Origin of the sequence: Streptomyces siamensis (assembly GCF_039543605.1) — a bacterium.
Taxonomy (GTDB): domain Bacteria; phylum Actinomycetota; class Actinomycetes; order Streptomycetales; family Streptomycetaceae; genus Streptomyces; species Streptomyces siamensis.
This window is the reverse complement of the sequence record NZ_BAABKB010000021.1, coordinates 224,999-453,941: the sequence shown is the minus strand read 5'-3', so window position 1 is coordinate 453,941 and position 228,943 is coordinate 224,999. Positions and strand designations below refer to the sequence as shown.

Genomic DNA, 228,943 nt, shown 5'->3' with positions numbered 1-228,943 from the left:
CAGGACCAGCGCGGCGGTGGTCATCGTGCCGTCACTCGTCCTGCTCGCGCTGACCCATACCCGGACGGCCACGCTCGGCCTGCTCATCGGGCTGGCGTTGGCGATCGGCTCGCTCGTCCTGACCAGCGCCGCCGCGCGCCGGTTCTTCGCCTGGGCGGTGGTGTGCGTCACGGTGGCCGCGGTGGGGTTCGCCTCCGCCCTGCAGGCGTGGTTCCTGCGCGGACAGAGCCAGGAGAACTTCTCCAGCCTCACCGGCCGGGCCAAGGTCTGGCACGCCCTGCTGGCAGCACCCCGGACGACCACGGAGTACCTGTTCGGCGCCGGCCTGGGCGACAAGTCGTTCGGCGGGCTGCCGATCGACAACAGTTGGCTGGCCGTCTACAACGAGCAAGGCATGACCGGAGTCGCTCTGGTGGCGGCGATCGTCGTCGTGCTGGGCGGCGTCGCGTTGCTGCGGCCGCCGTCGCTCGCGAGGGCGTGCGCGATCTTCCTGATCAGCTACTGCGCGATCGCGTCGTACACCGAGGCCGGACTCGGCGACGCCTCGCCGTATCTACTGCATCTGGCGCTGGCCGCCTCGCTGTTGGCGGCGCCTGCCGCGGCCACTCCCCTGTCGACGCCCGAAGTACCTCGCCGACGCAGCCCGCGACGGACCCGACGATCGGAGGTGACCTGAGCATGCACGTCCTCGTGGTGCACAACCGCTACGCCTCGGCGCAGCCGAGCGGGGAGAACAAGGTCGTCGACCAGGAGGTGGCGCTGCTGCGCAGGGCCGGCCACCAGGTCGACGTGTTCGAGCGGCGCAGTGACGACATCGGCGCCCGGTCCCTGCTGGGCAAGGCGGCGTTGCCGCTGCTGGTGCCGTGGAACCCGGCGGTCCGCAGGGAGCTCGCCGCCCGGCTTCGCACCGAGCGGCCCGACGTGGTGCACATCCACAACGTCTTCCCGCTGCTGTCGCCCGCGGTACTGGCAGCCTGCGCCGACGCCGGGGTGCCCGCCGTCGCCACGCTGCACAACTACACCCAGATCTGCCCGCCCGGCACGCTGCAGCGGGACGGTCGGCCCTGCACCGAGTGCGTCGGGTCCACGCCGCTGCCCGCCGTCCGGCACGGCTGCTACCGGGGCTCCCGCCTCGCGACGGTGCCGCTCGCGGTCAGCATGTCGGTCAACCGGCGGCGCTGGTGGTCGGGCGTGGAACGGTTCCTGTGCATCTCCGCGGCGCAGCGCGAGGTCCTGGTGCGGGCCGGCATGCCGGCCGAACGGCTGGCGGTGAAGCACAACTTCGTGCCCGAACCGGGCGCCCTCCGCGAGGGCGACGGCGAGCACCTGCTCTATCTCGGCCGGCTCGCGGAGGCCAAGGGCGTGCGGCTGCTCATGGCGGCGTGGGACGAGATCGCCGCCGCCGGCGGTGTGGGCGTCCCGCTCGTGATCGCCGGCACGGGGCCACTGGAGGGTGAGGTGGCCGGCTGGGCGGCGGGCCGGGACGACGTGCGCTACGTCGGCCTGTACGACACGGTGGAGTGCCGGAAGGCCATCGCGCGGTCGGTCGCCGTGGTGGCTCCCTCGACGTGGCTGGAGGCGTTCGGCCTGGTGGTCGTGGAGGCGATGGCGGCGGGGGTCCCGGTCGTCGCCGCCGGTCACGGTGCCTTCGTCGAACTCGTCCAGGACGGGGTGACCGGGCTGCTGCACCGGCCGGGCGAGCCCGACTCGCTCGTGTCCTGCATACGCCGGATCGCGGGCGACCAGGCCCGCAACCGGGAGATGGGCCAGGCGGCCCGGCGCCGTTACGAGCAGGGTTTCAGCCCGGCCGTCGGCCTGGAGCGCCTGGTGGATGAGTACCGCACCGCGATCGCGGGTCGGTCAGCACTGGCTCACGGCGGGGACACCCGCGCGAGCAGGGGGGATGGGGACAGTAGATGACACGATGCCGACTCTGCGGCTCGGAAGCGATGGCGAGCGTCGTCGACCTCGGGGCGACGCCGCCGTGTGAGAGCTTTCTCGCCGCGGGCCAACTGGACAAGCCGGAACCGGCGTACCCGCTGCACCTGCGGGTCTGCACCGACTGCTGGCTGGCGCAGATACCTCCGCTGATCACGCCGGAGGAGACCTTCAGCGAGTACGCGTACTTCTCCTCCTACTCGACCTCCTGGGTGGAGCACGCGCGCACGTTCGTCACCGACGCCGTACAGCGGCTGGGCCTCGGCACCGACGCCTTCGTGGTCGAGGTCGCGAGCAACGACGGGTACCTGCTGAAGCACGTGGTGGACCGCGGGATCCGCTGCCTGGGCATCGAGCCCTCGGTGAACGTCGGTGCCACGGCACGGGACGCGGGTGTGCCCACGCTCACGGAGTTCCTCTCCCCGGACACCGGCTCGGCGGTCCGTGCCGAACACGGCCCGGCGGACCTGGTCGTGGCGAACAACGTGTACGCGCACATCCCCGACGTGGTCGGGTTCACCCAGGGGCTGCGCGCCCTGGTCGCCGACGACGGCTGGGTCTCCATCGAGGTGCAGCACCTGCTGACCCTGATCGAGGAGAACCAGTACGACACGATCTACCACGAGCACTTCCAGTACTACACGGTCGCCTCGGCGATCCGGGCGCTGGCGAGCGGCGGACTCTCCCTCGTGGACGTCGAGTTGCTGCCCACGCACGGCGGCTCCATCCGGCTGTGGGCCCGCCCGGCCGAGGTGGCCGGCGAGCCGACCGCACGCGTGGCCGAGGTGCTCGACCGGGAGAAGGCCGCCGGGCTGCAGGAGTTGTCCGGGTACACCGAGTTCTCCGCCCGCGTGGCGAAGGTGCGCCGGGACCTGCTGCGGTTCCTCATCGACGCGGCCGAGCGCGGCGAGACGGTCGTCGGCTACGGCGCCCCGGGCAAGGGCAACACCCTGCTCAACCACTGCGGCATCCGGCCCGACCTGCTCGCCTACACGGTCGACCGCAACCCCTACAAGCACGGCAGGTTCACTCCGGGCACCCGCATCCCGATCCTGTCGCCGGACCGGATAGCCGCCGACAAGCCGGACTACGTCCTCGTCCTGCCGTGGAACCTGCGGGCCGAGCTGGTCGAGCAGCTGTCCTTCGTACACGACTGGGGCGGCCGGCTCGTCTTCCCCATTCCGGAACTGAGCATTGTCGAGGTCAAGGCATGAAGGTCGTACTGTTCTGCGGCGGCTACGGCATGCGCATGCGCAACGGAGCCTCCGACGACGTGCCCAAGCCGATGGCGATGGTCGGCCCGCGGCCGCTGATCTGGCACGTCATGCGCTACTACGCGCACTTCGGGCACACGGAGTTCATCCTGTGCCTCGGGTACGGGGCCCACCACATCAAGGACTTCTTCCTCAACTACGAGGAGACCACGTCCAACGACTTCGTGCTGCGCGGCGGGCGGACCGAGCTGCTGTCCACCGACATCGCCGACTGGACGATCACGTTCGCGCAGACCGGCATCGAGTCGCCCATCGGGGAGCGGCTGCGCCGGGTGCGGCACCACCTGGACGGCGACGAGATGTTCCTCGCCAACTACGCCGACGTGCTCACCGACGCCCCGCTGCCGGAGATGATCGACAACTTCACCCGGCGCGACGCCGGTGCGTCGATGATGGTGGTGCCGCCGCAGTCCTCGTTCCACTGCGTGGACCTGGGTGAGGACGGCCTGGTGGGGGGCATCACCGCGGTGAGCGACATGCCGCTGTGGGAGAACGGCGGCTACTTCGTGCTCCGCCAGGAGGTCTTCGACCACATCCCGGAGAACGGGGACCTGGTCGCCGACGGCTGTGCCCAACTGGCCAAGCGCGGACGTCTGGTGGCGCACCAACACCGCGGCTTCTGGAAGCCGACCGACACCGTGAAGGAGCGGGCCGCGCTCGACGACGCCTACACCCGGGGCGAGCGCCCATGGGCCGTGTGGGAGCGGGACGGCGCCGCCGTGGGGTCCGCGTGATCCGGCTCGGGGCCGAGCGCCTGGACCGGATCGTCGCGGTGGGCGCGCACTGCGACGACATCGCCATCGGCGCCGGCGGCACGCTGCTGACGCTGTGCCTCGCGCGGCCGGGCATCCGCGTCGACGTGCTGGTGCTCTCCGGCGGTGGCAGCGAGCGGGAGCAGGAGGAGCAGGCCGCGCTCGCCGCCTTCTGCCCCGGCGCAGACCTGCGACTGACCGTGCACAAGCTTCCCGACGGCCGGCTGCCCGCGCACTGGGACGAGGCCAAGGCCGCGGTCGAGGAGCTGCGCGCGGGGACGGAGCCGGATCTCGTGCTGGCTCCCCGCACCGACGACGCGCACCAGGACCACCGCGGCCTGGCGAAGCTGATGACCACCGCGTTCCGTGACCACCTGGTGCTCGGCTACGAGATCGTCAAGTGGGACGGAGATCTCGGCCGTCCGACGGTGTACCAGCAGCTGTCGCCGGAGATCGCCGAACAGAAGGTGCGGCTGCTCCAAGAGCACTACCCCTCGCAGCAACACCGGCCCTGGTACGACCGCGAGGCCTTCCTCGGGCTGGCCCGGATCCGCGGCATCGAAAGCAACGCGCGCTACGCCGAGGCGTTCGCCGTCACCAAACTCGCTCTCAACCTGGGGGAATGAACCTTGCGCGTACTGCTCACCGGACACCAGGGCTACCTGGGCACCGTGATGGCCCCCGTCCTCGCGGCCGCCGGGCACGAGGTCGTCGGCCTGGACGCCGGACTGTTCGCCGACTGCGTGCTCGGCCCGACGCCCGCGGACCCGCCGGGGCACCGGGTGGACCTGCGCGACGTCACGGCCGAACACGTGGCCGGGGTGGACGCCGTGATCCACCTGGCCGCGCTGTCCAACGACCCGCTCGGATCGCTGGCACCGGAGCTCACCTACGACATCAACCACCACGCGTCCGTACACCTTGCCCAACTGGCCCGCGACGCCGGAGTGCGGCGCTTCCTGTACGCGTCGACCTGCTCGGTCTACGGGGCCGCCGGCGGCAGTGACTCGGCGAACCTGGTGGCCGAGGACGCCCCGCTGCGCCCGGTGACGCCGTACGCGGAGTCCAAGGTGCGGGTGGAGGACGATCTGCACGCGCTGGCCGACGGCGACTTCACCCCGGTGTACATGCGCAACGCCACCGCGTTCGGCTACTCCCCCCGGCTGCGCGCCGACATCGTGCTGAACAATCTGGTGGGACACGCGCTGCTGTCCGGCGAGGTGTTGGTGCTCTCCGACGGCACCCCCTGGCGCCCGTTGGTGCACGCCGCCGACATCGCACGGGCCTTCGCGGCCGCGCTGACCGCGCCACGGGAAGCCGTGCACGACCGGGCGTTCAACATCGGCAGCGAGATCAACAACGTCACGGTCGCCGAGATCGCCGAACAGGTCGCCGAGGCGGTGTCCGGCGCGAAGGTGGTCATCACCGGGGAGAACGGCGCCGATCCGCGGTCGTACCGGGTGGACTTCTCCCGGTTCCGCACAGCCGTTCCCGGCTTCGACTGCGAGTGGACGGTGAAGCAGGGCGCGCTCGAACTCGCCGACGCCTACCGGAATCACGGTCTCACCCAGGAGGACTTCGAGCGACGCTTCACCCGGCTGGCCGTGCTGCGCGCGGCGTCCGACGCGGGCACCGTCGACGACACCCTGCGGTGGCGCCCGTGACCACGCCCGGCGAGGAGATGTACGCCCTGGTGGAGCGGATGTACCCGCTGTGCCGGAGCATCACCGGCGACGGTGTGCGCGCCACGCTGGACATCGTCGGCGAGTACGTCCCGCTCACGGTGCACGAGGTGCCGACCGGGACCCAGGTGCTCGACTGGACGGTGCCACAGGAGTGGAACATCCGGGACGCGTACATCGCCGACCCGTCCGGCCACCGGGTCGTCGACTTCGCCGCGTCCAGTCTGCACGTGCTCGGTTACAGCGTGCCGGTGTCGGCGACCATGTCGCTGGACGAGCTGCGCGGACACCTGTACACCCTGCCGGAGCACCCGAGCTGGGTGCCGTACCGCACCAGCTACTACAAGCCGCAATGGGGCTTCTGCCTCGCCCAGGAGACCCTGGACGCGCTGCCGGACGGCGAGTACGAGGTGCGCATCGACTCCACACTCGCGGACGGCCACCTCACCTACGCCGAGCACGTGGTCCCCGGGCAGGTCGCCGACGAGGTGATCGTCTCCAGCCATGTCTGCCACCCGTCGCTGGCCAACGACAACCTGGCCGGCATCGCCGTGGCGACGTACCTTGCGCGCGCGCTGGCGGAGCAAACCCCCTACTACACCTACCGGTTCGTCTTCGCACCCGGCACCATCGGGGCGATCACCTGGCTGGCCCGCAACACCGAGCGGATCGAACAGGTCAAGCACGGCCTCGTGCTGGCCTGTGCGGGCGACCGCGGCCGGTTGACGTACAAGCGGAGCAGGCGCGGCGACGCGGAGATCGACCGGGTGATGCGGCACGTACTGACCGTCTCCGAACGCCCGCACGAGGTGAAGGAGTTCACCCCCTACGGATACGACGAACGGCAGTACTGCTCGCCCGGGTTCGATCTCGGCGTGGGCTCGCTCAGCCGGACGCCGTACGCCGGGTACCCCGAGTACCACACCTCGGCGGACAACCTCGACTTCGTCTCTCCGGAGGCGATGGCGGACACGCTCGCCGTCTGCCGCGAGGCGTTCGCCGTCCTGGACCGCAACCGGCAGTACGTCAACCTCAGTCCCTACGGCGAACCGCAGCTGGGCCGACGCGGGTTGTACGACTCGCTCGGCGGCCGGAGCGACGCGAAGCAGACCGAGATGGCCATGCTCTGGGTGCTCAACCTCTCCGACGGCGAGCACAGTCTGCTGGATGTCGCCGAGCGGTCCGGGCTGCCGTTCGACACCGTCGCCGCCGCGGCCGGTGCCCTGCGCGACGCCGACCTGATCAAGGCGTGACGCCGATGACCACCGAGGGGGAGAATCCGCCGGCGACGGCGAGACCGGCCGGGTCCGCCAAGCGGGCCCTGGTCGGCCGGCTGTCCTGGGGGTTGGCCGACCAGGCGGCTTCCAGCGTGAGCAACTTCGCGGTGGGCATCTATGTGGCCCGCTCGCTGGGGGTGACCGCGTTCGGCGTGTTCAGCCTCGCCTGGGTGACGTACGGCGTGGTGCTCAACGTCTCCCGCGGGCTGGCCACCGATCCGCTCACGGTGCGCTTCAGCGGCCCACCGGGCGCGGCCTGGCGCGAGGCGGTGGCCCGGTCGACGGGCACCGCACTCGGCGTCGGCGCCGCCCTCGGCGCGGTGTCCCTGGCGGCCGGGCTCGGCCTCGGCGGCCGCGTGGGGCCCGCGTTCGCCGCCCTCGGTGTCATGCTGCCCGGGCTGCTGCTCCAGGACGCCTGGCGGTACTCGTTCTTCGCCGCGGGCTCCGGGCGGAAGGCGTTCCTCAACGATGTCGTGTGGGGTGTCGCGCTCGTCCCGGCCATGGTGGTGGCCGCTCGTGTGGGCAGCGTGGCCGCCTTCGTGCTCGCCTGGGGCGCGTCCGCGACGGTCGCCGCGGGGTACGGCTACGTCCAGTCCGGCATCCGGCCCCGGATGGCGCAGGCGCGCGGGTGGCTGCGCGAGCAGCGCGATCTCGGCTACCGGTACCTGGTGGAGAACGTCAGCCTCAGTGGCGCGAGCCAGTTGCGTGCGTACGGGCTCGGCGTGATCGTCGGGGTCGGCGCGGTGGGCGCGGTGCGGGGCGCCGAGCTGCTGCTCGGCCCGTTCCTGGCCGTGCTCATGGGGCTTTCGCTGGTCACCGTCCCGGAGGCGGCACGCGTACTGCGGCAGGCGCCGCACCAACTGGGCAGGTTCTGCCTGCTCCTCGGCGGAGGGCAGGCCGTCGGCGCGCTGCTCTGGGGCTCGGCGCTGCTGCTGATGCCCGGCCGGCTCGGCGAGATGGTGCTCGGCGACGTCTGGCACTCCGCCTCCCAGCTCATCGTGCCGATCAGCCTCGGCGTCGCCGGCGCCGGCCTCGGCACCGGCGCGGCGGCCGGCCTGCGCGCGCTCGGCGCGGCAAGGCGCAGCCTGCGCTGCCAGTTGTTCGCCTCCGCCGGTTACGTCGGCGGAGGTCTCGGCGGTGCCGCCGCCGCCGGAACGGTCGGCTCGGCCTGGGGCGTCGCCGCCGCGACCGTCAGCGGCTCGGCCGTGTGGTGGCTGCAACTGCGGTCCGCCCTGCGCGAGCACGCTCAAGAACCGATCCCCGAAGTGAGGACGTCATGACCGCGCAACCCAGGCTGAGCATCGGCCTGCCCGTGTACAACGGCGAGGAGTACCTGGCCGAGTCGCTCGACGCCCTGCTCGGCCAGACCTACGAGGACTTCGAACTGGTCATCTCCGACAACGCCTCGGCCGACGGGACCGAGGACATCTGCCGTCGGTACGCCGCGAAGGACTCGCGCATCCGATACATCCGGCTGCCCCGCAACATCGGCGCCACACCGAACCACAACCACGTGCTCGCCGAGTCCCGCGGCGAGCTGTTCAAGTGGGCCTCGCACGACGACCTGTACGGCCGGGACCTGCTGCGGCTGTGCGTGGAGGCGCTGGACGAGCGGCCGGAGATGATCCTCGCGCACACCGGCCAGGCGGTCATCGACGGCGACGGCAAGGTGAAGGTCCCCTACGAGTACACGCTCGCCACCGACTCGCCGCACGCGCCGGACCGCTTCCGCAGTCTGCTGTTCGAGCCCGGCGGCGACGACTTCTACGGGGTCATGCGGACCGACATGCTGCGCCGGGTGAAACCGATGGACAGCTACCACCACGCGGACCGCACGTACGTCGCCGAGATCACCCTGCACGGGCCCTTCCATCAGGTGCCGGAGCTGCTGTACTTCCGCCGCGACCACCCCACCCGCGCCGAGCGGGCGAACCCGTCCAAGCGCTCCCGGTGCGTCAACCTGGACCCGCGCCGGGCGGGCCCGCTGCACCCGACGCCCCGGCTGCTCGCCGAGTACGTGTGGGGCTTCGCCTCGGCGATCCGGCGGGCGCCGCTGTCCGCGGCCGATCGCCGCGCGTGCTACCGCCACCTGACCTCGTGGATGACCAGCCGGGTCCGGCCGGGCGCCGGTGAGCGGGTCGAGGACCGCGCCCCGGTCGACCCGGACCGGCTCACCGTCTCCGTCGACGCCCTCGTCGCCGGCCGCGAGGGGAGGCAGGCATGACGTCCGCGGGCAGAACCCCGGTGCGCGTCGGGGTGTTCGGCCTGCTCGGCTCCGGCAACCTCGGCAACGACGGGTCCCTCGAAGCCGTGCTCGGGTACCTCCGCGCCGCGCACCCGGAGGCGGTCGTGGACGCGTTGTGCGGCGGGCCCGAGGTCGTCGCGGCCCGGTACGGGATCCCCGCGACGCGGCTGCACTGGTACCGCGGGGAGTACCGGACCGCGTCGCGTGCGGGCGCGATCGCCGGGAAGGGTCTGGGCAAGCTCGTCGACGTCTTCCGCACCGCCGCCTGGGTGCGGAAGCACGACGTGGTGATCGTGCCGGGCATGGGCGTCCTGGAGGCCACGCTGCCGCTGCGGCCGTGGGGCTTCCCCTACGCGCTGTTCCTGCTCTGCGCGACCGGCCGGTTGTCCGGCACCCGGGTCGCGCTGGTCGGCGTCGGCGCCGCCCCGATCGGCAACCGGGCGACCCGGACCCTGGTGCGCTGGTCGGCACGGCTGGCCGCCTACCGGTCGTACCGGGACTCCCCCTCCCGCGACGCGATGCGGGCGATGGGCGTGGACACCTCACGCGACGAGGTCCACCCGGACCTCGCGTTCGCCCTGCCGACGCCGCCGTCCCCCGAGCGCTCGGCTTCTCCCCCGGCCGTCGGCCGGGAGGGGTCCCCAGAGCAGGCAGGTACCCCCATCCCGCCCTCGGGCGCGCCTGGCCCGGTCTGCGTCGGTGTCATGGCCTTCCACGGCGGCGACGACGACCGCGCCCGGGCCGAGGAGATCCACCGGCGCTATCTGGACGGGACGACTCGCTTCGTCCGCACGCTGGTCGAGGAGGGCAGGCCGGTCCGGCTGCTCACCGGCGACGAGTGCGATGCGCCCGTGGTCGCCGCGATCCTCGACGCGGTGGACTCTCCGCTGGTCACCGCGGCCGAGGCGACCTCGCTGGCCGACCTGATGAAGGAGACGGCGGCCGCGGACACCGTGGTGGCGACCCGGTACCACAACCTGATCTGCGCGCTGAAGGCCGGCACGCCGACGCTCGCACTCAGCTATGCGGCGAAGAGCGACGCGCTCATGGCTCAGATGGGTCTGGCCGCGTACTGCCACCCGGCTCGCGAGGTCGACGCCGACCGGCTGCTCGAGCAGTTCCGGGCGCTGGAGCGGCGATCGGCGGAGCTGCGGCAGACCCTCGCGGAGAAGAACCTGACCGCCGCCCGGCAACTCGAGCGCCATTTCACCGCCCTGACCGCGGCTCTGTTCCCGGCGACCGACCACGCCCACGCCATGCAGGAGGCCCCGTGAAGGCGACCGAAATCCCGGCGATCGCCGGCGCGTACCTGTTCGAGCCGCAGCCGTACGCCGACGAACGCGGCTTCTTCTGCCGCACCTTCGACGCCGACGTGGTCCGCTCGGTGGGCCTCGACCCGGACGCCTTCATCCAGGACAGCGTGTCCCGCTCGGTCCGGGGCGTGCTGCGCGGCCTGCACCTGCGCTCCGGCGCCGGCGAGGCCAAGCTGGTGCGGTGCTCGTACGGGAGGATCTTCGACGTCGTGGTGGACCTGCGGGCGGACTCGCCGACGTACCGCAACGTGGCCTCCTTCGAACTGTCCGGTGAGACCCAGGTGTCCTTGTACATCCCGGCGGGGTGCGCGCACGGCTTCCAGGCGCTGACCGAAACCGCTGACACCTCGTACCGGATCGACCGCCCGCACGATCCGGCCGAGGACGTGACGATCGCGTTCGACGACCCGGAGCTCGCCATCGCCTGGCCGCTGCCGGCCACATCGATGTCCCCACGGGACCGGGAGGCGCCGAGCCTCGCCGAGGTCCTGAAGCACAGAGAAAGTTGAGGTCCCCGTGGACACCGAAGAGCTTCACCTGCCCCTGTCGCGGACAGCCAACGAGCGGCTGCACGCCATGATCCCCGGGGGCGCGCACACCTACGCCAAGGGCGACGACCAGTATCCCGACAACCTGGCCCCGGTCATCAGCCACGGCAGCGGTGCCCACGTGTGGGACGTCGACGGCAACCGGTACATCGAGTACGGCTCCGGGCTGCGGTCCGTCAGCCTCGGCCACGCGCACCCGCGCGTGATCGAGGCGGTGCGACGCGAGCTCGACCGCGGGAGCAACTTCGTCCGGCCGTCCATCGTGGAGGTCGAAGCCGCGGAACGCTTCCTGGCCACGGTGCCGACCGCCGACATGGTGAAGTTCGCGAAGAACGGCTCCGACGCCACCACCGCCGCGGTGCGCCTGGCCCGCGCCGCCACCGGGCGCCCGCGGGTGGCCCTCTGCGCCGACCATCCGTTCTTCTCCGTCGACGACTGGTTCATCGGTACGACGCCGATGTCCGCCGGCATTCCGGCGGAGACCAACGACCTCACCGTGACATTCCCCTACGGGGATCTGGCCGCCACGGAGGAGGTGCTCACCCGGTACCAGGACGAGGTCGCCTGTCTCATCCTCGAACCCGCCACCCACACCGAGCCGCCGCCCGGGTACCTCGCCGGTCTGCGCGAGCTGGCCGACCGGCACGGCTGCGTCCTGATCTTCGACGAGATGATCACCGGTCTGCGCTGGTCCGAGGCGGGCGCCCAGGGCCTGTACGGCGTGGTGCCCGACCTCTCCACGTTCGGCAAGGCGCTGGGCAACGGATTCGCCGTCTCCGCGCTGGCCGGGCGCCGCGAGCTGATGGAGCGGGGCGGGCTGCGTCACTCCGGCGACCGGGTCTTCCTGCTGTCCACCACGCACGGTGCGGAGACGCACTCGCTGGCGGCCGCGATGGCCGTGCTCACCACCTACGTCCAAGAGGGCGTCACCGCGCGACTGCACGCCCTCGGCGAGCGGCTCGCCGCCGGTGTCCGTGAAGCGGCGGCCACCATGGGCGTCGGTGAGCACGTCGTCGTCCGGGGCCGGGCCAGCAACCTGGTCTTCGCCACTCTCGACGAGAACGGTCAGCCGTCACAGGAGTACCGCACCCTGTTCCTGCGCCGACTCCTCGCGGGCGGGGTACTGGCCCCGTCGTTCGTGGTGAGCAGCGCGCTCGACGACGCCGACATCGACCACACCGTCGACGTGGTGGCCCAGGCGTGTGCGGTGTACCGGAAGGCCCTGGACGCCGCCGACCCCACCCCCTGGCTGGCGGGACGACCGGTGAAACCCGTGTTCCGCCGCTCGGCGTGAGGTGACGTCAGCGATGCTCCCGCCGACCGGCGTCGGCCGTTCCATCGACCATCCGGTCGGCCCGCCGGTCGGCCGTCCGGTCGGCCCGCCGGTCGGCCGTCCGGTCGACGAGCCACGCGGTCGGCGGCATCACCGCCAGCGCGGTGCACCAGCCGCCGAGGACGTCGGTCGGGTAGTGCGCGCCCAGGGCGACCTGCGCCCAGCCCATGGCGGCGCCGGCGACCAGCGCCGCGGCGAGCACGAGTGACGTGCCGGCCGTCCTGCCGAGGCCGAGCCGGTCGGTCGCGAGCAGCGCCACCACGAAGGCGAGCGCGGTGGCGAAGGCGGTGTGTCCGCTCGGATAGGACAGGTTGCCGTCGCCGTGGATGGTGCGTCCCACCAGGGACTTGAGCAGCGTCGCCGTCCCCACGGTCAGGGCGGCGCCCGAGACGACGAGCACCGCCGCGCGCGGACGCCGAAGCAGCAGGCAGCCCGCCACCGCGGCCACGACCAGCATCACCGCGCCCACGGGCTCCCCCAGGAAGTCCAGGGCCAGCGCGACGTACCGCCACGGGGGCCGCACGCTGTCCGCCGTCGGCCGGATGACCCACCTGTCCACCCGGCCGGGCCGGCTGTGGCCGGCATACAGGACCCCGATCACGGCGACGACCGGCGCGGCGAGGGCCGCCACGAGCCCGAGCCGTCCGCGCAGCGGTGCGGGCAGCACCGCTGACGCCGGCCGACCGGTCACACGCTCACCGCGTCCGGTCGGCCCGCGGTGCTCTGCCGTGATCGGCAGACCCTCTTCCGGATCCTGGCTACTGGACGGAGGGTGAGGAAGTGACCCTTCGTCCGACCGGTGGGCACCCATGAATCAGCGGCCTCCTGTTTCCCCTGCTCCAGGCGGCGATCGAGCCGCGCATCCCGCTCATGACCGAGACGGGAAAGGGTCCGCACACCGTCGCGGACCGTCCGCCGGATGCGACGCACCTCCCCCGCCCGTCGGAGCCGGCACCATGTCGCTCGCAGCTGCCGCGATGCCGCGCACCCGCGAACTGCCTGCTGCCGTCCGTCGGCATGGCCCGGATCGTCAGAAGTACGGGCTGCGCACGGCCGAGCCGAGCAAAGTGCCGACACATCAAGCGCGAACCGAGCCGGGCCGACTCCCGGGCCCGCTCCGGCCAGGCGATCCGACGCCACCGACGCTGGTCGACGTCGCCTTCCGCCGGCTCCAACTCCCCACCACCGAGCCCCCCGTCGTGTCCGACTCGGCCCGCCGGGAGCCACCAGCTGATGCAGCCCCGAACTCGCCGTCCTGTCCGTCACCCTGGTCAAGAGCATCGGAATCAGTGTCTTCCTGCCACCCTAACCAACAACGCGGCCGCGGCAAGCCGCCCTTGGAAAGTGCATGGGCCGTCCCGCGCCCGCACACCCGCTTCCCGGCATCTGACGACCACTCAGTAGGAACGTCCTGCACGCCCTCTTGCTTGAAGTGTCATGCACCCGCCATCCTGGCTCCGAGAATCTACTCGCATAGATTCCATGGCTCCCTCGCTCGTCTGACTCTGTCACCGTCAGCACCCGCTCCTTGGGAGGATCCTCAAGTGAGACCTCGTCAGCCGCGGCGCCACAGCGCCGCCGCCATCGTGGCGTCCCTGCTCGCCCTGTCCGCCGGCCAGACCGTCGGCGCGTCACCCGCAGTCTCGGCCCCCTCCGCTCCGGCCCACGCCACCACCGTGGCCACCGCCCAGGACCAGGCCGCTCGCTCCATAGCCCGCTCGCTCTCGGACACCGCCTGGCGCACCCGCGTCCAGCACGCCGCACTCGCCACCGACGAGGTGCCCATCACGGCACTTGCCGGCCGGAGCGACAGCAACTTGCAGTCCGAGCTGGCCCGCTCGGACCGCCGGATCGCCGCGGCCAAGGGCCTTGATGCCGGCATCGGTTCGCTGCTCCGGCTGCGCCTCGGGAACCACACCATGCGCACCGCGCTGTCCGCCGGCAAAGCGCCCTGGGTGGCCCCCGCCGCCAGTGATGACCACGCCACCACGGTCGTCGCGTACGACAGCCGAGGCCATGCGCACACCCTCGATGCCCGTCACGCGCCCGACCGGCCTGTCTATGTCGTCGACATAGACAGCTCCAAGGCGCTGGCCGCCGGCCTCGGTGTTCTCAACCGGCAACTCCACCACTACGGTCTGGCCTCCAGCGCACCGGCATCGGCACCCGAGTCGGACGCGGCCAAGAAGACGCAGGCCCAGGCTGCCGCCGGGGGCTTCTGGACCACTCGCATCACCGCGGTGGAACTCTCGGACGACGAGGAACCCTGGGTCAAGGGCGACGCCGAGATCTACACGCTGGTCACCGGCTTCGGGCAGGACGGCGCCGTACGCGTCGACCCCGTGGACATGCCGTATCTCGACAATGACGGCACCGTCTACCGGCCCGGCCAGATTCTGGTCAACTGGTCGAACTACAAGTACAACCTGGCCGACGCCGTCATGATGGAGGAGGACGGCAGCACCAACTACCGCGACCTCGCCAAGGCCATCGCCACCGTGCTGCTCACCGTCACCGACCAGGGGACCTACATTCCCCTCGTGAACGCGGTCCTGGATGCCATCCCGAACGACTGGTGGACGGACGACCCCGACTACGTCGACTCCTGGTACACCCTCGCCCGCACCGACAACGGCACCCGGTACGGCGCCCGAGGCAACGGCTGGATGACCGTGGAACCGTACTTCGTCCAGGAAAACTGAGCGGAGCGCACGCCGCCGGCAGCGCATCACCCTGACACGCGTGAGGACGGCCCCCTGATCCCCGATCAGGTACGGTCACACGTCAGGGTGATGCGCTGCACGCACCGCCTCCTGGCGACACGTCATGAACCCCTTCGGAACGGGGGCATGTGCAAGTGGGCGACGCCGAACGGTGATCAGCTCGCCGAACTGCCGCGGGTCCGGTCCGACCGAGCCGATGGCCGTACGCCATGCCGATCGGCCCGCCGTCCTCGGCACGGGCCAAGGCCGCGCGAAAGGTGCGGTTGCGAACCTGTACGGGGAAGCGGCGGAAGGCGGCGACGTCGTCCTCGGTCTCGTCGTAAGGAGGTTCGGCGAACGCTTCGGCGTAGACCAGCTTGAACCCGTCCACGGCCCGCAGTGCGGCCGACCCGTCCATGCGCTCTGCCGCGATGATTCCTTGCTGCGCCATGCGGTCCCCCTCGAACGGGCACGCAAAGGCGCTCGCCGCGCACTCACGCCCGCTGACGCTCCCGGATCCCACCCACCAGGTCCGTTCTCGGATCCGCTCCCGCCGGTCGCGGGGCGACGGTGCGGCCCCTTCACGTCGAGTCGTCGACGCCGCGCCCAGCAGGGCCGTTCAGTGCACCGGGTGGGACCGGACGGCCCCTGGTCGGATCATCCCGGCCGGCGACAGGCTGGAAGCGACAAGCCCGCGTCCGCCGGGTCCGGCGGACGCAGCCGGAACGGGCAGGAAGGGTGAGGATCATGCTCACTACGCGCAGGCGGACCGCTGCCGCACTGGCGGCCCTGGCGCTGACCGGCACGCTGGCCGTCGGATCTGCGGCAGGCCAGAACATCACCGACAGCACACCCCTGAGCCCGGTCACCGCCCAGCCCCGCCCCTCGGGCAGCAATTGCCCGGGACCGGGTGCTTCGGACGACGACAGGGACACGTGGGGTCCGGGCATGATGGGCAGGGACTGCTGGTGGGGGCCCGGCATGATGGGCGGGCCGTACTGGGTCCGTGGTGACGGCATGCCGGTGAAGAGTCTGGACCAGGCTCGCCACCACGCCGACGCCTTCGCGGACCGGCTCGGCCTGCGCGTCGGCGAGGTCATGCAGTTCTCGAGGAACTTCTACGCCGAACTGGAGACCCCGGCCGGAAAGCCGGCCACCGAGATCCTCGTCGATCCGGCCGACGGCGACACCGGGATCGAGTACGGGCCGGCGATGATGTGGAACACCGACTACGGCATGCACCCTCGCGGCCAGACCCAGAACCGGATCTCCCCCGACCGGGCCCAGGACCTCGCACAGCGCTGGCTGCGCAACCAGGGCAGCCACCTGACCACCGGCGAGGCCGAGGCATTCCCCGGCTACTACACCCTGCACACCCTGCGATCGGGGAAGATCGACGGCATGCTGTCGATCAACGCCTCCACCGGCGCCGTGTGGGACCACACCTGGCACGGCACCTACATCGCCACCAGCGAGCACTGACAGGCGCCGGATCACCACAGCGTCCTGCCCAGGCCATGCGGAGGCACGCCGTGCGTGGCACGTTGGATACAGCACCGTTCTGGGGAAAGGACGGCGATCATGCGAGCTCACCTCGGCGATCAACTCGTGGTCGAAAGCCCGGGCACGGGCGCAAGCAGGCGCGACGGCGAGATTGTCGGACTCCACCACGAGGACGGCACCCCTCCCTATGACGTGCACTGGTCGGACACGGACGAGGTGACGCTCGTCTTTCCCGGGCCCGACGCCCACATTCGTCACCTCGACCACCTGTCGGAAGGAAGCGCGGAGCGACCTTCCCGGCCGAGTACGGACGAGCCACGTCAGCAGGCTGGGAGCGGACCCGGCATGCCCAGGCCCGAAGCGGCATCCCACGCGGGTGACATCGGACGTCGCATCGCCGCCGAACGCCGCCGCCAGGGACTGACCCAGGCCGAGGCCGCCCGCCGCGCCAGCATGGCGCCGCAGTACCTGGCATACCTCGAAGAGCGATCGGCAGCCCCGAGCCTGGCGGCTCTCATCCGCCTGGCCGCCGCGCTGGGTACGTCCGTCGACGCCCTGCGTGGTGGCGGCATCGATCTGCCGCCCGGTCAGGGCCAGGCACTCCTCAGCCCTCAACTGGAGGACCTGAGCCCGGACGAGTGCCGCGCCCGGCTCTCCACGCATGGCCTGGGACGCGTCGCGGTGTCGACGCCGGACGGCCCAGCAGTCTTTCCGGTGAACTACGACGTGGTCGACGACACCATCGCCTTCCGGACCGCGCCCGACTCGGCCCCCGCGGCGGCCGTGGGAACCGATGTCGCCTTCGAGGTCGATCATGTGGACGAGGCGATGAGCCTGGGCTGGAGCGTGCTCGCCGTAGGCCCCGCCCGAGTGGTCACCGAGCCCGACGAGATACGACGGCTGGTCGACCACGCCCACAGCACTCCGTGGGCGGGAGGCGACCGCGACATGTGGGTGTCGATCAGGCCCACACGCCTCACGGGTCGCCGGATCAGCCCCGCCGTCCAGTGAGGAGAGCGGCACTGCCGCCCCTCACCGCCGATCACCGCGGGGATTCCGCGAGCGGGTCCTTGACGAGGTCCATGGAGATGGGACTGCGGATCCTGGCCGTCACCGCCGCGGCCGGCGTCTCCTGGGAAGGTCAGCCACCACCGCCGCGAGGCCCACGACACGGAACCATCGCAACGGGACACTGAGCATGGTGCAGCGCCGCATGGGCCACGTGCCCCAGTGGCGCGCCGATCGCGTGAGCCGGCCGACGGGCACCGATCACGAGCAGATCAGCGTGCCCTGACGCGTCGATCAGAGCACCAGCCGTGGACGGCGCTCGCACTGCGTCAGCCGTCACCGTCAGGGCGGGGAATGCGTCCCGCAGGAAGCCCAGAAGGCGGGAGGTGGCCCTCACCTGCTCCTCGGGGACCTCCGTGAGGTCGTCGCGCATCGGCACCATGCTCCCGGCGTACTGATGGAAGCGGTAACAGCTCAGCACACGCAGTGACGCCTTGTGGCGGTCGGCGGTCTCCGCCGCGAAGCGCAGCGCGTCGAGGTCTCCCTCGTCCCGTGCGGCGGCCAGGACAACTCCTGTCCGGACAGGTTCGGGAGCGCCACGGACCACGATGAGCGGACCCGTCACCCGCGCAGCGAGCCGAAGTCCGACCGAGCCCAGCAGAAGTGCCGAGAATCCGCCGAGTCCGCGCGAACCCACGACGATGATCCCGTCGGCTCCTGCCGCGCCGAGCAAGGCCCGCACGGCGGAGTCCCGGCTGAGGGTGGAGGTGACACACAGCTGGTGCACCTGTGCGGCCACCTGCGCGATCGCTTCGTCCAGGACGTCCTGGCCGTAGTCGAGCAACAGCTGGTCCGCGGGGTCGGGCCGCTTCCCGCTCCGGCCGTCGAGGGCGGTCGCGTGCACGATGTGCAGGGACACGCCCCTGGTGGCGGCTTCGGCGGCGGCCAGCCGGGCGGCTTCCACAGCCTTCTCGGATCCGTCCACCCCCACGACAACCGGCTCGTGTGCGTCAACCATGATCCCTCCTGAACACCAGGCACCTTCATCCTGGCAGCGCTGCGGGACGACGGGGAGATCCCGACCGGATCATGCTCATGGCCCGAAGGTCCTGAAGGAGCGAGCCATGGTGCGACCTCGGGAGGCATGCGCTTCCCCATACCCCGGGCCGCCCGCTCCCTCGCCACTGGGGAGCACGGGACCAATGGCCCACCCCATTGCTCCCCTCGACCCATGACGGGCGGGGACAGAGAGCCGATCGTGAAGGTGAGGCTCCGAACCGACGAGTTCGAGGACCGCGACCGGTGGCCGCAGGAAGTGGATGACGTCCTGTTCCGCACTTCTGTCGTCGACTCCCCGCTCCACGCACTCGCACCCGACTGCTTCGGCTGCCCGCTCCGGGACCCCGTGGAATAGTGGAAGAGACGCGAGTCGCCCTTCCGCGAACGGCCTGTCGGCCCTAGAAGGGAGGAAGATCCGGTGTCGGTTCAAGCACTTGACCTGCAGACTGTGACGACTCTGGTCGAAGACGCCACAGCAGCGCCTTCCATGCACAATGCGCAGCCGTGGAAGTTCCGCTTCCACCGCGACGACAGCACTTTCCAGGTGCGCTCCGATCTGGAGCGGGCCATGCCTCGCGCCGACCCGTCCAACCGCGCTCTCCACCTGGGCTGTGCGGCAGCCCTGTTCAACCTGCGCGTCGCCGCCGCCCACGCGGGACGGGGGGCGGCCACCGAACTGCTGCCCGACGCAGCCGACCCGCAACTGCTCGCGGTGATGCGGCTGACCGACCCCACGTCCCCCGGGCACGGCGTGGAGAACGACCTCGCCCTGCTCCATCCGGCGATCCATCGCCGCCACACCAGTCGAGACCCGTTCTCGGACGAGGAGATACCCCAGCCGATCAAGGACGCTCTGAGCGCCGCCGCTCTGCTGGAGGGAGCACGGCTGATGTTCCCCGACGCATGGCATGTGCAGACACTCCTGGATCTGGTCAACGATGCCGAAGGGCGCGATGCCGCGGACGCCGCCGCCTCCGAGGAACTGAAGCGCTGGGTCCGCGTCGGTGCCGAATCGGCGGAAACCGCGGGTGACGGCGTACCGGACTACGCCTTTGGCCCTCGCAAGCGACGCGGCAAGGCGCCCGTACGGGACTTCGCCGCTGGACTGTCCGTTCCCGGCCGCGGGACCGCCACGTTCGAGAACGCTCCCCAGGTCGCCCTGCTCGGCACGACCGACGACGGCCCCAGGGACTGGATGGTGGCGGGCCAGGCGATGGAGCGAGTCCTGCTCCAGGCCACCCTCGACGGGCTGGCCACCTCGCTCACCTCCCAGGCCCTCGAGTGGCCCGAACTCCGCTGGACCGCACGCTCCCCGGAGTCGGCCATGAGCTTCGTGCAGATCGTCTTCCGGCTCGGCTACGGATCCTCGGGCCCGAGGACGCCGCGGCGGCCGGTGAACGAGGTCCTCGACATCGAGTGAGGCGGGGCAGGTCGGTCTCAGGGGGAAGCGCCGGTGAGCACGGCGGCCTGTCGGGCGGCGAGGTCCCGGGCGGCGGGCCAGTCCCAGGAAGGATCACCGCTGAGGTTGAGCACGAGTACGTTGCTGTCGACCGCGGCAGCCATGAGGAGGGCGACTCCCCCGCCTCCCGCACCGTCGGCGGATCGGACCTGCTGCTCGCGTGCCCACATGGCGGTGGCACCGACGATTGGCTGAACGTGCACATCGCGCTCGCCGACCACCTCGACTGCAGCGGTCGTGTTGCCCAGCAGGCGCTCCTTCACCGCGTGCAGGGCCGTGTCGGCGTCGTCTCGCGTGGCCAGCGGGACGACCTGGATCCACATCCATCGCCCCTTGCCGTCGTGGAACGATCGCCAGGCGGTGACACTGCCCTGGCGCCTGGCCCGCGTGCCCCACTCGGTCGCCGGGCCCCTTCGACCCGTCCACCAGGTGCGCTCGTCGACCAGCTGCCACCCCTCGGAAAGGTCCGTGACCGCGAGGAGATGTGACAACGCGTCACGGCGCCTTGCTCCCGACATGAACACAGGACGCACAGATCAGTCTCCCGTCATTCCCCAGAAGACCCACTCCACCTGATTCCCCTGCGGGTCGTACACCGGGGCGCAACAGCCGGACCCGCGGAACATGGGAGGAAGATCCGACGCCGACGCCTTGTACACCCGTTCGACGACATCGCGTGTCGGCTTCTCCTCGCCGAAGTACTCGAGCATTTCCTGAGGAACGACCATTCTCACGGTGCCGTCCTCCTCGTAATCGACGTCGTCCGTCTCGATCACGCGGTCCACGTCGATGACCGAATGCGTACCCCCCTCCTCTTCCAGAATTCCGCTCTCCATCAGATCCTCGAGTGTGTCCAGCGACGGCTCCTGATGACGCCAGGACTGCTGGAACACGCGCTCGCGGAGCTGGTCAAGTGCGGCCTGGGCGTTCCCACCCTTGTCGGTGAAATAGATCCACCTGGAAGCTCCCACAAGAAATCCATTCATTGAAGTACAGATGCTGACGAAACCGAGAGCCCGGCCGGGCGCGCCCAGTTGTGACGCGCCCGACCGGAAGTGGTCTGGCTAGAGCACGACCGCGCACACAGGCGCAGCCGGCCCACAAGCCGGCGAAGCCAGCTTACCGAGCCACCAAAGCGTCGTACCAAGCGCTGCGGCGCCGACTCCGACCTTCACCGGTTCCGGTACGGTGACCCGCGGCGGTTCGGGGTACGTGGTGCGTAGATAGAAGGGCTGGTACGTGACAACTCCCGGCCCGCTCTTCTCGAAGAAATCGGAGTTGTCCAGTTCCAGGAACTGGCCACGCTTCGATCCCGGACCGATGAGCGGGTGCGGCAGCTGGAATCCAGGCTTGATGTCGAGCCCCTTGTACCGTGGGTCCTTCTTCATCGCGTTGATGTACCACTGGACGTCGAACTTTCCGTATGCCTCGGCAGGCGGACGGCCCCCGGTCCAGGGCAATTTCGCCTTGTGCTTCAATTCCCAGACATACAGCGTGTTTCCGTCCTGGTAGGTGATGTCGGCACCACCCTCATTGCCGGTGCCTTCCTTGGATCCACCGGCGACAGGCGCCTCCATCTGCGCACGCCACCCGCCGGACGGCCCGTACTTGGCGATCGCCTGCGTCTCGAGCCACTCCCACATGATCAGCTGGGCCATGTAGTGCGTGGTGCTCCAGCTGCCGCCGGAAGCCGCGGCCGCCGTGGCGGGTTGCGCATAGGCAGGGCACGGGCCTATGAAGCCCGCCGAACCGCATCCGCTCTTGGGTGCCGGGAGCTTGTTGACCGGGCACGGGCCGATGAACCCAGGGGTACCGCAGCCGCCGGTCGTCGCGCCGCCTCCGTCGGACGTCGGTACGGGCATGTGCCCGTCGAGTTCGACGACGCTGGTGGGATTGCCACCACCGAAGGCGTACCGGTTCGCTGTGTACGGGTCGTCCCCGAGGTTCATGTCGGCGAGCGCGCCGTTGTACATGTCCCGGCTGGTGAAGCGGTTCAGGCCCGGGTCGTAGTCCCGGAAGCCCATGTCGTACGTACCCGACTGGGCGTCCCACCGCTTGGCGTTGAACCGGTAGGGGTTGTAGGCCTCCTTGGTGGGGTCGGCGGCATCGGGCTTGTCGATGCCGGTGAACTCGGACTTGTCGTCGGAGCCGTAGGCGGTGTACCCGTACGTCGACTTCGTGTCGCCGTTCTTGTCCGTGAGGGTCTCGACGTCGCTGTGGCTGTTGTAGCCGTAGTAGCCGTCCTCGGTCGTGCCGTCGCTGTTGTGCTTGACCTGCGACAGGCGTTCGCCCCACGGGCTGTACTGATACGACTTGGTGAGGGTGCCGGCGACCTTCTCGTCCAGTACCTCGGTCGTCAGACCGAGGTACTCGTAGTCCGTGGTCTTGCCGTCCGCGGTCTTCGACGTGGTGCGGTCGAGCGGGTCGAACGTGAACGTGGTGGACTTCGTCGCGCCCGTCGAGTCCGTCTTCTGGGACTCGACGACGTGGTCGAAGCCGTCGTACACGTTCCGGCTGATCACCCTGCCGCCCGACGTCACCGATTCCTGGCGGCCGAACGGGTCGTAGTTGTAGTTCGCCGCGACGCCGGCGCTGGTGGCGCTCAGCAGGCGGTTGCGGTCGTAGTCGAACGTGGTTGTGGTGCCGCCGACCGTCTGGCTGATGACGTTGGCGTTGTCGTCGTGGACGTAGGTCTCGGTCTCCGCGCCGTTGCCCGTCTTGACCGACTTGGCAAGCCGGTTCGCCGGGTCGTACGTGTAGTCCGTGGTGGACGAGAGATACGCCGAGTGGTTGTCGGCGTTCATCTTCTTCGCCACGTCCTGCGACTTGTTCCCATTGGGGTCGTAGGCGTAGGTGTGCGAAGCGACGAGGGTGCCGTTCGGCTTCTTCTCCGTGGTCGACTTGACGACGCTGTCCAGGAAGTACGCGTAGTCGACGGTGTTTCCGTTGGCCTTGGTCTCCTGGAGCTGCTGGCCCCGGTCGGTGTACGTGTACGACGACACCTTCGGTGAGGCATCCGTGGAGGAAGTGCCGACCGAGACCGTCTTGACCAGCTCACGCAAGTCGTAGGTGTACTTGGAGAACTGGTCGGGGTGGTCGACCGTCTCGACCTTGCCGTCGGCGTCGTACGTGAAGGAAGTCGACTTCTTCGTCGAGCCGTTCAGCAACTCGCTCACCTTCTGGACCTCGTTGAGGCCCGTGTAGGTGATCGCGTAGGCGTCGATCTCTGCGGTCGACGAGGTGTCGTCGATCTGTGCGAGATTGCCGTTGAGGTCGTAGGAGTAGGCGAAGTCGCTCTTCTCCGTGTCCGCGGGGTCGCCGCTGGTGCTCCGGACGAGCTTCACGCTGTCCGCGACGACCGTGCCGCCGCTGTTCTGGAACAGCTGCAGCTTTGCCGCGTTGCCCTGTTGGAACGCGTACGAGCCCAGCGACACCCAAGTGCCCTGGTTCGCGGCGGCGTTCTGGTCGACCGTCTTGTCGACGGTGCCACCGTCGTAGGTCAGGGTGTACTTGGCGGTCGTCGCGGCGCCCGTCACCTTCGGGAACTTCACGTACGCGGCGTACGTGCCGTCCTTGGGGATGTTGAGCGTCCAGGAGTAGGCGTCCGTGCCGGCGCCGGCCGTGTGGGTCTCGTGGTTGTAGCCCTGCTGACCGGTGATGTCTCCCTTCGTCCAGGCACCGGTCCTGGCGGTGTTCTGCGAGTCGGAGTTGTCCACGAGGACGACCGACTTGCCCACCGGAACGCCGTCGTCGGACCGCGTCTTGAGCGACCCGTCGGGGTAGTACGACCAGGACATCGTGCGGTTCGTCGAACCGTCCGCGGCCGAGATGGTCCGCGTGGTCTGCGAACCGAGGTCGTCGTAGTCGTAGTCGGTGACGATCGACCACGGGTCCGTGGACTTCTTCGTCCAGCCGTTGTCGTAGTAGGCGAAGGTGGTGTCGTTGCGAACCGTCTCGCCCTCCGACGGAGGCAGCGACGTCTTCGCCACCCGGCCGACCTTGTCGTAGGCCGTCTCCGTGTAGACGTTCGGGTCGTTGTAGCGGGCGTCGGCCGGGTCGTAGGGCTGGTAGCGCCTGACCGGGCGGTTGAGCTCGTCGTACGTCGTGCGCGAGGTGAAGGCGTCGGTGGAACCGGCCGCCGTCGACCGCGGGGTGAGCACCTTGGTGGTGTTGCCGACCTGGTCGTACTCGTACTTCGTCGTGCGGTACGTGATGCTGGACGTGCCGTCGTGCGGCACCTTGACCTCGGTCTGCTTGCCGCGCTCGTCGTAGGTGATGAGCGTGGTGTTGTTCTCGGCGTCCGTGGTCGAGGTGACCAGCGAGTCCTTGTCGTATCCCTTCTTGGTGCTCTTGCCGGCCGCGTCCGTGACGACCGTGATCCGGTGGTCCAGGTCGTAGTCCGTCTTGGTCGTGTAGTCGGTCGAGTCGGTCGTCGCGTTCTTCTTGGGGTCGATGACCTTGGTGACGTTGCCGACGTTGTCGTACTCGTACGAGACCTTGTCGCCCTTCGCGTTGACCGCGGAGGTGAGCTGGTAGACCTCGTTGTAGTGGTTCGTCGTGACGTAGTCGGTCGTGTCCGCCGCCGTCGCCGTGCCCTTGGGCTCCGTCGTCGTCGCGAGGTTGCCGGCCTTGTCATAGGTGTACGTCGTGGTCCGCGGGTCGGTCTGGTTGTTCGCGGGCTGCGTCGCGGACGTGATCTCGTCCGCGTTGTCGTACACCGCCGAGGAGAACGCGCCGTCCGGCGCGGTCGCCTTGGTGACGTTGTCGTTCTCGTCGTACACCGGTGCCGGGGTGGTGATCAGGACACCGGCGTCCTGGTCCTTCGGCTGCGTCTTGGCCAGCGGGCGCCCGTAGGTGTCGTACGCCTGCGTGATCTTCTTGCCGAGTGCGTCGGTGACCTGGGTGACCTGTCCGCGCTCGTCGTAGACGAAATCAGTGTCTTCGGACTTCGCGTCGGTGATCGTGTTCGGGTAGCCGGTGGGGCCGAAGCCGGTGAACGTCGTCGGGTTGCCGCCGGCGTCGGTCGCCTTGCTCAGTTCACCGAAGGCGTCGTACTCGTACTTCGTGGTGTAGTCGTCCGGCACCGTCGTGGTCGCGACGCCCTTGGGGTCGGTGACCGTCTTCACGTTGCCGAAGTTGTCGTACCCGAACTGCCAGGCCCGGCCCTCCGGGGAGGTCTTGCGGAACAGGTCGGCCGAGAAGCCGTCGGCGCGGGTCTGGTACTCGTACTTCGCGGCGTTGCCCGGCCACTTGGTGGTGTCGGTGACGCAGGTGGCCGTCTGGTCGGGGACGCCGGCCTTGTTGTTCTCCGCGTCGCGCTGCCAGAGCGGGTAGCCCGTCTTCTGGTCGTAGCAGTACGCGGTCTTGGCGCCGTTGGCCTCCTCCAGGTACGTGACGTTGTTGTCCGCGTCCCAGCTCATCTTCGTGGTCTGGGACTTGGCGTTGGTCGTCTGGACACCGCGGCCGAAGTCGTCGGTGACGTACTTCGTGTCGTGGGACTCGGCGTCCGTGACCGTGGTGTCGACGAACTTGGTGTTCGTCGCATCGGCCGCGTAGACGAAGCCGGTGTCACCGCCGAGACGGTCGGTGATCGTCTTCGTCCACCAGTGGTAGGCCGGGTCGTCGCCCGCCTTCGGCTCGTTGTACGCCAGCTTCGTGTCGTGTCCACGAGGGTCGGTGGCCGTGACCAGCTTGACGTTCTTGTTGCCCTGCGTGGCGTCGTAGGTGAACTTGAACACCTTCGGCTGTGCGGAACCTTCACCGTCGGTGATCCGGCCGAGGAGGCCCTTCGACGTGTAGTAGAACGAGACCTTCCGGCCACTGATGTCCGTGACGGACTTGATGTGGTCGTAGATCTTCGAGTTGGTCAGGTTGGTGTCGGTGACCTTGGCGCCCGTGTCGTCGATGTAGTCGTACGACGCGTCGCCCTTCTCGAAGTAGTCGACCGTCAGCGACTGCCGACCGGTCGGGTCCGTGATGTAGGTGAGGAACTTCGTCGGCTTGTTGTTGGACTTACGCTCCTCGTACGTGTACGACTGCGTGTTCCCGTTCTTGTCGACGACCGACGTCAGGTAGCCGTCACAGCCGAACAGGAACCGGCTGCCGTCCGGGCGCAGGAGGGTCCAGGCGTCCGGGACGGGGTCCTTGTCCGGGGTGCAGTCCAGCCCGGCCTTCGCCGTGATGCGGTAGTGGACACCCGCCGGCGCCTTCCAGCTGCCGTCCGGCTGCTTGGAGAAGACGTGTGTCGTGCCGTCACCGTCGGGCAGGCGGATCTCGGTCGGGTTCGGGTTGGGGTGGAAGTCCAGCGGCGCCCCCAGCCGGATCGGCCCGGCCAGCTGCGCGGACCAGCCCGCACCCGACACCGTGTCGCTCGTGTCCAGGGAGTTGTAGGAGAAGCGCGCGAACGTGGTCAAGCCCCGGCCGGGGTTGCTGAACGCGTTGTACGCCCACACCGCGTTGCCCGAGGCCAGGTTGTTCATGACCGTCGAGCCGGCGCCCGTGTTCTTGCCCGTGTACGAGTAGAACTTCTCCAGGCCGAGCGAGTTGGACGTCGGGTCCTCGACCGCCACGTTCTGCTTCAGGGACGGGATGCCGCCGGTGCCCGCGGACAGCCAGCTGCCGTCGGAGACCTTCTTGACGTCCCAGCCGAGCACGTAGTCCGTGCGCTTGCTGCCCGAGTCGGAGTTGATCGGCGTCTTGACCTGCGCGTGGATCGTGGCCGACTGGCCGGGCGACAGCGCCGGTATCGCCGTCGACACCTGGTTGCCGCCGGTCGTCACGTCCGTGCCGTCCGGGAGCTTCCAGGTGTACGACATCACGCGCTCGCCCGCCGCCCAGGCGGCGTTCGTGGTGTTGGTGACCGTCATGTCCACCGTGTAGGTGGAGTTGGGGGTCATCCGGGCCGGGGTCTGCGGCGCGTAGTACGTGTCCTCCGTCGTGGAGTCCACGTAGATCACGCGCAGCAGCGGACCGAGCTGCGGGTCGGGGGCCTCCGAGGACAGGAACAGCGAGCGCTCCTGCGGACCGGTGGCGGACTCGTCCTTCAGCTTGATCAGGGCGCCCTTGTTGGACGTGGGCGTCTTGATCCAGCCCTGGGTGAGCGACGTGGCGTCCCACCAGTGGCGGCCCACCTCCGAGACCTGCGCAATCGTGTCGGAGACGGTGCCGGAGAAGTCGCCACCCGCCGTGGTCCATGGCGTGCTGGTGGTGGCGTTGTTCCAGGTGGCCTGCGTCTCCGTGAAGTCCCGGTTCAGACCGTGGAGTTCATAGATCGCGCCGTTGGTGTCGGTGGTGGTCTCCGCGCCCCACATGAACAGACGCGACTCCAGCACGGTGGCCGTCGTCGGGATGCTCGACGTGGTGAACTTCATCGCCGCACGGGCCTTGCCGTACGTGGTGGAGTTGTTGCCCACCTCCAGCCACTTCTGGCCGACGCCGAAGGAGGCGATGGTGTCCTCGTTCGTGGTGGGCTGCCCGGACGCCAGGGTCGTGTCCGTGACGCCGGACGTGCCCTGGATCAGGCGCATGGTGCGGCCTGCCTTCGGCACGCCGACGATGCGAGTGGGCGAGCCGATCAGCTGGCCGTTCTTGGTCTTCACCGCGATCTGGTAGTAGTACGACCGGCCGATCTCCTCCGATGAGGAGTCCGGTGTCGGGGTCGCGGTGGTGTCCGTGTACGCCGTCGTCGTCTTGCCGACCGGCGCCACCAGGGTCGCGGCGGACGGTGTGAACGCCTGCTGCGTGGAGCGGTGCAGCTGGTACTCGACGATGTCCAGGCCGGTGTCGCCCGTGGTGTTCGCGTAGGCTTTCCAGCTCAGCTCAGGGCCGGTGGAGTGCACGACGGTCGGCGAGTTCAGGGCGGTGCCGACCTTGCCGTAGGTCACCGTCAGGCGGGGAATGGTGGCTGTCTCGCCGCCGTAGTCGCCGTCACCGGACTCGTACCGCGGGCCGCCGGTCGGGGCGGTGGCCGACTCGTCGGTCGCCTTCAGCACGAAGCCGTTGTTGACCGAGGTGCCGTCGAGCCACTGCTGGACGGTGTCGGTCACCGGGAACTTGTGCCACTGGTTGTACTCGCCGACGTTCTTCACGATCGACGCCGGGTTGGTGAACCGGACCGCGTCCGCGATCACCGCCGTGGTCGAGGACGCCGGGCCGTCGCCGAGCACGACCTTGCCGGCGGTCCCCTTGGCGAAGTCGATCTGCGAGCCGCCGTTCAGCGCGGCCCAGACTCCGTTGGTGCCCGACTGCTGGTTCACCGTGTACGTCGCGGTGCCGTCGTTGGAGGTCACCGTGTAGGGCGCGTTGGTCGCCCGGTCGGTGGCCGCCACGTAGTGCGCCTCGACCTTGTAGGTGCCCGCTTCCTTGATATCGGGCTGCCAGGTGTAGGTGTCACCGGCGACCGTGTCCTTGTTGGACCGGTAGTCGGCGCCTATGCCGTACTGCGCCAGCGACGAGGTGGAGGCAGGCCAGTTGCCGACGGCAGCCGTGGTGCCCGCGTCGCCGTCGTCCACCTGGACGCTGGTGCCGGACAGTTCACCGACCAGCGAGCTGGTGTTGGTCCAGTTCGCCGTGGTCTCGTTCCACGCCCCGGTCGCCCGGTACGCGCCGATGGTGACATCGTTGGCATTGGTGGTGTGCGCCTGGTCGAAGTACATCTCCAGGCGGGCCGAGTCGATCTTCGTGCCCGAGGGGATCTCGTCCAGCGGGAACTTGACCAGCGAGCGGGAGATGCCCGTGTCGGTCTTGCCCGCCGAGAGCTTCCAGGTCGTGTTGAAGTTCGTCGACGCCTGGTCCGACAGGACCATCGTGTCCTGGGAGTCGGTCGGCGACGGCGCGATCGTGATCGTCGGATCGATGACGACGGGGTACTGCCGCTCCTTGGCCGCCAGCCACTTGGTGTCCGGAGTGACGGTCAGCTTCCAGGACTTGCCGTCCCGGGTGAGCTTCTGCGTGACCTTGGTGCTGTAGGTCTTGCCGAAGACGGACTTGTCCGCCTTCTTCGCGTCCGTCATGTAGGGCGCGGGGATCACCATGACCGGCGTGTGCGGCAGCTCGCCGTACAGCGCGATCGAGCCGTCCTTGCGGGCCTTCGGCACAAGTCCGTCGGTGTCCAGGGTGAAGATGAACTTCACCGGCCCGGGCGGGCGTTCGGTGAGGGTGACGTTCTCCTTCACCCGGCCCGGTCCGACGCCGTACTCCAGGTCCGCGCCCTTCAGGGCGTCCTTGTAGGTGACCGTGGAGCCCTTGGCGGTCGGCTTGAGCGAACCGCCTGCACCCTGGATTCCGAGGGTGACCGAGCGGCCGTCCGGCGAACGGAACCGGACGAGCCGGTCCGTGTCCGAGCCGAACCAGCTCTGGCCCTCGTTCGAGGTGTTGGCGAACTCGAAGCCCTTGGACTTCGACGTGTGGACGGCGGTGTCGATCGGCTTCCACGACTTCTTCCGACCCTGTACGGATCGATAGGAGGTCGGGACGGCCGACAGTTCCGCCTGGACGCGGCCGTCCGACATCTGCCAGAAGCGCGCGCTGGACGTACGGCGGCCCGTGAGTTCCCGGACCCTCACGGCCTTCGGGGCGGTCCTGCCCTTCGGCAGCTTCTGCCGGTCGGCCACGTCGAGTTCATCGTGGGACGGAGGTTTGTCGAGTTTTCCGCCGTCGTCGTCCCCGAACCATCCCTTGAGGGTGTCGACGATTCCCTTGTCGTCGTCCTTGCCTGATGCGGTTGCGGCATAGGCGAATTGTGGTAGCGCGGTACTCACGACCGCGGACACCACAAGACAGGAGATCACTCTCCCGTATCGGACTTTCACGTCCAATGCCCTCTCTATTGCGGCGCGCTCCCCTTCCGGCTTTTCGCGCGCCCACGGCGCGCAAGCCGAATGAGGACACGCCGAACCGCCAACCGGGGTGGTTCCCGGCCGGTCATGTCGTACGGGCTATCTGTTGCCTCGTCAGCCACCTCTGTGGCAGGCGTGGTTCTAACCGGAAGGGCGAGTTCATGTCAACGGAGGCGACAATGCGGACAGCTGTCCCGATGTCCACCAAGTTCGGCGAACCGGGCGGTCGATTGGTCTGATTTTTCCGGCCGTTGGATCGAGCCGCGCTCCGTGAGGTATAACCAGCCGGTCCGTCAGCCGCCCGCATTCGTTCCGGGAATGCGCGCCGATCCGAAAGCGGGAGCCCATGCCATCGATACAGAGGCCGGACGACGCAGAGGCCATGAATGACAGTGCTGTGCCGGAGAGTTCCGACGAAAATGCGCCGGAACCGCGAAGGGATAAGGGCTCCAGCGGCACGGACCGCCGCGGAATTGCCGTCGGTGCCGTGCTTCTCGCCGCCTGCGCCGGTCTCGTCGCCTACGGCGTGCTGGACACCACCGAGAAGCCGACGCCTCGGACACCGACCGCCGCGGTGACGTACGAGATCGAGGGCAAGGGCACGGCCGACATCACGTACCAGGCGCGGAGCGAGTCCGGGGACGCCGTGGTGGCCCACGACATCACGCTGCCGTGGAAGAAGACCGTGAACGTCCCGCTCGGCAAGGCACCCCTCGTGACCATCACCCTCGGGGAACAAGGTGGGCGGGCCAGCTGCCAACTCGCCGTTCGCGGCCGGCACGTCCAGACCGCCACCGCCTTCGGCAGGTTCGGACGCGCCACCTGCCAGGGAGAACTTCCGTCGCCGGAGCCGTCGGACGCCTCCACGGTCGGTGTGGAGAGCAACTGATGGGTCCGGCGGGGCGTACCGTGGGCCGCGTCACGCTCGCCACTGCCGTGGTGCTCAGCGCGATAGCCCTGTCCACACGCACCGGGACGACCGCCCCACACCCCGCGATCCCGCGGGACGACCCGCGCTCAGTGCCGGTGCCCGCCGGGTCTCCGCCGGGCCACGGCCACGGCCAGGCGCACGCCCAGCTCGGCTAGATCCCGGTCCGGCAGCGGCAAGCGCAGCCCGGCCTTGCGCAGGAGCGGGGCTCGATGCGTGAGCCGGCCTGCGGACACAGCCCGTCACAGGCCGGCGAAAAGGCCTTCCAGCGGAGCCGGTACCTGGCCGGGTCCGAGGGCTTCGACCAACAGGCGGCCGTAACGGATCTTGCGCCCCTTCTTCGTGCCCATGAAGCGCCGCAACTGCTGGTGCCGGGGCCGGCCGTGCTGGGCGGGCTGCTGGACGAATGTCTGCCAGGCGCGCAGCTCCTCCTCGGCCTGGATGATCTGCTCGATACGCGCCGAGCCCAACGCGCGGATGAGCTCGTCCTCCAGATCCGCCGTGCAGACGAAGACACCCGAATGCGGAGCCGAGTTGAGGGCTCGGTCGAAGAACGGCCTCTCGCGCTCGTCGCACAGACCCACCAGGCGCAGGCCCAGACCGGACGGCCCCAGGATCTGCGCGTAGCGGCCGACGCTCATCGCACCGCCCATCGCCACCACGCACACCCCTTCGGCCGCCAGGTCACGACTCCGCCCCACGGCCAGCGCTTCCACGGCCGCGAGGTCGCTCAGCCCCTCCAGCAACACCGCCGTATGCACCCTCAAGAGCTCGGCCAGCTCCCTCGCCGACTGGCCGGGGCCACCGCCCGCCCACCTTGTGACCTCGCTCCGGAACATCCCCATGTCGACCATGCCCGGCAGTCTGCTCCGTCCACCGACCGCGGCGCACGTGAGATTCACTTGAGCAGCCGGGGCCCCGCCCTCGTACGCAGAACGGCGGCGTACTCCGGCGTGGTGCCGGTGTACGCCGCCGTCGGTGCCGGGTACGGAGTGCGGGGTGGGACGAGACGGAGTGCGGGGGTCGCCCGCGTCGTCATGGCGGCTACTTCGGGTCGCGGTCGAACTGTGCCTTGGACCAGCGATACCCGAGGACGGTCAGGACGAGGCACCAGCCGATGGCGATCCATCCGTTGTTGCCGATCTCGGTCCCGAGAAGGAGTCCGCGCAGGGTCTCGATGGCGGGAGTGAAGGGCTGGTACTCGGCGATCGGCTGGAACCAGCCCGGCATCGAGTCGAGAGGGACGAAGGCGCTGGAGATGAGCGGCAGCAGGATCAGCGGCATGGCGTTGTTGCTGGCCGCTTCGGCGTTGGGGCTGGACAGGCCCATGCCGACCGCGATCCAGGTGAACGCGAGGGCGACCAGGGCGAGCAGTCCGAACGCCGCCAGCCACTCCAGGACAGTGGCGTCGGTGGAGCGAAAGCCCATCGCGACACCGACCGCGCCGACCAGGACCACACTGATGATGGCTTGCAGCACGCTGCCGGCGACGTGGCCGAACAGCACGGAGCTGCGGTGGATGGCCATGGTGCGGAAGCGGGCGATGATCCCCTCGTTCATGTCGGTCGAGACCGAGACGGCGGTGCCGATGGTGGTGGAGCCGATGGTCATCAACAGGATGCCGGGGACGAGGTACGCGATGTAGGCGGTCCGGCCCTGCCCGCCGCTCATGGTGTTGCCGAAGATGTAGACGAACAGCAGCAACAGCATGACCGGGGTGAGGAGCAGGTTCAAAGTGAGCGACGGGTAGCGGCGCGCGTGCAGCAGGTTGCGGCGCAGCATCGTGGCCGAGTCACGCACGGCGAGGGACACAGAGCTCATCGGACAGACTCCTTGGACTGGGCGGACTGGGCGGACTGGGCGGACTGGGCGGACTGGGCAGGGATGTTCGTGTCGCCGGTCAGGGCGAAGAAGACGTCGTCGAGGTCGGGGGTGTGCACGGTCAGCTCGTCCGCCTCGATGCCGTCCGCGTCCAGGCGGTCGAGGAGGGAGCGCAGTGCGCGCTGGCTGCCGTCGCTGGGGATCTGCAGCGCAAGAGCGTCGTCGTCGCGGGCAGCGGCGTCGCCGAGCGCGGTAGCGGCGTTCCGGTAGGCGGCGGGGTCGGTGAAGCGGAGTTTCACGTGCCCGCCGGGCACGATCCGCTTCAGCTCCTCGGCACTGCCCTCGGCGGCGATCTTTCCGTTGCTCAACACCGCGATCCGGTCGGCGAGTTCATCGGCCTCCTCCAGGTACTGGGTGGTGAGGAAGACGGTCACGCCGCCGGTGACCAGCTCGCGGATGATCTGCCACATGGTGTGCCGGGAACGCGGGTCCAGGCCGGTGGTCGGCTCGTCGAGGAAGATGATCCGCGGACTGCCCACCAGGGTCATGGCGATGTCCAGACGCCGCTTCATACCGCCGGAATAGGTCGAGGCGGGCTTCTTTGCAGCCTCCACCAGGTCGAAGCGCTCCAGCAGTTCGGCAGTGACCCGCCGTCCCTCCTCCTTGGACAGGTGGTGCAGGTCGGCCATGAGGAGCATGTTCTCCTCCCCCGTGATCAGCCCGTCGACCGCGGAGAACTGCCCGGTGACACCGATCGCCGCGCGGACGGTCTGCGCCTCGGTGGCCACGTCATGCCCACCGACTCGCAGTTCGCCGGAGTCGGGGTCGGGTGTGATGAGAGTGGAGAGGATCTTGACGGCAGTGGTCTTGCCGGCGCCGTTCGGTCCGAGCAGGGCGAACACGGAACCGGCCGGGACGGCCAGGTCGATGCCGTCCAGAACGGTCTTGTCGCCATAGGACTTGCGCAGCGCGTTCGCCGCGATGGCCAAGCTGGTCATGAGCAGTGCTCCTTCAAAGAGGGGGATACGAGCGGCGATACCGCCATGGGGCACAGGCCGCGGTCCGTGATGCCGTTGCAGGGCACGGACCGCGAGGGGCGGCCCCGCCCTTCAGAGGCTGCGGGCGGTGATGTCGCCGTGGGTGGTGGTCGCCTTGATGGTCAGGGCCGGGGTGCCGTCGTTCTTCAGGGTGTTGTCGACCCGGCCGTAACCGGTCCCGGCGTCGAGAGCGGCGGAGACATCGCGGGCGGCGCCGACGGTGATGTCGCCCTTCTGCGTGCGAAGGGTGAGCGTGCCGCGCACGGCTTCGGTGACGGTCACGTCGCCCTTCTGGGTGCTGATCTCTGCGGAACCGTTGAGGCGGCCGATCGTGATGTCGGCGTCCAGGCCGACCAATTCGGCACTGTCGGCCTCGTCCAGCTTGACCGTGCCGCTCGCACCGTCGAAGGACACGTCGCCGAGCCGTCCCACGCCCCGCAGTTCGGCGGCAGCCGTCTTGGCCTCCACCCGGGAACCGGTCGGCAGTTGGACGGTCACCTCGACGGAACCGGAAGTGCCGAGGATCCGGTTGTCGGCCTCCGGGGCCTCGATGCGCAGGACACCGTCGTCGTAGGTGATCCGGATCTGTTCCGCGGCCTTCACGTCACGGCTCTTGGCGGCGTTCGCGGGCAGGACCTCGACGGTGGTGTCGGCGCGGTCGGCCGCGATCAGCTGGATGCGTCCGGCGGGGATGGTGACGACGGCCAGGACGGGGGCGGAGGTGGCGAACTTCTGCATGACGTAGCTCCTTCGTCTGCCGGCGCGGACCCTTGCGGCCCGCCGTTTCCGACTGCGGAAAAGCTACGTTGCATTCACTACTCCGACAACCTTGTTGTTGCGTCAACTCGCCATAATTGCAGGTCGAACCATGAATTTCATTGCAATGGTCTCGCGTCTAACGCAACACTCCGACAGCAAGTCCGTTGCAATGGAATGACGGTGAACGCTATGCTCGACGCAGACGCAGCGAACGAAGGAGAGTGCGCATGCCGGGAGGCAGACTCACCCAGCCCGAACGCCAGCAGATCGCGCTGGGGCTGGCCGACGGCCTCGCCTACGCCGAGATCGCCCGCCGCCTCGAGCGCCCGACCTCGACCATCACCCGCGAAGTCATGCGCAACGGCGGCCCCAACGCCTACCGCGCCGACATCGCCCACCGCGCCACCGAACACCGCGCCCACCGCCGCAAACAGGCCACCCCCCGCAGCCCGAAGACGCCTCAACAGCCGTACGGGCGCGACGCCGAGGCGGTCCGCGAGTACCAGGAGGTGTTCACCACCGTCATAATGGCCTCCGGTGCCCCCACCATGATGGCCCGGGTGATGGCCTGCCTGACCCTCACCGACTCCGGCCGTCTCACTGCCGCCGAACTCGCCGCACACCTCCAGGTGAGTCCCGCCTCCATCTCCAAAGCCATCACATTCCTCGAAAGCCAAGGCCTGGTGCGCCGCGAGACGGGCGAGGGACGCCGCGAACGCTACGTCGTCGACGACGACGTCTGGTACCAGTCCATGATCGCCAGCGCTCGCTCCACGGCCCAACTGGCGGAAACCTCACGCGAAGGCGTCCCCGTCCTGGGCACCGGCACCCCCGCCGCCACTCGTCTCGAGAACATCGCCCGCTTCCTCGACTTCGTCTCCGAAAGCATCACCCGGGCCGCCGAACAAGCCCGCGACGTCCTTCACACCAAAGCCCCGACAACCCACCCCGAGACCGACCCCGACAGCACCACCTGAACGCCCCCCGAACCGCCGGCGTGTCACGCCTGCCGGCCGCGTCGCGGCTCCCACCACGTGAGGGGCCGGCCGAGGAGAGGGGACTTCTCCCCGCGGACCGCGGAAGGCCGGCCCGGGCGATCATGGTGTGCTCCCCTGCCGGGGCCCGGACCTCGGAGGCGACAAGGGGGAACGGGAGCCCGGCAGTTCAGCGAACTCATAATCGGTTGCCTGAGGGCGATGGCGGCGGATGCAATGTCCGGTGTGATCACCGGGTGTGCCCGCCACCGCGAGACGGGATGAACGCGTACAACCGGGCTCTGCCATCCTGTGCCCCGGGCACACCGCAACCGCATCGCCACACGGGAGACGCCCCCGCATGAACACGCCGCCCTCGCCGCTCGGAGCGGAGCAGCCCGACGGATCATCCGTCCGGATCGGCGCTCTCGTCCCGCTGACCCGGCCCGGCTGGGTCGAAGCCGGCCGCCACCTGCTCGCCGGACTCGAACTCGCCGTCGGCGACGTCAATGACACCGGCGGGATCGCCGGGAGACCGCTCGAACTCGTGGTCCGGGACACCGCGGCCGATCCCCAGAAGGCCGAGGCGGCCGTCGACGAACTGGCCCGCCTGGGCGTGGCCGCCGTGGTGGGCGAGTACCACAGCGTCGTCGCCCGAGCCGCTGCCGCCAGGGCCGACGCCCTCGGCCTGCCGTTCCTGTGCTCGTCCGCCGTTCTCGACGCGCTCACCGACCGGCCCACGCCATGGGTCGCGCGCCTCGCCCCGGCGCAGTCCCGCAGCTGGCAGATCTACGCGGACTTCCTCCTCGGCGCGGGCCACAGCCATATCGCCGTAGCGGCCGATCCGAGCGTCTACTGGACCTCCGGGGCCCGCATTCTGCGAGACCGTCTCGCTCCGCGCGGCGGCACCGTCACCGAGTTCGACATGCGCGTTCTCACCCCCACCGTCCTGTGCGACGCGCTCGTCGACCATCGCGCGACAGCCCTCCTTCTGCTGGTCGGCCACCCGGAACCGGCCGTGCCGATCGTCAAGTCCGTCCGCCGCGACAAGCGCGTCGCCGACATCGCGATCGGTGCTCCCGCCGGGCAACCCGAGTTCGCCGAGTGGGCGGCGCTGCTGGGCGACGACAGCACCGCCGTCCCGTTCCTGCGCTACCTGCCGGAGCGACTCAGCCCACTGGGCACACAAGTGGAGGCGGCCTTGCGCACGCGACTGGCAGGAGCACCTTCCTTCGTCGCCTTCGAGGGATACGACACCGTCACCGTCCTCACCGATGTCCTGCGCTCCCACGGCACGGACCGGGCACGGATTGCCGGATCCTGGCCGGACATCAGCGTCGAAGGCACCCGCGGGCGCATCCAGTTCACCCGCACGCCGGGCATCAGCGTCTGGCAATGGGCTTGGCCGCCCGTCCAGGTCGTCGACCGGGATCCGGCACAACCCGACCGCTTCCGGATCCTCCACACCGGCTGAACGGGCAGGGGGGACCTCGCGACGACCGCCGGCACCATCGGGGCCCTCCAGCCTCACCGACCGCCGGTGAGGCTGCGGCCGTGGTGTCGCGCCCGCCGCCTACCGCGCTCCGCCGAAGAAGCCGGACCTCAGGTCAGTGATGACGGCATCCAGCGGATGACCGCTGGCGATGAACGCCCCGCTCCACGGCGCGCTGAGAGCGAAGAGCAACGCCAGGCTCAGCCCGACCACGCTCGCCACACCCACGATGAGCAGCGACGTCCGCAGACTGCTGCGGAAAACCAGCGCGCCGGAGTTCACGATCAAGGCCAGTCCGCTGACCACGAGGGTGACCACGTAGAGCGCGGGAACGTCGCGCGAAGCAGCGGCCACGCGGGCGCGCCGGCTGCTCGTGACACCGTCCAGGGAGACCACCAGCTCCGTTCCTGCCGTGGTTCCCACTTCGGGTCGCGCCGCCTCGGTGCGTACGGTCCGCTCCAGTTGTGCGATCGCGCGAGCGGTGGCCACGTCGTCACCGGACGCCGCGGCTGCACCTTTCCATTCCCTTTCACGCGAGGTCTTCAAGTAGTCCGCCAGGGCCGCATGGATCGGCTCCGACTGGACCCGCGGACTTGTCGCCGCCCAGGCCAGCCGTGACGACGCGGCCGCCTCGTCGCTCACCAGCCCCTCTGCTGTGCGCAAGTAGGTGGCCTCGCTGGCGAGCGACAGGGCCGCGAAGATCGCGAAAGCGGCACCGAGAGTCGGCATCAGAGGCATGACGATCGGCGGCACCCGATCCCGCTCCGCCTCCGGTACCAGTGCCCGCACACCGACTCGCGCCCCGGCCGCGACCATCAGGGCGAGGAAGAGCCCGCCCACCACGAGCACCACCGCCGGCAGCGACGTCAACCAGTTCACCACATCACCCACAGCACGCATTCCACGAGCAGCCCACAGCGGCTGCGGCGACATGTCGGCCCCCGCGCCCCGAAGCGCTCCGCCGGTCGTTTCTGAACGAACACTCCATGATCAGGCCGAACAGCTGCAGTGCTCCCGATGCCGGGCACGACATCCCGCCCCAATGACCGAACAGCCCAATACCGCGCAGCGGAGAGGCTGCACCGACGTCGACTTCCAAGTCGCACGACCACGAGAAAGGGGGTGAAGGCCTTCACAGGCCTTCACCCCTCGCCAGGAGTCTCACGATCCGGTCGTCACCAACCAGTCCGGACCGTCAGCGGGTGGTCGGTCACTCGCCACCACCGCCATCGCCGCCCGAGTCGCCACCGGAGTCGCCGCCGCCGTCATCGCTGCCACCCGAGTCGCCGCCGCCGTCGTCACTGCCACCCATGTCGCCGCCGCCATCATCGGTGCCTGCCGCGTCGGCACTCTCGTCGGTGCCCGTGCCGGTCCCGTCGTCCGTGCTCGGGTCGGTCGCCTCGTCGGTACCCGTGGCGGTCCCGTCGTCCGTGCTCGGGTCGGTCGCCTCGTCCGTGCCCGTGGCGGTCCCGTCCTCCGTGGTCGCGTCGGTCGCCTCGTCCGTGCCCTTCGTGTTCGGATCGTCGGTGTCCTTCTGGTCGCTGGAGTCCTTCGGGCCCTTCGGGTCCTTGTGCTCGTCCTTCCAGGGGTCGTTGTCCTTCCAGTGGTCCTTGTCGTTCCAGTGGTCCTTGTGGTGGTCGCTCCAGTGGTCCTTGTGGTGGTCGCTCCAGTGATCCTTGTGGTGACCGCCCCTCCAGTGGCTCTTGCACTTGTAGCTCTTGTGGTGCTTGTAGCACTTGTAGTGCTTGTCCTTCTGCCCCGTGGCGGGAGCCGCGGCCGGCGCCTCGGACGCCGGGGCTGCCATGGCGGCACCGGCCGGCAGGATGACGCCCCCGGCGATCACGACGGACGACGCCACCACCGTGGCGAGGCTCAGCCGACGCTTGGGACGGATGTTGCCGTGCTTTCGGGTCATGCGATTCATGGCACTTTCCTTCTGATAATCGATAGACGCTTTTACTGGATTCGGTGCCTCGTTTTCTTTCCGGTGTTTCCGGTGAGGCCCGCACTTCCAGTAGGCGGGATTCGTCCGGCTGGGTCACGCTCCGGAAACTCGGGGCTTGACCCAGCCGAGAGAAGCGCCTATGAGCAGCGGCAAAGAGGAACGGACAAATCCCGGTCACCCCGCGAGGAACGGCCCCTCGAGCCGCGTCGAACCCCAGCGGCGGCGCTCGGCTCAACGGCATGTGTCGGCCCGGTCACGGTGCGGATCCACGGGTCGACATCACCGAATTCGACCGAGGATCCAAGACCTCAGGGCGATGTTCTTCCCCGCGTGAGCCACGCATGGACGACAGCGACAGTGCCGCCGCGGGTGGTCAGCCACAGCGGCGCAGGGCGTTGCCGGAGGTGACTCTGCGCGGATACGTCCCTCCGTCCCCTCCTGGCGCAAGGAACCCACGCAGGAGCATCACACAGGCTGCACACAGCGTCTCGAAAGGCCCGTTAGCGTGACTGATCGCTCGATCCCCTGTGCACATGTGACCAGGCCGTGGCCCGCGCGGGCCACCAGCGCAGTCGACCCAGGAAGACCGGAAAACCACATATGGACTACTGCTCCTCGTGCCGTCGGCACCTCAACGGTGCCCTGGTGTGTCCCGGGTGCGGCGCCTACGCCCCGGACATCGCCCCGCGCACCGCCGACGGCCGCATCCGACTGGCCCCGGCGAGGACGGGCGGCGCACCGGCTGCGACGGCCCGCCGGGCCGACACGGGCGCCGGCACGGGCGCCGGCGCCTGGTACGACAGCCCCTCGGACGATGTGGTCCCGTACTCCCCGGCCGCCGAGGCCGACAGCATGCCGCCCCTGCAGCAGGGGCGGGCGGCGCGGCGTCGCCAGTTGGCTCGCTGGAAGAAGAACAAGCGCAGGGCGGCGGTCGCGAGCGCCGTCGCACTCTTCGGAGGCGGTCTGACCGTCGCCGCCATGGACCGGCACTCCACCGACCGGACGCAGGCAGCCACGGCGCCGGACGACCCGACCATGGACGTCGCGCAAGAGCAGCCGCCCGGGCAGAACCGGCCGCCATCCACGGCGGCCCCCGAACAGGACGCTCGCCGCTCGTCCCCCGCGCATTCCCTGCCTCAGCCGGCGACGACCAACGCCCCGCGACAGCAGTCCCTTTCGGCGACGCCCCGAGCGACGCTGCCGATCGTCCGGTCGGACAACACCGCTCCGGCCCGTCCGGCCGCGCCATCGACACCGCAGCCGCAGAGCACCGCTCCCGCGGCCGACAGCACCGCACCGGACCGTCCCGGCACGACGACGGAGCAGTCGTCAGAGCCCACGACCGCCCACGGCACGGACTCGTCCGGCTCGCAGACCAGCAGCCCTGCCCTGATATCCACATCGCCGACCGAGATCTGCCTGCTCGTGGTGTGCCTCGGCTGAGGCTCCCGAGCCGGCCGCGTGCTGCGCGGGCGCGAAGAGGCGGCATCACGGCAACCGCCGTCAGCGGCGAAGGTGAACCAGAAGACCGAGTCGACTCCCTCGTCCTCGACGACGGGCATGAGGGAGTCGGGAGAGCAGACCTGTTCGCCCTCGTCACGCAGGACGTCCGGCGTGGGGGTGACGCCGTCCGGCTGGTCTCCGGCGACGTGAGAGTCAAGCCCGGGTGACACTCGGCCGCAGGGACCCGCTCACCGGTTTGCGCAGCCCAGGCTCCACCGTTCCTCGGGCTGCGCCACCCGTCATGCCTCAGGGTCCCTTCCGGACGGCACCCGCCAGGATCCAGCCTTCGACGGCTTCGTACTGTCGCCTTTGCTCGTCCGCCTTGCGCCGACCGGAGACGACGGTCCCCAGCCACCCGTAGGCGAAGCCCAGCGGGATGGACGCGATCCCTGTCGTGGTGAAGGGGAACCAGTTGAAATCGGCGCCGGGGAAGGAAGCGAAGGGGGAGCCGGAGACCAGATTCGTGCCGATCATGAGGACGACGGTGGTGACGGTGCCTCCGATGAGGGTGGCCATGAGACCAAGGCGTGTGTATCGGCGCCAGAACAGGCTGTAGACCAGGGCGGGTGCCAGTGCGGACGCGCTGATGGAGGCGGCAAGCAGGGCCAGTGGCTGAAGGTTGTGGTGCTGGACGAAGGTGGCCAGCAGGATGGTGGGGATGCCCACGGCCACGGCGGACACCCGGGCGTAGGTCATTTCCCGTTGCGGGGTCGTCGTCCTCCTTCGGCCCGCGAGTACGTCGTGTGCAAGGGAGTTGGCACAGGCCAGGATCATCCCGGCGACCGAGGCGAGGAGGGTGAGGAAGAGCGCGGCCGTGACCGTGGTGAAGAGGAAGGTCTCGACGTTCGACACGTCCGTCCCGAATGCGGCCCGTGAGCCCAGGAGATACGCCGTCCTGCCCGTCGGGTCGGCGCCCGCGATCGCGGCACGGCCGACCAGCGCCGTCGCTCCGAAGCCGATGACCGTGATGATGAGCACGAAGATCGCCACACAGGTCACCGCCCAGGACATCGACCGGCGCACCTGGTGAGCGCTGTTCGCGGTGTACATGCGCATGGTGACGTGCGGAAGGCAGGCTCCGCCGAGGACGACGGTGAGCTGCGAACTGATCATGTCGAGCCGAGGATATTTCCCGTCGGCGAACTCGAACCCCGAGTGCAGGAAGGCGTCTCCCACGCCGCTGCGCCGTGCCGCCACGGAGAACAGCGCGCCCAGGTCCCAGTCGAACCGTCGCAGCAGCAGTACGGCGACGACGGCGCCGGAGCCGAGCAGCATCACGATCTTCATGATCTGGATGAGAGCCGTGCCCTTCATGCCACCGATCGCCGCATAGCTGATCATCATCGCGCCGATTCCGATGATGCAGCCCGTCTTCATCGAGTCGCTGGAGAACCCCAGAATGAACGCCAGCAGGTCGCCCGTGCCGGCGAGCTGGATCAGCATCATCGGCACCAACGCCGTGATCGTCACCGCGCACGCGGCGATGCGCACCGCCCGCCCGGGCATCCGCCGTGCGAGCGCGTCGCCCATGGTGAACCGGCCCGCGTTGCGCAGCGGTTCGGCCAGCAGGAACATCAGCAGCATCAGGGAGAGCGCGGTGCTCAACGCCAGGACGACACCGTCGTACCCGAACAGCGCGATGACGCCACCCGTGGACAGGACCGTCGCCGCGGAGATGTAGTCCCCGGCGATGGCGAGCCCGTTGCGCATCGGCGACAGCGACCCGTACCCCGTGTAGAACTCGTCGAGATCGTCACGGTCGGGTCCCGTCATCACACACAGCAGCAGCGTGATCGTCGCGACCGTGGTGAACGCCACCAGCGACATCGCCTGCGCCGAACTGCTGAATCCCGTCATCGCACGGCCTCCCGCCTGGCTCCCGGTTCCGACTGATGGCGGATCCGGTCGGCGATCGGGTCGACACTCCGCCGCGCCGTGTACTCGTACAGGCCGATCGCCAGGCAGGTCACGGGCACTTGGATCAACCCGAGCAGCAGCCCCGTGGTGAGCCCGCCCGAAACGGTGGCCGTCGTCAGCGACGGCGTGAACGCCGACAGGAACAGGAAGAGCGTGAAGTACCCGAGCGCCGTGAAGGTCGCCACACGACGCTGCCAGCGGTACGCGCCACGCAGGAGGCCGAGATCGCTGTGCCGGCCCTGTGCCTGGTCGCGCCGGACCCGGTGTCTCTCGAACTCCGGACGCGCTTGCGACTCGTACCGGGGATAGGCGGCGTACGAGGGGGATGAAGCGAGTGACGAGTCGTGCGGCGGCGGCCGATGGCCTGGTTGGTACTCGGGGGACGAGAACGTCATCCCGTGCTCCTTGCGTGGCTCAGGGCCCGTGCGGACCGCAGGGAGTGGGGGGGTGGCGACGTACGCTACTCATAGGTATGCGAAACACGGAAGGCTTTCGGCAAACTGAATGGTCGGTATGCCATACCGTGATGAAGAGGGGTGACGAGGGCCCCGCCTCGCCTGCAAAGGGGCAGGTATGTCACCCTCCGCGTGCCCGGAAAGTCAGGCGACCGCCCACTTGTTCACCATGACAGCCGGCGCCGACCGGCTCACACACGTCGCGCCATGGAGCAGGGCGACATCGGGCCCGGGCGCCACCGGCCGCGGCATGCGTTTTCATGGGATGAAGGCTCTCGACCACCGTTGCCGAACGATCCGGAGGGCTGTGTCATGGCCGGACAGATCTTCTATCGCAGAGTGTACGAGTCGCCCACATCCAAGGACGGCAAGCGTGTGCTGGTCGACCGTCTGTGGCCACGCGGTGTGAGCAAGGCAGCCGCCCACCTGGACGAGTGGCTCAAGGAGGTCGCGCCGTCCACCGACCTGCGTCATTGGTACCACCACGACCCCGAACGCTTCGCCGAGTTCCGCCGCCGCTACATCGCCGAACTCGGCGACCCCGAGCACGAGCGGGCCGTACGGGAACTCCGGGATCTGGCGGCCCACGACAAGGTCACACTCCTGACCGCGACCAAGGACGCCGAACACAGCGAAGCAGCCGTCCTCGCCGAGTGGCTCAACGACAACGAGCACCACTGAGCGCAGGTACAGGCAGCACACCGCGGCCGCGCGGGGGGCCGGTCCTGCTACCGGTCCCCCGCGCGGCCTTGCTTGCGGCTGCCCCTGCCTACGAACCCGCCTTGGGCAGAACGGGCTCGATGTGGAAGAGCTGGCCACCGACCTGACCGATGAGACCGTGTGCGTGGACCATCAGCTCCGGAGCGATGCCTGCCGTCACCGGGCTCTTCGGCAGCTTCACCTGGCCGCGCCAGCGCACCGCGCCGCTGTCCAGGTCGAGGCCCACCAGGTGTCCGCTCGGATCGAGGTAGTAGGCCACCCTGCCGCTGAGATCCACCGCGGCGGCGGAGGCCAGTTCCCGCATCGTGGGGTTGCCTGCCTCCTTGCGCAGTGTCAGCCCGAGGTCGCGTGACCACAGTCGCTTGCCGTTGTCGGCCGAGTACGCGACGACGTTGTCGTGCCTGCCGGACGCCAGGATGATGCCGTCCGTGACCACGCCCATCGGCATGCCGTCGACCGAGTACTGCGACACCTTGCCCGAGCCGAGGTCGACGCGGGTCAAAGTAGCGGGCCCGGAAACACTGAAGGACTGCTGCCCGCCGGCTGGGGCGCCCAGCAGCACGGCATCCTTGTCCGTGCCGATGAAGGCCGCCGGGCCCTCGACGGTCGCGACCGTCCGCGGCTTGCCGGTCGCCGGGTCCAACCGTACGACGGTGCTCTGTTGTGGAGCCTTCTCACTGTCCGGCGAGCACACCAGGTAGGGGACGCCGCCGACCGCGGTCCGGTCGCAGTCGGCCTTCTTCCAGGAGTGCGTCCACAGCGTCCGGCCCGTCCTGCCGTCCAATGCGGCCACGCTCTTGAACGTCGGGGAGTTGGCGAGGACCTTGCCGTCGAACAGCACGGCGTCGGACCGGTCACGGCTGTCGTCGGCCAGCTCGTGCTTCCACAGGACCCGCCGGCTGGCGATGTCGAGGGCGACGAGGTCGGTGCCGGCTCTGGGCGCGCCAGGAGCGTGATCGGCGTAGGTGTACAGGATGCCGCCACGGACCCCGGGCAGCGATCCGGCCGGTGCGCTGCCGCCGTGGGCATCCTTGGCCTTCTGCTGCCACTCGACCTTTCCGGTACGCACGTCGACGCCGATGCCGTCGTACGAGGTACCGCGGCAGTAGACGGCACCAGGGCCGGTGGTGCAAGCGTCCCAGGACGCGGCGGGCAAGGTCGTCTGCCACAGCAGGGTGCTCTGCTTGCTCACCCCGGAAGCCGGCCGCTGCGCCCCGTCGTCGCCGGCACCGGTGGCGAAGGCCGCACCGAAGGCGATCCCGGTCAGCGCGAGGGCCGCGCCGGCGGTGCGCACGAGGATGCGTCGTCGACGGCGGCGCACAAGGCGGTCGGCGATGCCCGCGGGAGCGATCGGGTTGTCGGGGGTCCAGCTGTGCAGGACGTCCCGGATCGCGTGGTCCAGCTGATCGGCGTTCATGTGTGGGCTCCCTTCGGCAGAGTGTGGCTCGGGGCTGCGACTGCGGCCTGAGCGGGGGCGGCCAACTCCGGTGCGAGACTGCGCAGCCGGGCCAGCGACCGATGGGTGGTGCTGCGCACGGTGCCCACCGAGCAGCCGAGGACGCCTGCCACCTCCGTCTCGGACAGGTCCTCGAAATAGCGCAGCACCAGCATCGTGCGCTGCCGTGCGGTCAACCGCGCGAGCGCCTGGCCCACGGTGATCCGCAGATCGGCGGCGGCCGTGCCGTCGGCGACACCCTGATCCTCAGGCAGCGCGGCGAACGTCGCCTCGCGGTGCGGGCGACGCAGCCGCCAGCGGCTGATCTGCTGCCGGTACATCACCTTGCGTACATAACCCTCCGGGTCGTCAATGTGTCGCCAGCGGCCCAGCGCCTTCATCAGCGCGATCTGCACCAGATCCTCGGCCTCGTGCCGGTCGCCGCCGGTCAGCAGATTCGCCAGCCGCAGCAGAGCGCTCCACCGGGCATCGACGAAGTCCTCGAATCTCTCGTGGTCCTGCGGGTCCATCAGCCCTCCCGTTGTCCAACGCACACAAGGACGCGCGGACCCTGGACGATCTATGCCTGGCGTCGCCGGCTTCTTCCACGAGATCGACGTCGCCTCGCTCGCCATCCTGTCGTGCGTCCGGCGGGAAGCCGTACGACGGTGGGCACGAGGAGCCGGTCTCCGAGCCCGACGATGCCTGCCGGGGGCCGCGTTCGGACGGGTACACGCCGCCCGCTAGCATCCGTGGCCATGGCGAGACGGGGGTGGCGGCCGGGTGTCGCGGCGGGAGTGGCGGTGCTGGCGGCGATCTGTGCCTCCGGACCGGAGCACGCGGCAGTCGTCCGCACGGCCTCGGACCTCGGCCCGCTGCCGGCCGACCGCTACGACTACACACCGCAGGACTACCAGCGGTCCCAGCAGGCCTCGGCACTGCTGGTCCGGCAGTGCATGGCACACCGCGGCCACCCCGGCTTCCCGCTCGACCCCCGTTACCCCAACGACCCCATCATCGCCACCGCGGTCAGCACCGATTACGGGGTCCTCGACCCCGACATCGCTCGCCGCTGGGGTTACGGCTGGAACCCGGCCGAGCACCCGGGCTCCCGGCCCGAGGGTCGCCGCATGACAGACGAGGAGTATGCCGACTGGCCCGCCTGCAACGCCGAGGCGAACAAACGCCTGATGCGCGGCATCGACCTCAAGCAGGACTGGCTCTACGCCGGCAGACGCGCCATCGAGGTCGACAAGGCCGTGAAGCGCGATCCGCGCCTGCGTGAGGCCTGGGCGGTGTGGTCCCGTTGCGTCGCGGACCAAGGGTTCACCCACTACTCGGATCCCGCCGCCGCGTACACGGACAGCGCCTGGCAGCGGGCGAGCGACGGCAACACCCGGCACACACAGCGGGAGCGGGCCACCGCCGTAGCGGACGTCACCTGCAAGCGCCGCCACCACACCGCCGAACTCTGGCACTCCGTACGCGCACAGAAGCAAGCCGCGGACATCGCCCGCCACCACGCCCGCTACACCGCCTCACTGCGGGCACTGCGCACCTACCGGGCCAACATCAGTGCGGCATTGGCTGGTTGAACGAGCAGCACGGGGCCGATCCTGCTGCTCCCCCGCATACGCCGGCAACCCTCTTCCGAGGTGACCAGCCGGATGAGCAACACATGCCGCCTCGTACGGCGGCATGCCTCGGCCGCAGCCTGCCCGCAACGACCCACGCACAGACGGCAATCCGGATGCGCCTGCCCAGTCCGAAACCGTCACGGCACGCGAGAGCAGATGGCACAGTGCCAGGCGGGCGGTACAAGCGCACGGCCACGGAGGGGACATGGGACGAGCGACCCAGGCAGCAATGGCGGCAAGCGTCAGCTTCCAAGAGCAATTGGAGAGGCTGGCCGAAGCCGTGTACGGCCCCCAGCTGGACAGCCTGGGCCTTGGCCGTCGTGAGCTTCGAGAGCAGAGCATCGAGGAGCTCGAGGCCAGTCTGGAGCGCGTGAACGATGCGATGGCGCATCCCGAATCCTTCGGTGTCTTCCATGCGAAGGTGAGTGCTGAAGCGGGTCTGATCATCACCCAGAGCGGGTCCGAGGGGCACGTGACCCTTGGGATCATGCCGCTCCTGTTGCAGCGCAAGAGGCTGCTCCTTGAACGCATCAAGGAACTGCGCCCCCAAGAGCAGTTGGCATCGGTGCGCAGAGACGTCCTGGAGAACGTCGTGGACAGCGACCTCAAGGAGCAGGTCCTCACCCTGATCGACGATCGCCTCGCCGCCGAGAAGGAGTTGAGCGCGCAACTCGACAAGGAGTCCAAGGCACTGGAGCGGACAGCCGAGGTACGCGCTGCCCAGATGCGCCTGGATGTGGAACTGAAGGAGCGCCGCTCGGAGATCTACAAGTCACTGCTCGAACGCGAAACCGTCGCCGGCCTGATCGGTCCGATCCTCCTGCTCCTCCTCGCCGTCTCGCTCATCATCGCCATGTTCACCCAGACCCAGATCACCACCACGGTGTCGAACAGCTTCCTGCTCGTGCTCGGGTATTTCTTCGGCCAGACGACCAACCGAAAGGGCAAGCGCTCCAAGCGTGGAGCCTCTCAGTAGCCCCCGGCACTCCCCGGCACAACAGAGACCCGAACAGCAGCACCGGCCGACCCCCGACCGTGCTGCTGAACCACCGGCAAACCGCGATTCATCGACTTCTCGACCCATGGATTCTTCGAAGCGCGTGCAGGCCTGGGCGAGGCTACGAACACTCCCGGGGGCTCCGCTCCTACCCCGCCGGCAGCACCGCGCTCTGCAGTCTGGCCGCGTCCTGGCCCGGCGGCGCGCCGAACATGCGCTTGTATTCGCGGCTGAACTGGGAGGGACTGTCATAGCCGACGGCGTGCCCGATCGCGGCGATGTCGTGGGGGTTGGCGATGAGCTGGATGCGGGCTTCCTGGAGGCGGAGCCGCTTCTGGTACTGCAGCGGGCTCATGGCCGTGACGGCCCGGAAGTGCCGATTGAACGAGGAGACGCTCAGCCCCACCTCCGCGGCGAGGTCATCGATCCGAACGATGTCGGCGTAGTGTGCCTGGAGCCGGCGGACGGCGCGGGCGACGAGAGAGAGCCGACTGTCGGCGAGTCCGATCTGCCTGACGACGGCCGACTGGGGGCCGGTCAGCAGTCTCCAGTGGATCTCACGCTCGATCGCGGGTGCGAGGACCCGTTGGTCGACGGGGTTGCCGACAAGACGCAGGCGCCGGACGACCGCGTCGATCAGTTCGTCGCCTGCGTCGCCCGTGGCGATGGCGACGCCCGCGTCCGTGGTCCTCGTTCTCCCCGTGCCGGGAGCGGTGCCGGCGTCGAGCAGGAGTTGTGCGATCACCGCAGGCTTGAGGGGAAGCCCGAAGGCGAGGAAGGGCTCTGCCGTGTCGGCGTGCGTGATCTGTGACGTGAGAGGCAGGTCGAGAGTGACCACCAGGTACTGGCCGGCCCGGTAGTCGAAGATCTTCTCACCGAGGACGGATCGCTTCGCCCCCTGGGCGATCAAGGCCATGCAGGGCTCAGTGACCATGCCCAGTGGCTCGGTCACACGGTCCGTGGCGAACACCTGCACCCCGTCGATCCATTGCGGCGGGGCGTTGCGCCGCGCGAGCCTGCTGATCTGTGCGCCCAGTTCGTCGAGCTTGTCCACCGGCTCATCGAACCACGCGACCATCTCCGGACGGAACACGATTCCGGCGAACCTGAGCGGATCGTGCATCGACGTGAGCGCATTGATCTAGGGCTGCGACGAGGTCGGTGGTCGGATGGAGGCATCCGGCGGCGAGGCAGATCCGCCCCGCCGATTCCTCTGGCACGACACATCGGAGTTCCATCATGTCGCTTGATTCGTACGTCACGCTCGGCCACTCGGGGCTGAGGATCAGTCCGTTCACCCTCGGCACCATGACCTTCGGCGAGGATCACGGCTGGGGAACCAGCCCTGCCGAGTCGAAGGACATCCTCGCGGCCTATCTGGAGCGCGGCGGCAACTCCGTCGACACGGCCAACATCTACACCAACGGGCACTCCGAGAAGATCATCGGCGACTACTTCGCCGGGAAGGGTTCGCTGCGCGACCGTGTCGTGATCGGCACGAAGTTCTTCGGGAACCTGTACGCGAAGGACCCGAATGGCGGCGGGGCCGGGCGCAAGGGGATCGTGCAACAGCTCGAGAACTCGCTGCGCCGCCTGCAGACGGAGTACGTCGACATCTACTGGCTGCACAACTTCGACCCCGCGACGCCCGTCGAGGAGACGATGCGGACGCTGGACGACCTGGTGGCCAGTGGCAAGGTCCGCTACATCGGCTTCTCCGACGTGCCGGCCTGGCGAACCGCCGAGGCGGCCACTCTCGCACAGTTCCGGGGCTGGGCCCCCATCATCGGGCTTCAGTTGGAGTACTCCCTCCTGGAGCGTTCGTCCGAGGGTGAGCTGATTCCGCTGGCCCGGGCCAAGGGTATGGGTGTGCTGCCGTGGAGCCCTCTGAGGAGCGGCTTCCTGTCCGGCAAGTACTCGAGCGCCCGTACGGGGCCGGTCGACTCCGCCCGCTCAGCATTGGTCGGCACTCCGAGCGCCGACGACCACGTCGTCATCGACGCACTCGACGACGTCGCCGCCGAGGTCGGCGCCAGCCCGGCCGCGGTCGCGCTGAGCTGGGTGAACAATCGTCCCGGCATCACATCGACGCTGCTGGGCGCCCGGCGCCTCTCGCAACTGGAGACCAACCTCGACGCTCTCGCGATCACCCTCACCGAAGCCCAGCGCGCGACCCTCGACGAGGTCTCGGCTCCCACCCTCGACTTCCCCGCGGAGAACAACAGGACCCTCGCCGCGATGCTCGCCTTCGCCGGTGCCACCGTCGACGGCCGGGACACCGTCGTCTCCCCCCTCCTTCAGGCCAGCCCCGCTCGCTACTGACCGCCGGGCGAAGCCTCCGAGCGTGCCGACCTGGAGGGCGGGCGCGGGCCAGGTGCCGTTGCGTGTGTGCGCGGCGTCGGGTCAGGACTTCCAGGGGCCGATGCGGTCCAGGCGGCGCAGTTGCTGATGTGCGGCGGGCGCGTCCAGGCCCTGGCTGCGTGCGGTGAGTCGGCCGGCGACGGCGGTGCGGTGTTCGACGGGCTTGTGGTCGTCGTACTTGAACTTGGCCCGTACGTCGGTGACTTCCAGCTTCAGGCCGCGGATGCCGGAGAGCATCCGTCCGTACGGTGGCTGGTCGGGGTCGATGGGGGCGTGGTCGCCGTCGGGCTGGAAGTGCGCCATCTGGCGGCGCAGCAGCTCCGCCTTGGCCTCGGGGTCGTCGTTCGCTGGTCACCACAGCTGGTTGCACGCGGCGAGTGTCGTCGCGCGCGGCCAGACACGCGTACGACTCCGTCCGGACCCGTGGTACTTCCGAAGTGCCGTCGCTCGGCGAGTTGTGCCGGCAGGGCAGGAGCGCCGCTCTCAGGACACCGGGGATAGGGTGTGCCCGTGGGACGGATCTTGGTGGTCGGCGTCACCGGTGCGGGCAAATCCACACTCGCTCGAGCCCTGAGCGGTCAACTGGGTGTGCCGTACCACGAGATGGACGCGCTGTACTTCAACGGCCCGGACTGGACCGTCAACGACAAGCTGGTCGAAGACGTCTCAAGGATCGCCGCCGATTCCTGCTGGATCATCGACTCCCTCGGATATCCGGAAGTTCGTGATCTTCTCTGGGGCAAGGCCGACACCGTGATCTGGCTGGACTACCCCAGACACGTCGTGATGCCTCGTGTCCTGCGCCGCTCCTTGCGGCGAACGGCCACACGAGAGGTCCTCTTCGGCGGCAACAGGGAAACCTGGACGGACTGGCTGAGCCGGGAGCACCCCGTCCGGTGGGCGTGGTCCCAACACAAGCCCCGGCACCGCGAGATCGAGCGCCGTGTCCGCGACCCCCGCTTCGCCCCGCTCGACACGCTGCGCTTCGGCCGTCCCCGCCACACCAGAGCCTGGCTGACGTCCCTCTGACCCGCTGGGCAGAAGCTGCACGCGACCCCATCCCCACACGAGCGGGCCGGGCCTGCTCACCTGCACGGCGCGTCCTCGGGCAGGGCTCCGCCCACCCGCCCGGACACGCAAGTGACAGGCGCTACATTCCAACTGTGTCGAATCAAGAAGCCGGCGCTCCGAAGGCGGCCGGGGCCGGCGAGCGGCTCAAGCGGTCCGCCACGGCCTGCGAGGACTGCGCGGAGCAGGTCTTCGCCGCCCTGCACCGGACCTCACAGGAGTAGTGGTGAGCGCGCAGACGGCCCCGGCCCGGCAGATGTGGCCGCTGTACGCGGCCGGGTTCACCACCGCCTTCGGCGCGCACGGCATCGCCGCCAGCCTCGGCAGCGGCGCCGACGACGCGGTCACCTCCCTGCTCGTCCTCGGCGGCCTGCTCGCCCTCTACGACGGCGCCGAGGTGCTCCTCAAGCCCGTCTTCGGCACCCTCGCCGACAAGATCGGAGCCCGGCCTGTCCTGCTCGGCGGACTGGTCGCCTTCGCCGCCGCCTCCGCGCTGTACGTCGTCGCGGACAGCCCCGGCCTGCTGTGGGCCGCCCGTCTCGGGCAGGGCGCCGCGGCCTCCGCCTTCTCACCGTCCGCCTCCGCCCTCGTCGCCCGGCTCAATCCGGCCGCCGAACACGGTCGCGCCTTCGGCAGTTACGGCTTCTACAAGTCCATCGGCTACACCCTCGGCCCGCTGCTCGGCGGTGTCCTGGTGTGGGCCGGCGGGCTGCGCCTGCTGTTCGCCGTCCTCACCGTCCTCGGTGCGGCGGTCGCCGTCTGGGCCGCGGTCGCCGTTCCCGTCGTCCCACCCCTGCCCAAGGCCCGGCAGACGGTGCTGGACCTGGCCCGGCGGCTGGCCGAGCCGGCCTTCCTCGCCCCTACCGCCGCGCTCGCCGCGGCGACTGCGGCCCTGTCGGTCGGAGTGGGCTTCCTGCCGGTCTCCGGCCGCACCGCCGGCCTGGGCACAGTCGCCACCGGGGCCGCGGTGTCACTGCTCGCCGCCTGCTCGGCAGTCGCCCAGCCACGTGCCGGGCGCGCCCTCGACGACGGGCGTTTCAGCATGCGCGGCGGCCTGGCGGCGGGCCTGCTGGTCACCACCGCGGGGCTGGCCTGTGCGATGCTGCCGGGCCTGACCGGCCTCCTTCTCGGCGCCACTCTCATCGGCATCGGCACGGGACTGATCACCCCGCTCGGTTTCGCCTCCCTGGCCTCGTCCACCCCGCAGGAGCGTCTGGGCCAGACCATGGGCTCCGCCGAACTCGGCCGCGAACTCGGCGACGCGGGCGGGCCCCTGCTCGTCGCCGCAGTCGCCTCGCTCGCCACACTCACGTACGGCTTCGGCGTGCTGGCCGCTCTGACCGGGATGGGCGCGGTGCTCGCGTTCGCACACCGTCGCGCGGCACTGGACGTACCCGAGTCCGAGCCCGACAAGTAGGCAGTCATGCACACCAGTTCAGGCGGCGGCCATTGCGTTGTGCAGTAGGACTCCCGCGCAGCCCTCCTGGCAAAGGCCTCTCGCCGAGGCGCGAGGCCGGGACATGTCGGGGAGAACCCAGAACACCAGGTCCGCGTGTTCATGATCAGCGGTACAGTCCGGGCCGCGGTCGGAGTCTGAGAGCGGAGTTGGCGCTGTGACGGAAGTAGCGAAGGATCTGCGGGATGCCGGGTCGGAGACCGACGCTCCGAGTTTGTGGCGTCAGCGGGACTTCCTGCTGCTGTGGAGCGGTCAGACGGTCAGTGAGATGGGCTCGGCGGTCACCGAGGTCGCTCTGCCGCTGCTCGCCGTCGTCGTGCTCGAGGCGAGCACGTTCCAGGTCGGACTGCTGACCGCGGCCACCACACTGGCGTTCGCGTTGATCGCGCTGCCTGCGGGTGCGCTGGTGGACGGCGCCGCCAAGCGTTCCGTCATGATCGCCTGCAACCTTCTGCGTCTGGTGCTCATCGGCTCGGTTCCGGTGGCGGCCGCGTTCGGCGTCCTGACGATGGCGCAGTTGTACGTGGTCGCGGTGGCGGCGGGTGTGTGCTCGGTGTTCTTCGACGTGTCGTACCAGAGCTATGTGCCGTCACTGATACCCGCCGATCACCTGATGAGCGCCAACGGCAAGCTGGGGACCACCCAGGCGTTCGCGCAGCTCGGGGGTCCGAGTCTGGGCGGCGGGCTGATCGGGTTGTTCGGCGCCGCGGGGGCGATGACGGCCGACGCGGTCTCCTACGCGGTGTCGGCCCTGTCGATCGTCGGGATCAGGAGTCGGGAGGTGCCGCCGCCGGCACGGTCGGCGGACGAGACGCTGCGGCGCCGGATCGCCGAGGGACTCAAGTTCGTGTTCGGGCACGGCATTCTGCGCAAGGTCGTGGCATGCACCGGCACCGCGAACCTGTTCAGCGGCATGAGTTCGGCACTGGCGATGGTCTTCCTCATCCGGGTGCTGCACGTGCGTCCCGCGCTGACCGGGCTGGTCATGGCGGGCGCGGCCATCGGCGGGATCGCCGGAGGAGTGTTCGCCGGCCGGCTCGCCAAGAGGATCGGCTCGGCGCGCATCATCTGGGTGTCGATGCTGGTCTTCAGCGCGCCGCAGGTCATCGCCGCGGCGGCCTGGCAGGGCTGGGGAGTGCTGCTGTTCCCGCTGGGCTGGGGCATCGCGTACTTCGCCGGGATGGTCTACAACGTCGCCCAGCTCAGCTACCGGCAATCGGTGACACCGCCCGAGATGATGGGCCGGATGAACGCGGCGGTCCGCTGGGTCGTGTGGGGCACGCTGCCGATCGGCGGTGTCCTCGGCGGAGTACTCGGCACGCTGATCGGGGTGCGGCCCGCACTCTGGCTGGCGTTCATCGGTTCCTGGGCGGCCGGCTGGTTCGTGTTCTGCTCGCCGCTGCGCCACATGCGCGATGTTCCTTCTCCCGCGCCTGAGGTGCCGTGACGGTGCGCCACGCCCGCACACGGCGGCACAGGTAGGACGACAACAGGGCGTCGTGCCACACGGAGCACGCCACCGACGGCTGCCCCGGCGTGCGCACACGGCCGCTTCCGCGGACGCCCGAGTGTGGGTGGGCGTGGCCGTCATGGTGTCTGCCGACTGGAGTCGTGTTCCACGATCAGCCGGGCGCATTGTCGTGCTTGCTCGGCGATCTCCTCACTCATGGTGGACAGTTCGGCCAGGTAGTGGACGAGGTCGGTGAGGGTGTCCTGGTCCGGTTCCTGGGTGAGGAAGGTGCGCGTCGCCTCCGGCACGTGGTCCTTCGGTTCCAGTAGGAGCGACTTGAACAGGGCGAAGAACCTGGTCGCGTCCGATGTTCGTGTCGCGACGGAGGAGTCGAGGAGCGCTTCCCACCGTTGTTCGCATGAGGTGAAGTCCGTGGTGAGTGTGTCCAGCAGTAGGAGTTCGAAGGTCAGGCCAGGAGAGTCAGGCGTCGGTGAGCACGCCTGGGCGCGTTCGAGGTCTCCCCTGGCTTGCGCGAAGTTCTGCATCTCCCGGTGTGCGACACCCCGTTGGGTGAGGCTCCAGGGGTCTTCGGGATCCAGTCGGATGGCCGCGGAGTAGTCCTCTATGGCCTGATCCATGCTGCCGACCTGACGGTGCGCCTGCCCGCGGCACTCGAACGCCCACGCGAGGGAGGGTTCACGGTCGATCGCCGCCGTGAGGTCGGTGATCGCTTGGTCGAAGTTCCCGATCTGCCGGTGCGTTTCCCCTCGCGAGCCCAGGGCCCACGCGTCATCGGGCTGGAGCCCGAGGGCCCTGGTGAAGTCGGCGATCGCCTCGTCGTAGTGGCCGATCTCCCGGTGGGCCTCGCCCCGACGGGCCAACGCCCAGGCGTCATCAGGGGCGAGGGAAAGGGCGTCGGTGAAGTCGGTGACGGCCGACGCGTAGCGGCCGGCCTCGCGATGGACCTCGCCTCGCCGTGCCATCGCCCAGGCGTATTCGGGGTTGACGCGGAGCGCGGCCGTGAAATCGCCGACCGCCTCGGTGTGGCTGCTGTACTCGCGGTGGGCCTCTGCGCGATGAGCCAGGCACCAGGCGTTCTTGGGCTCGGCACGAAGAACGCCGGTGAAGTCGGCAATCGCCTCGGAGTAGAGACAGGCTTCCAGCAGGACTCCCCCGCGGCGCATCAGTGCCCACGCGGCCCCGGGCTCCGCATCGAGCGCGGCATTCAGCTTGGTGATGCTCGTGTTCAGGAGGAACGACGCCTGCGGTATGCCTGCCCGCGAAGCCCACACGGCCTGGCGGGCGGCGATGACGAGCGTGTCCCGGTGGTCCTGACCGTTGATGCGGACGCGGTCCATGGCGAGTCGTGCGTACAGGCGGGAGGCTTCTTCGGCATGGTGTGCCTCGCCCGTCCACTCCGCGTGGTTGTGGCGTGCCAGCAGGGTGAACTCGTCGTCGGGACCGAGGATGCGGTCACAGTCCGCGATCAGCTGTTCGCAGGCCTTGCGTGCCTGGTCGACGCGGCTTGCCTGGCCCAGCCAGTAGATGTAGGTGTGCCGGGCCGACAGCGTGTGCTTGTGCTCGGGGCCCAGAATGTAGCTGTAGCCGGCAGCCAGACGTCGGCTCAGGCGGGCACGGTCGCTGGGGCGGTCGGCTTGTTCGATCTCCAGGGCCTGTGCCTGGAGTGTGGCTCGGGCGCCTGGTGTGTCGGTGAGGGGAAGTCGGTCGCCGGTCCAGGAGTCTCCGTCCCAGTAGCAGACGGTCGTGTCCGACGGGTCCTGCAGGTAGTAGCCGACGGGGCGGCTGCTGCCGGCGATGTTCGACACCGGAGCGAACCGGGGGGCGAACGCTTCATGGATGGCCTCGGCTGCGGCTGGGTCCGTGGAACGTTCGGCCACCAGGGCTTCGAGCTCTTCGCGGCTTGCGACCGCGTCGTGTGCCAGAGCGAGCGGCAGGAGCACCGACAGGTCCTCGACGGCATGGTGCGCGAGCGCCTCGCGCAGGAGGAGACGGGCCCGACCGGCGTCCGGGCTCCTCAGTGCTCGCACCATCGCGGCGACGTCGCTGCTGGGGCGCCCTGCCGCAGCTCGGTAGGCCTGCGTCATCTCCTCGGCGTCGGCACGGACGTGCAGGGCGGCGAACAGGGCGTGGCACTGCTGGACAGGCGTGTGGAGTGCGGCCAGTCGGATCACCCGGGGCCGTAACGCCGCCCCGGGCGGGAACCGCTTGAGGTAGGCAGCCAGGGCTTGCGGGCTGTCCGGATGCAGGTGATGGGCGAGATCGCCGCCCTGCACGAGATGATGATCGAGGTAGAAGCCCAGAAGGTCTGCGTCAAGACTGTCCGCGATCTCTTCCGGACCTACCTCGTCGGCGGCGATGGCACGGTCCAGGATGCTGACCGACGCGCCGGGATCGTCGGCGCTGAAGAGTCTGCGGGCGGCGTCCACCGCTTCGGAAAAGGTCTCGGCCGGCGGAAGCTCGGTTCCTGGCCGGCGCATGAGGTTCGATTGTCCGAACAGCCACGTGCTCTGGCGATTCCTGTCCGACTCCGCGAGCAGGGCGGCGAGTTCACGGGAATGAGCGCCCGGCCCGAGGCCGACGCCGTGCAGCAGGGTCAGGATGTGGTGCCCGCAGCCGCGGCGCGCCAGCCAGGAGACGAGCTCAGCGAGGTAGGCGGCCGGCTTCGGCGCGGCCAGAAGCAGGATCTCGTCGGCTGTCGTGGCCGAGGCCAACGCGATCACTGCAGCGAGAACTTCGGGTGACGCCGTGCGCACCAGCCGGTTGCAGAGAGCGGTGGCGTAGTCGGGCATGCCGGATTCCGACAGGTACCGCGCCAGGTCCGGAATCCGTTGCGGCTCTGGTCCGTATTCGAGGGTCAGCCGGGCATAGCCGTCCCAGCCACGGGCGGTAAGGACGCCGATGACGCGATGGAAGTCCTGTGGTGGGAGATCGGTGACACCGGTCAGGAGCGGGGCGAGGGCCCACGTAGCGACCCCTGACTGCAGGACGTCGGCCAGCGCTTCGGGCGTCTGCGCGGCAGACGTGCCCGCCTTCCTCAGCAGATCGGACACGTCATGGAGCCATCCACGCTCTTTGAGGACGTCGGCCAGTTGGACGACGGTGTCCAGACGGCTGACGGATGCGGCTACGGTGGCCAGCACGTCCAGCGAACCGAGCCCGCTTTCCAGGCAGCGCTCCAGCACATCGGCGGCGGCAGGTACGGCAAGGCCGGTCATCACCAGCCGCAGCAGTTGCCGCGCGACATCCGTGTCGCGATAGGCCAGGACAGCGAGCAGAGCCCAGACGTCCTCGGGATGCCGGTGTACCGTCCCGTCCAACACGTCCCGCACCGGCAGGTCCTGCTTCTGGGCGTACTCCGCGACCTCCTCGACCTGAGCAGGGTTTCCTCGCTCCCCCACCTTCCGCATCAGCGTCCGCGCCGCCGCGGTGTTCCCGTGCCGCGGCTCCGTCAGATGCTGCAGCAGCACCAGGGCTTCGTCGGCCCGCTGGTGAAGGTAGGCGTCCAGCAGCCAGTCCCGTTCCACCTCGCTGACGTCTTCGTCGAGCAGAATGACCAGTTCGGTCACGTCCTGAGGGGGACGGCCCGCCGCATGCTCCGCCAGCCTGGCGCCCCAGCGCTGTTCACCTCGGACGGCGAACAGGCTCAGGGCGCCGGCCACGGTGCTCGCAGACCTCGTCGAGAGCTCCTGCACGGCGGTTTCGGCTATGAGCGCCGACAGGCGGGACACCACGGTCACCACATCGCTCGTGCGTCGTTGTGCGACGGTCTCACGCACCAGCCATTCCGCCTCACCGGGCCAGGCCTGCTCGAGGATCTCGATGAGTGCGATGACATCGGCGATCGACCCGCGCGGAACTGCGCTGTCCAGCAGTCTGCGGGCATAGGCGCGCTCCCTGTGCTCAAGAAGCAGCGTGACCACGTCTTTCACGTTGGATGTCGCGGTGCGGGCCGTCTCGTCCAGGAGCCATCCCGCTTCGGACGCCGCGTCGGCGTGATGAAGAGCCAGGAGGAGGGCGACGACCGCGTCCGGGGGCCGGGAAGCGCACGCACGGGTCAGCTGCTCCCGTTCCCGGTAGCAGCCCGCCTCGCCGAGTGCGTCGAGAGCGGCGACCACATCAACCACCGTGCGTTCGGCCACGGCACCCAGGAGGGCGTCGGCCGCGTCCCGGTCCCGCGTCTCCAGCAGGGCCAGCATCCGGGCCGCCACCTCTGCGGGCGTGGCCGAGAGCCCGGCTTCTCGCGCCTGATCTGCTTCCGTCCGGCCCGGCGGGGAAGTTGGTTCCCCCTCCGAATCGCCCTCCGGCCCTGCTGCGCCATGCCTGGCCGGCTCCGGCTGCTGGGCAGCCCGCTTGGCCCGTTCCACCACGGCCTCGGCCTCGGCCAGCACATCCGCACGGGCCAGATCCTGCTCGTGCTCACGCTGGAGTTCAGCCAGCTCGGCCCGCGCCTGGTGCAGAAGGTCCGTCAGTACGGACACCTCTTCTCCCAGGCGCTCCCGCCGGTCGCGGTCCCGCGCCGCGGCCTGCTCCGCCTCCACAGCGCGGGCTCTCTGCGCGTCCAGCGCCTGCCGGGCGTCGGTCAACTCGGCCTGGTAGAGCCGGATCTGACCCCGCAGCTGCTCGGCCTGGTCGGTCAGCCCGGCGATACTCCGTTCCAGGTCCGCGATCACCGCACGCAGGGCCGCGAGCTCAGGCTCGTGCGCCGGCCTGGACAGCTGCAGTTCGCGGGCTCTGGACCGCTGGAGTTCCTTCCGCAGGCTGTCCAGGGTGCGCCGGACCCGCTCGAGGTTCCTCTCGACGACGGCGCCCCTTGCCTGCGCCTCCTCAGCCTGCCGCCGGTACTGGCGCGCCTCCTGCTGGGCAGTCAGCATCCCGAGCACGTCCGACTTCATCGCCTGCATCGCCCGCAGGTTCGCGGCCTCGAACTGCTCGCGCGCGGACGGAGGCAGACGCTGCCCTACCTTCACCTCCACCAGAAGGAGCAGCCTCTCCAACTGCTCCGGCGTCGGAATCTTCGCCGCACAAGCCATCCGGGACAGTTGTGAACTGCTGAAGCCTGCGCCGAGTTCTTCGCCGATCCCGCGCTGGGTCAGGCCCAGGGACGACAGGCGCTCCAGCACCTCCCGCAGCATGAAGGCGAGGACCTTCCCCTCCGCGGTGGCCGCCTCTGCCATCTCCCCGAACCGCCGGCCGACAGCCTTGCCGGGGCTGTCCGCGGCGTCAGCCCAGCCCTCGAGTACCCCCGCCACACCGCACCGCCGCTCGCCCCCGAACTCACCATTCTTTCAGCCCCTGACCTGCATCGATGACTCTTCCGGCGCAACTCCTCCCACCGGAAGCGGCCACATCGAGCCGACCGCCTCACCGCACAGGTGTGGCGGAAGTACGCGATCAGGGAGATACAGAATGCTTCACAAGCAAGGCCTCGTGCAGCGACTTACCAAACTTTCCTCACCAGCCCGCCTTCGACGCCGCCCCCGCCCTTTTGTGGAGCGGCGCGCGTACGCCGAGGAAAGGCCCACGCAGGAACCGGTCGCGAAGGCGGCCGCTCGGGGCCCCGTGGTCCCGAGCGGCCGCCGAACGCCGGACCGACGTCGTCAGGAGATGCGGATGCCCGACCAGTTCGTGGCCTTGCCGACCTGCGACCGGTTGCTGAAGCCGCCCTGGCCGTTGCCCCGGTTCAGCCACGCGTGGCCGTCCTTGTCGAGCGAGATCAGGTCGGCTCGACCGTCGCCGGACAGGTCCAGTCCACCGACCACGTCCTTGTAGGACGTACCCCAGTCCTTGAAGACCAGCGAGCGAGGCTTGAACGTGCCGGTGCCGGTCCCGTTGAACCGCCACAGCTCGTTCGACGCGTCGATGGCCAGCAGGTCGTTCTTGCCGTCGCCATTGAGGTCCCCTGCGGCGATCAGTCTCTTGTAGCCGCCGAAGCCGGACCCGGCGAGCGTCCGGGCCTTGAAGCCGCCCGCGCCGTTGTTCGCGTACACGTACAGCTTGCCGGTGGAGGCGGACCGGGTCATCAGGTCGGCCCGGCCGTCGCCCGTCACGTCGCCGGGCGAGACGACCGCGTCGTAGCTGCTCCAGTCGGAGGAGACCTTGACGTGGGACGACTGCTGGTCGGGCAGCCCGCCGCAGATCGTCTGGTAGACGCGCGCCTCGCCCTGCGGGTACCGGACGAACACGTCGTTGCAGCCGTCGCCGTCGAGGTCACCGAACGGCAGCACCAGCGTGCCCGTCGGCCAGCTGCTCGCACGCTGTCCCGCGGACAGCTTCGTCATGTCGCCGGCGTACACCTTCAGCCCGCTGCTGTCCCGGCCGAACAGGTCGGCCTTGCCGTCGTCCGTGTAGTCGCGCCACTTGGGCAGCGTGCGGCTGGTGGTGGTGGCCTGGTAGACGCCGCTCAGGGCGATCGCGTTCGTCTCGGTCAGCTTGTACTCGTCCCACACCACCACGGGGCGGCCGAGCGCGTCGGCCGCCACCAGGGGCACGCCGGTGGACTGGGCACTCGTCGCGCTCAGCCGACGCGCGGCGGACCAGGTACCGCCCTTGAAGACGGCGGCCATCGTGTATTCCTCGCCCGAGTAGCCCTCCCGCCACGTCACCGTGACGGTGCCGCCCGAGGTGGCGACCGCGTCGATCGCACGCACCTTCTTGTGCGTGGAGAAGGTCTGCGTGTACGACTGCCAGACGCCGGTGGAGGCCGAACGCACCGCGTACCAGGGACCGGTCGAGTAGCCGGGCCCGCCGGCGACGAAGAGGTCGCCGTTGGGCAGGTGGACGGGCGCGGTCATTCCGTATGTGCTGCCGTAGTTGGCGGCGGACCGCGGAGTGCTCCACTGCGTGGCGCCCGCGGACCGGCGCGTGTGCATGAGGTGCGCGAGGTCGTCGTAGAACACGTCGAAGCCGCCCTGCGGCGCGGCGAACACCTTCGGGCGCGCCAGGTCCACACCCGGGACCGGGAAGTTCTGGACCACGGTCCAGGCGGTCGCGCCGGGGGCCTTCTCCAGGGCGACGACGGCCTTGCTCGACTGCCACTGCCACACCAGGAGGGCGCTGCCGTCCTTGGCGACGGCGAGGTCCATGCTGGAGATGTCCCGGCTGCCTGACGGCGGCTGCGCGTTGAGGTCGGCCGGGGCGGTCCATGCGGCTTGGGGGCCGGTCTTCTCGGCAGCCTTCACGACGCCGGAGACCGACCACACGGCGACCAGCCGGCCGTCGGGGGTCGCCGCGAGGTGGTGGTAGCCCTTCTCGGGGACCGCGGCCACGTACTCGGGCTCGGAGAAGGCGGTCGCGCCGCGGGTGAGGGTGGCGACCTTCAGCCAGTAGTTGTTGTGGTCGTCGGCACGCTTGGCCCGCCAGGCCAGGCGCACCGAGCCGTCGCCGAGCGAGACCAGCTCGGTGTTGTATCCGCCGGCGTCCGGCCAGGTCTGCGGGGCGAGCCAGCTGGTGCTGCCGGCGGGCCGGATCCTGGTGGAACGGGACAGCCCGTCGCCGGTGAGGGAGACGAGGGCGCCGTTCCCCGCCGAGACCATGTCGTTCAGGCCGCCCGAGGCGGAGACGGGGTTGGGGTTCGCAGCATGCAAGGTGCGGGTGCCCCACGGGCCCGGTGCACGCGTATCCACGGCGGCCGTGCCGGCGGCGGTCGCGGCCATGCCGGTGGCCGCGACGCTGGTGCCGGTGGTCGCGGCCGTGGCGGCGGTGTGCGCGGCGGCCGGGGCCGCGGCCCCCAGGGCGAGAACGGGAGTGAGCGCGATGCCGAGCACCGCGCGGGACTGCGAAGTCATAGGAATGCCCCCCCGGGCAGAACGTATCCGGTGACACGGAATCGCCGGACTGTTCGAACAAGTCAGGCGAAGCGTATATCAGCCAAGATCGTCCCGCGTGGGAGGTTTCCCTGCCTCCTCGGAGGAGTCCGTCCGACCAGTCGGCACGGACTGCGGAAAGGGCCTGGAATCGGGCTGGGCGAGGTCCGGTGGAGTCGCGCTCTTCGGGCTGCTCGGTTCCCGGAGTCCCAGAGGCGACCGGCGATGAATCTCCGTCCCAAGACTGCTGGTTCCGATGCCGCGATCCACAAGGTGTGGCGGCTTCCCACTGCTGATGCCCTCCGGGCTACGAGCCTTGTGGTGGAGCGTCGGGCCCGCCGGGGAGCTCGCGGTCCTGCTCGTCCACCGGCGACATCTCGATCACACGCGTCGCGTCAAGGGGTGGATCGGATGGAAGCCGCAGGTCCCGTTCCCGGGTGAGTTGGTCACTGTCACAGGGTAGATCGCCTTGACCACCGCGTCTCCCCGTGCGGCCGCCGCGGCATAGAAGTCGGACACGGAGTTCAGTGCGTCGACCGGACGGGCGGCGAATCACCCCGAGATCTCCCCTCCGTGCACGTCGGCGAGTGCCTCGATGCGTGCAACCACGGCCGTCCTGGCAGGACACCCCCGGGCCCACGTCGTCACTGTCGGACCCTGCCCGTATCGTGCACGGAAACTCCGGACGCAGGATCGACGAAGGGGAGTGGGATGGACGAGTGGGTCCCGGTCGACTTGATACATCTGTCCGACGGACAAGGCGTCTCCCTCGTCCTGCGCGCGGTCGAGCCCCACGAACCCCGAAGCGCCCGTGTTCGAGCCGAATGCCTGATCACCACGGATTTCATGAACGCCCGCTTGGAGACCAACATCTGGCTTGATCACCTCGAAGCGTGGGAGGAAGCGCTGAGACACCTCAGCGCGGGTGAAGACGCCGGCTGGCCGCAAGGAACCCGGGGTCTGGAGCTGTACTTTCACCCACACGAAAGCGGCTGGCTCTCCATCTCGGTCCATGATCCCGACAGGCTGACGGTGGCCCTGGGACTTGAGCCGGCACCTGAGTGGATCGATGAGCACGAGGCACACCTTCAGCGTCTGCGTGACGTCTGCAGCGAGTCCTGACGACCCCCAGGGACGGGATCACCAGGTCAGGCCGTACTCTGCCCTCCGCGCAATGTGATGATCCAGGGGTGGGCAGTGAAGAACGCCGTATATCGAAGATGTGCGACTGGTGCAGCGGCTCTGGCCCTGGTCCTCGGCCCGACCGGGTGCGGCAGCGCGGAGCACAAAAGCTCCGCCGCGTCCCAAGTACCGGGCAGGGCAACCAGCGAGGCGAGCGGCACTGCCCAGAAGAAGGCGGCGCCAAGAGTCCTGACGCAGGACCAACTGGAACGGGCCGTCGTGGACGAACGCGATCTCCCGGGGCTCTCCAGCAGCAAGATCGGCGAGGGGACGGACGGCGTCGGCGACGGCGTCATCAAGGCCTTTCCCGACAGCGACACACACCCGGCGACCTGCGCACCGGTCAGCGATGCCGTCGAGGGCGGCAGCCGTTACAGGCCGGTCGGCAGCGTGGTGAGCATCGCGGGGAACAAGGACGGCATGGCTACGCTCTCGATGGCGTCCTATCGCGAACAGGATGCCGTGCGCGTGGTCGACGACCTCCGCGCGGCGCTGAAGACCTGCAAGGCCTTCACTGTCGGACCGATGAGGGTCGCCTCCAACGACGTGCGGGCCACCGATGATCCACCTCAAGGTGACGACGGAGTGGCCTTCCGGCTCACCTCTCTCATGGAAACCCCTGAGGAGGAGACCCCCCTCGAAGTGCCCGCGGCATTCGTCGTCATCCGCTCGGGCACCACAGTGGCGGTCTTCAAGGCCATTGAGGACCGGGATCACACGCTCCCGAAGGTCCCCACAGGTCTCGTGACCGCTCAGTCGAAGGTCCTCAGCACCGGCACGCACGGCGCCCCGTAGAGCACACCTGCCGCCGAGGCCGCGCGGCCACCCGCCGCCGCGGCTCCGGCCCCGAGCTCAGCCCGGCTCCGACCCAGCCCCAACCCCAGCCGCGAAAATCCCATGCCGGTCGGCAGATGTCGGTGATAGGACTCCGACGTGGAAAAGCATCTTGAACTCCCTGTTCTGCTGCGGCTGATCGACGAACGGTCGATCGCGTTCCGCGCCGCGGTCGCCGCCGCGCCCAGCCTCGATGTGCAGGTGCCGACCTGCCCCGAGTGGTCGCTGCTGGATCTGGTGCGACACCTCGGTGGGGTGCAGCGCCGGTGGGCCACGATCGTCAACGCCGGTCCGGCTGCCGCTCCCCCGGCCGGGTCCGAGTCGGAGGTCGCCGCGGCTGCGCCTTCGGAACGCGAGGCTCTGCTGGCCTGGGCGGCCGCCTCGACGCGACAGTTGCTGGACGCGCTGCGCGAGGCCGGCCCGGATCGTGGGTGCTGGACGTGGTGGGGGCCGTCCGAGTCGCCGCAGACCTCCGGTGCCGTGGCCCGGCATCAGGTCCAGGAGGCCGCAGTTCACGCCTACGACGCCCAGATCGCTCGTGGTGCCCCGCAGCCGCTGCCGGACGAGGCGGCGCTCGACGGTGTCCATGAGTTCCTGGCCACCTCCTGCGCATGGTCGACCCCCTGGCCGCACAAGCCCGCTGCGATAGATTTCCACGCCACCGAGGGCCGCTCCTGGCGTCTGTCGCTGTCCGCCGACGGTGCACGGACCACCCCTCTTCCCACGCCCGACACCACTGCCGACGAGGGTCCGGACGGGGCCGTCGCGTCCGTGCGGGGCACGGCCAGTGAGCTCGTCCTCGTCCTGTACGACCGCATCCCGATCGGCTCCCTGCAACTCCACGGCGACCGAGCCCAGTTCGACCTGCTCTACGCCTGGGATCCGGAAGACTAGGCCGCTCGCTGCGACAAGCCACCGTCCACGACGCCCGACTACGGGTGCTGGATGGTCCCGTCCTGCGAGATGCGGGCGGCGTTCGGGCCGAAGTCCTCCTCCGACACGCCGGAGACGAGGTCGATGGCCTCGCCGCCCGGCTCCGGTGTGCCGGGCTCGACGATCTGGGTCGGGCGCAGGCGCCCGGACACGTAGGTGCCGTCGGCGCGGAGGCTGACCTGCAGCACGCCGCTGGTGGAGAGGTTGCCGCCGAGGCCGAGCACCTTGTAGCCGGAGAAGTTGCCGAGGCTGTAGGCGATCAGCCGGTTCTTGTAGAACTCCATTCCCCGCATCACGTGCGGGCCGCTGCCCACGACGAGGTCGGCGCCGGCGTCGATCACCGCACGGCTGAAGCGATAGCTGTCGCCGCGGTCCTCGCCGAGGAAGTACTCGGTGCCGGGCTCCACATGGGTGCGGTCCGAGCCCTCCGCGCCGGCGTGCATCGTGACGACCACGATGTCCGCCATCGTCGCCGCCCGGGCGGTGAGCCGCTTCGCGGCCGGGATGTCCGTGAGGTCGCTCGCCCCGCGGTCGGGAGCGAACCCGACCAGCGCGACCCGGATGCCGTGCACCCGCTGGATGGTGATCTGGCCCAGGCGACCGGTGTACGGCAGGTTCACCGAGCGCAGGGCGGCGAACGTCTGGCGCCGCCCCTCCGCCCCGAAGTCGTCGATGTGATTGTTCGCCGTGTTCATCACCGTGAAGCCGGCCTTCTTGATCCAACGGGCGTAGGACGGCGGGGCGTGGAAGGCGAAGCAGTTCGAGCCGCCGATGTCGTCGCATTTGCTGGTGCCGCCTGTGGTGAGCGTGCTCTCCAGGTTTCCGAGCACGACATCGCCGACGAGCAGGTCGTCGACGGAGTCGAAGAACGAGGCGCCGCCGTCCGGCGGCAGGTCGTCCGGCAGCGTGCCCATCACGATGTCCCCCACGGCAGTGATCCGCACGTTGCCTGTCGGGCGCGGTGCCGCCGGTGCACCGGGCAGCGTGGCCCCGGACGCCCGCAGCGGGGTCGGGACGGAGCTGACGGAGGCCGAGGCCTTGGAGCCGACGGAGGCAGCGCCCACGGAACCTACGGACGCATCGCCCTCGGAGCCGCCGCGGAACACGCAGGCCGCGACGACCGCGACTCCGGTCCCGACCAGACCGAGGGCGAACAGGCGGTGTCGGCGCGCCGCCTTCTCCCGCTCGCGCCGCTGCTGAGACCCCTGACCGCCGGACATGATCATCGGCTCATGCTACGAAGCAGTCACCCACTCTTCACGCAGGGTCATCCACCGGCGTGTTCCCGACGCCGTTCCCTTTCGCGCACGACGCGGTCCGCACCGCCTCACGGAACCGGCGGTGCGAGAACGCCGCGGCCGTGCAGCGGGCGGAGCGGGAGCCGCCGACGGACTGCCCGGCGGCTCCCGTGGTGGGCGGCTCAGCGAACGCGGTCGGCCGGCCCGGCATACAGGTAGGTGTCCCGCTGCGTGATGTGGCCCGCGTCGCCTTCCTCCACGTAGTTCAGCTCGAGGAGCCGCGCGTCGGACGGCCGCACGATCCAGTTCGGACTGTGGGCGCTGTGCGGAAAGTCCTCGGACCACTTCCAGGAGATCTCGGTGCCGGCCCGGCCGGCTCCGTCCTTCACGTGTTCGGTCACCACGGCGCCGGGTGTGCCCGCCAGTACCCGGAAGAGCGCGGCACGCAGTCGTGGTGAGGCGGGCGAGCCGGTCAGAAGTTCACCCGACTGCCGGACGGTCTGCTCCGCGGCGGCCGGCCCCTCGGCGCCGGCGGACAGTACGCGGCGCAGTGCTTCCGGCCGGGTGGGAAGCTTGTCGAGGCCGTCCCAGCCGACCTGTCGGTTGCCGACACGCCAGGTGGTGCCGCCCGGGGGAGCCTTCTTGGTGACGGTCCGACCGTTCTGGGTCTTGATGACGAGTTCGGTCCGGCTCAGATAGGTGTCGTCGGTGTGGGCCTTGTCGCCCTCCACGGCGCTCTTCACGGTGGTCTTCCAGTACGGCGCGGTGCTAGAGCTCCCCGAAGCGGCCCGGTCGGCCAGGGTGTTGAACAGTTCTGCCGCCGAGGCGCCGGCTGCCGGCGGCTCGCTGCCGATGCCGAGAACCGGGAGGGCGGCCGCGCCCACCGCCACGGCAGCGACCGCGGCGGCACCGGCGAGGAGCCGACGCCTGCCGAAGCGGTGCACCACCACGGTGGTGGACGTCGCGGTGGCGGATGCGGCGGTCCCGGCTTCCTCCGCGATCGCCCTCCGGACGACTGCGCGGGCCGACGCCAGCACGGCGGGGTCCGGGGCGTCGACCCGGCCGGCGTCCTTGAGAGCCGTGACACCCGGGAAGTCGAGTATGTCGGTGTGCTGGTCCTTGTGCGTCATGCGAAGTCCCCCGTCAGGTTCGTGAGGGTGGTGTCGGAGAGTCCGTCACGCAGTCGGGCGCGGGCCCGGTGCAGACGGGAACGGGCGGTGCCCGCGGGTATGCCGACGACGGCAGCGGCCTCGGTCGGCGTCAGCTGTTCCCAGGCCACGAGCAGCAGCAACTCGCGCTCCTGGTCGGGGAGTACGGCGAGCGCACTGCGCAGTTCCGTCCCCACCGCGGCGGCGTCCAGGCGCTGGTCGACCGCCTGCCACGGGTCCCCCACCGTGGACTCGTACGGCGGCCGAGGGCCGCCTGCCGCGCGGGACACGGCCTGCCAGTGACGGGCCAGCACGTTCCTGGCGACGCCGAACAGCCAACCTCTGGCGGGGCCGCGCGCGATGTCGTAGGTGTGGCGGGTGGCGTAGGCCTGGAGCCACACCTCGGAGAGCAGGTCGTCCGCGGCCGTCGGCGCACGGCGCACGAGATAGCCGTGCAGGGCAGCGGAATGCCGATCGACCAGGGGTTCGAATGCCGCCGGCTCGCGGACGGCGCGAACCAGCAGATCCTCGTCCGGATCCATGGAATCTCCTGTCCGAGCCCGCCGGGTGGCGGTCTCATCCTGTACTTGCACAGGAGCGCCGCGAGCGTTCGCAACGGCCACACGACGGTACGTCCGGCGACACGGGTAAGGCAGCAGCTCTGCGAGTACGGTCACGACCGGGGCAAGGCAGCGGCTCTGCGAGTACGGTCACGACCGAGGCAAGGCACCAGCTCTGCGAGCAGGTTCGCGGCCGGGGCCAGGAGACGCGATCACCGGAGCATGGGAATGCCGCGCACTCACCGCCGCGCGAAGGCTCAGCGTGGTCCCGCGCGTGTGCCGACTGCTCTCAACGCACGTGATCGCGCACGACATCGAGGAACTTCCGCCGACTGGGACTGATACATGCCCAGACCTTTTCGTCCTGCGGCTGTCCCGGATCGTCGGGGCCCTCTCGGATCACGTTCTGAACGGCGAACGCGAGGTGACGTGCCGCTTCATTGACCTCGGGCGCGCAGAGCATGTGGATCGTCTTCTGGGCCACCCACATCCGGTCCACCGTCTGCCGTGCCCGCGCCTGCCACTGCTCGTCGCCCAGGCGGTGCTGATAGTGGTCGACGGCGACCCGTTCCGCTTCCTGCACCGTCGACAGGAACTCGACGAGGTGGGTCAGGCGTTCGCTCCGGCGAGCTTCGGCGCACTCACGAACGGTTCGCCGTGCCTCGGCCCGCTCGGACGCCCGTCCCAACGAGTATTGAGCCAACCACGACACCAGCCCGCCGAGTACGACCCCGATGAGCGGAGCCAGCGTTGTCCCTGTCATTGCTCGACAATGGCATCGGGATCGCTGATGTCATGGTTCCTGACGAAAATTCAGGACACCGCGCTTCGCACGGTGTAGGGGCTTCGTTCGCCGCGCCGATGTCGAGACTCCTGAAGGCGAGTGACGGCCGAGGGGCCGGGCGACGACCGGCCGTCCCAGGGCATCTCAAATCTTCCCAGTGACCACTCGGATGCGATGGCCCAGCGCCTGCGCGAAGGCGGCTGTGAACTGCGGGTGCAGGGGCGGCCAGTCGTCGAACTCGAAGCCCAGGTGGGCGAAGGCGAAGGAGTCGCCGGTCCACTCCCAGGCCGGAAGCGGCGTGCGCTGGGCGCAGGCCGGGCAGTCGAGGTCGGCGGCTCCCGTGGTGTACCAGGTGTCGATGGCCGCGCCGGGCCAGTCAGCGGTGACGCTGCGGCAGTGCGGGCAGATCGCGGAGGAGGGATCCGCCTGGCCGGCGAAGAAGGCCGTGCGCCCTGTGACGACCCGCACTTCGTCGCCGGGCTCCTCCTCCAACTCCTCGATCCTGGCTCGCCAGTCCCACGAAACCAGGTCGACGGCCCCCCGCCAGCGCGGCCCGGCCAGATGCACCACGCCCTCCCGCCACGGCACCGGGCGGATGAAGCCCTCCGACTCCAACCAGTCCCTGCCTCGGCTGCCCCAGCCAACGGCCTCTTGCGCCGAGGCGTCCAGGTCCACGACGGTCTGCCGATAGGTCCCCACGGCTGCTCCCCCTCATACGGTGCACTCGACCTCGTGGCCTCCGGCGCCAGATGACCCAATGATCACATCGGCGAATGCCGACGGCCGGGGGAACCGCCCGGGACGGTTCGAGCGTTCCGACCTCGACGGTTGCGATCCGCAGGTCCACGAGGGGCTGTTTGCGCCCCCTCAGGAGCGCTTCCATGACGGGTCACGGCCCGCCAGTCCCAGAGCGCGGTCGAACAGCGATGCGGTCGGCGGCACGCCGACCTCGGGGCCGAACACCCCGTACTGTCTGGCCATCTCGGCCTTGCCTGCGATGTCCTCGTACAGCGCCGCCGCGAGTTCGTCGTCCACATTCAGCTTCTGCCCGGTGGCCATCGCCAGGTCCCAGCCGTGCAGCAGCCACTCTCCCAGCACGATCCCGCCGATGAAGCGGGCCGGCATCCGCCCGCTCCCGGTCAGCGCCGTCTCGCCGGCCCACGCCTCCGGAGCGCTCCAGACGGCGGCGGTCGCCGCCGACCGGGCGGCATACGCCTCGGCCCAGTCCGGCTCCGCGGTGAAGTCGTGCCCCTCCGCCACGTCATTCGGAGCCTGCGACTGCTTCAGCCCCGCGGCATGGCCCCGCACCCCGGTGAAGAAGATCAGGTGATTCAGGAGTGCACCGACCTTCAACTCCGGACACGGAGTGTGCCCGTCGAACCCGCCGGGCCCGATCCCTCTGACGATGTCCACCGCCGTTTCGGAGGCTCGGGCCATCACAGATCTCGTCTCCACGTCATCCCTTCCCCGGTTGTCGTCCGGCACGGTAGGCCGGGCGACGACGACGGGTCTTGAACAAACGCGACAGCGGGCCGTCTCGACCCGCGCACCGCCGCTCAGCGGTTCCGAATCGACCGCGAGCCGGCCCGTGTGTCAGCCCTCCTTCGTGGACGGGGACACCACCGCACCCTCGCGTGCCCAACCGCCGGCGAACGGCGGTGATCGTTCCTGGAACACTCACCATGCCGCCGAGCCGACACCCACCCACGTACGCGACCTGCGAAGCCGGAGCTCTTCCGCCACGCGTCGATCCCCTGACAGAATCGTCTGATGGCCGACCGCACCTGGCCCGTTGAGCCCACCGCTGAGCAGATCCGCCGATCGTGGTCGGCAACCGTGTCCGCACTGCCCATAGGCACCCGCATCACCGGTCAGGTCGTCGATCGCCGGCCCTTCGGAGTCTTCCTGCGCATCGACGGTGTGCCCAACGCGCTCGGATTGGCGGACATCGGTTCCATGCCGCATGGTCTGAGCCTTCCAGCGCTGGGGGCCCAGGTCAGTGGCGAGGTCGTCTGGCACACCGATCACAACTACCAGGTCAGGATCAGACTCGGCGAGTGGCTCGCTCACGACTGAGTCGGCCGTCGGTGGACCTGGCCCCGGTCGGGGCCGTACGGCGGCGCCGCAGCGCAACCCGAGACCCCCGGCTCGCCGGCGTCGGAAACACCTGAGAAGCGGTCACGCGCGAGCTCGGCCGGCACCGGCTCACCGACCGGTGGCGGCCGAGCGGCACAGGAGCTATTTGTGCGCGCTGCCGCCCGTGTCGTCGTTCGCCTTGCCGTTTCCGCTGTTCTTCCCGGCACCGACGGGGTTGTCGGCGGAGTTCCCGCTGTTGCCCGCGGTGCCCTGTCCAGGGCTTGTCGCGCCCTCGTCGGTCTTGCCCGCGGTGCCCGGTGCCTTCGACGCCTCCGCACGGGCCAACTGCTCGGCGCAGTATGCGGCGACCGTGTCCGCGCCGCCCGCTGCCGTGACGAGCCGCTGCCAGGCCGTCGAGTTCAACGTATGACCGCGGCCGACGACCTGCTGGTAGGCACGGCAGTGGGCCTCGGTGTCCTGCGCCGTGTCCGGCCTGTCCGCCTGCCCGGAGGTACCGGAGTTCTTGTCGTCCGGCACGGAGGATGCGCCGGTGGGGGGCTTGCCGGCCTGGCTGTCACCGGTCCCGTGCGAAGGCGATCCGACCGAGCCGACGGCCGCGACCGCGACCCCGCCCAGGCTGAGGCCGGCGAGCAGCACGGCGAGCGTCGTTCTGACGGGGCGTCCGGCACGCGGCTCCTCGCCGACGCTCCAGTCGTCACGGCGCCGCGTACGCACCGTATGGGCACCCGCGTCCCGGGCGACGCGGAACGCGGTCACGGCCCGCTGCTCCGCCTCCTGGTCGACGGCGCCGCGCAAGGCCGTGGCCAGTGCCGTCTCCAGCCCGGGACCGACCTCTTCGCCCCCGGGTCCGGTCACGGAGCCGCCAGGGTGCACCCATCGACGGCCCTCGCCCGCCAGCCGTTCACCCATGTCCGCTTCCGTCCTGTCCGATCTGTCCTGCCCGGTCGGTCCGTCCGACCTTCCGAGCCCGTTCGAGTGTGTGTACGACCGCCGCAGCCGCATTCGTTCATTTCGACTCCCCCAGCGTCCGGGAGGCCACATCCGTCACACCTTCATCTGCCGCGCCTTCGAGTCCGAGCCGTCGAGCGAGGCGTTTCAGACCCCGGTACGCGGCCGTCCGCACCGCGCCGGGACGTTTGCCCAGTACGCGCGCGGCCGCGGGACCGTCCAGGCCGAGGACGACACGCAGCAGTACGGCCTCGGCCTGGTCCTGCGGCAGTTCACGGACCAGCTCCAGGGCGCGCGCGGTGGACAGCGACTCCAAGGCCTGGTCATGAGTGGAGTGCTGGCTGGGCAGGTCCAGTACGTTCGCTTCGATCATCCCGGGCCGGGGCCGCACCTTGAGCCGACGCAGATGGTCCAGGGCACGATGTCGGGCGATGGTCGCCGTCCAGCCACGGAAACCCGCCCCGTCGCCCGTGAACCGTCCCAGGTCGCGCGCGATCTCCAGCCAGGCGTCGGACGCCACGTCCTCCGCGTCGTCGCCGACGAATCCGCCCAGATAGCCGAGCAGCCCCGGTTGCACGATCCGGTAGGCGACCGCGAACGCCGTCTCGTCCCCGCCCTGGGCCCGCGCCACCGCCGCGCCCAATTCCCCGTCCTGCGCCTTCGCGCGGCGGGGTTGTCGTGCCTGGCCCAAGACTGTCCTCGTTCGTACCGGGTTCCTGGCGGATCCTGGCCGTCCGACGCACTGCGAGCGCAACGACGGCCTCACGGTGACCAGCGCACGTCGCCACGGAAGTGTCACCACGTACCCGGTGCTCCATCGGCTCGCGGATCGGGTCTTCGACCGGCTCCGCCCCGACCGGGTGACGTTTCACGCCGACCGTGCGCTGTGAGGGTGCCGGGGCCGCACCACACCGCCGGAGCGTTCACCGCCCCGGCGACATGCCACTGCCCAGGCCTCTCTCCTCACTGCTCTTGACTCCCCCCGAGAGCAAGGCGAGGAGGGAGCCCGAGGCGGCCGGGCCTCTCCTCCCTCGGTTCGAGGTCCGGCCGCCTCACCCACGCGCACCCCATCGGCCACGGCCGATCCGTCTGTGACGGTGCGAGACGCCGATGACCGGTGCATGATCCCGCCCCGTGCTCACTGCGGTCGGCTGTCGGCTGTCGGCTGTCGGCTGTCGGCTGTCCCGGAACAGGCCGGGGAGGGACGGAGTGACGCTTCCGGGCTCCCGTGCGCTCCTTGTGCGATGAGTACCTACTTCCACCTTCGAGCGGTGCCGCCTCCGGCACTGCGCAACAGCGCGAGCTGGCTGGAACGACTGTTCGATGACGACTGGGAGGCAGTCCTGCACCGCGTCGGCCGGCGCCGTGAGGAGGTCCTGGACCAGCGCTACCTGGACCAGGAGCTCCTCTACGCCGCTACTCCCCCGCATCCCGCGAAGGACGGGCCCCGGTCCCAGGTGGTGCTCGGCGGCCGTCCGGTGTTCCACCCCGGTCGGCGCAAGCAGCCGTTCCTGGTACTGACGGCCGCCCAGGCGGACCGGGTGGCCAGATACCTGACGGTGTCCGACTTCGACGCGCTGTGGGGCAGCGCCCGCGACGAACTGGTGCCGCGCTACGGCGGGGTGAGCGCCGAGCGCGAGACGCGGCACGCATTCGAGGTGGCCCACCAGGAGTTGACGGCGTTCTACGCGCAGACCGCCGAGCACGGAGAAGCCGTGGTGAAGTGTCTGCCGGTCTGAAGCATCGGGGTACGGCGCGCGCATACGGACTCGGCATCCACGGTGGCTTCCGCGTGATGTCGTGCACTGTCGCAGTCGCCCCGGAGCATGACCGAGACGAGGCCGCCCCGGCAGCGGCAGGCCCGTGAGAGCCCGATCACAAAATGGGAGCAATTGCTCGTAATGTGCCATAATCCCATGACGCGGGCCGCCCACCTGCAGTAATAGGAAATAAAGGACCTTGCGTCCCTCCAAATAGGAGCATATGCTCTCATCTGGCCGGTGAGGGTTCACGGACCGATGTGAGCCCCTTCGGCGACACCCGCGGGTACACCCTGCCGACTTCAGGAATCTCACCGTCCGTGATGCACTGCGCACGGATCGTCGGCCCGTATTCGCAGACCCCTCCCCCCACAGGTCCCGCACCACGCGCAGGACCCGAACGATGAAGGCAATCAACGAAATGACCATGAAACTCGAGCTCTTCGTCCTGCCCGTCTCGGACGTCGACCGCGCCAGGGCCTTCTACGAGAAGGCGGGATTCAGGCTCGACCTCGCCAAGGACGTCACCGAGGACTTCCGGGCCGTCCACCTGACGCCGCCCGGGTCCGAGGCCTCGATCCTCTTCGGCAAGGGCCTCACCACCGCCGCGCCGGGTTCGGCCCAGGGCCTCTACCTCATCGTCACGGACATCGAAGAGGCCCGCGCCGAGCTCGTCGGCCGGGGCATAGCGGTGAGCGAGGTGTTCCACGACGACAAGGGCATCTTCTTCCACGGACACGACGGCGGAGAAGTCGTCCACGACAGCCCGGGCCAGGAACGGCTCGCAGGCCCGCACCCCGAGCGTGCCTCCTACGGTTCCTACGCCACCTTCAGCGACCCCGACGGCAACGGCTGGGTCCTCCAGGAGATCACCCAGCGGTTCCCCGGCCGCTGACGACGTCCACTCCGAGGGGCCCGCGGCTCACCCGCGGGCCCCTCGGGGTCCCGATTCGTCCGGCGGCAGGGCCCATCGATCCGGCGACCGACGCGCTCCGACTGCGACTCCGCGCAGCGGAGGCCTCGCCCGTACTCCCCGGCCGCCCCACGCCTCGTACCGCCTCGCCGCTCCCCTCCCACATACACCCCCCGGCAAAGCCGACAAAGGCGCCGCGCGCCCACGAGCGCGGCACCGGGCTTCGGCCTCGCCGGTGCGGGCGCAGAGACCGGCGAGGCCGAAGCCCAGTAGCACGGTGCCACCGGCACGCGCGGGGGGATCGCCTCAGTGGCCCCGACCGGCCGAAGACAAAGGAGAGTCATGCCATGGATGATCTGGTCACGACGGTCATCGAGGCGCACGGCGGCCTGGACCGCTACAACCAGTTCAGTTCGGCCACGGTGCACTTCCGCCTCGGCGGTTCGCTGTGGCGGTTGAAGGGGCAGGACGGGACCTTGAGTCAGGGGGCCGTTCGACTCGGCCTGCACCGGCAGTACGCCAGCCACCACCCCTTCACCGCTGCCGACCTGTGGACCTCCGTCACCGCCAGGCGGGTGGCCGTGGAGACGGTCGGCTGCGAGGTGAAGGCCGAGCGCTTCGACCCACGTGCCTCGTTCCCCGGCGACGCGCATGCCCCCTGGGACGATCTGCAGGTCGCCTACTTCGCCGGGTATGCCATGTGGACGTATCTCACGTCCCCGTTCACCTTCGGCTCCCCCGGGTTCAGGAGCGTGGAACTGCCTCCGATCATCGAGGAGGGAGAGATCTGGAGGCGCCTGGAGGTCACGTTCCCGGATCACATCGCGACGCATTGCCGCCGGCAGGTGTTCTACTTCGACTCGGACGGCCTGCTGCGCAGACACGACTACACGCCCGAAGTCGTCAACGCGGGTCCCGCCGCGCACTATCCCTCCGCGTACGAGGAGTTCGACGGGATCATGGTCCCTACCCGGCGCCGTGTCTACCGGCTCCGCGAGGACGGGACGGTGTCCCGGGAACAGCCGCTCGTCACCATCGACATCGACGGCGTCCTGTTCACCTGAGCCGGCAGGGGCGGCGCCCGCTCGATGAGATGCCGACACACCGGAGGCCGCGGGACAGGGGGTCGGGCTGCGCGCGATCGGCCCGGCCGATGGCAACCGTCCCGCACACCGGTCCGGGCGGTCCCGCTCGCCGGTGCGGGCGGTCCCGCTCGCCGGTGCAGGCGGTCCCGCTCGCCGGTGCGGGCGGTAGGAGCCCCGTCCCTGCGAAGCGGCGGCGAAGCCGATCATTAGGCTCCACGTCATGACCCGTGATCCCGGATTCACCTGCTCGTGCTGCGGAGCGCACCACCCGGAGCTGCCGATGAACTACACGGCCGAGGCACCGGCCGTGTGGGACCCGGCCTTCGCCGACGCCGACGACTGCCTGCTCTCGTCGGACCAGTGTGTGATCCAAGGGCAGCGCTACTTCGTCAAGGGCCTGATCGAGATACCGGTCATCGACAGCGACGAGGTGTTCTCCTGGGGCGTCTGGGTCTCGCTGAGTCGTGAGAGCTTCTCCCGTGCCGCGGACCTGTGGGACACGCCCGGACGGGAGGACGAGAAGCCGTACTTCGGCTGGCTCACCACCGACCTGCCCGTGTACGCGCCGACCTCGTTCAACTTGAAGACCAACGTCCATACCCGCCCGGCCGGCGAACGCTTCTCCGTCGAGCTCGAACCCACCCACCATCCCCTCGCCGTCGAGCAGCGGACGGGCATCACCCTGGACCGCGTACGTGAGATCGCCGCAGCGGTTCTCCACCCCGCCGGTGACGAGCAGTCGTGAGCGCGGACGCACGGGTTTCGCCGGCGCCCGTCGGACTCAGCCGCAGGGCCCGGCACTTCGTCGAGGTGCACGGGCTGCACGTGCCGGGGCCGGACATCCGGCCGTTTCGGGACGTGTGGCTCGGGCACGGCGTACCCGCCGTGGAGATCGAACGCGCGGTGGCGTTTCAGGATCGCTGGGGTGGTATCGCCCTGCCGCCGGCCCTCGCCTACGAGGGGGGTCCACGTGTTTTGGCGCCTGATGTTCCTGAAGGCTCGTCCGAGGAGGGCTGGTTGATTCCGGCCGGGGACGGGCGGGTGTCCATGGCCTATGGGTTCATGATCGGACCGGGAGGCGAGTTCGGGATCCACGCCGGCCGCTGGACACCGTTGCACGCCGACACGGACGGGTGGGTGGAGTCCTTGGCACTGGCTCACCATGCGAGTCGCTGGGCCAAGACCATCACGAAGGTCACGGGCGATGCCGTCGAAGCCGTTGCGCTCGAAGCGCTCGAAGGGTACGAGCCGGTACCCGAGGTCCAGGGCATCACCGACACCTGGTGGCGCGGCGACGACTCGCTCATCGCCCTCTACCGCGGCGAGGCCGTCTGCCTCGACGCACCTCAGTGCCAAGAGGCCCACATCTACGGTGGACTCGACAACTGGGGCCTTCGCGGTGGCTGACCGATCCGAATGACAGTCCATGTGACCAAGGGGTGGGAGTCCGGGCCTATCAGGTGCGAGAAAGCCGGTCCCGGCTCAGCCCCTTCTGGCCTTTGACCCTTGCCGCTCCGCCCACCTAAGTTCTAGGTAGTCGACCGGTCGTTTGGATCACTGTGCCGGTCACTGCCCCTCTGATCCCGTACGAAGGCAGATCACAGCATGCGCAAGACCACCCTGGGCACCCACGGACCTGAGGTCGGCGTCATCGGCCTGGGCGCCATGGGGATGAGCTTCGCCTACGACATGGCCACCCCACGCGACGAAGCCACCTCAGTCTCCGTCATCCACCAGGCCCTCGACCTGGGCATGACCCTGATCGACACCGCGGACGTCTACGGCCCGTACACCAACGAGGAACTCCTCGGCCGGGCTCTGGCCGACCGCCGCGACCGTGCGGTGATCGCCACCAAGGTCGGCATGGAGTGCATCGACCCGACCGGCGGCCCCGGCGGTGCCCCGCTGGTCAAGCCCAACGGACGACCCGAGCACGTGCGCGCGGCGATCGACGCCAGCCTGCGCCGCCTGAAGACCGACCACGTCGAGCTCTACCAGCTCCACCGCGTCGACCCCGAGGTCCCCATCGAGGAGACCTGGGGCGCACTGGCCGAGGCCGTCACGGCCGGCAAGGCCCGCCACCTGGGCCTGTCCGAGGTCAGCGTCGAGCAGATCCGGCGGGCCCAGGCCATCCACCCGGTCGCCACCGTGCAGTCCGAGTTCTCCCTGTGGACGCGCGACGTCCAGGCCGAAGTCCTGCCCTACTGCACCGAGCACGGCATCGGCCTCTTGCCCTACTCGCCCCTGGGCCGCGGCTTCCTCGTCGGACGCTTCGCCTCCTTCGACGAACTGCCCAAGAACGACCAGCGCCGCCGCCTGCCGCGCTTCCAGCAGGACAACCTGCGCGCCAACCTCGACATCACGACGAAGGTCCGTGAGGTCGCCGACCGGAACGGCGCCACCCCCGCACAAATCGCCCTCGCCTGGCTCACCGCCCAGGGCCCGCACGTCGTCCCCATCCCCGGCACGAAGACCCCGAAGTACCTCGCTGACAACGCGGGCGCCGCCGACGTCCAGCTCTCCGCCGCCGACCTCGCCGACCTCGACGCCCTCCCGACTCCCGTCGGCGCCCGGTACTGACCATCTCACCCCGGCGGCAGGTCGATCCCACCGTCCGCGACCACGCGTCGTGCCTCAGGACACAGTGGTCGGTGTGGCCGCCGCACGGTGGGGGACGCCGGCCGGCCACCCCGAGCATCGTGGTCGGCCGGCCCGACGAACCCGTCGCTGCTCAGCAGTTGACAGGGGGGTTGCCTGAGGCGACTCGGCAGAAGTCCACCCCGAGTCCGCCGTCCACGGTGCCGGCGTTCGGGCCGACGGAGATGAAGTCGACGTCGGCGCCGCCGAGGATCCTGCCGCTCCCCGAGGTACCGACGTTGGCCGTGATGAAGTCGCTCCCGGTGCCGCCGTCGACGGTGCCGGCGACGAGGCCGCTGATGACGATCGAGTCGCTCCCGCCCAAGCCGTCCACCCTGTCACCCACACCAAGGGCACCACAGCTGATGTAGTCGGAGCCGGCCGTACCACTGACGGTCGTACCCGACACGGGACGGCCGTTGACCGTACATGAAGTCAGGGCCTGTGCAGGCGTCGCGGTCAGGACGAGGGGGGCGGCCACGAGGGTGGCGGCGCAGAGCGTGCGCATCGCGTGTCTGATCATGCAATGAGTGGTTCATGGTGACTTCATGATCGCAATCCTGCACTGTCGGTAACTCTTCCGTCCGGGGGCGGTACGCCGCCCGGACGGGCCACCGAGGCTGCCGGATCCCGCCGGGTGCGAACCGCGGGACGTCGGGTGCCGTGGCTGAGCTGCCCCGGGCACTCCAAGAGCCGGACAGGCTTCAGGCCGTCGCACCCACACCTTCTCGCCCCAGCCGTGGGAACGCGGGGACCTTTTGGATGGCGTCGGTCGAGGTCTAGCGTGGACTCATGGGCGGCGGGACCTTGACGCTGTTTCTGTGCGGCGATGTCATGCTCGGGCGCGGCGTCGATCAGATCCTCGCGCATCCGAGCGATCCGCAGCTGCGGGAGGGATACGTCGGGGACGCGCGCTCCTATGTGCGGATGGCGGAGTCGGTGCACGGTCCGATTCCTGCCCCCGTTCCGCCTTCCTGGCCCTGGGGCGAGGCACTCCGACTCCTGGACGAGAGCGCTGCGGCGGTCCGGATCGTGAATCTGGAGACGTCCGTCACGCGCAGCGACACCTTCGCCCCCGACAAGGCGATCCACTACCGGATGCACCCGGCGAACCTGCCCGCCCTCGCGGTGGCCCGGCCGGACGTCTGCGTCCTCTCCAACAACCATGTGCTGGACTTCGGCCGCGAGGGCCTGGAGGAGACGCTGGCCGCTTTGGCGCTCGCGAAACTGCGCGCGGCGGGGGCGGGGCGGACCGACGAGGAGGCGTACGCGCCCGTGGCCGTACCGGTCACGGGTGGTGGCCGGGTGCTGGTGTTCGCCCTCGGGGCCTGCTCCAGCGGTGTCCCGTCCGACTGGGCCGCGGCCCCGGATCGTTCCGGAGTGGCTCATCTGCCGGAGCTGTCGGCGGCCGAGGCCGCCGGTGTGGTTCGCCGGGCGCGGTCCGCGAAGCGCGCGGGCGACGTCGTGGTCGTGTCCGTGCACTGGGGCTCGAACTGGGGATACCGCGTTCCCCGGGACCAGGTGCGCTTCGCCCGTGCCCTGGTGGACGGTGGCGTCGACGTCGTCCACGGCCATTCCTCGCACCACCCCCGCGCCATCGAGGTGTACCGGGACCGGCTGATCCTTTACGGCTGCGGTGACTTCGTGGACGACTACGAGGGCATCGACGGCTACGAGGAGTACCGCGACGACCTGCGGATCGCCTACCTCGTCACGGTGGCCGCCGACACCGGACGGCTGACCGGACTGCGCCTGCTGCCCCTGCAGTCCCGCCGCATGCGTCTCGAGCTCCCGTCCGGCGCCGATCGCGCCTGGTTGTGCGCCACGCTCGACCGGATCAGTGACGGCGTACGCATCACCACGGAACCCGACGGCTCCCTCGCGGTCACCCACTCCGCCACGCAACCGGCCTGAACCGACGGACGGACCGGTGGCCGCGGCCGGCGGGGAACCCGGCCGACCGCGGCCCCGATCGGTTTCGTCTGCTGATCAACGAGGGCTGGGGGTGCTGACCCGGGCGGCATCCCCTGTGGGGCTGCTACCGCTCAGGACCAGCGCCTTGGCCTGCTGGAACTCCTCCTGGGTGATGTCGCCGCGGGTGCGCATCTCGGCGAGCTTGGCCAGTTCGTCGGCGCTGCTGGTCCCGCCGCCCGCCGTCTCACGGACGTAGGAGTCGAACATCTGCTTCTGCGCTCTGGCCTGTTCGACGTCACGGCGCCCCATGTCCTTGCCTCGGGCGATGAGGTAGACGAAGACGCCGAGGAACGGCAGCACGATCACGAACACGAGCCAGCCGGCCTTGCCCCATCCGCTCAGGGTGTCGTCACGAAAGATGTCGAAGACGACCTTGAAGAGCAGGAAGAACCACATGATCCACAGGAAGAACCAGAGCATGGTCCAGAAGGCGCTCAGCAGCGGATAGTCGTTCGCCAGGTACATCTGCGTGGTCCCTTCTTCTCCCGCCCGGGCTTCACCCGGATGGCGTTCTGAGCCCACGCTGCACCCGAAGGGAGCGTTCGGCCTCACACGATCCGGGTGATTTTGCAGCCGGTCCCCGGGCCCTCGCCGGGCAGGTGACCACCACGGCGGAAGGACCGCAGGCATCCGGCAGGCCTGAAGGGCAAGCTCGGACACGGAGGGCCATGCACGGGCGAAAAGCGATGGACACAGGTGCTCGTGCCCCCTAGCCTCACCGAGGCTCGTAGGTCCCCCACAGTCGGATGAGGTGCATTTGATGACGGTCCAGGCAACGGCGGCCGGCTTCGACAGGCCGTCCTTCGCGCACGTCATGACCTCATCGGACGTAAGGACCCCATCCAGTGGATCTTCCACGTAGCTTCACCATCCGCGAGCGCAGCCACCGCATCCACAACCCGTTCACCAGCGAGAAGCTGGCTGCTCTGGGGCAGGCCCTGTGCCTGGCCCCCGAGACGCGTGTGCTCGACCTCGCCAGTGGTTCGGGCGAGATGCTGTGTACCTGGGCCCGCGCCCACCGTGTCGTCGGGACCGGAGTGGACATCAGCACCGAGTTCACAGCAAGGGCCCGTGCCCGGGCAACAGAACTCGGCGTCGCAGGCCAGGTGGATTTCGTCCACGGCGACGCGTCCGGCTACGTCGCGGACACACCGGTCGACCTGGCCGCGTGCATCGGCGCCACCTGGATCGGCGATGGACTGGTCGGCACGATCGAGCTGCTGCGTCGCAGCCTGCGCTCCGGCGGCATGTTGCTGATCGGCGAGCCGTACTGGCGTCAGGAGCCGCCGGACCAGGCCACCGTCGAAGCATGCCACGCCGGTGCCAAGGACGACTTCCGACCGCTGCCCGAACTGATCGAGCAGTTCGGTGAACTGGGTTACGACGTCGTAGAAATGGTGCTCGCGGACCAGGACAGCTGGGATCGGTATAGGGCCGCGCAGTGGCTGAACGTCCGGCGCTGGCTCGACCGGAATCCCGGCGACGAGCTGGCCGCCGAGTTGAGAGCCGAGCTCTCCCGAGAGCCGGCCCGCTACGCCAGGTACGAGCGCGAGTACCTGGGTTGGGGAGTTTTCGCCCTCGTGGCCCGCTGACGTCCACGTCGAGGCCGGGTCCGTGAGCGTGCTGCCGGACCCGGCCTTCTCGTCAACTGCTCACCTGTGGCGTCGGCTTGACGAGGAAGCCGCCATGACCCCGGCCTCCGGACGGCGTGGTGCCCGCCTCTCCGCTGGAATGCGTGGTCCCAGGGGAGACGACGTCACGCCGGGATCACCAGGTCTTGCCGGCCTGCTCGCGGATCGTGCGGTTGATCTCGACGGCCGTCCTGGAGTCCTTTCCTGGCGCGAGGACGGCACCCCTCTGTCGGTCCTCGTGTTCACCGTCGTCGACGGCCGGATCACCGAGATCGCGGTCGTGATCGACCCTGCCGCGCTCGCGCTGATGGACCTCCCCGATCCGGCATGACCCGTCTCCGTGGTGCCTGTTCACTGGCGCGTCGAGGGGTGCGGTCGGCTGCCTCGACGCGGCCTTGTCCGACGAGCGGAACAGCATGAATCCCCGGCACCACTGTGATGGCTGAGCAAAGTGGGGTACGCGGCCCCGCATGACAGCAACGGCCGAACTTCCTGAGCGCTCCGCTGCGGTGCGGGGTCTGCGCCGCATTCGCGTCCTCCATGCGGGAGGGACCGTCCTGTGGGGGGCCACTGCCGCATACACGGGGTGGACGCATCCCGGGTCCCGGCAGATGTGGGTGTCCCTTCTCCTTCTGGCGGTCTTCGCCGGCCTCTTGGTCACGACGTCCCTGTGCCTGCGCATACCCCTGCCCTCCCGGCGAGTCGAGGCTCGCGGCCGCTCGGTGCGTCGGCCATCGACCGCAACCGCCCGTCATGCCGGGGCCTAGTACGGCGACCGTGGATGGCGCCCGCACTCAGCATTAGGCGGATGGGCGGGCGTCGACTGCGCTGTCGCGGCAGGCCTGGAGTGGGCCGAGGAGGCCACGCCGGATCGCATCACCCCCGGAAGCCCGCACTGACGGTGCGCCTGGGTTTGCTGGAACGGCGTTCCAGTCGTGACCTGCCGGGTGTCCGCCCAGCGGTTCGCGCCCGGGGAGGAACCACCATGACCACTGTCACGATCATCGGCGCCGGACTCGGCGGCCTCACGCTCGCCCGTGTCCTGCACGTCCACGGAATCCCGTCCACGGTCTACGAGGCGGAGCCCTCTCCCACGGCGCGCACGCAGGGCGGAATGCTCGACATCCACGACCACACCGGTCAGCCGGCTCTTCGGGCGGCGGGTCTGAGCGACGCGTTCCACGGCACCGTCCTGGAGGGCCGCCAGGCGATGCGGGTCCTCGACGGCGACGGGACCGTCCTGCTCGACGAACCGGACGACGGCACGGGTGGCCGCCCCGAGGTGCAGCGCGGCGAGCTGCGACGGATCCTGCTCGACTCGCTTCCGGCCGGCACCGTCCGATGGGGGCACAAGGTCAGCGGTGTCCGCGCCCTTGGTGAGGGGCGCCACGAGGTGATCTTCGCCGATGGCGCCACCACCGAAGCGAGCCTGCTGGTCGGCGCGGACGGCGCGTGGTCCCGGGTCCGGTCGCCGCTCTCCGACGCGGTGCCCGAGTACATCGGCAGGTCGTACGTCGAGACCTACCTGTTCGACGGCGACACCCGGCACCCCGCCGCCGCGAAAGCGGTCGGTGGCGGGTCGATCTTCACGCTCGCGCCGGGCAAGGGGATCCAGGCCCACCGTGAGGGCGGCGGGACGCTCCACACCTATGTGGCGCTCTCCGAGCCGCGGGAGTGGTTCGCCCGTGTCGACTTCACCGATCCCGCCGCGGCAACTGCGCGGATCGCGCGGGAATTCGAGGGATGGGCGCCGGAGATCACCGCGCTGATCACCGAAAGTGACACCGCTCCGGTCCTGCGTGCTCTTCATGCCCTGCCGGTCGAGCCTCGGTGGGAGCGGGTGGCGGGGGTGACCCTGCTCGGCGATGCCGCGCACCTCTCGGCTCCGAACGGCGAGGGCGCCAACCTGGCCATGTACGACGGCGCCGAACTCGGCAAGGCCATCGCCGCACACCCCGACGACGCCGAGGCCGCGCTCACCGCATACGAGCAGGCCCTGTTCCCCCGCAGCGCCGCGGCCGCCGCCGACGGTACCGACCTCCACGAGCTCCTCTTCGGCGACCACGCGCCCCACAGTCTGGTCTCCATGCTCGCGGGGCACGCGCAGCCCCGCTGAGGCATTCGTCCTGGGGACCCGTCCGACATCGGTGAACCGGCCAGGCTCTGAATCCGGAGCCCGGAGACGTCAGAGGTGCCTGTACTCAGAACCGCGACGATCCCTCGTGGCAGCTGGAGGCCCGTTCCACGGCCGTATGCCGCACCCAGCGAGCGTCTATCTCGCGGCCGTCCGGCAGGGTGAAGCGAGGCGGACCGTCGTCCGCCACGAATCCGGCGCTCACCAGGGCCCGCGCGGATGCCGTGTTCGCCGCTTCGTGACCTGCCTGGACGCTCCGCAGCCCCATGTGGGTGTGAGCGAACAGCGCAGCCGCCCGGAACAGCTCGGCTCCGAGCCCCAGGCCTCGGGCATGCGGAGCGAGCGCTCCGCCGATCTCCCCGGTGTCGGTGGCGAGTTGCAGGGTCGCCGCGTATCTGCCGTCGTCCAGGCGCACACCTATGAGCCGCTGCGTCCGGTCCGCGGGAGGCTCGAAGGGTTCGGTCAACAGGCAGCGCGGGAGCACGGACGGGAAGCACGTGTCGGCGTCCCCAGGACGCAGCTCGGTCAGTGCCTCACGGACGTGGTCGTCGGCTATGACCTGGTCGGGACCCCAGCCGAGCCACCGTTGCGCCTCGGGGTCCGAGCACGCGGCCCAGGAAGCGGCGCGATCCAGCATGGTCTGCGGGGTGTAGAACATCAGGTGTTCGGTGTGCAAGGTGTGCCGTCGGCGCCTGCACACACCGGGCCGAGGGAGCTTGGGCCTCGCCCGTCCGCGCCGCTTCGATGACCAGACCATGTGCCCTTCCCGAAGGCCCGCGGCCAGGTCGGCCGGATTGCTTGTGCCGGAGTCCGGTTCCGTGTTTCCGCGTTCAGCGCTCGAGGCTGTCCGCATCACTTCCCGCAGCGGCAGGACGCGCAATGCGCGGCCCGGGCCACCGCGCTGCACACTGACGTGACGGTCACAGGGTCGCGGTGTCGATCACGAACCGGTACCGGACGTCGCTGTTGGCGACCCGCTCGTAGGCCTCGTTGATCTGGCCGGCCTCGATCAGCTCGATCTCGGCGCCCAGTTGGTGATCGGCGCAGAAGTCGAGCATCTCCTGGGTCTCGCGGATTCCGCCGATGTTCGAGCTGGTCAGGCTGCGGCGGTTGCCGAAGATCGAGGCGAGCGAGACCTGCACCTCTTCTTCGGGGATGCCGACGTTCACCAGGGCTCCGCTCGTGCGCAGGAGGGAGAGGAAGGCCGCGTAGTCGAGCGGCACCGAGACCGTGTTGATGATGATGTCGAACGAGCCGGCGAGGTCGGTGAACGTCTTCGCGTCAGCGGTCGCGTAGTAGTGGTCGGCGCCCAGGCGCAGGCCGTCGTCCTTCTTGCGAAGGGACTGCGACAGCACGGTCACCTCCGCGCCGAGGGCATGCGCGATCTTGACTCCCATGTGGCCGAGCCCGCCGAACCCCACGACAGCGACCCTCTTGCCGGGGCCCGCGTTCCAGAACTTCAGCGGCGAGTAGGTGGTGATGCCTGCACACAGCAGCGGGGCGGCCACGTCCAGAGACAGGCCCTCGGGGATGCGCAGGACGTAGTTCTCGTCGACCACGATCTTCTGGGAGTAGCCACCGTACGTCGGCTGTCCGTCCTTGCCGATCGCGTTGTAGGTCCAGGTCGGTTGATCGAGGCAGTACTGCTCCAGTCCCGCCTTGCAGTTCTCGCATCTGCGGCAGGAGTCGACCATGCATCCCACGCCGACACGGTCGCCCACGGTGAACCGGGTCACCTTGGAGCCCGCCTCTGTCACCACACCGGTGATCTCGTGGCCGGGGACCATGGGGAAGATGCCGTCGCCCCAGCCCTCTCGGACCTGGTGGATGTCCGAGTGGCAGATGCCGCAGAATTCGATGTCGATCATGACGTCGGATTCGCCGAGCGGGCGGCGCTCGATGGTGGTGCGCTCCAGGGGAGCCTTGCCTACGGGTGCAGCGTATGCGGTGACGGTGGTCATACCGGGAGCCTTCGCGCGTGGAGTGGGGCCGGCCGTCCGGCCGGCCGATGGGCGATTCTGCGGACTGCACGGCGAGCCGGGGGCAAACAGGAGATCCGCGGCGCTGGGCGCGTCCCGCCTGATGGTCACCCGGCCTTCAGTCAGCCATGGGCTTGATTGACACCATTCGTCATTCTCGCGACATCGGTCGGAAAGCGCTCGCCGAGCCGGCGCTCCCCCGCCGCCTCGCCCCTCCTCGAAGGTGTGTCTCCGCGCAAAGGGCCACCGGACCGGACGGGGGTCTAGCTGTTGACGTCGACGTCGTCGAAGAGTGTGAGCATCCGGCTGAGCACGCGGACACAGGTGTCCACATCGGCAGTGGTGAGATCGTCGGCCGCCTCTCGCAGCAGCGCGTGTTCCCGGGCGACGACGGCCTCGATCGTCGTGCCACCGCTGTCGGTCAGCCGGATCAGCGAGGATCGAGCATGCGCCGGGTTCGGCACGGCCTCGACCAGACCGCTCGCCGCCGCGTCGTTGACCATCCGCTGGACGAACTGGCGGCTGATCGACTGCGCCCGGCCCATTTGGGGAACCGTCATCGGCCCGTGCTCGCGCAGGAGATCGAGCACCGCGCGCACTCCCACCGACAGGTCCTGCCCCGCGGCGTCCTGTTCGATCTTGCGTTGAACACGCCGGTAGAGCGGTCCGATCAGAGCGAAGACCTCCATCAGGCGCGGCCCCGCCTCGTCGTGCGACAGGGGGCGTTCTTCATCACTCACACGCCGATGATAAATGACAATCCAGTTGTCATCCAGCTGGGTCTATGACAACTTAGTTGTCATGACTTCAGCTTCCGACCTCCGCTTCTTCGCATCCTCCGACGGCGACCTCGCCTATCGCGACACCGGCGGCACCGGCCTGCCCGTCGTGCTGCTGCACGCGGGTTTCGTCGACCACACCATGTTCGACGAGCAAGTCCCGGCGCTTTCAAGGGAGTTCCGCGTGATCGCGCCCGACGCCCGCGGCCACGGACGGTCCGCCAACGCGAGCCGCCCGTTCCGGCAGGCCGACGATCTCGCCGAGCTGCTGCGTCACCTGGACACCGGCCCCGCCGTCCTCGTCGGCGTCTCCATGGGCGCGGTGCTCGCCGTGGCGACCGCACTGGAACACCCCGAGCTCGTCCGGGCCCTGGTCGTCTCCGGCGGCGGCACGAACGAATACGAGTTCACCGAGTCGTGGTCCAAGGAGTTCCAGAACGCCCAATTCACGGCCCTGGCCTCCGGTGACATCGCGGCCTGGCACGATGCGAGCGACGCCTGGGCGCACGGCCCCGAGCGCCCGCGGGACGCGGTCCGGCCCGAGGTCTACACACGCCTGCGCGAGATGCGCCAGCGAACCATCGGCAAGCACACGCTCGACGAACCCGATCACCACATCCCGGTCAAGGACCTCCGCACCCGGGCCGGCCGCATCACCGTCCCCGTACTCGCTCTCAACGGCGCACAGGACGCACCCGAGCTCCGCGCCATGGCCGATTCCATAGCCCTCACGGCACCACGAGGCCGGACGGCCGCGATCGACGACGCCGCCCACTTCCCCAACCTCGACCGCCCCGACGAGTACACCCGGATCGTCACCGACTTCCTCAACGGCCTGGAGCGGGAACTGTCCGCCCACCCCTGACCGTCAGGGGCCCGACTGGAGTGTCCGCCGGCGTGGGGCCTCGTCATCGGGGGCCTCCGGGGACGCGAAGTGGAAAGGCACCCCGAGGTGGTCGGCCAGGGCCTGTCCCGCGCCGGCTGCGACGGTGCCCGGCGCGGCAGCGCCGGAACGGTGATACACGGTGGCCAAGTGGCCTTCCCTGGAGGGGCCGTCCAGGACGGCGACCAGGACCACGAACCAGTCGTGGACGGTGTCGCCGTCCCAGACGGCCTCGACGGCGGCCACCCGGCCCGGGAGGGCTTCCGCTCGGGCTGCGAGTGAGGAGACGTCGAGCGCGTCCGGCGGGGTGCGTCGCACTCGGTCGCCCAAAGCCTCGTAGCGCGCGTGGACCACCTGCTCGGCCTCGAACAGGCCCACTCCCAGCGGGCGCAGCGCTTCCAGCACGGCCTTGACCGCCCTGAGTCGGCGGTCGCGCAGCACGTTCGCGTCGACCTCCCCGCGGGTGCGTTCCTCCAGGTAGGGCCACCAACCGCTCACGGGGCCACCGGGGCGGAGTCCGTGAAGTGCGTCATGGGCCGAACGTACCTCAGCGGCGCGGCCGCCGGCCGGGACCGCCTCCCGCGGACACGAGGTACCCAGGCGGGCCTGCTGCCGGCAGCGCTAGCTCTGCGGGACGTCCTTGACGAACACGATCCCGTCGTTGCCGGCCAGATGGGCCGGGTCGAGTGGGGCGTAGCCGAAGTAGGGGGACACACGAGGGGCGGGTCGGCTGTCGCCGAGGACGGTGGCGAGCCGGGGAGCGTCGACGAGGCAGCGGTCCTCGGGGAGCGCGTACAGGAGACCTTCGACGGTGTCCGGCGGCGGGGTGTCCACTCCCTGGTGCCGGATCGTGCCGAGAGCCGTGGCGAGGAAGGCGTACCTCTCGCCCAGGTGGGCGCCGGCGAGCGCGCCGGCGCTCCACCACCGCAGCGGGCGGCCACTCATCCGCATGGTGCTCTTCTCTCGCTGGAGGTGGCCGTTGTGGGCGTGCACCAGTGCCGGGGCCCGTTGGGCAATGGCGAGGAGGTTGTCGGCCATCATCGAATCGCGCAGACCCACCAGCCGCGTCATGCGGCTCGGTGAGGTGTCGGCCATCCAGTAGTGGTAGCGCAGCAGGCCCATGGCGGTGCGCGCGTAGAGGCGTGCCCGCTCATGGTCCTGCGGTGACGAGACCGCCATCAGGTGCGGTGTGTGCTCATCGAGCAGCGCCCCCAAGTCGTCCGCGTACAGGCGCAGTTCCTTGGCCTCGGCCGACTGCCCCACGGACCGGTCCGGTTCCGTCATCGCCGCGGGATCGGTCCACCGGTCGTCGGGGCCGAGGAGGCGGTCGAGCGTGTCCGCGGTGCACGGGAGCAGGTCCGTGTCCACCCGGGACGCAAGGTAGTCGTGGAGTGCGGTGAGCGCCTGTCGGGGGCTGGCGGCCTCGGTCATCTCCAACGGGCCGTCGATACCGGCGAAGTGGACCTGCTCGGATGCGGGCCGGGCGTCGTTGTACGCGCGCATCCAGCGCACCAACTCGCGATTGGGCGCGGAGGTGTTGAACCAGGTGTGGCTGAAGCCGCGCTCCATGACGTCGTCGAGGCTGCCGATTCCCGAGGTGACGTAGTCGTCCACGATCAGGCCCTTGACGCAGTCGCTCTCGATGGCGATCGTCCGATAGCCCTCCTGCTCGACGAGTTGCCGGAACAGTGCGTTGCGCAGTTCGAGGAGTGTGTCCTCGCCGTGGGTGGGCTCGCCGAGGGCGAGCACCTGCGGTCGGGCCGGGAGCAGCTTCATGACGGCGGTGGCCTCGACGGCATGGGCGGTGTCCGTGATGTCGATGTCCATGCCTTCAACGCTATCGTTGAACCTTCGGTTGAAACTTTTCCACGATATCGGCAGGGTCATGGGTCGAAACCCTCAAAACGACAGACACCTCAGGCCGGTCGACCTGGCCCGCGCGCACGGCCTGTCCACGCAGGCCGTCAGGAACTACGAGGTGGCCGGCATCCTGCCGGTCGCCGACCGCACACCCCACGGCTATCGCACCTACACCTCACTGCACGCGGGGGCACTGCGCGCGTTCCTGGCCCTGGTGCCCGGACACGGACACCGGACGGCGACGGCGATCATGCGGGCGGTGAACGAGGGATCGGCCGAGGAGGCCTTCCGCCTCATCGACGAGAGCCACACCCAGCTCCTCGACGACCGCCGGACCCTCCAGGTCGTGGAGAGCGCCCTGCGTGACCTGGCGCCCGTCACGGCGTCCGAAGCCGGCGTGCGCTCCGAACCGGCCGCGGTGTCCGGGTCCGGGGGTACGTTCATCGGGCCGCTGGCCGGGAAGCTCGGCATCCGGCCGGCGACGCTGCGCAAATGGGAGCGGGCAGGACTGGTGAGCCCCCGGCGCGACCCGCAGACCGGGTACCGCGTGTACGACGAGGCGGACGTCAGGGACGCACGACTTGCCCACCAACTCCGCCGGGGCGGCTATCTGTTGGAACAGATTGCCCCGCTGATCACCCAGGTGCGGGCCGCCGGTGGGCTGGAGCCGCTCGGAGCCGCACTGGGCGACTGGCGTGACCGGCTGTCCGCCCGTGGGCGGGCGATGCTGGCAGGGGCCGCCGAGTTGGAGGCGTATCTGCGCGAGCGACCTCCATGAGCGACCTGCATGGCGTCTGCGAGTGCCTCGGCTGTGGGCTCATCCGCCGACAGCGGCTCCGGGATGCGAGCGCAAGAGCTCGTGTCCGGGTCGTTGGTAGTCTCCGCCTCTACGACGACGGGAGACGGAAGATGGCAGCGGGGCCGTCGAGTCCTCGAAGACCCTGGTCCAGAGGGGTTCTGTTCGGCGTCCTTTTCGGGGGTCTGACCTCGGTGGTCTCCGTCGTCGCCGTCGGGCGGGTGTGGGCTGCGTGCGACGTCGGCGTCAACGCCGGTGCCGACAGCATGACTTTGCTTTTCCTCGCCCCTCTCATATGGCTCGCGGCGGGCGTTCCTTGGGTCGTGTTGCACGGCACGCTGGGAAGGCGTCACCGGCGTGCGGCACTGGCCGCGGGGATCGTCTTCACCGTGTGGTTCACCTGGTTCCTGGTGACGTGGCTCGGCATGGCGGACTCGTATCCGGACCCGTCGTGCCCGGGGAACGTGCCTTCCTGGTGGCCCGGTTTCATCCCGGCCTGACCGCGCGCCCTCGCTGTGCGGGTTCAGGGCGCCCGAACCTCCGTCAGCCCGCGGCCTGCCCGCCGCGGAACCGCCCGCCCGTGGGCGGTTCCGCGGTCTCTCCCGGCTTCGCACCCCGGCGCTGCCGGACCCTCGGTCAGAAGTCATGAGGCTCGGCGGTAGACGGCTGCGGGTCCGATGACACGGGGGCCGAACTTGTCGCGGACCCGGTCGATGGCCGTTTCGGCGACCAGGCGGGCCTCGCGCCCGGTGTCGAGACTGATCTGCTCGGCGACCTGGTCGGCGGCGGTCAGATCCTCGGCCTTCAGGGCGAGTCCGGTCAGGCGGCCGCGTTGCAGGCCTGCGGCATCCATCAGCTGGTAGGCGAGATGGCGCAGGTCGTCGTCGTGCGCGGACGGCTCGCGCAGACGCCGGGTCTTCTCCCAGGTGCTTCGACCGGCGAACTCGAGGGTCAAGGTCAGGGCGCGGGCGGCCTGATCGCGACCGCGGAGCCGGGAGCCCAGTCGCACCACCAGATCGAGCAGAGCGGCACGCACCGTGGCGCCGTCCAGGGTGTGCCGGTCGAACGAGCAGCGCACGGCGGCCGTCGGGGGCAGGGCGCGCGGGACGACGGCGCGGGGGTCGACGCCACGGGCCCGGTCGGTGGCGAGGCGGCCCGCCTTGCCGCCGAGCAGGCGCTGCACGGTGGCCGGCGGGATCGCGGCGAGCAGGCCCACCGAGTGGATGCCGTAGTCGATCAGGACGGCCGCCTGCCGGGGGCCGATGCCGTGCAGGGCTTCGACCGGCAGGCGCGTCAGCCAGCCGATGGCCTGTTCGGCGTCGACGGCGAGGACGCCGCCGGGGCCCGGTACCTGGGCGGAGGCGGTCGCGGCGACCGTGACGGTCGGGCCGATGCCGACCCGGACGTCGACGCCGAGGCGGGCGATCGCCCTGACGCGGAGCACCTCTGCCAGGCGGCGTGCGGTAGCGCCGTGATAGCGCAGCGCCCCGTGCAGGTCCACCAGGGCCGCGGTGGGCGGCAGCGCCTGCACCACCGGCGAGAGCTCCGCCAGCAACTCCAGCACCTGACGGTAAGTGTCCTCCGACAGCCGGTCGGGGCCACGCACATGCATCACCACACCCTGCCGGTCCTCCGTCGACCGCATCGCCATCTCGCGCTCACCTCCTTCCGCAGGATATCGAACATAAATTCGAACACGCGAGTGAGGAAGGCGGCGACCACTGCCGTGACGGAGCGTGACGGCTGGCCCGCGGAGCGCGACAGCTCGCGAACATGCGACCGGTGGCTGATCTCTCGCAGAGAAGGTCGAGTGGCCAGATCCTCCGGAGAGCAAGAGCTGCTCCGCCTGCCCCAGTACTGTGGCTTCGCATGACCACCTCCGAGATCGAGATCACCGCGGACCTGGTCCGTGACCTGCTGCAGGAGCAACATCCAGACCTTGCAGGGCTGGCCATCCGCGAGGTTGTGGGCGGCTGGGGCAACCAAATGTGGCGCCTCGGGGACGAGTTGGCCGTGCGCATGCAGCGCATGGACCCCACCCCGGAACTCCAGCTCAAGGAGCGGCGGTGGCTACCGGTGCTGGCCCCGCTCCTGCCGCTCCCGGTGCCGACCCCGGTGCGGTCCGGTGAACCGTCCGCGCGCTTCCCCAAGCACTGGACCGTGATGACATGGGTTCCCGGCGAGCCGCTGGACCACGGCTCGATCAGTCGCGGCGCCCACGCGGCCGACACGCTGGCGGGCTTTCTCCGGGCGCTCCACGTGGAGGCGCCCGCCGAGGCGCCGGTCAGCGCAGACTTCGGCGCTCACCCCAAGGAGTGCACGGACGGCTTCGACCGCTACTTCCACGCCGTCGTTCCTGACGACCTCGCCGACGATGTCCGGGCCGTCTGGGACGACGCCGTCGCGGCGCCCGAGTGGGAGGGCCCGCCGCTCTGGGTGCACGGCGACCTTCATCCCGCGAACGTCGTCGTCTCGGACGGAACGCTCTCGGGCATCGTGGACTTCGGTGCCATGTTCGCCGGCGATCCGGCGTGGGACCTCGCCGCCGCATGGGTGCTGCTCCCCGCGGGCACCGCTTCACGGTTCTTCGACACGTACGCGAACGCGGACGAGGCCGCGATCCGTCGTGCCCGCGGGCTGGCTGCCCTGAAGAGCCTCTTCCTGATGCTGATGGGGCAGAACGGAGATCGGGGCCTTCCCGGCGGCAAGCCGAACTGGGGACCTGCAGGCCGGGCGGCGCTCGATCGTGTTCTCCAGGACCGGTGTTGACGATCAACGCGACTGCAGACTCGCGAACTTCGGCCCGCCGAACTCGCAGACCATCGCGCACCGCCGGGCACGACGGTTCCGGTCGGATCACCCTCCGACCAGAAACCGCTCTGCCGGTCCGGCAACCTGTCAGGAGACCGTCGCCGGGGCCTCCCGCACGGTGACGTTGGCGTGGCTCTCCTGGAAGCTCTGGTCCGAGACGAGGGTCAGCCGGGCCGTGGACTGGAACTCCGGCAGAGTGTCGGAGCCGCAGGACACCATCGTCGCCTTGAGCTTGGCGATGGTCAGGGCGAGCCCTTCGTTGAGGTCGCCCGCATAGGGGACGTGGCCGTCCACGCCCTCCTCGAAGACCAGCCCCTGGCCTCCCTGCCCGTAGCGCTGCCAGTTGCGGGCCCGGTTCGAGCCCTCGCCCCAGTACTCCTTGACGAAGCCGTCGCGCGTGGGCAGCTTCGCGCCGGCGGCCTGGTCGAAGCGGGCGAAGTACCGCCCCATCATGACGAAGTCGGCTCCCATCGCGAGCGCCAGGGAGACGTGGTAGTCGTGGACCAGCCCGCCGTCCGAGCAGATCGGCACGTACTCGCCGGTGCGCTCACTGAAGGCGTCCCGGGCCGCCGCGACGTCCAGTACGGCGCTGGCCTGGCCGCGGCCGATGCCCTTCTGGTCCCGGGTGATGCAGATGGAGCCGCCGCCCACTCCGACCTTGACGAAGTCCGCCCCCGCCTCGGCGAGGAAGGTGAAGGCCTCGCCGTCGACCACGTTGCCGCCACCGACCGGGACCTCGGGATAGTGCTTCTTCACCCAGGTCAGAGCCTTCGCCTGCCAGTCGCTGTAGCCGTCGGACGAGTCGAAGCACAGCACGTCCACACCCGCCTCCAGCAGGGCGGGGACGCGTTCCTGATAGTCGTGGGTGTTGATACCCGCGCCCACGCGCAGCCGCTTGGCACCGTCCACGACCTGGTTCGGGAAGCGCTTGTTGTCCGCGTAGTCGGAACGGAACACCAGATGCTGCAGGTGGCCCTCGGTGTCGAGGACGGGGAGACAGTCCAGCCGCTCGTCCCACAACCTCGCGTTGGCCTCGGACAGCGTGATGTCGGGCCCGGCGGGCGCCAGGTCGGCGACAGCGGTCATGCGTCCACTGACCGGGCCGTCCAGGTCGTGGCGCTGGGGGTGGAAGTCCCGGGAGGTCACCAGGCCGAGCAGGCGACCGGTGGCGGTCCCGTCATGGGTGACCGCGGCGGTGCTGTGGCCGGTGCGGCGCATGACGTCGACCAGGATGCTCAGGCTGTCGCCGGGTCGGACGTTCGTGTCGCTGGTGACGAATCCGGCCTTGAAGTTCTTCACCTGGCGGACCGCCGCGGCCTGGTCCCGGATCGGCTGGTTGTGGTGCAGGAAGCTGAGACCTCCGTTGCGCGCGAGCGCGATCGCCAGCTCGGGTGTGCTGACAGCCTGCATGATCGCGGACGTGAACGGGGACCGCAGCTCGATCGCCGACGCCTCGCCCGCGATGTGCCGTACCAGGGGCGCGCGCAGATCGACCGTCGCGACCGAGCAGTCGGTCCGGGTCCGGTTCGGCAGGAGCAGAAACTCGTTGAACGTCCGTGAGACCTCGGCGATGATCTGTGCCACTCGTTCCTCCTGACCCGTCGGCCGGGGCCCGACTGCCCCCGCCGTGAGGATCGCCCCCGTGTCCCAGGGCCCGGGCGGGCAGAGATCGGCACGGCAGCCGTGGAGGTGCCACCGACTGCGGCAGAGCCCTGACCGGCCCGTGGATCGAACGGGGTGCGGTCGTGACACCGCACCCTATCGATCAACGCGGCTGCCGCACGAATCGTGACCCCTCACCGGTCGCCAACACCCCTGGTCGGGTGCATCAGTTCGTCGACCCGGGCTCCCCGAAGGCTAGGTCGCGCCCAGGTCGGCGTACAGCAGATGGTGGTCCGAGTACGGGCTGGCATGCACACGGTGGGCGAGCGGGGCGATGCCTCGCAGGAAGACGTAGTCGAACTTGCTGTACCAGTCGGTGGTCGGCTCGCAGGCACCCGCGGGCGAGGGACGGCACTGGGGGTCCGCGTCCGCGGCAAGTGGCCACATCCGGCTGAGTTCGGGGGCGTCCGGCACGGAATTGAAGTCACCGAGAACGATCGCGCGGTCGTGCCGGGCGACTTCCGCGGCGAGTACCCCGATCTGGTCCGCCCGGACTGCTTCTTGACGCCGCTGCGCGAGGTGGGTGTTGAAGACGCGGACGGAACGGCCGCTCACCGTGGTGGTGACCGCCATGTACCCGCGGTCCTCGGATCCGCCGTCGGGGTATTCGACGGTCACGCGGTCCGTCATCGGTGCCGCCGAGAGGATCGCCTGTCCGAAGCCCCCCGGGCGCCAGGGCCATCCCCCGCAGCGGCCCCAATTCCGGAGAACCGACCCGTACTCGACGTGGTACACCAGCCCGTAGAAGTTCTGCAGGTACTCCCGGATCTTCTCGACGTCACGCACGCAGGCTTCTTGCAGGCCGACGACCTGCGGCGCATACGTGGCGATCTCCATGGCGCGGCCGAGGTTCTGCCCGCTTCGATTGCAGGGATTGCAGATGTTCCACGTCATGACCCGGTTCGGTACGACGTCCGTGGCGGCGTCGGCCGGCAGCGGCTTGGCGACGGGGGCACCGCTCGGTGCGCTGGGGCCGATGAGCAGCAGGCACAGCGCGGCCATGGCGCCCGCGAGCAACCGCGTGCCCCTTCCGAGCATCATCGCCTCCCCAGAGTTGATGCCCAGGGCATCACACGGCGTCTCCGTCGACGAGGGTATGTCACGGGTGGTCGACGGCACGTGCGCCGCCTGTCGCGCACGACCCATGAGTTCCGCCTCGCCGAGTCGTCTGCAGGTCGGGAACCTCCACCTTCCGCACCTGCGGGGAGCCCGGGACGAGCTGACCGGAAGCGGCGTGACGCACGAGCACGGGACGAGCGAGACCAGCACGGGCAGGAGACGGGGCGCACGCGCGATTCCGCCGTCACCGATCTCGGTGTGAGGCGTCGCGACGGAACGGACGACCAGCTGTCGTCAGGTGCGACTCGGCGCCGACTTCGGCTCCGGCTCCGCCCTTGGCTCCGGCTCCGGCTCCGCCCTTGAGTCCGGCTCCGGCTCCGGCTCCGCCCTAGGATCCGGCTCCGGCTCTGAGTGATGCGCTGACGCGCGTCGCGGGAGCAGCAGCGGGGTTGCCAGCAGGAGCACCCCGGCCAGGCCGATGGCCGTGCGCGAGCCGAGCAGGCCGCCCAGCAGGCCCCAGAGCGCCGTCAGGAGCGCGGTCGAGGCCTTGGTCGTCACCGCCCAGGCGGTCAGGGTGCGGGCGACGCGGTCGGTCGCGGTGCGTTCGAGGCGGTAGGTGGTGTAGACGGGATTGAAGACCCCGCAGCAGAAGATGAGCCCGAGTTCGACGCCCATCACCAGGAGCAGCCCTCCGGTGCCCGGCCCCAGGAAAGCCAGGCCGATGGGCCAGATCGCGCGCAGTGCCCCGGCCAGGACCAGGACCTGACGCCCGCCGAAGCGGGTGACGAGCGGCCGGGCCAGCCGAGAACCGAGCAGCCCGCCGATCGCGGGCGCGGCGAAGGCGAGGCCGTACTGCCACGGCGCGAACCCGAGCCGGCCGAGCATCAGGACGGCCAGCAGCGGCTGGGTGGCCATCACCAGGCCGTTGAACAAGGCGGTGTTGAAGAACAGCGGACGCAGTGTCGTGTCGGCGAGGATGTACCGCCAGCCGTCCAGCAGGTCCCCGGCCCGCATACGCGCGGCCTCCCCGCGCTCGGGCCGCGGCTCGTGCCCGCCCGTCGCGCGGATGCCCAGGGCCGAGAGCAGATAGCTGGCCGCGTCGGCCACCACCGTCGCCACCGGGCCGAGGAGCCCGATCGCCGCGCCCCCCAGCGGCGGTCCGATGATCGTGGTCGTCCAGGCCGTCGACTCGAAGCGGGCGTTGGCGACGAGCAGGTCGTCGGCCGGCAGCAGCGTCTTCAGGTACGCGCCGGAGGCCGCGCGGAAGGCGATGTCGGCCGCGGCGACGACGACCGAGACCAGCAGGAGCTGAAGGAAGGTGAGCACGCCGAGCACGAACGCGGCAGGGACCGTCAGGAGCGCCGCACAGCGGACCAGGTCCGTGGCGATCAGCACCTGCCGCTTGCGGCGGAACTCGACCCACGGGCCGAGCGGCACCGCCACGGCCGCGCCGACCGCCGCCCCCACGGAGGAGAGCGCGGCGACCTCGGCGGGCCCGGAGTGCAGCACCCGGATGGCGATCAGCGGGAACGCGCCGAAGGCCAGCCATGTGCCGAGCGCGCTGGTCCCGTACGCTCCCCAGAGCCACCCGAACGGCCGCCCCAGCCGGTGCCCGCTCCTCATGCCCGACGCCCCTCGCCACTCATCCAGTCATCCCCTCGGCCGATCCGCGATCCGCACAACCGATCCGCGATCGGAAGCATCAAAGCGATCCCCATGACCTGGGGTCAAACAACCACGGAGCAGATCGCCACAACCATTGGTTGTGGCCATAGGGTGTCGGTATGGACCTCGACACCGTCCGGACCTTCGTCACCGCCGCCGACGCGGGACGGTTCCAGGAGGCCGCCGCCGAGCTGGCGGTCAGCCAGCAGGCCGTCTCCAAGCGCATCGCCGCGCTGGAGCGCGACCTCGGTGTGCGGCTGTTCACCCGCACACCGCGCGGCGCCGAGCTCACCATCGACGGGCAGGCGTTCCTGCCCCACGCGCGCGAGCTGCTGCGCGTCGCCGAGCGCGCCGTCGCGTCCGTGCGTACCGGCCGCCGTCCGCTGCGCGTCGACGTGATCGCCTCGCGCGGTGCGGCGTCGGGTCTGATGCGTGGATTCCACCGCGCGTACCCCGAGATCGAGCTCGACGTGGTGATGCTGCTCGACATCGAGACGGCCGTCACCGCCATCAGGTCCGGTGCGATCGACGCGTCCTTCCGCGCCGTCGCCGCGCCCGACCGGCCTCTGCCCGAGGACATCGAGTCCGTCCGGGTGCTCGACGAGCCGCTCCAGCTCCTCACCGGTCCCGCCCACGCGCTGGCGTCCGCACGATCGGTGACCCTCGCCCAGCTCGCCGGACACCGGATCTGGATGCCAGGCATCGTCCCTCGCAGCGAGTGGGCCGCCTACTACGACGATCTCGTCGCCGAGTTCGGCCTCACCATCGAGGCGACCGGCCCGAACTTCGGTTCCGACGCGCTCCTCGACACCATCGCCGACACCCCGGCCCTGGCCACCTTCATGGGCGGGCAGACCCGCCTGGTCTGGCCCGCCGGCCACGGCCTGCGCCGCATCCCGATCACCGACCCGACACCCGTGTACCCGCACTCGCTCCTCTGGCATCGCGACAACCCCCACCCGGCGCTGACCACACTCCGCGCCCACCTCACCGCCACCGCGGGCGACCACGACGAGGCCGGCACCTGGACGCCGAGCTGGGTCTTTCCGCGCTGAGCGTCGCCGCCGCAGCGCGGAAGGCCCGGACAGCAGCCACCTCGGCGGGTTGCAGCCGTTCCCAAGTGCCCGCTGTGTCAACGGAGTTGGTACGATCCGGCGTTCCCGTCGCCGCCCGACGCCTGGGTGCTCCGGTGAAAATGGCGTGCCGTGCGGCGGCCGTTCATCGACAATCCACGCGTGGCCACCATGAATGTCGACAGGACTGAACGCGGCCTGTCGCGCCGTTCCTCTCCGACCGCGCGGGCCGGAAGCTCCTTCGGCACGATCCCGCCGACGGCGCTGGTTCTGCTGGGCATCGTCAGTGTTCAGGTGGGCTCGGCACTGGCCAAGCACCTGTTCACTGAAGTGGGCAGCTTCGGGACAGTCGCGTTGCGGTTGTTCTTCGCGGCGGCGGTGCTGATGCTGTGGTGGCGACCGTCGCTGCGTATGAGCCGTCGCACGTGGACCGTGGTGCTCGGCTACGGCGTGACGCTCGGCTTGATGAACCTCTGCTTCTATCTGGCGCTGGCGCGGATCCCGCTGGGGATCGCGGTGACCGTCGAGTTCCTCGGGCCGCTGGCGGTGGCTCTGGCCGGGTCGAGGCGATGGCTGGACGCCTTCTGGGCCGTGCTCGCGGCGGGCGGTGTGGTGCTGCTGATGGAAGGACGCGGCGACCTCGACCTCGCCGGTCTGCTGTTCGCCCTCGCCGCGGGAACCTGCTGGGGCCTGTACATCCTGGTCGGCGCGGCGTTGGGCCGCCGCACCACGGAAGGCAATGGACTGGCCCTGGGGATGGCCGTGGCGGCGCTGGTGGCTGTGCCGTTCGGGGTGGCCGACAGCGGAACGGCGCTGGCCCAGCCGTGGGTCCTGATCGCGGGACTCGGCGTGGCGCTGTTGTCGTCGGTGATTCCGTACTCGCTGGACCTGGAAGCACTGCGCAAGATCCCACCGCGTGTGTTCGGCATCCTGATGAGCCTCGAACCGGCGACGGCGGCTCTCATCGGACTCGTCGTGCTCCAGGAGTCGCTGCACTGGTCGCAGTGGATCGCGGTGCTGTGCGTGGTGGCCGCGTCGGCAGGCGCCGCACGCGGCAGCCGCCCGGACGCCTGACGCCGTGAACGGAAGACCCGGACGCCTAATGGGAGCTACGGAGCCGGGGAATGCTCGGTTCCGTAGCCGTTAGCAGGTGAGCACTATCGACGCCGGAAGCACTGACTTCTGCGGTCAGACCGTGCCCCTGCTGGTGGCCGGGAGGCCAGACCGCTGATGGGGTGGCGTGCCCGCCCCGTCGGGCGTGAGCACTGGATCCATTAGGCCGCGTGCCGTGCCTTCCGCAGGCTACGCCGCGGTACGAGGAAGGCACTTGGGGAGGGTTTGTTGCTGCTGATCGGTGACGACTGGGCCGAAGACCACCACGATGTCGAGCTCCAGGACGAGAGCGGCCGCAAGCTGGCCACCGCGAACCTGCCCGAAGGCGTGGCAGGCATCGCCAAGCTTCACGAACTCATCGCCCGTCACGGCGGCGAGCTGGAGCCCGCGGAGGTCGTCGTCGGTATCGAGACCGACCGGGGCTCATGGGTGCAGGCTCTGGTGGCCTCCGGCTACCAGGTCTACGCGATCAACCCCCGCCAGGTGGCCCGGTTCAAGGAGCGGTACGCCTCCTCCGGTGCCAAGAGCGACAAGGGTGACGCACATGCACTCGCCGACATGGTCCGCATCGACCGCGACCGGCTGCGGTCGGTGGCCGGGGACAGCGAGGCCGCCCAGGCCGTGAAGGTCGTCGCCCGCGCCCACCAGACACTGATCTGGGAACGTACCCGCACCTTCCAGCGGCTTCGCAGCACGCTGCGCGAGTACTTCCCCGCAGCTCTGGCTGCCTACGCCGATCTCACCTTGACCAGCACCGACGCCCTCGAACTGCTGATCAAAGCACCCACACCGGCTACCGGGGCGAAGCTGACCCGCACCCAGATCACTGCCGTCCTGGCCCGCCACCGCCGACGCAACCGCGACGCGAAAGCGGCCACTGTCCAGACTGCCCTGCGTGAGCGGCAACTCGCTCTGCCCGAGCAGGTCACCGCCGCCTACGCGGCCACCGTGACCGCACACGCCCGGCTGCTCATCGCGCTGAACGAGCAGATCGCCGTGATGGAAGAGCAGGTGAAGGCCCATTTTCTCAAGCACCCGGACGCTGAGATCTACCTCTCGATGCCCGGCATCGCGGAGATCACCGGGGCCCGGGTGCTCGCCGAGTTCGGAGACGACCCCGAGCGGTACGCTTCCGCGAAAGCCCGCAAGAACTATGCCGGCACCAGCCCCGTCACCCGGGCCTCCGGCAAGAGCCACACCGTCCAAGCCCGCTACGTCCGCAACAACCGCCTGGCCGACGCTCTCCAGACCCAAGCCTTCTGCGCGCTGCGGGCCTCACCCGGCGCCCGCCGCTACTACGACAAGCAACGAGCCCGCGAGATCGGCTACAACCCCGCCCTCCGCCAGCTCGGCAACCGTCTCGTCGGCATCCTCCACGGATGCCTCAAAACCCGCACCACCTACGACGAGGCAACCGCGTGGTCACACCACGCCTACCCCCAGCCCGCTTGACACCCCCAACGACATGGGGTGTCTGACCGGCGGGAACGGAACCCGACCACCGGGAAGGAACGGGGCACGCGACTTGGTGGCCGCAGTGGACGCCCGACGTCACCGTCGGCATCCAGTGGCGCGGTGCCGTCACTCGCAGAAGATCTGCACCTTGCCGTCGGGGTCGTCGACGTCGACGGTGAGATCGTCGATCTGCTCGATGAGTTCCTCGAGGTGCTGCGGCTTGAGTTCGGCGAGATCGATCGGTACGCCCGACTGGTTCAACTGCGCGTTGACTTTGGCGCGTGCCTGCGGAGGGATGAGGCTCGTGAGCCGTACCCCGGCGCGCAGCAGTTGGAGCGGGACCCGGATGTTGACCCGGCTCTGCCCGTCGCCGCTCGAGTCGTCCGCCGCGTTCACGACCACGCGCAGATACTTGGGTCGGGCCTTGGCACGGGACTCGGTTCCCTGCGGTGCCTCGGGCTGTTGGCGTTCGAGGGCGTCGATCAGCCGCTCGGCCTCGTCCGCGGTGATCTTGCCCTCGGCCAGCATCTGCAGGACCTGACGGCGCTGCTCGTTCATCGTTGACTCCTTTGTCCTCTGACTCATCTGACGGTTACCAGTACGGCCGTGCGGCCCTGTTCGATCTCGAACCGGGTGCCGGGCAGCGCCCACACCAGGTGTCCGGCGGCGCGCAACGCGCCCACCGGGCTCACCCCGGTGACGCGGCAGACGACCAGTCCGGCCAGGACGGCGTCTCCTTCAGTTTGAGCAAGAAGCGGTGGCGACCTGCAAGAATCGCGGGCGGCCAGGACGATCGGGCGCGGCATCGCATACGCCCCCGCGCCCGATGCGAGCGAGGAGAGAATCAATGACCGGCGCGCACGGAGAAGCGGGCACGGCATCGAGCCCCCTGCCCCTGTCGACGCGCGCTCTCGCTCTGGAGTTCGGGCGAACCCGGCGACTCCTCGCCTCGGGCGAGTGGCACCTCTCCTCAACGGATGCCGAAGCGGTGGCGGCTGTCCTCGCCCGCCTCACCGCCCCGCTTCCGGCCCGACGAGGCGCGGCGGAGCGGACCCGGGCGACGGACGGGGACAGAAGACTTCAACGCATACTCCGGACGACCGTTCACCACCTCGACGCCGGTGCCGTCAGCCCGACCGCCGCGGCTCTCCTGGCCGCCGTCGCCCGTGCGCTGCTGCCTTGGCACGCTGCCCCGAATCCACCGGTCGCGGCCGCGGCCCCCAGGTACGGACCCGTGCCAGGGGCGGCGGAAGGCGCGGCGCCACCGACCGAGGCAGGCGAAGCCCTGCTCCCCGAGCTGACCTCACTGTTCAGCGCCCTCCTCGCGACGAGGGCGCCCGGCACTGCCCCGCTCACACCACCGGTGGAGTCCTGGCAGGCCCGGTACACGGGGAGGTTCCGTCACTACACCAGACCTGCGAGCGGGGTCTGGGCGGCCGACACCGTCGCGTGCCCGGAGTGCGGAGGCAAAGACGGTCCATGGACGGTGACTTGCGACTGGCGTCGGGTCACGCTGGGCTGCCCCTGCGGCACGGTGTACCACCGGCACGGCCTCTCCTTCTCCGAGATGTGGCTCGTGCTGCCGGAGAGCTGACCGACCGAGTACGCCGGTATGGGTCGCGCCTCCGTGCGCGCACCCTTGACGGCCCCCTCGTCGTGGCGACGGATCGAGGCTTCCGCATCGGCTACCGCTTGCCGGCCGTCCCCTCATGACGGTCGAGCTCGGCGAGCAGTCGACGCAGCGATGCCCTGGTGGTGTGGATCTCCTCCTCGGGGATGGCCGCGAAGAGAGTGCGGTGCAGCTGCTCGCTTCTGGCGGTGACCCGGGCGAGCGCATCCGTGCCTGACGGCGTCAGTGTCAGCAGAGGGGAGCCGCGGTGGTCCGGATTCGGGACGTAGGCGGCGAGCCGGAGTTCCACGAGGTCGTTGGCGACGCGCTGGACGTTCTGGCGGCTGACACCGAGGCGCCGGGCGGCCTGGGGCACGGTGAGCGGTTCTTCGGACGCGGCGCTCAGGACCTGCCAGCGAGCTTGGGTGAGCCCCTCCGCACCGGCGGTCCGCTCGCCCAGCCGACGCAGGGCCCCGGCGGCCTCGTACACGTCGGCGATCAGCAGTGCCGCCTCATCGGCCATCGCACACCCCTCCCTTTGACAACACATTGCCAGTCAGACAACATGTTGTCATTGTATCGGATCGGCGCGCCGGGCGAACGGTCGGACGAAGGTCTCCCGGCACCGAGTCCCGGCAGGCATGTCGTCCCGACCGCCGTTCCCCGTCCCGAAAGGCCGAAGAACCATGACCACAGCGATCTCCAACCTCCAATCCGCTCTGGAGCGGGCGGCCGCCGTCCGCCCCGAGGTCGGCGGCTTCCCCTACCTCGCCGAGTCGCTCCGTCAGGCGGGCGTCCTTTGCTGCGCGATGGCGGTGCCGTCCAATGCGATGCTCTACCGGACCGACGCCGGTCCCATCGCCGTCCAGGGCGAACCGCTGATCACCGGGATGGCGGACGTCGCACCGTTCGACCGGCAGGCCCTGGTCGGCGCGCTGCGCGCCGACCAGGCGGGCGAGACCACGTTCCCCGAGTTCCTCCAGGGCTGCTGGCAGGCCGGAGTCGTCCGGTACGACGTCGACCTGGGCGCCCGCACGTGCACCTACTACGGCGCCGACGGGGACAGCTACACCGAGAGCTACCCCTCGGTCGAGATCTGACCGTGCGCCGTCGGGCCCCTGAGTCGGCGCCGCCCGGGGCGAGGGCGGACGTACTCCAGCCGTACTGGCGATCAGGCCGGGGCGGCGAGGTGCCTGCCCTCGGGCAGGTGGTCGGGGAGACCGAAGACCGGGAAGAGCCGTCCGGAGTCGCGGAAGGCCACGATGCCCGTGATGCGGTCGCCGGAGAACTCGAGGACCTGTAGAGCCCACGGCACGTAGCCGGTTCCGTCCGGGTCGGGGCGGTACTGGCCGAAGGCAGGACTGCCGTTCGCGGTCGTGGGGACCATGCGGGAGCCCCGGCAATCTACGGCCGGACCGGTCAGCCACGCCTGGATGTCGGAGACTCCGCGCATCCACTTCGCGTACGGCGGCAGGCACATGGTGGCGTCCACATGGAGGAGCATGCTCAACTCTTCCATGTCGTACCGGGAAAAGGCCGTGGCGTACCGCTGGGCCAGCACCCGGCGAACGGCGTCGGACGGCTCGGGCGCCGGGTCACCCGCGGAGTCCCGGTGCGCGGACAGTGTCGAACGGGCCCGCTGCAGGGCGCTGTTGGCCGAGGCGACGGTGGAGCCGTGCAGATCGGCGACCTCGCGGGCCGAGAAGCCCAGCACATCCCGCAGGATCAGGGTCGCCCGCTGCTTGGGCGGCAGGCACTGGAGCGCCGCGACGAACGCCAGCCGCACCGACTCGCCGACCGCCACGGCCGTCTCCGGATCGCCGGCCGGACAGGGCTCGATCCACAGCGCGGCATCCTCCAGGGTCCCCGGCGGGGTCGCACCGTCCGCCGGACCGGCCAGATCCATCGGCAGGGCCCGCCGGTTGCCGGAGGCCAGGGCGTCCAGGCACACGTTCGTGGCGATCCGGTACACCCACGACCGCAGTGACGACCGCCCCTCGAACCGCTCGATGCCCCGCCACGCCCGTACCAGCGTCTCCTGCACGGCGTCCTCGGCCTCGGCGTACGCGCCCAGCATCCGATAGCAGTAGCCGGTCAGTTCACCCCGGTACGCATCGAGCGCCTCCGCCGTCGCGTCTGCCGCCCCGGTGTCCCCCACGCCCCGCACCTTTCGAAGAGAAGTCCCAGGCCACCGGCCTGGATCATCGTCACTGATACCAGTCGTCCCGTCGACGCGGTCACGGTGCTGCCGACTCATGTCCTCCGGGAGGCACCTACCGCCGGAGCACGCCCCTCGACGCCGAGTGCGCCCCCACCGGAACAAAGTACGTGTCTCTGTCGGCTGCGGCTCTTACGGCTGACGTGGGGCATGGAGGCTTGGCCGCCAGGTCCGGTGTCGACGTGACGACCTGCTGCGCAGGAACGTCTCGAAGAAGATGTGGCGCGATGTCGAGAACGGCCTGGCGGCTCCGTCCCAGGGGCAGATGCGGCCACCATGGCCTTACCCACCGAGGAGACCCACCATGACGATCCAGCGGATGGACAACGTCCTCATCGTTGTCGCCGACCTTGACGCCGTCATCGCCTTCTTCGTCGAACTCGGCATGGAGCTGGAAGGCAGGATGCGGCTCGAGGAGCGTTGGGTGGAGCGCGTCATCGGGGTCGACGACGTCCGGCAGGAGATCGCCATGCTGCGGACCCCGGACGGCCACGGCCGAATCGAGCTGGCGATGTTCCACACCCCGGAGGCGATCAGCGCCGAGCCGAAGGACGCGCCGGCGAACACACTGGGCATCCGTCGCGTCATGTTCGCCGTCGACGACATCGATGACGTCATCGCCCGCCTGCGCACCCACGGTGCCGAACTCGTCGGCGAGGTGGCGCAGTTCGAGGACATCTATCGCCTCTGCTACGTCCGCGGTCCCGAGGGCATCGTCGTCGGACTGGCCGAACAGCTCGACTGACGGCACCCGGCTCTCATCGCCCCGGTGGCCGACGTCGGCGTGCCGAGCGCCCAGGTCGCGCCGGCGACGGACCTCTTCGTCCCGCTCCCTTTCGGTCGGATCGACGTCGATGAGCGGGGCGCACCGCATGGAGCAACAACTCTCGTCCGGAAGGGGGTTGTCGACCGTGCCGGCCGTGTCCGCCATGGATCGGCGCGGTCGGCGCGAACGTTCGGCGCCGTGGCCGCGTCACAGAGGCGGACCACCGCGAAGGAGGACTACATGAGCGTCCACCGTCCCCGACCACGCGCCGCGCTTCCCGTCGTCGTACTCACCGGCGCACTGGTGTGGTCGACCTCGGCCTGCGGCAACGACGCTGTCACGGGCTCGGCCCGACAGGAGACCACGGTGAACACCTGGAAGGAACCCTCCTCCTACAGCTACACACTGGAGTCGAGCGAGGGCGAGCGCTCCCTGATCGGAACGTTCCGGATCACGGTGCGAGGCGGAAAGGTGTCCCAGGCCGTGGGCCTCGACGACAGCGGACGCCGCGTGGTGAAAGGCATGCCCGACGAGGTGCCGACCATCGGCTCCTTGCTCGAGCAGGTGGACCAGGCCCGACGCGACCACGCGGACACGGCCGAGGTGGCGTACGCGGCGGACGGTCATCCCGCGCGGATCTCGCTCGACTGGGACGAGAACGCCATCGACGACGAAGCCCGGTACGTCATCAGCGCGTACCGCGCGGCCTGAGCCGACTCGAGCCCTGCCCGCCACCCGCCGTGCTCCTCGCGGCCGTCGCAGAAGCCGATGTCGGCCCCGTACCCCTGAGACCGGACCCTGCCGGATGCTTCGGCGGTCGGTCTCAAGGGCGGGGCGTCATCAGGGCCGCGGCCTCACGGACAGGGCGTCGTCAGGAGGGCTTGGCGGTCGCGCGGCGACGACGTACGGCCAGGACCAGGCCGCCGCCGAGAGCGACAGTGGCAGCCGCGGCTGCTGCGATGAGCGGAGTGCCGTCGGAGCCGGTGCTGGCCAGGTTGCCGTCGACGGAACCGGTGGTGGAGCTCCCACCCGTCGAGGTGCCGGTCGAGGTCGAGCCGGTACTGCCCGTACCGCCGCCCGATCCGCCGGTGGACTGGCCCTCGTGGTGGTTGCCGCCGCCCGTGGTCGAGCCTGCGTCGGTCGAACCGCCGCCGGTGGAGGAGCCGCCCGTGGTGGGGTCCTCCTCGTTGTCGGTGGGGATGGCGACGCGGATCGTGTCCTTGTCGTTGGCGGGGTTCTTGTCGAAGAACGGGTGGATGTCGTAGGCGGAGGTCGCCTTCACCCAGCCCGTGGTGGTCCGTGCGTCGTCGTCGATGCTCAGCATGAACGTGAACAAGAGCTCCTCGCCGACGTCCATGGTGTAGTCGGCGGGCCAGCAGACGTAGGTGGACTTGCCCGGCGTGCCCCCGGGAGCGTTCGGGCCGTCGATCCCGAACGGAGCGCATTCCTTGGGGACTTCGGTGGCGACGGTGTCCTTGGGGATCCGGACCATGAGCGCCGTCTGGTCGTCGCTCTCCTGGTTCTGGATCCAGCCGGGGCCCTCGTTGCGGAGCCTGACGGTGATGGACTGACGGTTGCCCGCGAGGGCTTCGGTGTCCTCGCCGACGGCGGCGAGGTCGGCCGAGCTGTCGGCGGTCAGGGTCAGCCGTCGGTGACTGTCGCTGAAGCCTTCGCCCGGCTCCTCACCGGTGGCCGAGGTGCCGTACTGGACGGCCTCCATCAACGCGTTGGGCAGCGCCTTGAACCGCACCGGGGTCTCGATGGAAGCGCCAGGTTCTATGACGGTGTCGAGCTCGCACAGGGCCTGCCTGACCTGGTCCTGGACGGTCGAGTAGGTGCAGCCCTCGACCTCCTCGGGGAAGTCGAGCCCTCGCGTCAGCCGGACCCTGAACGTGACGCCGTCCGCTGCCGCGGTGCCCTTGTTGGTGATGGCGACGGACTTGTCGTACACCTCACCGGGCTTGGGCGAGGTGCGAGGCAGGCTCGAGATCACCAGTGAGGGCTCGCCCTCCTCGGCATGCGCCGGGGAAGCGACGACCGCGGGTGCGACCGCGGCGATCGCGGCAGCGGCCACGCAGGCCGCCGACACGCGGAGGTGCGAGGTGCGAATGTGCTGGCGCACGGATGGGTCTCCTCGTCGGAACAGGAAGCAAGGCGACCGGAGGTTCGCCATCCGGTCACGTCTTGGACACCTGGACGGCCTCAAGGGTTGTGCCGCTGTTCGAGGAGAGGGAGAGGAGGGATCCGAAGCGAGGGGAAGAGATCGGAGGGCGTGGCGGGGTCGAGTGGGGAGCCCCGGACGGTCGCGCACGGCGACAAGCGTCCAGGCCTCTGGTCGGCGGCAGCCGGCCGGCTGCCGCCGAGCCCTGGGAGTGTCGGGGTTCCCGCCCCTCCCGGCGACGCCTTCAGGCGGCCGGTCGATCCGCCCAGGCCTGCTCCAGCGCTCGGGTGAACCCCTCCGGCGCCTGGACACCGCTCACCCCGTAGCGCCGGTTCAGTACGAAGAAGGGCACACCGGTGGCGCCCAGTTCGGCCGCCAGTCGCTCGTCGGCCCGGACCTCCGCGGCGAACGCGTCCGGATTCTCGAGCACTTCCCGTGCCTCCGCGGCATCGAGCCCCGCCTCGACGGCCAGACTCTGCTGTGTCCGCCTGTCGTACACCGAACGCTCCTCCGCGAAGTTCGCCCGGAAGGCGACGTCCATCAACTCGGCCTGCCGGCCATGCGTCTTGGCGAAGTGGGCGAGCCGGTGCAGGTCGAAGGTGTTCCCGAAGACACGGCCGCCGATGCGGTACTCCAGTCCCACCTCCCGCGCCATGGCCGCGGCCTGCTCCTCCCGGGCGACCTGCTGCTCACGGGTGCGCCCGTACTGGGCGGCGACCGCGTCGATGATCGGCACGTCACCGTCGGAGGCCTCGGGGTTCAGTTCGAAGGAGCGGTGGACGACCTCCACGTGGTCACGGTGGGCGAACGCTGCGAGCCCTCGATCGAAGCGAGCCCTGCCGACGTAGCACCAGGGGCAGGCGATATCGGTCCATATTTCGACACGCATGTTCAACATCTCCTTGCGTTTACGCGGTAACGCTCTGCGATCAGACGCTTTCACCGCCGGGACGGCCCGGTTGGCCGGTTCCAATATAGACGACCGACCATCTATTTCGAACGTCTCGCACTGCGGCCACACCGCCACTCCCCCCGCGACTCGCGAGGAGCAACGGGGAATAGCGACTCTCCACCCACTGTTGGTGCAGGCATTAGACAGATCTGTCTAATGCCTGGGTGAGAGCCCTTGCACCAGTCTCGAAAGTGACCCATGAGTTCTGCATCCACAGCCCAAGCCGGTGCCCCCGCGAACCGCCCGGCCGCGTCCAGTCCCGCGCACGCCCGCGCAAGGAAGCCGCTGCTGGGGCCGCTGGCCTCCGTCGGCCTGCTGGCCTCGATCCTCGTGTCACTCCTGGCCGCGTCGAGCGCGCCGACACCGCTCTACGCGATCTACCAACAGCACTGGGGCTTCTCCCCCATCACTGTGACGGTCGTCTTCGGCGTCTACGCCGTGGCCGTGCTGGCCTCCCTCCTGGTCTTCGGCAAGATCTCCGACCATGTGGGCCGACGGCCGGTTCTCGTGGCAGCGCTGCTGGGCCAGGTCGTTGCGATGGTCGTGTTCCTCACCGCCACCGGAGTGGGAGGACTGCTGGCCGCCCGTATCGTCCAAGGCCTGAGTACCGGCGCAGCGGTCGGCGCGATCGGCGCCGGGATGCTCGACATCGACCCACGCCGCGGCGGCTTCCTGAATTCCTTCGCACCGGCGATCGGGACCGCCAGTGGCGCCCTGGTGTCCGGTGTGATCGTCCAGTACCTGCCCGCGCCCACGCACCTCGTCTACGTCGTGTTGCTCGCGGTCTTCGTCCTTCAGGCACTGGCCGTGCTCGCTCTGCGCGAGTCGGTGAGCCGGAAGCCGGGCGCGCTGGCCAGCATGGCGCCCGAGATCAAGCTGCCCGCGGCCGCGCGCACCCCGGTGGCCATCGCCGCCCCCGTGCTGTTCGCGGTGTGGGCACTGACCGGCCTGTACGCCGCGCTGGGACCGGCCATCGTCAGGACTCTGGAGCACTCCGACTCCGTCGTGTGGGGCGGGCTGCCGCTGTTCGTGCTCGCCGGCTCCGCGGCGCTGGCCGTGGTGTTCCTGCGCCGGACCGCGACGCAGACGGTCATGCTGATCGGCATCGGCACGCTGGTCGTCGGGGTGACGATCACCTTGGCGTCGATCGCCTCCGGCGCGGGTGGCGTGGTCTCCGTGGCCGGATTCTTCCTGGGTGGCGCGATCTCCGGCTTCGGCTTCGGCAGTGGCTTCCAGGGAGGCATCCGCATGGTGATGCCTCAGGTCGCCCCGCACGAGCGAGCCGGCGTGCTGTCCCTGCTGTATGTCGTGTGCTACCTGGGTCTGGGTGTTCCCGCAGTCATCGGCGGCATACTGGTCGTGCACGGCGGCGGGCTCGTGGAGACCGCCCGGGAGTACGGAGCCGCGGTCATCGCGCTGGCGCTCATAGCCCTGACCGGGCTCGTGGTCAGCGGCCGTCGCGCGGAGCGGGTCTCAGTGGTCCGGTCGCACCCCGAGCCCCGCGCAGTCGTGGCCGCCACGCAGAGCCCGTGTGTGGCGGAAGTCGCCGCACAGGCGGAGTGAACCGGGCCGTACGAAACAGGTGAGACGAGTGGCTACCAGGACCGTGCCAAAGGCGTCCGCACGACAGCGCCTGCTCGACGCAGCCGACGAGCTCTTCTACAGCGAAGGCATACAGACCGTCGGCATCGACCGTGTCATCGAGCACGCCGGCGTCGCCAAGGCATCTCTCTACAACACCTTTCGGAGCAAAGAGGGACTGGTCTGCGCCTATCTCGACCTGCGCAGCACGCGCATTCAGGAGCGGATCACCCGGACGCTGGCCCGCTGCCGGACCCCACGCGAGCGGCTGCTGGGAATCTTCGACGCCCAGGGCGAGGCGTTCGCCGAACCCAGCTACCGGGGCTGTGCCTTCATGCGGGCCACCGCCGAGGCCCCGGACGACGGTTCGGTCAGGCGAGTCGCCGAGGGGCACCGGGCGTGGCTGCGCGGCCTGTTCACCGAACTGGCCACCGAGGCCGGATATGCCGATCCCGAGGCCCTCGCCCGCCAACTGCACTGTCTCTACGACGGTGCCGCCCACTCCGCGCGCATGGACCGTGACCTCTCGGCCGCCGCCACCGCTCGCGCCGCCGCGGCGGTCCTCGTGGACGCGGCGCCTCTCGCCGAGCCCGCCGCGTCCGAAGGACTCCTCACCGGCGGGCCCGCCGAACCAACGGCGTGAGCAGGGCGGTTGCCCACGCACGGGTTGATCGGCAACACCGGGGAGAAGTGGCGTGACGCCCGGCGGCCGGTGTCACTGGCCGCCGGCGGGCGCTCTCCCGCCGCCATCGGATCCCACCGACGGGCAGTTCGGCCACGGCACATACGGCCGCTTCACGGGCCGACTCATGAACCGGCGCACACGCCCGAGGGATGAGCTGATGCGTCTGCCGGGGTCAGCGAATGGACTTCGCCCAGCGTTTCGCCTCTCGGTAGGCTTCGAAGACCCGCCGGTCGGTGCTGCCGAAATGCTTGGCGCAGTCCTCGGCCAACTGGTCGTAGAGCAAGGCGGCGCCGCGGGCGTCACCCGACTCCCCTGTCAGCCTGGCGTGTTCTGATCGGGCATCCAGAACGTGCGGGTCCATGGCACGCGAGCCGGCATGGTCCAGCCGGATCAGCCGTTCGAGCCGTTGGATCTCCGCCACGTGCCGGCGGTCGACGTGCGGCTCCCCGCGGCTGAGTGGAATCGTCTCCAGTTCCTCGACCAGTCGGAGGACGGCACGGGCATCGATCGGGCGGGCTCCTGGTGCCTTTTCCAGCAGGCGGCGGACAAGCACCTCGAGCGCTTCTGGGACACCAGGGCGGGAATCGGCGAGCGGCATGGGTGTACGTGTGCAGTGGGCATTGGTGATCGCCTCCAGGGTGACGCACTGAGCGAACGGCGTGGCACCGGTGAGCATCTCGTACAGCACGCAGCCGAGCGCGTAGAGGTCCGCGGCCGGCGTGACGCGCTCGCCACGGAACTGTTCCGGCGACATGTACTGCAGAGTGCCGCGCACCTTGTAGGAGGCGGTGGCATCGACGAAGCGAGCGATGCCGAAATCGACGATCTTCACTCCCGTTTCGCCGTCGAGCAGCACGTTGGCCGGTTTGATGTCCTGGTGAGTGACCCCTTGGTCATGGATGTCGGAGAGCCCTTTGCAGATCTCCTTGGTCCAACGCGCCGTCTGTTCCAGGGTGAGGTGCCGCCCGCGTCCCACATGAGCCGAGAGTGGTTCACCGTCGACGAGCTCCATGATGATGAATGGCATGTCACCGTGCCGGTCGATGTCGAATACGCGGACCGTCCGACTGGAGGTGCGCAGGTTGGCCAGGATCCGAGCCTCTTTGGCGGCTCTCTCCCGGTCGGCGTGAGAGCTTTTGTCGAACATCTTCAGCGCAACGGGCGCGTTGAGGACGCGGTCGAGTCCCCGCCACACGGATCCTTGGCCGCCGCTGCCGATCAGGCTGATGAGTTCGAAGCGTTTGTTGAGGATCTGACCCGGCTGCATGCTCACCCTGCCATCGGGTTCCAGGCGCGCAATTCCGTCAGTCGTGCGGCGTTGGCGTCCCATTCGGTCAAGAACCGGTGCCATTCATCCAACACGTCAGGGAGTTGCTGCCGAGCCTGTAGGAGTCGGCGCTCCCCTTCCTGCTGGCACGTCTGTCGCGCCGCCGGGACCCTCTTCAGCTCGAACAGGCCCCACACACAGACGCCGAGGCCCACCAGGGCGAGCAGCACCGCCGAGCCGCCGTTGAGGAGGAAGGGGGCCGCAACCATGACGCCCAGGCCTGCGACGCCTCCACCGACGAGCCTGGGCGCGGAGTGACGTATGGCGTTCGCCCGCATCTCCGTGCCGGCGGTGATCTCCTTGGACAGCGTCTCCTCGATGCTGTTCAGGTCAATGCGGTGCGCTCGGCTGGTCGGCAGGGGGACCGGACAGCCTTCGATCTTCACGGTGACGGTCGGCCTTCGGGACTGCAACGAGCTGTCGGTCATTGCCTCCACCGCGAGCTGGAGTCTGGACCACACGAGGGTGAGGGCGAGCCGGCGTGCCCGTTGGCCAAGGCCGACGAGACTCGGTTTGAAGACTGCGTTGTCGAGCAAAGTGGCGAAGTCCATGACCTCGGCGTCCACTTGCTGTCTCCGTTCGTGCTCCTCCCTGGCCGCTGCGTCGTCGGCGTCGTGGGCGATGAGTGTTTTGAGCGACTCCTCCCGCGAGAGCAACCGTGCCTCGTCGGGCTCAGGATGCTGGATCAGGCGTTCGAGAGCGCGGTCGATGTGGTGGGGCGGCGCGGTGGGCTCCGCTTCGCCGTCGAGCGTGAACTCGCCCTGCAAATGGACAAGGACTCGTCCCGGGACAGTGGCCTGCTCCCATCCCGTCTGCAGGGCGGCCCAGTCCGTCGCTCCCACGGCCTGGACCAGGCGGGGGTAACGGCCTGGAGGAAGTGGCTCGACGAGCGCGCGCAGGTGAGGCGCCCATCGCCCCAGACTCGCCCGGACGGCGTCGGGTCCTTCGGTGGCCTCAGCTCCCCAGCGGTCCATGGCCCGTCGGGCGAAGCTCCATGCGCGGTCGCCGAGTTCTCTGCCCGCGACCGCGTCCAGGACCACGAAGAAGTCCCGCCCGAGCCGCTGGGGGTCGAGCTTGGTCAGATACATGTCCATCCAGGTGCCGGCCGCGACATGGTCCTTCGCGCGCGCGGCGGCCAGCGCGAAGAAGAGGCGGGCTTTGGCAGGGCTCAAGGACACCGCCTGTGTCTCGGCTGCATCGCTCCACACGCTGTCCCCGTCGTAGCCCGCCGCGACGGCACGCAGAGCGTGGGACAGCCAGAAGCCCGGGTCGAATACCGCCTGTTGTTCGACGACCTGCGCCAGATACTGGGTACGGGAGACACCGCGTGTGGGCAGATCCGGACTGAGTTCGTGGACGAGGCCCCGTGCGAGGGCGCGGATCTCCTCACGCTTGCCGAACTTCTTGTCCCAGCTGCGCTGCAGCTGAAGGAGTTCGAAGTTCGCCTTGACTGCTTCGTGCCGCCGCTCCGTCAGGGCCTTGTGTTCGGTGAACTCCGCTACATGCTGTCCCAGTTGTGCGCCGATGCGGCCGGTCTCCGCGCTCACTTCGCCGAGGCTGTTCTTCAGACCGTCCGTCGTACGATCGAGGTCATCGAGTCGCGAACCGAGAGTGCCGTAGCGGTCGCGCAGTTCCAGTTCGAGGCGATTGTGCCGCTGCTGCTGGGCGATGCGCCACCGCTCCAACTGCTCGCCGAAATCCTGCGATTCACTCTCACGCTTGGGCTCGTCTTCCATGCCCGTCCCCCGTGACGCTCCGCGGCCGTTGCCCGTACCCTCCGGCATGGCACGCCGGTGCGCAAGAGCGCCCCGTCCGCCTGGCGGGCTGCGGCGTCGACCGCGCCCTGCGCCTGCTTCCGGGCCGCTGCCGGCGTGAATACCGGCTGCTCTGTGCGCGAGTCCGGCGAACTCAGGCGGTGACCGGTGTGAACCGCACCGCCAGCGCCTTGGGACCGCGGGTGAACACTCCTTGCTCGACCGGGTCGAAGCCGTCGGCGAGGCGGACGTCGGGCATGGCATCCAGCAGCTGGTTCACCCCTACCTCGACCTCCGCCTTGGCCAGCAGCGCACCGACGCAGAAGTGCCGGCCGAGCGCGAAGGCGAGGTGATCGGCGGCGGCCGAGAACGCCGAGGTCGTGGTGAGGTCGTCGCGACGGATGTCGAACCGGTCCGGATCACGGTAGCGCTGCTCGTCGCGGTTGGCGGCGCCGATGAGACACGTGACCGTGGCGCCGGCCGGGACCGTGCCGCCGGTGAGCTGGACCTCGGTCGCCGACTGCCGCATGATCATGTGGACCGGCGGCGTGTAACGGAGGGTCTCCGCGAAGGCGGCCGGGATCAGGCTCCGGTCCTCGCGGACCGCCGCCAGTTGCTCGGGATGGAGCAGCAGGTTCGCCATGATGCCGGCGATCGCCTTGTCGGTGGTCTCCCCGCCGGCGGCCAGCAGCAGGCTGCAGAAGGCCTTGATGTCCTCGTCGCTCATGCGCACACCGTCCACCTCGGCGGCGCAGAGCGTGGAGAGCAGGTCCTCACCCAGGTTGTCGCGTCGTTCGCGGATGATCGGGATCATGTACTCGGCGAATTCCACGCGGGTGCGCTCGCCCGCGGCGGTCACTTCGGGGTCGCCGGAGAGGTTGCCGAGGAAGGCGATGACCGCCGTGTACCAGCCGTGGAACCGTGCGTGGTCGGCCTTGTCCAGACCCAGCATGTCCGCGATGACGTTGACGGGCAGGCGGGTCGCGTAGTCGCCGACGATGTCGGCGGATCCGGCGTGCCGGAAGGTGTCGATGAGTTCACGCGAGTTGCGCTCGATGACGGGCAGGAACTTCTCCTGCAGGTCGCTGCCGCGGAACGCGGGGGCGACAAGGGCTCGCCGCACAGCGTGTTCGCGCCCGCTGAGCTGCAGGATCGTCTTGCCGTGGACCGGTTCGAGCTGCCAGTTGTAGTTGTCGGTGGTGAACTCGGCCTGCTTGTCCTTGAAGACGCGTTCGACGTCCTCGTAGCGGGAGACGATGTAGCTCTGGGTGGCCTCGTGCCAGATCAGGGGCTCTTTCTCCCGCATCACCGCGTAGGCCGGGTAGGGATCGGCGGCGAACTCGGACGAGAGGATGTCGGGGAGCTGCTGGGCGGACACGGGACTCCTCGGATAGGTGACTGGCCGTCAGCGACCAGGCTAGTGATCTTCGGTGCCGTCAAACAGGGCTACGTAGGCGCCAGTTGAGCCCCTGCTCGTCAGGAACGGGTGACTGCCGTCGATACCGGCTGCGTCACGGACGGATGGCTGTCCGCCACGTGCCGTCGGCGAAACACCCGCCCTCACCCGGGGCGCCCGTTCTCCGTCCGATCTGCGCCATGAAAAGACCCACGCCGGCTGATCGGGAGTCGTTGCCGTCCACACCCGTCCTGGGTGCAACGGCAGCGGACCAGGTCATGGCCGTCAGTCGCCGGACCTGCCCCAGAAAGCGATCACGGCGTTCGCTCCGTCGGCACCCTTCAACTGCCTGCACCACGCCGACCAGCGCGGCATGTCCCACAGTCCCTCCGAGCCGGGACGCCGTGCTCTTCACGGTTCGGCTTCGTCATCGGTGGGCCTCCACGGCCGGGAGGAAGGCGAGTTCCTCGACCGGCCGGGAGGCACACCGACCTGCCGACGGCCTCTCCTCAGGTCTCGCGCACCGGCGCGTACACCTCGGCCTGCAGTCCGAACGTCCAGGCGACTCCTGCCTTCGCCGTCCGGGTCGACGGCGGTACCCGCAGCCAGTACGTGCGCCGGGTCCCGTCCGGCTCCGGGGTGGAGTTGAGTACCTCCACCATCACGACGGGCTCGTCGTCGGCCAGGTCGATGCGCCACAGCGTGCCCGTCTCGTCCTGGTGCACGGGCCTGGCGCCCGAGTCGGCGAGATAGCGGTCGTAGCCGTAGTACTCCAGCATCACGCGCCGCAGTTCGGCATTTTCCTCGGAGCGGATCCGCTCCGGTGTGAGCGTGGGCAGTTCGGCGAGGAAGTCCGCCGGTACGGGCATGCCGCGCCAGGCGTGCAGGGCGAAGCCGTCGGGGTAGGCGAGCGCCGGACCGTCCCCGTGGTCGAGGCGCCCCGCCTCGTCGCGGTGCAGGGCCACGGGCCGCTCCGACAGGACCGCGACGCGGGCAAACGGCCACCACCAGCCGGCGCTGCGGCAGATCGCGGCAAGTGCGTGGAGCGGGCCGTCTGTGGCGGGGAACGCGGCGAGCCAGGGCGCGTCGTGCTGCCCGAGCACGGCGTCCAGGAGGAGCAGCCGGACCTCCGCGGCCTCCTTGCCCGTGTCCCGGCCGACCAGCTCCTCGATGACGCCGACGCGGATCCGGTCCACGAGAGCCTGGGTGGAGTCCCACAGCAGTCCGCCGGTCGCCGCCCAGTGCGCGGACCAGCCCGCGGCCCCCAACTCGGCGTGCAGCCTGCGCCTCTCCAGCGCCCACGGAACGCTGCGCACCGCGTCCCGCACGCTCGGCCCCCGGTCCTCCGACTCCCGGATCAGGGTGACCGCCTCCCGCGGCGAGTCCACCCACACCACACGCTCCGGCTCCGCGAGTCCCGCCAGACGGTAGGCCCGCCGGACGCCGTCCTCGGCCGCCGCGCGATCGGCGGGCCCCGTCGCGCAGGCCCACGCGCGCCACCGGCCCAGCTCGTCCGGGGAGATGCTCTCCGCCACGGTCTCTTCGATGTCCGTCCTGCTCATGTGCCCCTCCACCGCCCGCTGTTCAGTCCGCCACGATCCGGACGGATCCGGGCACGTACTCCCGTTGCCGGATCACCCGGTACCAGCCCTTGGGCAGGGCGATCACCGCGTGCTCCTCGTGCACCACCCGGCCGCCCTGGGGAAGGTGCAGCAGCAGCGGCCCGAACGGTCCCGGCTCACGCACCAACTCGCCCGGCCCGACAACCGCGTGGGCATGTCCCGTGACCTCGCCCAGCGCCAGGACGAGCCGGCCCCGTCCGTCACGCTGCTCCCTGGGGGCGTGCGCCACGTGCGCCGGCACCGCCCCCTCCGTCACCGGCACGATCAGCACGTCTCCCTGTCGGTACATGGCTGTCCCCTCGCCGCCGGGTGCACCGCGCACCGGCCTCATGACCACGACCGTAGGGCCCACCACTGACAACGCCCCGAACCCCGCCCCGCCGACCGGTGTTGTCAGTGCCTGTTGGTAGAACTGCGGGCATCACAGACCGCACACCCTTTCTCCTCGGGAGCAGCCGCATGACCATCGGTGACCACCTCGACTCCCTGTATCGGCTGCCCTCGCACACCTTCCCGGGGCCCGACGGGCGCACGGACGGCCTCCCCGAGCCGGACGCCGTCGCCTGGCGCATCACCAGTGACGTGTACGACGCCGACGAGGACTGGCCGGACGCGTTCGCCCGTTTCTGCGCCGCCGTCGACACCACCCGGGTGCGCGCGCTGATCGTCGGGGCCTGGCAGGAGGCGTACGACTCCGACCCCTCCCCCGTCATCGAGGCACTGCTCGCCGCCCGGGACCGCTTCCCCGCGCTGCGTGCCCTGTTCCTCGGCGACATGGTGATGGAGGAGTGCGAGATCTCCTGGATCAACCAGGGCGACGTCACCCCGCTCCTCGCCGGGTTCCCCGCTCTGGAGGAGTTCGGTGTGCGCGGCGGGTCGGGGCTGGTGTTCACCGCGGTGAACCACGACGCACTGCGCAGACTGGTCGTGGAGACCGGCGGGTTGCCCGCCGAGGTGGTGCGCGGCATCGGCGCGAGCGATCTTCCCGCCCTGGAGCACCTGGACCTGTGGCTCGGCACGCCGGACTACGGCGGCGACAGCGAGGCCTCCGACCTGGAGCCGATCCTGTCCGGTGCCCGGCTGCCGCGCCTGCGCCATCTGGCCCTGCGCAACAGCGAGATGCAGGACACGGTCGCCGCGGCCGTGGCAGCCGCGCCCGTCGTGGACCGCCTGGAGGTGCTGGACCTGTCCATGGGCGTGCTGACCGACGAGGGCGCCGGCGCGCTCCTGGGCGGCCAGCCCCTCACCCACCTGAAGAAGCTCGACCTCCACCACCACTACCTCAGCAAGCCCGTCGAGGAGCGTGTGCGGCTGACTCTGGAGCCTGCGGGCGTCGAGGTCGACCTCGACCGCGACGACGCGGAGGAGGACACGGAGGACGACGGCACGGTCTGGCGCTACGTCGCCGTGGGCGAGTGAGCACCTCTTCCATGGTTCGACCGGTCCGCGGCGGCGGTCCGCGGTTCGCCGTGGTCGGCAATCCCGAGAACCGCCGGGTGTCCCTCTTCGCGGACGCGGTGCGCGCGGCCGGCCTGCCCGGCCCGCGCGTCGTCGCCTGGAGGGACGTCCTGCACGAGGGGGGAGCCGACTTCGCCGTCGACGAGATCGTGCGGATCGACTCCCCCGGCGAGAATCCCGAGGTCGACCGGCTGTTGCGGGGCGCTTCGGATCCCACTCGGGTCGAGGGTTCGGCACGCTGGTACCACGGGTTCATGACCGCGCTGCGCACGCTGCGCGGCGGTGTCCGGCTGGACGACGCCGACGATCTCGCGGTGCTGTTCGACAAGCGGGCCTGCCACGCCGTGCTCGACGCGGCGGGAGTCCCCGTCCCCGCTTCGCCGACGTCGGGCCCGGACGGCGTGCCGGTGCGCGGCTGGGACGATGTGCGGGCGCTGATGCGCGAGCACCGCATGTCCCGGTTGTTCGTCAAGCCCGCTCACGGGTCGTCGGCGTCCGGGGTTCTCGCCCTGGAGACGGGTGGCGGCGGGCGGATCAGAGCCACCACTTCCGTCGAACTGGCCCCGGATGGTGCTCTCCACAACTCCCTCAGGGTGCGCCGCTACGACAGCGAGCGGGACGTCGCCGTCATCGTCGACGCGCTCGCGCCCGACGGGCTGCACCTCGAACGGTGGGTGCCCAAGGCCTCCCAGCAGGGCCGCGCCGCCGACCTGCGCGTGGTCGTCGTGGCCGGGCGAGCCACGCACGCCGTGGTCCGCACCAGCCGCACGCCGCTGACCAATCTGCACCTCGGCGGCAGCCGCGGCGACCTCGACACCGCCCGTCAGTCCGTGGCAACGGCGGGCGCCCGCTGGGCGGACGTACTGGACGTGTGTGAGCGCGCCGCGTCCTGCTTCCCCCGCACCCTGTGTGTCGGCGTGGACCTGCTGCCGGCCGTGGGCTGGCGCAGGACCTTCGTCGGCGAGGTCAATGCCTTCGGCGACCTGCTGCCGCGGCTGACGGGCCTGCCGGGCAGTGGCGCCGAAGGCCTGGACACCTATGCCGCGCAGGTGGCGGCCGCCCTGCGCGGTCCCGCCCGGCCCGGCTCGCTCCACCCGTACAGAACAGGAACACCACATGCCTGAGCCCGACATGAACGAGGTCGTCGGCCACCACGACATCCTCCTCGTCACCCTCGACACGCTGCGCCACGACGTGGCCGTCGAGCTGGCGGCCGAGGGCCGCATCCCCCATCTCGCCCGCCATCTGCCCGGCGGCCACTGGGAGAAGCGTCACGCGCCGGGCAGCTTCACCTACGCCTCGCACCAGGCGATCTTCGCGGGCTTCCTGCCCACTCCGGCCGAACCGGGGCCGCACCCGAGGCTGTTCGCGGCGAGCTTCGCCGGCAGCGAGACGACCGCCGCCGGCACATTCGTGCACGACACCCCCGATTTCGTCTCCGGGCTGGCACAGGCGGGCTACCACACCGTCTGCATCGGAGGCGTCGGCTTCTTCAACAAGCAGGGACCGCTCGGGACCGTACTGCCCGGCCTCTTCCAAGAGTCCCACTGGGAGACGGAGTTCGGTGTCACCTCGCCGCACTGCTTCGAGAACCAGGTCGCCCGCGCCGAGCAGGTCGTCGCCGCACTCCCCGCCGAGCAGCGGCTGTTCCTCTTCGTCAACGTCTCCGCCCTGCACCAGCCGAACTGGTTCCATCTGCCCGGCGCGACCCGCGAGGCCGGTGACAGCCGCGAGACGCACGCCGCCGCGCTGGAGTACGTCGACCGGCACATCGGCCGGCTCTTCGCCGCCGCGAGCTCCCGGCGGCGCTGCTTCGCGATCGTCTGCTCCGACCACGGCACCGCCTACGGCGACGACGGCTACACCGGCCACCGCCTCGGCCACGAGTCCGTGTGGACCGTGCCGTACGCCCACTTCTTCCTCGACCCCGCCGAGGCCGTCCGATGACCACCACCCACCTCACCAGCCCTTACCAGCACTACGTGTACGCCTATCCGCACAAGACCGCCTACCGCAGGCTGCCCGATCGGCCCGCGCTGCGTTCCCTGTGGGCGGCGGAGGACAAGAGCGCCCTCTCCCTCTATCTGCACATACCGTTCTGTGAGGTCCGCTGCGGGTTCTGCAACCTCTTCACCCGCATCGGCGCCCCCGAGGGCCTGACCGGCGCCTACCTGGACGCTCTTGAGCGGCAGGCGGGCGCCGTACGCGAGGCGCTCGGCGACACCGACCCGGTGCGTTTCGCCACCGCCGCCTTCGGCGGGGGCACCCCCACCTTCCTCACCGCGGCCGAGCTGGAACGCCTCTGCGACATCGCGGAGCACCGCATGGGCGCGGACCTGCGCGCGATCCCGCTGTCCGTCGAGGCCTCACCCGCCACGGCCACGGCCGACCGCCTCGCCGTCCTGGCGGAGCGCGGCACCACCCGGCTCAGTCTCGGCGTCCAGAGCTTCGTCGACTCCGAGGCCAGGGCCGCCGTACGCCCGCAGCGCCGCGCCGACGTCGAGGCCGCACTCGCCCGGATCCGGGACGCCCGCATCCCGGTCCTCAACATCGACCTCATCTACGGGATCGACGGCCAGACCGACCAGACCTGGCTCCGTTCCCTGGACGCCGCCCTCGCCTGGCAGCCCGAGGAGCTGTATCTCTACCCCCTCTACGTCCGCCCCCTGACCGGCCTCGACCGCCACCGCGCCGAACCCGGACCCGACCCGGCCTGGGACGCACAGCGGCTGCACCTGTACCGGGCGGGCCGCGACCACCTCCTCGCGCGGGGCTACACCCAGCAGTCGATGCGGATGTTCCGGCGGGTCGACGCCCCGCAGCAGGGTGCTGACGACTACGCGTGCCAGACCGACGGCATGATCGGCCTGGGCTGCGGCGCACGCTCGTACACAGCCGGTCTGCACTACTCCTTCGACTACGCGGTCGGCATGCACGAGATCCGCGGGATCATCGACGACTACGTGGCCACGTCCGACTTCGGCCGTGCGGAAGTCGGGTACCGCATGGACGCGTACGAAGCCCGCCGGCGCCATCTCCTCCAGTGCCTCCTCCAGGCCGAGGGCCTGCCCGTGGACGACTACCGCGCGCGGTTCGGGAACAGCCCCTTCGACGACTTCGGTGCCGAACTCCATCGCCTGATCGACCGCGGGCGGCTGGCCGACACCCACACCACGCACCTGCGGCTCACCCCGGAGGGACTCGCCCACTCCGACGCCATCGGCCCCGAGTTGTTCTCCCCGGCCGTCCGGTCCGCCATGGCCGCCTACGAGAGGAAGTGACCGGCCCGCCATGGATCTGACCGTCCTGTACCGGGGCCCGCTCGCCTCCTGCGACTACGACTGCCCCTACTGCCCGTTCGCCAAGCGCCGCGACTCGACCACCCGACTTCGCGCCGATCGGGCCGCCTTGGAGCGCTTCGCGCAGTGGGCCGCACAGTGCGAGGACCAGTTGTCGTTGCTCTTCACGCCGTGGGGCGAAGGTCTGGTGCGCTCCTGGTACCGGCGCACCCTCGCGGAACTTTCCCGTCTGCCGCACATCCGCCGGGTCGCCATCCAGACCAACCTCAGCTGCCGCACCGACTGGCTCGCGGAGGCCGACCGGGACACCCTCGCCCTGTGGTGCACGTACCATCCGGGCCAGACACCCTACGACCGCTTCCTCGCCAAGTGCCGCGACCTCGTGGAGCGCGGTGTGCGCTTCAGCGTCGGCGTAGTGGGCCTGCCCGAGCACCTGGAGGCGGCCCGCCGGCTGCGTGCCGACCTGCCCGGACACGTCTATTTGTGGATCAACGCGGCCGAAGGACACACCTACCGGGACGCCGAGGCCGACGAATGGACCACGCTCGATCCCCTCTTCCCGTACAGCCGCCACCCGCACACCAGCGCCGGACTGCCGTGCCGCACCGGCGAGTCCGTGATCTCGGTCGACGGTGACGGTACGGTCCGCCGCTGCCACTTCGTCCGCGCCGAACTGGGCAACCTGTACGACGGTTCGTACCGCGCCGCCCTGCGCCCCCGCCCGTGCCCGCTCGCGGTCTGCGACTGCCACATCGGCTACGTCCACCTGGAGACACTGCCGTTGTACGACGTTTTCGCGGGCGGGGTGCTGGAGCGGGTGCCGGCCGGGCTGCCTGGACAGCGTTCCGTGCGCGACGTGACGATCACGGCGGGCCGAACTTCCCGATGACTGTCGCTCAGACACCGAGGTAGGGGGCGATGGTGGCGGCGGTGGTCGAGCACTGCAGGTAGTTGGTGGCATGGTGGAAATGGAACAGGGGGCTGACCACGCTGGTGTGGTCCAGGGCAATTCCCTCGAAGTACCGTCCGAGCTGTGGTGGGACGGCGACGGGGTCTCCGGGGTCGGCGATGACGGGGGCGCTCTCGTCGATGCGCGTGGGGTAGGTCGTGGCGGTTCCTCGGTGTCGGGGCCCGGGCCGTCGCCGGGGAGTCGGCGGTGGCCCGGGACCCCCTGCACGCACGGCCACCGGCATGCGTTCGAGGCCGGACCTGCTGTCCGGACGGAGCCCGGTCGCCGGGCTCCGTCTCGGCTTTTCACCTTGCGCAGGCGCGCTGTGGTCAAGGTGCGCCGAGCCGATTGATGTCGCCGCTGTCGAGTACATGGGGCTCGTCGCCCTTCTGCCCGGCGACCGCGATCATCGCCCGCCCCAGGTGTTCAGTCGTCGTGGTGTGCCTCGGCGCGAGGCGGTGCAGGACGGGATACAGCCAGGACGTGGCCCGGTACAGCGCCCGGTAGCTGCCTGTCTGCGAGACGGCGCCGTGCCGGGGCTGGATGTAGCCGGGGCGGAACATGTACGCGTGGAAGTCCAACGCCAACAGGGCGTTCTCCGTACGGCCCTTGACGCGCGCCCACATCGCGCGGCCCTGCTCCGTGCTGTCGGTGCCCTCGCCCGACACGTATGTGAAGGTCAGGGCGGGATTGCCGGCGCCGACCACGCGGGCGGCGGCGAGCGTGTAGGCGTACGTGATCCGGGTGTACTCCGCTTCCTTCCGCCCGGCCGCCGAGACGCCCAGGCAGTAGAAACAGGCGTCCAGGTCCTTCAGCTGGTCCCGGATCGCGGAGAAGTCCTCGAAGTCCGCGTGCACGACCTCGCGCACCTTCGGGTGGGACGTTCCCAGGGGCTTGCGGACGACCAGCAGGACGTCGGTGACGGTGTCGTCCAAGAGGCAGGCGCGCAGGACACCCTGCCCGACCATGCCGGAGGCGCCGAAGATGACCACGCGCATGACTGCTCCAAAGACTGAGAGGCGGGGCCGCGCGTCAGGACTGCGCGCGGGCGAGGGTCCCGGCGACGAGGGTCGTCAGGGTTTCCTGCAGGGACGGCGCGAAGTCCATCCGGTATACAGCCAGGGAGGGGTCTTCCTCGTAGGCGGCGAGCATGGCGGCTGACGGCCGGGCGTGTGTCCATACCGCCCCGGCGGTCATGATCATCTGTCCGCACAACTGCTCGGCACGCTCGCCCAGTTCAGGCAGGTGGACGCGGGCCAGGGCGGCGAGGTCGGCGACGCTGGAAAGGGCGGCCCTCTTGTAGCGGGCGGCGACCTCGGGCGAGACGTTGTGCTCCAGAACGCCGGCCTGGGCGCTGAGCAGGTCGCACAAGATGCGGCGCTCCGCGAGGGTACGCGTGATGACCGCGGCGAACTGCTCGCCGCGCCGACTCACCGGAGCGCCGGCGTCGACAGCGGCATCAAGCCGCTCGGGCAGATCGGCGTTCCACTGCCTCCACGCCTGATCGAGGAGCTCCAGCAGGACCGCTTCGCGGGACTCGAAGTAGCGCAGCACATTCGACTTGGCGAGACCGACCCGGCGGCTCAGCTCGTTGAGGGCGACCGCACTCACGGGCATCTCGTCGAGCATCGTGGCTGCGGTGTCGAGGATCGCCCGCCGCCGCATCGCGCGCTGCTCCTCGCTGCGCGCGCGCTGGAAAGTCGTCATGCAGCCCACTTTACAGACTCCCGGTCTTTTGACATCAGACCGGCGGTCCCTTACGTTGTGGGCACGTAATAGACCGGCGGTCTGAAATGACTCGCCGGTGCTCCCCACCCTGCCGGCCGCGCCCGCAGCAGGGCATCAGAAAGCGAGATGTGCCATGACGTCCTACGACAAGCTCTTCATCGGTGGGCACTGGGTGACCCCGGCCGGTTCCGAGGTCATCGAGGTCCGCTCCCCGCACGACCAGTCGCTCGTCGGCACGGTTCCGCACGCCACTCCGGCGGACGTGGAAGCGGCGGTGGCCGCCGCCCGCGACGCCTTCGACAACGGCCCGTGGCCGCGGCTGACGCCCGAGGAGCGGCAGGAGACGGTCAAGCGTTTCCAGGAGCTGTACAGCGACCGGTCCGCCGAGATGGCCGCACTGATCACGGCGGAGAACGGCTCGCCGATCGCGATCACCACCGGCCTGAACGTGCACGGCCTGCCCGAGCAGACCGCTGCCTACCTGCGCGCCGCCGAGAACCTGCAGTGGGAGGAGCCGCTCGCGTCCGGGGCGCTGCTGCGCCGCGAGGCGGTCGGCGTGGTGGCCGCCGTCATCCCCTGGAACGCTCCGCACCAGTCGGCCCTCGCCAAGATGGTTCCCGCGCTGCTCGCAGGTGCCACCGTGGTACTGAAGGCGTCGCCGGAGACGGCGGTCGACGCCCTGGCGCTCGCGGAGGTCTTCGCGGAGGCCGGGTTCCCGGAGGGTGTCGTCTCGGTGCTGCCCGCGGGCCGTGAGACGAGCGAGTACCTCGTCGCCCACCCGGACGTCGACAAGATCGCGTTCACCGGGTCGACCGCGGCGGGGCGCAAGATCGCCTCCCTGGCCGGTGAGCAGCTCAAGCGGGTCAGCCTGGAGCTCGGCGGCAAGTCCGCCGTGATCGTCCTGGAGGACGCCGACCCCGCCGCCGTCGCCGAGGGGCTGAGGTTCCACTCGCTGGGCAACAACGCCGAGAACTGCCAGGCCCACACCCGGATCCTGGCCCCACGCAGCCGCTACGAGGAGGTCGTCGAGGCGGTCAGGACGATGATGGAGTCGCTGACCGTCGGTGACCCGTCCGACCCGGCAACGTTCATCGGCCCCATGGTCCGTGCCGACCAGCAGGAGCGCGTGCGCTCCTACATCGAACTCGGCATCGCCGAGGGCGCGCGCCTGGTGACGGGCGGGCCGCAGGTTCCCGAGGGCCTGGAGGGCGGCTTCTATGTCACCCCGACCCTCTTCGCCGACGTCGACAACTCGATGCGGATCGCCCGCGAGGAGATCTTCGGGCCGGTCCTGGTCGTCATCCCCTTCGACGACGAGGACGACGCGGTCCGGATCGCCAACGACTCCGACTACGGCCTGGGCGGCGGCGTCTGGTCCGCCGACCGTGAGCGCGCGCTGGCGGTCGCCCGCCGGGTGCGCACCGGCCTGATGCTCGTCAACGGCGCCATGCCCGCCTTCGACGGCCCGTTCGGCGGCTTCAAGGCCAGCGGTGTGGGGCGCGAGTTCGGGGCCGTCGGCCTCAACCAGTACATCGAGCACAAGACCATCGCCGCCTGATCCGCGCGGCCCTCAGTCGCAGTCCTCGCTGCTCGACGCCCCAACCCGCTTCCTTCGGGCCGAGGGGACACCGTGACCTTGGTGTCCGGGCGCGCGGGCAGGCGCGGACCCGCGCCGTGGCGGTGGTCAACCACAGCCCCCGGTCACAGCGCTCAGCTGTGACCGATCCCCCGGTCGGCACTTGAGCTGTTAGTCGGCACCGTGAGCGCGGTATCTGACAGGTGACCCAGCAGGGGCACGGACGGTGGGGGCAAATCGTGGCAGTGTGCTTCGAATTGGTGATGGACTTCGGCAGCGACGTCCAGGCGGCCCGGGCGGCGGCGTCCATCGAGCCGTGGCCGTACACGCTCCGCGCGGGCGCCTTCCGGATCCCGCTGCATCGGCCCATGCTGTCGACAGCCGGGACCACTGTGCAGCTCAGCGTCCTTCCGGTGGCCGTCGGCCATCGCGTTGCAGCCGACGGCAGTCTGCCGCGGTTCGACCTCACCGAGTCGGAGCTGACGGAACTCGGCTGTGGCCTCTACAGATTGCTCGCACGTTTCGAGGGCTACGTCGCTGCCATGGTGGGCTGGGACCCGGAGTGCCTCCTGGACATCGACGAACTGGAATCCGAATGGTCGGAGGAACTCGCCGACGGCACGCTGCCCGGCCTTGTTCTCGCCGATCACCTCCGTACCCGCCTCGCCCTGGGCCCGGCTTGGGTTCCCTTCCGGCCCGGCTATGTGTGGCTCCCCTGTCCGCAGCAGTGATCCCCGGCCGACGATGTCCGTCGGAACTGGGGCGACACCCTTTACCAGGTAAGCCAGTTGTGAACCAGGTCGGCGAGAGCGTCCGGCCGGCGTCAGTGCCGGGATGTTCCGAGGGTCCGGTCGACCGTCGCGGACCGGCCGCCCGCGCCGTTCCACTCCGTGGTGCTCTTCCGCCGTCTTCCGGTCGTCGCTCGGAGGCCGGCCCTCCTCGCAGGCCGACCCTGGCGTCGGAGCACCACGGCTGATGCTGCGGCCGGCCCTCCGACCGTCAGTCGCTACGGGCCGTTCCGATCCTCCTCACGGGCGTTTTGGCTGCTCGGGCGAATCAGCCGACGGGCTCGCCGAACCAGCGCGAGAGGTGGTCGTCCAGGTCCTGCTGATCGTCGCCGATCCAGGCGACATGGCCGTCGGGGCGCAGCAGGAGACACGGAACGTCCAGTGCCGCAGTGGGATCCGCGAGGTAGTCCACCCGGTCCGACCAGCCGCCGACGGTCAGGCGTTCGGTGCGGTCCAGCAGCAGGCCGCGGCCGCGATGCAGCAGGCCGTAGAGGCGGCCGTGCTTCACGTCGATGTCGCGCAGGCGGCGGCCGACCAGGTCGGGGCCTTCGCCGAAGTCGTAGCGGATGCCGATCGCGGTGATCTTCTCGATGAGATGGCGGTTCACCTCGTCGAAGTCCATCAGTTCGGTGAGCAGCCTGCGCACGGCCTGCGGGCCCGGCTCGGTGGAGTGCAGTTCCATCTGGGCACGGGTGTTGTCCAGCACGTCCTCGGCGACCGGACGGCGTTCGGCCTGGTAGGTGTCCAGCAGTGTTTCCGGCGCCCAGCCGCGGATCTGTGCGGCCAGTTTCCAGCCGAGGTTGAATGCGTCCTGAACGCCCAGGTTGAGGCCCTGACCGCCGGTGGGTGGATGGATGTGTGCCGCATCACCGGCCAGCAGCACCCGCCCTACCCGATAGCGTTCGGCCAGCCGGGTGGCATCCCCGAAGCGGGACAACCAGCGCGGGGAGTGCACGCCGAAATCGGTTCCGGCGATGGCGCGCAGTTGTTCCCTGAAATCCTCGAGGGTGGGCGGCTCGGCGCGATCACTCACTCCCGCGGCGGGGACCACCACGCCATACGCCCCATTGTTGAAGGGCCTGAGACTGAATCGCTTGTCGGTCGCCTGGATTTCGGTCACCTTGGCGGCGATCTCCTCCTTCGGCACACCCACTTCCATCTCGCCCATCAGCGTCTCGGTCCGCGAGGGCTCGCCGGGGAAACCGACGCCGAGCAGTTTGCGCACCGTACTGCGCCCGCCGTCACAGCCGACGAGATAGCGCGTACGCAGCCGTTCGACTCCCCCGCCGGCTACGCCCTCACCGGCAGGGGTGCCCCCGCCGGCCAGCTGGACGGTCACGCCCTCGTCGTCCTGCGTGAAATCGGCCACCGCGCAACCGCGTCGGACCTGCGCACCCAGTTGCGTCGCATGTTCTTCGAGCAGGCGAACGACGACCGGCTGCGGGATGCCCAGCAGATAGGCGTGCGCGGAATCCAGACCCCGGGGCACGGGTTTGTCGATGGCGGCGAAGAATCCGCCGGCCGGACGCTGTCTTCCGTGCTCGCGCATGCGGTCCAGCAGTCCGCGCATGGCCATCAGTTCGAGACTGCGCATGTGCAGCCCGACGATGCGGACGAACGACGCGGGCTCGGTCTCCTTCTCCAGAACGAGTACCCGCACGCCGTGCAGCCGTAGTTCGGCGGCCAGCGTCGCACCGGTCGGCCCGCACCCGACAATGATCACGTCGTAGATGAGGGGCGCGCGATCGGCGCCGGAGCTCGACGACCGGCGTCCGGGGACCTCGCTCACGGCGACGTCGCGCTCGACCGTGTCGTTCGACGACGGCTCGGAGGTGAACTGCGAAGAGTCCATAGGTGTTGCCTTTCGGGAGTGCCTTGTTGTGGAGGCGCTCCCGGCGACACCTACGTCAGTCGCCGGCCGTGACGGGAAGGGGGAGCACCCACGTCGATACTGCGTTCATGGGTCTCACCTCCTCGGGCGGTGTCGCGGTCCACTGCAAGCTACAAGCCCGAGCACCACCCCGTCCAATCTTTTCCCCGGCTCTGAGACCAGGCAGAAGGGCGGTCTCATGGGGAGACGAAGACGGTGACGGCGATGTCGCGGGCGCTCGAGGAAGACGAGCGAGCGCGAGGTGAAGCTCGTCGGCGCCGTAACCCTTCTGAGGGTGCGCCCCCGTCGAGGGAGCGCACCCCACTGTCTACCGGGTGCCGTTGTCGGCGAACGTCCACACGGCACGGCTTCCGGGGCCGACGACGAGCGTCGACCGACCGATCCGCTCCACATGCCGGTCCTTCAAGGGCCGGTTGAGCGACATGTCGACCCGCTGCAACCCAGCCTGTTCGCGCGGCACGGCGTCGAACCGAATCGTGGTGCCGCCACGCTCCGCCACGACGCCACCGCCCGTCACGGTCCGGACGGCGAACCCGCCGGCCCGCAGCAGCGGCACGGTGTCCGCGAGGTCGCCCTCGGTGACCGCGAGGCGGACCGACGTCACGTCACGCATCAGGTGGGTGCGGTAGTCGTCGGACAGGTAGCGCTCCCGGCCGACGTCACCGGGAGAACTCGCCGGCTCGGTGTTGCTGCGAGGATCGGCGAAGTACTCCGGTCGGTATTCCATCGCCCAGGCTCCGAAGGCGTCGTACTCGGTGGCGGTGAGGACGGCGTCGAACCACGGCACGGGCACACCGTCACCGAAGTCCCGGGTCTGGAGGAATTCGACGGGGTCGGTGACGCCTTCGTCCTTCAACCGCTCGGTGACGGTCGCGAGGTCTTGCGCTCGTTCGGTCGACAGGCCCAGCCCGGCGGAGCCGAGGGTGCCGTCCTGGCCGGCGAGGTCGCCGACTCCGAACAGTTCCAGGTAGGTCTCACGGCCCATCAGATAGCGGCCGGTCCAGGTCTGTCCGCCGGTACCGGTCGTGGTGCGGACCTGGAAGTTGGCGAAGTCCCGCAGATAGTCGGAGTGCTCGATGGCGTCGGCGGTCTCCCGGTCGAGGACTCCGTAGGAGTGGTTGTAGAACAACAGCTGCCGGTCGTGGGAGGACCGGCTCCCCTCCGCCTGCGCGGTCCCCACACCACCGCCGATCGCTCCGGTGAGGGCCACAGCGAACACGATGATCATCCGTAATGTCCGGCGAATCAGCATGTGCGAGATCGTAGGACGGGGACGATGCGGTCGCTGTTCTTTTCGATCCAGGCCGAAATGCTTGACACTTGGTGATCGGCGAGGCGCCGCTCCCCCACCAGGGACGACCGCTGATACGCCCGCCTCGGATTCGGACCGAGGCCTTTTCGCACAGGAGGAATGCTTCATGAATGACTGGCCCTTGACGCTCATGGCGGTACACGCCCACCCCGACGACGAGGCCACGGGAACAGGGGGTGTCCTTGCCCGGTACGCGGCGGAGGGCATGCGCACGGTCCTTGTGACGTGTACCGACGGCGGTTGCGGTGACGGACCGGATGGTGTCAAGCCGGGCGATCCCGGGCACGATCCGGCGGCGGTCGCTTTGATGCGGCGTCAGGAACTCGAAGCCAGCTGCGAAGTCCTGAAGGTCACTCATCTGGAGACGCTGGGCTACGCCGACTCCGGGATGATGGGCTGGCCGGCCAATGACGCCCCCGGATCCTTCTGGCAGACGCCCGTGGAGGAGGGTGCTGCCCGACTTGCGGAACTCTTGCGGCTCTACCAGCCCGATGTGGTCGTCACCTACGACGAGAACGGCTTCTACGGCCACCCGGACCACATCCAGGCCAATCGCATCACGATGGCGGCGCTGGCGATGACCGAGGTGACGCCGAAGGTGTACTGGACGACTGCGCCACGCTCGATGATGCAGCGGTTCGGCGAGGTCATGCGCGAGTTCGGTGCGGACGGTCAGGAGCCGGATCCCGCCGAGGCCGCCGCGATCGCCGAGATCGGACTCCCCGACGAGGAGATCACCACCTGGGTGGACACCACCGCGTTCGGTGGCCAGAAGTTCGACGCGCTGGCGGCGCACGCCAGCCAGGGCGAGAACATCTTCTTCCTCAGGATGGGCCAGGAGAGGTTCACCGAGTTGATGGGTGTCGAGACCTTCGTACGTGTCCAGGACACCACCGGCGCGGCCGTGCCCGAACACGACCTCTTCGCCGGACTCCGCTGATCCGCCGGCCCACCGGGGGCCCGGGAGTGCGTCCTTGCCCGGCGGAAGAGCTCGTACAGCTCAGGGCCCCCACCGACGGCTTTTGCGCAGGTCGTCGGGGGCAGCGGGTCATGAGTGCGGCAAAGGCTGCTCCGTCCAGACGGTCTTGCCGTCGTGGCTGTAGCGGGTGCCCCACCGCTCCGTGAGCTGTGCGACCAGGAAGAGCCCGCGTCCGCCCTCGTCCGTGATGAGGGCCCTTCGGAGGTGCGGGGAAGTGTGGCTGGTGTCGGACACCTCGCAGATCAGGCACTGCGCACGGATGAGGCGCAGGGTGACGGGGCCGGCCGCGTACCGATAGGCGTTGGTGACGAGCTCGCTGGCGACCAGTTCGGTGGTGAAGGTCAGCTCCGTCAACCCCCATTCGGTCAGTTTCGCCGTGGTCAGCTCCCTGGCGCGGGCAGCGGCGGTCGCTTCCAGGGGGAGCTGCCACGAGGCGACATTCTCCGGCGGCAGCACCCGGGTACGGGCGATGAGCAGCGCGATGTCGTCGCTGGGGACGTGTCCGACGGGCAGCAGCCCTTCGACCACGGCTTGGCAGGTGCGGTCCAAAGGGTCGGCGGGGCGGGTGAGACGTGCGCGCAGACTCTCCAGCGCGGCGTCGATGTCACCGCTGCGCGCCTCCAGGAGGCCGTTGGTGAAGAGCGTGAGCAGGCTGCCCTCGGGGAGGTCGAGGTCGCACGTCTCGAACGGCAGTCCCCCGAGGCCGAGCGGCGGCCCCGCCGGCAGGTCGAGCATGGTCACCTCGCCCTCCGGAGTGGACACCAGCGGTGCCGGGTGGCCGGCGCGTGCCAGGGAGCAGCGCCGGGAGACAGGGTCGTAGACCGCGTAGAGGCAGGTGGCTCCGAGCACCTGCTCCACCGCCGACCGGCTGCCGTCGGAGTTCGCCTCCAGCTCGGCGGCCAGCAGACCGACCAGATCGTCCAGCCGGGCAACCACCTCGTCCGGTTCCAGGTCGAGGCTGGCCAGGGTGCGCACGGCGGCGCGCAGGCGGCCCATCGAGGCCGCAGCGTGGATCCCATGGCCGACCACGTCTCCCACGACGAGGGCGACCCGGGCCCCTGACAGCGGGATCACGTCGAACCAGTCACCGCCGATGCCCGGTTCACCGCTCGCCGGGAGGTATCGGCAGGCCACCTCGACGGCCGGCAGGTCGGATGCCGCGCTCGGCAGCAGACTGCGCTGCAGCGTCAGAGCCGCGCTCTGCTGCTGGGTGAAGCGGCGCGCGTTGTCGATGCAGACGGCGGCGCGCGAGGAAAACTCCTGGGCCACCGCGGCATCGTCATCCTCGAAAGGCTCCGAATGGCGAGCTCGCCACAGGCTCACCACGCCCAGTGCCAGGCCCCGCGCCACCAGGGGTACGGCGATCAGCGAATGAACGCCGAGACCCAAGGCGACCTCGACCCGTCGCCGGTCCATTGCGTACCACTCGGGGCGAAGGGACAGCAGCCGTTCGAGAATCGTGCGGCGCTCGGCCAGGCACCGCGCCTGCGGAGACTCCGGAAGGAGCGGGACCACCTCGCCCTCCTGGAACGGGACCCGGTGTTCCGGGGGCGCGAGGGCCACCCGGAACAGGGAACCTCTCAAACCCCGAGGCGGTTCGTCACCGACCGTCACCGGCTGCAGAAGGTCCACCGAGCAGTAGTCGGCCAAGCCGTTGACGGCCACCTCGGCCAGTTCCCGAGCCGTCCTCGTCACGTCCAGTGAGGTTCCGATACGGGCGCTCGCCTCGTTCAGCAGCGTGAGTCTGCGTCGGGCCCGGTGGCGCTGAGTGACGTCCTCGATCGTCTCGGCGACACCGAGAACCCGCCCCGAGGAGTCTTCCATCCGAAATCCCGAGACGGACACCATCCGTTCCCGACCCGGATCATGCCGTGTCCGGGCCGACTGCTCCGTGAAGATCCACGGCTGGCCGGTCTCCAGGATCTGTCGCACCCGCTCCTCGGCCGGACCTGCGTCCTCGTCGACCATGAATTCGCGGGGGCGGCGGCCCACCGGCGCCTCGGCAGGGACGCCGCTCGCCTTTTCGATCGCACGGTTGACCCGAATCACTCTCATGTCCGGGCCGTAGGTGACAAGACCGATCGGGGACCGGCGGTACAGGCCGTCCAGCAGCGCACGGTCCCGCTGCCAGGCAATGACCTCCGCGGCCGGGGCACCGACCAGGATCCACTCCTGAGCGTCCCCTTCACGGGTGGTCGCACGGGCCCGAAAGCCCATCTCCACGCGCTGTCCGTCGCGGTGCCGGATGGGCAGGACTCCGAACCAGCCTCCCGCCCTGATGGCGTCCACGACGACGGACCGCGCAGCAGGTAGGTCACGGGCGTCGACCAGAAGGTCCTGCCACGCCCGACCGATCACTTCCTTGGCCGTATAGCCCAGCAGTTCCTGTGCACGTGTGCTCCAGCCGACCACTGTGCCCTGATCGTCGAGCACTGCCGAGGCGCCATGCCCGAGGGCGAACGGATCCTCCGGACTCTCGCTGAACAGCATCGACGGAGTCCCCATAACCACCACCTTGCCTCCGTGACTCCGATGTTCCTCCCCCCTGTCTCAGTCCGCGACTCTCCCGTCCCTTCGGGTCGGCGGTTCTGCGGTTCTGCGGTTCGGCGGGGGCGGCAGGGCGGCGCTGAGCGCGTACAAGGAATCGCGTACAAGAAATGGGGTGCCACCTGCCCGGGACCACACCGTCACGCAGGTCGGTGAGGCGACCACTCCGTCGCCGGCGCACGGTGGGCCGCAGGCGACGGGTCGGTTCAGTCCGTGACGGCGGTCCTGCCCGCCCCGGCTTTGCCCGCGAACAGGATGAGCACGGAGGCGGTGACCGAGAGCGCTGCCAGAACGGCGTTGGTGGTGTTGAACGCGCCCTGGGGTGTCCCGCGGCCGAGGGCGGCGGTTTCGCGGCGGTCGGCCGAGTTCACTGGAGAGTGGCCACGGTCCGCTGCCGATCGAGTCCGGCAGCAACCGGGCTCGCGCTTGACCGCGACCTCTTGACGTTGCATCAGTCCCGACGGGGTGACGACCGTGCCGAGGACACCGGCCGCATCGTCGTCACCGGCTGAGGGACGAGGCGTCCCCCATGACGATCACGGGATGCCGAGCGGGTTCGAGGGCACGCAACAGCGCCCGCATGTCCTTCCTCCGCAGGCTCACACATCCGTGCGTGGGGCCGCCATGGTCGACGTGCAGCCATATGTAGCCGCCCTTTGCCGCGCCTTGCGGGTGGGTCCCGTCGAGGGGTGATGTTCCGGTCCTGCGGTTGTAGTCGATGGCGACGACGTAGTCGAAGGTGCCCGCGAGCGATTCGCCCCGGAAACCCAGACCGCCGGTGGTGAAGGCCGCCGTGTGGTGGTAAGGCAGCCGGGTGCCGGGATCGGCGAGCCGTCCGCCTGCGTCGGTGAGAGAGAACACACCGATGGGAGAGTGGAGATCATCCACATGGTGGTCGTCCGTCCAGCCCCTGAGGGCGTTGTGGGCGGGCCAGGTGGGTCCCGGCTCCCAGCCCGCGCCCGTGCGCTCGTACAGCACCGCTTGCGCGGTGGAGGAGTTCTTGGCCTCGCCGGTGACGAGAACGACCTGACGCGTGTGGGCGGGGATCTTCGCCAGCGTGTGCGGGCCAAGGCCCGGCAGCTGTGCGTGGACGGGAGCGGCGAGGGCATCGCCGCCCCCCGCCGCGCGCGGGGGCGACGGCTGCCTCTTGCCGGGACCGGAGGGGGCGCCGTGCGCTTCGAGCGCCGCGGGCCGGACCGCATCGGTCGTTCCGGCGCCCGAGCATCCGGCGAGGTTGAACGTGAGCGCCAGGACGGTGCCGGGTATGAGCAGACGGTGCGGGCGGCGGCTGCCACGGCCGGTGGCCGAGCGCTCGTCGAGCGGCGCGAGGAGGGCAGCCCGCAGGGACGATCGGTGTGTGGATGACGTCATGGTCCTCAACCTGGATGACACATGTGAGTGGGTGGTCGGTCTGCGGACGCGCTCGTCCGATCTCGCGTGGTCAGTCGGTGAGTTGCCTGAACGTGTGTCGGCGGCTCGGAGCGGCGCGGACCGTGGGAGCGGAGCGAGAACGCCGTCGTCCGGCGGGCCGGGGGCGTGCTCGCCGCGCAGGTCCCCACCGGCGAGAGCACGCCTTCCTTGCCCTTCGACTGCCGTGCGGAGAAGCCAGGTCGGTGACCTGGTGCAGATGTCTTCTCCGGGGCTTCAGCCTTCCTTGGCATTCGCCGGTACGGTGATCTGCCGGTGGGCCCACTCCATCTGGGTGGTCGCCTCGTAGTGCACCGTCGCGCCGGGCTTCAGCCCCGCGTCCCGTGCGACGGCCGACGGTTCCACCAAGACACTCTGATCGGACAGCAGGGCACCGGTGGCGGGGTCCACCACCAGCCGCTGCTCCACTGCCCCCAGTACCGTCGTTGCCCTCACGGGGAGGATGATGGCCATGCCCGAACGGCCCAGGGGGTCGGTGGCGGGGCCCTCGACGCGGATGTCGGGCAGGTCTGCGAGCACTCGGTAGGCGGCGGCCCGGGTCCCCGGTTTCACCGGCATGGTGATGAGGTTGGCGATCTGGCGCAGCATCCAGGCGGTGCGTCCGTCGGCACCACCGTCCTGCCGGTACAGCCGGAGCAGTTCCTGGCGCAACGTGCCGGTGTCCGTGGGCAGTGCGCGCAGGTCGTGGTAGGAGACGTTGTTCGGGCCGAGGGCGTAGATCTTGTTGCCCATGTTGGTGTGCATGACCATCGGTCGGCCGGCTCCGACGGTGAAGCGCACCTTGAGCCGGCTGTCGGCCTTCACCTGTCCTTCCACCTGATGCGGTGAACCGGCGTCCCGCCACCGCGCCATGTCCGCAGCAGTGCGCGGTGCGGTCCTCGCGTCCAGACCTGAGACCATCAGGCTTTGGGTTCCCGAGCGCACACCCACCGACCACTTCTCGGTGGAGGTGCTGCGCAGGGTGTAGCGCCGTCCCCGCTCGCCGACGACGTCCACGTTCTCCGAACGTGTGGTCACCTGCCAGTACGTGCCGTCGGCCGCCGCGGTCTCCGCAGCCTGCGCCACACCGAGCAGTTCCATACGGTCGTTCAGCGTGGCGGGTGTGCTGGACGGCGGACGCGTCGCCGCCGGAGTGCTCGTGGTGTCGCCCGTGCCCTGCCCGACGAGAACGCTGAGCACGACCGCGGACGCGGCGATCGTCGCGACCGCTCCGAGCGGCAGGAGTCGGGGGCGCAACCGGACCGGGGACACCGAGGAGGTGCCGACAGGGCGCTCCCGCGATTCGGCCGTGATGTGGGCGAAGTCCTCACGCTGCCGGGGCGAGTCGGCCAACAGGCTCGGGTCCAGCTCGGCGGGCCGGGCTGCCGCGAGCGTCTTCATGACGTCCCCTCGACGTGCGGTTCGCCCGTCGGTCTTCCTTGCCTTCACGTGAGTACTCCCTCGGTGTCGGTGTGGCGCACGGTTCGGGCGGGCGGTGCGGACACGGCCTCCATCGCCCGTTCCAGTCGACGGCGGGCCCGGTGCAGCCGGACGGTGAAGGTCGCGGTGGTGCAGCCCAGGACTCGTGCGGCGTCCTTCGTGGTCAGTCCGTGCCAGGCGATCAGGGTCAGCAGTTCGCGGTCGGCGTCGGAGAGACTCGCCAGAGCCTGGAGTGCCGCCTCGCGATCGGCCAGGTCCGTGGCCACGTCCGTCGTCTCGTCCCGGCCGGTCGCGGCGATGCGCCGTGCCTCCTGCGAGGCGAGGGCGTACTGGTGGCTGTCCCGACGACGCAGCTCGCGCACCAGATTGCGGGCCACGCCCAGCAGCCAGGGCAGCGCGGGGTGCGGGAGTTCCCCCCGTCGTCTCCAGGCCACGGTGAACGTCTCGCTGGTGATGTCCTCACCGACATGACGTCCCACCTGGCTCGTGGCGTAGGCGAGGACGCGCGGGTAGCACTCCTCGTACACGTCCCGGAAGCGTTGAGCTTGGGTCACGCGCCGTCTCCTCGTGTCGGCTCTTTCAACAGGTAATGCGCGTGACGGCCGGGTTATTACAGGCTGAGTGAACGAATTCGTTCGATGCCCTGTTGCTGCTTCGAAAGGTGGGTGTGCTGCGCGCGCCGCCCCCATGCCCGTCGGCGGCCGCGGCCACCGGTGGCCGCGGGCGCCGAAGACGGTGCGCGTTGCCTCAGCTGAAGTCGGGCGCGCTGCTGCGCGTGCGCTTGATCTCGTAAAAGCTCGGCGTGGACGCGACGGCGAGGACACCGTCCCACAGGCGGGCGGCATCCTCGCCCTTGGGGGCGGGGTTCACGACGGGGCCGAAGAAGGCGACGGGATCGCCGCCCGCATCCTGACCCGGAACGGCGATGATCGGGCTGCCGACGTCCTGACCGACCAGGGTGATGCCCCTGTGGTGGGACGCCCGCAACTCCTCGTCGTACTGGTCCGTGTCACCGGCGTCGGCCAGGTCCACCGGCAGTCCGACCTCCCGCAACGCGGCTTCCAGGGTGGCCCGGTCCTTGGGCTGCTCCTGCAGGTGGTAGCGAGTACCCAGTGCGGTGTAGAGGGGTTCCAGTACCTCGGGACCGTGCTTGAGAGCGGCGGCGGTCAGGACACGCACCGGTGACCACGCCTCGCCCATCAGTACCCGGATGCGTTCGGGCAGCTCGTCCAGGCGGTTCTCGTTCAGGACCGACAGGCTCATGACGTGCCAGGACACCTGAACGGGCCGAGTCTCTGCGACCTCCAGCATCCAGCGGGAGGTGAGCCAGGTCCACGGGCACACGGGGTCGAACCAGAAGTCGACGGGCGTAGGGAGATCGGGAGAGGTCGATGTACGCATGGGGAACTCCAATCACCACTGCTGAAGGTGCCGTGTGGGCCAAGGCCGACCGTCGGCCGCCAGGCGGCGGCCAAGTCCGCATCGGCGAGGGCGCGGTCATCGGGACGCCGCTCGCTGGTTGATGCAGGTCTGGCTCATGGGCTCTCCGGCAGAACATGCGGTCGTGGCGGGCACGACGCCCGCGGAATTAGCCGACCGGTCGTCTAATGTATCAAAGGCGCGACACCCACTCAGGCGCTCCCGGCTGCCGAACCCCGAGCGTGACGTCACGGCGCCCGGCCTGCACGCCGAGCGCCGTGTCAGAAGGGAACCGACCTCTCACTTCTCCCGAAGCGCGGACCACCTGTCGCCGTGCTCCGCCCGCACTCCCGAAGCGCGTGCGTTCACTTGAGGAGTTCCAGCAGCCGGTCCCCCAGGATCGCGGCGGAGTGCGGGTTCTGGCCGGTGACGAGGTTCCGGTCCTCGACCATGTACGGCTCCCAGATCGGACCGCGACTGAAGTCGACGCCCACCTTTTCCTTCAGGTCGGTCTCGAGCAGCCACGTCGACCTGGCGGCGAGTCCGACGGCTTCTTCTTCCTCGTTCGTGAAGCATGTGACCCGGTAGCCCTTGAAGGGCGATTCGCCATGGATCCTGGTGGCCAGCATCGAGGCGGGCGCGTGACACACGATCGCCAGCGGCCTGCCCGAGGCGAGCTGGGCCGTCAGCAGCCGTCCCACGTCCGCGTCGAACGCCAGGTCGGCCATCGGACCGTGGCCACCGGGCAGGTACACGGCGTCGTAGTCCTCCAGGCGGACATCCGACAGCTTGAGCGGCCGGCGCATCACTTCCGCGGAACGAATGATGGCCTCCAGCTCCAAGGCCCCTTCCTCGCCACCCGCCATGGAGGGACGCAGGCTCATCATGTCGACGTTCGGGACCACGCCGTTCGGCGTCGCGACCACTACGTCATGGCCGGCTTCCGTGATCTTCTTGTACGGCATCGCGAACTCTTCGGCCCAGTAACCGGTCGCGTACCTGGTGCCGTCCTTGAGCACCCAGTACGTCGCCCCGGTCACGATGAAAAGGACCTTCGCCATCGCACTCCACCTCCTCGCCCCCGCCCTCCCCACCGCGGGGCCCAACTGACTTCCAACGTGTGACCAGAACCGATGCGGTCGCCCCGGCGCGGCTGGGCGACAGGTGAACTCCTCCCGTCCGTCACGCCCGAACGCCGACGTGTGAAGCGCCGGCCGTACACGTCCCGCGGCATGCCCCGGCTCAGGCCGGGATGCCGAACTCGGGCGTAAGAATGGCTCGCGCCGAACCGTGGGCGACGAGCCGGAAGACCGGCCGGGCAGGAGTCGCCCCCGCCGTGACGTCGAGCGTGGGGGCGTCCGTCACGTGGACTGCGACCACGTGACGCTGTGGGGCATCGCCTGACAGGGGTGCTGCGCCGAGGTAGCGACGCCGAGCGACTCCGCGTAGGTGATGTCGACGCCATGCGGCTCAAACGCCGGCACCGGGGGGGCAACGGACTGTAGGGGTCGAGCGGATGGGACGTACCCGTGGCCGCCGGTGGAGACCGGGCACGTCGCGCCCCGACGTTCACGGATCCACATGCAAGAAGCGCGAACTCTTCGGCCGGCCGACCGGTCGCGCACCTGGTGCCACATCGAGCACCCGGAACGTCACGCCGGTCACGATGACGGACACTCCACCATGAGGCATCACCTCCTCACCCCTATTTGACAAATTAGGGATGATTTGAACGGCTACCAGCCTAGGTACGACACCGCCACGGCGCATGTGGACAAACACCCCACAGCCCCTCTGCCCGGCGCCGCAGTGCGACCGTGTGCCCACGCACCCCGCTTCCGCTTCCCGGAACTGCGCTGCACACACGAACTGTTGCGGATCCGGACGCACACTCGGCAAGAACAAGGCGAGACGGAGCCAGGACTCGGCTTTACCGAAAATCCCGTCCGGCGAAGAGGACGTCACCAGCTTGACCGGTGACGAATCGTCCTGCCATCATGATCTCACCGGTTCAACCGGTGACGCTCGCGCATCATCGCGCGTGAAACCCCTGTCTCCCAAAGCGAAGGCGATCATGGATCTGAAGCTCGAGGTTGTGGTGCTGCCCGTCTCCGACGTCGACCGCGCCAAGAACTTCTACGAGAAGGCGGGATTCCGCCTGGATGTCGACTACGTCGCCGACGACGCCTACCGCGTCGTGCACCTGACCCCTCCCGGGTCGCAGTGCTCGATCCTCTTCGGCACCGGAGTCACCACTGCCGCACCCGGTTCGGTGCAGGGCCTGCACCTCATCGTCTCCGACATCGAGGCCGCCCATGCCGAACTCGTCGGCCGCGGCGTCGAGATGGGCGAGATCTTCCACGACGCGGGCGGGGTGTTCCACCGTGGCACGGAAGAAGGACGAGTCAGCGGACCGCAGCCGGAGCGCGCCAGCTACAGCTCGTTCGCAGCCTTCAACGACCCGGACGGCAACGGATGGGTGCTGCAAGAGGTCACCACCCGGCTGCCCGGCAGGTGATGACGAGCCCCTCGCACGCACCCGGCACCCCTGTCGGCTTCGAGCGCCGTCCACCTCCGACTCCCGGTGGCGGATCCCCGCGCATCTCTGTCGGCCGACAGGGACGACAGGCTGTTCGCCGACCCGTCGGCAGTCACGGGACACCACCCCGACCTGCGTGCGAACCGCCGTACGTGTCACTGACAGGGATTCTCAGTCGACCGCCTCGACCCTTACGGCTCCCACACCCCGTGTCACGGAACGCACAAGTATGTCGAAGAGGTATTTCTCGAACGGGTGCAGGCGCAGGATCACGACCCGCCCGGGTGTGAGTTCGGAGGCGGGCGAGAATCTCCGATCCCCCTCCCTCGTCCCGCTCACCATGGTGACCATCACCGGAGTACGGCTGACATTGCGCAGGGTCACGGCGGTCGTCGTCGGGCACTTGCCCGGTCGACCCGACCCGCAGTCGAAACGCACGTCACCGAAAGCCGTCGTACCGCACGACACTTCGTAACGTGGGTCGGGCAGCGACGTGCAGACGGCACCGGCCTCGATCACGGCGGCGACACGATCGCGGTCGGTGCCACCGTTCGCCGCGTGTGTCGCCATCGCCCCGAGGACGACAGCGACCGCGAGAGCGGCGGCCACGGCACCCACCAGCAGTCCACGCGCACGGCAGACGCGCTCGAAGAAGCGCGTGGCCCACGACGTCTCCGTGCAGTGCGCGACCGCCGGGTCAGAACCGTCCTCATCGGGCGTCGATGCGGTTTCGGTCGACTGCTCGGTCATGCGGAAGGATTCCTCCTCGCCGAATTCGGGAGCCGGATTCGGCAGTGGGGTGGGCGGCCGCCTGAGCGCGCACCACACGCGGGCGGCCACCCCCGTCCCGCCGCGAGGGGTGGTGCAGCGGGGGCTTGTCAGCGAGAACAAGGGCCTGCAGCTGCCTATCGTCCACGCAGCCGGTGAGGGTGCGCGTGATAGACGCCGAGGATGCGCACCTCGGACGAGAAGAAGCGCAACTCCTGCAGGGCGAGGTCGACTCGGGAGTCGTCGGGGTGTCCCTCGATCTCTGCGTAGAACCGGCTGGCGTTCAGCCCGGCACCGATCTGATAGCTCTCGATCTTGGTGAGGTTGACGCCACTGCTGGCGAAGCCACCCAGCGCCTTGTACAGCGCGCTGGGAATGTTCCGCACGGAGAAGAACAGACTCGTCATCGTCGGCTGCTCCGAGACGGGGGCCAGTTCGGCTTCCCGCGAGAGGACGACGAAGCGCGTGGTGTTGTCGGGATCGTCCTCGACTCCGGACCGCAGCACGTCGAGGCCGAACAGCCTTGCCGCGGCGGGCGGAGCGAGCGCCGCGTGCCGGTGGTCGCCCAGCTCCGCCACTTCACGTGCCGCCCCTGCCGTGTCGTCGCTGACCCGAGTGCGCCAGCCGCCCTCTCGCAGCACCTTGCGGCACTGGCCCAGCGCGTGCACGTGGCTGCGTACACACTCCACCTGATCGAGCGACGTGCCGGGGACACCCATCAGGTCGAAGCGGATGGGGAGGAAGTACTCGGCCACGATGAACAGCCCCGACTCCGGGAGCAGATGATGCACGTCGGCGACGCGTCCGGCCGCGGAGTTGTCGACCGGAATCACCGCGACGTCGGCGGAGCCGAGGGTGACCGCGTCGAGGGCCTGCTCGAAAGCGGTGCAGGGCAGTTCCCCGCCTTCGGGATACAACGCCCTGGCGGCGGTGGACGAGTTGGAGCCGGGTTCACCCTGATACGCGACGGTGGTCACCGTGTTGAGCCTTCCGTGTGGCGGACGTTGCTGTGGGGCGGCAGGAACTCCACCGCGAACCGCATGCACAGGAGTATCGGTGCTGAGTCCTCGATGAGACGCGCGGCATGTCGAGCCGCGCGTACTGCCGCAAGGCTCCGACTGCCGCAAGACTCCGAGAAGACGCACCGCCGCCGGACGGAGTCACGGACCGGCCGGACTTCCGGGCACGGCGGACTCCCGGACCGGAGACCGGATCGCTCCACCCGGTCCGGGACGCCACGTCAGCGGTGGCCACCGCCCGACGGCTGGGCAGTGACATCGTTCGAGTACACCAGGGCCGTCCGGTGGTTGTACTGGATGGTGTACATGGTCTTGCCGCCCTTGACGACCGTGCCGCCAATCACGAAGTAGTCGTCCGTGGCGGCGGGTGCGGCGGTCGCCACGTACGACTGCCCGGCGGGGATGGTGTACATGCTCAGCGGGCCCTGCGTGGACGGCTTCAGGCCGGCCGGGTACTCGGCGGCGTCGGGGTAGCTGGAGCCGTACACGGCGACCGGCCGGCTCCCGTCGGCCGCGCCGGACGAGACGACGGTCACGTCGTGCGCGCGCACCGTGTTGACACCGTGCGGGTTGTGGAACCAGACCTTCGACCCGCTGAACCAGATCGCGGTCCAGTCGCCCTTCTTGCCGGCGACCACGAACTGCTCGCCGGCCTGTGCCGTGCTCCCCCAGTCGGAGATCCGGTGCGTGCCCTCGGCACCACCGTGGATCGCCTGGTCCCCGAAGAGCGGCGCGTCCTTGGCGGGCGAGGTGCGCAGGTAGACGAAGTTCGACGGCTGATCCACGTAGGTGCAGGCCCCGACGGCACCCGTGGGGTCGTCGGAGGGGCAGATCTGAACCGTCTGCTTGTTGTGCGCGAGGTCAGGTGCCACCGTCACGACCGACCCGACATCGCCCACGCCGTGCCGCCCCTCCACCTGCGCGCCCAGGAGGGCCATGAAGTGCTCCCAGTCCCAGGCCGGACCCGGGTCCCAGTGCATACCGGCGACGGACGTCGAGTTGGGGCCGGGAACGTTGTCGTGGCCGATGATGTGCTGCCGGTCCAGCGGTATCTGGAACCGGGCGGCAAGGTACTTCACCAGTTCGGCGGTGGCCTCGTACTGCGCCTCCGTGTACCAGGCGGCACCGTGCGCCGCATACCCCTCGTGCTCGATACCGATCGAGTGCATGTTGGTCGAGTAGTTCCCGGCGTGGAACGCGAGGTCCTTCGTGGGCACCATCTGCGTCACCGCACCGTCGGAGGAACGCATCACATAGTGCGCGGCACTGGTCTTCGGCTGCTGGAAGGTGGTGACGGCGGCCTCGTACGACGACTCGGTGTCGTGGATGACGATGGTGTCGATCCTGATGCCGTTGGCCGGGCGGTCGGAGACCTGACCGTTGGAGGGGTCGGCGGCCACATAGGTGCAGTCCACCGTGTCCGGGCACTCGGTCGCCGCTGTCTTCGCCGTCGCCAGATGCAGCTCGGCCAACTGCCCCGTGTCGGGGGCGATCTCGGGTGTGTCCTTCAGGCGCAGATGCTGGCCGTCGGCCGTGGTCCGAGTGGCGCCGTGCTCGACGGTGGCGAAGACCCGGTTGGCGAAGGCCTTGGCGCCCTGCTGCGTGGTCGCCTGACTGAAGCGCGCGACAGCCCCGTACCAATCGCCCGGATCGGCGGAGGCCTTGACGTGCAGGCCCCTCTGGTACGAGGCGAGCAGTGCCGCGCCGCCACGGATGTTGGAGGCGGCGTCGGTACGCAGCTTCTCGGATGACAGGCCGGTGAGCTTCGCGGCCTGCTGCAGAGTGTGCAGAGCCGGGTTCGCGGCCAGCTTTGCGGCGTCGGCGCGTCCGGCGGCTCCGGCGTCGCTCTCGGCGATCATCGCCGGGGTGACGTCGGTCAAGTGCATCGGACCGTAACCGCCCTCGGCACTCTGCTGTCCGGCGTGCCCCTCCCATGCCGACTCCTGATAGGCCACGCCGAGCAGCACCTCCTGCGGTACGTGGAATTCGGCGGCCGCGTCCGCGAAGGAACGCTGCCGCGCGGCGTCGGCCGCGTCGCTGCCACCGGTGGCCTGCGCCACCCGCGGCACGGCGACCGAGCCTGCGACGGCGAGTACTCCTGTCGCGGTGATCAGGGCACGGCGACGCCGTGGCACAAGACGGTGGGCACGTTGGCTTTTTGCCATGGAAGACACCAAATCCACTACAAGAGAAGGTCAGTGACGCTCAGGCTGCCCTCACCGGCGGGACCGGAGCCCCTGCTCGACGCCGAACACACCCCGTGAGGCGCCGAGTCGGTGAGAGCGGACAGCAGCCCCCGGGGTTCCCGGTGCACCGTCGACCAGGTCGTCGGCCGCGGTGCAGCGCCAAGTCGGGCTCTGTCCTTGTCGGCGTCATCACACGCGGGTTCGTGCGGAACGCCCCGCCGCTGCCGGATCGCGCGCGGAGCAGTTTCGCGGCACAGAGCCGTCGGAGGTGACGGAATTCCACGTGTACTTGCCGACGCAAGTAAGTACAGCAGAAATCCGGTGCATGACGCAAACAGCTGACGCGATATCCGGCGCCGGGAAATGGGACAAATGTCACGCTGCGCATAATGCGACCGCCGGCCCGAGCGAATGCGCCATCAGGAACGTCTCGCACGACTCCCCGTCCAGCCGCCTCGCCGCCCCGCTCCCCCGGCAACCGGTGAGCCCAGTCGGGTCAGTTGCCGGCGGACATGCCCCCGGCATCGAGGCGCCGGAGCACCGCACCGACGTTCACCGCGCGGGTAGGCCGGCAGGCGCAGCGCTCCGGCATTCCGTACCGGATTCGAAGGTTCCTCAGCTCATGGGGATCACGCCGCGGCGCCGCTCAGGAACGGCCGGACCGCGAAGGGCCGCTCAACCGACGCGGCCCGGATCGTTGGGGTGCGCCTGCAGCGGGGTGACCACCGCGGTCATCCAGGGCCACAACGGCAGGCTGCCGAGCACCCTCTCGCGCAGTTCGGTTTCGTCGTCGGCGCTCCACACCCCGATGCTGCGAAGCTCTCCGACCGGACGCCACAGCCGGAACAGGTGCCCCTGGGCGGCAAGTTCCTCGGCCCGTACGGCTTCGGCGGCGCGGCGCCTGTCGACCTCCGCCGGGTCGGTGCCCTCGGGCACCGTCGTGGTCAGTTCGACCAGGAACTCTTTCATGATCTCTTCCTCTCTCGGTCCGACGCGCGAACGAAGGTTCCGCCGCCGGCATGCGCCGGAGGCGAGGTACGGACGCCCGGCGGAGGGGGCGCAGTCGAGGCCCCCTCCGCGCGAACGCCTGTCGGTACCGCGTTCGTCAGGCGGCCGCGGCCTTGAGGGACCCGGCGACCTTGATCACGCGCTCGACCTGGATACGGGCGGCGGCACGCGCGACGTCGTCCACCGGGTTGGCGCCCTGTCCGTCGACGTGGGAGGTGCCGTACGGGTTGCCGTCGACGAACTTGTGCGGGTCGGTGAAACCGGGCGTGACGGTGAGCCCGCCGAAGTGGTGGATCGAGGTGTAGAGGGACAGGAGGGTCGCCTCCTGGCCGGCATGCGCCGTGGCGCTGGAGACGAAGCCGCTGTAGACCTTGTCGGCCAGCTTGCCCTCGGCCCACAGGCCGCCCAACGTGTCGATGAACTGCTTCAGCTGGGCGGAGACGTTGCCGAAGCGGGTCGGCGTACCGAACAGCACGGCGTCGGCCCACTCGATGTCCTCGGGGGTGGCCTCGAGTACGTCGGCGGTGGCCGCGTGATGGGCGGCCCAGGCGGGGTTGGAGTCGATGGCCGCCTGAGGCGCCAGCTCGGCGACCTTCAGGAGGCGAACCTCGGCGCCGGCCTTAACGCCCGCGTCGTGGAGTTCCTTCGCGATCTCCCCGATCGTGCCGGTGGAGGAGTAGTAGACGATGGCGAGCTTGACGGGAGTGGCCACGAGAGCGCTCCGTTCTGAGAAGGGAAGTGACGGGACGACTGACTAGCCGACCGGTCGCCAAAACTAGACGACCGGTCTAGTACCGTCAAACCCGATCGACTGTGGAGCGCGACACAAGCCTCATGGCGGGACTTCTCGAAGTCGATCCGACCGTCCATGACAAGGAAGAGCGCTCCGTTACACCCCTCGACCGCCCCATTCCCCCGCGCGTCGCCGCGCGCCCCCGCAGCCCTATCTTCGCTGGAGTTGTTAGTCTAGTTAAGACGACCGGTCATTTTGCCGATGCTTGGTCAACGCCCACCCGGCTCGCCACACATGGGCCGTCACTCACGGGACCACCCCTCGCACACGGACAGAGCAACACTCAGGAGCAGGAGCAGTCATGTCCACATACCGCGCCTTCGAGGCCACCGGAGTCCACAACCTGCAGTTGGTCGAGCGCGAACTCACCGCGCCCGCACCGGGGCAGGTACGCCTGCGGGTGGAGACCTGCGGCATCTGTCACACCGACGTCCTGGCCGTGGAGGGCCTGCGCAGCGACCCCTCGCGCCCCATCGTTCCGGGGCATGAGATCGTCGGTGTCATCGATGCCGTCGGCACCGGCGTCACCGCGTGGCAGCCCGGCGACCGAGTCGGCGTCGGCTTCCTCAACGGGCAGTGCTGGGAGTGCGAGCCGTGCCGCCGCGGTGACTTCGTGAACTGTCTGAACCAGCAGCAGACCGGAACCACGACCGACGGCGGATACGCGGAAGTGGCCTACGCCCGGGCCAGTGGGCTGGTGCGCATCCCCGAGGGCATCTCGGCGATCGACGCCGCTCCGCTGCTGTGCGCCGGCCTGACCACCTTCATCGCCCTTCAGCAGAGCCCGACCAGGGCCGGCGCCCTGGTGGCCGTGCAGGGCATCGGCGGCCTGGGGCACCTGGCCCTCCAGTACGCGCGCAGCCTCGGCCACCGTGTCGCCGCCGTGGCCCGGGGCACGGAGAAGGAGGCGTACGCCCGTCAGTTGGGCGCCGATGAGTACATCGACAGCAGCAGCACCGACCCCGGAGCGGCCCTGAGCGCCCTCGGCGGCGCCTCCGTCATCGTCGCCACGGCGTCCAGCGGTGCCTCCATGAACCCTCTGGTCCGCGGCCTCGCACCGAACGGCAGGCTCGTCGTGGTCGGTGCCGCGCCCGACCCGCTGACCGTCTCCACCCCCGACCTGATCTTCGGCACGCATTCCATCGTCGGCAGCCTGACCGGTTCGTCCATCGAGAACGAGGACAACCTGGCGTTCAGCCTCGCCCACGACATCCGTCCCAGCGTCGAGGTCATGCCGTTCACCCAGGCACGGGAGGCATACGAGCGCATGCTGTCGGGACAGGCGCGATTCCGGGTCGTCCTCGACATGGCGGCCTGAGACATCGGCGGTGCGGGGTGGGATCCGTCCCTCCCCGCACCGCCGTGCGGGCACGTCGTGCTCACAGCTGACCGGCGAGCCGCTGCAATGTCTGTGCGGTGCGTTCCTCTCTCGCCTGGCGGTATCCCGTGCCGGCCCACAGATGGATGAGCCGGGTGTCGCCCGCCGCGGAGGCGGCCTTGCGCAGTGGCGCGGTGAGGTGGTGCACGGCCGGGTAGCCGGCCGGAGCCACGGAGTCGTAGCGGTCCGTGAAGTGGTTGCGCAGGGCACGGGCCGGTCGGCCGGTGAAGGCGCGGGTCAGGACAGTGGTGTCGAAGGCAGGGTCGGCCAAGGCCTGCTTGTGGGGAACGGACGCGCCGCTCTCGTCCGTGCGCAGGAGGAGGGTGCCGACCATCGTGGCGTCCGCGCCCGCGCGCAGGGCCGCCGTCACGTCTGCGGGGGTGGCGATGCCTCCGGCCGCGAGGAGCGGGAGCGCGGTGCTGTGCCGGACGCTCGCGACCAGCTCGGGCAGTGGGACGTCGTCGAGCGGGCGGCCGGGGGTGAGCGTGGCCGAATGCCCGCCGGCGGCGGCGCCCTGCACGATCAGCGCGTCGACTCCCGCCTCCGCCGCCCGACGTGCCTCGTCCGCCGATGTGACGCTCTGCAGCACGGTGGTGCCGGACCGCCGCACCGCCTCGATGACGTCGGGGTCCGGAATGCCGAACGTGAAGGAGACCCACGGGACGGTGCTCCCGATGACCAGGTCCACCTTCTCCTCCCAGGCGTCGTCGTCCTCCACGGGAGTGCCGTGATTCAGATTCAGCCCGTATCGGTCGGCTTCCGGCTGCAACGTCTGCGCGTACGTGCGATGGCTCCCGGGCGACACGGGAACCGGACTGGGAGTGAACAGGTTGACCCCGAAGGGGACGCCGTCCGCCCGGACGGCGCGCATCTGGTCGGCGAGCGCCTGTGCCGTCTTGTAGCCGCCGGCCAGGAAACCGAGACTGCCCGCACGCGCGGCCGCCGCGACCATGTCGGGAGTGCTCGGTCCGCCGGCCATCGGCGCGGCCAGCACCGGCAGCTCGACGCCGATGTCCGAAAGCAATGAGCTCATCGCCGGCTTCTCCTCTGCTCCATCTGGACGGAACGGGCCGTCCCCGGCTCACGTGTCGCCGCAGGTGCCGCAGCCGTCCGCCACCGGCGCCGGGTCGTCCGTGTATCGCACACATGTGACGTTAGACAGCGCGAGAGGCCTTGTGAAATGCCGATTAGGCTGGGTCCATGCGCGACAGGCATCGATCCACCGAGGGGTGACCGACGTCGTGGATGTCGAACTGCGCCACCTACGGGCATTCGCCGCCGTGGCACGCGCCCACTCCTTCTCCGGCGCCGCCCAGCAGTTGTTGATCACGCAGCCGGCCCTGAGTCGCACGATCGCCCAGCTGGAGGGTGCGCTGAGCGTCCGGCTGCTCGACCGCACCTCACGGCAGGTCGAACTGACCGACGCCGGGGCCGAGTTCCTCGTGCATGTGGAGCGTGTCCTCGCCACCTTCGAGCAGGCCCTGGACGCCGCACGCCGCATGGTCACTCTGCGGCTCGGCTTCAGCTGGTTGCTGCCGGATCCCTGGGCTCAGCGGACCGTGGACAGCTTCGAGGCGGCCACCGGCGCGTCCGTCACCCTCGCCCGCACCGACGATCCCGTGCAGGCCCTGCGCCAGAGTGCCGTCGATGTCGCGGTGGTACGTGGCGACATGCCCCTGCCCCGACCCATAAAAGTCGTTCATCTGTACGACGAACCGCGCATCGCCGTATGTGCCAGGCAGTGCGCACTCGCCGAACGCGGCCGGCTGGACTGGACCGAGGTCCAGCAATGGCCCCTGGTCGTCAACACGGTGAGCGGTACGACCGGCCCCGGATCCTGGCCGGCGGAACAGCGCCCGAAGCAGATCGTGAAGACCGCCAATTACGACGAGTGGGTGGAGACGGTGGCCGCGAACCGAGGCATAGGCATCGTTCCCGAGGTGGCGCGGCGTCGCACCAGGCACCCTGCTCTCCGCTTCGTGACCCTGACCAATGCGCCTCCGGTGGCGGTCGGCCTCGCCCATCTGTCGAACGGCCCCCGTACGCTCATCCGCCGCTTCCTCGAAGCCGGTGTCGCGGCGGCCCGCACCGGGACGACCGCCACACACGAGTGACCAGCGCCGATGCCCGCACGGCATGGATGCCTCACGGAAGGCATTTCCCCGGCTCCGCACGGATCATTAGCTTGAACGTGTCCGCAGTGATGGAACGCTCAGCGAGGGTGGCAATGACGAACAGAGAGCTGTCCCGGCAGGACTGCGCCGTCACCGTGCTCGGCGGCCCCACTGCCGTGATCGACATGGGCGGCCTGCGCCTCGTCAGCGATCCGACGTTCGACGATCCCGGTCCGCACGGGTACCTGACCAAGACGGCAGGGCCGGCTGTCGACGAGAACGCCCTGGGCTCCGTCGACGTGGTGCTGGTCAGCCATGACCAGCACCCGGACAATCTCGACGAGCGTGGGCGGGCGTTCGCCGTAGCGGCCCCTCTGGTCCTGGCGGGCCCGCTCTCCGCTGCGCGGCTCGGCGAACGGGCCGTCGGTCTGGCCCCCTGGACGAGCCATCACGTCCCCCGCCCGGACGGCCGCGGCGACCTCACCGTCCTCGCGGTCCCGGCGGTACATGGACCGGAAGACGGAGAGCGTGACGCCGACGGCAACGTCAACTGCGAGGTCACCGGGTTCGTCCTGTCCGGCCAGGGGCTTCCCACGCTCTACATCAGCGGCGACAACGCCTCCGTCCGTACGGTGGCGGAGGTCTCCCGCCGCGTCCCGGACATCAGTGCCGCGCTGCTCCACGCCGGAGCGGCCCGTGTGCCGGCGAAGTTCGACGGACGGCCGCTGTCCATGGACAGCCGTCGTGCCGCCGCGGCGGCAGCCGTGCTGGATGCGGACGTCGTGGTCCCCGCCCACTACGACGGCTGGACCCACTTCTCCGAAGGGCTCGCCGATCTGGAGCTCGCCTTTCAGGAAGCCGGACTGAGGTCGCTCCTGCACAGCGCCCCACACGGTTCCTGGGTGGCTCTGCGCCCCTGACTCGGAACTGTGGAAGACCGCGGGGGCGCATTCCGCCACTCTCCTCATTGACGAGGAAACCAACGCAGAATCTACTTGACTCGGCAATTAGTATGATGCTTGCGCTGAGATGTCCCGGGAAGGCGACCACGCGCCGGCACCCACTGCTGCTCCTTTCTCCGCCGCATCGACGCACATCGGCGTGCGCCGGTCGTGCGGCGCCGAAAGCCGGCCCGTCGTGACGCCCGCACGCGGCATCGGGGCCCTCCGACGGGCCGTGGCTGCGGCGGTCTCCGACGGACGGTGACTGCACCGGTCACGGCCTCGCGCGCCTGGTCGTTCGCTCCACGGAGCCGCTCTTCCCGGTCGTGACCACGGCGGTCCACGCACAAGACAGCACAGTGATACGTGAGGAATGACAGCGGAACATGGATGCGACAGTCCGGTACTCCATCCTCGGCACCGTGCGCGCGCTTCGCGGTGACACCGAGGTCGACTTCGGCCCTCCGAAGCGGCTTGCCCTGCTCTCCCTGCTGTTGCTGCGCGCGCCCGGTCCCGTCTCACTGAGCGACGCCGTGGACGTCCTGTGGGACGACGAACCACCGGCCAGTGCCGTCAACGTGGTGCACCGGCACATCGGAGCGCTCCGTAAGATCCTCGAACCGGGCCTGCAGAGCAGGACCGACGCCGCACACCTGTCCCGCGCGGCCGACGGCTACCGCCTCCAGGTCGACCCGACGACCTCCGACCTCCTGCGCTTTCGTGACCTCCGCACTCAGGCACAAGTCGCCCTCAAGGACGGCGACGCCGTGCGGGCCGCCCAGATTCTCGCCGAGGCCCTTGCCCTCTGGCGCAGCCCGGTGGTCGCCGAAGGCACCTCTGTCGCCCGGCACCCGGTGTTCACTTCCGTCGGGCACGAATATGTGGCGACGGTCAAAGAGGCCGCCGACGTCGTACTGACCTCGGCTCCGACGCTCACGGAGGACGTACTCGCAGCCCTGCGACGTGCCGTGGAGCGCCACCCGTTCGACGAGGCCCTCCATGCGCGGATCATCTCCGTCCTGGCCGCCACCGGTCGACGGGCCGAAGCCCTGGGGCAGTTCGAGGCCGTGCGTCGCAGTCTGGCCGACGAACTCGGCGTCGAACCCGGTCCCGGCCTGAGAGCCGCCCGGCAGCACCTCGAACATCGCAGGTTCCCCGGGGACACGGACCGGCCGACGGCGCCGGCCGACGCGGTCGGGGCACCGGCTCACCTGCCGCCCGCATCCGTGCCCTTCGCCGGCCGCCAGGAGGCGTTGAAGCAGTGCCTGGAGCTTCTGCCGCGGGAGAGCGAGAACGAGTCCGCCGCTTCCACCGTCGTCCTGTGCGGTATGGCGGGCGTCGGGAAGACGACCCTGTCCCTGCACTGGGCCCACACGGCCGCCGACCGCTTCCCCGACGGACAGGTCCATGTCGACCTCCAGGGATACCACTCCTCGCAGCCACCCCTCGACCCGGCCCAGGTCATGAGGACGGTGCTCGACGCACTGGGCGTCGGCCTGAGCGGGGCGGTCCCCGACGACACGGCACTCGACTCCGTCTACCGACGGGCACTGGCCGGACGACGACTGCTGATCGTCCTGGACGACGCCCGTGACTGCGAACAGGTCCGCCCACTGCTGCCTACGACTCCGGGCTGTCTCGTGATCGTCACCAGCCGTCGGCGACTGGAGGGTCTGGCCGTCACCCACGACGCGCACATCCTCACGCTCGAACCGATGACGGTGCCGGAGGGACTCCAACTCCTCGAACGACGCCTGGGCCCGGAGAGGATCAAGGCCGAACACGGCTCGGCCGAGGAGATCGTCGAACTGTGCGGAGGGCTGCCGCTGGCACTGGCCGTGGCCGCCACACGAGCCTTGTCACGACCGGGGTTCTCTCTCGCCTCGCTCGCGGCCCAACTGCAGGGCAGCCTGGTCGCCTTGTCGAGCCAGGACGCCTCCACGGACGTCCGCAGCGCATTCCGGCGTTCCTACGAAGGCCTCACCGCCCGTGCGGCAACGCTCCTGCGCCTGCTCAGTCTTCACCCCTCACGTGACGTCACACTCAATGCCGCCGCCAGCCTGGCCGGAACGGACCTCCGTACGACGATGGAGGGCATGGCCGAGTTGGTCGATCACCATCTGCTCGTCGAGACGGCCCCGGAGCGGTACACCTGCCACGATCTGCTCCGCGCCTGGGCAACGGAGCTGAGTTCGACGCTGGACGGGACCGGTGTGCGGTCCCAGGCGCGTGCGCGGATGTTCGAGCACTATCTGTACAGTGCCGATGCCGCGAACGCCTTCCTCGCACCGGAACGCCGTACGGTGATCCTGCCGCCGCCGCGGCCGGGAGTCCGGCCGGAGACGTTCTACGGACGCGCCGACGCCGCCGAGTGGATCACTGCCGAACGGAATCTCCTGCCCGCCCTCGTCCAGGAGACGGGCCATTCCCACCAGCGCGAGACGCTCCGGCAGCAACTCACCTGCCCACTCGGCATGTCACCGCGCTCGGAGGCCGTTGAGGCGTAGCACCGCGCGGCGCGGACGGTCGAGGGGCGCCGCCGCCTGTTCCGTGGTGCGGGTGCCATGGAACCCATGGCCGGGCGATGTCCCGCGGGCGGTTCAGGCGACCGCGTCCACGTGGAGTGCCTCACGAAGTTTGCGCAGGGCGTTGTGCTGACGGGATTTCACGGTTCCCGCAGGTATGCCGAGGATGGCGGCCGTCTCCTTGATGGTGCGGTCGCACAGATAGAGGTGGACCAGGACCGCCCGGTGTTCCGGGGACAGCCGCCGCAGCGTGGGACGGGCCACCATGGCGTGGTGCACCGCCTCGACGTCGTCGGTGCCCGACGAGGGTTCGTTGTAGGTACCTCCCACAACCTCCCTGCGTGCGTGCGGCTTTCGCACCCAGTCCACGACGAGGTGACGGGTCACGGTGAACAGCCACCCTTTCACCGAGCCTTCCGTCCCGAGCAGTCGGTCCATGTTCCGCCAGGCCCGGATCATCGTCTCCTGCACGACGTCCTCGGCGAGCCCACGGTCGCCCAGCATCCTCTCCGCGTACGCGACAAGCCCGTGCCGGTGCTCTCTCATGATGAGCCCGAGCAGCTCCGAACCAGTCGCTTCCGTGGGGGGCGTAGCCATCGTCTTCTGAGCCGTCCTGGTTCTCTGACACAACCGTCGGAGGCCGGATGCAGCCTCTGCACGCGCACTGTAGGCAACGACAGGTGTCCGAAAACTGCCGCATTTGTGACGCCTACGAGGTGCCGTCGAGTCCCGGGTGTGTCGCCGCACGCAGCCACGCTCGGGATCAGGACCTGCGAAGGGCCAGGACCATACCCCTCGGACCGCTCGGCGGAAGCCCCTGCACACAGCGGGCGACAAGCCCAGCGCGGCGGAGCGAGCATGTGAACCCCGGCGACCGCAGATACGTGTCTCTTGCGAGGGAAGCGTCGGCGCCGCGGCGCTCATACGCTGGACATGCCCACCGGCGACGGAGCCTTCGGCCGCACTGACCCGGCCGCCGCGGTGAGCACAGTGCGTCACTCCGCGCGAAGGCCACGGATGTCGGCTGCACTGTGCTCGTGTCGCACACCCTTGGTCCGCTCGGGCACCGCCACATCATGGGAGTCGGAAGAGAATGCACAAGGTCCTGCGAGGAGAAGACGTGGTGCGCATCGACCGCGACGTCCACCTGGTCTCCGGCAGCAACACGAACTGGGTGATCGTCAAGGACGGCGACAGTTGCACGCTGATCGACACCGGTTACCCGGCCGACCACGACACCTTGCTGGCGTCCCTGGACGCCGTCGGGCTGGCTCCGGACGCAGTGACCGCCATCCTGGTCACGCACGCCCACAACGACCACATCGGGTCGGCGGAGCGCCTTCGCCTCGCTCACGGCGTGCCTGTCGTCATGCATCACGAGGAGGTCCCGCATGCCCGCCGGGACTATCTCGACCAGGTGTCCGTGGCCCAGGTGCTGGCCCAGGCATGGCGACCGGGAGTGATCCCCTGGGCGGTGCACGCGCTGCGCGCCGGAGGCACGGCACACGTCCCCGTCCGCGTCGCCCGGACCTTTCCCGACACCGGGCCACTGGACCTGCCCGGGGCACCCGTCCCCATCCACACGCCCGGTCACACCCAGGGCCACTGCGCCTACCACCTGCCGGGCAGCGGCATCCTCGTCACGGGCGACGCCCTGGTGACGGCGCACCCCACGTCTCGCCTCTCCGGTCCTCAGTTGCTGCCCGACATGTTCCACACCGACCGCAGCCGTGCACTGGACGCACTCGACGCGGTCGAGTCCGTGGACGCCGACGTCATAGCCCCCGGCCACGGCCCCGTCCACCACGGGTCCCCCAGGGAAGCCGTCGCGCAGGCCCGCGCCCACGCCGGGACGTAGTCCGGGGAGCCGGGGCCGAGCCGTGTCAGGTCCGGTTCCGGTCCGACAGCATCAACACTCTTGTCCGGCGCGGCGACCAGCACGTCGACGTCGAGCGTGCCCAACGAGTCTAGCGCCGCGTCGAGTTCGAGCGATGTCTCGGCCTCCGGGCCGCAGTCCGCGATCGACGTACCGTGGGCGAACCGTCGCCGCCAGGGCGTCGCGCTCATCGGCTCCCGGCGCAGGACCGTTGACCACCACGGCGCAGGGCAGTTCGAGTGCGCTCGCGACCAGTGGACCCACGAAGTCGTAGTGCTCGGAGACGATCAGGTCGGGTGCCCGGCGTTCGGCCCGGTCCGGGGCTTCGTCCGCCATGAGGTCGCGGCGAGAAGCTTCCCGACTCACGTCGCAAGAGGCCGCTCCGGTCGGCGCCCGGCCCGCGGTGGAGGCGACAACGTACCGCCGAATCCAGACCGGAGAGGCGGCATACGTGTGAACACACCCACCGATATTTGCACAGTCAACCATCTCGTCGACATGTCGGTCCGCTTCAGAAACCAAGTCGTTACCGTGCGCGTGACACCTACTCATGCTCCGCGTACGTGTGAGAAGTGACTGCCTCAACCACACGCCGGGGCACCGCACATGGCGCAGTGCTCACCCGCACAGGTCGAGGCAGAGACACCCCGGGCTCCCTCAGGACGTGCGGCGCGGCGGTACCGCTACCGCTCGACCGCCGCTCCTCGGCCGCCGGGGAGCCCGACCATGAGAGGACACACTTTGCGAAGACTGTTCCCCACGTCCGGTGCCGCACGCGTCATGACCGTGGGCACCGCGCTGCTCTCCGCAGGAGCAGCGCTTGCCACGTCCGTGGCGGCCTCGGCCGACGCCGCCACGGACAGCAGGCACCGGGTCGACTACGTCGCCCTCGGCGACTCGTACGCCTCCGCCCCTCTGGTCCCGAACCAGTCCGACCCGACCTGCCTCCGTTCCGACCACAACTACCCCTCTCTGGTCGCCCGTTCGACGGGGGCGACACTGACGGATGTCAGCTGCGCCGGAGCCACCACCGCCCACATGGCGTCCGCCCAGGGCGCGGTGCCGGCCCAGTTCGACGCCCTCGATCGGGGTACCGACCTGGTCACGGTCACCATCGGCGGCAACGACATCGGCTTCTCGACCGTCCTGGGAACCTGTGCGCAGCTCTCCGCCACCGATCCCGCCGGTGCTCCGTGCCGTACTCACTACATGGGCACGGGGCCGGACACGATCACGGAGTCCATCGAGCAGACCGCGCCGAAGATCGCTCAGGTGATTCGAGGCATCCGTCACCGCGCCCCGCACGCCCGCGTCGTGGTGGTGGGATATCCCGACCTCTTCCCCGAGGACGGAGTCGGCTGCACCAGCGCGAAGGTGCCCTTGGCGGCCGGGGACTTCGCCTATCTGCGGGACAAGGAGAAGGAGCTCAACGGAATGCTCGCCCGTCAGGCGCGCCGGGGCGGGGCGGAGTACGTGAACACCTACGCGCCCACCGTCGGACACGATCTGTGTCAGCCGACAGGCAACCGGTGGATCGAGACGTTCGCTCCGGAGACTCCGGCTGCGCCCGTGCATCCCAACGCCGCGGGCGAGAGCGCGATGGCCGGTGCGGTCGAGCGGGGCCTGTCCCGTCACGCGTCGCATCGGTAGCAGTCCGCCGGCGGGCCTGGTGACACCCGCGCACGCGGGCTGACCGCCGGCAGCTCACCGAGGACGCGCCCGTGTTCGGGCAGACCGTGAACATCTTGGCCCTGTCCACTCGTGTTGTCGGTGTCGGGACTGTTCGGCCGGCGGAGCGACTGCGGAGTTTCCACAGCCGCTCCGCCGGAGGGGCCTTCTCGGCGCCACACCATGTGATCGGTGCCCAGGGCTCCATTGCAGGGCAGGGCAGATCGCCCACCCTCATGAGGTGCTCTGACTCCGTGCATGCACATGCACCCAGACAGGAATCGCCCATGTTCGGAAAACTCGGAGCACCCGAGATCGTGCTGCTCCTCGTCGTGATCGTCCTCCTCCTCGGCGCCAAACGACTTCCCGACATCGCCCGTTCCCTCGGACAGTCGTTGCGGATCATCAAGAGTGAGACCTCGAGCCTGCGCGAGACGGAACCGACCGACACGACAAGCTCCGCGCAGACCGCTCCCGGTCTTCGGCTCGTGCCCGACGACGCACGACCCGGCACCGACACGGGCGACCGCTGACCGACACATGTGCGGACGGAGGGGAACGGGGGGTGTCGCCCTGATGCGCCCCGCCGCCCGGTGCGGTGTGCGAGTGGAGCGATGTGACTGCTCAGGTGGCCGACGTATGAACGGACAGCCGCCACCGAGTGGACGACCGCCGACCGCGTCGTCGGAACACTCGTACGACCCACACGACTTCCGCACGATATTTGCACAGTCAAGTTTCTTATGATCTACTTCACTGGCCAGAGTGAAGCACGGGGGATGTCACACAAACCCGAGGTCACGACTGTCGACGCCGGTCCGATGGACCTGTCCAGCCGGATCCGGTCACCCCTCTTCACCACCTCCCAGTCATCCGGCCTGCATCGCATGACGGGGTGCAGGCATGAACCGGTGGCTCCAGTCGATCCTGTGAGATCCGGTCATGCCCACACCCGGCAACGGCCTCGGGAGGGCCCACCTGTCCCTTCCGCCGTCGCCACGAGCCACAACGGCGGGTCGGGACGACAGGCGAGGACGGAAACCCTGTGGGCGGGTCGACCACCTCGCGGATCTCTTTGTCCACGCAAGGCGCCTCTTCCGCGTCACGTGCGTCGCCGAACCAACCCTCGAGGCCTCGACGGCCTCGGTGGGGTGCGTTCGTGCGCCTCAACCACCGAGTTAGGACGAACAATCACATGACAGGCACGACCAGGCGGTCCCTTTTGGGCATGGCAGGCTTCACCACAGCCGCCGTCGCCGTGGCCGGTACCGGAATCCTCAAGGCGAACGGCGCCGAGGACGACAAGGTGCTCACCGCCGGCGTCATCGACGGTGTGAGCAAGCCGGCGTTCTCGACGCTGACTCCCTTCAAGGATCCACTGCGCATACCTCCGACCCTGCGCCCTGCGGGCAAGGGCGTCACCGAGATCGATCTCGTCGAGGCAACGCTGCGCCTGCACTCCCAGATGCCCGCCACCCGCCTGTGGACGTACGAGGGACACTTCCCCGGCCCGACGATCGAGGCACGCCGCGGGCACACGTTCCGGGTCGCGTGGAGCAACAAGCTGACGGGCACCACCCCCGTCAAGGCGGTCTGGGTCCATCCCGAAGGCCCTGGACCAGGCCTGCTGCCCTACAACCGCCCGGGATCCGAGGGCTCGTTCCCGCGAGCGGAGGTCGACAAGCTCACCGCCTGGACGACGGTGCACCTGCACGGCGGACACCAGAACGCCCTCAACGACGGTGCGGCCGAGTACGGAGTCGGGCCCGGCAGCGCGCAGTTGGCCGAGTACGCGAACGACCAGGCGGCCACGCACCTCTTCTACCACGACCACGCCATGGCGGTCACCGCACTCAACGTGACGGCCGGTCTGATCGGCAACTACCTCGTCCGCGACAAGGAAGAGTCCCGGCTCGACCTGCCGCACGGCGACTACGAGATTCCCCTGACCATCCAGGACGCCAATTTCGACACCGACGACCAGGGGCGCCTGAACGGGCAGATCCTCTACAAGAGGATCATCGGCGGACACGACGCTCCCGAGCCCGGCACCTTGCCGCCGGCGCTGGCCACCCTCAGCCCGTTCACCATGGTCAACGGCGTGGTCTGGCCCTTCCTCGACGTGGAGGCGCGGGCCTACCGCTTCCGCGTGGTGAACGTCTCGGACGCCCGTGTGTACCGGCTCGTCGTGGTCGACGAGGAGACCGGCAAGGCCGTACCCGGCGCGATGAAGCTGATCGGCACGGACCTCGGCCTGCTGGGCAAGCCGCACACCGTCGACGAGGCCGTGACGCTCTCCCCCGCGGAACGCGCCGACATCGTGATCGACTTCGCCGCGTTCCCCGGCAAGCGGCTGAAGCTCGTCAACTCCATCCCTGGTCAGCAGCCCGGAGCCGCTCTTCCCGACTTCGCGATCCCCTTCCCCGAGGTCATCCAGTTCCGTGTCGGCAAGAAGCGCCACCCGCGCCAGACCCTTCCGACAACGTTGTCGAGCTCTTTCCGCAACCTCAAGGCCGAGGACGTCCCCTCGGACGCCACCGAGCGCTTCGTCCTGCTGACGTTCGACAAGTCCGGAGCGATGCCTCAACTCTGGGAGATGCAGGAGGTGTCGGGGGACACGAAGTCCGAGGACGGCATCGTGCAGGTCGAGATGTCGGGCAAGACCCGGACCCTGCGCCGTACCGGTGCCATGTTCGAGGACACGACCACCTTCTTCGCTGCGTCCGGCACATGGGAGAAGTGGCACTTCATCAGCGTCGGACCGCCGGAGGTGCCCATCTACCATCCGATGCACATCCACCTGATGAACTTCCAGGTGATCGACCGCCGTTCCGTGGACGGGTCGGGGATGGACCCCGCCGCGGGACGGACGACGAAGCCGATCACCCTCGGCGGGACGGTGCCCGTCGCTCCCGAGGAGTCCGGCTGGAAGGACACCATCACCGTGCACGCCAACACCATCGTCACGGTGGCCGGACGTCTCGCGGAGCAGACCGGCAAGGTGATGTACCACTGCCACATCCTGTCCCACGAGGACGAGGGGATGATGCGACCCTTCGTGATCATGCCCGCGGCCGTCCACGAGATCCATGCCATGTCGATGGACATGAACGAATCCATGGGCATGCGGCACAAGAAGGGCAGTCACTCCGGCATGAAGATGTGACGCCGGTCCGGCACTGCCGCATGCACGGCGTGCATCGCGGCCGAACCTCCGCCCGCGGCCACGGTCGCGGGCGCGGGGCCGGCTGGTTCGTCCCCGCACTCGTCTCCGGACCGGTGCGGGGCCGGGCCGGCATCGCCGGTTTCCCGCCTCCTGCGTGTCGGGGACCGCGTCGCCGCAGCGCACCCCGACACCTTCGACCCGACTTCCGCTCGGCAGCACGCCGAAGAGGCCGGCGCTCGGCGCCCTTCCCGGCCCCTTCCCGGCTCGTTCTCGGCCGTCCGTGGTACGCGACCGCCGCGGACCCTTTCGTTCACCCGCTCAGGCGCCGTCGCACGGCGCAAGGAGATGCCCAAGCATGTCGGACTCGCACCCGAACGACATCGAAACCGGACGTGAGATCCCGGGCGGTGGCCGTCCGACCCGGGCCGAAGTACGGCGCCGCAGACGGGTCAAGAGGCGTCGTGTGACAGGGGCGGTGGCCGCCGGTGCCGTCCTGGCAGGCGCTGCCGCCTCGTGCACGGCACGCTGGCTGAGACCCTCGGACGGAGGCACACCGACGGCCCCCACCCGGCAGGCGACCGCGTCCGCTCCCGCCCCGCGCGGGTCCGTGGACCTCGCGTCCGCGCTGGCTCCTGTCACGTCCGTTCTCGGCACCGGCAAGATGTCGGTCGCGCTGCTGGACCCGCAGAGCAACAGATGGGCCGGCTACGGCAGGGGCATCTTCGACACGGCCAGCATCGTCAAGGTGGACATACTCTCCACACTCCTGCTCCAGGCCCAGGACGCGGGGCGTGACTTGACCGCCCGGCAGCGCAGCCTCGCGACCGCCATGATCGAGAACAGTGACAACGAAGCGACCAGCGCGCTCTGGGCGACCATCGGCAAGGCATCGGCACTCGACAAGGCCAACGCACGTCTTGGCCTACGAGAGACCACGGGGGGCGACGGCACCGTCTGGGGCCTCACCCAGACCACCGCACTCGATCAGGTCCGCTTGCTGACCGCCGTGTTCGGTGACAGGTCGCCGCTCCATTCCGCGGCACGGTCCTACATCCAGCACTTGATGTACCACATCGCACCGGACCAGGACTGGGGCGTCTCCGTGGCAGCGGATCCGGGACGGCCCACCGCCCTCAAGAACGGCTGGTTGCAGAGGAGTCAGAGCAGCAAGTGGGACATCAACAGCATCGGCCGGATAGAGAAGGACGGCAGGGTCTTCTACCTGGCCGTCCTGCTGAACGGCAGCAGCACCCAGGAGATGGGCATCAAGCTCGTCGAAAAGGCGGCGCGCTCCGCGACCGAGGCTCTCGCCAGAACGCCGACCGCAAGAGTCACCTCGTGATCGGCGCTCGGCCCGAGGCGGCCGGCCCGCCCCGTCCCGGCGGCGCGGGCCGGCGAGCGGAGGAGGCCATTCATGGTCTCCGTCAGCCGGTGGCCTTCGGGACGTCGGCGAGGCGATTGAGCAGCTCCAGAAGGAGCAGCTTCTCCCCCGGGCTGAGGGGCAGCTCCCCCGCTTCGGCCAGCACGGCACGCAGCCCCATGGCCGCGGTGGCCGGACCGGCGCCCTTCCCCGCGGGCGGGGAATCCGCCGCGAGGGGCGCGGTGATGGCGTCGAAGACGAGGTCGCGCGTCACGACGGCCGTGTCCAGGTCGCGGGTGTCGGGGGGTGTGCTGTTCATCGTGGAGACCACGCCCACGCCCGCGGCGTGCATGATGGCCGTGGCCCGTTCGACGCTCATGCGGAGCCGGCCGGCCGCGGCGACGCGGGTCATCATGCGCTGCAGTTCCGCCACGGCCTTGCGGCCGGCGCGCGACAGGTGACCGGAGCGTGCCTGCCCGAAGACCAGGACGTAGTAAGCCGGTCGTGTCAGCCCGAACTCGATGTGCAGGTCCCAGGCGAGACGCAGGTCCGCAACCGGGTCGTCGCTCCGCGGAATTCGGCTCTTGGCCTGGAGATACGTTTCGAAGCCGTGCTCGCCCACGGCCTCCAGCAGGCCGTCCTTGTCCCCGAAGAGCCGGAAGATCGTCGGCGGGAACACACCGGCACGCGTCGCCACGGTGCGCGTGGACATGGCGTCCAGCCCGTCCTGTTCCAGCACATCGGCAGCGGCAAGAACGATCTTGCGCTGAAGCGTCTCCGCCGTCCGGCCGTCCACCACGTCAGCAGTCATGAATCAATGGTATCAAAACCGGCGAATCATTGGTTCGAACCAGTGTTACGCTCGAATCGCTTCCACCGATTCAGACAGGGATGGAATCGCCATGTCATCACAGCCTGTGTACGACTACATACTCGTAGGCGCCGGAACCGCAGGGTGCGTGCTCGCCGCCCGGCTGTCGCAGGACGAGAACGTCCGCGTCCTCCTCCTGGAGGCCGGTTCGTCCACGCTCCCCGACGCTGTCGCACAGCCGCCGGCGTGGCCCTCGCTGGCCGCCTCGGAGGCCGGATGGGGCGACATGACCGTGGCGCAGCGCGCCTCCGGCGCCCCGGTGGCGCTTCCGCGGGGCAAGGGCCTGGGCGGCTCCACCGCGATCAACGCCATGGTGTTCGCGCGCGGCCACCACACCGGCTACGACAGCTGGAGCGAGCACGGCGCCAAAGGCTGGACGTACGGCGATCTGCTGCCCTACTTCCAGCGCAGCGAGACCGCCGTCTGCGGCGGCGTCGGCCGCGGAACGAACGGACCGCTGTTCGTCGGCCCGGCCGCCGAGCCGAACGAGGTCCTGCTCGCCTGCCTCGACGCGGCGGTCGAATCCGGGCACCGCCGCGCCTTCGACATCAGCGGCGGCCTCGAAGAGGGCTTCGCCCCGGTGGACCTCAACATCGTCGCGGGACGCCGCCAGAGTGCCGCCGACGCCTATCTCACTCCGATACGGCACCGCCCCAACCTGGACGTCGTCACCGACGCGGTCGTGCACCGTCTGCTCTTCGACGGCACTCGCTGCACCGGCGTGGAGTACGGCACGCGGGGCCGCGTCCGCACCGCGACAACGGCCGGTGAAGTGGTGCTCACCGCCGGGACGATCGGATCGGCGCAACTGCTGCTGCGCTCCGGCATCGGCCCCGAGAAGGACATCCGGCAGGCACAGGTGGACGTCCTTCACCCACTTCCCGGCGTCGGGCAGAACCTGCACGACCACCCGCGGGCCAACCTCGTCTTCCGCGCACAACGCCCGGTGCCCATGGCGCGCAACAACCACGGCGAGATCCTCGGTCTGCTGCGCAGCACACCGGAGGCGGACGGACCGGACCTGCAGATCATCTTCATCGACATACCGGTTCCCAACCCCATAGCCCCGGTGACGAACGGCTTCACCATCGGTGTCTCCCCCATGCGCCCGGCCAGCCGCGGCACCCTCCGCATCACCTCGGCCGACCCCTACGCAGCACCCGTGATCGACCCCAACTACTTCTCCGCGGAACAGGACGTCCGGACCATGCTGTCCGGCATCACGACGGCGCGCAGGATCGCCTGGTCCTCCGCCCTCACCGCATGGGGGATCGAGGAGGTCAGCCCGGGACTCAACGCCGTGGACGCGGAGTCGATCAGCGACTACGCCCGCAGACACTTCGGGTCGTACTGCCACCCGGTGGGCACCTGCATGATGGGCGAGGACGAGATGTCCGTCGTCGACTCGGCGCTGCGCGTCCGCGGACTCGACGGCCTGCGCGTCGCCGACGCCTCCGTCATCCCCTCCATCCCGTCCAACAACACGAACGCCACCGTGTACGCCATCGCCGAGCGAGCGGCCGATCTCCTGCGCAACTCCTGACACCGCGCCCCGGAGCGGTGGCCGTCAGCGGCCCGACCGCCCGGCCCACGCCTTCACAGCTGGACGGGCAGGTGGCGGGGCCCGCGCAGCATGGCGTTCTGGCGGTAGGGCGGCGGGTCCTGGACCAGGCCGGCGGTGCCGAGGTGAGGGAGCAACGCGCCGAGCGCCGCCTGCGCTTCGAGACGGGCCAAGGGCGCTCCGTAACAGAAGTGGATGCCGCTGCTGAAGCCGAGGTGCTGGTTGTCGGGGCGTGTGGGGTCGAACCTGTCGGGCTCGTAAAACCGTTTGGGGTCGCGACTGCCGGAGGCAAGGACCAGGATGACGGAGGTTCCTCGGGGGATGACGGTGCCGGCCACCTCGATGTCGGCGATCGGGATGCGTTCGCGCATGTGGACCGGTGGTTCAAAACGCAGCAGTTCCTCGACCGCTCGCGGCAACAGATCGGGTTCGCGCCGCAGGTGGTCCAGCTGCTCGGGCCTGCGCAACAGAGTGAGCACCCCGTTGGTGATCAGGTTGACGGTGGTCTCGTGCCCGGCGATGAGGAGCAGTACGGCGGTTATGGCGAGCTCCTCCTGGGTGAGCCGGAGGGCCGGGTCGGGCTCGTTGACGAAGGCGGACAGCAGGTCGTCGCTCGGATGGCCACGACGCTGCTCGGCCAGATTCAGCAGGTACCCGCCCATCTCCATGCGTGCCTGCGCACCGGCCTTGTCGGTCTCGTCGGATTCCTGGTCCGGTCGCACGTCGGCCGATGCCACCAGGGCGTCGGACCAGGCCCTGAAGAGCGGCTCGTCCTCGTGCGGCACGCCGAGCAGACGGCAGATCACGGTGACGGGCAGCGGGTAGGCGAAGTCGTCGACGATGTCGATCTGCCGGCCCGGCTCGAAGGAAGCCATCAGCTCCTCGGTGATCCGGTCTATCTCCCCGCGCATGCCCTCGATACGGCGAGGGCTGTGCGGGGGACCGAAGGGCCGCATGGCAAGGGTGCGCAGTCGGTGGTGCTCGGGGTCGTCCACCCGCAGGAACGGCTGTCGAGGCGCTTCACCATGGGCATGGGGGGCGGCGCTCATCCGCGGGTCGTGGAGCAGCGCGGCGATCTGATGGTAGGTGCCGATCACGCAATCGCCGCCCGTCTGCCACACGACGGGACCGGCTTGACGGAGTTCCTCGTAGAGCGGGTAGGGGTTGGGGCGGCTGGCGTAGTCGGTGATCCGTGCCAGCAACGTCTCGGAGTCCATGACGGCTCCTCGGGGTGGGCAGAGCGTGGGCCGGTCGGTGGCTCACACCACCGCCAGTCGGCGGTCGGGGAGATGGCCGGTGAGCGCGACGGTCGGGCCGTGCGACAGGACGGAAGGGTCCGGAACCTCGGAGGGGATCGTGATGTCGGCCGCGATGGCCCGGTCCTGCGCGCCGGGCGGCGGCGGGAACGGAGCGGCGGTCTCGATCAAGTGCCGGTAGTAGTCGAGGGCCTTGGCCATGTCGACGGTGACCGCGGCCGTGACCCGGCCCTGGTAGCCGTAGACCATCGCCAGACGGCGGGCCTCCAGCGACCCCTGGGCGATGACGACGTGGTCGGAGTAGGTGGGAACGCCCACCGACTTGATGTTGAGTCCGAACTGGGTCGACCAGAAAGTCGGGATGGACAGGTGCGGGCGCTGCAGCGGCCCCGGGTTGACCATGTTGTGGGCCGCCACTTCTGCCTGTTCCACGGCGTTACCCCAGTGCTCCAGCGAGAGCATCTGGTAGCCGAACAGCGGGTGGGGGAAGCGGGAGACGTCGCCGGCCACGAAGACGTCGTCGGTGACGATCCCGTACATGTTGAAGGCGCGGCACCCGGCGTCGCAGGCGACCCCGCGCGGGCCCGCCGCCAGTCCGGAGTCGGCCAGCCATTCGACGTTGCGGACGGCTCCCAACGCCACGACGCACACGTCCGCGTCGACGCGGCTGCCGTCGGACAACTCCGCCCCGGTGAAGCTGCCGTTGCCCTTCAGAGCGGTGACCGTCACCCCGGTGCGCAGATCCACACCGTGATTGCGCTGCATGACAGCAGCGAGCTTCGACAGGGTGCCACCCAGGGCACCCACCAGAGGTGCCGGGCCCCGTTCAGCGACCGTGACGTCCACTCCGAGTTCCCGGCAGGCGGATGCGATCTCCGAACCGGTGAAACCGGCGCCGATCACCAGCACCCGCTCCGGCTGCGCGGCCAGCCGCTCCGCCAGCCCCGCGCCGTCCTCTCGCGTCCGCAGGGTGAACACACCCTCCAGGGCGGCCTCGTCCGGGTCGGGCCAGGGCCGTGCCCGGGTCCCGGTGGTGATCAACAGCCGGTCGTACGGCAGTGACTCCCCGTCCTCCAAGAGCACCTGTTTCGCCAGCAGGTCCACACCGGTGGCGCGTACGCCCAGCCGCCACTCGGCGTCCGGATTCATGCGCATCGGCAGATCGGTGGTGTCCGCTGTGGCCTGCCCGAGCAGCACCTGCTTCGACAGCGGCGGTCGATCGTAGGGCGCGTAGGGTTCATCCCCGACGACCGTCAGTGAGCCGGTGAAGCCTTCCTCGCGCAGTGCCTCCGCGGCCCTGAGCCCGGCCAGCGACGCACCGACGATGACGATGCGGCCGTCCTTCAAGTCACCGGGCACCGCTGCTCACCGCTTCTCCGAGGAGGATCGCCTGCACCGGGCAAGCCGCCGCAGCCTGGCGCACTCGCTCGATCTGGTCGTCGGGCACGGCCGTGGCGTACAGCAGTCCCTCCTGGCCGTGCAGCTCGAACACGTCGGGGGCGTGGAACACGCACTGTGCGTAGCCCTGGCAGCGTGTGAGGTCGACAACGGTCCGCATCTCCACCACTTCCTCCGTTGTCTCACCCCCCTCACTTCCAGCATGAGCCGGGAGCCGACGGCTCGCACGGCGACTGCTCGCAGAGGGCCGCAGTCCGGCTCGGCCGAGCGCCGCGTGGAAGAGAGCCTGGTCCGTTCGTCACTCTCCGCTGCCGTGGGGAGAATGGGATTCCCCACCAGAGCGAGGTGGTGACGATGCCCGTATGGCATCTGCGCGACTACCACGACGACGACCTCGATCAGGCCATCCAGATCTGGGACCAGAGCCGCCGGGCCGACGAGAACCGGGTGTTTCCGGTCTCCGAGGTCATGGCGGCGGCCAAGGCGGGGCAGACGGCGGTGGTCGCGGTGGTCGGCGACGAACTGGTGGGCATGGCCGTTGCGCAGGCCTACGGCAAACGTGGATGGATCCTCCTCGTGGCGCTGGCCTCGCGCTGGCGCGAACGCGGCATCGGCAGTGCCCTGCTCGCCGAGGTGGAACGACGTCTGCGGGCGATGGGGGTGCGGCACATCAGCGCGCTGCTGCCCGCCCACGCCGCTGGGACAAGGGCGTTGGAGAACTGCGGATACCAGTCGCGTGACGGCCTCACCTACTACGAGAAGCTCGAACCACCCGGCACCGTCAACGCCGGTGTCCTCGATGCGCTGGGCGGCCGCATGCTGCCCGACGGACTCTGGGACACCATGGCCGGCATGGAGCGGGAGAAGCAGGTCGTCGAACGACGTGTGGTGCTCCCGCTGACCGAACCGGCACTGGCGGACCGTTACGGTGTCGTCCCGCCCAAGGCGATCATCCTGTTCGGACCACCCGGTACCGGAAAGACCAGCTTCGCCAAGGCAGTTGCTTCACGGCTGGGCTGGCCGTTCGTGGAACTGTTCCCCTCCCGTCTGGCGGCCGACACCAACGAGGGACTCGCCGCGGCACTGCGTGAGGCGTTCGCGGACCTGGCGGAACTGGACTCGGTGGTGCTCTTCATCGACGAGGTGGAAGAGATCGCCGGCGTGCGGTCGGGCAAGGCGGTGGACCCCGGTCACGGCGTCACCAATGAACTGCTCAAACTCATCCCCGTCTTCCGCGAGCAGGACGCGCGGCTGCTGGCCTGTGCCACCAACTCCGTACGCTCGCTGGACGCGGCGTTCCTGCGCCCGGGCCGGTTCGACTACGTCATCCCGATCGGTCCCCCGGACCAGGCCGCGCGTGAGGCGATCTGGGGCCGCTATCTGATGTCCTCGTCCGATGAGGTCGACCTCGGCCAACTCGTCGAGGCCAGTGAGATGTTCACGCCTGCCGACATCGAGTTCGCTTCCCGCAAGGGAGCTCAGGCGGCGTTCGAGCGTGAGGTCGCACATCGCCAGGGCCGACCGGCCACCACCGAGGACTACATGACCGCCATCGCCGACACACGGCCGACACTCACGGCACAGGCGATCCAGGAGTTCACCGAAGACATCGAGAAGTACAGCCGGTTGTGAACGTCTGGAGACTCCCCCAGGCCTCCTCCGACCTCCCGTCCGCCCCGCGCGTGGGGACCCGGGGGCAGAGCGAACGCCCCCAGCACTGAAGCTGGTCGGAAGCGATGAGCTTGCGGTCAGTGGGGGTGCGTGTGGTCGTGGCCCGGCGGGCGTCGCGCCAGGGCTCGGGCGCGCGCCGTGACCTCGTCCGCGGTCACGGCGCGCAGCTCGACGAGTACGTCCTCGAGGGCGGCCAGCCAGAGCCGGTAGTAGCTGTAGGGCTCCTCCGGTGCCGCCGCAGCCTCCCGGTCCGCGATCCGGGCGATCAAGGCGGCCCGGAAGTCCGGCCAGGTGAATGCGCCCGCCTCGTACAGGCTGACGGCCATACCGAAGGCGCGGCCCTCCCAGGGCTCGGCGAAGACCAGCTCTCCGTTGGACCTCGGAGGTGCGGTGGCCCCGTCGATGTCCAGTGGCGCGCTCATGGTGCCGCCACCTTGGCCACGCCCACCATGGTGTCCCGTGTCACCAGCGGCACGAGCTCTTCCTCGGACAGGTGCTCGGTGCCGGCCGGGCGCTCGGGCAGTACGAGCCAGCGCACCTCACTGGTCGAGTCGTGGACGGTGATCCGCACGTCGTCGTCGAGGTCGAGTCCCATCTCGGACAGCACCGTGCGGGGCTCCTTGACCACGCGCGACCGGTACGCCGGGTCCTTGTACCAGCTGGGTGGCAGGCCGAGCACCGGCCACGGATAGCACGAGCACAGCGTGCACACCACCACGTGGTGTGTCGTCGCCGTGTTCTCCACCACGACGATGTGCTCGCCCTGCGCACCCGAGAAGCCCAGCTCCTTGATGGCCGCGGTGCCGTCCTCGAGCAGTCGCCGTCGGTACTCCGGGTCGGTCCAGGCCTTGGCGACCACCTTGGCGCCGTTGAGCGGGCCCACGTTGGTCTCGTACGTCGTGATGATTCCGTCCATCGCCTCGGGGTCGATCAGGCCCCGTTCGGTGAGCAGTTGCTCGAGCGCCTCGGTGCGCAGGGACGGGGACGGACGGTCGCCCGCTCCGCTGGTGTTCATGAGGCCGTCTCCAGGTAACTTTCGTACATCTCCACGGTGAGCGCGAAGGGTGCCGCGTCGGCTCCCCACAGCTCCGCCGAGTCGAACCGCACCGAGTAGACATGCTCGGGGTTCTCGCCCAGGAAGTGCGCGTTGGTGTCCGGCAGCACGGAAGCGGGCTGGATGCGCTCGACGACACCGATGTGTCCCCGCACGTAGCCCGGCAGCCGGGTGTGCCCGGGCACCGACCTGGCCCTGGCCCGTACACGCTCGCCGGGGACGAAGACCGGGGCGGTGTCCACGGATCGCAGCGAGCCCGCACCGACCGGCGCGGCGGTCGGCGCGTAATCGGGGCGAGGCACGGGTGGCGGCGGCTCCTGAAGATGTTCGCCGCGCAGGTTCCGGGCGCGGGCGTCGATCGCCCCGACAGCGAGGGTGGCGCTTTCGGTGAGCATCAGCTCCGCGCCATGGAGCCAGCGCCCGAAGTAGCCGTCGTCAAGATAGAGGGCAGGGTCGAGGCGTTCCAGCGCGTGCCGGAAGGCATCGGGGTTGTAGCCGCCGCACGCGATACGGCTGGAGAGGAGTGCCAGAGCGAACGCCCGGCCCTGCCAGGGTTCCTCGAAGACCGGTTCATCGGGCCTCCGCGGGAGCACGGCGCCCCATCCCGGGGCTCCCCCCATATCGGCGATACCGTCCATGACGTGACCTCTCACGTATCCGTATCGCGGATGTCCTCAACCAGTTCCGGACAGTCCATGCGGTCGGCATCACGGGTCCGACTGCGCTCGAATGCGCCCGTGGCATTGCCGGCGGCACCACTCGATGTCCGCGAATGGTCGTCCGAGGGAGGGATTCCGACGCCGGAAGCCATGACTCGCTGTTCAAGAGCCTATGAGCCCGTACGCGGAACGGCAATGGCGACGGGTGTCACGAGCCCGTCGGGCAGACCTCGACACGGTGGTCCGCCACCTTTCCGGAATCGGTGCTCTGGCCTTACGGAGCCGGTACTCGCCCTCTGCCGTCGACGGAACCGGCGCCCTCCCGGTGCCGGATCCGGCCGATGACCCGGTCCCCGGACACATCCGGTGGCGCCTCGTCCTCCGCCCGTGCTCACGACGCTCAGCCGGCGACCGCCGTAGCCGTGACGGAGGAGGTCTCGACCCGGGAGAAGTGCAGCTCGGGATCGACGACGCTGTCGGCGCGGAGCAGTTTGACGTCCGAGTGGTAGTCCATCGAGGTCAGCCACGGCATGCGGTCGCCCTGCCGGGGCAGTTGGTCGACCGCGCGCTGGATGTAGCCGGCGGCGAAGTCGAGGAACGGCCGGGTCTGCATCGCCGGGTCGGCCACTTCGGGGCGGCAGATGTCGTGGCCGGCCGCGTCCATGTGAGCCAGCAGTCGGCAGAAGTGCTCGCACAGCAGACCGACCTTCAGCGTCCAGGAACTGTTGGTGTAGCCGATCGAGAAGGCCAGGTTGGGAATCCCCGAGAGCATCATGCCCTTGTAGGCGACGGTGTCGGACAGGCGGATGTCCTCGCCGTCGACGGTGACCGCGATGCCGCCGAACGCCTGCACGTTCAGGCCGGTCGCGGTGACGACGACATCGACCTCGAGTTCACGGCCGGATTCGAGCCGCACTCCGTCCTCGGTGAACGTGGTGATCCGGTCGGTGACGACGGAGGCCTTTCCGGCGGCGATGGCCTTGAACAGATCCCCGTCGGGGACGGCACACAGTCGCTGGTCCCACGGGTCGTACGGCGGGTTGAAGTGTTCGTCGAGCGGATAACCGTCGGGCAACTGCTTCGCGTTGGCCCACCGGATGAGCCGGCGTGCCGTCCTCGGGTATCGCTTGCAGAAGGACCAGACGAAGCGCTGCTGGGCGATGTTCTTGCGCCGGGTCAACGCGTAGCCCCGTTCGGGCCCGAGGTACTTCTTCAAGGCGTTGCCGATCGCGTCCTTCTTCGGTACCGGCAGGATGTACGACGGGGTCCGCTGCAGCATCGTCACGTGCGCGGCGGTGTCGGCCATAGCGGGCAGCAGTGTGACCGCGGTGGCGCCGCTGCCGATCACCACGACCCGCTTGCCGGCGTAGTCCAGGTCCTCGGGCCACTGCTGCGGATGCACGATCGTGCCCCGGAAGCGTTCCCGGCCTTCGAAGTGCGGGGTGAACCCCTCGTCGTAGCGGTAGTACCCGCCGGCGCAGAACAGCCAGGCGCACGTCAGGGTCGTCCGCTCGCCGGTGTCGGCGCGCTCGATGTGCACCGTCCACCGTGCCTGGCCTGTCGACCAGGACACGGAGAGCACCTTGTGGTGGTAACGGATGTGGCTGTCCAGGCCGTTCTCGGTGGCGGTCTCGCGCAGGTACGACAGAATCCGCGGCGCGGAGGCGATGGACTCCTCGTCCCGCCACGGTTTGAACTCGTAGCCGAAGGTGTGCAGATCCGAGTCGGACCGGATGCCCGGATAGCGGAACAGGTCCCAGGTCCCGCCGGAGGCGGCCCGCGCCTCCAGGATCGCGAACGTCTTCGACGGCAGTTCGGTCTTCAGATAGCGACCGGCCCCGATGCCGGAGATCCCGGCACCGACGATCAGGACGTCGACATGCTCGACGGCGGACGAGGCTGAGGCAGCAGACATGGGCGGCGACTCCAGACGACGAGGTACGGCTCGACCATGGTGAGGCCCGGCCGACCCAGCGGCCAGTCGCGATCTGCACCAATTCAACTCTCGTTCGGTGCACAGTGCACCACTAGTGTCGTCGCATGCCGCTGTGGAATCCGCCGTCGCCCCGCGTACGGGAACTGATGCGCCAGGGCGCCGAGACAGCGCTGAGGCCCAGGCCGGAATGGCTCGCCGAACTCGACGCTGCCACCCTGTCCGGCCAGGCGCAGCAGGTCGCCGCCGACCCGGTGCTCGCCGCCGGGACACGGCGGACCAACCGGTCCAACCTGCTGTTCTGGGCGGCCTGCAACGTCCGCGCCCCCGGCGAACCGGTACCCGCGAACGACGGCGACGCACCCTTGGCCATCGCCCGCGACCTGGTGCGGCGGGGCCTCGACGAATCCGCGCTCGACTCCTACCGGGTCGGTCAGAGTGTCGCCGTGCGGGTGTGGACGCAGATCGCCTGCTCGCTCACCACCGACGCCGAGGAACTGCGCGAGCTGCTGGACGTGTCACTGCGATCCATCTCCGCCTTCGTCGACGAGACCGTCGCCGCCATCGCCGCACGTATGCACGTCGAGCGCGGCGAGCTCACCCGTGGCACCCACGCCGAGCGCCGCGAGATCGTGGCCCTGCTGCTGGACGGCGCGCCGATCACCCGGCAGCGCGCCCAGGCACGACTGGGTTACGCATTGGAGCCGACGCACACCGCAGCCGTCGTCTGGGCCGACGATCCCGGGGCCGACCTTCATCAACTCGACCGCGCCGCGGACGCCCTCGCCGCCGCGGCCGGTCGGGTACCGCCGTTGAGCGTCCTCGCCAGTGCCGCGACCCGCTGGGTGTGGGTCCACGGCCTTCCCGACGCGGACCATGTGCAGGACGCCCTGGACGGACTGCCCGCCGTACGCATCGCGCTCGGCTCGCCCGCGCCCGGCGTCGACGGCTTCCGCCGCAGTCACCTCGACGCGCTCACCACGCAGCGGATGCTGGCCCGTCTGTCGTCCGCTCAGCGCCTGGCCTCGTACGACGAGGTCGAACTCGTCGCGCTCCTCACCCAGGACCCCGAACACGCCGACCGCTTCGTCAAACGCGTCCTCGGCGACCTGGCGACGGCACCGGCCGACATCACCGACGCGGTACGGGTCTTCATCGCCGAACAGTGCAACGCCTCCCGGGCCGCCACCCGCCTCTTCACCCACCGCAACACCCTGCTCCGGCGTCTCGCCCGCGCCGACCGGTTGCTGCCACGCCCCCTCACCGGGCACACCCTCGAAGTGGCGGCCGCGCTCGAAGTCCTCCAGTGGCGCGGACACGGAGCGCGCGACCAGTCATGAGCGCCTGGCCGAGCCGCTGCCCTTCCGAGGGTCGCGCGAAGACACGCTTGCGGTGGCACGACCCAGGTCGTGATGCGAGCCGACCTGTTCCGGCACCTGCGTCACCGCCCAGCAGGTGTGTCGGCCCGATGCCTCTGCGTAGCTTCGTGCTCCCCGTGGAACCGCGGCGCAGCCTGCATTACACTTAGGAGCACATACTCCTATATGGCCGTCGATACAGGACGGACGCCCCGGTCCAGACCTCCCGGTTCGCAACCTCGGGCGGCCGGTCCGATGTCACACCCCGGTGCGCGCGACCACGCCCGGCCACCCCGAAGGGCCCTTGAGGGCTTGCCCTCACCGTCGGGCACGAGGCTTCACGAATCGCATCGACTCTCGTTCCCGTCGTGCGACCTGGAGGTTCGCGCCTCAATTCGTCACCTGTTTGACAGGTGACGCATTCATATGAAACTGTCCAAACATCCACCCGAACAAGGGCCGTATCGCGAGTCGATCGAATCCGACTCTATTCATCGACAGCCCTGCCCATCGGGACCGGTAGCCCTTTCTTTCGCTATCGCATCGATTCACCACCGAACGGAGCCACATGATGCAGAAGATTTTCAAGACCAAGAAGGCGCGTTACCTGAGTGCGGCCGCGGGCCTGGCCACGGCGGTCGCCGGGGGTATCACTCTCGCGCCATGGGCCTCGGCGGACACGCCGACTTCTTCCATCAGCGCTCCCGCGGCGAAGCACCGGGCCCAAACCTTCGAGCTGGTCGGCAAGCAGACCTCAAGCGCAGAGATAGATCTGGGCCAGAAGGGCGCCGGCATAGGTGACGAGAACGTCGTCCACGAAGACCTCTACCGCGACGGAAAGAAGGTCGGTGATCACAGCGCGATCTGCACCGTCACCCACGTCAATCCGACGGCGCTCCAGTGCCTGGGGACCTTCTCCCTGCCGGAGGGACAATTCTCCGGACAGGCACTGCTGCACCTGCCCGCCCCGTCCTACGTCGACGTCGGCATCACCGGCGGATCGGGTGCGTACAGCAATGCCTCGGGCTTCATTCGCACCATTCCCGCGGGAGTCACCGAAAGGCACTTCACCGTCCACTTGAACGGTTGATTGCGGAATATCCAGCAACAAAATCTGGGCCTCGGTCCGGCTGTGGTCGCCACCCGCAGCCGGACCGCCGTCTCCCGTCGCCACCGCGCGAACTGGCGGGCCGGTAAGCCGGGACGAATGTCTTGCGCGGACGCGTGGACGCAGCCAGCCCTCGAAGGCGAGGGCTGGCATCTTATTGACGGACGCCAGAAATCACCCTTTGAACGGGTGATGACGAGTGTCGCGAGTGTGCCCCCGAGACGTCGGCCCGCGCCATGCCGGGCCGACTGCCGTCGACGGCCTCCCACGTCCGGCAGGCAGGACCGGGCATGGGCAAGTCCTGGACCGGCTCGGACGAGCCGAGGTGTTGAGCGTGGAGCACCGGTGAGTATCGACGCCGAGGCTGCCGCAAATGACCTTCCAGCGCCTCGCCCGGCGTGAGGTCTCACACGTGCGCGAGCTTGTCCGGGTTGACGACCCTGCGATAGGCGGCGATCAGTCCGTCCTTGATCTCCACCGTGTCCACGGAGACCACCCGCCCGTCCCGACGCAGCAGGAGCGCTGGTTCGCCTCCGACCTCGATGACCTCGATACTGTCCGGGCGCCACCGGCGGCCCACGCGTACCAGCACCATCGCGATGCGCGCGCCGCCGTGGATGGACTTGCGCGCCGCGGGGAGTTTGCCGCCACCGTCACTGACGAAGACGGCATCGGGGTGCAGGAGGCGTACCAGCCCGGCCATGTCCCCCGCTTCGTACGCGTTGCGGAACGTGGTGACCAGTCGCTCGTGCTCCACCCGGGAAGCATGTGGGGTGGATCGCTTCGCCGTGGCCACCTTGCGCCGTGCTCGTGAGGCGAGTTGGCGGGCTGCCGCCGCGGAGGCGCCCAGCACGTCGGCGATCTGGCTGAACTCGAGACCGAATACGTCGTGGAGGATGAAGGCCACACGCTCCGACGGCTTCAGTTCCTCCATCACCAGCAGCATCGCCGATCCGACGGATTCGTCGACCAGCACCGGCTCCGAAGCGTCCGGCCCCGTCAGCAACGGCGCCGGCAACCACGGCCCGACATAGGTTTCCCTGCGGACGCGGGCGGACTTGAGGATGTCGTACGACCGTCGCGCGGCCACCGTGAGAAGCCAGGCCCGGAGGTCACGGACGTCGCGCAGGTCCGCTGCGGCCGCCCGCAGCCACACGTCCTGGACCACGTCCTCGGCATCGGCCACGCTGCCGAGCAAGCGGTACGCCGCCCCGAAGACGGCGGGCCGAAGGTCTTCCCACTCGCTCTCGAGCTCCCCAGGCGGCCCGGGCATACGTATCACGTCCATTGACGCAGCCTCCTTCGCTCTCGCCGGCGCTCGGGTGAGCCCTCCTGCGCCGGGAGTGCAAATCGAGATATTTCTTATCCAGAATCTTGCGAACAAAAATGCGCGTGACTCACACCCCTCGGCGAACCGCGCGAATTCTTCCCGCTGCACCCGGCACCCGGCACGGCGAATCGTGGGGGACGATCCCGGCGCCCGCGGGCGAGAGGGCTGCCTGTCGTGCGAAGAAAGTCTCCAAGTCTGACGTTCTGCACCTTACCAGGTTAGGAGTACATGCCCCTAACGGCAGGACGGCAAGGGCATCACCGTCCGGAACTCGGCCCCGACTCCCGATGGTCAATGGTGGCCGCAGCGGTCTCAGCGCCGACCCGCGCGGCGGGATCACGATCTACGACTGGACCGCTACCGGCCCAAAGTTCGCAGGTCGGGGCTGTCACACCCGGGTGGGCCGTCTCGTCTACCTGACGCAGGTCGAACCCCGCTGACGGGCCCGCGACCGGACCTTCGACGTGGGTGTCCATGCCCCGGGTCCTTACGGAGCAGAGGCACATGTCGGCGGGGCGGCCGGACCGGTGCAGCCGCGGATCTCCACCGCCCGGTACCGGCCGGAGCACCGCGTGACACACGCTTTCCGATGGGAGACATACCGATGAATTCCTATGCCATACACGCCGGTTCGATGTTCGACGGATTCAGTCTGTCGGGCCCCGCCACCGTGTATGTCTCGGGGGACCGCATTGTGCGCGTGGACCGCACCGGGGCGCTGCCCTCCGACGGCAGCGAGGTCATCGACCTCGGTCCCTCGGCCTGCCTGCTGCCCGGCCTCATCGACACCCACGTCCACCTTGCCTTCGACGCCGGCCCGGACCCCGTGACGTCCTTGGGCTCCACCTCCGACAGCGAGCTGCTGGCGCAGATGCGGGCCGCGGCCCGGTCCGCCCTGCTGGCCGGCGTGACCACCGTGCGCGACCTCGGTGATCGCCGCTACCTCTCGCTGACCCTCGTGGAAGAGATGGCCGGGCGCCCGGAGCTGGGCCCGGAAATTCTTGCCGCCGGGCCTCCGCTGACCACGCCGGGCGGCCACTGCCACTTCTTCGGCGGTGAGGTCGAGGGCGCCGAAGCCCTTCGTGGGACCGTCCGCGAGCATCACGCCCGCGGCTGTTCCGTCATCAAGATCATGGCGAGCGGCGGCCATATGACACCCGATTCGGTGGCGCCGCACGCGTCGCAGTACGGCTTGGACGACCTGCGTGTGGTCGTGGACGAAGCACACCGCCTCGGGCTGCCGGTGGCCGCGCACGCTCACGGCGTTCAGGCCATCAGGGACGCCGTCGAAGCGGGTGTCGACAGCTTGGAGCACGTCTCCTTCCTCTCCGCCGACGGCATCGCTCCCGACCTCGACCTCATCGACACCATCGTGAGGAAGGGAACCTTCGTCAGCCTGACGCTGGGTCAGGACCCCGGCGCAGTCCAGCAGATGCCCGAGGCCGTGGCCGCGTTCGTCAATGCCCTGTTGGACGTCTACAGCAGCCTGCACAAGCATGGCGCCAACGTCGTCATCGGCTCGGACGCCGGCATCGGGCCCATGAAGCCTCACAACGTTCTCCCCCACGGCGTGGCCGACTTGGCCGCGCTGGGCGTTGCACCGCTGGACGCGCTCATCTCCATGACCAGCTCGGCGGCCCGCCTGTGCCGTGTGGAGGGCCGCAAGGGCAGGATCACCCCCGGTGCCGACGCCGACATTCTGGTCGTCACCGGTAACCCCGCTGACGACCCTGCCGCCATTCTTGACGTACAGGCAGTCTTCCGCGCCGGTGTCCGCGTGCGGTGAGCCGGCGACGACGACGCCCGCGCCCAGGTGGAGATGAACCGGTCCTTTCGTGACCCGCAACCCGACCCGGAGGTCGGCACGGACTTCGACTCCGGCCTGTGGACTTCCGACGGCCGTGGCGACCCGATCGAGCGCGCCGGCGTGTCCGTGCGGCTTTCCACCACCAACACTTAGACGAAGGACAGGAATTCAGCATGACAGATCTTCCTGATGAGCCCATCGCGGTCCTCGAGACCCGGCTTGCCCACGACGTCCACCGAGTCGCCACCACCTTGCTGGCAGAGGCGGCTGTTCGCCCTTCGGTGCCGCTGAGCGCGCTGGAACAGCTGCGCGACTTCCTGGTCGTGAACCTGCGCCATCACCACGAGAGCGAGGATGAGGATCTGTGGCCGCGCATCGTCGCGGCGGCGCCGGCTGCCGCGCTCGCGCTCGATGAGCTGAGCGGGGAACATGAGCGACTGGACGAGGCGCTCGACCGGCTTGCCGCCGTCGCGGTGAGCGATGGCGGGACCGTCGAAAGCCCCGGCGAGTCCGCCGGTTCGGAAGCCGGTGGGGGCGAAGGCAGCACTGGCGACGCAGTCCGTGATGCGCTTCACCAAGCCGCCGTCGCGGTACGCGACACGGTGCACACCCACCTGGCCCGTGAAGAGCCGATCCTCTTCCCTGCGCTGCGCGACCACATCAGTTCGGCGGAATGGGCGGAGTTCTCGCAGCAGGTGATCGCCACCACGCCGCCCGTGGCCGGGCATCTCATGATCGGATTCCTCCACGAGGTGGGCGCGCCCGCGGAGGTCGAACTCCTGCTCGCGGCCCTGCCGGAGCCGGTCCGTCCGCTCCTGTCCGCGATGCGCCACCAGGCAGCGGAAGACCTGCAGATCCTGCGCGGGACAGGCTCATGACCCCGGCCCCCGTCAGATGGCCGGACGCAGCGGATCCCGCCATCAGGGGCGACCTCACCGTCGCGGCCGCGTATGTCACCCCGGCCGGGGGCGCGGTGGTCACCAGCGTCTCTCCGGTGGGCCTCGGAGACCGGGAGGCAGGCCGCGTCGGCTTCACCACCTCGCTCGGCTTCCCGAAGAAGCTGGAGCACATCCTGCGGAACCCGCATGTGTCGCTCGCCTATCACACGCGGGAGCACGGCTTCGCCACGACCGAGTCGTACGTACTCGCGCAGGGCACCGCGTCGGTCGACCTGCGGCCGTCACCGCAGCGCCTCGCGGAACTGCAGCTGGCCTCGGAGCCGTTCTTCGGGAAGACCAAGCGCGGGCCGATCTGGGACTGGCTGCTGCGCGAGTACCACCAAGAGCGCGTCTTCGTCGACGTCGGCATCCAGCGTGTGGCTGTCTGGCCCGATCTGGCGGCCCGCGGCACGGTGACGGTCACGGGCGCCGACCGGCCGGAGATGCCGACCGAGCAGAAGCCGCCGAAAAACGGTACGGATCCGCGCGTGGACGTCTCCGCGGTCGCCCGCCGGATCGGCGAACTGCCACACCGGCTTCTGGCCTACCAGGGCGCGGACGGCCTTCCTGTCATCGTCCCGGTAGCGGTCACTGGGCACGACGACACAGGGCTGCACCTCGACGTGCCGCCGGGACTGCTGCCGTCGGGCGGGCGAAGGGCCGGTTTCCTCGCCCACGCCTTCCGACCGCAGTGCATCGGACTCGGCATGCGAACCCTCACCGGCTGGCTGACCGTCACCGATGAAGGCGCCCTCTACGCTCCCCACACGTCCAAGGGCCTGGCCGCGCCTCCGTACAAGACCCTTCTGACAGTTTCGAACGGCCTGCTGGCCAAGCACGGGCTACGGCGCGCCCGTCGCGACGGCACCGCCGAACACCTGCGGCAGCTCGCCGCAGGTGCCGCTGGTGCCCGCTCCGAGCCGCCCGACGCCAGGTACAGGTGACACGTTCGATACGGCTCCCGGCGGGTGAACACCTGCCGGGAGCCCCGGGCCAGGAACGACGTCGACAGCGTCGCCCGCCCCGGAGTCCATCTGCTGAAGATGCGGTGGCGTGCCCTGCCGAAGGATGTCGGGCTTCGCCGCGTGCCACATGGATGTCTACCATCCAGGTATGCGGACCGGTAAGGGCGTCGAATGGGCGGTGCACACGCTGCTCAACCTGGCGTGGCTGGGCGACGGGGAGCCGGTTTCGACCGCACAGCTGGCCGCCGGCCATGACTTGTCGGCGTCCTACCTGAACAAGCAGTTGCAACACCTGGTCAAGGCCGGGCTGCTCGAGTCGGTGCCGGGCGCACGAGGCGGCTTTCGGCTGGCCTTGCCGCTCGAGGCGGTGTCCATGCTGGACGTGGTGCTCGCCATCGAGGGAGACGAGCCCTTGTTCCACTGTGCCGAGATCCGCCGGTGCGGCAGCATCGGGGAGCAGGTACCGGAGAGCGGCTTCAGTCGGCCGTGCGCGGTGAACAGCGCCATGGCGCAGGCCGAGACGGCCTGGCGGAGGGCGCTGGCCGAGCAGTGTCTCGCCGATGTGCAGGCGACGGCTGTGGCACACACACCGGCCTTGACGTCGTACGTGAAGCGAGGCATGGGGCACGACTGACCCCACCTCCGCGCTGCGCGACAGCTCGGCCCGACCGGCGCCCGAGTCCGGGCGCGGATGCGGTCGGTGCGCGGTCGTCAGCAGGTCGCGCGTAGCTTCCGGACGTTGTCCGGGCCTTTCCCAGCCCGCGGCTCAGCAGCTGGTCGTGCTGCGGGATGCGCGGTAGAGGGCCGGATCCCAGGCCTGTCACACAGGCCCGCGCCACCTCGTCTCCCTCATGGGAACGCGAACAGCATCGGAACGAGCCCGGCTCGTCGGTTCGTGGTCTCCGGCCCTGACGAACGACAACACCCTGCGCGGAAAGGGTCCGTCCCGCAGCGACGCGAGCCCATCCCCAGCGGCACCACTGCAAACCTGGACATGTGAAGCGAGCGGAGTGCAAGCATGACGACAGCGCTTGACCGGTATTTCGAGGTCGTGGACTCGGCCGACAGCAGCCATTCCGGCTTGGACGACCTTCGTGAAGTCTTCGCCGAGCACGTGCTGCTGATGCACAGTGGGGAGATGGTGCAGGGCCGGGATCTGGCCGTGGACCTCCATCGGGCACGGGCGGCCAAGTGGAAGGAGTCCCGGCACCATTGGACGACCACCGAGGAAGCCGACGGATCCATCACCGGCAGCTGGAGCCAGGCCGGCCTGGACCTGCGGGGCAACGGAAGCTCAGGAAGCGGGCACGTCGCCGCCTCTCTGGACTCGGACGGGCGGATCTCACGGCTCCACCTCAGCCTGACCGGTGGATCGGATCACGCCCGGGTGCTCATAGCCAAGCACCTGGACATCTGGATGATCCCGGACCCCGTCGAGCGCGCCAAGGCGATGGAGGAGATCTACGCGGAGAACATCACGTTCATGGAGCCCGATGACGTCTTCGTGGGTCGTGACGCCCTCAACGACTACATCGACGTCGTGCAGCGCAAGGCTCCGCCCCTGTACGGCCGACTCGTGAGTCACTTTCAGAACAAGGAATTCATCCACTGGACCTGGGACTTCGGTTTCCCGGGCGACAAGTCGGCACTCGGATCGGAGACCCTCCAGCTCAACGGGAACCTGATCGAGAAGGTCATCATCTTCAGCGCGGACATGGACATCGTCATCGAAGGCACACGGCAAGCACACGACGGTGTGTCGTGAGAAGCGTCGTCGCTCAGGTCAGCGCCGTCGCCGAACCTGGATGATCCCCAGCACGGTGCACTCGCTGCCGGGCGGCAGAGGCGGTGGCCGGTCCGATGGAGTGATACCCGCCGCAACTCTCAGGCCCGAACACCGGCGGCATCCGAAAGCTGCCTTCCGGTCCGGGGGCCATCCGCAGCGATGAGGGTCTGATCGCGAGTCATCTCGGCGGAGCCGCGTATCTCGAGCGTTCCGTGACGTGCTGGAGCGGCGGACGCGTCGACCCTCATCGGGCCCAGGCGCCGGCCCTGCCTGCGACTGCGCTCGCAGGCTTCACCCACGCTCGACGTGGCTCCGCTCCGGACCGCCGTCGCCGACGAGTCCGTGCCGAGCAGATGTACTGACCCTCACGGAGAATGAGTGCCCACCATCGATGCAGACCGCTCGCGCGGCATCCTGGACCTTCAGCCGTCACCGGCGATCCACGCACCCCTGAAGCATGGACTGCACCAGTTCGCCGGCCCTACTGGGCCCGCCCTGCTCTATGTGCCCGACCGGCTCCCGACCCGGCCCCGGCCCTTGCTGGTGGCCTTCCACCACGCCGGTGGCGCGCCCACCGACGTGGTCGCCCTCCTCCGCCGCGAGGCCGAGCGGCGCGGGGTCCTGCTCCTGGCCCCCGCCGCTGCCCGGCAGACCTGGGATGCCGTCAGAAGCGGGGTGTACGGCCGGGACGTCGCCGCCCTGCGACACGCCCTGACCACCGTGCGCATCCACTTCCCCATCGACCCCGACCGAATCGCCGTCGCCGGGTACCGTGACGGCGCCTCCTACGCACTCGGTCTGGGGCTGGCCAACGGCAACCTGTTCACCCGCATCCTCGCCTATTCCCCCGACCGCATACCGCCCGGCTGCAGGACCGGACGACCCACCGTGTTCATCTCCTACGAGCAGCACAACGCACCTTCCAGCGCGACAACAGCCGGCCGGCGCATCGTGGCCGCACTCGAGAACGACGGCTACCACGTCGACCACATCGAACATCCCGGGGGCCGGAGCACGCCCGCCGACGTGGTCAGGACATCGGCCGAACTCCTCGACTGACCGACCGTTTCGGAGCACCGGGTCAGCTCAGGGCCGGCGGCTGTTCAGCTCATTCGTCGATCGCCGTGCCGAAGCGCGCGTCGGTGCCGGGCGCGGCCAGTGAGGCGCCGCCGTAGGACCACGACCCGTGGGTCACGATGCCGCCGGCGGATGCGGGCAGGAGCCAGACGACCCCGTCGGCGGTGTTCTCCCCGGGCGCCGCGGCCAGCAGTTCGCTGCGGCCGTCGCCGTTCGTGTCCACGAACCTGACCTGCCCGCCGAAGCGGTCGCCCTTCTCCACCGTGCCCGGAACTCCCGCGGAATTCTGGTGGATGGACGCCGCACCGGTCGCGGTCAGTCCGCGAGCCGAGCCCCGGAGCACCACCACGGCGCCCGCGTCCCGCACGGTGCCGATGTCCTCGCCGGGTGTGCCGACGGCCAGGTCGGCGTGGCCGTCGCCGTCGACGTCGGCCAGGGACACATCGGCGCCGAAGCCGTCGCCGAGTTCGGCGGTGCCCGGCACACCGGCGGTGTACTGGGCCCACACCTGCGCCGGGGTGCCGAGTTCGTCGACGTCCTCGAACCCTCGGGCGCTGCCCAGGTAGACGAGGACGGTTCCACCGGTGAGCGGCTCGTAGACGTCCTCGGGACGGTCGGGCCTGCCGAACACGAGATCGTCGTACCCGTCGTTGTTGATGTCCCCGGAGGCGGTGGCCGGACCGCCGGGCAGGTCACGTGTGTAGGTCAAGCCCGTGGCCCCGCCGGCGTACACGGCCGAGCGTCCCGTCCCGTCCTCCTCCAGACTGCGGCCGGACACGACCAGTTCGGCATAGCCGTCGTCGTCGTAGTCGCCCGTGGTCAGCGACGCCGGCTGGATCTTGTCGCCTCCCGGGGCGCCGGTGGTGTCGAGGCGGCCCGTCGCCTTCAGGGTTCCGGCGCCATGGGTGAACAGGGTCGCGCCGTGCCGGTCGGCGACGGCGAGCACGTCGCCGGGCGTGGCCGCGGTGAGCCGTGCCGCTGCGACGGCCAGCCCGAACGCGGCGCCCGTCTCCGGTACGGCTGTCCCGAAGGTGACACTGCGGGTCGCGCTCAGTCCGTTCCGGGAGCCGAACAGGACGGTCACCCGGCCCGCGTCCTTCACCGTACCGACGTCCTCGCCCGGTGCGGCCACGATCGCGTCGTCGTAGCCGTCGGCGTCGAGGTCGCCGGTCGCCACGGCGGTGCCGAAGCCGTCTCCGGCCTCAGCGGTGCCGGGGACACCGGGGGTGTTCTGGCCGAAGACGGCGGTACGTGCCCTGCGTGTGCCGGTGGCGGTCCCTGCGCCGCGCGCGGACCCGTACTGGACGGTGACGTAGCCGGCGTTCTTGTGGGTGCCGTCGGTGCCGGTGGGCGCCCCGATCAGGACGTCGTCGTAGCCGTCGCCGTCGAAGTCGCTGTTGCGGTCGACGGCGTGCGTGCCGCCCGGTGTTCCCGCGACTGCACCGGGGGCCGCGCTGATGGCCGAGCCGGTCAATATCACGAAGGAAGCGGCGGCGACGACCGCGGAGTGCCTCTGCGTCATGGTGTGTTGTCCCTGAGGTCGCTCATGTGTTGCCTGCGACGGGTTGGACCTGCGAGAGCCGACAACAGTTGTACCCCCGTGCGTCCGGCGCAGTTCGAGTGCAGCGCAGGAGCCCAGGGCGCGTTGTGCGGCAGAATCCTGCCCTGTGACGATCAGCGCGCGCGAACTCAACCGAGCGACCCTCAGCCGCCAACTGCTGCTCGAACGTGAGCCGTTGCCCGTCCTCGACGGTGTACGGCGCGTGGTCGCGCTTCAGGCTCAGCATCCGGCCTCGCCCTACCTCGCCCTGTGGAACCGGCTCACCGGGTTCGCTGCCGCCGACCTCGATGCCGCCTTCACCGGGCGTTCGGTGGTCAAAGCGACCCTGATGCGGATCACCCTGCACGCCGTGCACGCCGAGGACTACCCGGCCTTCCGTGCGGCGATGCAGCCCACGCTGTACGCCTCCCGGCTCGGCTTCCGCTTCGCCGCCGCGGGGCTGACCCCGGCGGACGCCGACGAGTTGGTGCCCGAGCTGCTGTCCTTTGTCGACAGGCCACGCACCTCGGCCGAGATGCAGGCGTGGGTAGAGAGGCGGCTCGGTGCCGAGAAGGCCGAGAAGAAGGAGGGGGCGTGGTGGGGGCTGAAGGCGTACGCGCCGATGCATCACGCCCCGACGGACGCCTTGTGGTCGTTCGGCCACCGGCCGTCCTTCGTCTCGGCGGGTACGGGGCCCGCCCTCACCGGACGGGCGATGCCGCCACAAGCCCTGGAGACCCTGATCCTGCGCTACCTGGCGGGGTTCGGGCCCGCGTCGGTGGCGGACGTCGCGCAGTTCGCCATGGTCCAGCGGGCAGTCGTCCGCAAGGCGCTGCACACCCTGGACGAAGCTGTCGAGCAGCTCCAAGGACCGGACGGCACCGCTCTGTTCGACCTCCCCGGAGCCTCCCGGCCGCCCGCGGAGACTCCCGCCCCGCCCCGGCTCATGGCGATGTGGGACAGCGTTCTGCTGGCCTACGCCGACCGCAGCCGGGTGATACCCCCTGCGTACCGCCCCTTGGTGATCCGCCGGAACGGCGACGTACTGCCCACCGTGCTGGTGGACGGCCACGTCGCGGGTGTGTGGCGTCCGTTGGACGGTGGCGTCGAGGCCACCGCCTTCCACCCCCTGTCCCCCGCCGTCTGGGACGGGCTCGCCGCGGAGGCCGAGTCCTTGACGAAATTCCTCGGCGAACGCGAAACCACGGTCTACAGCCGCTATCACCACTGGTGGTCGAAACTCCCCGAGGCCGAGACGCGGCTGCTGTGAACAACGTTTCTGGGGAGGGGAGTTCGTCGGCACGCGGTCCACAGGACCCGAGCAGGATCAGCACACGACCGGCCCGGTAGTCGGTCACGGCCCAGTGACCGATCCACCCATTCCCCCCACACCGGGAGACCCGGCGCACTACCGTCATCCCACTCGAACCACCTGGGGGGACCATGACCAACCCGTACACCACGCCCCAACCGCCCGACGCACCGCCTGCCGGCAGGGCCGCCCCACGCTGGGCGCGGAAGCGCTACGTAGTGCCGGCCCTCGCCCTCGCCTTCTTCATCGGCATCGCCGCCGGAACCGGCGACCCCGAGAAGGACGACGCCAAACCCGCCTCGGCCAGACCCCGACCCACCGTCACCGTCACGGCGACCGCCACCGAGACCGCCGCCCCTGAGCCGGCGCCCACGGTCACGGAGACCCGCAAGGTGAAGGTCAAGGTCACCGTCACCGCGCAGGCCCGGGCCGATGGCGCGACGACGGGCGGGGGTGGCGGCGGGAGCAGCGACGACAGCAGCGTGTACTACGCCAACTGCACCGAGGCCCGTGCGGCCGGAGCCGCGCCCGTCCACCGCGGCGAACCCGGCTACGCCCCGCACCTCGACCGGGACGGCGACGGCATCGGCTGCGACAGCTGACCCCGCCCGCCGGTGACGTCAGGGCGGAGGTGCCCCGGCGAACCCGGGACAGCTCCTCGCCCCGGCCGGGTGAGCCCGTGGGCGCCCGCCGTCAGCAGGACGACGGGTCGCGTCGACAGACAGCACGGCCGGCCCTGCATCGTCATGCACAAGCGACTGACCTGAACGCCGAGCCACGGCAGACAGGCGGTGCGGTGGCGGGGGCGGTGGCCTGTCGGCCGGATGCGGGGCGGGCACCCGGCGTCAGGCCGGTCTGATCCAGGTGAGTTCGGCCGTGCGCTCCGCGCCCCACAGTCGGGTGGGAGTGGCGAGGCCCAGCCGGAGGAGGGGTCCGTCGAACCTCACCGTGCGCGCCTGGGTCCGTCCGATCCAGTTCGGGAAGAGGCTGGTGGTGACGTGGTGCTCCACGGTGCCGGGGCCGGTGACTTCGAACGGTCCGCCGTAGGCGACGTATCCGATCGCCGCCCGGGCCAGTTCATCGGTCGCCGCGTCCTCGAGACGTGCCGACTCCAAGCGCGGGCGTTCGCCACGGCCCAGTTGGGCGGACATGTATCCCTCGAGTGTGTAGACGATCAGCCCGTACGGAGTGGGCCCCAAGGGCTGTACGACATCGCCGTCGGTGCTCCTGGCGGTGTAGGAGACGAGTTGCCATGTGCCGAGCAGCTTGCCGCGCACCTCGTCCCGGGCCTCGCGTTCGCTCTCCGCGGCAGCCTGGTCGTCGACGGTCATGAGAAGGCTCCTTTCCTCTGAGTGGCCGGGCTCCGCTCGCAGGAGTGGGCGGGGCCATGACGACGGGTCAGTTCCGGGTGAGTTCGCCGTCGACGACTCGCCACAGTTGCCGCGGGTTGGCCGCGCGCAGCGGCTCGGGGAGCAGGTCGTCGGGGAAGTTCTGGTAGGTGACCGGACGGACGAACCTCTCGATCGCACCCATGCCCACCGAGGTGAAACGGCTGTCGGAGGTGGCCGGGAACGGGCCGCCGTGGGTGGAGGCGTAGGAGACCTCCTGCGGCATCGAGAAGACGTTGAACACGATCCGGCCGGTGCGGCGCTCCAGGATCGGCAGGAGTTGCTCGGTGGCGGCACGGTCGGCGGCCTCGGCGTGCAGCGTGGCCGAGAGCTGTCCGCGGAACGCACGGGCCACTTCGAGGAGTTGATCCGCACCGGTCAGCTTCACGAGCAGGACGGCCGGGCCGAAGACCTCCTCTCGCAGGGCGGGCTCGGCCAGCAGCTGCTCCCCGGTGACCTCGTACAGAAGGGACTGGCCGTCCCACGTGTCGTCCGGGGCCGGGGCGCCCGCGGCGATCCGGGTTGCGCCGTGTTCGTCCATGCGCTGCACGTTGCGGACGTAGGCGTCGTGGATGCCGGGCGTCAGCATGGTGCGTGCGGCGGCCTTCTCCACCTCGGCGCGCGCCGCGTCCCGCAGTTCCTCGAAGCCTGGGCCGTCGACGGCGAGGAGGACGGCCGGCTTCAGACAGGCCTGTCCGACGTTGTACATGGCGCGCTGCGCCAGGCCGCCGCCGATCTCGGCGGCGCGGGCCGCCAGGGCTGCGGGCAGGACGAAGGTCGGGTTGACGCTGGTCATCTCGGTGAACACGGGGATGGGGTCGGGGCGTTGCTGGGCGCGCCGGTAGAGGGCCATGCCGCCGGCCTCGGAGCCGGTGAAGGTGACCGCCCGGACCAGCGGGTGGTCCACGAGCGCCTCTCCGATCTCGTTGCCGGCGCCGCGGACGAGAGAGAAGACACCCTCGTGCAGTCCCGCCTCGGCGACGGCCTGCTGGATGACGCGGCCCTCGATCTCCGAGGCACCGGGGTGTGCGTTGTGCGCCTTGACGACGACGGGGCAGCCCGCGGCGAGGGCGGAGGCGGTGTCTCCGCCGGCGACCGAGTAGGAGATCGGGAAGTTGCTCGCGCCGAAGACCACCACGGGTCCTAGGGCCACCTTCTGCAGCCGGTGGTCCTGACGCGGTGTGGGCTGCCGGTCCGGTTGTGCGGGGTCGATGGTCGCCTGGAGGTAACGGCCCTGGCGGACGACGATGGCGAACTTGCGGAAGACGCCGGCCGTCCGTACGGCCTCGCCCTCGAACTGCGCGGCGGGCAGGCCGGTCTCCAGGGCGAGGCGTGCGGCGAGATCGTCCTTGGCCGCCTCGAGCTTGTCCGCGATCAGGTCGAGGAACGCCGCCCGCTCGGCCGGACCGGTGTGGCTGTAGCTGTCGAAGGCCTCGTCGGCCAGGCGGACCGCGTGGTCGACCTCGGCCGGACCCCCGAAGGCGAACTCGGGTTGGACGAGTTCGCCGGTGGCGGGGTTGAGCGCCTTCATGGTCCCCGTGGTCGCGGGCACCTGGGCCGCTCCGATCAGCAGGTCTCCGGTCAGTGTCATGCGCGCGCTCCCTCGAATGCGGTGGTGAGTTCGTCCGTGGTGGTGATGGCGTGGGCATAGGTGGGGCCGTTGAGCTCGTGCGCGGCGTGCATCATCGCGGGGAGGAATGCCGCGGTGGCGTCGCGCACGAGGGTCACGTGGTAGCCGAGTTCCATGGCGAAACGGCCGGTGGACTCGATGCAGGTGTTCGCCAGCAGGCCGACGACCACGACATGGGTGATCCCGTGCTGCTTGAGCTGGAAGTCGAGGTCGGTGTTGGCGAAGCCGCTCTGTGCCCAGTGTTCCTGGATCACGACGTCGCCCGGCTGCGGCTGGAAGTCGGCGTGGAACTCCCCGCCCCAGGTCCCGCGGGCGAAGCTGTGGCGCTCCATGATCGCGAGCTGGGTGGGGTTGGGGTGATCCCACGTCTCGTAGTCACCCGGCTCCCAGCGGCGGTGCGGGACGAACATCACGCGTATGCCGGTCTCGCGTGCGGTGGCGATCACTGAGCGCAGGTGCGCGAGCAGTCCCACCTCCTCGGCGACGGGTTCCAGGCGCGGCCAGATCTTGCCGCCCTCGGACAGGAAGTCGTTGAAGGGGTCGACCAGAAGGACGGCCGTACGGTCGGGATCGTAGGTCTGAGACACGGTTTCCGTTCCAATCTGGATGTTTCTCGTCATCCAGAAAGAAGATTACGTCCGTCATCCAGAAAGTCAAAGGTGTATGATTTTCATCATCCAGACGCGCGGCGATCCGACCCCGCCGCCCCACGGAAGGCAGGACGGACATGGGCCACTCCCAGGCGGAGAAGGCGGCGACACGCGCACGGGTCCTCCGCCTCGCGTCACGCAAGATCCGCGCCGAAGGCGTCACCCGTCCCGGCGTCGCGGACCTCATGAACGAGGCCGGGCTGACGCACGGCGGTTTCTACAAGCACTTCGACTCTCGCGACGATCTCATCGCCCAGGCGGCCGCCGTGGCCCTGACCGAGGGCACCTCGAAGATGGAGCGCGCCGCACGCAGGAACGAGCAGGACGCGCGAGCGGGTCTCATCGACGCCTACCTCGCGAAGCAGCACCGCGACGCGCCCGGCACCGGCTGTGCGCTGGTCTCCCTCGGTGCCTCCGCGGGCCGCGGCGACCAGCACTTCAAGGAGGCCTACGAGCAGCAGGTGGGCACGTACCTGGACCTCATCGCCGGCTTGGACGACGACGCCGATGACGCCCGGGCCGAGGCGATGCTCACCCTCAGCGCCCTGGTCGGCGCCGTGCTCATGTCCCGGGCCGTGGCCGACAAGGGCTTCTCAGACGAACTGCTGGAGACGGTCGCGGAGCGACTGAAGCAGCAGGGGTCACAGACCTCGTCCGGCCGCGCCTGACGCACGCCCGCGGAGACGCTCGGTCGGGCTCGGCCGTCAGCGCAGGAAGCCCTCGTACCTGTGCTGCTCGACCTGGCTGTTGATCTGCTTGACCGTCTCCAGGCCGACGCTCACGATGATCAGGAGGCTCGTGCCGGTGAGCTGATTGGCGCCGCCGAAACTGGCGAACGCCACGGTCGGCACGAGCGCGATGAGTCCCAGATACAGCGACCCGGGCCAGGTCAGTCGGTTGAGCACATAGCTGAGGTACTGGGCCGTGGGCCGGCCGGCCCTGATGCCAGGGATGAACCCGCCGGCCTGTTTGATGTTTCCCGACACTTCCTCGGGATTGAAAGTGATCGCCACATAGAAGAAGGCGAAGAACACGATCAACAGGAAGTACGCGGCCACGTAGTACGGATGGTCTCCCTTGACGAAGTTGCGTGTGATCCACGTCGCCCAGCCCGAGGTCGAGTGCGAGAACTGGGCGATCAGCGCGGGGACGTACAGGATGGACGAGGCGAAGATGACGGGCACCACGCCGGCCTGGTTCACCTTCAGCGGGATGTAGGTCGCCGTTCCGCCGTAGGACTTGCGGCCCACCATCCGCTTCGCGTACTGGACCGGGATACGCCGCTGGGCCTGTTCCACGAAGACGACCAGACCGACCATGGCGAGACCCACGAGGACGACCGCGCCGAACCCGAGCCATCCGTCGGCGATCTCGCCCTGCTGTTTCACGGCCCACAGGGCACCCGGGAGAGTGGAGGCGATCGAGATGAAGATGAGCAGCGACATGCCGTTGCCGACCCCCCGCTCGGAGACCAGCTCGCCCATCCACATCACACAGGCCGTGCCCGCTGTGATCGTGAGGACCATGACCACGGTCGTGAGGATGGAGGTGTCCGGCACGATACTCCCCGCCGCCGGGCAGCCGGGGAACAACGCGCCACTACGGGCGGTGGCGACGAGACCGGTGCCCTGCAGCACGGCCAGGGCCACCGTCAGATAACGGGTGTACTGCGTGATCTTCCCCTGCCCGGCCGCGCCTTCCTTCTTCAGCGACTCCAGCCTCGGAATGACCGCGGTCAGCAGCTGCAGGATGATGCTGGCGGTGATGTAGGGCAGGATCCCCAGGGCGAAGACCGTGATCTGCAGAAGCGCCCCACCGCTGAACATGTTCACCAGGCCCAGCAGGCCGCCGTTGCCCGCGGCTGCCGCGTCCACACAGCTCTGTACGTTCTTGTAGGAGATCCCCGGCACGGGAACGTGGGAGCCGACGCGGTACAGCACGATGACACCCAGCGTGAAGGCCAGCTTTTTCCGCAGGTCGGGTGTTCTGAACACCTGGATCAACGCGCTGGACAACGGTTCCTCCTTCGCCCCGCGCAGGTAGGCGGAGGCGCGGAAACGCTCTTGAGAAGGGCGTGCGGAAGCGGCGTGCGGGCTAGGGCGACATGGGGTCGCAGAAGCGCTGCGACGAGCACCATTTTTGAATGACCCGATCAACTCAGCAACCGGACGAGGTGCGGCCGAGTCGTCCTGCGCCGCCGGGGTGCGCGGAAGACCTCCGGACGGCCGCCCGGAGCCAGTGCTCGCCGGAACCCGCGGCGACGCCCGGATGTACCGCCGCCCGTGTGTGGGAGGCAGGAACCTGGTCGGTGTGCGCGTGGGCCGGATCCGCGCCGAAGCGCTCCCCCGCCCCGTGTGAGGATGTGGCCATGGTGTGGCTGAGGAAACGCGGACAGTGGTCGGTCGGGCTCGCCGCCGCGACGAGTGCGGCACTGGCGCTGAGCGCGTGCGGCCCGAGCGGCTCCGACGACGGCGCCCCCGGGGACCGTGAGGCGAGGTACCAGCGCGTCATCGAAGATCCTCACCCACGCCCCGCCGACGTCATCGAGGCGGCCGGCGCACCCACCGGCGTGGTCCGCGCCGACGACGGCTCGCTGCTCCTGACGTACGACGCCGGCAACGTCGAGGACGACGAGGGACCGGCCGCCACCGCCTGGCGCATCGTCGACCCCGACGGCCGCACGGTCGCCGAGCACGCGGAACACGGGGACGCGGAGGCGGTCCCGGCCGCGTTCAAGGGGGTGCCCGGTGGCTTCGTGCGGGTGCCGCGGGAGGGGACCGAGGGTGCGTACGCCCTCGACGTACACGGCAAGCGGCACAAGGTCACGGTGAGCGAGACTCCGTTGCGCACCCGCCCCGGCGACATCCTGATCGCCGAGCGGGAACCGGCTCTCGTCTACCGGCCCGCCACACACACCGTGGCGCCCCCGGCCCGACTGCCGAACGACGCCGCCCGCCTCGCCGTGGACGAGCGGGGCACGGCCTGGAGTCTGGACCAGCCCCTGACCGGCGGCCCGGACCGTGTCGTACGGCAGCGCGACGGCCGCACCCTTGGTTCCACGGCTGTCCCTGAGCCGTACGCGGGAGGCGTCCTCGCCGCACGCGGTGGCACCGCCGCACTGTCCCTCACCCGGGACGACGGTGTGCGCGGCCTGTTGGTGACGACGGACGGCGGCGGGCACTGGCGGACGGTCCTCGGCGGCGGCGTTCCCTGGAGGGAGCTGAAGCGCGGCCAGGAGTCGCTGATCCTGGAGGTGCTCGCGGACGGGCGGCTGCTCGTCGGTGAGGAAGGCGGCCGCTACTGGCTCGCCGACGACCGCACCGACCGCGGCTTCCACGAGCTGAGGACACCGGCGGCATTCACCTCGCTCACCGTCGACGGCACGACGCTCTACGGCATCACGGACGCCACGACGGCGACGTACGACCTGGTGCGCGGCGAAGGGCTCTGGACGTCTCACGACGGCGGACGGGAATGGCGGCGCTACGAGCCACGCGGTTAGCTGCGCGACGGGGGCATTCCGTCGATGACGCCTTCGCCGACCCATGCGCGCGGGCGGGCTGTCGATCAGGTCAGATCGAGGCCACCGTCGATCGTCAGCACCTGCCCCGTGACCTGGGATGCCCGAGGATCAGCAAGGCGCAGGATCCAGGTGGCGACGTCCGCCGGGTCGCCCAGGCGGCCCGTGGGGATCTGTCCACGCTCAGCGGCACGCAGCTCCCTGATGGCCCCCTCGGACAGTCCCGCCGCCGCCAGGACGTCCGTCTCGGTGGGCCCAGGGGCGATGGCGTTCACCCTGACCCCCTCACCGGCGAGTTCGAGCGCCCAGCTTCGGGTCAGCTGTTCCAGGGCGCTCTTCGTGGCGGCGTAGTGCGCCGCGCCCGCAAGGGGGCGGTGCCCGTAGGTGCTGGACACGTTCACGATGGAGCCGGAGGTCTCACGCAGGTACGGCAGGGCCGCGTAGGCGAGCAGGCTGGGCGCCGTCACGTTCAGCTCGAACAGGTTGCTGATCACTGCTCGGTCGGTCTCTGCCAGGGGCATGATGGCGGCGGCACCGGCGTTGTTCACCAGCAGGTCCAGTCGGCCCCACCGCTCCACGGCGGTGCTGACCACTGTGTCGGCGGCGCCGTCCCCGCAGATGTCGAGGGGAAGGGTCTCGATACCGGGATGCTTTCCGGCGGTCTCTTCGAGGGCGTCCTTGCGGCGGCCCACGCCCAGAACGTGCGCCCCCGCTTCGGCCAGGGCCACCGCCGTCGCCCGGCCGATTCCGGATCCTGCGCCGGTGACGACGGCGACACGGTCTGCGAAGGACAGGGGGGAGGAGCTGAGGTCGGGCATGTTCTTCCTTCCGTTCGTGAGGCGGAGCCGACCCGGCCGTCGACGCACAAGGCGTGCGTCCACGCGGTCCGCCGGCCGACGGCCTGGAACTGACCTCGCTCTCGGCACTCGTCCAGGCCGTGCCGGTCGGCTCACGCACCACTGACAGGGCAGGCCGGCCGCATGTGACAGCCGCAAGCCGTGGGTACGGTGAGCCGTCCCGTCGACGACGGGTTCGTCGCGACCACCACCAGAGACGATGTCGGCTCCTACGCCCGTGTGCCGGCTCCTACGCCCGTGTCTCCTCGCCGAACAGCAGGGCCTCCGGCGCCCAGCGCCACAGCGCCCGCTCGCAGGCGTGGTGGCAGAGGCTGATGTCGATGAGCTCGCGGCCCCCGCCGCGGGGGCGCAGCTCCAGGACGAAGGCCTTGCCCCACCTGCCCGGAGGCGATCGGAAGGCGCCCCCGAACGCCATCATCCGTCTACGGATGCCGACCCCGTCCAGCGTGCCCCACGGGAGCACTTCGGTCGCGTCGCCCCGCAGCCACCAGAACCCGGTGCGGTCGAAGGCGATGGCCCATTTCCGCTGCAGCCAGGCCCGGCGGAACATCCACACACCGGCGGCGCCCGACGCCGCGAGCAGGAGCGCAAGGACGATGGGGGCTCCCGGCACGAACAGCAGGTCCAGCCCGAACACGCACAGGACGCTCGCCGGCACGGTGGCCAGCATCCCCGCCACGAACTGCCGCCGTCCGTACCGCAGGACGGTCGCGTTCTCGTCGGGTCCTCTGTCAGAGATCACGGCCGCGCAATCTATCCCCGAGCCGGCTCGGTCCGCCAGATGTCCGACGACGGCATCCGCGAGCGGCCGCCCCGCACGGTTGGCACGGGGCACTCCGGTGTCGGCGCGACTCGGCGCGCCGACACCGGTAGTGCCACATCACTTCTCGTCGCGCAGCCGGGCCGCCAAGGAGGTCAGCGGCTCGGTCGCCTCGGTGTGGCCCAGGCCGGTCAGCCGGGCGACGGCCGCGTCGAGGCGGGTGAGGGCCGGAGCGGGCCGCTTCAGGTAGAGGCCCTCCACGGCACCCGTGAGGCGGACGCACTCGGCCCACTCCTCGGCGTGGTCCTGGTCCGGTCCCGGTTCACCGAGCAGGGCGAAGGTCTTCTCCAGGGCGGCCAGGGAGTCCTCGTACTCGCCGGCGTAGGCGTGGACCCGCCCGTGTTCGTACGCCAGGGCCGTGTCCAGGGAGCGGCCGTGGGCCTCGTACCCGGCGGTGCGGGCCTCGTCGGCGATCCGGCCGGCGTCGGCGAGGTGGGCGAGGGCCTCGGCGAGGCCGTCGGGGCCCTGCTGCTGGGCCTGGAGACGGGCGAGTTCGCGCAGGCAGTTGCTGAGCGGCTCGTACCGCGGGGCCTTGGCGTGAGCGGCGAGTGCCTGGCCGGCGGCCTCCCGGGCCCGGTCGAACTCGCCGGACCTGCCGAGGAGTACGGCCGTCTCCGCGGCGATCATGGCGTGGCTCCCGGGGTCGTCGTCCCAGCCGGCCGACTCGGCGGCGAGGGCGACGAGTTCCGCCGTGGCGGCCTTGAGGTCGTCTCCCGCGTTCAGTGCGCGGGCGCGCGTCAGGCGCAGCTGGGCGACGAGCCGGTCGTCCAGTTCGCCGGCGGCGACGTCCGGTTCGACCAGGACGGAGTCGAGCAGGGCGATGCAGTCCTCGACGCGGCCCAGGTCCAGGCTGAGCTGGGCCGCGTTGCTGTAGGTGCAGAACGCGTCCGTCCGGCTGCCCCGGCGGAGGTCCAGTTCCGCCGAGCGCGTCAGGTACCGCAGTGCCTCGTCGGGGCGGCCCAGATGCATGCAGGCCTCGGCGAGATCGCCGTGGAGGCGGGCGGTGTCGACCGCGTCGGCCGGCCAGTCGGCGGCCAGCCGAACGGCCTCGGCGAGGTCCGCGTGAGCGGCCTGCGCGTCCTGGAGACCGAGCCGGAACCGGCCACGCAGTCCCAGCGTGCGGGGCAGGTGCCAGGCGGGTCCGTGCGCCTTCAGATCGTCGATGAGGCTGTCGATCTCGGTGACCGCGGTGGGCAGTTCGCCGGAGAGGGCGTGCGTGCTGGCCCGCAGCAGTCGCGCGCCGGAGATCTGCGGGACGACGTCGTGCCGGGTGGCGAAGTCGTGCAGCAGGTCCACCTCGGCGAAGACCGGCGCGATGTGCTCCTCGCTCCGCGACGCCTGAAGGCGCAGGCCGAGGACGGTCGCCCGCAGCCGCAGCAGGCGGGCCTCCTGGTACGGGGTGAGACCGGGTGTCTCCTCGTGCAGGCGGACCATGGACGCGTGGGCGGCGCTCAGCGCGGCGGCCTTCGTCTCGGCTTCGTCGCCGTCCTCCGCGGGAATACCGGCGGCGGCGAGCAGGGCGCCGCCCCGGGCCAGCGCGGCGCGTCCGGGCGTTCCGGCGTCGTCGTACAGGCCCGCGGCCTCCTCGTAAAGGGCGGCGGCGTCGGCGAACTCGTCCTTCTCGCCCGCTCTTCCCGCCTCGTCGGCCAGCAGATCCGCGCGCAGTCGTACGAGCGGACCCACGGCCGGGTCGTCGGGGTGGGTGTAGTCGCGGGCCGTGACGAGCGTGTGCAGCCGCGCCCAGCAGGCCTGTGCGTCCGGGTGTCCCTGCTCGTCCAACGCCCTTGCCCGCAGAATCAGTTCGGGCAGCGACTCGGGGACCGTGACGGTCCGGCGAGCGGCCGGCACGGCGACCGGGGCGGCGGCCGGGCCCACCTCGTCGAGGCTGCGGGTGCGCAGGGTCAGTTCCAGGGCGTCCAGGAGCGGGGCGCGGTCGAGGCGCGCCCGGCGGCGTTCGGTGTGGGCCGTGGTTCCGTTGCGGGCGTCGAAGCGGCCGGCGAGGTCGTCGGCACGGCCGCGTACCTCGACGCACAGGCTCGCCACCGTCCACGTGCGGCCCGCGTAACCGGCGGCGGGCAGTTCACCGTGGCCGAGAAGTTCCACACGCCGGAGGAGAACCTCCACCCCGGTGAGGAAGTCGAACTGGCCCTGCGGAGAGTCCACTTCGTCGAACAGGTTGCGGTTCTCGGAGAGCAGTTCCAGGCCACGTGCCTCGTTGCCGGTCAGCGCGCAGAACTCCAGGTGCCGGCCGACCTCTCCGGCCATGGAGGGGTTACGGCGGCAGGCGCGATACCCGGCGAGATGCAGTTCGCGGGCCGCGTCGGCGCCGCCCGTGCGCAGCAACGGAAACAGCGCGTACGAGATGGAGCGGGCGGGCTCCTCCTGGCAGGAGTCCTTCCCGGCGAGGACGGGCTCCCATGTGCGCAGCGCCCGTTCGTCGTCGCCCGCGGCGAGGTGGTGCAGGGCGCGCTCGCAGATCTCGCAGGCCTCGCAGTCGCTGAGCCGGCTTCGGCTGCGGCCGGCCCACAATTCGTAGGCCAGAGAGGTGTCCTCACCGACATGGGCGGCCAGTTGGTATGCCTGGCCGTAGTACGGCTGGAGGTCGAGGCCGGCCTTCACGTACCGGTCGCGCATCTCCGTCTGCCACTGCCGCAGGCTGGCCAGCGGCACCTCCGGCAGGGCGCGCAGGGCGTTGGCCACCCACTTGAACCGCCAGAACAGCATGTGCCGCAGGCGCTCGTCGAAGACGTCGGGCTGCTCGTCGAAGAGATTCAGCAGCCGTGCGAAGACGACGGGCGACTTCCGGGGTTCGGCGCCGTAGGTGTAGGCCTCCTGGAGTTCCAGGAGCGCGTACGCGAGCGGCTCCGGCTCCCCGAACTGCTCGGCGGCGTCGACGAGTTCCTCGGCCGTGACGGTACGGGTACGCCCGTAGGGACGCCTGTCGTTCTCGCTCAGGGCCTGGAAGAGCTCGTCGGTGGTCTGGGGTGCGGTCGGCATCGTCAGATGTCCTTGCGGAGGGCGTGGGCGAGGAGGTCGAGGAAGGAGCGGTTGATGAGGCTCGATTCGGCGGGCCGCAGCGGGCGCCGGGACAGCATCGCGGCCTGCCCGTAGAGGGCTTCGGCGCTGGTGCGGGCCAGTTCGGGCTCGTCGATGGTGACGGCGGTGCGGACCAGCGGGTTGAGCTGGTTGAGGATCAGCTGGGCGCGCGGGGCTTCCTGGCGCAGGGCGCCGAGGATGTCGCCCCACAGGCCGCCCTCCTGCTCGCGGGCGAGCTGGGAGCGGGTGCGCTCGTGCCGGGCCTCGCGGCTGTCGACGAGGAGCGCGGGCGCGGACGCGGGCTGGAAGGAGCGCAGCGCGACGTCGCAGTCGAAGACGGCGAGTGCGTCACGGGCCAGGGAGAGGTAGGCCGTGGCGGCCAGTTCCGTCTCCCGGTCGACCGGGTCGAGATGGGCGGTGAGGGTCGCCGGGTCGAGGTCGGCGACGTTGTTCTCGGGCCTGATCTCGGGGAGCCGGTGGACCAGTTCGCGGTCGTAGGTGTAGCCGCCGTTGACGACGCCGAGACCGGCCGCCGAGGCGATCGCGGCGACCTGCCGGAACTCCTCGACGCTCGACGTCACGAGCACCGTGCGGTGGGTGCGTGCGAACTCGTCGAGCGTGGCGTGCCCGTCGGTGGTCTCGAACGGCAGCCAGGGCAGCAGCATCCGCAGGATCTCGTCGTCGTGCACGGCGAGCGACTTCACGGCCAGGTGGTGGACCTGGAGGAAGCGGGCGAGCAGGTCCGGGTCACTGGCGGCGGCCCGGGCGATCCACGCGCGCAGCCGCTCGGCGAGGGCATCGCGGACCGCGGCGAGGGTGTCGTCCTCGTACAGGGACTCGCGGGACGCCGTCGGGCGCAGGCTCTCGGCGTCGACGACGCAGCGGACGAAGAACGCCCACTCGGGCAGGATCTCCTCGGCCTGTTCGGACAGCAGCATGCCCTTGACGTGCACGCGGTGGCCGTGGCGGCGCCCGGCCGGCACGGCCTCGGGCAGCACGCACGCGATGCCCTTCAGGCCGACGGCCGGGAGGTCCAGTTCGATGGTGTCGAGCGGTGCGAACCCGAAGACGTCCTCGCCGTACGCGGCCAGGGCCCGGGAGCGGGCTCCCGGCGTGGCGTACGTACGGGTCCAGGGCGCCGGCTCGGGGTTGACGGGCGCGCCAGTGCCGCTCGTGCCGTCGTCGAAGGTGACCGGGTGGCGCAGCAGGGAACCGAAGTGCCGGGCCAGCGCGTGCACCTGCGTCGGCCGGGTCCACTCCCCCGCGTCTGCCCGCGGGGTGAGTGTGACGGTGGTGCCCGGCCTGGGGCGGGCGGAGGCGGGCAGGGTGCGGACGGTGTAGCTGCCGTCGCCGCGTCCACGCCACTCCACGGCGGGTGCGTCGGGGGTGCGGGCGGAGCGGCTCAGGACGTGGATCTCGTCCGCGACCAGGAAGCAGGAGAGCAGACCGATTCCGAACTGGCCGATGAAGTCGCCGCGTTGTTCGGCGATCTTCCCCCAGCCTCGGATGGGCTCGTCCGCGGGGACGCCCGTGGCGCGCTTGCTGCTGCGGCCGATCGTGGCGAGGAAGGTGTGGACGTCGGCCTCGGTGAGACCGACGCCGTCGTCCTCGACACGTACCACCGAACCGTCGGCGTAGAGGCGGATGCCGTAGGTGTCGGTGGGGGCGGCCGGTTCGAGGCCGTGCCGGGCGGTCAGCGCGTCGACCGCGTTCTGCAGGAGTTCGCGCAGGTAGACGCGGGGGCTGGAGTAGAGGTGGTGGGAGAGGAGATCGACGAGGCCGCGCAGATCCACTTGGAAGGTGCGGTCGGCGCCGACCGGGTTCGCGGCGGTGTCGGGCAGAGTCATCGGACAGTCCTGGGAGGGCGACGGGGACGGGTGGGACCGAGGCGGCGTGCGCCAGGGGCGGCGGTGGTGGTGACGGGCGGAACCGGCGCGGCAAAGGCTCGAGCGCGGCAGTGGTGGTGACGGGCGGGATCGAGGACGCGCGCTCGGGCACGCCGCCGGTGGCGGGCGGAACCGGGGAGCGAACGCTCAGGCGCGCCGGTGGTGACGGGCGAACTGCTTCTCGGGCTCAGCGAAATACGTCCAAGGCCACTTGGTGTAGGCGCCGTCGAGGGTGAGGAAGACACGCCGGATGGTGTGACGCTCGGCGGCCAGCGCAAGGGCCATGGCGAACATGTTGAAGTCGTGCTGCCAGCCCGGCCGACGTACGTAGGCGGGGTGGAGGATGCTGCGGTCGGCCGCGTCGCGCAACTCGGCCTGGATCTCCGGGGTTTCCAGGCAGTCCCCGCGGTCCGACTCGACCCAGTCCTCGATGTGCGCCATGGCGACGACGCAGCCGAGGCGATGCCCCAGCGGGGCTCGGGCGAACGCGTCGCGGGCGAACGCCAGGGCCTGGCCGGGCTCGCCGCTCCAACGGGGCTGCAACTGCGACACCCACTCGACATGGGTCTCCAGGTCCAGCGGGTCGCGGCGCAGAGCGGCGTCGAGCCGGGTCTCGTTGACGACCGGGCCCAGCGACATACCCCGCCCGGAGGTCAGCAGGCGGCGCCATGGTGTGACCCAGTCCGGCTGCAGCTCGGCGGCCTCGAGGAGCTGTTCCTCGGCGATCCGGAGCCGCTCGCGGAAGACCCGCCACTGCTCCTGCGAGACGTTCACGGCGCGTGCGGAGGTGCGTGCCTCCCAGCCCCAGCTGATGTGGCGTGTCCCGGATATCAGCAGGGCCGTCGCACGGTGTTCCTTGTCCTCCTCGACGGCCCGGCCGATCCAGTCCTGGACGCCGTCCAAGTCGGCCAGCTCACCCAGGACTTGGTGGTCACGTCCGAGGTCGAAGGGGACCAGCGCCGCCTTGACCGCCTCCCAGTCACCGGCGTCCGCCGCCTCCACCAGCGTCAGCACCCGCCTGTCGCCGAGCGCGCGCAGCGCGTACATGCCGCCTTTCTGCCTGCGCGGGACGGGAAGGGCGTGCGGATCCGCCTCCGGTCTCTCCCCACCCTTGCCGAACAGCTTGCCCAACATGCAGCGCCCTCCCCAGGTCCCGCGTGATCTTCGGGTGCAGCATAAGCGGTCCCACCGACACCGCTTCCACAGGGTTTTCACCGACGCTTCATGAGCTCCGCTCCCCCGTCGCCTCGCTTCCTCGCCCCCTCCACGTCGCTCCTTCGCGCCCCGTCGGTACAAGTACATCCTTGGAGGCACGAACCGCGCGCCGCACCGAGGATCAAGACGTGCGTCCACCTCCACGGCGCACACTTCCGCCACGGCGGACCGAGGAGATCACCGATGACCGTGAGCAACCGCTGGAGTTCTGCCGACCGTCCCGAGGCGGTGGTGGTGTGAGCGCCCTCGTGGTCCAAGCCATCGGCACCGAGCGGCTGGACCTGCTGCCGCTGCGGGTGGAGCACGCCGAGGAGATGGCCGCGGTGCTGTCCGATCCGGCCCTGCACCAGTTCATCGGCGGAACCCCGGACACCCCGATCGCGCTTCACTCCCGCTACCGGCGCATGACCGCGGGCTCCCCCGATCCGGCCGTGTCCTGGCTGAACTGGGTGATCCGGCTCCGTGACGAGCGCTGCCTGACGGGCACGGTCCAGGCGACGGTCGGCCCCGGCGGCGACGGGCTCGTCGCCGAGATCGCCTGGGTGGTGGGGACTCCGTGGCAGAGAAGAGGCATCGCCACCGAAGCCGTACGAGGACTCGTCGACTGGCTCGCCGGTCGGCCCGTCCACGGCGTCATCGCCCACATCCATCCCGACCACCGGGCCTCGGCCGCCGTCGCCGCTGCCGCGGGGCTCACGCCCACGGACGAGTGGCACGACGGTGAGATCCGCTGGCACCGGACCATCGGGCGATGACGACGCCATGACGTCACGGCGCAGGGGGCACGGTGCCGCGACGTCACAGCGCAGGGGCGTCACGGCGCCTCGGCATCACGGCGCCTCGGCATCACGGCGCCCCGGCATCACGGCGTCGGGGTGAGGCTATTGCGGCCCAGCCAGCCACTCGTCGAAAGTGGTGGGCGCGATGCGGGCGCCGTCGCCCGGCAGGAGCACGTCGCCGGCCATCTCCGTACCGAAGATCGACGACCACGTCGGCACGAGCTCGACCGTGTGCCCGCGCGCGTCGTTGGTCCGCCGGGCCATGTCCACCAGGTCCTGCGGCTCCGGGCCGGCGACATCGCGGTAGTGCCCCTGCGGTGTGCCGGTGGCGATCTCGGCGAGGACGTCGGCCACGTCCGAGGGGGCGATCGGCTGCACGAGCAACGGTGCGATCGTGGCGACGCCGCCCTGTTCGGTCCAACTCACCACCGTCGCGGCGAAGTCGTGGAACTGCGTGAAGGGAACGACGGTCCACGGCACCGGGCCGTCGGCCACGAGGCGCTCCTGCTCCCGCTTGCCCGCGTAGTGTGCGTTGCCTTCGATGCGATGGACGCCGACGATCGTGAGCAGCACGTGGTGACGGACACCGGCCCGCGCCTCGGCGGTGAGCAGGTTCCGGGTGGTGACGGCGAAGAACGCCACGGTCTCGTCCCGGTCGGTCGCCTCGTGGCTCGTGGCGTCCACGACGGCGTCGACGCCGGTCAGAGCGGCGTCGAGACCGTCACCCGTCGTCAGGTCCACACCGAGCGAGCGGCTGATGCGCACGACGTCGTGTCCGGCCCGTTCCAGGGCTGTGGCGGTGCGGGCGCCGATGTTCCCCGTCGCTCCGGCGACGGCGACGCGCAGGGCGGGCATGGTGGTCCCTTCTGTGCCGCTCGTTCTGCCGTCCCGCTTCGCTCCCCCGCTGTCGGAGTCAGCAGAGGTGAGCGGCCGCGGGGTGCGCCCTTTCAGCGTCACCCTCGGCGCCCACGACCGCATCCCGGCAGCCGACGTCACCGCAGCCACTTCGTCCGGCCCGGTCGAGTGGGCGCTGCTTCGGTCGGCCGCCCTGACCGATCGATCGGGCGTACGCTCGAAGAGCGCCGGAGTCATGAAAAGTGCGGCAACCCGGCCGCCGCAGGCGCACGCATCACGTCTCGCACGGTCGCTGTCATCCCTCGCGGGTGCGCTTCCTGGCCCTCCCGCGGCACCTGCGACGCACCCGCCGCCCGCGACGCACGCCCGTCCCGTGCGAGGAGGCGGACGCGACGCGGACGCAGGCAAGAAGGCGCGTGCGAAGGCGCATCCGTATGCGGTGCAGTCCGGTACCGGAGAAGGAGGCAGACTCATGGCTGCCAGACACCTCGCCCTCATCACCGGCGCGGGCGACGTGGGGCGAGAGGTCGTCGAGAGCCTGCGCTCGCAGGACGTGCCCGTGCGGGTCATGGTCCGCCGGGACGACGAACGTGCCGCGCGGCTGCGTGCGCTCGGTGCGGAGGTCGTCCTCGGCGACCTCACACGACCGGACACCGTCGCGGCCGCCTTGGAGGGCGCCCGGAGCATGTACTTCGCCATGCCGGTGTCACCCGACCATCTTCTCGCGGCGACCGTCGTGGCGAGTGTCGCGCGGGAGTCCGACAAGCTGGACGCCCTCGTCGACATGTCACAGATGACCGTGTCGCAGATGACCGCCACCAGCACCACGGAGTCCCGCCAGCAGCGGCTGCACTGGCTGGCGGAGCAGGTGTTCAACTGGTCGGGTCTGCCGGTGGTGCACATCCGCCCCACGGCTTTCCTGGACAACCCGCTGTTCACCACGCTCACAGCCCGGACGATCCAGAGGAGCGGCACCATCGAGCTGCCCTTCGGAAACGGACGCACCTCGCCGATCGCCGTGGACGACGTCGCCAGGGTGATCGCGACTGTGCTGAGTGACCCCGGCCCCCACGTGGGGCACGTCTACGAACTGACCGGACCACGAACGGTCGACATGACGGAGATGGCCGACGCCTTCTCGAAGGCACTGGGCCGGCCGGTGTCCTACGTGGATGTCCCTCTCGACCGGTGGCGCGAGGAGGTCCTCTCCACGATCGGACTGCCGCCGCATGTCGAGGAGCACATCGTCACCATGTGCCGCCTCCATCACGAGAACCGGTACGACCGGGCGTCCGACGACGTCGAACGCCTCACCGGGGCCCCAGCCCAGTCGATCGAAGAGTTCGTGGCGGCACGCAAGGACTTCTACCTGGGCTGACGGCCTCGCCGCCGCGAAGGTCGCGGTCGTCCCCGGTGCGGCAGACGGAGGCCCCTCAGCGCAGTACGGCCGCCGGCAGGTCGGACCCCAGCGCCGTCCTGCTGTCCCGGTTCGCACGGCAGACCGTGCTGGCTCTCGCCGGAGTGGTGCTGTCCGCGTCCTACCTGGGCTTCCTCACGGCAACCTCGCTGGGACACGGCTGGGCCGCCCCGGCCGTCGCCGCGGTGTCCGTGCTCTGCACCGTCGGCGAGATCATCTACGCCGGCGGCGCCACCGCGCTCGTCACCGCCCTCGCCCCGCCCCACGTCCTGGGACGCACCCTCGCCCGCTTCGAGCTCTCCACGGGCTTCGGCCTCGCCGTCTCCCCGACGGTCATCACCACTCTCGCGCCTCACGGCTCGGCCGCCCTCTGGGGCAGCCTCGCCGCCGCGACGCTTCTGTCCGCCTCCGCACTTGCCGCCGAGCAGGCCCGTGGCGGGCCTGCCCGCGGTGCGGTCTCAGTCGAACAAGTCGGGTGAGGAGGCGGTGATCTGGTCCCACAGCGGACGGAACTGGAACCAGCCCGCGAGCGGTCCGCCGATCTGCTTGCGGACCAGCGCGGCGGTGTCGTGGTCGATCTCGATCGGTGAGCCGGCCGCCATCGCCAGCAGCTGGGCCTGGCACGAGCGTTCCATGGTGATGAACCACCACGCCGCGGCGGCGACCGAGTGTCCCACGGTCAACAGGCCGTGGTTCTGCAGGATCACGGCCTTCGCCGAGCCCAGCGCCTCGCCGATGCGACGCCCTTCCTCGGAGTCGTTCACGACTCCGCGGTAGTCGCTGTAGATGCCCTGGTCCTCGTGGAAGGCGCAGGCGTCCTGCGTGAGGGGCGCCAGCGGTATTCCGAGCGCCGAGAAGGCCTTGCCGTGGAGGGAGTGCGCGTGTGCGGCCGCGACGGCGTCGGGGCGGGCCTTGTGGACCTCGGCATGAATGCAGAACGCGGCGCGGTTCACCGGGCGCCTGCCGTGCAGCAGGTTGCCCTCGTGGTCGACGCGGATCAGGTCGGAGACCTTGATCTGGTTGAAGCTCATGCCGAAGGGGTTCACCCAGAACGTGTCGGGGAATTCGGGGTCGCGGGCCGTGATGTGACCGGCGACGCCCTCGGAGAATCCCAGCTTTCCGAACACCCGGAAGGCGGCGGCGAGTTCCTGCTTGCGCACCTCCCGCTCCTCCTCGACCGAGAGGTTCATGGGCGGGAGCGGGAGATCGAAGTCGTCGGGGATCGGGCCGACATTGGCGCGGATCAGGTCCAGGATCTCGGGTGCGTAGGGCTGGGCGGTTGCCATGAGGTTCGTTCCTCTCGGTGTGCGGAGTCGCGATGGGATCGTGAGCGCGCCTGCGTCGACGCCTGCGTGACCTACTCGCCCTCTCCCGTGGCGAGGATCAGGGACGCGACGCGTTGTGGCGCTTCCAGCGGGGGCCAGTGTCCGACGTCCGTCAGAGCGTGGAGCGCCGCGTCCGGCATCCGTTCGGCGATCCGCTCTGCCATGTGGGCACCCGAAATGGGGTCGCGCAGGCCCCAGATGAACGTCTTGGGCAGATCGCTGGTCTCCATGGCGTCCACCCATCGGTCACGGTGGGTGATGCGGTCGGTGATGTAGCGGATCAGCAGGTGGGAGTTGAGGTGGCCGTCGCCGCGGCTGACGCTCCTCCATATGTCCGCCACGTCGGTGGTGGAGTCGTAGCCCTCGGCGAAGGTCGGCGCGAGGGCGGCTGCCATCAGCTCGGCATTGAGCGACGCGCTGATCTGCGGGCCGAGTTCGGGGTCGAGCAGGGCCGACTGGGCCGGCTCCGGGCGGTGGAGCTCCGGATAGATGCCGCCGTTGAGCAAGGTGAGGCTGGTGATCTCGGTCGTCGACGAGCGGTCGGCTACGCGCGCGAGCAGTTCCTGGGCGACGGTGGTGCCGAAGTCGTGCGCCACGAGTCGTGTCGAGGTCACTGCCTCGCGTCGCCACAACGCGGCCACCAGGTCGGCCTGTTCGTGGATCGAGTAGTCGTGCCCCGACGGCTTCTCGCTCGCGCCGAAGCCCAGGAAGTCCGGTACGAGGAGCGTGTGGTGCTCGGCGAGTGACGGCACGACCCGGGCCCAGTCGTACGACGAACTCGGGTAGCCATGGAGCAGGGTCATCACGGGGCCACGGCCGATCCGGCGGACGAACACCTCGCGCCGCACTCCCGCGACGGTGAGCGGTACCAGATCGCCGTCGGTCCACCACTTCTCGATGTCGCTCGTCATCGGAGACCTCCGAACAGTGCGGGGAGGAAGCGGCGTTCCAGCGCGCCGTGCGGGAGAGCGGTCGGTTCCACCAGGCTCTGGGCCAGTCCGCCCTCCCGGACGGCGACGACGAAGCGCAGCACCATGTCGAGGTCCGTCGAGTCCACCCCGTTCGGATCGCTCGCGAGGAGTGGCGCGACCAGTTCCTTGATCTCCGCCCGCATCGCCGCGTCGTGGCGAGCGAGCGCTTCGGCCGCCTCGGGGTTCCGGATGGCGTAGAGGGTGAACTCGGTGGAGATGAGGAACCAGGTGCGCGTCTCCTCGTCCACGACGCTCGCCAGCTCGATGAACGTGGTGACCGGGTGCTCGGATACGACGGCCTGGTCCATCGCCTCGCCGAGCTGCTTGAGGACGGCCTCGGAGCGCCGCGTGAACAGTGCGAGGAAGAGCTCGTCCTTGGAGCCGTAGTTCGAGTAGAACGCGCCTGACGTGTATCCGGCCCTCGCACAGAGCTCCGAGATCGACACCCCGTGGAAGCCGTGCTCCGCGAAGGCCTGTTCCGCCGCGTCGAGCAGCCGTTCGTTCGTCTCCAGCCGTCTCTTGGTCACGCGCTTCGCCATGCGTCCCAACCTGTTCTCGTCACGCCGATCGCCTCTGCCGGATAGAGAGTCCTATCCGATAGAGACCTCTATCCGATAGGGGAACCTATCGAGTGCGATGGTGCGCCACAAGACCCTCGACAGATGTCCGTGCGCCCAGCACACCCGACAACAGCAGCACTGGAGCGAGGCCGAAGCCATGGCGCGGCTGCCGGGACGGCGGTCGGTCAGAGCCATGCGGATGCATTTCGTCCGACTGACTGGCCTCGGCGCTTCGTGCCGTGGCCGGCCTGCGGCAGGCTGTCGGCGGAGCTGACGCCGAGGAGGATGGTGACCGTCGTGCCCGAGCAGGCGATCGACCGCAAGCCACACAGCAGAGACGTGACCGACGGCATCGAGCGGACTGCCGCACGGGCGATGCTGCGTGCCGTGGGCATGACGGACGAGGACTTCACCAAACCGCAGATCGGTATCGCCTCGTCGTGGAACGAGATCACACCCTGCAACCTGTCCCTGGCGCGTCTGGCCCGAGCGGCCAAGGCGGGCGTGCGCGATGCCGCGGGCTTCCCGCTCGAGTTCGGCACCATCTCGGTCTCGGACGGGATCTCGATGGGGCACGAAGGTATGCGCGCCTCGCTGGTCAGCAGGGAGGTCATCGCGGATTCGGTGGAGACGGTGATGTTCGCCGAGCGACTGGACGGCGCGGTGCTGCTGGCCGGGTGCGACAAGTCGCTGCCGGGGATGCTCATGGCCGCCGCCCGCCTGGACGTCGCAGCCGTCTTCGTCTACGCGGGCTCCACCCTGCCCGGCCACTGGCAAGGCCGGGACCTGACGATCATCGACGCCTTCGAGGGAGTCGGTGCCTGCGCGCGCGGAAAGATCAGCCGTGAGGACCTCGACGCGATCGAACGGCACGCGTGCCCCGGCGAGGGAGCCTGCGGCGGGATGTTCACCGCCAACACCATGGCCAGCGCGGCCGAGGCCCTGGGGATGTCGATTCCGGGCAGCGCGTCGCCGCCCGCCCCTGATCCCCGCCGCGACGAACTGGCCCACGCCTCGGGCCAGGCCGTCGTGAAACTGATCGACGCAGGCATCACCACACGCCGGATCCTGACGCGCGAGGCCTTCGAGAACGCCGTCACCGTGCTCATGGCGCTCGGCGGATCGACCAACGCCGTGCTCCATCTCCTGGCCATCGCCCACGAGGCAGGTGTCGATCTGTCCCTCGACGACTTCAACCGGATCGCCGACCGCACTCCGCTCGTGGCGGACATGAAGCCCTTCGGCCGGTACGTGATGGCCGACCTCGACCGCATCGGCGGCATTCCGGTCGTCATGAAGGCCCTGCTCGACGCCGGCTTGCTGCACGGCGACTGCCTGACCGTCACCGGCAGCACCCTCGCCCAGAACCTGGTGGCCCTCGCCCCACCGGCCCCCGACGGAAAGGTCATTCACCCGCTGGACGATCCGCTGCACGCGACCGGCGGACTCACCATCCTGCACGGCTCACTTGCTCCCGAGGGAGCGGTCGTCAAGAGCGCCGGTTTCGACGCGCACGCCTTCGAGGGCACCGCCCGGGTCTTCGACGGCGAACAAGGCGCGATGGACGCGCTGACCGCCGGAGAACTGCGCCCCGGTGACGTCGTCGTCATCCGCTACGAGGGCCCCAAGGGTGGTCCAGGTATGCGGGAGATGCTCGCCGTCACCGGCGCGATCAAGGGAGCCGGCCTCGGCAAGGACGTCCTCCTGCTGACCGACGGCCGCTTCTCCGGCGGCACCACGGGCCTGTGCGTGGGACACGTGGCACCGGAGGCCGCCGCCACGGGACCGATCGCACTCGTCCACGACGGCGACCGCATCCGCCTCGACATGCCCGCCCGTCGTCTCGACCTCCTTGTCGACGACGAGGAACTGGAGCGACGCCGCAGCCTCTGGCAACCGCCGGCGCCGCGCTACACCACCGGTGTCCTCGGCAAGTACGCCAGGCTCGTCGGCTCCCCCGCCCGTGGCGCCATCTGCCACTAGGTGCTTCTCGATCAGAGGGAACCGTGGCGATTGCGCATGGGCGCCCTATCCAGCACCTCGACGTACATGATCCTGCCGTCCACGACGTCCAGGATCAGCATGCCTTCTGAGGGCAGCAGCGGCACGCACCGATGGCCGTCGCCGTACAGCTGCCCCTTCGGATGGACCGCCGTGCGGATGCTCTGGCAGAAGTCATCGCCGCAGTCGCACAGGGCGACCAGACGAAGATCCCATGCGCAGATCGCCAGATCGCCTTCCCCTTCACCTTCCAGGAGGGTGATCAACTCGGCGATGAGGTCGGGGAACACGTCGCGGACGAGGGGGTGGTCGAGTTCCATGTCGGCCTGGTCGGCCGGAAGACCGCTCAGCGCGTCGGCCGCTCTGCGCGGATGTTCGTGTGGGCCTGGGCGATCCACCCCAGCACGGCCTTGGCGCCGCACGCCTCGGCGACCGACTGGGCCTCGTCGAGGTGGTGCAGCGCCGCCGATCGGTCGCCGGTCTCGGCCGAGAGGTAGGCCAACGCCACCAGGCCGGCGGCCTCTCCGGGCTTGAAGCCGATCTCCCGGCGCAGTGCGACCGATTCGGTCAACCGGTCACGGGCCTGGTCGAACCGGCCCGCGTCCTTGTCGGCGAAGCCGAGATGGCGTATCGCGTACGACATCGTCATCCGGTCGTCGACGGATTTCGCCAGCGCGTACGACCGCTCGAAGTACGGACTGCCGGCCGCGCCGTCACCTTTGACGACTTGATGCCAGCAACCGATCCAGAACAACGCGTCCGCCTCCCCCGACGCGTTCGCGAGACGCCGGTACAACTCCGCCGCGCGCTCGAACAGCGTCAGTTCCTGGCTGTTCTCTTCGCGGTCGTTCAGGAAGCGGACGTGCAGTATCTTTCCCCGTGCCATGGAAAGCGGTGCCTCGATCGCGTCCAGAGCGTCGTCGGACCGGTCCAGCACGGACGTGTCCCCGCCGAACATCGCAGCCTCGAAGTCCTCTTGCGCACGTTCGATCCAGTCCTGTTCCCGCATGCGGTACCCCTCCCCGTCGGACGACTCGTGTGCCGAGGCTATGCCGCACCGCCCACGGAAGCTCGCTGTTTTCCGGCTCGACGCTCTCCTGCGCGGCGCCCTCCGACTCGGTTTTGTCCGGGGAGCGTTGCCGGCGGCGAGCGGTCATGAAGGCCGACCGGCGCTCGATCCGCCGGACGTCACGACCCGAGCGCACTGCACGGCGCCCAGGGCCTGTCCGGCGGATCCTGCCGGACAGGCCCGTGGTCCCGACGAGGGTTCAGCGCTTGAGCGTGAAGGTGAAGTCGCCGGAGAGTCTGCCGCTCAGCCGGACCGCCGAGACGAGTTTGCCTTCCTTGATCAGTCTCTCGACCTCGGCCCGCGAAAGACCGCAGCCTTCGGCGATCAGTCGCACCGGCCGCACGGGGATCGGCGCCGCGAAGCGGACCGAGACGTCGATCACCTCGCGGTCCAGGTGATCCGATCCGCCCGTGTCGAGGCGCCAGGCGTCGTCCCAGTCGAGGGCGATGCGGTTGCGGCGCCGCACGACCGGGTCCTGGAGCAACTCGGCCGCCAGGGCGGGGTCGTTCCCGTGCAGTCGGTCCAGCAGTTCGGGCCGTACGGAGCGCACGGTCATCCGCTCCAGGACAGTGAGCTTCGCCGTTTCCCCGCAAGCCGTACAGAGCACGAGGAGCCAGGCGTCGATGAGCTTGTGATGGGCGTTGACGCGAAATTTCCCGTCGGCCCGGAAGCGCTCGGACGCGCAGCCGTGACAACGACGGAGAACGAGCGGCAGGCAGGTGGGCATGACCACCCAGCTATTGAGCACAGAAGTACACCGGTTTCAGTGAGAAGTCCGCAGCAAGAAGCAGCGCGGCGCACAGCGGCGACGCGCGACGAATCAGCGCTTGAGAGGTCTCACAGGGTGTACAACGGCAGGCCCTTCACCAGACGACGTGGTCGGGCAGCACGGTAGTGGCGCACAGCGGCCCTGCTCCACTGGTTTTTGCCGCGCCGACGGAAAAGGCCGAGCTGGTCGTCAGTCGTCGCACAGATCCGGATGCGGGCGCGGCTCCAGTGGTTCGTACGGGCGGTCGGACCACGTCCACCGGACGTGCTGGTTCGAGCAACCCCAGATCAGGCGACGGGTGCGTCGGCCGTCGTCCTCACGTCGACACAGGACGAAGGGGCCGGCCTACAACTGCCCTTGTATACAAGGCAGTTGGCTATCCCGTCGGTTTCCGCGCTGCGTCCCGGGGTCAGATGTTGCCTTTGGCGTCACGTCGTGCGGACTCTTCGGACGTGGCCCGGACGTCTCGGCGGTGTCGCAACCAGTCGGTCACCGAGCCCGTCTCGCGGCGCCGGTGAGGCGGTACGAGGATCTTCGGCCGGTTGAACCAGGCGATCGTGGCGTGCAGCGCCAGCAACGGGAGCGAGCCCAGAGCGAAGCATGTGCCGATCACGTCGACCACGGGGCCCGCGCCGGCGGCAGCGGCGCCGGCGGCGACCAGGCCGAGCGTCATGAACACCAGCCAGCCCGCGAGGGCGACGATGCCGCGTTCGTGCCCTTCGATGACCGACGGGTTCGTCGAGTACCGGTACATGGCCACATCGGGCGCCCGGTCCGAGTCGATCCAGTGAAGCCACGCCACCCGTACGGAGAACGCGCTCACCGCAACCATGAAGACGATGACGAAGATCCCGAAACTGACGTCTGCCACGGCCCCTCCCCCGCGTCAGCACTGCCCAGAGCTCCAGTATCCGCGCGGAATCGCCAGGGTTCCCCGGTCGGGACCACCAGGAGATCGGCGGGTCCCCTTTCGAGTGTGGCCATCCGATTCCGCCCTGTGATCGAGAGGTGTCGCGAACCCGGCCCGGCGACGTACCCCATCACCTGGCCAGGGCCACGTCCGGTATCGGCAACCGGGTCCGATCGGCCAGCCACATGGCCACAGCACCCCCGCCGGTCGGCGGGGGTGCTGCAGACACCTGGCGGGTGGTTGAAGCGGCGATCTTTTCCGCAATCTTGAATCATGGGACAGGGCTCAGCTCGGGGCCACGTCGTCCGAGTCGCCGGCCTCGGACGACCTTCTTTCCCGTACGTGGAGGGCCGGCCCGGTTCTCGCACACGCCACCCTGGACCTCCGCGGAGGGGACCCGTGCCTGCCACCCGCGCCGACCGGCCGACCAGCGATCAGACGGCTCCGTCCCGGTCGAGCGCCCGTGGCAGCTCCCGGACGCGGTCCGTCACCACTCGAACTCTCGCTGTGCAGAGTCCGGGAACGTCCGTATTCAGCTCCCACAGGACACCGACCTGATCAGGAGGCGATGGGCAGATGCGCTCCGAAACCCCAGCCGCGGAGACACGTGATCCAGCGGCCGGTACCGAAGGGCGGTTGGCCGACGTCCTGGCCGGGGTCCTGGGTACCGAGCGGGTACCGGTGGACGGCGACTTCTTCCGCGAACTGGGCGCCGACTCCATGGTGATGGCCCAATTCTGCGCCCGCGTACGCAAACGCGACGACCTGCCCACCGTCTCGATGAAGGACATCTACCAACACCCCTCGATACGAGGCCTGGCCGCCGCCTTCACGGACAACAACCCGACGCAGGCGCCCACCGCCCCCGGCAGGACGGCCGGGTCCGCGACGGACGCGCCCACCGTCGACACCGAAGGCCGGTTGGCGGACATCCTCGCCGGGGTCCTCGGCACCGATCACGTACCCGTGGACGGCGACTTCTTCCGCGAACTGGGCGCCGACTCCATGGTGATGGCCCAATTCTGCGCCCGCGTACGCAAACGCGACGACCTGCCCACCGTCTCGATGAAGGACATCTACCGGCACTCGACGATCCGAGACCTGGCCGCCGCGTTCCCCGGCTCCGCGGCGACCGTCCGGTCACCGGCGGCCGCGCGGGCAACGGCGGAGGCTTCCTCGCCCGCCCTGGCGGAGCCCAAAGTCGCATCCGAGGAGGAACCCCGACCACCGGCGCGCCCGCGGCAGCACGCGTTGTGCGGGACCGCGCAGCTCCTGGCCTTCCTGGTGTTCACCTCCCTCGGCGCCACGATCACCGTCATCGGCTACGAGTGGACCGTGGAAGGCGTGGGCACGGTCGACGTCTACCTGCGGGCGGTCCTGTGCAGTGCGGTGCTCTTCCTCGGTGTCTGCGCGCTGCCCATCGCCGCCAAGTGGATGCTCGTCGGCCGCTTCACGCCGCAGCGGATCCCCATATGGAGCGCCGCCTACTTCCGCTTCTGGTGCGTCAAGTCCCTCATCCGCACCAGTCCGGTGCGTCTGTTCACCGGGACACCGCTCTATGTCCTGTACCTCAGGGCGCTCGGCGCGCACATCGGGAAGGGCGTCACGATACTGACCCGTACCGCGCCTGTGTGCACCGATCTGCTGTCCATCGGTGACGACACGGTCATCCGCAAGGACGCGCTGCTGTCCTGCTACCGGGCGGACGACGGCTGGATCGAGACGGGTCACGTCACGCTCGGCAGGAATGTGACGGTCAGCGAGCAGACGGTCATCGACATCAGGACGTCAATGGGCGACGACTCCCAACTGGGCCACGCCTCCTCCCTGCACTCCGGGCAGTCGATCCCGGCCGGTCAGTCGTGGCACGGCACGCCGGCGCAGCCGACGACGACCGACTTCCGGGCCGTCGAGCCCACCGCGTGCGGCACCCGCCGCAGGGTGCTCTACAGCCTGTCCCAGTTGCTCGCCATCCTGCTGGTGTATCTGCCCCTGACGCTGGCCGGTGTGAGCGTCGCGCTCCTGGCGGTGCCCCAGCTGAACGCGGTGTTCAACCCGGGCCCGCTGGCCTTCACCCACCCCGCGTTCTACGTCGAGGCATTCGTCGCGTCCCTGGTGGCCTTCTTCGGCGGCATCGTGGTGGGCCTGCTGGTGGTGAGCACGGTCCCCCGATTGCTGAGCCTCGCGATCGAACCCGGCAGAACCTATCCGCTCTACGGTTTCCACCACACCCTCCAGCGCGCGATCACCCGGCTGACGAACGTCAGGTTCTTCACCACGCTGTTCGGTGACAGTTCGGCGATCGTGCACTACCTGCGACACGTCGGATACGACCTGTGCCAGGTCCAGCAGACCGGGTCGAACTTCGGCTCGCTCGTCAAGCACGACATCCCCCACCTGAGCACGGTCGGCAGAGGCACGATGATCGCCGACGGGCTGTCCATCATCAACGTCGACTTCTCCAGCTCGTCCTTCCGCCTCTCCCCCACCTTCATCGGGCCGAGGAACTTCCTCGGCAACCGCATCGTCTATCCCACACGCGGCCGGACCGGTGAGAACTGCCTGCTGGCGACGAAGGTCATGGTGCCCATCGACGGGCCGCGGCGCGAAGGCCTGGGACTGCTCGGGTCCCCCAGTTTCGAGATCCCCCGCTCGGTGATGCGGGATTCCCGCTTCGACCATCTGGCCCAGGGTGAAGAGCTGCGCCGTGGCCTCGCCGCCAAGAACAGGCACAACACGCTGACCGCGAGCATGCACCTGGTGGTGCGCTGGTTCCACTTCTTCGTCCTCACCCTGATCACGATGTGCGCGGTCGAGCTCTACCACAGCATCGGTGTGGCGTCGTTCGTGCTCGCCTCGCTGCTCACCTGGGCGTACACCATCGTCTACTTCACGCTCGTCGAGCGGACGGTGATACGCGTCCAGCCGGTGAAGCCGCTGTACTGCTCGATCTACGACCCCGACTTCTGGAGGCACGAACGCTTCTGGAAGCTCTCGTCGCACCAGTACATGCACGTGTTCAACGGCACCCCGTTCAAACCCCTGGTGTGGCGACTGCTCGGTGTGCGGATGGGCCACCGGGTCTTCGACGACGGCTGCACCATCACCGAACGCATCCTCGTCCGCATCGGGGACGACTGCACCCTCAACGCCGGCTCCGTCGTTCAGTGCCACTCCCAGGAGGACGGTGCCTTCAAGTGCGATCACGTCTCGATCGGTGCGGGCGTGACCCTGGGCGTGAACACCTTGGTCCACTACGGCACCACGATCGGCGACCGGGCACGTCTCGACGCCGACACCTTCCTGATGAAGGGTGAGGAAGTCCCGCCGCTGGCGCGGTGGGAGGGAAATCCGGCGCGAGAAGCGGCTGCGGCGGGCAAGGGGTAGGACCTTGCCCCCCGAGGACGTGGTGGCTCCTGCGCCGACCCGAGGCCGCAACCGCAGCGACACCCCTTGCCGGTGCCGTCGCGACGGCACCGCTCGCGAGCCTCGCCGAGGCTGCGCAAAAATGGAAATACCCTCTGCTTTCGGGTGCCGTGCGTCCCGACGACGGACCGGACCGGAAGGAGCGGTATGAGAGGCAGCAGCTGGGTCACTCTGGGCACGACGCTGTGCACAGCCGCAGCACTCGGGCTGGCCCTCCCGCATGGTGCCGTGGCCGCCCCCGCCGACTGCTCGTACACACCGTCGACGTATCGGCCCACGCTCACGTACGGAGACACCGGTCCGGCCGTGGAACAGGCGCAATGCCTGAGCAATGTGTGGGGTGGCGAGCCGCCGAAGCTGGCCCTCGACGGGGTCTTCGACTCCGCCATGGTGAAGAAGATCGAATGGATCCAGGGCTGCCACGGCCTGCCGCCGAGCGGCGTGATCGAGGGCCGCACCTGGCATGTGCTCTACCGTCCCGCCCTGGACTGTTACGACCCCTACAAGGGAGAAGTTCCCTCCGCCGCGATCGACAGCCACAACACACCCTCGCACTGATGCGCCGTCCCGAAGTGCCGGCACCTCCGCGGTGATCGGGGTTCAGTCGCGGCGGGCGGCCCAGACGGCACGTTCGGTGCGCACCGCGAGGTCGTCGCGGCGCAGGATGCTCCGCGCACTGTCGGTGTCGAGCAACCGGTCGAGTGCGGCGAGGTCCTCGGCGTCGAGGACCTCGGCGACGCTGCCGCGGATCCGTCGCAGGCCGGCGAGGGCGTACGCGCCGACCGCCTCGTTGTGGGAGCCGTCGATGCTGACAGTGAGGGTCCGCTCGGCTTCCAGCGCGAATCCGGCGGCGGCGAGCATCGCTCCCCAGTCGGCACCGCGGTGGGTCACATGCTCGGCGTGCTGCTGGTCGCTCGCGGCGTGGCAGCGTTCTTCCAGGCCGGGCCGGTCCTCCGGAGCGCTCGCGGGCAGGAAGCGCGGGAAGCCGGCGAGTTCGACGACGGTGAAGAGGCCGCCGGGCGCGAGGGTGTCGTGGACCTTGCGCAGTGCGCGGTCGGGGTGAGCCATGTGGTGCATCGAGGCCGAGGCCCACACCAGGTCCGGCGTGCCGAGGTCGGGCCAGTCGGCGCCGTCGAGGTCGGCCCGTAGCGTGCGCACGTGTTCCTCCAGACCGAGGGCGCGTGCCTTGTCGCGCAGCCGTTGAAGGTGTTCCGCCGAGGAGTCGACGGCGGTGACGTGTGCGGTGGGGAAACGGTCGAGCAGGGCGAAGGTGCCGGCTCCTGTCCCGCAGCCCAGATCCACTATCCGGCCGGGGGGTGTCTGAAGGGGCAGCCAGTCGGTGATGGCGGCGATGTGCTCGGAGAGGACTTCGGCGTCCAGGTCGAGCATGTCCGCCTGGCCCTCGGCGTCGTGCCGGTGTCGAGGGTCGTGCTGCGAGCCGTGGTGAGGGGCGTGCTGCGTGCCGTGGTGGGGGACGTGTGCGTGTGGCTGAGGCATGTCGTCACGCTAGGACCCGCCCACGCCTTCGGCACGGTTGCTTCCCGCTTCCGCAAGCAGGTGGCCGCCTGGGGTGCCGAACGCGCAAGTCTTCGAGTCGTGTGACGTCACGTGCGGGAGCGGTCGGTGTCTGTGTCGCGGTCGGCGCGCTGGTGGCCGCGGCGGGCGTCACGGTCGAAGATCCCCAGGATCTCGCAGGGTCCGCCCTCGGCACCGATGGCGTGCGGAAGCATCGTCGGGAACTCCGCGGCCTGGTTGGTCTCGACGCGGATGCGGCGGTGCCCCAGCAGGAGGATCGCGGTGCCCGACAGGACGACGAGCCATTCCCGGCCCGGATGGGCGCGCATGCGTGCGGGATTGTCGGGGGGCGGCTCGGTCATCCGCTGACGTACGACGGTGATGCCGGGGTCGCCTTTGACGGGCCAGCGCATCAGCCCGTGAGCGGCGTCGATCATCGGGCTGACGACGACGTCGTCGGAGGCCGTCTCGACGAGCTGGTCCAAGGTGGTGTCCAGGGCGCGGGCGAGCGTGACGAGGCTGTCCAGTGCGAGCCGGCGCCGACCGTTCTCGATACGGCTGAGGGTGGACGGGCTGAGCTTGGCGCGGTTGGCCAGCTCATCCAGGGACCAGCCCTGAGCCACGCGCAGGGCGCGGATGCGTTTGCGTACCAGGCTGTCCAGCTCGCCGTCGTCTTGCGTCATGGGCAACATCGTATGCCTCTTCCGCAAGGTGCGGTTAGCGTCGATCTCGGACGGACCCGGGTCGACTCGGGTCACGCCGCATACGCCGCGGCCGCGCGCTCCACCACCGTTCGACGTCCCACGTACGCGACCAGGTACCCCACGGTGCGCGCCGCCCGCCCGCAACCCGACTCCCGCCGCTCTCGGCGACCGGATGTGCTCCGGCGCCGCGTCCGGCATGCCCTCGAAAGGAAGTCATGACCACGAACAGGCCCCCACAGGAGGCGACCGGCGCGAGCGGTGGCCTCGACGCCGACGGCGCACCGAGTGCGCGTCAGCTGCGCTCCGTCCTGATCGCCGTGTGCGTCGCCTTGATGGCCGTCATCGCCTCAGTGTCCGGGCTGAACGTCGCCCAGCCCGACCTGGCCATCGCGTTCGACGCCTCGCAGAGCACCATCCTGTGGATCATCAACATCTACACCCTCACCCTGGCCGCGCTGCTGCTCCCGCTCGGTGCCCTCGGCGACCGGCTGGGCCGCAAACCCATGCTGATCGCGGGCCTGACCGTCTTCGGCCTGGCAAGCGTGGCCGGGGGCCTGGCCCAGTCCGCCGAGGTGATGCTCGGCGCACGCCTGCTCAGCGGCTTGGGCGCGGCGATGATCATGCCCATCACGCTTGCCGTGATCACTTCCACGTTTCCCGCACAGGAGCGCGGCCGGGCGATCGGCGTATGGACCGGCGTCGCCGGAGGCGGCGGCATCCTCGGCATGTTCCTCTCCGCGGCGCTCGTGGACGTGGCGAGCTGGCGGTGGCTCTTCGTCCTGCCCGTCGTACTGGTCGTCGTGGCGCTCGTCATGACGCTGCGCTCGGTCCCCGACTCCCGCGAGGCATCGGGCCACTCCTTCGACACGGTCGGCGCGCTGGCCTCCGTCGTCGCCGTGGTCGGCCTCATTTTCTCCCTGCAGGCGGGCCCCGAGCGCGGCTGGAGTGCCCCCGCCACCGTGACCGGCCTCGTCGTCGGCCTCTTCGCCGCCGTCTGCTTCGTGGCCTGGGAATTGCGCCGCCGGGACGCCGCCCTGCTGGACGTGCGTCTGTTCCGCGAGCGCGGCCTGGCCGGGGGCTCGATCACGTTGCTGGCGGTCTTCGGAGTGCAGGCCGGGATCTTCGTGGTCCTCTTCCCGTTCCTTCAGGCCGTCCTCGGCTGGTCGGGGCTGCTGTCCACACTCGCGCTGATGCCGATGGCCGTCCTCATGATGGCGTCGTCCGGCCTCGCCCCGAAGCTGGCGGAGCGCATGGGTCCTCGTACGACCATGGCCACGGGCGTCCTGCTCGCGGGCACCGGGCTGGCACTCATGGCCTCCGTCGTCTCCGTCGACGGCGGCTACCTGTCCGTGCTTCCGGGCATGCTCGCCATGGGTGCCGGCATGGGCCTGTCGATGACACCGTCGACCGAGGCCATCACCACGTCCCTGCCCGGTGACCGCCAGGGCGTCGCGTCCGCACTCAACGACGTCACGCGCGAGTTCGGCACCGCACTGGGTGTCGCCCTCCTCGGCGCGCTCCTGTCGGCCGGGTACCGCGGCGCCATCGACGACAAGCTCGATGGCCTCCCTCAGGAAACCGCCGACACCGCGCGCGAAGGGGTCGCCAACGCCGTGCAGGCCACGGACGGCGCGGGCCCGCAGGCTCAGCAACTGGTCCACGCCGCGCAGCAATCGTTCGTCGACGGCTGGCAACAGGCCATGTGGGCAGGCGCCGCCGTCATGGGCGCCCTGTTCCTCCACGTCCTCGCTCGCGGACCGCGGAGGAGCGCACGCACGCCCGGCGCGCACACGGAACCCGTCGACACCGTCGCTGTCTGAGTCGGCTGCGGGGAAGGTGGCGGGCCGTGTACGTGCCCGCCACCGGGGGGGGCGCCGTCAGTCGGCTTCGGAGATGTTGGTGCGCAACTTCTCCACAAGGGCCTTCGCGTCCTTGGTCTCCTGCAAGGTGAGACCCGCGGCCTCACCGATGGCGGCCGGAACCACGCGGACGCGTTCACGCAGTTCACTTCCCTGCTCGGTGAGGGAGATCTGCACGGAACGCTCGTCGTCCACCTGGCGCTCACGGCGGATCAGGCCGTGGGCCTGGAGACGCTTCAGCAGCGGTGTCAGAGTGCCGTAGTCGAGGTCCAGGAGCGTGCCCAGCCGCTTGATCGGGAGAGCGCCGTGCTGCCACAGCACCAGCATGACCAGGTACTGGGGGTATGTGAGGCCGAACTGCTCCAGCAACGGGCGGTAGCGATTTGTGAGCGCCCGCTGCGCCGCGTAGAGCGCGAAGCACAACTGGTCCTCGAGAAGGAGACTGACTTCGTCCGTCTGGTCAGCTGGACGCTGAGCAGTATCGGTGTCGTTCATCACGACTCCTCTCTGGTGCCGGTTGTCGTGACAAAGGATCCTACCCCACGAGCTCAATTGGCGCAATTCAATTGTGCACTCTTTAAATGGGGTCGAGCTGCTCAAGACCCCCGTTCCGAGCAGGCGCCGGCCACGGACTCAAGCCGCCTTCGCGATGCCGGTCGGCTGCTCCGCCCAAACGGTCTTGCCTTGAGGGGCGTATCGGGTGCCCCATTGTTCGGCGAGGCTCGCGACGATGAAGAGCCCTCGTCCCGACTCGTCGACGGTGCGGGCATGCTTGACGTGCGGAGCGCTCAGCGCGGAGTCACCGACCTCGCAGGTCAGCATCTGGTCCAGGATCAGGCGGAGTTGCAAGGGGGGAGCGCCGTAGCGGGTCGCATTGCCGACGAGTTCGCTGACGATGAGTTCGTTGGTGTACGCCGTTTCGTCGTCCAGGCCCCAGGCCTCGAGCTGTCGGCGTGCGGCTCTGCGGGCGATCGGTGCGGCTTCGGGGCCCGTCGGCAGGCCGCAGGTCATCACCCGCTCACCGGGCAGCATCTTGGTACGGGCGAGCAGCAGCAGGGTCTCCCCGGCGCGGCCGTGCCGCGTGTACGCCTGCTCGATGCCGTCGCGCACGCCTGACAGGGGGCCGCCGAAGGCGTCGTCGAGAAGGGGCCGCAGCGCACCTGTGGGCGCCATGACCTCCTCCGCCAGGGCGGTCGTCCCCATGACCAGCGTGCTTCCCGTGGGCAGGGAGACGGTGGTCGCGGGGAAGGGAGCGGCGTCCACGGCGGCCAGTGGTGGGCCCGGAGGGACGGGGAGGGTGGACGAGGTGCCGTCGGGGAGGATCACGACGGGTTGGGGCAGGCCGGCACGGGCGATGGTGCAGGTGAGATCGACCGGGTCGTAGATCGCGATGGCGCAGTCGGCGGTGAGCGGCTCATGCACGAGGGGGTCCATGGGCGGCAGCGCGGCGCGTGCGGCGACGAGGCGGGCCGTGGTGTCGCTGAGTCGGGCCAGGAGTTCGTCGGGCTGCAGGTCCAGGGCAGCGAGCGTGTGAATGGCCGTCCTGAGCAGTCCCATCGTGATGGCTGCCGGGACGCCTTCTCCCGCCACGTCGCCGACGACGAGGGCGGTCCGCGCGCCGGGGAGCGCGATCGCGTCGGACCATGCGCCACCGCCTTCTTCGCCGGGAACGTGCAGGGAGGCGAGCTCCACGGTGGGCCGGTCGGGAAGTTCTCCGGGAAGGATCTTGCGCTGAACGCTGGACGTGATGATCCATTCGCGCATGTACAGGCGTGCCCTGTCGATGCAGGGTGCCGCATGGGCGCACACAGCGGACGCCACGGCGAGGTCGTCGTGCGCGAAGCGGTCTTCAGGATCGTCGCGGCAGAAGGTGACCATGCCGAGAATCCGGTCGTCCATCACCAGCGGCGCGACGATGAGCGATCGCGCCTCGGTCTTCTCGATGAGGGAGGCCCGCACCGGGTCACCGGCAAGCCACGCGCAGTCGGTGTCGACCTGCAGGAGGCGGGGCTGAAGGTCCGAGAGAACGTGTGAGAACGGAGTATCGGCCGGCAGCGGGTGCACTGCTCCGACCTGGGACACAGGCCGGAGCCCGTGCATGGCCGCCTGGCGCAGCAGCACGCCGGGTCCGACCGGCACCTTGGGAGGGGCTTCGCCGCGGACCGCACTGTCCACCATCTCGACGACTGCGGTGTCCGCGAAGCCGGGCACCACGGCCTCGGCGAGTTCCTGGCAGACATCGCCCACATTCAACCGGTGCCCCATGGCGGTGCGCACATTTTCCAGGAGCGCCTGGGATCGGAGTGCTCGTTCCCGTTCGGTGACGTCGACAGCCAGTGTCACCAGTCCGAGAACCGTGTCGCCCGAGTCTTCGAGGCGCAGGAAGGAGACGGAGAGGACGCGGCGGCCGAGTCGGGCTGACCTTTCGGCACCGCGCACGAGCCGGTTCACCACCGGCACACCGGTTTCGAGGACTCCGCGCGCCACCGCGGCCTCCTCCTCAGGCGCGGCGAAACCGCACACCTCACTGAAGGGCACCCCCAGCGGCTGCCCGGCGGGCGGATCACGTCGCAGTCCTGCCCCGCGGCCGGCGCGCACCATGCGCAACTGATCGTCGAAAACCCGGAGCTCCGCGGGGGGATGCGCGAAGAGCGCCCGCATCACTGCCGCGTCCAGTGTCGTCGCACCGTCCCCTGCCGCGAGCACCCGCCACACCATGGAATCGCCCTGGAGAGTCGGCTGGACCAGCAGGGCCTCCGCGTCGGGGCGTCCTTCGCGAGGCCGTCCGTCTTCGGCGCGGAGCTTGCGCATGAGTGCTTTCGCGGACTGGCCGACCGCTTCAGCGGCGGACCAACCGAACAGTTCTTCCGCGGGCTGCTCCCACGCGGCCACCCGACCATCCTCATCGATGAGCAGAAGCACGTTGTCGCGGGTCATGTGAAAGCACCTCCGTACCGATCGCGAGTCCACCCGCCCGACACTCGCGAGATCGGCCGAGTCCGCCTCTACCAGGGCTTTCACCCAGCACTCTAGTTGCTGAGCCGCCCTCACGAAGGGGCGAGAGACCTCGGCGGGAGCCGACTGGAGGCGGTGCGGCCCGGTTATGCCGGATGATCTGGATGCCTTCGTCACACTTTCCTTTGCCACGATTACCTTGTGCACGAGCAAAACGCGACGTAGGTTTCCTGTCATGGATCGACCCCAGGGCCGACCAACCCCCACCCCGGACAAGTGCCATCTCGGCCTCCGGGACTGCGAACGCCGCTCAGCCGGCCACGGCCGCAGACAACCAAGCCGACCCGGTCGGCGCCCCCCACACCAGAAATCAAGGACACCCCCCATGAACCTGAAGCTGGAAATGATCGTGCTGCCCGTCTCCGACGTGGACCGGGCCAAGGCCTTCTACGAGCAGCTCGGCTTCCGCCTGGACGTCGACTACACCGCCACCGACGACTTCCGCGCCGTCCACTTCACGCCGCCCGGCTCCGAGTGCTCGATCCTCCTCGGCGAGGGAATGACCACCGCCACCCCCGGCACGACCCAGGGCCTGTACCTGATCGTGTCCGACATCGCCGAGGCCCACGCCGAGCTCACCGCCCGGGGCATCGAGGTCAGCGACGTCTTCCACGACGCCGGCGGACTCCTCCACCACGGCCACGATGCCGGTGACGTCACCCACGACGGTGAGGGCCAGCAGCGCCTGTCCGGCCTGCACCCCGAACGCGCCTCCTACGGCTGCTACCTGACCTTCAGCGACCCCGACGGCAACGGCTGGGTCCTCCAGGAGGTCAAGACCCGCCTCCCCGGACGCTGACCACCCGACCGGCAGCTCGACAGCACACCCCAGGCAACAAGCACTGACGAACGGAACCATGATGAACGAGACCACCCGTACCTACGATGTGATCGTCATCGGCGCAGGGCCGGTCGGCGAGAACGTGGCCGAACGCACCCGTGCGGCGGGGCTCAGCACCGTGATCGTGGAGCGTGAACTCCTCGGCGGCGAATGCTCGTTCTGGGCCTGCGACCCCAGCAAGGCTCTGCTGCGTCCCGTCGTCGCGCGTGCCGACGCCCGCCGCGTACCCGGGCTGAGCCATGCCGTCGCCGGACCGCTGGACGTGGAGGCCGTCCTCGCCCACCGCGACAAGATGTCCTCCTACTGGAAGGACGACGACCAGGTCGACTGGCTGGACTCGGTGTCGGTCGATCTCGTGCGCGGCCACGGCCGGTTGGACGGGCCGCGCAAGGTCAGCGTGCAGACACCCGAAGGCGACACGGTCAGGCTCACGGCGCGGTACGCGGTGGCCGTCTCCACGGGGACCAGCGCGGCCCTTCCCGGCATTCCCGGGCTCGAGAACGTGCGGCCCTGGACGAGCCGGGAAGCGACCAGTTCCGACCGTGTGCCCGCCCGTCTGGTCGTGGTCGGCGGCGGTGTGGTGGCCGTGGAGATGGCCACCGTCTGGCAGGCGCTCGGTTCCCAGGTGACCATGCTGGTTCTCGAGGACGGGCTGCTGCAGCGGATGGAGCCGTTCGCCGGTGAACTCGTCACCGACGGGCTGCGTGAAGCCGGCGTCGACATCCGGTTCGGGACGTCCGCCGCTTCGGTAGGACGTGAGAACGGCGAGGTGCGCGTCTCCCTCACGGACGGCGGCGAACTGGTCGCCGACGAGATCCTCTTGGCGACCGGACGAGCACCACGGACCTGGGACCTGGGTCTGGAGACCATCGGCCTCACCCCGGGCGACTGGCTGAAGGTGGACGACACCTTCCGAGTGACCGACGTCGCCGACGGCTGGTTCTACGCCGTCGGCGACGTCAACCAACGAGCCCTGCTGACCCATCAGGGCAAGTACCAGGCCCGCATCGCCGGCACCGTCATCGGCGCCCGGGCCAAGGGGGAACAGGTCGACGACGCCCCCTGGGGCACCCATGTCGCGACAGCCGACAGGACCGCTGTGCCCCAGGTCGTCTTCACCCACCCCGAAGTCGCCTCCGTCGGCCTCACCACACGTGAGGCCGAACAGAGCGGCCGCCGGATCAAGGTCGTGGACTACGACCTCTCCCACGTCGCGGGCGCGCATCAGTACGCCGACGGCTACCGCGGCCAGGCGCGCATGCTCATCGACCTCGACCGCGACACCGTCGCCGGCGTCACCTTCGCCGGGCCCGGAGTCGGAGAGCTCCTGCACTCGGCCACCATCGCCGTCGCGGGCGAAGTTCCGATCGACCGGCTCTGGCACGCCGTCCCGGCCTTCCCCACGATCAGCGAGGTCTGGCTGAGGCTGCTGGAGACCCACCGCGGCTGACAGAGGGTACGTCGACGTCGCGACACTCGCCCCATCCCCACGAGCAAGAATCCAAGGAAGATCAAGATGCCTGTCACCCCTGACAACACATCGATCCGGCCGTTCACCTTCGAGGTCACCGACGCGGAGCTGGAGGACCTGCGTTCGCGCATCAAGGCGGCGCGATATCCGGAGAAGGAGACCGTTGCGGATCAGTCCCAGGGCACACAGCTGGCGACCATCCAGGAACTGGCCCGGTACTGGGCCGAGGAGTACGACTGGCGCAAGGTCGAGGCGAAGCTGAAGTCGGTGCCGAACTTCATCACCGAGATCGACGGCCTGGACATCCACTTCCTCCACGTCCGCTCCAAGCACGAGAACGCCATACCCGTGATCATCACGCACGGCTGGCCCGGCTCGGTCGTCGAGCAACTCAAGCTCATCGAACCGCTCACCGACCCCACCGCCCACGGCGGCAGGGCCGAGGACGCCTTCCACGTCGTCATCCCGTCCATGCCCGGCTACGGATTCTCCGGCAAGCCGACCTCCAAGGGCTGGAGCCCGGAGCGCATCGCCCGCGCCTGGGCCGAGCTGATGAGGCGTCTGGGCTACACCAAGTACGTCGCCCAGGGCGGCGACTGGGGTGCCGTCGTGACCGACCTGCTGGGCGTGCACGAGCCCGAGGGACTGCTCGGCATCCACACCAACATGCCCGGCATCTTCCCCCCGGCCATCGAGCAGGCCATCGCCGTCGGCAACCCGCTGCCCGCCGGGACCGTCCTCGCCGACGACGAGGAGAAGGCGGCCGTCGAGCAGCTCGACTTCGTCTACCGGCACGTCTACTACGCCTACATGATGGCCTCGCGTCCGCAGTCGCTGACCGGCCTGGCGGACTCCCCCGTCGGCCTGGCGGCCTTCCTCCTGGACCACGACGCGGCCAGCCTGGCCATGATCACGCGTGCCTTCGACGGCGTGCCCGAGGGCCTGTCCCGCGACGACGTCCTGGACAACATCACCCTGTTCTGGCTGACCAACACGGCGATCTCCGCCGCCCGCCTCTACGCCGAGAACACCACCCCGTTCTTCGGCGCCAAGGGCGTCAAGCTCCCCGTCGCCGTCAGCGTCTTCCCCGACGAGCTCTACGCGACCCCCAAGAGCTGGGCGGAGCAGGCCTACCCGAACCTCGTCCACTACAACAAGCTCCCCAAGGGCGGCCACTTCGCCGCCTGGGAGCAGCCGGAACTCCTCGTGCAGGAGATCCGCGACGGGTTCCGCAGCCTGCGGTGACCCCATCGATCGAGGGCCGACACAGGGCCTGACGCGGACAGGGCGGCTGCATGGCTCCGGCGTGAACCGTTCAGCCGCCCCTCTCCTTGCACCCGTCCGCCACACCTGTGTATCGGGGGTCTGCCACTACCGCCGACGCGGTCTGGCTGCCTCGCGGAGCCGGACTCGTGGCGTGTCGCTCAAGAAATGTGACACCTCGCGCGCCTCGATCGCCGACGCCGGGGTTGTGTCTATCGTTGCGCTGCCGGGCCTTCGCGAGGGTCGGCGAAGACACAGGAGCAGCCATGAACGACACCTCTCGCACCTACGACGTCGTCGTGATCGGGGCAGGCCCCGTCGGCGAGAACGTCGCCGACAGGACCCGGGCCGCAGGGCTCAGTACGGTCATCGTCGAGAAGGAGTTGCTCGGCGGCGAGTGTTCGTTCTGGGCATGCGAGCCGAGCAAGGCGCTGCTCCGGCCGGTACTGGCACGCGCGGATGCCCGCCGTGTGCCGGGGCTGAAGAACGCGGTCGGCGGACCACTGGACGTGCCCGCCGTCTTCGCACACCGCGACGACATGGTCAACCACTGGCATGACGAAGACCAGGTCGAGTGGCTGAACTCCGTCTCCGTCGACCTCGTGCGGGGCCACGGCCGCCTCGACGGGCCGCGTCAGGTGGTGGTGACCACCCCTGAGGGCGGGACGGTCCGGCTCGACGCCCGTCACGCGGTTGCCGTGTGCACGGGTACGCGTACCGCGCTGCCGGACCTTCCCCATCTGGACGACATCCGTCACTGGACCAACCGCGAGGCGACGGGCGCCGATGCCGTCCCCCGTCGTCTGGCCGTCGTCGGCGGAGGGGTCGTGGCCGTCGAAATGGCCACCGCCTGGCGTGCGCTCGGTTCCGAGGTGACGATGCTGGTCCGTGGCGACTGCCTGCTGACGCGGATGGAACCCTTCGCCGGCGAGATGGTCGCGGAGACCTTGCGCGAGGACGGCGTCGACCTGCGTTTCGGGGTCTCCGTCACGTCCGTCGCACGCGAGGAAGGACCCGACGGCGCGGTGCGCATCGGGCTGTCGGACGGCGGGCAACTGGACGTGGACGAGATCCTGTTCGCCACCGGCCGGACACCGCAGACCGACGACATCGGCCTGGAGACCGTCGGACTGACTCCCGGCGGATGGCTGAGCGTCGACGACACCTTCCGCGTCACCGCCCTCGAGGACGGCTGGCTCTATGCGGTCGGCGATGTCAACCATCGAGCCCTGATGACCCATCAAGGCAAGTACCAGGCGCGCATCGCCGGACCCGTGATCGGCGCGCGCGCCCACGGCGAACCGGTCGACACCCAAAGGTGGGGTCCGCACATCGCGACCGCGGACAGCGCCGCCGTACCCCAAGTGGTCTTCACCGACCCGGAGGTCGCGTCCGTCGGCCTGACCGCACGCGAGGCGGAGAACGCCGGAACGCGCGTCAAGGTGGTGGACCACGACTTCCGCGGCGTGGCCGGGGCACACCAGTACGCGGAGGGGTATCGGGGCAAGGCCCGCATGGTGATCGACCTGGACCGGGGCACGGTCGTCGGGGTCACTTTCGTCGGTCCGGGCATCGCCGAACTGCTGTATTCGGCAACCGTCGTGGTGGCCGGCGAGGTCCCCGTCGAGCGGCTGTGGCACGCCGTCCCCGCATTTCCGACGATCAGCGAGGTGTGGCTGAGGCTGCTCGAAGCCCATCGGGGCTGAACTGCGAGTTCTGTCAGCGGCCGGGGAGCCGCTCCTTGACCTCCTGCAACAGCCACCCGTTGCCGTCCGGGTCGCTGAACGAGGCGTAGGTGGCGTAGCTCCGCCCGTCCGGTGCGGGACCGTCCACACGTACCTGCGCACCCGTGTCGTAGGTGTTGTGGTAGGCCTCGCTCACGTCCACACCTCTTCCGAGGAGGTCGGCGCGGGCCTGCTCGATGTCCTGGACCACCAGGTAGAGACCGTGGGCGGAGCCCGGTGCCGCCGGGGTGACACCCCTGCCGAAGTGGATCGAGCATTCCGATCCGGGCGGCGTCAGCTGCACGATCCTGAACTCCGGCCCGGCTTCGTAGTCCGCGTCGAGTCGCCAGCCCAGCCCTTGATAGAAGCGCAGGGCTCGGTCGACGTCAGCGACCGGGAGGGCCGCGACCTCGAACTTCATCGTCGTCGCGGGCGTTTCGGCATCGCTCGCCGCGGCTTCCTGCCCGGCCTGTGAGGTACTCATCCCCGCCTCCTCGCCACGTGTCCGCTCAGGGCGTGGCCCGCGGGCGGCCGTGCTGAGGCAGCACACCCGAATCCTGTCCGGGCCGCCCGCACTGCCTGTATGACAATTCTGACTTAGCCGCCATGAAAGTTCAGCCGGAGACGTCCGGCCCCCGCCGTCGGAATCAGCCCGCCTATCGATCGAGGGCGGACACCCAGGCGATGCGTTCCGTGACAGTCCGTGACGTCACATCGCAGAACATCCGGTCGGCAGTGCGAGCCAGGTCGCGCCGGCAAGCCGATCTGGTGGTGGGAACAGGGCCATACATCCAGAATTGAGATCAAAGAGGCAATGAGCTCATGACCCTGCGCCGCAAGGTCACTGTCTCGTCGACGGAAGGTGGGCGGGCATGCGGCACTACGATCTCGTCATCCTGGGGACGGGCAGCGGCAACATGCTGCTGAACGAAGAATTCGATCACCTTCGCACCGCGATCGTGGAGCCGGACCGCTTCGGCGGCACCTGTCTCAACCGCGGCTGCATACCCAGCAAGATGTTCGTCATCACCGCCGACGCGGTCGAGGACGCACACGCCGCGACACGTCTGGGAGTCCACGCGAGTGTCGAGCCGGTCAATTGGAAAGCCATCCGCGACCGGGTCTTCGACCACATCGACCCACTGCACGAAAGCGCCGTCGACTACCGCAGGAAGAAGGGAATCGACGTCTACACCGAGCCGGGACGCTTCGTCGCGCCGAAGGTGCTGCAGGTGGGAGACGAGCAGATGACCGCGGACACCTTCGTCGTCGCAGTCGGGTCGCGTCCCGTCATACCCGATACCCCCGGCCTCGACACCGTGGCCTACCACACCTCCGACACCATCATGCGGATCGACGAGGTGCCGCCGTCCATGGTGGTGCTCGGCGGTGGTTTCATCGCAGCGGAGTTCAGCCACGTGTTCAGCGCTTTCGGGACGGACGTCACGATCCTGCAGCGCGGGCCACGCCTGCTGATGGCGGAGGACGAACAGGTGTCGACCCGCTTCACCGAGCTGGCGTCCCGGCGTCACCGTGTGCTGGTGAACGCGAAGGCCACGTCCGTCGCACCGTCCGAGAGCGGGGTGCAGGTGACAGCGACATGCCCTGACGGCACGCATACCATCGAGGCCGCCATGCTGCTGGTCTGCGTCGGCCGAAGGCCGAACACCGATCGACTGGACGCCGCTGCCGGCGGGCTCGAACTCGACGAGCACGGTCACATCGTCACGGACAGCACCTACCGCACCTCGGTGGAAGGGGTCTGGGGACTCGGCGACGCGGTGAACCACTTTCAGCTCAAACACATGGCGAATGCAGAGTCGCGAGTCGTGCAACACAACATCCTCCATCCCGAGGACCTCCGCACGCTCTCCAACGAGCTCGCTCCGCACGCGGTGTTCACCAACCCGCAGATCGCGAGTGTCGGTCTGACAGAGCAGGAAGCGCGTCGCCGCCAGCAGGACTATCGGGTGAGCGTCCGCGACTACTCGGCGACCGCATACGGCTGGGCGCTGGAGGACACCACCAGCTTCGCCAAAGTCCTGGCGAATCCTGTCGATCGCACGATCCTCGGTGCACACATCATCGGCCCTCAGGCCGCCACGCTCATCCAGCCGCTGCTCCAGGCGATGATGCTGGGATCGACGGTGGACCAGGTCGCCCGGGACGTGCTCTACATCCACCCCGCTCTGACCGAAGTGGTCGAACAGGCCTTGCTGGACCTGTAGTCGACCACACACCGGCAGCCGGCGAGCCGTCCGCGAGCGACGACCGGGCCGTCGTGGCCGCAGGACTGCGCCGGGGCGACACACATGCCTGCGGCCACCGCCGGCGGTGCCGATCACTTCGATGCCGGCAGCGGTGCGGAGGGGATAGCCTCTGGCCATGCCGAGCTTCGAGATCACACCGATAGGTACGGTCCGGAACGACAGGACGGACGTCCAGCACACCGACCACTGGGGTGCCGTCCGCAGCACGATCACCATCGACGAGCGCTTCGGCGACGCCTGCCTCCAGGGACTGGAGGGCTTCTCCCACGTGGAAGTCCTCTTCGTCTTCGACCAGTTCGAGGAACGCGACGACTACCGCGAACCCCGCCCCTACCGAGGTCGCTCCGACCTCCCGCCCGTCGGCGTCTTCGCCGGCCGCGGCCCCCGCAGGCCGAACCGCATCGGCGTGACGTCCTGCGCCATCGAATCCGTCCGCGGCCGCGAACTGACGGTGGTGGGCCTCGACGCGGTCTCGGGCACTCCGGTCATCGACCTGAAGCCGACGATGGAGGAGTTCCGCCCCGTGGACATCAAGCAGCCGGAATGGGTCAGCGACCTGATGTCGGAGTACTTCCAGCCGTAGGACGTGCCGACGAAGTGGTACGTGTCGCCCGGCCACCCGGGAAGCATGTGCGCACCGGGCGGCAGGTCTGGCGCGAGCCCCGGCA

Annotated in this window: 200 protein-coding genes and 2 pseudogenes (2 of these 202 cut by a window edge); 101 read left to right on the top strand and 101 right to left on the bottom strand. The window is 69.7% G+C overall.

Annotated elements, in window-relative coordinates; genetic code table 11:
• The 12 genes in view from ABEB03_RS26485 to ABEB03_RS26430 are tightly spaced (at most 7 nt apart) and all read left to right on the top strand, a layout consistent with a single transcriptional unit that may run on beyond the window.
• Positions 1–676, top strand: the 3' portion of a protein-coding gene (locus ABEB03_RS26485) for an O-antigen ligase domain-containing protein (RefSeq protein WP_345654781.1). It extends 629 nt beyond the left edge of the window; only the last 676 of its 1,305 coding nucleotides appear in the window; its start codon lies off the left edge, out of view; its stop codon occupies positions 674–676.
• A 2-nt stretch (positions 677–678) separates the two neighbouring features.
• Complete coding sequence (locus ABEB03_RS26480) at positions 679–1,920, top strand: glycosyltransferase (RefSeq protein ID WP_345654474.1); 1,242 nt, start codon at positions 679–681, stop codon at positions 1,918–1,920.
• Complete coding sequence (locus ABEB03_RS26475; protein ID WP_345654471.1) at positions 1,917–3,152, top strand: class I SAM-dependent methyltransferase; 1,236 nt, start codon at positions 1,917–1,919, stop codon at positions 3,150–3,152. Before ABEB03_RS26480 ends, ABEB03_RS26475 begins: the two co-directional genes overlap by 4 nt.
• Positions 3,149–3,946 (top strand): glycosyltransferase family protein, encoded by a 798-nt coding sequence (locus ABEB03_RS26470; protein ID WP_345654468.1) that lies wholly within the window; start codon positions 3,149–3,151, stop codon positions 3,944–3,946. Before ABEB03_RS26475 ends, ABEB03_RS26470 begins: the two co-directional genes overlap by 4 nt.
• A complete protein-coding gene (locus ABEB03_RS26465) occupies positions 3,943–4,590 on the top strand; it encodes a PIG-L deacetylase family protein (protein ID WP_345654465.1) in 648 nt (215 codons plus the stop codon). The genes ABEB03_RS26470 and ABEB03_RS26465 overlap by 4 nt, the downstream gene beginning before the upstream one ends.
• Positions 4,591–4,593: 3 nt before the next feature.
• Positions 4,594–5,628, top strand: coding sequence for an NAD-dependent epimerase/dehydratase family protein (locus ABEB03_RS26460; RefSeq protein WP_345654462.1), 1,035 nt, complete (start codon positions 4,594–4,596; stop codon positions 5,626–5,628).
• Positions 5,616–6,899, top strand: a complete 1,284-nt coding sequence (locus ABEB03_RS26455) for a DUF4910 domain-containing protein (RefSeq protein WP_345654459.1) — start codon at positions 5,616–5,618, stop codon at positions 6,897–6,899. The genes ABEB03_RS26460 and ABEB03_RS26455 overlap by 13 nt, the downstream gene beginning before the upstream one ends.
• A 5-nt stretch (positions 6,900–6,904) precedes the next feature.
• Positions 6,905–8,203, top strand: coding sequence for an MATE family efflux transporter (locus ABEB03_RS26450; protein WP_345654456.1), 1,299 nt, complete (start codon positions 6,905–6,907; stop codon positions 8,201–8,203).
• On the top strand, positions 8,200–9,147 hold the full coding sequence (locus ABEB03_RS26445; protein WP_345654452.1) for a glycosyltransferase family 2 protein: 948 nt from the start codon (positions 8,200–8,202) through the stop codon (positions 9,145–9,147). The genes ABEB03_RS26450 and ABEB03_RS26445 overlap by 4 nt, the downstream gene beginning before the upstream one ends.
• Positions 9,144–10,442: a polysaccharide pyruvyl transferase family protein gene (locus tag ABEB03_RS26440; protein ID WP_345654447.1), complete on the top strand. Its 1,299-nt coding sequence runs from the start codon at positions 9,144–9,146 to the stop codon at positions 10,440–10,442. The genes ABEB03_RS26445 and ABEB03_RS26440 overlap by 4 nt, the downstream gene beginning before the upstream one ends.
• Positions 10,439–10,990, top strand: a complete 552-nt coding sequence (rfbC, locus tag ABEB03_RS26435; RefSeq protein WP_345654444.1) for a dTDP-4-dehydrorhamnose 3,5-epimerase — start codon at positions 10,439–10,441, stop codon at positions 10,988–10,990. Before ABEB03_RS26440 ends, rfbC begins: the two co-directional genes overlap by 4 nt.
• Before the next feature lie 7 nt (positions 10,991–10,997).
• Complete coding sequence (locus ABEB03_RS26430) at positions 10,998–12,323, top strand: glutamate-1-semialdehyde 2,1-aminomutase (protein WP_345654441.1); 1,326 nt, start codon at positions 10,998–11,000, stop codon at positions 12,321–12,323.
• Positions 12,324–12,330: 7 nt separating this feature from the next.
• Here ABEB03_RS26430 and ABEB03_RS26425 read toward each other — a convergent pair whose 3' ends face one another.
• The gene (locus ABEB03_RS26425; RefSeq protein WP_345654438.1) at positions 12,331–13,053 is read right to left on the bottom strand and encodes a phosphatase PAP2 family protein; all 723 of its coding nucleotides are present in this window, start codon (positions 13,051–13,053) and stop codon (positions 12,331–12,333) included.
• Between the two features lie 853 nt (positions 13,054–13,906).
• On the opposite strand from ABEB03_RS26425, the gene ABEB03_RS26420 reads away from it, so the two are divergent.
• On the top strand, positions 13,907–15,064 hold the full coding sequence (locus ABEB03_RS26420; RefSeq protein ID WP_345654436.1) for a DUF3103 family protein: 1,158 nt from the start codon (positions 13,907–13,909) through the stop codon (positions 15,062–15,064).
• Positions 15,065–15,146: 82 nt separating this feature from the next.
• Here the strand turns inward: ABEB03_RS26420 and ABEB03_RS26415 are convergent, their stop codons facing one another.
• Complete coding sequence (locus ABEB03_RS26415; RefSeq protein ID WP_345654433.1) at positions 15,147–15,515, bottom strand: hypothetical protein; 369 nt, start codon at positions 15,513–15,515, stop codon at positions 15,147–15,149.
• A gap of 296 nt (positions 15,516–15,811) precedes the next feature.
• Here ABEB03_RS26415 and ABEB03_RS26410 point away from each other — a divergent pair, with 296 nt between their 5' ends.
• Both ABEB03_RS26410 and ABEB03_RS26405 read left to right on the top strand, forming a co-directional pair.
• On the top strand, positions 15,812–16,546 hold the full coding sequence (locus ABEB03_RS26410; RefSeq protein ID WP_345654430.1) for a hypothetical protein: 735 nt from the start codon (positions 15,812–15,814) through the stop codon (positions 16,544–16,546).
• Between the two features lie 99 nt (positions 16,547–16,645).
• Positions 16,646–17,578 (top strand): pyridoxamine 5'-phosphate oxidase family protein, encoded by a 933-nt coding sequence (locus tag ABEB03_RS26405; RefSeq protein WP_345654427.1) that lies wholly within the window; start codon positions 16,646–16,648, stop codon positions 17,576–17,578.
• A gap of 130 nt (positions 17,579–17,708) precedes the next feature.
• Here the strand turns inward: ABEB03_RS26405 and ABEB03_RS26400 are convergent, their stop codons facing one another.
• A complete protein-coding gene (locus tag ABEB03_RS26400) occupies positions 17,709–18,593 on the bottom strand; it encodes a universal stress protein (RefSeq protein ID WP_345654425.1) in 885 nt (294 codons plus the stop codon).
• Positions 18,594–18,839: 246 nt separating this feature from the next.
• Between ABEB03_RS26400 and ABEB03_RS26395 the strand changes: the two genes are divergently transcribed.
• Both ABEB03_RS26395 and ABEB03_RS26390 read left to right on the top strand, forming a co-directional pair.
• Positions 18,840–18,989 (top strand): hypothetical protein, encoded by a 150-nt coding sequence (locus tag ABEB03_RS26395; RefSeq protein ID WP_345654422.1) that lies wholly within the window; start codon positions 18,840–18,842, stop codon positions 18,987–18,989.
• 63 nt (positions 18,990–19,052) lie between these two features.
• Entirely contained in the window at positions 19,053–20,054 is a 1,002-nt protein-coding gene (locus tag ABEB03_RS26390; protein ID WP_345654419.1) for an Acg family FMN-binding oxidoreductase, read from the top strand.
• Between the two features lie 17 nt (positions 20,055–20,071).
• Here the strand turns inward: ABEB03_RS26390 and ABEB03_RS26385 are convergent, their stop codons facing one another.
• The 3 genes from ABEB03_RS26385 to ABEB03_RS26375 all read right to left on the bottom strand — a co-directional run bounded on the left by ABEB03_RS26385 (position 20,072) and on the right by ABEB03_RS26375 (position 29,851).
• Complete coding sequence (locus ABEB03_RS26385) at positions 20,072–20,611, bottom strand: hypothetical protein (RefSeq protein WP_345654416.1); 540 nt, start codon at positions 20,609–20,611, stop codon at positions 20,072–20,074.
• 18 nt (positions 20,612–20,629) lie between these two features.
• Complete coding sequence (locus tag ABEB03_RS26380; protein ID WP_345654411.1) at positions 20,630–21,079, bottom strand: hypothetical protein; 450 nt, start codon at positions 21,077–21,079, stop codon at positions 20,630–20,632.
• Positions 21,080–21,157: 78 nt separating this feature from the next.
• Complete coding sequence (locus ABEB03_RS26375; RefSeq protein ID WP_345654406.1) at positions 21,158–29,851, bottom strand: golvesin C-terminal-like domain-containing protein; 8,694 nt, start codon at positions 29,849–29,851, stop codon at positions 21,158–21,160.
• A gap of 565 nt (positions 29,852–30,416) precedes the next feature.
• Here ABEB03_RS26375 and ABEB03_RS26370 point away from each other — a divergent pair.
• The gene (locus tag ABEB03_RS26370) at positions 30,417–30,818 is read left to right on the top strand and encodes a hypothetical protein (RefSeq protein ID WP_345654403.1); all 402 of its coding nucleotides are present in this window, start codon (positions 30,417–30,419) and stop codon (positions 30,816–30,818) included.
• 281 nt (positions 30,819–31,099) lie between these two features.
• Here the strand turns inward: ABEB03_RS26370 and ABEB03_RS26365 are convergent, their stop codons facing one another.
• From ABEB03_RS26365 to ABEB03_RS26345, 5 genes are all read right to left on the bottom strand, one after another.
• Positions 31,100–31,711 (bottom strand): TOPRIM nucleotidyl transferase/hydrolase domain-containing protein, encoded by a 612-nt coding sequence (locus ABEB03_RS26365; protein WP_345654400.1) that lies wholly within the window; start codon positions 31,709–31,711, stop codon positions 31,100–31,102.
• A gap of 44 nt (positions 31,712–31,755) precedes the next feature.
• Positions 31,756–31,896 carry a hypothetical protein gene (locus ABEB03_RS26360; protein ID WP_345654397.1) on the bottom strand — a complete coding sequence of 47 codons (141 nt, stop codon included), beginning with the start codon at positions 31,894–31,896 and terminating at the stop codon, positions 31,756–31,758.
• Positions 31,897–31,901: 5 nt separating this feature from the next.
• The gene (locus tag ABEB03_RS26355) at positions 31,902–32,678 is read right to left on the bottom strand and encodes an ABC transporter permease (RefSeq protein WP_345654394.1); all 777 of its coding nucleotides are present in this window, start codon (positions 32,676–32,678) and stop codon (positions 31,902–31,904) included.
• On the bottom strand, positions 32,675–33,676 hold the full coding sequence (locus ABEB03_RS26350; protein ID WP_345654391.1) for an ATP-binding cassette domain-containing protein: 1,002 nt from the start codon (positions 33,674–33,676) through the stop codon (positions 32,675–32,677). Before ABEB03_RS26350 ends, ABEB03_RS26355 begins: the two co-directional genes overlap by 4 nt.
• A gap of 111 nt (positions 33,677–33,787) precedes the next feature.
• A complete protein-coding gene (locus tag ABEB03_RS26345; protein ID WP_345654388.1) occupies positions 33,788–34,453 on the bottom strand; it encodes a DUF4097 family beta strand repeat-containing protein in 666 nt (221 codons plus the stop codon).
• A 248-nt stretch (positions 34,454–34,701) separates the two neighbouring features.
• Here ABEB03_RS26345 and ABEB03_RS26340 point away from each other — a divergent pair, with 248 nt between their 5' ends.
• Together ABEB03_RS26340 and ABEB03_RS26335 are read left to right on the top strand one after the other, a co-directional pair.
• Positions 34,702–35,451, top strand: coding sequence for a GbsR/MarR family transcriptional regulator (locus tag ABEB03_RS26340; protein ID WP_345654385.1), 750 nt, complete (start codon positions 34,702–34,704; stop codon positions 35,449–35,451).
• Positions 35,452–35,809: 358 nt separating this feature from the next.
• A complete protein-coding gene (locus tag ABEB03_RS26335) occupies positions 35,810–36,922 on the top strand; it encodes an ABC transporter substrate-binding protein (protein WP_345654382.1) in 1,113 nt (370 codons plus the stop codon).
• A gap of 99 nt (positions 36,923–37,021) precedes the next feature.
• On the opposite strand, the gene ABEB03_RS26330 is transcribed toward ABEB03_RS26335, so the two are convergent.
• Both ABEB03_RS26330 and ABEB03_RS26325 read right to left on the bottom strand, forming a co-directional pair.
• Positions 37,022–37,873 carry a bestrophin-like domain gene (locus ABEB03_RS26330; RefSeq protein WP_345654379.1) on the bottom strand — a complete coding sequence of 284 codons (852 nt, stop codon included), beginning with the start codon at positions 37,871–37,873 and terminating at the stop codon, positions 37,022–37,024.
• 277 nt (positions 37,874–38,150) lie between these two features.
• Complete coding sequence (locus ABEB03_RS26325) at positions 38,151–38,864, bottom strand: hypothetical protein (RefSeq protein WP_345654376.1); 714 nt, start codon at positions 38,862–38,864, stop codon at positions 38,151–38,153.
• 621 nt (positions 38,865–39,485) lie between these two features.
• Here ABEB03_RS26325 and ABEB03_RS26320 point away from each other — a divergent pair.
• On the top strand, positions 39,486–40,328 hold the full coding sequence (locus ABEB03_RS26320; protein WP_345654373.1) for an SCO2400 family protein: 843 nt from the start codon (positions 39,486–39,488) through the stop codon (positions 40,326–40,328).
• 306 nt (positions 40,329–40,634) lie between these two features.
• On the opposite strand, the gene ABEB03_RS26315 is transcribed toward ABEB03_RS26320, so the two are convergent.
• Positions 40,635–42,245, bottom strand: a complete 1,611-nt coding sequence (locus tag ABEB03_RS26315; RefSeq protein ID WP_345654368.1) for a sodium/solute symporter — start codon at positions 42,243–42,245, stop codon at positions 40,635–40,637.
• On the bottom strand, positions 42,242–42,700 hold the full coding sequence (locus tag ABEB03_RS26310; RefSeq protein ID WP_345654365.1) for a DUF485 domain-containing protein: 459 nt from the start codon (positions 42,698–42,700) through the stop codon (positions 42,242–42,244). The genes ABEB03_RS26315 and ABEB03_RS26310 overlap by 4 nt, the downstream gene beginning before the upstream one ends.
• Before the next feature lie 372 nt (positions 42,701–43,072).
• Here ABEB03_RS26310 and ABEB03_RS26305 point away from each other — a divergent pair, with 372 nt between their 5' ends.
• Positions 43,073–43,441, top strand: coding sequence for a DUF488 domain-containing protein (locus tag ABEB03_RS26305; protein ID WP_345654362.1), 369 nt, complete (start codon positions 43,073–43,075; stop codon positions 43,439–43,441).
• A gap of 88 nt (positions 43,442–43,529) precedes the next feature.
• On the opposite strand, the gene ABEB03_RS26300 is transcribed toward ABEB03_RS26305, so the two are convergent.
• Both ABEB03_RS26300 and ABEB03_RS26295 read right to left on the bottom strand, forming a co-directional pair.
• On the bottom strand, positions 43,530–44,897 hold the full coding sequence (locus ABEB03_RS26300) for an outer membrane protein assembly factor BamB family protein (protein ID WP_345654359.1): 1,368 nt from the start codon (positions 44,895–44,897) through the stop codon (positions 43,530–43,532).
• On the bottom strand, positions 44,894–45,445 hold the full coding sequence (locus ABEB03_RS26295; protein ID WP_345654356.1) for a SigE family RNA polymerase sigma factor: 552 nt from the start codon (positions 45,443–45,445) through the stop codon (positions 44,894–44,896). Before ABEB03_RS26295 ends, ABEB03_RS26300 begins: the two co-directional genes overlap by 4 nt.
• Before the next feature lie 228 nt (positions 45,446–45,673).
• Here ABEB03_RS26295 and ABEB03_RS26290 point away from each other — a divergent pair, with 228 nt between their 5' ends.
• On the top strand, positions 45,674–46,510 hold the full coding sequence (locus ABEB03_RS26290; RefSeq protein WP_345654353.1) for a hypothetical protein: 837 nt from the start codon (positions 45,674–45,676) through the stop codon (positions 46,508–46,510).
• A gap of 247 nt (positions 46,511–46,757) precedes the next feature.
• Complete coding sequence (locus ABEB03_RS26285) at positions 46,758–47,528, top strand: hypothetical protein (RefSeq protein ID WP_345654350.1); 771 nt, start codon at positions 46,758–46,760, stop codon at positions 47,526–47,528.
• 169 nt (positions 47,529–47,697) lie between these two features.
• Here the strand turns inward: ABEB03_RS26285 and ABEB03_RS26280 are convergent, their stop codons facing one another.
• Entirely contained in the window at positions 47,698–48,525 is an 828-nt protein-coding gene (locus ABEB03_RS26280; RefSeq protein WP_425589302.1) for an AraC family transcriptional regulator, read from the bottom strand.
• 263 nt (positions 48,526–48,788) lie between these two features.
• Between ABEB03_RS26280 and ABEB03_RS26275 the strand changes: the two genes are divergently transcribed.
• Positions 48,789–49,871, top strand: coding sequence for an aldo/keto reductase (locus ABEB03_RS26275; protein ID WP_345654344.1), 1,083 nt, complete (start codon positions 48,789–48,791; stop codon positions 49,869–49,871).
• Positions 49,872–49,952: 81 nt separating this feature from the next.
• Here the strand turns inward: ABEB03_RS26275 and ABEB03_RS26270 are convergent, their stop codons facing one another.
• A complete protein-coding gene (locus ABEB03_RS26270; protein WP_425589299.1) occupies positions 49,953–50,213 on the bottom strand; it encodes a hypothetical protein in 261 nt (86 codons plus the stop codon).
• A gap of 207 nt (positions 50,214–50,420) precedes the next feature.
• On the opposite strand from ABEB03_RS26270, the gene ABEB03_RS26265 reads away from it, so the two are divergent.
• The 4 genes from ABEB03_RS26265 to ABEB03_RS26250 all read left to right on the top strand — a co-directional run bounded on the left by ABEB03_RS26265 (position 50,421) and on the right by ABEB03_RS26250 (position 53,881).
• Positions 50,421–50,939, top strand: a complete 519-nt coding sequence (locus tag ABEB03_RS26265) for an AAA family ATPase (RefSeq protein ID WP_345654342.1) — start codon at positions 50,421–50,423, stop codon at positions 50,937–50,939.
• Between the two features lie 134 nt (positions 50,940–51,073).
• Positions 51,074–51,202, top strand: a complete 129-nt coding sequence (locus tag ABEB03_RS26260) for a hypothetical protein (RefSeq protein WP_345654339.1) — start codon at positions 51,074–51,076, stop codon at positions 51,200–51,202.
• Positions 51,203–51,234: 32 nt separating this feature from the next.
• Positions 51,235–52,395, top strand: coding sequence for an MFS transporter (locus ABEB03_RS26255; protein WP_345654778.1), 1,161 nt, complete (start codon positions 51,235–51,237; stop codon positions 52,393–52,395).
• 196 nt (positions 52,396–52,591) lie between these two features.
• Complete coding sequence (locus ABEB03_RS26250; RefSeq protein WP_345654336.1) at positions 52,592–53,881, top strand: MFS transporter; 1,290 nt, start codon at positions 52,592–52,594, stop codon at positions 53,879–53,881.
• A gap of 140 nt (positions 53,882–54,021) precedes the next feature.
• Here the strand turns inward: ABEB03_RS26250 and ABEB03_RS26245 are convergent, their stop codons facing one another.
• Both ABEB03_RS26245 and ABEB03_RS26240 read right to left on the bottom strand, forming a co-directional pair.
• Complete coding sequence (locus ABEB03_RS26245) at positions 54,022–59,079, bottom strand: tetratricopeptide repeat protein (protein ID WP_345654331.1); 5,058 nt, start codon at positions 59,077–59,079, stop codon at positions 54,022–54,024.
• A 423-nt stretch (positions 59,080–59,502) separates the two neighbouring features.
• Positions 59,503–61,689, bottom strand: coding sequence for an FG-GAP repeat domain-containing protein (locus tag ABEB03_RS26240; RefSeq protein ID WP_345654328.1), 2,187 nt, complete (start codon positions 61,687–61,689; stop codon positions 59,503–59,505).
• Positions 61,690–62,418: 729 nt separating this feature from the next.
• On the opposite strand from ABEB03_RS26240, the gene ABEB03_RS26235 reads away from it, so the two are divergent.
• The 3 genes from ABEB03_RS26235 (at position 62,419) to ABEB03_RS26225 (ending at position 64,617) form a co-directional block, all read left to right on the top strand.
• Positions 62,419–62,829, top strand: a complete 411-nt coding sequence (locus ABEB03_RS26235; RefSeq protein WP_345654325.1) for a DUF5959 family protein — start codon at positions 62,419–62,421, stop codon at positions 62,827–62,829.
• A gap of 279 nt (positions 62,830–63,108) precedes the next feature.
• Positions 63,109–63,684: a hypothetical protein gene (locus tag ABEB03_RS26230; protein ID WP_345654322.1), complete on the top strand. Its 576-nt coding sequence runs from the start codon at positions 63,109–63,111 to the stop codon at positions 63,682–63,684.
• Between the two features lie 138 nt (positions 63,685–63,822).
• Positions 63,823–64,617 carry a maleylpyruvate isomerase family mycothiol-dependent enzyme gene (locus ABEB03_RS26225; RefSeq protein WP_345654319.1) on the top strand — a complete coding sequence of 265 codons (795 nt, stop codon included), beginning with the start codon at positions 63,823–63,825 and terminating at the stop codon, positions 64,615–64,617.
• 38 nt (positions 64,618–64,655) lie between these two features.
• On the opposite strand, the gene ABEB03_RS26220 is transcribed toward ABEB03_RS26225, so the two are convergent.
• The 6 genes from ABEB03_RS26220 to ABEB03_RS26195 form a co-directional block, all read right to left on the bottom strand.
• The gene (locus ABEB03_RS26220) at positions 64,656–65,882 is read right to left on the bottom strand and encodes a CapA family protein (RefSeq protein ID WP_345654316.1); all 1,227 of its coding nucleotides are present in this window, start codon (positions 65,880–65,882) and stop codon (positions 64,656–64,658) included.
• A gap of 194 nt (positions 65,883–66,076) precedes the next feature.
• Positions 66,077–67,024 (bottom strand): hypothetical protein, encoded by a 948-nt coding sequence (locus ABEB03_RS26215; protein ID WP_345654313.1) that lies wholly within the window; start codon positions 67,022–67,024, stop codon positions 66,077–66,079.
• The gene (locus ABEB03_RS26210; RefSeq protein ID WP_345654310.1) at positions 67,021–67,584 is read right to left on the bottom strand and encodes an RNA polymerase sigma factor; all 564 of its coding nucleotides are present in this window, start codon (positions 67,582–67,584) and stop codon (positions 67,021–67,023) included. The genes ABEB03_RS26215 and ABEB03_RS26210 overlap by 4 nt, the downstream gene beginning before the upstream one ends.
• Before the next feature lie 307 nt (positions 67,585–67,891).
• Positions 67,892–68,365: a hypothetical protein gene (locus ABEB03_RS26205; protein WP_345654307.1), complete on the bottom strand. Its 474-nt coding sequence runs from the start codon at positions 68,363–68,365 to the stop codon at positions 67,892–67,894.
• 165 nt (positions 68,366–68,530) lie between these two features.
• Positions 68,531–69,085, bottom strand: coding sequence for a hypothetical protein (locus tag ABEB03_RS26200; protein ID WP_345654304.1), 555 nt, complete (start codon positions 69,083–69,085; stop codon positions 68,531–68,533).
• Between the two features lie 168 nt (positions 69,086–69,253).
• A complete protein-coding gene (locus ABEB03_RS26195; RefSeq protein WP_345654301.1) occupies positions 69,254–69,841 on the bottom strand; it encodes a TIGR03086 family metal-binding protein in 588 nt (195 codons plus the stop codon).
• Between the two features lie 315 nt (positions 69,842–70,156).
• Here ABEB03_RS26195 and ABEB03_RS26190 point away from each other — a divergent pair, with 315 nt between their 5' ends.
• The gene (locus tag ABEB03_RS26190) at positions 70,157–70,462 is read left to right on the top strand and encodes a S1 domain-containing protein (RefSeq protein WP_345654298.1); all 306 of its coding nucleotides are present in this window, start codon (positions 70,157–70,159) and stop codon (positions 70,460–70,462) included.
• A gap of 162 nt (positions 70,463–70,624) precedes the next feature.
• Here the strand turns inward: ABEB03_RS26190 and ABEB03_RS26185 are convergent, their stop codons facing one another.
• Both ABEB03_RS26185 and ABEB03_RS26180 read right to left on the bottom strand, forming a co-directional pair.
• A complete protein-coding gene (locus tag ABEB03_RS26185; protein WP_345654293.1) occupies positions 70,625–71,392 on the bottom strand; it encodes a hypothetical protein in 768 nt (255 codons plus the stop codon).
• A 97-nt stretch (positions 71,393–71,489) separates the two neighbouring features.
• Positions 71,490–72,122, bottom strand: a complete 633-nt coding sequence (locus ABEB03_RS26180; RefSeq protein WP_345654289.1) for an RNA polymerase sigma factor — start codon at positions 72,120–72,122, stop codon at positions 71,490–71,492.
• Positions 72,123–72,675: 553 nt separating this feature from the next.
• Between ABEB03_RS26180 and ABEB03_RS26175 the strand changes: the two genes are divergently transcribed.
• From ABEB03_RS26175 to ABEB03_RS26150, 6 genes are all read left to right on the top strand, one after another.
• A complete protein-coding gene (locus tag ABEB03_RS26175; protein WP_345654286.1) occupies positions 72,676–73,170 on the top strand; it encodes a DUF1877 family protein in 495 nt (164 codons plus the stop codon).
• A 442-nt stretch (positions 73,171–73,612) separates the two neighbouring features.
• Positions 73,613–74,086, top strand: a complete 474-nt coding sequence (locus tag ABEB03_RS26170; RefSeq protein ID WP_345654283.1) for a VOC family protein — start codon at positions 73,613–73,615, stop codon at positions 74,084–74,086.
• A gap of 365 nt (positions 74,087–74,451) precedes the next feature.
• Entirely contained in the window at positions 74,452–75,168 is a 717-nt protein-coding gene (locus ABEB03_RS26165) for a hypothetical protein (RefSeq protein ID WP_345654280.1), read from the top strand.
• Between the two features lie 301 nt (positions 75,169–75,469).
• A complete protein-coding gene (locus ABEB03_RS26160; RefSeq protein WP_345654775.1) occupies positions 75,470–75,934 on the top strand; it encodes a DUF2199 domain-containing protein in 465 nt (154 codons plus the stop codon).
• Positions 75,931–76,596, top strand: a complete 666-nt coding sequence (locus tag ABEB03_RS26155) for a hypothetical protein (protein ID WP_345654277.1) — start codon at positions 75,931–75,933, stop codon at positions 76,594–76,596. The genes ABEB03_RS26160 and ABEB03_RS26155 overlap by 4 nt, the downstream gene beginning before the upstream one ends.
• A gap of 198 nt (positions 76,597–76,794) precedes the next feature.
• On the top strand, positions 76,795–77,769 hold the full coding sequence (locus tag ABEB03_RS26150) for an aldo/keto reductase (RefSeq protein ID WP_345654274.1): 975 nt from the start codon (positions 76,795–76,797) through the stop codon (positions 77,767–77,769).
• Positions 77,770–77,920: 151 nt separating this feature from the next.
• Here ABEB03_RS26150 and ABEB03_RS26145 read toward each other — a convergent pair whose 3' ends face one another.
• Complete coding sequence (locus tag ABEB03_RS26145; protein WP_345654271.1) at positions 77,921–78,349, bottom strand: hypothetical protein; 429 nt, start codon at positions 78,347–78,349, stop codon at positions 77,921–77,923.
• A 269-nt stretch (positions 78,350–78,618) separates the two neighbouring features.
• On the opposite strand from ABEB03_RS26145, the gene ABEB03_RS26140 reads away from it, so the two are divergent.
• Positions 78,619–79,740, top strand: a complete 1,122-nt coding sequence (locus ABEB03_RS26140) for a CapA family protein (protein ID WP_345654268.1) — start codon at positions 78,619–78,621, stop codon at positions 79,738–79,740.
• A gap of 75 nt (positions 79,741–79,815) precedes the next feature.
• Here ABEB03_RS26140 and ABEB03_RS26135 read toward each other — a convergent pair whose 3' ends face one another.
• Positions 79,816–80,265, bottom strand: a complete 450-nt coding sequence (locus tag ABEB03_RS26135; protein ID WP_345654265.1) for an SHOCT domain-containing protein — start codon at positions 80,263–80,265, stop codon at positions 79,816–79,818.
• A 380-nt stretch (positions 80,266–80,645) separates the two neighbouring features.
• Between ABEB03_RS26135 and ABEB03_RS26130 the strand changes: the two genes are divergently transcribed.
• The 3 genes from ABEB03_RS26130 (at position 80,646) to ABEB03_RS26120 (ending at position 83,547) form a co-directional block, all read left to right on the top strand.
• Positions 80,646–81,392, top strand: a complete 747-nt coding sequence (locus ABEB03_RS26130) for an SAM-dependent methyltransferase (protein ID WP_345654263.1) — start codon at positions 80,646–80,648, stop codon at positions 81,390–81,392.
• Positions 81,393–81,486: 94 nt separating this feature from the next.
• Complete coding sequence (locus ABEB03_RS26125; protein WP_345654260.1) at positions 81,487–81,762, top strand: hypothetical protein; 276 nt, start codon at positions 81,487–81,489, stop codon at positions 81,760–81,762.
• Between the two features lie 654 nt (positions 81,763–82,416).
• Complete coding sequence (locus ABEB03_RS26120; RefSeq protein WP_345654258.1) at positions 82,417–83,547, top strand: FAD-dependent oxidoreductase; 1,131 nt, start codon at positions 82,417–82,419, stop codon at positions 83,545–83,547.
• A gap of 85 nt (positions 83,548–83,632) precedes the next feature.
• Here the strand turns inward: ABEB03_RS26120 and ABEB03_RS26115 are convergent, their stop codons facing one another.
• The 3 genes from ABEB03_RS26115 to ABEB03_RS26105 all read right to left on the bottom strand — a co-directional run bounded on the left by ABEB03_RS26115 (position 83,633) and on the right by ABEB03_RS26105 (position 86,284).
• Positions 83,633–84,241, bottom strand: coding sequence for a GNAT family N-acetyltransferase (locus tag ABEB03_RS26115; RefSeq protein ID WP_345654255.1), 609 nt, complete (start codon positions 84,239–84,241; stop codon positions 83,633–83,635).
• Between the two features lie 244 nt (positions 84,242–84,485).
• Positions 84,486–85,526 carry an NAD(P)-dependent alcohol dehydrogenase gene (locus ABEB03_RS26110; protein WP_345654251.1) on the bottom strand — a complete coding sequence of 347 codons (1,041 nt, stop codon included), beginning with the start codon at positions 85,524–85,526 and terminating at the stop codon, positions 84,486–84,488.
• A 281-nt stretch (positions 85,527–85,807) separates the two neighbouring features.
• Positions 85,808–86,284, bottom strand: coding sequence for a MarR family winged helix-turn-helix transcriptional regulator (locus ABEB03_RS26105; RefSeq protein WP_425589298.1), 477 nt, complete (start codon positions 86,282–86,284; stop codon positions 85,808–85,810).
• Between the two features lie 61 nt (positions 86,285–86,345).
• Between ABEB03_RS26105 and ABEB03_RS26100 the strand changes: the two genes are divergently transcribed.
• Positions 86,346–87,188 (top strand): alpha/beta fold hydrolase, encoded by an 843-nt coding sequence (locus ABEB03_RS26100; protein ID WP_345654248.1) that lies wholly within the window; start codon positions 86,346–86,348, stop codon positions 87,186–87,188.
• Positions 87,189–87,191: 3 nt separating this feature from the next.
• Here the strand turns inward: ABEB03_RS26100 and ABEB03_RS26095 are convergent, their stop codons facing one another.
• Both ABEB03_RS26095 and ABEB03_RS26090 read right to left on the bottom strand, forming a co-directional pair.
• Positions 87,192–87,704 carry a hypothetical protein gene (locus tag ABEB03_RS26095; protein ID WP_345654245.1) on the bottom strand — a complete coding sequence of 171 codons (513 nt, stop codon included), beginning with the start codon at positions 87,702–87,704 and terminating at the stop codon, positions 87,192–87,194.
• Between the two features lie 123 nt (positions 87,705–87,827).
• Positions 87,828–89,033, bottom strand: a complete 1,206-nt coding sequence (locus tag ABEB03_RS26090) for an erythromycin esterase family protein (RefSeq protein ID WP_345654242.1) — start codon at positions 89,031–89,033, stop codon at positions 87,828–87,830.
• 58 nt (positions 89,034–89,091) lie between these two features.
• Between ABEB03_RS26090 and ABEB03_RS26085 the strand changes: the two genes are divergently transcribed.
• On the top strand, positions 89,092–89,844 hold the full coding sequence (locus tag ABEB03_RS26085; RefSeq protein WP_345654239.1) for a TioE family transcriptional regulator: 753 nt from the start codon (positions 89,092–89,094) through the stop codon (positions 89,842–89,844).
• 284 nt (positions 89,845–90,128) lie between these two features.
• The gene (locus tag ABEB03_RS26080) at positions 90,129–90,362 is read left to right on the top strand and encodes a hypothetical protein (RefSeq protein ID WP_345654236.1); all 234 of its coding nucleotides are present in this window, start codon (positions 90,129–90,131) and stop codon (positions 90,360–90,362) included.
• A gap of 143 nt (positions 90,363–90,505) precedes the next feature.
• Here the strand turns inward: ABEB03_RS26080 and ABEB03_RS26075 are convergent, their stop codons facing one another.
• The gene (locus ABEB03_RS26075; protein WP_345654233.1) at positions 90,506–91,513 is read right to left on the bottom strand and encodes a DNA polymerase Y family protein; all 1,008 of its coding nucleotides are present in this window, start codon (positions 91,511–91,513) and stop codon (positions 90,506–90,508) included.
• Positions 91,514–91,731: 218 nt separating this feature from the next.
• Here ABEB03_RS26075 and ABEB03_RS26070 point away from each other — a divergent pair, with 218 nt between their 5' ends.
• Complete coding sequence (locus ABEB03_RS26070; RefSeq protein ID WP_345654230.1) at positions 91,732–92,631, top strand: phosphotransferase; 900 nt, start codon at positions 91,732–91,734, stop codon at positions 92,629–92,631.
• 129 nt (positions 92,632–92,760) lie between these two features.
• On the opposite strand, the gene ABEB03_RS26065 is transcribed toward ABEB03_RS26070, so the two are convergent.
• The 3 genes from ABEB03_RS26065 to ABEB03_RS26055 all read right to left on the bottom strand — a co-directional run bounded on the left by ABEB03_RS26065 (position 92,761) and on the right by ABEB03_RS26055 (position 97,017).
• Entirely contained in the window at positions 92,761–94,257 is a 1,497-nt protein-coding gene (locus tag ABEB03_RS26065; RefSeq protein ID WP_345654227.1) for an IMP dehydrogenase, read from the bottom strand.
• A gap of 273 nt (positions 94,258–94,530) precedes the next feature.
• On the bottom strand, positions 94,531–95,376 hold the full coding sequence (locus ABEB03_RS26060; RefSeq protein ID WP_345654224.1) for an endonuclease/exonuclease/phosphatase family protein: 846 nt from the start codon (positions 95,374–95,376) through the stop codon (positions 94,531–94,533).
• A gap of 312 nt (positions 95,377–95,688) precedes the next feature.
• Positions 95,689–97,017: an MFS transporter gene (locus ABEB03_RS26055; protein ID WP_345654221.1), complete on the bottom strand. Its 1,329-nt coding sequence runs from the start codon at positions 97,015–97,017 to the stop codon at positions 95,689–95,691.
• Positions 97,018–97,178: 161 nt separating this feature from the next.
• Between ABEB03_RS26055 and ABEB03_RS26050 the strand changes: the two genes are divergently transcribed.
• From ABEB03_RS26050 to ABEB03_RS26040, 3 genes are all read left to right on the top strand, one after another.
• Complete coding sequence (locus tag ABEB03_RS26050; RefSeq protein ID WP_345654218.1) at positions 97,179–98,114, top strand: LysR family transcriptional regulator; 936 nt, start codon at positions 97,179–97,181, stop codon at positions 98,112–98,114.
• Positions 98,115–98,303: 189 nt separating this feature from the next.
• Positions 98,304–99,206 (top strand): EamA family transporter, encoded by a 903-nt coding sequence (locus ABEB03_RS26045; protein ID WP_345654769.1) that lies wholly within the window; start codon positions 98,304–98,306, stop codon positions 99,204–99,206.
• 267 nt (positions 99,207–99,473) lie between these two features.
• Positions 99,474–100,697, top strand: a complete 1,224-nt coding sequence (locus ABEB03_RS26040) for an IS110 family RNA-guided transposase (protein ID WP_345654216.1) — start codon at positions 99,474–99,476, stop codon at positions 100,695–100,697.
• Positions 100,698–100,826: 129 nt separating this feature from the next.
• On the opposite strand, the gene ABEB03_RS26035 is transcribed toward ABEB03_RS26040, so the two are convergent.
• The 3 genes from ABEB03_RS26035 to ABEB03_RS26025 all read right to left on the bottom strand — a co-directional run bounded on the left by ABEB03_RS26035 (position 100,827) and on the right by ABEB03_RS26025 (position 102,832).
• Complete coding sequence (locus tag ABEB03_RS26035; RefSeq protein WP_345654212.1) at positions 100,827–101,258, bottom strand: SHOCT-like domain-containing protein; 432 nt, start codon at positions 101,256–101,258, stop codon at positions 100,827–100,829.
• Between the two features lie 23 nt (positions 101,259–101,281).
• A complete protein-coding gene (locus ABEB03_RS26030; RefSeq protein ID WP_345654209.1) occupies positions 101,282–101,506 on the bottom strand; it encodes a hypothetical protein in 225 nt (74 codons plus the stop codon).
• An 879-nt stretch (positions 101,507–102,385) separates the two neighbouring features.
• The gene (locus tag ABEB03_RS26025) at positions 102,386–102,832 is read right to left on the bottom strand and encodes a MarR family winged helix-turn-helix transcriptional regulator (RefSeq protein ID WP_345654206.1); all 447 of its coding nucleotides are present in this window, start codon (positions 102,830–102,832) and stop codon (positions 102,386–102,388) included.
• Positions 102,833–102,995: 163 nt separating this feature from the next.
• Between ABEB03_RS26025 and ABEB03_RS26020 the strand changes: the two genes are divergently transcribed.
• Positions 102,996–103,409 (top strand): DUF1398 family protein, encoded by a 414-nt coding sequence (locus tag ABEB03_RS26020; protein ID WP_345654203.1) that lies wholly within the window; start codon positions 102,996–102,998, stop codon positions 103,407–103,409.
• Positions 103,410–103,480: 71 nt separating this feature from the next.
• On the opposite strand, the gene ABEB03_RS26015 is transcribed toward ABEB03_RS26020, so the two are convergent.
• A complete protein-coding gene (locus ABEB03_RS26015; RefSeq protein WP_345654200.1) occupies positions 103,481–104,467 on the bottom strand; it encodes a sigma-70 family RNA polymerase sigma factor in 987 nt (328 codons plus the stop codon).
• A gap of 364 nt (positions 104,468–104,831) precedes the next feature.
• Between ABEB03_RS26015 and ABEB03_RS26010 the strand changes: the two genes are divergently transcribed.
• Both ABEB03_RS26010 and ABEB03_RS26005 read left to right on the top strand, forming a co-directional pair.
• The gene (locus ABEB03_RS26010) at positions 104,832–105,272 is read left to right on the top strand and encodes a VOC family protein (protein WP_345654197.1); all 441 of its coding nucleotides are present in this window, start codon (positions 104,832–104,834) and stop codon (positions 105,270–105,272) included.
• A 261-nt stretch (positions 105,273–105,533) separates the two neighbouring features.
• Positions 105,534–106,004 carry a DUF6174 domain-containing protein gene (locus ABEB03_RS26005; protein WP_345654194.1) on the top strand — a complete coding sequence of 157 codons (471 nt, stop codon included), beginning with the start codon at positions 105,534–105,536 and terminating at the stop codon, positions 106,002–106,004.
• A gap of 160 nt (positions 106,005–106,164) precedes the next feature.
• On the opposite strand, the gene ABEB03_RS26000 is transcribed toward ABEB03_RS26005, so the two are convergent.
• Both ABEB03_RS26000 and ABEB03_RS25995 read right to left on the bottom strand, forming a co-directional pair.
• Positions 106,165–107,415, bottom strand: a complete 1,251-nt coding sequence (locus ABEB03_RS26000; RefSeq protein WP_345654191.1) for an LPXTG cell wall anchor domain-containing protein — start codon at positions 107,413–107,415, stop codon at positions 106,165–106,167.
• Between the two features lie 283 nt (positions 107,416–107,698).
• Positions 107,699–108,343 carry a DsbA family oxidoreductase gene (locus tag ABEB03_RS25995; RefSeq protein ID WP_345654188.1) on the bottom strand — a complete coding sequence of 215 codons (645 nt, stop codon included), beginning with the start codon at positions 108,341–108,343 and terminating at the stop codon, positions 107,699–107,701.
• Between the two features lie 261 nt (positions 108,344–108,604).
• Here ABEB03_RS25995 and ABEB03_RS25990 point away from each other — a divergent pair, with 261 nt between their 5' ends.
• Together ABEB03_RS25990 and ABEB03_RS25985 are read left to right on the top strand one after the other, a co-directional pair.
• Positions 108,605–109,969 carry an MFS transporter gene (locus ABEB03_RS25990; protein ID WP_345654186.1) on the top strand — a complete coding sequence of 455 codons (1,365 nt, stop codon included), beginning with the start codon at positions 108,605–108,607 and terminating at the stop codon, positions 109,967–109,969.
• A 28-nt stretch (positions 109,970–109,997) separates the two neighbouring features.
• Complete coding sequence (locus tag ABEB03_RS25985; protein WP_345654183.1) at positions 109,998–110,630, top strand: TetR/AcrR family transcriptional regulator; 633 nt, start codon at positions 109,998–110,000, stop codon at positions 110,628–110,630.
• Positions 110,631–110,844: 214 nt separating this feature from the next.
• Here the strand turns inward: ABEB03_RS25985 and ABEB03_RS25980 are convergent, their stop codons facing one another.
• The 5 genes from ABEB03_RS25980 to ABEB03_RS25960 all read right to left on the bottom strand — a co-directional run bounded on the left by ABEB03_RS25980 (position 110,845) and on the right by ABEB03_RS25960 (position 117,060).
• The gene (locus ABEB03_RS25980; RefSeq protein ID WP_345654766.1) at positions 110,845–111,939 is read right to left on the bottom strand and encodes a serine/threonine-protein kinase; all 1,095 of its coding nucleotides are present in this window, start codon (positions 111,937–111,939) and stop codon (positions 110,845–110,847) included.
• A gap of 2 nt (positions 111,940–111,941) precedes the next feature.
• Complete coding sequence (locus ABEB03_RS25975) at positions 111,942–113,735, bottom strand: hypothetical protein (protein WP_345654180.1); 1,794 nt, start codon at positions 113,733–113,735, stop codon at positions 111,942–111,944.
• 172 nt (positions 113,736–113,907) lie between these two features.
• Positions 113,908–115,131, bottom strand: a complete 1,224-nt coding sequence (locus ABEB03_RS25970; RefSeq protein WP_345654175.1) for a cytochrome P450 — start codon at positions 115,129–115,131, stop codon at positions 113,908–113,910.
• Positions 115,132–115,658: 527 nt separating this feature from the next.
• Positions 115,659–116,711, bottom strand: coding sequence for a DUF6745 domain-containing protein (locus ABEB03_RS25965; RefSeq protein ID WP_345654172.1), 1,053 nt, complete (start codon positions 116,709–116,711; stop codon positions 115,659–115,661).
• 22 nt (positions 116,712–116,733) lie between these two features.
• Positions 116,734–117,060: a hypothetical protein gene (locus ABEB03_RS25960; protein WP_345654169.1), complete on the bottom strand. Its 327-nt coding sequence runs from the start codon at positions 117,058–117,060 to the stop codon at positions 116,734–116,736.
• 170 nt (positions 117,061–117,230) lie between these two features.
• On the opposite strand from ABEB03_RS25960, the gene ABEB03_RS25955 reads away from it, so the two are divergent.
• From ABEB03_RS25955 to ABEB03_RS25935, 5 genes are read left to right on the top strand one after another with little or no spacing between them, the layout of a single operon-like run.
• Positions 117,231–118,190, top strand: a complete 960-nt coding sequence (locus ABEB03_RS25955) for an STM4015 family protein (RefSeq protein WP_345654166.1) — start codon at positions 117,231–117,233, stop codon at positions 118,188–118,190.
• 11 nt (positions 118,191–118,201) lie between these two features.
• Positions 118,202–119,353 (top strand): STM4014 family protein, encoded by a 1,152-nt coding sequence (locus tag ABEB03_RS25950; RefSeq protein WP_345654163.1) that lies wholly within the window; start codon positions 118,202–118,204, stop codon positions 119,351–119,353.
• A gap of 7 nt (positions 119,354–119,360) precedes the next feature.
• Complete coding sequence (locus tag ABEB03_RS25945) at positions 119,361–120,176, top strand: STM4013/SEN3800 family hydrolase (protein ID WP_345654762.1); 816 nt, start codon at positions 119,361–119,363, stop codon at positions 120,174–120,176.
• Positions 120,173–121,510, top strand: coding sequence for an STM4012 family radical SAM protein (locus tag ABEB03_RS25940; protein ID WP_345654160.1), 1,338 nt, complete (start codon positions 120,173–120,175; stop codon positions 121,508–121,510). The genes ABEB03_RS25945 and ABEB03_RS25940 overlap by 4 nt, the downstream gene beginning before the upstream one ends.
• Before the next feature lie 10 nt (positions 121,511–121,520).
• Positions 121,521–122,417, top strand: coding sequence for an STM4011 family radical SAM protein (locus tag ABEB03_RS25935; protein WP_345654156.1), 897 nt, complete (start codon positions 121,521–121,523; stop codon positions 122,415–122,417).
• A 389-nt stretch (positions 122,418–122,806) separates the two neighbouring features.
• Here ABEB03_RS25935 and ABEB03_RS25930 read toward each other — a convergent pair whose 3' ends face one another.
• Positions 122,807–123,475: an NAD-dependent epimerase/dehydratase family protein gene (locus tag ABEB03_RS25930; protein ID WP_345654153.1), complete on the bottom strand. Its 669-nt coding sequence runs from the start codon at positions 123,473–123,475 to the stop codon at positions 122,807–122,809.
• 34 nt (positions 123,476–123,509) lie between these two features.
• Positions 123,510–124,184: a TetR/AcrR family transcriptional regulator gene (locus tag ABEB03_RS25925; protein WP_345654150.1), complete on the bottom strand. Its 675-nt coding sequence runs from the start codon at positions 124,182–124,184 to the stop codon at positions 123,510–123,512.
• Between the two features lie 154 nt (positions 124,185–124,338).
• Between ABEB03_RS25925 and ABEB03_RS25920 the strand changes: the two genes are divergently transcribed.
• Positions 124,339–125,763, top strand: a complete 1,425-nt coding sequence (locus ABEB03_RS25920) for an aldehyde dehydrogenase (protein WP_345654147.1) — start codon at positions 124,339–124,341, stop codon at positions 125,761–125,763.
• A gap of 257 nt (positions 125,764–126,020) precedes the next feature.
• A complete protein-coding gene (locus tag ABEB03_RS25915; protein ID WP_345654145.1) occupies positions 126,021–126,512 on the top strand; it encodes a hypothetical protein in 492 nt (163 codons plus the stop codon).
• A gap of 325 nt (positions 126,513–126,837) precedes the next feature.
• Here ABEB03_RS25915 and rox read toward each other — a convergent pair whose 3' ends face one another.
• Positions 126,838–128,421, bottom strand: coding sequence for a rifampin monooxygenase (rox, locus tag ABEB03_RS25910; protein WP_345654142.1), 1,584 nt, complete (start codon positions 128,419–128,421; stop codon positions 126,838–126,840).
• A 346-nt stretch (positions 128,422–128,767) separates the two neighbouring features.
• A complete protein-coding gene (locus ABEB03_RS25905; RefSeq protein ID WP_345654138.1) occupies positions 128,768–129,688 on the bottom strand; it encodes a DUF5829 family protein in 921 nt (306 codons plus the stop codon).
• Positions 129,689–129,878: 190 nt separating this feature from the next.
• Between ABEB03_RS25905 and ABEB03_RS25900 the strand changes: the two genes are divergently transcribed.
• Positions 129,879–130,712, top strand: coding sequence for a PIG-L family deacetylase (locus ABEB03_RS25900; protein ID WP_345654134.1), 834 nt, complete (start codon positions 129,879–129,881; stop codon positions 130,710–130,712).
• Positions 130,713–130,820: 108 nt separating this feature from the next.
• Here ABEB03_RS25900 and ABEB03_RS25895 read toward each other — a convergent pair whose 3' ends face one another.
• From ABEB03_RS25895 to ABEB03_RS25865, 7 genes are all read right to left on the bottom strand, one after another.
• Positions 130,821–133,256 (bottom strand): SpoIIE family protein phosphatase, encoded by a 2,436-nt coding sequence (locus tag ABEB03_RS25895; RefSeq protein WP_345654130.1) that lies wholly within the window; start codon positions 133,254–133,256, stop codon positions 130,821–130,823.
• 248 nt (positions 133,257–133,504) lie between these two features.
• Positions 133,505–133,669, bottom strand: a complete 165-nt coding sequence (locus tag ABEB03_RS25890; RefSeq protein ID WP_345654127.1) for a hypothetical protein — start codon at positions 133,667–133,669, stop codon at positions 133,505–133,507.
• A gap of 130 nt (positions 133,670–133,799) precedes the next feature.
• Entirely contained in the window at positions 133,800–134,669 is an 870-nt protein-coding gene (locus ABEB03_RS25885; RefSeq protein ID WP_345654124.1) for a L,D-transpeptidase family protein, read from the bottom strand.
• Between the two features lie 273 nt (positions 134,670–134,942).
• Complete coding sequence (locus ABEB03_RS25880) at positions 134,943–136,106, bottom strand: CU044_5270 family protein (RefSeq protein ID WP_345654121.1); 1,164 nt, start codon at positions 136,104–136,106, stop codon at positions 134,943–134,945.
• Between the two features lie 44 nt (positions 136,107–136,150).
• Positions 136,151–136,699: an RNA polymerase sigma factor gene (locus ABEB03_RS25875; protein ID WP_345654118.1), complete on the bottom strand. Its 549-nt coding sequence runs from the start codon at positions 136,697–136,699 to the stop codon at positions 136,151–136,153.
• Between the two features lie 193 nt (positions 136,700–136,892).
• The gene (locus ABEB03_RS25870) at positions 136,893–137,546 is read right to left on the bottom strand and encodes a DsbA family oxidoreductase (protein ID WP_345654115.1); all 654 of its coding nucleotides are present in this window, start codon (positions 137,544–137,546) and stop codon (positions 136,893–136,895) included.
• Between the two features lie 383 nt (positions 137,547–137,929).
• Complete coding sequence (locus ABEB03_RS25865) at positions 137,930–138,625, bottom strand: type 1 glutamine amidotransferase domain-containing protein (protein WP_345654112.1); 696 nt, start codon at positions 138,623–138,625, stop codon at positions 137,930–137,932.
• Positions 138,626–139,638: 1,013 nt separating this feature from the next.
• On the opposite strand from ABEB03_RS25865, the gene ABEB03_RS25860 reads away from it, so the two are divergent.
• On the top strand, positions 139,639–140,082 hold the full coding sequence (locus tag ABEB03_RS25860) for a VOC family protein (protein WP_345654109.1): 444 nt from the start codon (positions 139,639–139,641) through the stop codon (positions 140,080–140,082).
• 192 nt (positions 140,083–140,274) lie between these two features.
• Here the strand turns inward: ABEB03_RS25860 and ABEB03_RS25855 are convergent, their stop codons facing one another.
• The 5 genes from ABEB03_RS25855 to wrbA form a co-directional block, all read right to left on the bottom strand.
• Positions 140,275–140,853: a hypothetical protein gene (locus ABEB03_RS25855; protein WP_345654106.1), complete on the bottom strand. Its 579-nt coding sequence runs from the start codon at positions 140,851–140,853 to the stop codon at positions 140,275–140,277.
• A gap of 155 nt (positions 140,854–141,008) precedes the next feature.
• Positions 141,009–141,848: a prephenate dehydratase gene (locus ABEB03_RS25850; RefSeq protein ID WP_345654103.1), complete on the bottom strand. Its 840-nt coding sequence runs from the start codon at positions 141,846–141,848 to the stop codon at positions 141,009–141,011.
• Positions 141,849–142,111: 263 nt separating this feature from the next.
• Positions 142,112–144,055 (bottom strand): N-acetylmuramoyl-L-alanine amidase, encoded by a 1,944-nt coding sequence (locus ABEB03_RS25845; protein ID WP_345654100.1) that lies wholly within the window; start codon positions 144,053–144,055, stop codon positions 142,112–142,114.
• A gap of 696 nt (positions 144,056–144,751) precedes the next feature.
• Positions 144,752–145,045: a muconolactone Delta-isomerase family protein gene (locus ABEB03_RS25840; RefSeq protein ID WP_345654097.1), complete on the bottom strand. Its 294-nt coding sequence runs from the start codon at positions 145,043–145,045 to the stop codon at positions 144,752–144,754.
• Positions 145,046–145,181: 136 nt separating this feature from the next.
• The gene (wrbA, locus tag ABEB03_RS25835) at positions 145,182–145,796 is read right to left on the bottom strand and encodes an NAD(P)H:quinone oxidoreductase type IV (RefSeq protein WP_345654093.1); all 615 of its coding nucleotides are present in this window, start codon (positions 145,794–145,796) and stop codon (positions 145,182–145,184) included.
• 382 nt (positions 145,797–146,178) lie between these two features.
• Between wrbA and ABEB03_RS25830 the strand changes: the two genes are divergently transcribed.
• Positions 146,179–147,195, top strand: a complete 1,017-nt coding sequence (locus ABEB03_RS25830; protein ID WP_345654090.1) for an alcohol dehydrogenase catalytic domain-containing protein — start codon at positions 146,179–146,181, stop codon at positions 147,193–147,195.
• Positions 147,196–147,256: 61 nt separating this feature from the next.
• Here the strand turns inward: ABEB03_RS25830 and ABEB03_RS25825 are convergent, their stop codons facing one another.
• Positions 147,257–148,288, bottom strand: coding sequence for an NAD(P)H-dependent flavin oxidoreductase (locus ABEB03_RS25825; RefSeq protein WP_345654087.1), 1,032 nt, complete (start codon positions 148,286–148,288; stop codon positions 147,257–147,259).
• Positions 148,289–148,484: 196 nt separating this feature from the next.
• Here ABEB03_RS25825 and ABEB03_RS25820 point away from each other — a divergent pair, with 196 nt between their 5' ends.
• The 3 genes from ABEB03_RS25820 (at position 148,485) to ABEB03_RS25810 (ending at position 152,817) form a co-directional block, all read left to right on the top strand.
• Entirely contained in the window at positions 148,485–149,369 is an 885-nt protein-coding gene (locus ABEB03_RS25820) for a LysR family transcriptional regulator (protein ID WP_345654085.1), read from the top strand.
• Between the two features lie 113 nt (positions 149,370–149,482).
• Complete coding sequence (locus ABEB03_RS25815; RefSeq protein ID WP_345654083.1) at positions 149,483–150,289, top strand: MBL fold metallo-hydrolase; 807 nt, start codon at positions 149,483–149,485, stop codon at positions 150,287–150,289.
• Between the two features lie 407 nt (positions 150,290–150,696).
• The gene (locus ABEB03_RS25810; protein ID WP_345654080.1) at positions 150,697–152,817 is read left to right on the top strand and encodes an AfsR/SARP family transcriptional regulator; all 2,121 of its coding nucleotides are present in this window, start codon (positions 150,697–150,699) and stop codon (positions 152,815–152,817) included.
• A 93-nt stretch (positions 152,818–152,910) separates the two neighbouring features.
• Here the strand turns inward: ABEB03_RS25810 and ABEB03_RS25805 are convergent, their stop codons facing one another.
• Positions 152,911–153,432 (bottom strand): sigma-70 family RNA polymerase sigma factor, encoded by a 522-nt coding sequence (locus ABEB03_RS25805; RefSeq protein ID WP_345654077.1) that lies wholly within the window; start codon positions 153,430–153,432, stop codon positions 152,911–152,913.
• 496 nt (positions 153,433–153,928) lie between these two features.
• Here ABEB03_RS25805 and ABEB03_RS25800 point away from each other — a divergent pair, with 496 nt between their 5' ends.
• From ABEB03_RS25800 to ABEB03_RS25780, 5 genes are all read left to right on the top strand, one after another.
• Positions 153,929–154,693 carry an MBL fold metallo-hydrolase gene (locus ABEB03_RS25800; protein WP_345654074.1) on the top strand — a complete coding sequence of 255 codons (765 nt, stop codon included), beginning with the start codon at positions 153,929–153,931 and terminating at the stop codon, positions 154,691–154,693.
• A gap of 744 nt (positions 154,694–155,437) precedes the next feature.
• Positions 155,438–156,361: an SGNH/GDSL hydrolase family protein gene (locus ABEB03_RS25795; RefSeq protein ID WP_345654071.1), complete on the top strand. Its 924-nt coding sequence runs from the start codon at positions 155,438–155,440 to the stop codon at positions 156,359–156,361.
• A gap of 305 nt (positions 156,362–156,666) precedes the next feature.
• A complete protein-coding gene (tatA, locus tag ABEB03_RS25790) occupies positions 156,667–156,912 on the top strand; it encodes a Sec-independent protein translocase subunit TatA (protein ID WP_345654068.1) in 246 nt (81 codons plus the stop codon).
• A 695-nt stretch (positions 156,913–157,607) separates the two neighbouring features.
• On the top strand, positions 157,608–159,545 hold the full coding sequence (locus tag ABEB03_RS25785) for a multicopper oxidase family protein (protein WP_345654065.1): 1,938 nt from the start codon (positions 157,608–157,610) through the stop codon (positions 159,543–159,545).
• 355 nt (positions 159,546–159,900) lie between these two features.
• A complete protein-coding gene (locus ABEB03_RS25780; RefSeq protein WP_345654062.1) occupies positions 159,901–160,887 on the top strand; it encodes a serine hydrolase in 987 nt (328 codons plus the stop codon).
• Positions 160,888–160,969: 82 nt separating this feature from the next.
• Here the strand turns inward: ABEB03_RS25780 and ABEB03_RS25775 are convergent, their stop codons facing one another.
• On the bottom strand, positions 160,970–161,716 hold the full coding sequence (locus ABEB03_RS25775) for a TetR/AcrR family transcriptional regulator (RefSeq protein WP_345654058.1): 747 nt from the start codon (positions 161,714–161,716) through the stop codon (positions 160,970–160,972).
• A gap of 91 nt (positions 161,717–161,807) precedes the next feature.
• Between ABEB03_RS25775 and ABEB03_RS25770 the strand changes: the two genes are divergently transcribed.
• Positions 161,808–163,319, top strand: a complete 1,512-nt coding sequence (locus ABEB03_RS25770; RefSeq protein ID WP_345654053.1) for a GMC family oxidoreductase — start codon at positions 161,808–161,810, stop codon at positions 163,317–163,319.
• A 53-nt stretch (positions 163,320–163,372) separates the two neighbouring features.
• On the opposite strand, the gene ABEB03_RS25765 is transcribed toward ABEB03_RS25770, so the two are convergent.
• Genes ABEB03_RS25765 through ABEB03_RS25755 form a run of 3 tightly spaced genes read right to left on the bottom strand, consistent with a single transcriptional unit; the run spans position 163,373 to position 166,151 of the window.
• On the bottom strand, positions 163,373–164,554 hold the full coding sequence (locus ABEB03_RS25765) for a cytochrome P450 (protein ID WP_345654051.1): 1,182 nt from the start codon (positions 164,552–164,554) through the stop codon (positions 163,373–163,375).
• Between the two features lie 42 nt (positions 164,555–164,596).
• The gene (locus ABEB03_RS25760) at positions 164,597–165,952 is read right to left on the bottom strand and encodes an NAD(P)/FAD-dependent oxidoreductase (protein ID WP_345654048.1); all 1,356 of its coding nucleotides are present in this window, start codon (positions 165,950–165,952) and stop codon (positions 164,597–164,599) included.
• The gene (locus tag ABEB03_RS25755) at positions 165,942–166,151 is read right to left on the bottom strand and encodes a ferredoxin (protein WP_345654045.1); all 210 of its coding nucleotides are present in this window, start codon (positions 166,149–166,151) and stop codon (positions 165,942–165,944) included. Before ABEB03_RS25755 ends, ABEB03_RS25760 begins: the two co-directional genes overlap by 11 nt.
• Before the next feature lie 194 nt (positions 166,152–166,345).
• Here ABEB03_RS25755 and ABEB03_RS25750 point away from each other — a divergent pair, with 194 nt between their 5' ends.
• Positions 166,346–167,623: an ATP-binding protein gene (locus ABEB03_RS25750; RefSeq protein WP_425589297.1), complete on the top strand. Its 1,278-nt coding sequence runs from the start codon at positions 166,346–166,348 to the stop codon at positions 167,621–167,623.
• 116 nt (positions 167,624–167,739) lie between these two features.
• Here the strand turns inward: ABEB03_RS25750 and ABEB03_RS25745 are convergent, their stop codons facing one another.
• The 4 genes from ABEB03_RS25745 to ABEB03_RS25730 form a co-directional block, all read right to left on the bottom strand.
• Complete coding sequence (locus ABEB03_RS25745; RefSeq protein ID WP_345654039.1) at positions 167,740–168,084, bottom strand: nitrile hydratase accessory protein; 345 nt, start codon at positions 168,082–168,084, stop codon at positions 167,740–167,742.
• Complete coding sequence (gene nthA / locus ABEB03_RS25740) at positions 168,081–168,677, bottom strand: nitrile hydratase subunit alpha (protein ID WP_345654036.1); 597 nt, start codon at positions 168,675–168,677, stop codon at positions 168,081–168,083. The genes ABEB03_RS25745 and nthA overlap by 4 nt, the downstream gene beginning before the upstream one ends.
• Positions 168,674–169,354, bottom strand: coding sequence for a nitrile hydratase subunit beta (nthB, locus tag ABEB03_RS25735; RefSeq protein ID WP_345654034.1), 681 nt, complete (start codon positions 169,352–169,354; stop codon positions 168,674–168,676). The genes nthA and nthB overlap by 4 nt, the downstream gene beginning before the upstream one ends.
• A 421-nt stretch (positions 169,355–169,775) precedes the next feature.
• On the bottom strand, positions 169,776–171,290 hold the full coding sequence (locus tag ABEB03_RS25730; RefSeq protein ID WP_345654031.1) for a flavin-containing monooxygenase: 1,515 nt from the start codon (positions 171,288–171,290) through the stop codon (positions 169,776–169,778).
• Between the two features lie 125 nt (positions 171,291–171,415).
• On the opposite strand from ABEB03_RS25730, the gene ABEB03_RS25725 reads away from it, so the two are divergent.
• Both ABEB03_RS25725 and ABEB03_RS25720 read left to right on the top strand, forming a co-directional pair.
• Positions 171,416–172,648: a PucR family transcriptional regulator gene (locus tag ABEB03_RS25725; protein ID WP_345654028.1), complete on the top strand. Its 1,233-nt coding sequence runs from the start codon at positions 171,416–171,418 to the stop codon at positions 172,646–172,648.
• A 586-nt stretch (positions 172,649–173,234) separates the two neighbouring features.
• Positions 173,235–173,756: an allene oxide cyclase barrel-like domain-containing protein gene (locus ABEB03_RS25720; protein WP_345654025.1), complete on the top strand. Its 522-nt coding sequence runs from the start codon at positions 173,235–173,237 to the stop codon at positions 173,754–173,756.
• Positions 173,757–174,180: 424 nt separating this feature from the next.
• Here ABEB03_RS25720 and sigJ read toward each other — a convergent pair whose 3' ends face one another.
• Entirely contained in the window at positions 174,181–175,062 is an 882-nt protein-coding gene (sigJ, locus tag ABEB03_RS25715) for an RNA polymerase sigma factor SigJ (RefSeq protein ID WP_345654022.1), read from the bottom strand.
• Positions 175,063–175,708: 646 nt separating this feature from the next.
• On the opposite strand from sigJ, the gene ABEB03_RS25710 reads away from it, so the two are divergent.
• The 6 genes from ABEB03_RS25710 to ABEB03_RS25685 all read left to right on the top strand — a co-directional run bounded on the left by ABEB03_RS25710 (position 175,709) and on the right by ABEB03_RS25685 (position 181,659).
• Complete coding sequence (locus tag ABEB03_RS25710; RefSeq protein ID WP_345654019.1) at positions 175,709–176,890, top strand: metal-dependent hydrolase family protein; 1,182 nt, start codon at positions 175,709–175,711, stop codon at positions 176,888–176,890.
• Between the two features lie 194 nt (positions 176,891–177,084).
• Positions 177,085–177,789 carry a hemerythrin domain-containing protein gene (locus tag ABEB03_RS25705; RefSeq protein WP_345654017.1) on the top strand — a complete coding sequence of 235 codons (705 nt, stop codon included), beginning with the start codon at positions 177,085–177,087 and terminating at the stop codon, positions 177,787–177,789.
• Entirely contained in the window at positions 177,786–178,793 is a 1,008-nt protein-coding gene (locus ABEB03_RS25700; protein ID WP_345654015.1) for a pyridoxamine 5'-phosphate oxidase family protein, read from the top strand. Before ABEB03_RS25705 ends, ABEB03_RS25700 begins: the two co-directional genes overlap by 4 nt.
• A gap of 169 nt (positions 178,794–178,962) precedes the next feature.
• Positions 178,963–179,448 (top strand): RrF2 family transcriptional regulator, encoded by a 486-nt coding sequence (locus tag ABEB03_RS25695; RefSeq protein WP_345654012.1) that lies wholly within the window; start codon positions 178,963–178,965, stop codon positions 179,446–179,448.
• Positions 179,449–179,832: 384 nt separating this feature from the next.
• Positions 179,833–180,579: a hypothetical protein gene (locus ABEB03_RS25690; protein ID WP_345654009.1), complete on the top strand. Its 747-nt coding sequence runs from the start codon at positions 179,833–179,835 to the stop codon at positions 180,577–180,579.
• Positions 180,580–180,978: 399 nt separating this feature from the next.
• Complete coding sequence (locus ABEB03_RS25685; RefSeq protein ID WP_345654006.1) at positions 180,979–181,659, top strand: alpha/beta hydrolase; 681 nt, start codon at positions 180,979–180,981, stop codon at positions 181,657–181,659.
• Between the two features lie 49 nt (positions 181,660–181,708).
• On the opposite strand, the gene ABEB03_RS25680 is transcribed toward ABEB03_RS25685, so the two are convergent.
• Positions 181,709–183,199 carry an FG-GAP repeat protein gene (locus ABEB03_RS25680; RefSeq protein ID WP_345654003.1) on the bottom strand — a complete coding sequence of 497 codons (1,491 nt, stop codon included), beginning with the start codon at positions 183,197–183,199 and terminating at the stop codon, positions 181,709–181,711.
• A 145-nt stretch (positions 183,200–183,344) separates the two neighbouring features.
• On the opposite strand from ABEB03_RS25680, the gene ABEB03_RS25675 reads away from it, so the two are divergent.
• Positions 183,345–184,487, top strand: a complete 1,143-nt coding sequence (locus ABEB03_RS25675) for a winged helix DNA-binding domain-containing protein (RefSeq protein WP_345654000.1) — start codon at positions 183,345–183,347, stop codon at positions 184,485–184,487.
• 173 nt (positions 184,488–184,660) lie between these two features.
• The gene (locus ABEB03_RS25670; protein WP_345653997.1) at positions 184,661–185,131 is read left to right on the top strand and encodes an excalibur calcium-binding domain-containing protein; all 471 of its coding nucleotides are present in this window, start codon (positions 184,661–184,663) and stop codon (positions 185,129–185,131) included.
• A 243-nt stretch (positions 185,132–185,374) separates the two neighbouring features.
• On the opposite strand, the gene ABEB03_RS25665 is transcribed toward ABEB03_RS25670, so the two are convergent.
• The 3 genes from ABEB03_RS25665 to ABEB03_RS25655 all read right to left on the bottom strand — a co-directional run bounded on the left by ABEB03_RS25665 (position 185,375) and on the right by ABEB03_RS25655 (position 188,134).
• Positions 185,375–185,860, bottom strand: coding sequence for a lipocalin-like domain-containing protein (locus tag ABEB03_RS25665; RefSeq protein WP_345653993.1), 486 nt, complete (start codon positions 185,858–185,860; stop codon positions 185,375–185,377).
• A gap of 67 nt (positions 185,861–185,927) precedes the next feature.
• The gene (locus ABEB03_RS25660; protein ID WP_345653990.1) at positions 185,928–187,508 is read right to left on the bottom strand and encodes an aldehyde dehydrogenase (NADP(+)); all 1,581 of its coding nucleotides are present in this window, start codon (positions 187,506–187,508) and stop codon (positions 185,928–185,930) included.
• Positions 187,505–188,134 (bottom strand): cysteine hydrolase family protein, encoded by a 630-nt coding sequence (locus ABEB03_RS25655; protein WP_345653987.1) that lies wholly within the window; start codon positions 188,132–188,134, stop codon positions 187,505–187,507. The genes ABEB03_RS25660 and ABEB03_RS25655 overlap by 4 nt, the downstream gene beginning before the upstream one ends.
• Before the next feature lie 140 nt (positions 188,135–188,274).
• Here ABEB03_RS25655 and ABEB03_RS25650 point away from each other — a divergent pair, with 140 nt between their 5' ends.
• Positions 188,275–188,865, top strand: a complete 591-nt coding sequence (locus ABEB03_RS25650; RefSeq protein WP_345653984.1) for a TetR/AcrR family transcriptional regulator — start codon at positions 188,275–188,277, stop codon at positions 188,863–188,865.
• A gap of 36 nt (positions 188,866–188,901) precedes the next feature.
• Here ABEB03_RS25650 and secY read toward each other — a convergent pair whose 3' ends face one another.
• Complete coding sequence (gene secY / locus ABEB03_RS25645) at positions 188,902–190,212, bottom strand: preprotein translocase subunit SecY (RefSeq protein ID WP_345653981.1); 1,311 nt, start codon at positions 190,210–190,212, stop codon at positions 188,902–188,904.
• A gap of 353 nt (positions 190,213–190,565) precedes the next feature.
• Between secY and ABEB03_RS25640 the strand changes: the two genes are divergently transcribed.
• Positions 190,566–191,699 carry a hypothetical protein gene (locus ABEB03_RS25640; RefSeq protein WP_345653978.1) on the top strand — a complete coding sequence of 378 codons (1,134 nt, stop codon included), beginning with the start codon at positions 190,566–190,568 and terminating at the stop codon, positions 191,697–191,699.
• 65 nt (positions 191,700–191,764) lie between these two features.
• Here ABEB03_RS25640 and ABEB03_RS25635 read toward each other — a convergent pair whose 3' ends face one another.
• From ABEB03_RS25635 to ABEB03_RS25615, 5 genes are all read right to left on the bottom strand, one after another.
• Positions 191,765–192,535: an SDR family NAD(P)-dependent oxidoreductase gene (locus ABEB03_RS25635; RefSeq protein WP_345653975.1), complete on the bottom strand. Its 771-nt coding sequence runs from the start codon at positions 192,533–192,535 to the stop codon at positions 191,765–191,767.
• A gap of 268 nt (positions 192,536–192,803) precedes the next feature.
• Positions 192,804–193,316, bottom strand: a complete 513-nt coding sequence (locus ABEB03_RS25630; RefSeq protein WP_345653973.1) for a hypothetical protein — start codon at positions 193,314–193,316, stop codon at positions 192,804–192,806.
• Positions 193,317–193,454: 138 nt separating this feature from the next.
• Positions 193,455–196,391 carry a hypothetical protein gene (locus tag ABEB03_RS25625; RefSeq protein WP_345653970.1) on the bottom strand — a complete coding sequence of 979 codons (2,937 nt, stop codon included), beginning with the start codon at positions 196,389–196,391 and terminating at the stop codon, positions 193,455–193,457.
• A gap of 2 nt (positions 196,392–196,393) precedes the next feature.
• Complete coding sequence (locus ABEB03_RS25620) at positions 196,394–198,277, bottom strand: HSP90 family protein (RefSeq protein WP_345653967.1); 1,884 nt, start codon at positions 198,275–198,277, stop codon at positions 196,394–196,396.
• 186 nt (positions 198,278–198,463) lie between these two features.
• The gene (locus ABEB03_RS25615; protein ID WP_345653964.1) at positions 198,464–199,450 is read right to left on the bottom strand and encodes a hypothetical protein; all 987 of its coding nucleotides are present in this window, start codon (positions 199,448–199,450) and stop codon (positions 198,464–198,466) included.
• A gap of 317 nt (positions 199,451–199,767) precedes the next feature.
• On the opposite strand from ABEB03_RS25615, the gene ABEB03_RS25610 reads away from it, so the two are divergent.
• Positions 199,768–200,286, top strand: coding sequence for a GNAT family N-acetyltransferase (locus ABEB03_RS25610; protein ID WP_345653961.1), 519 nt, complete (start codon positions 199,768–199,770; stop codon positions 200,284–200,286).
• A gap of 126 nt (positions 200,287–200,412) precedes the next feature.
• Here ABEB03_RS25610 and ABEB03_RS25605 read toward each other — a convergent pair whose 3' ends face one another.
• Positions 200,413–201,165: an SDR family oxidoreductase gene (locus tag ABEB03_RS25605; RefSeq protein WP_345653958.1), complete on the bottom strand. Its 753-nt coding sequence runs from the start codon at positions 201,163–201,165 to the stop codon at positions 200,413–200,415.
• Between the two features lie 472 nt (positions 201,166–201,637).
• Here ABEB03_RS25605 and ABEB03_RS25600 point away from each other — a divergent pair, with 472 nt between their 5' ends.
• Positions 201,638–202,543 (top strand): NmrA family NAD(P)-binding protein, encoded by a 906-nt coding sequence (locus tag ABEB03_RS25600; RefSeq protein WP_345653954.1) that lies wholly within the window; start codon positions 201,638–201,640, stop codon positions 202,541–202,543.
• Between the two features lie 86 nt (positions 202,544–202,629).
• Positions 202,630–203,061, top strand: a pseudogene (locus ABEB03_RS25595) (MFS transporter); the annotation flags it as partial.
• On the opposite strand, the gene ABEB03_RS25590 reads toward ABEB03_RS25595, so the two are convergent.
• From ABEB03_RS25590 to ABEB03_RS25580, 3 genes are all read right to left on the bottom strand, one after another.
• On the bottom strand, positions 203,041–203,868 hold the full coding sequence (locus ABEB03_RS25590; RefSeq protein WP_345653951.1) for a class II aldolase/adducin family protein: 828 nt from the start codon (positions 203,866–203,868) through the stop codon (positions 203,041–203,043). The pseudogene ABEB03_RS25595 and the gene ABEB03_RS25590 sit on opposite strands and share 21 nt — an antisense overlap.
• A gap of 71 nt (positions 203,869–203,939) precedes the next feature.
• Entirely contained in the window at positions 203,940–204,818 is an 879-nt protein-coding gene (locus ABEB03_RS25585) for an alpha/beta fold hydrolase (RefSeq protein ID WP_345653948.1), read from the bottom strand.
• Positions 204,815–205,417 (bottom strand): TetR/AcrR family transcriptional regulator, encoded by a 603-nt coding sequence (locus ABEB03_RS25580; protein WP_345653945.1) that lies wholly within the window; start codon positions 205,415–205,417, stop codon positions 204,815–204,817. Before ABEB03_RS25580 ends, ABEB03_RS25585 begins: the two co-directional genes overlap by 4 nt.
• 306 nt (positions 205,418–205,723) lie before the next feature.
• Here ABEB03_RS25580 and ilvD point away from each other — a divergent pair, with 306 nt between their 5' ends.
• Positions 205,724–207,421 (top strand): dihydroxy-acid dehydratase, encoded by a 1,698-nt coding sequence (ilvD, locus tag ABEB03_RS25575; RefSeq protein ID WP_345653942.1) that lies wholly within the window; start codon positions 205,724–205,726, stop codon positions 207,419–207,421.
• Between the two features lie 11 nt (positions 207,422–207,432).
• On the opposite strand, the gene ABEB03_RS25570 is transcribed toward ilvD, so the two are convergent.
• The 4 genes from ABEB03_RS25570 to ABEB03_RS25555 form a co-directional block, all read right to left on the bottom strand.
• Positions 207,433–207,759: a hypothetical protein gene (locus ABEB03_RS25570; RefSeq protein WP_345653939.1), complete on the bottom strand. Its 327-nt coding sequence runs from the start codon at positions 207,757–207,759 to the stop codon at positions 207,433–207,435.
• 26 nt (positions 207,760–207,785) lie between these two features.
• Complete coding sequence (locus ABEB03_RS25565) at positions 207,786–208,448, bottom strand: tetratricopeptide repeat protein (RefSeq protein ID WP_345653936.1); 663 nt, start codon at positions 208,446–208,448, stop codon at positions 207,786–207,788.
• Positions 208,449–208,707: 259 nt separating this feature from the next.
• A complete protein-coding gene (locus ABEB03_RS25560) occupies positions 208,708–209,256 on the bottom strand; it encodes a DUF1062 domain-containing protein (protein WP_345653933.1) in 549 nt (182 codons plus the stop codon).
• Positions 209,257–209,686: 430 nt separating this feature from the next.
• Positions 209,687–210,148 carry a hypothetical protein gene (locus ABEB03_RS25555; RefSeq protein ID WP_345653930.1) on the bottom strand — a complete coding sequence of 154 codons (462 nt, stop codon included), beginning with the start codon at positions 210,146–210,148 and terminating at the stop codon, positions 209,687–209,689.
• A 615-nt stretch (positions 210,149–210,763) separates the two neighbouring features.
• Here ABEB03_RS25555 and ABEB03_RS25550 point away from each other — a divergent pair.
• Positions 210,764–213,574 carry a Pls/PosA family non-ribosomal peptide synthetase gene (locus tag ABEB03_RS25550; protein ID WP_425589296.1) on the top strand — a complete coding sequence of 937 codons (2,811 nt, stop codon included), beginning with the start codon at positions 210,764–210,766 and terminating at the stop codon, positions 213,572–213,574.
• Positions 213,575–213,760: 186 nt separating this feature from the next.
• Entirely contained in the window at positions 213,761–214,171 is a 411-nt protein-coding gene (locus ABEB03_RS25545; protein ID WP_345653924.1) for a peptidoglycan-binding domain-containing protein, read from the top strand.
• Between the two features lie 42 nt (positions 214,172–214,213).
• Here ABEB03_RS25545 and ABEB03_RS25540 read toward each other — a convergent pair whose 3' ends face one another.
• Both ABEB03_RS25540 and ABEB03_RS25535 read right to left on the bottom strand, forming a co-directional pair.
• A complete protein-coding gene (locus ABEB03_RS25540) occupies positions 214,214–215,110 on the bottom strand; it encodes a class I SAM-dependent methyltransferase (protein WP_425589295.1) in 897 nt (298 codons plus the stop codon).
• A gap of 107 nt (positions 215,111–215,217) precedes the next feature.
• Positions 215,218–215,820 (bottom strand): XRE family transcriptional regulator, encoded by a 603-nt coding sequence (locus tag ABEB03_RS25535; RefSeq protein WP_345653919.1) that lies wholly within the window; start codon positions 215,818–215,820, stop codon positions 215,218–215,220.
• A 227-nt stretch (positions 215,821–216,047) separates the two neighbouring features.
• On the opposite strand from ABEB03_RS25535, the gene ABEB03_RS25530 reads away from it, so the two are divergent.
• On the top strand, positions 216,048–217,652 hold the full coding sequence (locus ABEB03_RS25530; protein WP_345653914.1) for an MFS transporter: 1,605 nt from the start codon (positions 216,048–216,050) through the stop codon (positions 217,650–217,652).
• Between the two features lie 57 nt (positions 217,653–217,709).
• On the opposite strand, the gene ABEB03_RS25525 is transcribed toward ABEB03_RS25530, so the two are convergent.
• Entirely contained in the window at positions 217,710–218,186 is a 477-nt protein-coding gene (locus ABEB03_RS25525; protein ID WP_345653911.1) for a MarR family winged helix-turn-helix transcriptional regulator, read from the bottom strand.
• Between the two features lie 138 nt (positions 218,187–218,324).
• Positions 218,325–220,628 (bottom strand): SpoIIE family protein phosphatase, encoded by a 2,304-nt coding sequence (locus ABEB03_RS25520; protein WP_345653908.1) that lies wholly within the window; start codon positions 220,626–220,628, stop codon positions 218,325–218,327.
• Between the two features lie 403 nt (positions 220,629–221,031).
• Here ABEB03_RS25520 and ABEB03_RS25515 point away from each other — a divergent pair, with 403 nt between their 5' ends.
• The 4 genes from ABEB03_RS25515 (at position 221,032) to ABEB03_RS25500 (ending at position 225,987) form a co-directional block, all read left to right on the top strand.
• Complete coding sequence (locus ABEB03_RS25515) at positions 221,032–221,505, top strand: VOC family protein (protein WP_345653905.1); 474 nt, start codon at positions 221,032–221,034, stop codon at positions 221,503–221,505.
• 61 nt (positions 221,506–221,566) lie between these two features.
• A complete protein-coding gene (locus ABEB03_RS25510; RefSeq protein ID WP_345654756.1) occupies positions 221,567–222,997 on the top strand; it encodes a dihydrolipoyl dehydrogenase family protein in 1,431 nt (476 codons plus the stop codon).
• Positions 222,998–223,063: 66 nt separating this feature from the next.
• On the top strand, positions 223,064–224,263 hold the full coding sequence (locus tag ABEB03_RS25505) for an epoxide hydrolase family protein (RefSeq protein ID WP_345653903.1): 1,200 nt from the start codon (positions 223,064–223,066) through the stop codon (positions 224,261–224,263).
• 284 nt (positions 224,264–224,547) lie between these two features.
• Complete coding sequence (locus ABEB03_RS25500; protein WP_345653900.1) at positions 224,548–225,987, top strand: dihydrolipoyl dehydrogenase family protein; 1,440 nt, start codon at positions 224,548–224,550, stop codon at positions 225,985–225,987.
• Between the two features lie 13 nt (positions 225,988–226,000).
• On the opposite strand, the gene ABEB03_RS25495 is transcribed toward ABEB03_RS25500, so the two are convergent.
• Entirely contained in the window at positions 226,001–226,489 is a 489-nt protein-coding gene (locus ABEB03_RS25495) for a VOC family protein (RefSeq protein WP_345653897.1), read from the bottom strand.
• Positions 226,490–226,877: 388 nt separating this feature from the next.
• Here ABEB03_RS25495 and ABEB03_RS25490 point away from each other — a divergent pair, with 388 nt between their 5' ends.
• The 3 genes and pseudogenes from ABEB03_RS25490 to ABEB03_RS25480 form a co-directional block, all read left to right on the top strand.
• Entirely contained in the window at positions 226,878–228,233 is a 1,356-nt protein-coding gene (locus tag ABEB03_RS25490) for a mycothione reductase (RefSeq protein WP_345653894.1), read from the top strand.
• Between the two features lie 157 nt (positions 228,234–228,390).
• Positions 228,391–228,858: an SAM-dependent methyltransferase gene (locus tag ABEB03_RS25485; protein WP_345653891.1), complete on the top strand. Its 468-nt coding sequence runs from the start codon at positions 228,391–228,393 to the stop codon at positions 228,856–228,858.
• A 68-nt stretch (positions 228,859–228,926) separates the two neighbouring features.
• Positions 228,927–228,943: pseudogene (locus ABEB03_RS25480) on the top strand (SAM-dependent methyltransferase) (its annotated part continues 164 nt past the right edge of the window); the annotation flags it as partial.

Coding starts and splice junctions, on each gene's coding strand:
- ABEB03_RS25505 (WP_345653903.1), top strand. CDS start 223,064: ATGCCTGTCACCCCTGACAACACATCGATCCGGCCGTTCACCTTCGAG.
- ABEB03_RS26080 (WP_345654236.1), top strand. CDS start 90,129: ATGACTTTGCTTTTCCTCGCCCCTCTCATATGGCTCGCGGCGGGCGTT.
- ABEB03_RS25485 (WP_345653891.1), top strand. CDS start 228,391: ATGCCGAGCTTCGAGATCACACCGATAGGTACGGTCCGGAACGACAGG.
- ABEB03_RS25625 (WP_345653970.1), bottom strand. CDS start 196,391: ATGCCGACCGCACCCCAGACCACCGACGAGCTCTTCCAGGCCCTGAGC.
- ABEB03_RS25845 (WP_345654100.1), bottom strand. CDS start 144,055: ATGGCAAAAAGCCAACGTGCCCACCGTCTTGTGCCACGGCGTCGCCGT.
- ABEB03_RS25920 (WP_345654147.1), top strand. CDS start 124,339: ATGACGTCCTACGACAAGCTCTTCATCGGTGGGCACTGGGTGACCCCG.
- ABEB03_RS25700 (WP_345654015.1), top strand. CDS start 177,786: ATGACCCCGGCCCCCGTCAGATGGCCGGACGCAGCGGATCCCGCCATC.
- ABEB03_RS25635 (WP_345653975.1), bottom strand. CDS start 192,535: ATGCCCGACCTCAGCTCCTCCCCCCTGTCCTTCGCAGACCGTGTCGCC.
- ABEB03_RS26315 (WP_345654368.1), bottom strand. CDS start 42,245: ATGACGGGATTCAGCAGTTCGGCGCAGGCGATGTCGCTGGTGGCGTTC.
- ABEB03_RS25670 (WP_345653997.1), top strand. CDS start 184,661: ATGACCAACCCGTACACCACGCCCCAACCGCCCGACGCACCGCCTGCC.
- ABEB03_RS25665 (WP_345653993.1), bottom strand. CDS start 185,860: ATGACCGTCGACGACCAGGCTGCCGCGGAGAGCGAACGCGAGGCCCGG.
- ABEB03_RS26345 (WP_345654388.1), bottom strand. CDS start 34,453: ATGCAGAAGTTCGCCACCTCCGCCCCCGTCCTGGCCGTCGTCACCATC.
- ABEB03_RS25540 (WP_425589295.1), bottom strand. CDS start 215,110: ATGCCTCAGCCACACGCACACGTCCCCCACCACGGCACGCAGCACGCC.
- ABEB03_RS26150 (WP_345654274.1), top strand. CDS start 76,795: ATGCGCAAGACCACCCTGGGCACCCACGGACCTGAGGTCGGCGTCATC.
- ABEB03_RS26210 (WP_345654310.1), bottom strand. CDS start 67,584: ATGGATCCGGACGAGGATCTGCTGGTTCGCGCCGTCCGCGAGCCGGCG.
- ABEB03_RS26120 (WP_345654258.1), top strand. CDS start 82,417: ATGACCACTGTCACGATCATCGGCGCCGGACTCGGCGGCCTCACGCTC.
- ABEB03_RS26100 (WP_345654248.1), top strand. CDS start 86,346: ATGACTTCAGCTTCCGACCTCCGCTTCTTCGCATCCTCCGACGGCGAC.
- ABEB03_RS26300 (WP_345654359.1), bottom strand. CDS start 44,897: ATGAACGCCGATCAGCTGGACCACGCGATCCGGGACGTCCTGCACAGC.
- ABEB03_RS26175 (WP_345654286.1), top strand. CDS start 72,676: ATGAGTACCTACTTCCACCTTCGAGCGGTGCCGCCTCCGGCACTGCGC.
- ABEB03_RS26060 (WP_345654224.1), bottom strand. CDS start 95,376: ATGATGCTCGGAAGGGGCACGCGGTTGCTCGCGGGCGCCATGGCCGCG.
- ABEB03_RS26475 (WP_345654471.1), top strand. CDS start 1,917: ATGACACGATGCCGACTCTGCGGCTCGGAAGCGATGGCGAGCGTCGTC.
- ABEB03_RS26205 (WP_345654307.1), bottom strand. CDS start 68,365: ATGACAGGGACAACGCTGGCTCCGCTCATCGGGGTCGTACTCGGCGGG.
- rox (WP_345654142.1), bottom strand. CDS start 128,421: ATGGACTCTTCGCAGTTCACCTCCGAGCCGTCGTCGAACGACACGGTC.
- ABEB03_RS25745 (WP_345654039.1), bottom strand. CDS start 168,084: ATGAGCGCGCCACTGGACATCGACGGGGCCACCGCACCTCCGAGGTCC.
- ABEB03_RS26335 (WP_345654382.1), top strand. CDS start 35,810: ATGAACACGCCGCCCTCGCCGCTCGGAGCGGAGCAGCCCGACGGATCA.
- ABEB03_RS26405 (WP_345654427.1), top strand. CDS start 16,646: ATGCGAGCTCACCTCGGCGATCAACTCGTGGTCGAAAGCCCGGGCACG.
- ABEB03_RS25615 (WP_345653964.1), bottom strand. CDS start 199,450: ATGTTGGGCAAGCTGTTCGGCAAGGGTGGGGAGAGACCGGAGGCGGAT.
- ABEB03_RS26360 (WP_345654397.1), bottom strand. CDS start 31,896: ATGACGACGCGGGCGACCCCCGCACTCCGTCTCGTCCCACCCCGCACT.
- ABEB03_RS26245 (WP_345654331.1), bottom strand. CDS start 59,079: ATGGCAGAGGCGGCCACCGCGGAGGGGAAGGTCCTCGCCTTCATGCTG.
- ABEB03_RS25830 (WP_345654090.1), top strand. CDS start 146,179: ATGTCCACATACCGCGCCTTCGAGGCCACCGGAGTCCACAACCTGCAG.
- ABEB03_RS25950 (WP_345654163.1), top strand. CDS start 118,202: ATGGTTCGACCGGTCCGCGGCGGCGGTCCGCGGTTCGCCGTGGTCGGC.
- ABEB03_RS25765 (WP_345654051.1), bottom strand. CDS start 164,554: ATGGACTCCGAGACGTTGCTGGCACGGATCACCGACTACGCCAGCCGC.
- ABEB03_RS26275 (WP_345654344.1), top strand. CDS start 48,789: ATGTCGCTTGATTCGTACGTCACGCTCGGCCACTCGGGGCTGAGGATC.
- ABEB03_RS26350 (WP_345654391.1), bottom strand. CDS start 33,676: ATGACCAGCTTGGCCATCGCGGCGAACGCGCTGCGCAAGTCCTATGGC.
- nthA (WP_345654036.1), bottom strand. CDS start 168,677: ATGAACACCAGCGGAGCGGGCGACCGTCCGTCCCCGTCCCTGCGCACC.
- ABEB03_RS25885 (WP_345654124.1), bottom strand. CDS start 134,669: ATGACGTCATCCACACACCGATCGTCCCTGCGGGCTGCCCTCCTCGCG.
- ABEB03_RS26010 (WP_345654197.1), top strand. CDS start 104,832: ATGACGATCCAGCGGATGGACAACGTCCTCATCGTTGTCGCCGACCTT.
- ABEB03_RS26110 (WP_345654251.1), bottom strand. CDS start 85,526: ATGACCACCGTCACCGCATACGCTGCACCCGTAGGCAAGGCTCCCCTG.
- ABEB03_RS26470 (WP_345654468.1), top strand. CDS start 3,149: ATGAAGGTCGTACTGTTCTGCGGCGGCTACGGCATGCGCATGCGCAAC.
- ABEB03_RS26240 (WP_345654328.1), bottom strand. CDS start 61,689: ATGACTTCGCAGTCCCGCGCGGTGCTCGGCATCGCGCTCACTCCCGTT.
- ABEB03_RS25545 (WP_345653924.1), top strand. CDS start 213,761: ATGAGAGGCAGCAGCTGGGTCACTCTGGGCACGACGCTGTGCACAGCC.
- ABEB03_RS26035 (WP_345654212.1), bottom strand. CDS start 101,258: ATGAACGAGCAGCGCCGTCAGGTCCTGCAGATGCTGGCCGAGGGCAAG.
- ABEB03_RS26400 (WP_345654425.1), bottom strand. CDS start 18,593: ATGGTTGACGCACACGAGCCGGTTGTCGTGGGGGTGGACGGATCCGAG.
- ABEB03_RS25825 (WP_345654087.1), bottom strand. CDS start 148,288: ATGAGCTCATTGCTTTCGGACATCGGCGTCGAGCTGCCGGTGCTGGCC.
- ABEB03_RS26140 (WP_345654268.1), top strand. CDS start 78,619: ATGGGCGGCGGGACCTTGACGCTGTTTCTGTGCGGCGATGTCATGCTC.
- ABEB03_RS25710 (WP_345654019.1), top strand. CDS start 175,709: ATGAATTCCTATGCCATACACGCCGGTTCGATGTTCGACGGATTCAGT.
- ABEB03_RS26190 (WP_345654298.1), top strand. CDS start 70,157: ATGGCCGACCGCACCTGGCCCGTTGAGCCCACCGCTGAGCAGATCCGC.
- ABEB03_RS25705 (WP_345654017.1), top strand. CDS start 177,085: ATGACAGATCTTCCTGATGAGCCCATCGCGGTCCTCGAGACCCGGCTT.
- ABEB03_RS26090 (WP_345654242.1), bottom strand. CDS start 89,033: ATGGACATCGACATCACGGACACCGCCCATGCCGTCGAGGCCACCGCC.
- ABEB03_RS26320 (WP_345654373.1), top strand. CDS start 39,486: ATGGACTACTGCTCCTCGTGCCGTCGGCACCTCAACGGTGCCCTGGTG.
- ilvD (WP_345653942.1), top strand. CDS start 205,724: ATGGTGACCGTCGTGCCCGAGCAGGCGATCGACCGCAAGCCACACAGC.
- ABEB03_RS25855 (WP_345654106.1), bottom strand. CDS start 140,853: ATGACCGAGCAGTCGACCGAAACCGCATCGACGCCCGATGAGGACGGT.
- ABEB03_RS25695 (WP_345654012.1), top strand. CDS start 178,963: ATGCGGACCGGTAAGGGCGTCGAATGGGCGGTGCACACGCTGCTCAAC.
- ABEB03_RS25590 (WP_345653951.1), bottom strand. CDS start 203,868: ATGGCAACCGCCCAGCCCTACGCACCCGAGATCCTGGACCTGATCCGC.
- ABEB03_RS25660 (WP_345653990.1), bottom strand. CDS start 187,508: ATGACACTGACCGGAGACCTGCTGATCGGAGCGGCCCAGGTGCCCGCG.
- ABEB03_RS25605 (WP_345653958.1), bottom strand. CDS start 201,165: ATGCCCGCCCTGCGCGTCGCCGTCGCCGGAGCGACGGGGAACATCGGC.
- ABEB03_RS26290 (WP_345654353.1), top strand. CDS start 45,674: ATGGCGAGACGGGGGTGGCGGCCGGGTGTCGCGGCGGGAGTGGCGGTG.
- ABEB03_RS25905 (WP_345654138.1), bottom strand. CDS start 129,688: ATGATCATCGTGTTCGCTGTGGCCCTCACCGGAGCGATCGGCGGTGGT.
- ABEB03_RS26365 (WP_345654400.1), bottom strand. CDS start 31,711: ATGGTCGACATGGGGATGTTCCGGAGCGAGGTCACAAGGTGGGCGGGC.
- ABEB03_RS26410 (WP_345654430.1), top strand. CDS start 15,812: ATGCTCACTACGCGCAGGCGGACCGCTGCCGCACTGGCGGCCCTGGCG.
- ABEB03_RS25785 (WP_345654065.1), top strand. CDS start 157,608: ATGGCAGGCTTCACCACAGCCGCCGTCGCCGTGGCCGGTACCGGAATC.
- ABEB03_RS25730 (WP_345654031.1), bottom strand. CDS start 171,290: ATGTCTGCTGCCTCAGCCTCGTCCGCCGTCGAGCATGTCGACGTCCTG.
- ABEB03_RS25940 (WP_345654160.1), top strand. CDS start 120,173: ATGACCACCACCCACCTCACCAGCCCTTACCAGCACTACGTGTACGCC.
- ABEB03_RS25870 (WP_345654115.1), bottom strand. CDS start 137,546: ATGCGTACATCGACCTCTCCCGATCTCCCTACGCCCGTCGACTTCTGG.
- ABEB03_RS26215 (WP_345654313.1), bottom strand. CDS start 67,024: ATGACGCACAAGGACCAGCACACCGACATACTCGACTTCCCGGGTGTC.
- ABEB03_RS26125 (WP_345654260.1), top strand. CDS start 81,487: ATGACCCCGGCCTCCGGACGGCGTGGTGCCCGCCTCTCCGCTGGAATG.
- ABEB03_RS25860 (WP_345654109.1), top strand. CDS start 139,639: ATGGATCTGAAGCTCGAGGTTGTGGTGCTGCCCGTCTCCGACGTCGAC.
- ABEB03_RS26185 (WP_345654293.1), bottom strand. CDS start 71,392: ATGGGTGAACGGCTGGCGGGCGAGGGCCGTCGATGGGTGCACCCTGGC.
- ABEB03_RS25800 (WP_345654074.1), top strand. CDS start 153,929: ATGCACAAGGTCCTGCGAGGAGAAGACGTGGTGCGCATCGACCGCGAC.
- ABEB03_RS25895 (WP_345654130.1), bottom strand. CDS start 133,256: ATGGGGACTCCGTCGATGCTGTTCAGCGAGAGTCCGGAGGATCCGTTC.
- ABEB03_RS26045 (WP_345654769.1), top strand. CDS start 98,304: ATGAATGTCGACAGGACTGAACGCGGCCTGTCGCGCCGTTCCTCTCCG.
- ABEB03_RS25565 (WP_345653936.1), bottom strand. CDS start 208,448: ATGCGGGAACAGGACTGGATCGAACGTGCGCAAGAGGACTTCGAGGCT.
- ABEB03_RS25490 (WP_345653894.1), top strand. CDS start 226,878: ATGCGGCACTACGATCTCGTCATCCTGGGGACGGGCAGCGGCAACATG.
- ABEB03_RS25975 (WP_345654180.1), bottom strand. CDS start 113,735: ATGGAAGACGAGCCCAAGCGTGAGAGTGAATCGCAGGATTTCGGCGAG.
- ABEB03_RS26415 (WP_345654433.1), bottom strand. CDS start 15,515: ATGGCGCAGCAAGGAATCATCGCGGCAGAGCGCATGGACGGGTCGGCC.
- ABEB03_RS25770 (WP_345654053.1), top strand. CDS start 161,808: ATGTCATCACAGCCTGTGTACGACTACATACTCGTAGGCGCCGGAACC.
- ABEB03_RS26085 (WP_345654239.1), top strand. CDS start 89,092: ATGGGTCGAAACCCTCAAAACGACAGACACCTCAGGCCGGTCGACCTG.
- ABEB03_RS25965 (WP_345654172.1), bottom strand. CDS start 116,711: ATGAGCAGGACGGACATCGAAGAGACCGTGGCGGAGAGCATCTCCCCG.
- ABEB03_RS26055 (WP_345654221.1), bottom strand. CDS start 97,017: ATGAGGAGCGGGCACCGGCTGGGGCGGCCGTTCGGGTGGCTCTGGGGA.
- ABEB03_RS25750 (WP_425589297.1), top strand. CDS start 166,346: ATGCCCGTATGGCATCTGCGCGACTACCACGACGACGACCTCGATCAG.
- ABEB03_RS26050 (WP_345654218.1), top strand. CDS start 97,179: ATGGACCTCGACACCGTCCGGACCTTCGTCACCGCCGCCGACGCGGGA.
- ABEB03_RS26355 (WP_345654394.1), bottom strand. CDS start 32,678: ATGAGCTCTGTGTCCCTCGCCGTGCGTGACTCGGCCACGATGCTGCGC.
- ABEB03_RS25680 (WP_345654003.1), bottom strand. CDS start 183,199: ATGACGCAGAGGCACTCCGCGGTCGTCGCCGCCGCTTCCTTCGTGATA.
- ABEB03_RS26255 (WP_345654778.1), top strand. CDS start 51,235: ATGTGGCCGCTGTACGCGGCCGGGTTCACCACCGCCTTCGGCGCGCAC.
- ABEB03_RS25530 (WP_345653914.1), top strand. CDS start 216,048: ATGACCACGAACAGGCCCCCACAGGAGGCGACCGGCGCGAGCGGTGGC.
- ABEB03_RS25570 (WP_345653939.1), bottom strand. CDS start 207,759: ATGGAACTCGACCACCCCCTCGTCCGCGACGTGTTCCCCGACCTCATC.
- ABEB03_RS25945 (WP_345654762.1), top strand. CDS start 119,361: ATGAACGAGGTCGTCGGCCACCACGACATCCTCCTCGTCACCCTCGAC.
- ABEB03_RS25955 (WP_345654166.1), top strand. CDS start 117,231: ATGACCATCGGTGACCACCTCGACTCCCTGTATCGGCTGCCCTCGCAC.
- ABEB03_RS25775 (WP_345654058.1), bottom strand. CDS start 161,716: ATGACTGCTGACGTGGTGGACGGCCGGACGGCGGAGACGCTTCAGCGC.
- ABEB03_RS26020 (WP_345654203.1), top strand. CDS start 102,996: ATGACCACAGCGATCTCCAACCTCCAATCCGCTCTGGAGCGGGCGGCC.
- ABEB03_RS26480 (WP_345654474.1), top strand. CDS start 679: ATGCACGTCCTCGTGGTGCACAACCGCTACGCCTCGGCGCAGCCGAGC.
- ABEB03_RS26285 (WP_345654350.1), top strand. CDS start 46,758: ATGGGACGAGCGACCCAGGCAGCAATGGCGGCAAGCGTCAGCTTCCAA.
- ABEB03_RS26025 (WP_345654206.1), bottom strand. CDS start 102,832: ATGGCCGATGAGGCGGCACTGCTGATCGCCGACGTGTACGAGGCCGCC.
- ABEB03_RS26135 (WP_345654265.1), bottom strand. CDS start 80,265: ATGTACCTGGCGAACGACTATCCGCTGCTGAGCGCCTTCTGGACCATG.
- ABEB03_RS26170 (WP_345654283.1), top strand. CDS start 73,613: ATGACCATGAAACTCGAGCTCTTCGTCCTGCCCGTCTCGGACGTCGAC.
- ABEB03_RS25535 (WP_345653919.1), bottom strand. CDS start 215,820: ATGTTGCCCATGACGCAAGACGACGGCGAGCTGGACAGCCTGGTACGC.
- ABEB03_RS26340 (WP_345654385.1), top strand. CDS start 34,702: ATGCCGGGAGGCAGACTCACCCAGCCCGAACGCCAGCAGATCGCGCTG.
- ABEB03_RS25755 (WP_345654045.1), bottom strand. CDS start 166,151: ATGCGGACCGTTGTCGACCTCACACGCTGCCAGGGCTACGCACAGTGC.
- ABEB03_RS25500 (WP_345653900.1), top strand. CDS start 224,548: ATGAACGACACCTCTCGCACCTACGACGTCGTCGTGATCGGGGCAGGC.
- ABEB03_RS25520 (WP_345653908.1), bottom strand. CDS start 220,628: ATGACCCGCGACAACGTGCTTCTGCTCATCGATGAGGATGGTCGGGTG.
- ABEB03_RS25900 (WP_345654134.1), top strand. CDS start 129,879: ATGAATGACTGGCCCTTGACGCTCATGGCGGTACACGCCCACCCCGAC.
- nthB (WP_345654034.1), bottom strand. CDS start 169,354: ATGGACGGTATCGCCGATATGGGGGGAGCCCCGGGATGGGGCGCCGTG.
- ABEB03_RS26235 (WP_345654325.1), top strand. CDS start 62,419: ATGGACGAGTGGGTCCCGGTCGACTTGATACATCTGTCCGACGGACAA.
- ABEB03_RS25525 (WP_345653911.1), bottom strand. CDS start 218,186: ATGAACGACACCGATACTGCTCAGCGTCCAGCTGACCAGACGGACGAA.
- ABEB03_RS26030 (WP_345654209.1), bottom strand. CDS start 101,506: ATGCCGCGCCCGATCGTCCTGGCCGCCCGCGATTCTTGCAGGTCGCCA.
- ABEB03_RS26385 (WP_345654416.1), bottom strand. CDS start 20,611: ATGTCGGGAGCAAGGCGCCGTGACGCGTTGTCACATCTCCTCGCGGTC.
- ABEB03_RS25510 (WP_345654756.1), top strand. CDS start 221,567: ATGAACGAGACCACCCGTACCTACGATGTGATCGTCATCGGCGCAGGG.
- ABEB03_RS25815 (WP_345654083.1), top strand. CDS start 149,483: ATGACGAACAGAGAGCTGTCCCGGCAGGACTGCGCCGTCACCGTGCTC.
- ABEB03_RS25620 (WP_345653967.1), bottom strand. CDS start 198,277: ATGACTCTGCCCGACACCGCCGCGAACCCGGTCGGCGCCGACCGCACC.
- ABEB03_RS26220 (WP_345654316.1), bottom strand. CDS start 65,882: ATGATCATGTCCGGCGGTCAGGGGTCTCAGCAGCGGCGCGAGCGGGAG.
- ABEB03_RS26165 (WP_345654280.1), top strand. CDS start 74,452: ATGGATGATCTGGTCACGACGGTCATCGAGGCGCACGGCGGCCTGGAC.
- ABEB03_RS25585 (WP_345653948.1), bottom strand. CDS start 204,818: ATGACGAGCGACATCGAGAAGTGGTGGACCGACGGCGATCTGGTACCG.
- ABEB03_RS25640 (WP_345653978.1), top strand. CDS start 190,566: ATGGTGTGGCTGAGGAAACGCGGACAGTGGTCGGTCGGGCTCGCCGCC.
- ABEB03_RS26310 (WP_345654365.1), bottom strand. CDS start 42,700: ATGACGTTCTCGTCCCCCGAGTACCAACCAGGCCATCGGCCGCCGCCG.
- ABEB03_RS25865 (WP_345654112.1), bottom strand. CDS start 138,625: ATGGCGAAGGTCCTTTTCATCGTGACCGGGGCGACGTACTGGGTGCTC.
- ABEB03_RS25995 (WP_345654188.1), bottom strand. CDS start 108,343: ATGCGTGTCGAAATATGGACCGATATCGCCTGCCCCTGGTGCTACGTC.
- ABEB03_RS25720 (WP_345654025.1), top strand. CDS start 173,235: ATGATGCAGAAGATTTTCAAGACCAAGAAGGCGCGTTACCTGAGTGCG.
- ABEB03_RS26070 (WP_345654230.1), top strand. CDS start 91,732: ATGACCACCTCCGAGATCGAGATCACCGCGGACCTGGTCCGTGACCTG.
- ABEB03_RS25550 (WP_425589296.1), top strand. CDS start 210,764: ATGCGCTCCGAAACCCCAGCCGCGGAGACACGTGATCCAGCGGCCGGT.
- ABEB03_RS25925 (WP_345654150.1), bottom strand. CDS start 124,184: ATGACGACTTTCCAGCGCGCGCGCAGCGAGGAGCAGCGCGCGATGCGG.
- ABEB03_RS25935 (WP_345654156.1), top strand. CDS start 121,521: ATGGATCTGACCGTCCTGTACCGGGGCCCGCTCGCCTCCTGCGACTAC.
- ABEB03_RS26380 (WP_345654411.1), bottom strand. CDS start 21,079: ATGAATGGATTTCTTGTGGGAGCTTCCAGGTGGATCTATTTCACCGAC.
- ABEB03_RS25795 (WP_345654071.1), top strand. CDS start 155,438: ATGAGAGGACACACTTTGCGAAGACTGTTCCCCACGTCCGGTGCCGCA.
- ABEB03_RS26325 (WP_345654376.1), bottom strand. CDS start 38,864: ATGAATCGCATGACCCGAAAGCACGGCAACATCCGTCCCAAGCGTCGG.
- ABEB03_RS26445 (WP_345654452.1), top strand. CDS start 8,200: ATGACCGCGCAACCCAGGCTGAGCATCGGCCTGCCCGTGTACAACGGC.
- ABEB03_RS25690 (WP_345654009.1), top strand. CDS start 179,833: ATGACGACAGCGCTTGACCGGTATTTCGAGGTCGTGGACTCGGCCGAC.
- ABEB03_RS26440 (WP_345654447.1), top strand. CDS start 9,144: ATGACGTCCGCGGGCAGAACCCCGGTGCGCGTCGGGGTGTTCGGCCTG.
- ABEB03_RS26305 (WP_345654362.1), top strand. CDS start 43,073: ATGGCCGGACAGATCTTCTATCGCAGAGTGTACGAGTCGCCCACATCC.
- ABEB03_RS25990 (WP_345654186.1), top strand. CDS start 108,605: ATGAGTTCTGCATCCACAGCCCAAGCCGGTGCCCCCGCGAACCGCCCG.
- ABEB03_RS25495 (WP_345653897.1), bottom strand. CDS start 226,489: ATGAGTACCTCACAGGCCGGGCAGGAAGCCGCGGCGAGCGATGCCGAA.
- tatA (WP_345654068.1), top strand. CDS start 156,667: ATGTTCGGAAAACTCGGAGCACCCGAGATCGTGCTGCTCCTCGTCGTG.
- sigJ (WP_345654022.1), bottom strand. CDS start 175,062: ATGGACGTGATACGTATGCCCGGGCCGCCTGGGGAGCTCGAGAGCGAG.
- ABEB03_RS25805 (WP_345654077.1), bottom strand. CDS start 153,432: ATGGCTACGCCCCCCACGGAAGCGACTGGTTCGGAGCTGCTCGGGCTC.
- ABEB03_RS26075 (WP_345654233.1), bottom strand. CDS start 91,513: ATGGCGATGCGGTCGACGGAGGACCGGCAGGGTGTGGTGATGCATGTG.
- ABEB03_RS26005 (WP_345654194.1), top strand. CDS start 105,534: ATGAGCGTCCACCGTCCCCGACCACGCGCCGCGCTTCCCGTCGTCGTA.
- ABEB03_RS26450 (WP_345654456.1), top strand. CDS start 6,905: ATGACCACCGAGGGGGAGAATCCGCCGGCGACGGCGAGACCGGCCGGG.
- ABEB03_RS25725 (WP_345654028.1), top strand. CDS start 171,416: ATGCCGCTGTGGAATCCGCCGTCGCCCCGCGTACGGGAACTGATGCGC.
- ABEB03_RS26330 (WP_345654379.1), bottom strand. CDS start 37,873: ATGTCGCCGCAGCCGCTGTGGGCTGCTCGTGGAATGCGTGCTGTGGGT.
- ABEB03_RS25780 (WP_345654062.1), top strand. CDS start 159,901: ATGTCGGACTCGCACCCGAACGACATCGAAACCGGACGTGAGATCCCG.
- ABEB03_RS25840 (WP_345654097.1), bottom strand. CDS start 145,045: ATGAAAGAGTTCCTGGTCGAACTGACCACGACGGTGCCCGAGGGCACC.
- ABEB03_RS25580 (WP_345653945.1), bottom strand. CDS start 205,417: ATGGCGAAGCGCGTGACCAAGAGACGGCTGGAGACGAACGAACGGCTG.
- ABEB03_RS25650 (WP_345653984.1), top strand. CDS start 188,275: ATGGGCCACTCCCAGGCGGAGAAGGCGGCGACACGCGCACGGGTCCTC.
- ABEB03_RS26270 (WP_425589299.1), bottom strand. CDS start 50,213: ATGGCGCACTTCCAGCCCGACGGCGACCACGCCCCCATCGACCCCGAC.
- ABEB03_RS25880 (WP_345654121.1), bottom strand. CDS start 136,106: ATGAAGACGCTCGCGGCAGCCCGGCCCGCCGAGCTGGACCCGAGCCTG.
- ABEB03_RS25810 (WP_345654080.1), top strand. CDS start 150,697: ATGGATGCGACAGTCCGGTACTCCATCCTCGGCACCGTGCGCGCGCTT.
- ABEB03_RS26145 (WP_345654271.1), bottom strand. CDS start 78,349: ATGATCAGACACGCGATGCGCACGCTCTGCGCCGCCACCCTCGTGGCC.
- ABEB03_RS25600 (WP_345653954.1), top strand. CDS start 201,638: ATGGCTGCCAGACACCTCGCCCTCATCACCGGCGCGGGCGACGTGGGG.
- ABEB03_RS25980 (WP_345654766.1), bottom strand. CDS start 111,939: ATGCAGCCGGGTCAGATCCTCAACAAACGCTTCGAACTCATCAGCCTG.
- ABEB03_RS25960 (WP_345654169.1), bottom strand. CDS start 117,060: ATGTACCGACAGGGAGACGTGCTGATCGTGCCGGTGACGGAGGGGGCG.
- ABEB03_RS25930 (WP_345654153.1), bottom strand. CDS start 123,475: ATGCGCGTGGTCATCTTCGGCGCCTCCGGCATGGTCGGGCAGGGTGTC.
- ABEB03_RS26160 (WP_345654775.1), top strand. CDS start 75,470: ATGAACTACACGGCCGAGGCACCGGCCGTGTGGGACCCGGCCTTCGCC.
- ABEB03_RS26295 (WP_345654356.1), bottom strand. CDS start 45,445: ATGGACCCGCAGGACCACGAGAGATTCGAGGACTTCGTCGATGCCCGG.
- ABEB03_RS25515 (WP_345653905.1), top strand. CDS start 221,032: ATGAACCTGAAGCTGGAAATGATCGTGCTGCCCGTCTCCGACGTGGAC.